The sequence below is a fragment of the Ruegeria sp. CF5 genome (assembly GCF_056537325.1).
In genome coordinates this window covers 851,978-1,077,505 of record NZ_JBQFRI010000001.1, presented here as the reverse complement: position 1 = coordinate 1,077,505, position 225,528 = coordinate 851,978, and the positions used below count along the sequence as shown (strand labels likewise).

At 57.6% G+C, this 225,528-nt stretch carries 222 protein-coding genes and 1 tRNA gene (2 of these 223 only partly in view); 112 read left to right on the top strand and 111 right to left on the bottom strand.

Annotation, left to right across the window (positions count from 1 at the left end):
- On the bottom strand, positions 1–770 hold the 5' portion of the coding sequence (locus tag ACR0NW_RS05175; RefSeq protein ID WP_480448539.1) for an aldo/keto reductase. Its footprint begins 169 nt before the window's first position; the window shows 770 of its 939 coding nt (coding positions 1–770); it begins with the start codon at positions 768–770; its stop codon lies off the left edge, out of view.
- A gap of 154 nt (positions 771–924) precedes the next feature.
- On the opposite strand from ACR0NW_RS05175, the gene ACR0NW_RS05170 reads away from it, so the two are divergent.
- Both ACR0NW_RS05170 and ACR0NW_RS05165 read left to right on the top strand, forming a co-directional pair.
- The gene (locus ACR0NW_RS05170) at positions 925–1,323 is read left to right on the top strand and encodes a hypothetical protein (protein ID WP_480449584.1); all 399 of its coding nucleotides are present in this window, start codon (positions 925–927) and stop codon (positions 1,321–1,323) included.
- A gap of 3 nt (positions 1,324–1,326) precedes the next feature.
- On the top strand, positions 1,327–2,559 hold the full coding sequence (locus tag ACR0NW_RS05165; RefSeq protein WP_170651086.1) for an HlyD family secretion protein: 1,233 nt from the start codon (positions 1,327–1,329) through the stop codon (positions 2,557–2,559).
- A 25-nt stretch (positions 2,560–2,584) separates the two neighbouring features.
- Here the strand turns inward: ACR0NW_RS05165 and ACR0NW_RS05160 are convergent, their stop codons facing one another.
- From ACR0NW_RS05160 to ACR0NW_RS05150, 3 genes are all read right to left on the bottom strand, one after another.
- Entirely contained in the window at positions 2,585–3,964 is a 1,380-nt protein-coding gene (locus ACR0NW_RS05160; protein ID WP_480448540.1) for an MFS transporter, read from the bottom strand.
- A gap of 297 nt (positions 3,965–4,261) precedes the next feature.
- The gene (gene gntH / locus ACR0NW_RS05155; RefSeq protein WP_480448541.1) at positions 4,262–5,521 is read right to left on the bottom strand and encodes a guanitoxin biosynthesis MBL fold metallo-hydrolase GntH; all 1,260 of its coding nucleotides are present in this window, start codon (positions 5,519–5,521) and stop codon (positions 4,262–4,264) included.
- Between the two features lie 289 nt (positions 5,522–5,810).
- A complete protein-coding gene (locus ACR0NW_RS05150) occupies positions 5,811–6,431 on the bottom strand; it encodes a cysteine hydrolase family protein (protein ID WP_480448543.1) in 621 nt (206 codons plus the stop codon).
- A 455-nt stretch (positions 6,432–6,886) separates the two neighbouring features.
- On the opposite strand from ACR0NW_RS05150, the gene ACR0NW_RS05145 reads away from it, so the two are divergent.
- Positions 6,887–7,123, top strand: a complete 237-nt coding sequence (locus ACR0NW_RS05145) for a hypothetical protein (RefSeq protein WP_480448544.1) — start codon at positions 6,887–6,889, stop codon at positions 7,121–7,123.
- Positions 7,124–7,271: 148 nt separating this feature from the next.
- Here the strand turns inward: ACR0NW_RS05145 and ACR0NW_RS05140 are convergent, their stop codons facing one another.
- The 8 genes from ACR0NW_RS05140 to xdhA form a co-directional block, all read right to left on the bottom strand.
- Positions 7,272–7,466 carry a hypothetical protein gene (locus tag ACR0NW_RS05140; RefSeq protein WP_480448545.1) on the bottom strand — a complete coding sequence of 65 codons (195 nt, stop codon included), beginning with the start codon at positions 7,464–7,466 and terminating at the stop codon, positions 7,272–7,274.
- 69 nt (positions 7,467–7,535) lie between these two features.
- Entirely contained in the window at positions 7,536–8,609 is a 1,074-nt protein-coding gene (locus ACR0NW_RS05135) for a BMP family ABC transporter substrate-binding protein (protein WP_170651081.1), read from the bottom strand.
- 35 nt (positions 8,610–8,644) lie between these two features.
- Positions 8,645–9,565, bottom strand: coding sequence for an ABC transporter permease (locus ACR0NW_RS05130; protein ID WP_480448546.1), 921 nt, complete (start codon positions 9,563–9,565; stop codon positions 8,645–8,647).
- Positions 9,566–9,568: 3 nt separating this feature from the next.
- Complete coding sequence (locus tag ACR0NW_RS05125) at positions 9,569–10,651, bottom strand: ABC transporter permease (protein ID WP_170651079.1); 1,083 nt, start codon at positions 10,649–10,651, stop codon at positions 9,569–9,571.
- Positions 10,652–10,714: 63 nt separating this feature from the next.
- Entirely contained in the window at positions 10,715–12,232 is a 1,518-nt protein-coding gene (locus tag ACR0NW_RS05120) for an ABC transporter ATP-binding protein (RefSeq protein WP_170651078.1), read from the bottom strand.
- Positions 12,229–13,164, bottom strand: coding sequence for a xanthine dehydrogenase accessory protein XdhC (gene xdhC, locus ACR0NW_RS05115; RefSeq protein ID WP_480448547.1), 936 nt, complete (start codon positions 13,162–13,164; stop codon positions 12,229–12,231). The genes ACR0NW_RS05120 and xdhC overlap by 4 nt, the downstream gene beginning before the upstream one ends.
- Positions 13,164–15,578, bottom strand: coding sequence for a xanthine dehydrogenase molybdopterin binding subunit (xdhB, locus tag ACR0NW_RS05110; RefSeq protein ID WP_480448548.1), 2,415 nt, complete (start codon positions 15,576–15,578; stop codon positions 13,164–13,166). The genes xdhC and xdhB overlap by 1 nt, the downstream gene beginning before the upstream one ends.
- Complete coding sequence (xdhA, locus tag ACR0NW_RS05105) at positions 15,575–16,936, bottom strand: xanthine dehydrogenase small subunit (protein WP_480448549.1); 1,362 nt, start codon at positions 16,934–16,936, stop codon at positions 15,575–15,577. The genes xdhB and xdhA overlap by 4 nt, the downstream gene beginning before the upstream one ends.
- Positions 16,937–17,279: 343 nt before the next feature.
- Between xdhA and dnaE the strand changes: the two genes are divergently transcribed.
- From dnaE to ACR0NW_RS05085, 4 genes are all read left to right on the top strand, one after another.
- Entirely contained in the window at positions 17,280–20,780 is a 3,501-nt protein-coding gene (dnaE, locus tag ACR0NW_RS05100; RefSeq protein WP_480448550.1) for a DNA polymerase III subunit alpha, read from the top strand.
- A gap of 84 nt (positions 20,781–20,864) precedes the next feature.
- The gene (locus ACR0NW_RS05095) at positions 20,865–21,077 is read left to right on the top strand and encodes a YMGG-like glycine zipper-containing protein (protein WP_170651073.1); all 213 of its coding nucleotides are present in this window, start codon (positions 20,865–20,867) and stop codon (positions 21,075–21,077) included.
- A 5-nt stretch (positions 21,078–21,082) separates the two neighbouring features.
- Positions 21,083–21,451: a hypothetical protein gene (locus ACR0NW_RS05090; RefSeq protein WP_480448551.1), complete on the top strand. Its 369-nt coding sequence runs from the start codon at positions 21,083–21,085 to the stop codon at positions 21,449–21,451.
- Positions 21,452–21,578: 127 nt separating this feature from the next.
- Positions 21,579–22,484 carry a hypothetical protein gene (locus ACR0NW_RS05085; RefSeq protein ID WP_480448552.1) on the top strand — a complete coding sequence of 302 codons (906 nt, stop codon included), beginning with the start codon at positions 21,579–21,581 and terminating at the stop codon, positions 22,482–22,484.
- Between the two features lie 10 nt (positions 22,485–22,494).
- Here ACR0NW_RS05085 and ACR0NW_RS05080 read toward each other — a convergent pair whose 3' ends face one another.
- Complete coding sequence (locus ACR0NW_RS05080) at positions 22,495–22,689, bottom strand: SlyX family protein (RefSeq protein WP_170651071.1); 195 nt, start codon at positions 22,687–22,689, stop codon at positions 22,495–22,497.
- Positions 22,690–22,836: 147 nt separating this feature from the next.
- Here ACR0NW_RS05080 and hisS point away from each other — a divergent pair, with 147 nt between their 5' ends.
- Genes hisS through hisG form a run of 3 tightly spaced genes read left to right on the top strand, consistent with a single transcriptional unit; the run spans position 22,837 to position 26,102 of the window.
- Positions 22,837–24,324, top strand: a complete 1,488-nt coding sequence (hisS, locus tag ACR0NW_RS05075; protein ID WP_480448553.1) for a histidine--tRNA ligase — start codon at positions 22,837–22,839, stop codon at positions 24,322–24,324.
- Positions 24,325–24,327: 3 nt separating this feature from the next.
- The gene (locus tag ACR0NW_RS05070) at positions 24,328–25,416 is read left to right on the top strand and encodes an ATP phosphoribosyltransferase regulatory subunit (protein WP_480448554.1); all 1,089 of its coding nucleotides are present in this window, start codon (positions 24,328–24,330) and stop codon (positions 25,414–25,416) included.
- A complete protein-coding gene (hisG, locus tag ACR0NW_RS05065) occupies positions 25,413–26,102 on the top strand; it encodes an ATP phosphoribosyltransferase (protein ID WP_480448555.1) in 690 nt (229 codons plus the stop codon). The genes ACR0NW_RS05070 and hisG overlap by 4 nt, the downstream gene beginning before the upstream one ends.
- A gap of 2 nt (positions 26,103–26,104) precedes the next feature.
- On the opposite strand, the gene ACR0NW_RS05060 is transcribed toward hisG, so the two are convergent.
- Entirely contained in the window at positions 26,105–26,536 is a 432-nt protein-coding gene (locus ACR0NW_RS05060; protein ID WP_480448557.1) for a DUF1489 family protein, read from the bottom strand.
- Positions 26,537–26,665: 129 nt separating this feature from the next.
- Between ACR0NW_RS05060 and ACR0NW_RS05055 the strand changes: the two genes are divergently transcribed.
- The gene (locus tag ACR0NW_RS05055) at positions 26,666–28,948 is read left to right on the top strand and encodes an adenosylcobalamin-dependent ribonucleoside-diphosphate reductase (RefSeq protein WP_480448558.1); all 2,283 of its coding nucleotides are present in this window, start codon (positions 26,666–26,668) and stop codon (positions 28,946–28,948) included.
- Positions 28,949–29,232: 284 nt separating this feature from the next.
- Here ACR0NW_RS05055 and ACR0NW_RS05050 read toward each other — a convergent pair whose 3' ends face one another.
- The 9 genes from ACR0NW_RS05050 to ACR0NW_RS05010 form a co-directional block, all read right to left on the bottom strand.
- A complete protein-coding gene (locus ACR0NW_RS05050; RefSeq protein WP_480448560.1) occupies positions 29,233–29,595 on the bottom strand; it encodes a YybH family protein in 363 nt (120 codons plus the stop codon).
- A 375-nt stretch (positions 29,596–29,970) separates the two neighbouring features.
- On the bottom strand, positions 29,971–31,719 hold the full coding sequence (locus ACR0NW_RS05045) for an AMP-binding protein (RefSeq protein ID WP_480448561.1): 1,749 nt from the start codon (positions 31,717–31,719) through the stop codon (positions 29,971–29,973).
- Between the two features lie 12 nt (positions 31,720–31,731).
- Entirely contained in the window at positions 31,732–34,089 is a 2,358-nt protein-coding gene (locus tag ACR0NW_RS05040) for an amidase (protein ID WP_480448562.1), read from the bottom strand.
- Position 34,090: 1 nt separating this feature from the next.
- Entirely contained in the window at positions 34,091–34,807 is a 717-nt protein-coding gene (locus tag ACR0NW_RS05035; RefSeq protein WP_480448563.1) for an ABC transporter ATP-binding protein, read from the bottom strand.
- Positions 34,800–35,837: a branched-chain amino acid ABC transporter permease gene (locus tag ACR0NW_RS05030; RefSeq protein ID WP_480448565.1), complete on the bottom strand. Its 1,038-nt coding sequence runs from the start codon at positions 35,835–35,837 to the stop codon at positions 34,800–34,802. The genes ACR0NW_RS05035 and ACR0NW_RS05030 overlap by 8 nt, the downstream gene beginning before the upstream one ends.
- Positions 35,837–36,703, bottom strand: coding sequence for a branched-chain amino acid ABC transporter permease (locus ACR0NW_RS05025; protein ID WP_480448566.1), 867 nt, complete (start codon positions 36,701–36,703; stop codon positions 35,837–35,839). Before ACR0NW_RS05025 ends, ACR0NW_RS05030 begins: the two co-directional genes overlap by 1 nt.
- A gap of 89 nt (positions 36,704–36,792) precedes the next feature.
- The gene (locus tag ACR0NW_RS05020; protein ID WP_480448567.1) at positions 36,793–38,013 is read right to left on the bottom strand and encodes an urea ABC transporter substrate-binding protein; all 1,221 of its coding nucleotides are present in this window, start codon (positions 38,011–38,013) and stop codon (positions 36,793–36,795) included.
- 51 nt (positions 38,014–38,064) lie between these two features.
- Positions 38,065–39,666: a flotillin family protein gene (locus ACR0NW_RS05015; protein WP_480448568.1), complete on the bottom strand. Its 1,602-nt coding sequence runs from the start codon at positions 39,664–39,666 to the stop codon at positions 38,065–38,067.
- 133 nt (positions 39,667–39,799) lie between these two features.
- A complete protein-coding gene (locus ACR0NW_RS05010) occupies positions 39,800–40,912 on the bottom strand; it encodes a substrate-binding domain-containing protein (protein WP_480448569.1) in 1,113 nt (370 codons plus the stop codon).
- 178 nt (positions 40,913–41,090) lie between these two features.
- Here ACR0NW_RS05010 and ACR0NW_RS05005 point away from each other — a divergent pair, with 178 nt between their 5' ends.
- On the top strand, positions 41,091–41,438 hold the full coding sequence (locus ACR0NW_RS05005; protein ID WP_480448570.1) for a MarR family winged helix-turn-helix transcriptional regulator: 348 nt from the start codon (positions 41,091–41,093) through the stop codon (positions 41,436–41,438).
- 277 nt (positions 41,439–41,715) lie between these two features.
- Here the strand turns inward: ACR0NW_RS05005 and ACR0NW_RS05000 are convergent, their stop codons facing one another.
- From ACR0NW_RS05000 to ACR0NW_RS04985, 4 genes are all read right to left on the bottom strand, one after another.
- A complete protein-coding gene (locus tag ACR0NW_RS05000) occupies positions 41,716–42,747 on the bottom strand; it encodes an NADP-dependent oxidoreductase (protein WP_480448571.1) in 1,032 nt (343 codons plus the stop codon).
- Between the two features lie 267 nt (positions 42,748–43,014).
- Positions 43,015–43,893 (bottom strand): sigma-70 family RNA polymerase sigma factor, encoded by an 879-nt coding sequence (locus ACR0NW_RS04995; protein ID WP_480448572.1) that lies wholly within the window; start codon positions 43,891–43,893, stop codon positions 43,015–43,017.
- The gene (locus ACR0NW_RS04990; protein ID WP_480448573.1) at positions 43,890–44,351 is read right to left on the bottom strand and encodes a carboxymuconolactone decarboxylase family protein; all 462 of its coding nucleotides are present in this window, start codon (positions 44,349–44,351) and stop codon (positions 43,890–43,892) included. The genes ACR0NW_RS04995 and ACR0NW_RS04990 overlap by 4 nt, the downstream gene beginning before the upstream one ends.
- A 248-nt stretch (positions 44,352–44,599) precedes the next feature.
- Positions 44,600–45,094 carry a MarR family winged helix-turn-helix transcriptional regulator gene (locus ACR0NW_RS04985; protein WP_480448574.1) on the bottom strand — a complete coding sequence of 165 codons (495 nt, stop codon included), beginning with the start codon at positions 45,092–45,094 and terminating at the stop codon, positions 44,600–44,602.
- A gap of 78 nt (positions 45,095–45,172) precedes the next feature.
- Here ACR0NW_RS04985 and ACR0NW_RS04980 point away from each other — a divergent pair, with 78 nt between their 5' ends.
- From ACR0NW_RS04980 to ACR0NW_RS04965, 4 genes are all read left to right on the top strand, one after another.
- Entirely contained in the window at positions 45,173–46,081 is a 909-nt protein-coding gene (locus ACR0NW_RS04980; protein WP_480448575.1) for a DMT family transporter, read from the top strand.
- A complete protein-coding gene (locus ACR0NW_RS04975; protein ID WP_480448576.1) occupies positions 46,078–46,719 on the top strand; it encodes an NAD(P)-dependent oxidoreductase in 642 nt (213 codons plus the stop codon). The genes ACR0NW_RS04980 and ACR0NW_RS04975 overlap by 4 nt, the downstream gene beginning before the upstream one ends.
- A gap of 364 nt (positions 46,720–47,083) precedes the next feature.
- A complete protein-coding gene (locus ACR0NW_RS04970; RefSeq protein WP_480791511.1) occupies positions 47,084–48,415 on the top strand; it encodes a DUF3300 domain-containing protein in 1,332 nt (443 codons plus the stop codon).
- A gap of 1 nt (position 48,416) precedes the next feature.
- On the top strand, positions 48,417–49,307 hold the full coding sequence (locus ACR0NW_RS04965; RefSeq protein ID WP_480448578.1) for a DUF2950 family protein: 891 nt from the start codon (positions 48,417–48,419) through the stop codon (positions 49,305–49,307).
- Between the two features lie 380 nt (positions 49,308–49,687).
- Here the strand turns inward: ACR0NW_RS04965 and ACR0NW_RS04960 are convergent, their stop codons facing one another.
- Genes ACR0NW_RS04960 through ACR0NW_RS04945 form a run of 4 tightly spaced genes read right to left on the bottom strand, consistent with a single transcriptional unit; the run spans position 49,688 to position 53,107 of the window.
- Entirely contained in the window at positions 49,688–50,413 is a 726-nt protein-coding gene (locus tag ACR0NW_RS04960) for an ABC transporter ATP-binding protein (RefSeq protein WP_480448579.1), read from the bottom strand.
- The gene (locus tag ACR0NW_RS04955) at positions 50,410–51,231 is read right to left on the bottom strand and encodes an ABC transporter ATP-binding protein (RefSeq protein ID WP_480448580.1); all 822 of its coding nucleotides are present in this window, start codon (positions 51,229–51,231) and stop codon (positions 50,410–50,412) included. Before ACR0NW_RS04955 ends, ACR0NW_RS04960 begins: the two co-directional genes overlap by 4 nt.
- Positions 51,228–52,130, bottom strand: coding sequence for an ABC transporter permease (locus ACR0NW_RS04950; RefSeq protein WP_170651048.1), 903 nt, complete (start codon positions 52,128–52,130; stop codon positions 51,228–51,230). Before ACR0NW_RS04950 ends, ACR0NW_RS04955 begins: the two co-directional genes overlap by 4 nt.
- Positions 52,127–53,107: an ABC transporter permease gene (locus ACR0NW_RS04945; protein ID WP_480449585.1), complete on the bottom strand. Its 981-nt coding sequence runs from the start codon at positions 53,105–53,107 to the stop codon at positions 52,127–52,129. The genes ACR0NW_RS04950 and ACR0NW_RS04945 overlap by 4 nt, the downstream gene beginning before the upstream one ends.
- Before the next feature lie 120 nt (positions 53,108–53,227).
- Here ACR0NW_RS04945 and ACR0NW_RS04940 point away from each other — a divergent pair, with 120 nt between their 5' ends.
- The 13 genes from ACR0NW_RS04940 to ACR0NW_RS04880 all read left to right on the top strand — a co-directional run bounded on the left by ACR0NW_RS04940 (position 53,228) and on the right by ACR0NW_RS04880 (position 67,845).
- The gene (locus ACR0NW_RS04940) at positions 53,228–53,857 is read left to right on the top strand and encodes a helix-turn-helix domain-containing protein (RefSeq protein WP_480448581.1); all 630 of its coding nucleotides are present in this window, start codon (positions 53,228–53,230) and stop codon (positions 53,855–53,857) included.
- A complete protein-coding gene (locus ACR0NW_RS04935; protein WP_480448582.1) occupies positions 53,854–55,449 on the top strand; it encodes an ABC transporter substrate-binding protein in 1,596 nt (531 codons plus the stop codon). The genes ACR0NW_RS04940 and ACR0NW_RS04935 overlap by 4 nt, the downstream gene beginning before the upstream one ends.
- A 54-nt stretch (positions 55,450–55,503) precedes the next feature.
- The gene (locus ACR0NW_RS04930) at positions 55,504–55,962 is read left to right on the top strand and encodes a GAF domain-containing protein (protein WP_480448583.1); all 459 of its coding nucleotides are present in this window, start codon (positions 55,504–55,506) and stop codon (positions 55,960–55,962) included.
- Positions 55,959–57,035 (top strand): M24 family metallopeptidase, encoded by a 1,077-nt coding sequence (locus tag ACR0NW_RS04925; protein WP_480448584.1) that lies wholly within the window; start codon positions 55,959–55,961, stop codon positions 57,033–57,035. Before ACR0NW_RS04930 ends, ACR0NW_RS04925 begins: the two co-directional genes overlap by 4 nt.
- A 292-nt stretch (positions 57,036–57,327) precedes the next feature.
- Positions 57,328–58,137, top strand: a complete 810-nt coding sequence (locus ACR0NW_RS04920) for a hypothetical protein (protein ID WP_480448585.1) — start codon at positions 57,328–57,330, stop codon at positions 58,135–58,137.
- Positions 58,138–58,211: 74 nt separating this feature from the next.
- On the top strand, positions 58,212–60,068 hold the full coding sequence (locus ACR0NW_RS04915) for an FAD-dependent monooxygenase (RefSeq protein ID WP_480448586.1): 1,857 nt from the start codon (positions 58,212–58,214) through the stop codon (positions 60,066–60,068).
- A gap of 299 nt (positions 60,069–60,367) precedes the next feature.
- Positions 60,368–61,489, top strand: a complete 1,122-nt coding sequence (locus tag ACR0NW_RS04910) for an aromatic ring-hydroxylating oxygenase subunit alpha (protein WP_480448587.1) — start codon at positions 60,368–60,370, stop codon at positions 61,487–61,489.
- A complete protein-coding gene (gene betC, locus ACR0NW_RS04905) occupies positions 61,486–63,012 on the top strand; it encodes a choline-sulfatase (RefSeq protein WP_480448588.1) in 1,527 nt (508 codons plus the stop codon). The genes ACR0NW_RS04910 and betC overlap by 4 nt, the downstream gene beginning before the upstream one ends.
- 5 nt (positions 63,013–63,017) lie before the next feature.
- Positions 63,018–63,812, top strand: coding sequence for an SDR family NAD(P)-dependent oxidoreductase (locus ACR0NW_RS04900; RefSeq protein WP_480791510.1), 795 nt, complete (start codon positions 63,018–63,020; stop codon positions 63,810–63,812).
- Positions 63,812–64,744: a 3,5-dioxohexanoate:acetyl-CoA acetone transferase gene (gene kce / locus ACR0NW_RS04895; protein ID WP_480448591.1), complete on the top strand. Its 933-nt coding sequence runs from the start codon at positions 63,812–63,814 to the stop codon at positions 64,742–64,744. The genes ACR0NW_RS04900 and kce overlap by 1 nt, the downstream gene beginning before the upstream one ends.
- 10 nt (positions 64,745–64,754) lie before the next feature.
- Positions 64,755–66,173, top strand: a complete 1,419-nt coding sequence (locus ACR0NW_RS04890; protein ID WP_480448593.1) for a gamma-aminobutyraldehyde dehydrogenase — start codon at positions 64,755–64,757, stop codon at positions 66,171–66,173.
- Positions 66,173–66,913, top strand: coding sequence for an SDR family NAD(P)-dependent oxidoreductase (locus ACR0NW_RS04885; protein WP_480448594.1), 741 nt, complete (start codon positions 66,173–66,175; stop codon positions 66,911–66,913). Before ACR0NW_RS04890 ends, ACR0NW_RS04885 begins: the two co-directional genes overlap by 1 nt.
- Positions 66,913–67,845: a 3-hydroxyacyl-CoA dehydrogenase NAD-binding domain-containing protein gene (locus ACR0NW_RS04880; RefSeq protein WP_480448595.1), complete on the top strand. Its 933-nt coding sequence runs from the start codon at positions 66,913–66,915 to the stop codon at positions 67,843–67,845. Before ACR0NW_RS04885 ends, ACR0NW_RS04880 begins: the two co-directional genes overlap by 1 nt.
- On the opposite strand, the gene ACR0NW_RS04875 is transcribed toward ACR0NW_RS04880, so the two are convergent.
- Complete coding sequence (locus ACR0NW_RS04875) at positions 67,823–68,851, bottom strand: GlxA family transcriptional regulator (protein WP_480791516.1); 1,029 nt, start codon at positions 68,849–68,851, stop codon at positions 67,823–67,825. The genes ACR0NW_RS04880 and ACR0NW_RS04875 overlap by 23 nt on opposite strands.
- Before the next feature lie 373 nt (positions 68,852–69,224).
- On the opposite strand from ACR0NW_RS04875, the gene ACR0NW_RS04870 reads away from it, so the two are divergent.
- The 6 genes from ACR0NW_RS04870 to ACR0NW_RS04845 all read left to right on the top strand — a co-directional run bounded on the left by ACR0NW_RS04870 (position 69,225) and on the right by ACR0NW_RS04845 (position 74,329).
- Positions 69,225–70,313, top strand: a complete 1,089-nt coding sequence (locus ACR0NW_RS04870) for a hypothetical protein (protein ID WP_480448597.1) — start codon at positions 69,225–69,227, stop codon at positions 70,311–70,313.
- Positions 70,314–70,561: 248 nt separating this feature from the next.
- Positions 70,562–71,449, top strand: coding sequence for a helix-turn-helix domain-containing protein (locus tag ACR0NW_RS04865; protein WP_480448598.1), 888 nt, complete (start codon positions 70,562–70,564; stop codon positions 71,447–71,449).
- A 109-nt stretch (positions 71,450–71,558) separates the two neighbouring features.
- Positions 71,559–72,512, top strand: coding sequence for an alpha/beta hydrolase (locus ACR0NW_RS04860; protein ID WP_480448599.1), 954 nt, complete (start codon positions 71,559–71,561; stop codon positions 72,510–72,512).
- 60 nt (positions 72,513–72,572) lie between these two features.
- Positions 72,573–73,067 (top strand): nuclear transport factor 2 family protein, encoded by a 495-nt coding sequence (locus ACR0NW_RS04855; protein WP_480448600.1) that lies wholly within the window; start codon positions 72,573–72,575, stop codon positions 73,065–73,067.
- Positions 73,068–73,100: 33 nt separating this feature from the next.
- On the top strand, positions 73,101–73,625 hold the full coding sequence (locus tag ACR0NW_RS04850) for a nuclear transport factor 2 family protein (RefSeq protein WP_480448601.1): 525 nt from the start codon (positions 73,101–73,103) through the stop codon (positions 73,623–73,625).
- 11 nt (positions 73,626–73,636) lie between these two features.
- A complete protein-coding gene (locus ACR0NW_RS04845; RefSeq protein WP_480448602.1) occupies positions 73,637–74,329 on the top strand; it encodes an SDR family oxidoreductase in 693 nt (230 codons plus the stop codon).
- Between the two features lie 2 nt (positions 74,330–74,331).
- On the opposite strand, the gene ACR0NW_RS04840 is transcribed toward ACR0NW_RS04845, so the two are convergent.
- The gene (locus tag ACR0NW_RS04840) at positions 74,332–75,168 is read right to left on the bottom strand and encodes a LysR family transcriptional regulator (RefSeq protein WP_480448603.1); all 837 of its coding nucleotides are present in this window, start codon (positions 75,166–75,168) and stop codon (positions 74,332–74,334) included.
- Between the two features lie 90 nt (positions 75,169–75,258).
- Here ACR0NW_RS04840 and ACR0NW_RS04835 point away from each other — a divergent pair, with 90 nt between their 5' ends.
- The gene (locus ACR0NW_RS04835) at positions 75,259–76,254 is read left to right on the top strand and encodes a quinone oxidoreductase family protein (RefSeq protein ID WP_480448604.1); all 996 of its coding nucleotides are present in this window, start codon (positions 75,259–75,261) and stop codon (positions 76,252–76,254) included.
- 35 nt (positions 76,255–76,289) lie between these two features.
- Positions 76,290–77,030, top strand: coding sequence for an SDR family oxidoreductase (locus ACR0NW_RS04830; RefSeq protein ID WP_480448605.1), 741 nt, complete (start codon positions 76,290–76,292; stop codon positions 77,028–77,030).
- A 62-nt stretch (positions 77,031–77,092) separates the two neighbouring features.
- On the opposite strand, the gene ACR0NW_RS04825 is transcribed toward ACR0NW_RS04830, so the two are convergent.
- On the bottom strand, positions 77,093–78,010 hold the full coding sequence (locus ACR0NW_RS04825; RefSeq protein WP_480448606.1) for an MBL fold metallo-hydrolase: 918 nt from the start codon (positions 78,008–78,010) through the stop codon (positions 77,093–77,095).
- Positions 78,011–78,105: 95 nt separating this feature from the next.
- Between ACR0NW_RS04825 and ACR0NW_RS04820 the strand changes: the two genes are divergently transcribed.
- From ACR0NW_RS04820 to ACR0NW_RS04810, 3 genes are all read left to right on the top strand, one after another.
- The gene (locus tag ACR0NW_RS04820; protein WP_480448607.1) at positions 78,106–79,002 is read left to right on the top strand and encodes a GlxA family transcriptional regulator; all 897 of its coding nucleotides are present in this window, start codon (positions 78,106–78,108) and stop codon (positions 79,000–79,002) included.
- Between the two features lie 228 nt (positions 79,003–79,230).
- Positions 79,231–80,265, top strand: coding sequence for an AraC family transcriptional regulator (locus ACR0NW_RS04815; RefSeq protein ID WP_480791509.1), 1,035 nt, complete (start codon positions 79,231–79,233; stop codon positions 80,263–80,265).
- Positions 80,266–80,363: 98 nt separating this feature from the next.
- Positions 80,364–81,290 (top strand): alpha/beta hydrolase family protein, encoded by a 927-nt coding sequence (locus ACR0NW_RS04810; RefSeq protein WP_480448609.1) that lies wholly within the window; start codon positions 80,364–80,366, stop codon positions 81,288–81,290.
- A gap of 60 nt (positions 81,291–81,350) precedes the next feature.
- On the opposite strand, the gene ACR0NW_RS04805 is transcribed toward ACR0NW_RS04810, so the two are convergent.
- On the bottom strand, positions 81,351–81,899 hold the full coding sequence (locus tag ACR0NW_RS04805; protein WP_480448610.1) for a TetR/AcrR family transcriptional regulator: 549 nt from the start codon (positions 81,897–81,899) through the stop codon (positions 81,351–81,353).
- A gap of 136 nt (positions 81,900–82,035) precedes the next feature.
- Here ACR0NW_RS04805 and ACR0NW_RS04800 point away from each other — a divergent pair, with 136 nt between their 5' ends.
- Together ACR0NW_RS04800 and ACR0NW_RS04795 are read left to right on the top strand one after the other, a co-directional pair.
- On the top strand, positions 82,036–82,773 hold the full coding sequence (locus tag ACR0NW_RS04800; RefSeq protein ID WP_480448611.1) for an alpha/beta hydrolase: 738 nt from the start codon (positions 82,036–82,038) through the stop codon (positions 82,771–82,773).
- 18 nt (positions 82,774–82,791) lie between these two features.
- A complete protein-coding gene (locus ACR0NW_RS04795; RefSeq protein WP_480448613.1) occupies positions 82,792–82,980 on the top strand; it encodes a hypothetical protein in 189 nt (62 codons plus the stop codon).
- Between the two features lie 119 nt (positions 82,981–83,099).
- Here the strand turns inward: ACR0NW_RS04795 and ACR0NW_RS04790 are convergent, their stop codons facing one another.
- From ACR0NW_RS04790 to ACR0NW_RS04760, 7 genes are all read right to left on the bottom strand, one after another.
- On the bottom strand, positions 83,100–83,531 hold the full coding sequence (locus ACR0NW_RS04790; protein WP_480448614.1) for a c-type cytochrome: 432 nt from the start codon (positions 83,529–83,531) through the stop codon (positions 83,100–83,102).
- A 581-nt stretch (positions 83,532–84,112) separates the two neighbouring features.
- On the bottom strand, positions 84,113–85,342 hold the full coding sequence (gene sstT / locus ACR0NW_RS04785; protein ID WP_480448615.1) for a serine/threonine transporter SstT: 1,230 nt from the start codon (positions 85,340–85,342) through the stop codon (positions 84,113–84,115).
- Positions 85,343–85,570: 228 nt separating this feature from the next.
- Positions 85,571–86,038: a cysteine hydrolase family protein gene (locus ACR0NW_RS04780; protein WP_480448616.1), complete on the bottom strand. Its 468-nt coding sequence runs from the start codon at positions 86,036–86,038 to the stop codon at positions 85,571–85,573.
- 19 nt (positions 86,039–86,057) lie between these two features.
- A complete protein-coding gene (locus ACR0NW_RS04775) occupies positions 86,058–86,471 on the bottom strand; it encodes a VOC family protein (RefSeq protein WP_480448617.1) in 414 nt (137 codons plus the stop codon).
- A 276-nt stretch (positions 86,472–86,747) separates the two neighbouring features.
- Positions 86,748–87,137, bottom strand: a complete 390-nt coding sequence (locus ACR0NW_RS04770) for a VOC family protein (protein WP_480448618.1) — start codon at positions 87,135–87,137, stop codon at positions 86,748–86,750.
- Positions 87,134–87,448 carry an ArsR/SmtB family transcription factor gene (locus ACR0NW_RS04765; RefSeq protein ID WP_480448619.1) on the bottom strand — a complete coding sequence of 105 codons (315 nt, stop codon included), beginning with the start codon at positions 87,446–87,448 and terminating at the stop codon, positions 87,134–87,136. Before ACR0NW_RS04765 ends, ACR0NW_RS04770 begins: the two co-directional genes overlap by 4 nt.
- Positions 87,449–87,632: 184 nt before the next feature.
- Positions 87,633–89,168, bottom strand: a complete 1,536-nt coding sequence (locus ACR0NW_RS04760) for a DUF2125 domain-containing protein (RefSeq protein ID WP_480448621.1) — start codon at positions 89,166–89,168, stop codon at positions 87,633–87,635.
- A gap of 627 nt (positions 89,169–89,795) precedes the next feature.
- Between ACR0NW_RS04760 and ACR0NW_RS04755 the strand changes: the two genes are divergently transcribed.
- Together ACR0NW_RS04755 and rpsD are read left to right on the top strand one after the other, a co-directional pair.
- Positions 89,796–90,308, top strand: coding sequence for a hypothetical protein (locus ACR0NW_RS04755; RefSeq protein WP_480448622.1), 513 nt, complete (start codon positions 89,796–89,798; stop codon positions 90,306–90,308).
- Positions 90,309–90,526: 218 nt separating this feature from the next.
- Positions 90,527–91,147, top strand: coding sequence for a 30S ribosomal protein S4 (gene rpsD, locus ACR0NW_RS04750; RefSeq protein WP_170651033.1), 621 nt, complete (start codon positions 90,527–90,529; stop codon positions 91,145–91,147).
- Positions 91,148–91,242: 95 nt separating this feature from the next.
- On the opposite strand, the gene ACR0NW_RS04745 is transcribed toward rpsD, so the two are convergent.
- Positions 91,243–91,704, bottom strand: a complete 462-nt coding sequence (locus tag ACR0NW_RS04745) for an Lrp/AsnC family transcriptional regulator (RefSeq protein WP_170651032.1) — start codon at positions 91,702–91,704, stop codon at positions 91,243–91,245.
- A 102-nt stretch (positions 91,705–91,806) separates the two neighbouring features.
- Between ACR0NW_RS04745 and ACR0NW_RS04740 the strand changes: the two genes are divergently transcribed.
- The 4 genes from ACR0NW_RS04740 to ACR0NW_RS04725 all read left to right on the top strand — a co-directional run bounded on the left by ACR0NW_RS04740 (position 91,807) and on the right by ACR0NW_RS04725 (position 96,146).
- Positions 91,807–93,222, top strand: coding sequence for an aminotransferase class V-fold PLP-dependent enzyme (locus tag ACR0NW_RS04740; RefSeq protein ID WP_480448623.1), 1,416 nt, complete (start codon positions 91,807–91,809; stop codon positions 93,220–93,222).
- A 64-nt stretch (positions 93,223–93,286) separates the two neighbouring features.
- Positions 93,287–94,372, top strand: a complete 1,086-nt coding sequence (hisC, locus tag ACR0NW_RS04735; RefSeq protein WP_480448624.1) for a histidinol-phosphate transaminase — start codon at positions 93,287–93,289, stop codon at positions 94,370–94,372.
- Positions 94,369–95,289, top strand: coding sequence for a prephenate/arogenate dehydrogenase family protein (locus ACR0NW_RS04730; RefSeq protein ID WP_480448625.1), 921 nt, complete (start codon positions 94,369–94,371; stop codon positions 95,287–95,289). The genes hisC and ACR0NW_RS04730 overlap by 4 nt, the downstream gene beginning before the upstream one ends.
- Positions 95,286–96,146, top strand: a complete 861-nt coding sequence (locus tag ACR0NW_RS04725) for an extensin-like domain-containing protein (protein ID WP_480448626.1) — start codon at positions 95,286–95,288, stop codon at positions 96,144–96,146. The genes ACR0NW_RS04730 and ACR0NW_RS04725 overlap by 4 nt, the downstream gene beginning before the upstream one ends.
- A gap of 2 nt (positions 96,147–96,148) precedes the next feature.
- Here the strand turns inward: ACR0NW_RS04725 and ACR0NW_RS04720 are convergent, their stop codons facing one another.
- Positions 96,149–97,150: a DUF2125 domain-containing protein gene (locus ACR0NW_RS04720; protein WP_480448627.1), complete on the bottom strand. Its 1,002-nt coding sequence runs from the start codon at positions 97,148–97,150 to the stop codon at positions 96,149–96,151.
- Positions 97,151–97,217: 67 nt separating this feature from the next.
- Here ACR0NW_RS04720 and ACR0NW_RS04715 point away from each other — a divergent pair, with 67 nt between their 5' ends.
- The 3 genes from ACR0NW_RS04715 to ACR0NW_RS04705 all read left to right on the top strand — a co-directional run bounded on the left by ACR0NW_RS04715 (position 97,218) and on the right by ACR0NW_RS04705 (position 100,745).
- Entirely contained in the window at positions 97,218–97,748 is a 531-nt protein-coding gene (locus tag ACR0NW_RS04715; RefSeq protein WP_170651026.1) for a gamma-glutamylcyclotransferase, read from the top strand.
- A 69-nt stretch (positions 97,749–97,817) separates the two neighbouring features.
- Positions 97,818–98,999 (top strand): biopolymer transporter ExbB, encoded by a 1,182-nt coding sequence (locus tag ACR0NW_RS04710; RefSeq protein ID WP_480448628.1) that lies wholly within the window; start codon positions 97,818–97,820, stop codon positions 98,997–98,999.
- Between the two features lie 3 nt (positions 99,000–99,002).
- Positions 99,003–100,745, top strand: coding sequence for a peptidoglycan -binding protein (locus ACR0NW_RS04705; protein WP_480448630.1), 1,743 nt, complete (start codon positions 99,003–99,005; stop codon positions 100,743–100,745).
- Between the two features lie 21 nt (positions 100,746–100,766).
- Here the strand turns inward: ACR0NW_RS04705 and ACR0NW_RS04700 are convergent, their stop codons facing one another.
- The 3 genes from ACR0NW_RS04700 to gloB form a co-directional block, all read right to left on the bottom strand.
- Complete coding sequence (locus ACR0NW_RS04700; protein ID WP_480448631.1) at positions 100,767–101,375, bottom strand: DJ-1/PfpI family protein; 609 nt, start codon at positions 101,373–101,375, stop codon at positions 100,767–100,769.
- A gap of 81 nt (positions 101,376–101,456) precedes the next feature.
- Positions 101,457–103,781 (bottom strand): ATP-dependent Clp protease ATP-binding subunit ClpA, encoded by a 2,325-nt coding sequence (gene clpA / locus ACR0NW_RS04695; RefSeq protein ID WP_170651022.1) that lies wholly within the window; start codon positions 103,779–103,781, stop codon positions 101,457–101,459.
- Between the two features lie 177 nt (positions 103,782–103,958).
- Positions 103,959–104,726 carry a hydroxyacylglutathione hydrolase gene (gene gloB, locus ACR0NW_RS04690; RefSeq protein ID WP_480448632.1) on the bottom strand — a complete coding sequence of 256 codons (768 nt, stop codon included), beginning with the start codon at positions 104,724–104,726 and terminating at the stop codon, positions 103,959–103,961.
- A 61-nt stretch (positions 104,727–104,787) separates the two neighbouring features.
- Between gloB and ACR0NW_RS04685 the strand changes: the two genes are divergently transcribed.
- The 8 genes from ACR0NW_RS04685 (at position 104,788) to ACR0NW_RS04650 (ending at position 112,130) form a co-directional block, all read left to right on the top strand.
- Positions 104,788–105,522, top strand: coding sequence for a class I SAM-dependent methyltransferase (locus tag ACR0NW_RS04685; RefSeq protein WP_480448634.1), 735 nt, complete (start codon positions 104,788–104,790; stop codon positions 105,520–105,522).
- 323 nt (positions 105,523–105,845) lie between these two features.
- A complete protein-coding gene (locus tag ACR0NW_RS04680) occupies positions 105,846–106,406 on the top strand; it encodes a F0F1 ATP synthase subunit delta (RefSeq protein ID WP_170651019.1) in 561 nt (186 codons plus the stop codon).
- Positions 106,407–107,945 carry a F0F1 ATP synthase subunit alpha gene (atpA, locus tag ACR0NW_RS04675; RefSeq protein ID WP_480448635.1) on the top strand — a complete coding sequence of 513 codons (1,539 nt, stop codon included), beginning with the start codon at positions 106,407–106,409 and terminating at the stop codon, positions 107,943–107,945.
- 15 nt (positions 107,946–107,960) lie between these two features.
- Complete coding sequence (locus ACR0NW_RS04670; RefSeq protein ID WP_170651017.1) at positions 107,961–108,836, top strand: F0F1 ATP synthase subunit gamma; 876 nt, start codon at positions 107,961–107,963, stop codon at positions 108,834–108,836.
- 19 nt (positions 108,837–108,855) lie between these two features.
- Entirely contained in the window at positions 108,856–110,280 is a 1,425-nt protein-coding gene (gene atpD, locus ACR0NW_RS04665) for a F0F1 ATP synthase subunit beta (protein ID WP_170651016.1), read from the top strand.
- Between the two features lie 12 nt (positions 110,281–110,292).
- Entirely contained in the window at positions 110,293–110,703 is a 411-nt protein-coding gene (locus tag ACR0NW_RS04660; RefSeq protein WP_170651015.1) for a F0F1 ATP synthase subunit epsilon, read from the top strand.
- 114 nt (positions 110,704–110,817) lie between these two features.
- Positions 110,818–111,168, top strand: a complete 351-nt coding sequence (locus tag ACR0NW_RS04655; RefSeq protein WP_170651014.1) for an H-type lectin domain-containing protein — start codon at positions 110,818–110,820, stop codon at positions 111,166–111,168.
- Between the two features lie 86 nt (positions 111,169–111,254).
- Positions 111,255–112,130, top strand: a complete 876-nt coding sequence (locus ACR0NW_RS04650) for a hypothetical protein (protein ID WP_480448637.1) — start codon at positions 111,255–111,257, stop codon at positions 112,128–112,130.
- Between the two features lie 118 nt (positions 112,131–112,248).
- On the opposite strand, the gene ACR0NW_RS04645 is transcribed toward ACR0NW_RS04650, so the two are convergent.
- Positions 112,249–113,268, bottom strand: a complete 1,020-nt coding sequence (locus ACR0NW_RS04645; RefSeq protein ID WP_480448639.1) for a ribose-phosphate pyrophosphokinase — start codon at positions 113,266–113,268, stop codon at positions 112,249–112,251.
- Positions 113,269–113,375: 107 nt separating this feature from the next.
- On the opposite strand from ACR0NW_RS04645, the gene ACR0NW_RS04640 reads away from it, so the two are divergent.
- Together ACR0NW_RS04640 and ACR0NW_RS04635 are read left to right on the top strand one after the other, a co-directional pair.
- Positions 113,376–113,978 (top strand): DsbA family protein, encoded by a 603-nt coding sequence (locus ACR0NW_RS04640; protein ID WP_480448640.1) that lies wholly within the window; start codon positions 113,376–113,378, stop codon positions 113,976–113,978.
- On the top strand, positions 113,975–114,787 hold the full coding sequence (locus ACR0NW_RS04635; RefSeq protein ID WP_480448641.1) for an alpha/beta fold hydrolase: 813 nt from the start codon (positions 113,975–113,977) through the stop codon (positions 114,785–114,787). Before ACR0NW_RS04640 ends, ACR0NW_RS04635 begins: the two co-directional genes overlap by 4 nt.
- Here ACR0NW_RS04635 and ACR0NW_RS04630 read toward each other — a convergent pair whose 3' ends face one another.
- The 3 genes from ACR0NW_RS04630 to ACR0NW_RS04620 are packed head-to-tail and all read right to left on the bottom strand — an operon-like array spanning position 114,788 to position 117,227.
- Positions 114,788–115,825: a threonine aldolase family protein gene (locus ACR0NW_RS04630; protein WP_480448642.1), complete on the bottom strand. Its 1,038-nt coding sequence runs from the start codon at positions 115,823–115,825 to the stop codon at positions 114,788–114,790.
- Positions 115,825–116,298, bottom strand: a complete 474-nt coding sequence (locus tag ACR0NW_RS04625; protein ID WP_170651009.1) for a YcgN family cysteine cluster protein — start codon at positions 116,296–116,298, stop codon at positions 115,825–115,827. Before ACR0NW_RS04625 ends, ACR0NW_RS04630 begins: the two co-directional genes overlap by 1 nt.
- Positions 116,295–117,227 (bottom strand): bifunctional riboflavin kinase/FAD synthetase, encoded by a 933-nt coding sequence (locus ACR0NW_RS04620; protein WP_480448643.1) that lies wholly within the window; start codon positions 117,225–117,227, stop codon positions 116,295–116,297. Before ACR0NW_RS04620 ends, ACR0NW_RS04625 begins: the two co-directional genes overlap by 4 nt.
- 226 nt (positions 117,228–117,453) lie before the next feature.
- Here ACR0NW_RS04620 and ACR0NW_RS04615 point away from each other — a divergent pair, with 226 nt between their 5' ends.
- Together ACR0NW_RS04615 and ACR0NW_RS04610 are read left to right on the top strand one after the other, a co-directional pair.
- The gene (locus ACR0NW_RS04615; RefSeq protein ID WP_170651007.1) at positions 117,454–118,035 is read left to right on the top strand and encodes a methylenetetrahydrofolate reductase C-terminal domain-containing protein; all 582 of its coding nucleotides are present in this window, start codon (positions 117,454–117,456) and stop codon (positions 118,033–118,035) included.
- Positions 118,032–119,021, top strand: coding sequence for a methylenetetrahydrofolate reductase (locus ACR0NW_RS04610; protein ID WP_480448644.1), 990 nt, complete (start codon positions 118,032–118,034; stop codon positions 119,019–119,021). The genes ACR0NW_RS04615 and ACR0NW_RS04610 overlap by 4 nt, the downstream gene beginning before the upstream one ends.
- A gap of 58 nt (positions 119,022–119,079) precedes the next feature.
- On the opposite strand, the gene ACR0NW_RS04605 is transcribed toward ACR0NW_RS04610, so the two are convergent.
- The 3 genes from ACR0NW_RS04605 to ACR0NW_RS04595 form a co-directional block, all read right to left on the bottom strand.
- Complete coding sequence (locus tag ACR0NW_RS04605) at positions 119,080–119,523, bottom strand: MaoC family dehydratase (RefSeq protein ID WP_170651005.1); 444 nt, start codon at positions 119,521–119,523, stop codon at positions 119,080–119,082.
- Positions 119,524–119,625: 102 nt separating this feature from the next.
- Entirely contained in the window at positions 119,626–120,501 is an 876-nt protein-coding gene (locus ACR0NW_RS04600) for a TIGR01459 family HAD-type hydrolase (protein WP_480448645.1), read from the bottom strand.
- Positions 120,502–120,768: 267 nt separating this feature from the next.
- Positions 120,769–121,695 carry a GlxA family transcriptional regulator gene (locus ACR0NW_RS04595; protein WP_480448646.1) on the bottom strand — a complete coding sequence of 309 codons (927 nt, stop codon included), beginning with the start codon at positions 121,693–121,695 and terminating at the stop codon, positions 120,769–120,771.
- 91 nt (positions 121,696–121,786) lie between these two features.
- On the opposite strand from ACR0NW_RS04595, the gene ACR0NW_RS04590 reads away from it, so the two are divergent.
- Complete coding sequence (locus tag ACR0NW_RS04590; protein WP_480448647.1) at positions 121,787–122,197, top strand: GFA family protein; 411 nt, start codon at positions 121,787–121,789, stop codon at positions 122,195–122,197.
- Positions 122,198–122,242: 45 nt separating this feature from the next.
- Here ACR0NW_RS04590 and ACR0NW_RS04585 read toward each other — a convergent pair whose 3' ends face one another.
- From ACR0NW_RS04585 to ACR0NW_RS04575, 3 genes are all read right to left on the bottom strand, one after another.
- Complete coding sequence (locus ACR0NW_RS04585) at positions 122,243–123,163, bottom strand: manganese-dependent inorganic pyrophosphatase (protein WP_480448649.1); 921 nt, start codon at positions 123,161–123,163, stop codon at positions 122,243–122,245.
- Between the two features lie 106 nt (positions 123,164–123,269).
- On the bottom strand, positions 123,270–124,250 hold the full coding sequence (locus ACR0NW_RS04580) for a TraB/GumN family protein (protein ID WP_480448650.1): 981 nt from the start codon (positions 124,248–124,250) through the stop codon (positions 123,270–123,272).
- 18 nt (positions 124,251–124,268) lie between these two features.
- A complete protein-coding gene (locus ACR0NW_RS04575) occupies positions 124,269–125,255 on the bottom strand; it encodes a TraB/GumN family protein (RefSeq protein ID WP_480448652.1) in 987 nt (328 codons plus the stop codon).
- Positions 125,256–125,359: 104 nt separating this feature from the next.
- Here ACR0NW_RS04575 and ACR0NW_RS04570 point away from each other — a divergent pair, with 104 nt between their 5' ends.
- Entirely contained in the window at positions 125,360–126,034 is a 675-nt protein-coding gene (locus tag ACR0NW_RS04570; protein WP_480448653.1) for a DUF2161 domain-containing phosphodiesterase, read from the top strand.
- A 9-nt stretch (positions 126,035–126,043) separates the two neighbouring features.
- Here the strand turns inward: ACR0NW_RS04570 and ACR0NW_RS04565 are convergent, their stop codons facing one another.
- A complete protein-coding gene (locus ACR0NW_RS04565; protein WP_480448654.1) occupies positions 126,044–126,940 on the bottom strand; it encodes an alpha/beta fold hydrolase in 897 nt (298 codons plus the stop codon).
- A gap of 246 nt (positions 126,941–127,186) precedes the next feature.
- Between ACR0NW_RS04565 and ACR0NW_RS04560 the strand changes: the two genes are divergently transcribed.
- The 6 genes from ACR0NW_RS04560 (at position 127,187) to ACR0NW_RS04535 (ending at position 132,746) form a co-directional block, all read left to right on the top strand.
- The gene (locus ACR0NW_RS04560; RefSeq protein WP_170650997.1) at positions 127,187–127,474 is read left to right on the top strand and encodes a co-chaperone GroES; all 288 of its coding nucleotides are present in this window, start codon (positions 127,187–127,189) and stop codon (positions 127,472–127,474) included.
- 64 nt (positions 127,475–127,538) lie between these two features.
- Positions 127,539–129,179, top strand: coding sequence for a chaperonin GroEL (gene groL, locus ACR0NW_RS04555; protein ID WP_170650996.1), 1,641 nt, complete (start codon positions 127,539–127,541; stop codon positions 129,177–129,179).
- 182 nt (positions 129,180–129,361) lie between these two features.
- Entirely contained in the window at positions 129,362–129,898 is a 537-nt protein-coding gene (locus ACR0NW_RS04550; RefSeq protein WP_480448655.1) for a GNAT family N-acetyltransferase, read from the top strand.
- A gap of 48 nt (positions 129,899–129,946) precedes the next feature.
- Entirely contained in the window at positions 129,947–130,789 is an 843-nt protein-coding gene (locus tag ACR0NW_RS04545; protein WP_480448656.1) for a DMT family transporter, read from the top strand.
- A 38-nt stretch (positions 130,790–130,827) separates the two neighbouring features.
- Positions 130,828–131,598 carry an alpha/beta fold hydrolase gene (locus tag ACR0NW_RS04540; RefSeq protein ID WP_170650993.1) on the top strand — a complete coding sequence of 257 codons (771 nt, stop codon included), beginning with the start codon at positions 130,828–130,830 and terminating at the stop codon, positions 131,596–131,598.
- On the top strand, positions 131,595–132,746 hold the full coding sequence (locus ACR0NW_RS04535; protein WP_480448657.1) for an alpha-D-ribose 1-methylphosphonate 5-triphosphate diphosphatase: 1,152 nt from the start codon (positions 131,595–131,597) through the stop codon (positions 132,744–132,746). Before ACR0NW_RS04540 ends, ACR0NW_RS04535 begins: the two co-directional genes overlap by 4 nt.
- Before the next feature lie 70 nt (positions 132,747–132,816).
- Here ACR0NW_RS04535 and ACR0NW_RS04530 read toward each other — a convergent pair whose 3' ends face one another.
- Genes ACR0NW_RS04530 through purE form a run of 3 tightly spaced genes read right to left on the bottom strand, consistent with a single transcriptional unit; the run spans position 132,817 to position 135,124 of the window.
- Positions 132,817–133,884 (bottom strand): 5-(carboxyamino)imidazole ribonucleotide synthase, encoded by a 1,068-nt coding sequence (locus ACR0NW_RS04530; RefSeq protein ID WP_480448659.1) that lies wholly within the window; start codon positions 133,882–133,884, stop codon positions 132,817–132,819.
- Entirely contained in the window at positions 133,881–134,642 is a 762-nt protein-coding gene (locus ACR0NW_RS04525; RefSeq protein ID WP_480448660.1) for an NAD(P)-binding domain-containing protein, read from the bottom strand. The genes ACR0NW_RS04530 and ACR0NW_RS04525 overlap by 4 nt, the downstream gene beginning before the upstream one ends.
- Entirely contained in the window at positions 134,639–135,124 is a 486-nt protein-coding gene (purE, locus tag ACR0NW_RS04520; RefSeq protein ID WP_480448661.1) for a 5-(carboxyamino)imidazole ribonucleotide mutase, read from the bottom strand. The genes ACR0NW_RS04525 and purE overlap by 4 nt, the downstream gene beginning before the upstream one ends.
- Positions 135,125–135,245: 121 nt before the next feature.
- Between purE and ACR0NW_RS04515 the strand changes: the two genes are divergently transcribed.
- Complete coding sequence (locus ACR0NW_RS04515) at positions 135,246–135,563, top strand: DUF1272 domain-containing protein (RefSeq protein WP_480791508.1); 318 nt, start codon at positions 135,246–135,248, stop codon at positions 135,561–135,563.
- A 2-nt stretch (positions 135,564–135,565) separates the two neighbouring features.
- Here the strand turns inward: ACR0NW_RS04515 and ACR0NW_RS04510 are convergent, their stop codons facing one another.
- Positions 135,566–135,790 (bottom strand): DUF465 domain-containing protein, encoded by a 225-nt coding sequence (locus ACR0NW_RS04510; protein ID WP_170650987.1) that lies wholly within the window; start codon positions 135,788–135,790, stop codon positions 135,566–135,568.
- Positions 135,791–135,956: 166 nt separating this feature from the next.
- Here ACR0NW_RS04510 and ACR0NW_RS04505 point away from each other — a divergent pair, with 166 nt between their 5' ends.
- The 5 genes from ACR0NW_RS04505 to ACR0NW_RS04485 all read left to right on the top strand — a co-directional run bounded on the left by ACR0NW_RS04505 (position 135,957) and on the right by ACR0NW_RS04485 (position 138,781).
- On the top strand, positions 135,957–136,370 hold the full coding sequence (locus ACR0NW_RS04505) for an Hsp20 family protein (protein ID WP_170650986.1): 414 nt from the start codon (positions 135,957–135,959) through the stop codon (positions 136,368–136,370).
- 3 nt (positions 136,371–136,373) lie between these two features.
- Complete coding sequence (locus ACR0NW_RS04500) at positions 136,374–136,598, top strand: DUF1150 family protein (RefSeq protein ID WP_170650985.1); 225 nt, start codon at positions 136,374–136,376, stop codon at positions 136,596–136,598.
- A 92-nt stretch (positions 136,599–136,690) separates the two neighbouring features.
- Complete coding sequence (locus tag ACR0NW_RS04495; RefSeq protein WP_480448663.1) at positions 136,691–137,581, top strand: PhzF family phenazine biosynthesis protein; 891 nt, start codon at positions 136,691–136,693, stop codon at positions 137,579–137,581.
- The gene (locus tag ACR0NW_RS04490; RefSeq protein WP_480448664.1) at positions 137,578–138,438 is read left to right on the top strand and encodes a hypothetical protein; all 861 of its coding nucleotides are present in this window, start codon (positions 137,578–137,580) and stop codon (positions 138,436–138,438) included. Before ACR0NW_RS04495 ends, ACR0NW_RS04490 begins: the two co-directional genes overlap by 4 nt.
- A gap of 34 nt (positions 138,439–138,472) precedes the next feature.
- Entirely contained in the window at positions 138,473–138,781 is a 309-nt protein-coding gene (locus ACR0NW_RS04485; protein WP_480448665.1) for a putative quinol monooxygenase, read from the top strand.
- Between the two features lie 28 nt (positions 138,782–138,809).
- On the opposite strand, the gene ACR0NW_RS04480 is transcribed toward ACR0NW_RS04485, so the two are convergent.
- From ACR0NW_RS04480 to trxB, 4 genes are all read right to left on the bottom strand, one after another.
- Complete coding sequence (locus ACR0NW_RS04480; protein ID WP_480448666.1) at positions 138,810–139,667, bottom strand: hypothetical protein; 858 nt, start codon at positions 139,665–139,667, stop codon at positions 138,810–138,812.
- 137 nt (positions 139,668–139,804) lie between these two features.
- Entirely contained in the window at positions 139,805–141,523 is a 1,719-nt protein-coding gene (locus tag ACR0NW_RS04475) for a bifunctional sulfate adenylyltransferase/adenylylsulfate kinase (protein WP_480448667.1), read from the bottom strand.
- A gap of 182 nt (positions 141,524–141,705) precedes the next feature.
- Positions 141,706–143,409 (bottom strand): adenylate/guanylate cyclase domain-containing protein, encoded by a 1,704-nt coding sequence (locus ACR0NW_RS04470; RefSeq protein WP_480448668.1) that lies wholly within the window; start codon positions 143,407–143,409, stop codon positions 141,706–141,708.
- 145 nt (positions 143,410–143,554) lie between these two features.
- Positions 143,555–144,499 carry a thioredoxin-disulfide reductase gene (gene trxB, locus ACR0NW_RS04465; protein WP_170650978.1) on the bottom strand — a complete coding sequence of 315 codons (945 nt, stop codon included), beginning with the start codon at positions 144,497–144,499 and terminating at the stop codon, positions 143,555–143,557.
- 222 nt (positions 144,500–144,721) lie between these two features.
- Between trxB and ACR0NW_RS04460 the strand changes: the two genes are divergently transcribed.
- Entirely contained in the window at positions 144,722–145,222 is a 501-nt protein-coding gene (locus ACR0NW_RS04460; RefSeq protein WP_170650977.1) for an Lrp/AsnC family transcriptional regulator, read from the top strand.
- Between the two features lie 103 nt (positions 145,223–145,325).
- Here the strand turns inward: ACR0NW_RS04460 and ACR0NW_RS04455 are convergent, their stop codons facing one another.
- The 4 genes from ACR0NW_RS04455 to lgt all read right to left on the bottom strand — a co-directional run bounded on the left by ACR0NW_RS04455 (position 145,326) and on the right by lgt (position 149,546).
- Entirely contained in the window at positions 145,326–146,108 is a 783-nt protein-coding gene (locus tag ACR0NW_RS04455; protein WP_170650976.1) for a Hint domain-containing protein, read from the bottom strand.
- A gap of 731 nt (positions 146,109–146,839) precedes the next feature.
- Positions 146,840–147,598 carry a peptidoglycan editing factor PgeF gene (gene pgeF / locus ACR0NW_RS04450; protein ID WP_480448669.1) on the bottom strand — a complete coding sequence of 253 codons (759 nt, stop codon included), beginning with the start codon at positions 147,596–147,598 and terminating at the stop codon, positions 146,840–146,842.
- The gene (locus ACR0NW_RS04445; protein ID WP_480448670.1) at positions 147,595–148,662 is read right to left on the bottom strand and encodes a class I SAM-dependent methyltransferase; all 1,068 of its coding nucleotides are present in this window, start codon (positions 148,660–148,662) and stop codon (positions 147,595–147,597) included. The genes pgeF and ACR0NW_RS04445 overlap by 4 nt, the downstream gene beginning before the upstream one ends.
- Positions 148,659–149,546 carry a prolipoprotein diacylglyceryl transferase gene (gene lgt / locus ACR0NW_RS04440; RefSeq protein ID WP_480448671.1) on the bottom strand — a complete coding sequence of 296 codons (888 nt, stop codon included), beginning with the start codon at positions 149,544–149,546 and terminating at the stop codon, positions 148,659–148,661. Before lgt ends, ACR0NW_RS04445 begins: the two co-directional genes overlap by 4 nt.
- 97 nt (positions 149,547–149,643) lie before the next feature.
- Here lgt and ACR0NW_RS04435 point away from each other — a divergent pair, with 97 nt between their 5' ends.
- From ACR0NW_RS04435 to ACR0NW_RS04415, 5 genes are all read left to right on the top strand, one after another.
- Positions 149,644–149,892 (top strand): accessory factor UbiK family protein, encoded by a 249-nt coding sequence (locus ACR0NW_RS04435; protein ID WP_480448673.1) that lies wholly within the window; start codon positions 149,644–149,646, stop codon positions 149,890–149,892.
- A gap of 314 nt (positions 149,893–150,206) precedes the next feature.
- Entirely contained in the window at positions 150,207–150,707 is a 501-nt protein-coding gene (locus ACR0NW_RS04430) for a YbjN domain-containing protein (protein WP_170650971.1), read from the top strand.
- A 40-nt stretch (positions 150,708–150,747) separates the two neighbouring features.
- Positions 150,748–151,563, top strand: a complete 816-nt coding sequence (proC, locus tag ACR0NW_RS04425; protein WP_480448674.1) for a pyrroline-5-carboxylate reductase — start codon at positions 150,748–150,750, stop codon at positions 151,561–151,563.
- A complete protein-coding gene (locus ACR0NW_RS04420; RefSeq protein WP_480448675.1) occupies positions 151,556–151,894 on the top strand; it encodes a tRNA-binding protein in 339 nt (112 codons plus the stop codon). The genes proC and ACR0NW_RS04420 overlap by 8 nt, the downstream gene beginning before the upstream one ends.
- Positions 151,894–152,844 carry a 2-hydroxyacid dehydrogenase gene (locus ACR0NW_RS04415; RefSeq protein WP_480448676.1) on the top strand — a complete coding sequence of 317 codons (951 nt, stop codon included), beginning with the start codon at positions 151,894–151,896 and terminating at the stop codon, positions 152,842–152,844. Before ACR0NW_RS04420 ends, ACR0NW_RS04415 begins: the two co-directional genes overlap by 1 nt.
- A 2-nt stretch (positions 152,845–152,846) precedes the next feature.
- On the opposite strand, the gene ACR0NW_RS04410 is transcribed toward ACR0NW_RS04415, so the two are convergent.
- Complete coding sequence (locus tag ACR0NW_RS04410) at positions 152,847–153,425, bottom strand: thymidine kinase (protein WP_170650967.1); 579 nt, start codon at positions 153,423–153,425, stop codon at positions 152,847–152,849.
- 352 nt (positions 153,426–153,777) lie between these two features.
- Between ACR0NW_RS04410 and ACR0NW_RS04405 the strand changes: the two genes are divergently transcribed.
- Positions 153,778–154,239, top strand: coding sequence for a hypothetical protein (locus ACR0NW_RS04405; RefSeq protein WP_480448677.1), 462 nt, complete (start codon positions 153,778–153,780; stop codon positions 154,237–154,239).
- 33 nt (positions 154,240–154,272) lie between these two features.
- On the opposite strand, the gene ACR0NW_RS04400 is transcribed toward ACR0NW_RS04405, so the two are convergent.
- Positions 154,273–155,397, bottom strand: a complete 1,125-nt coding sequence (locus ACR0NW_RS04400; RefSeq protein WP_480448678.1) for a beta-ketoacyl-ACP synthase III — start codon at positions 155,395–155,397, stop codon at positions 154,273–154,275.
- 215 nt (positions 155,398–155,612) lie between these two features.
- Positions 155,613–158,957, bottom strand: coding sequence for a carbamoyl-phosphate synthase large subunit (carB, locus tag ACR0NW_RS04395; protein ID WP_480448679.1), 3,345 nt, complete (start codon positions 158,955–158,957; stop codon positions 155,613–155,615).
- A 177-nt stretch (positions 158,958–159,134) separates the two neighbouring features.
- On the opposite strand from carB, the gene ACR0NW_RS04390 reads away from it, so the two are divergent.
- Genes ACR0NW_RS04390 through ACR0NW_RS04380 form a run of 3 tightly spaced genes read left to right on the top strand, consistent with a single transcriptional unit; the run spans position 159,135 to position 161,532 of the window.
- Positions 159,135–160,262, top strand: coding sequence for an aminodeoxychorismate synthase component I (locus ACR0NW_RS04390; RefSeq protein WP_480449586.1), 1,128 nt, complete (start codon positions 159,135–159,137; stop codon positions 160,260–160,262).
- A complete protein-coding gene (locus ACR0NW_RS04385) occupies positions 160,217–160,864 on the top strand; it encodes an aminotransferase class IV family protein (protein WP_480448680.1) in 648 nt (215 codons plus the stop codon). Before ACR0NW_RS04390 ends, ACR0NW_RS04385 begins: the two co-directional genes overlap by 46 nt.
- Complete coding sequence (locus tag ACR0NW_RS04380; RefSeq protein WP_480448681.1) at positions 160,861–161,532, top strand: CPBP family intramembrane glutamic endopeptidase; 672 nt, start codon at positions 160,861–160,863, stop codon at positions 161,530–161,532. Before ACR0NW_RS04385 ends, ACR0NW_RS04380 begins: the two co-directional genes overlap by 4 nt.
- Positions 161,533–161,536: 4 nt before the next feature.
- Here ACR0NW_RS04380 and ACR0NW_RS04375 read toward each other — a convergent pair whose 3' ends face one another.
- Positions 161,537–162,763, bottom strand: coding sequence for a class I SAM-dependent methyltransferase (locus ACR0NW_RS04375; RefSeq protein WP_480448682.1), 1,227 nt, complete (start codon positions 162,761–162,763; stop codon positions 161,537–161,539).
- 208 nt (positions 162,764–162,971) lie between these two features.
- Between ACR0NW_RS04375 and aspS the strand changes: the two genes are divergently transcribed.
- Positions 162,972–164,747 carry an aspartate--tRNA ligase gene (gene aspS / locus ACR0NW_RS04370; RefSeq protein WP_480448683.1) on the top strand — a complete coding sequence of 592 codons (1,776 nt, stop codon included), beginning with the start codon at positions 162,972–162,974 and terminating at the stop codon, positions 164,745–164,747.
- 188 nt (positions 164,748–164,935) lie between these two features.
- Here the strand turns inward: aspS and ACR0NW_RS04365 are convergent, their stop codons facing one another.
- The gene (locus ACR0NW_RS04365) at positions 164,936–165,085 is read right to left on the bottom strand and encodes a hypothetical protein (RefSeq protein ID WP_480448684.1); all 150 of its coding nucleotides are present in this window, start codon (positions 165,083–165,085) and stop codon (positions 164,936–164,938) included.
- A 1-nt stretch (position 165,086) separates the two neighbouring features.
- The gene (locus ACR0NW_RS04360) at positions 165,087–165,806 is read right to left on the bottom strand and encodes a response regulator transcription factor (protein ID WP_480448685.1); all 720 of its coding nucleotides are present in this window, start codon (positions 165,804–165,806) and stop codon (positions 165,087–165,089) included.
- 233 nt (positions 165,807–166,039) lie between these two features.
- Between ACR0NW_RS04360 and mce the strand changes: the two genes are divergently transcribed.
- Together mce and ACR0NW_RS04350 are read left to right on the top strand one after the other, a co-directional pair.
- Entirely contained in the window at positions 166,040–166,444 is a 405-nt protein-coding gene (mce, locus tag ACR0NW_RS04355; protein ID WP_480448686.1) for a methylmalonyl-CoA epimerase, read from the top strand.
- 24 nt (positions 166,445–166,468) lie between these two features.
- On the top strand, positions 166,469–166,744 hold the full coding sequence (locus ACR0NW_RS04350) for a DUF1467 family protein (RefSeq protein WP_170650957.1): 276 nt from the start codon (positions 166,469–166,471) through the stop codon (positions 166,742–166,744).
- A 31-nt stretch (positions 166,745–166,775) separates the two neighbouring features.
- On the opposite strand, the gene ACR0NW_RS04345 is transcribed toward ACR0NW_RS04350, so the two are convergent.
- The 3 genes from ACR0NW_RS04345 to ACR0NW_RS04335 form a co-directional block, all read right to left on the bottom strand.
- Positions 166,776–167,474: an EI24 domain-containing protein gene (locus ACR0NW_RS04345; protein ID WP_170650956.1), complete on the bottom strand. Its 699-nt coding sequence runs from the start codon at positions 167,472–167,474 to the stop codon at positions 166,776–166,778.
- On the bottom strand, positions 167,471–168,049 hold the full coding sequence (locus ACR0NW_RS04340) for a nitroreductase family protein (protein WP_480448687.1): 579 nt from the start codon (positions 168,047–168,049) through the stop codon (positions 167,471–167,473). The genes ACR0NW_RS04345 and ACR0NW_RS04340 overlap by 4 nt, the downstream gene beginning before the upstream one ends.
- 147 nt (positions 168,050–168,196) lie before the next feature.
- On the bottom strand, positions 168,197–168,445 hold the full coding sequence (locus ACR0NW_RS04335; protein ID WP_170650954.1) for a hypothetical protein: 249 nt from the start codon (positions 168,443–168,445) through the stop codon (positions 168,197–168,199).
- Between the two features lie 120 nt (positions 168,446–168,565).
- Between ACR0NW_RS04335 and ACR0NW_RS04330 the strand changes: the two genes are divergently transcribed.
- The 7 genes from ACR0NW_RS04330 (at position 168,566) to ACR0NW_RS04300 (ending at position 171,412) form a co-directional block, all read left to right on the top strand.
- A complete protein-coding gene (locus ACR0NW_RS04330) occupies positions 168,566–169,276 on the top strand; it encodes a M48 family metalloprotease (protein ID WP_480448688.1) in 711 nt (236 codons plus the stop codon).
- A complete protein-coding gene (locus ACR0NW_RS04325; protein ID WP_480448689.1) occupies positions 169,273–169,641 on the top strand; it encodes a YigZ family protein in 369 nt (122 codons plus the stop codon). Before ACR0NW_RS04330 ends, ACR0NW_RS04325 begins: the two co-directional genes overlap by 4 nt.
- 67 nt (positions 169,642–169,708) lie before the next feature.
- The gene (locus ACR0NW_RS04320) at positions 169,709–169,960 is read left to right on the top strand and encodes a DUF6455 family protein (protein WP_170650951.1); all 252 of its coding nucleotides are present in this window, start codon (positions 169,709–169,711) and stop codon (positions 169,958–169,960) included.
- Positions 169,961–170,242, top strand: a complete 282-nt coding sequence (locus ACR0NW_RS04315) for a DUF6455 family protein (RefSeq protein WP_480791507.1) — start codon at positions 169,961–169,963, stop codon at positions 170,240–170,242.
- The gene (locus tag ACR0NW_RS04310; protein ID WP_480791506.1) at positions 170,239–170,502 is read left to right on the top strand and encodes a DUF6455 family protein; all 264 of its coding nucleotides are present in this window, start codon (positions 170,239–170,241) and stop codon (positions 170,500–170,502) included. Before ACR0NW_RS04315 ends, ACR0NW_RS04310 begins: the two co-directional genes overlap by 4 nt.
- Before the next feature lie 237 nt (positions 170,503–170,739).
- The gene (locus ACR0NW_RS04305) at positions 170,740–170,928 is read left to right on the top strand and encodes a hypothetical protein (protein WP_480448691.1); all 189 of its coding nucleotides are present in this window, start codon (positions 170,740–170,742) and stop codon (positions 170,926–170,928) included.
- 127 nt (positions 170,929–171,055) lie between these two features.
- Positions 171,056–171,412 (top strand): diacylglycerol kinase, encoded by a 357-nt coding sequence (locus tag ACR0NW_RS04300; RefSeq protein WP_480448692.1) that lies wholly within the window; start codon positions 171,056–171,058, stop codon positions 171,410–171,412.
- 117 nt (positions 171,413–171,529) lie between these two features.
- Here the strand turns inward: ACR0NW_RS04300 and ACR0NW_RS04295 are convergent, their stop codons facing one another.
- On the bottom strand, positions 171,530–172,024 hold the full coding sequence (locus ACR0NW_RS04295) for a hypothetical protein (protein WP_480448693.1): 495 nt from the start codon (positions 172,022–172,024) through the stop codon (positions 171,530–171,532).
- Positions 172,025–172,262: 238 nt separating this feature from the next.
- Positions 172,263–173,651: a 30S ribosomal protein S12 methylthiotransferase RimO gene (gene rimO, locus ACR0NW_RS04290; RefSeq protein ID WP_480448694.1), complete on the bottom strand. Its 1,389-nt coding sequence runs from the start codon at positions 173,649–173,651 to the stop codon at positions 172,263–172,265.
- Between the two features lie 100 nt (positions 173,652–173,751).
- Between rimO and ACR0NW_RS04285 the strand changes: the two genes are divergently transcribed.
- From ACR0NW_RS04285 to ACR0NW_RS04275, 3 genes are all read left to right on the top strand, one after another.
- Positions 173,752–175,749: an AsmA family protein gene (locus ACR0NW_RS04285; RefSeq protein WP_480448695.1), complete on the top strand. Its 1,998-nt coding sequence runs from the start codon at positions 173,752–173,754 to the stop codon at positions 175,747–175,749.
- Between the two features lie 333 nt (positions 175,750–176,082).
- A complete protein-coding gene (locus ACR0NW_RS04280; RefSeq protein WP_480448696.1) occupies positions 176,083–177,351 on the top strand; it encodes an agmatinase family protein in 1,269 nt (422 codons plus the stop codon).
- A complete protein-coding gene (locus tag ACR0NW_RS04275) occupies positions 177,341–177,874 on the top strand; it encodes a DUF3299 domain-containing protein (protein ID WP_480791505.1) in 534 nt (177 codons plus the stop codon). Before ACR0NW_RS04280 ends, ACR0NW_RS04275 begins: the two co-directional genes overlap by 11 nt.
- Positions 177,875–177,999: 125 nt before the next feature.
- Here ACR0NW_RS04275 and ACR0NW_RS04270 read toward each other — a convergent pair whose 3' ends face one another.
- Genes ACR0NW_RS04270 through ACR0NW_RS04255 form a run of 4 tightly spaced genes read right to left on the bottom strand, consistent with a single transcriptional unit; the run spans position 178,000 to position 182,581 of the window.
- Positions 178,000–179,496, bottom strand: a complete 1,497-nt coding sequence (locus tag ACR0NW_RS04270) for a phosphomannomutase/phosphoglucomutase (protein WP_480448698.1) — start codon at positions 179,494–179,496, stop codon at positions 178,000–178,002.
- 16 nt (positions 179,497–179,512) lie between these two features.
- Positions 179,513–180,346 carry a 3-deoxy-8-phosphooctulonate synthase gene (kdsA, locus tag ACR0NW_RS04265; protein ID WP_480448699.1) on the bottom strand — a complete coding sequence of 278 codons (834 nt, stop codon included), beginning with the start codon at positions 180,344–180,346 and terminating at the stop codon, positions 179,513–179,515.
- Between the two features lie 5 nt (positions 180,347–180,351).
- Complete coding sequence (locus ACR0NW_RS04260) at positions 180,352–181,944, bottom strand: KpsE/RkpR family capsule polysaccharide export protein (protein ID WP_480448700.1); 1,593 nt, start codon at positions 181,942–181,944, stop codon at positions 180,352–180,354.
- The gene (locus tag ACR0NW_RS04255; RefSeq protein WP_170650940.1) at positions 181,922–182,581 is read right to left on the bottom strand and encodes an ATP-binding cassette domain-containing protein; all 660 of its coding nucleotides are present in this window, start codon (positions 182,579–182,581) and stop codon (positions 181,922–181,924) included. Before ACR0NW_RS04255 ends, ACR0NW_RS04260 begins: the two co-directional genes overlap by 23 nt.
- A gap of 254 nt (positions 182,582–182,835) precedes the next feature.
- On the opposite strand from ACR0NW_RS04255, the gene ACR0NW_RS04250 reads away from it, so the two are divergent.
- Together ACR0NW_RS04250 and ACR0NW_RS04245 are read left to right on the top strand one after the other, a co-directional pair.
- Positions 182,836–183,423 (top strand): uracil-DNA glycosylase family protein, encoded by a 588-nt coding sequence (locus tag ACR0NW_RS04250; protein WP_480448701.1) that lies wholly within the window; start codon positions 182,836–182,838, stop codon positions 183,421–183,423.
- On the top strand, positions 183,416–184,204 hold the full coding sequence (locus tag ACR0NW_RS04245; protein ID WP_480448702.1) for an SseB family protein: 789 nt from the start codon (positions 183,416–183,418) through the stop codon (positions 184,202–184,204). Before ACR0NW_RS04250 ends, ACR0NW_RS04245 begins: the two co-directional genes overlap by 8 nt.
- Positions 184,205–184,261: 57 nt before the next feature.
- Here the strand turns inward: ACR0NW_RS04245 and yghU are convergent, their stop codons facing one another.
- Positions 184,262–185,140: a glutathione-dependent disulfide-bond oxidoreductase gene (gene yghU / locus ACR0NW_RS04240; protein WP_480448703.1), complete on the bottom strand. Its 879-nt coding sequence runs from the start codon at positions 185,138–185,140 to the stop codon at positions 184,262–184,264.
- 244 nt (positions 185,141–185,384) lie between these two features.
- On the opposite strand from yghU, the gene ACR0NW_RS04235 reads away from it, so the two are divergent.
- The gene (locus tag ACR0NW_RS04235; RefSeq protein WP_480448704.1) at positions 185,385–185,903 is read left to right on the top strand and encodes a YHS domain-containing (seleno)protein; all 519 of its coding nucleotides are present in this window, start codon (positions 185,385–185,387) and stop codon (positions 185,901–185,903) included.
- A 72-nt stretch (positions 185,904–185,975) separates the two neighbouring features.
- On the opposite strand, the gene ACR0NW_RS04230 is transcribed toward ACR0NW_RS04235, so the two are convergent.
- Positions 185,976–186,605, bottom strand: coding sequence for a DnaJ domain-containing protein (locus ACR0NW_RS04230; RefSeq protein ID WP_480448705.1), 630 nt, complete (start codon positions 186,603–186,605; stop codon positions 185,976–185,978).
- Between the two features lie 252 nt (positions 186,606–186,857).
- The gene (gene metF / locus ACR0NW_RS04225) at positions 186,858–187,724 is read right to left on the bottom strand and encodes a methylenetetrahydrofolate reductase [NAD(P)H] (RefSeq protein ID WP_480448706.1); all 867 of its coding nucleotides are present in this window, start codon (positions 187,722–187,724) and stop codon (positions 186,858–186,860) included.
- Between the two features lie 95 nt (positions 187,725–187,819).
- On the opposite strand from metF, the gene ACR0NW_RS04220 reads away from it, so the two are divergent.
- Together ACR0NW_RS04220 and ACR0NW_RS04215 are read left to right on the top strand one after the other, a co-directional pair.
- A complete protein-coding gene (locus tag ACR0NW_RS04220) occupies positions 187,820–188,725 on the top strand; it encodes a LysR family transcriptional regulator (RefSeq protein ID WP_480448707.1) in 906 nt (301 codons plus the stop codon).
- 107 nt (positions 188,726–188,832) lie between these two features.
- Complete coding sequence (locus tag ACR0NW_RS04215) at positions 188,833–189,618, top strand: inositol monophosphatase family protein (RefSeq protein WP_480448708.1); 786 nt, start codon at positions 188,833–188,835, stop codon at positions 189,616–189,618.
- 107 nt (positions 189,619–189,725) lie between these two features.
- Here the strand turns inward: ACR0NW_RS04215 and bhcD are convergent, their stop codons facing one another.
- Genes bhcD through bhcA form a run of 4 tightly spaced genes read right to left on the bottom strand, consistent with a single transcriptional unit; the run spans position 189,726 to position 194,082 of the window.
- The gene (gene bhcD, locus ACR0NW_RS04210) at positions 189,726–190,712 is read right to left on the bottom strand and encodes an iminosuccinate reductase BhcD (protein WP_480448709.1); all 987 of its coding nucleotides are present in this window, start codon (positions 190,710–190,712) and stop codon (positions 189,726–189,728) included.
- Between the two features lie 19 nt (positions 190,713–190,731).
- Positions 190,732–191,895 (bottom strand): 3-hydroxy-D-aspartate aldolase BhcC, encoded by a 1,164-nt coding sequence (gene bhcC / locus ACR0NW_RS04205; protein ID WP_480448710.1) that lies wholly within the window; start codon positions 191,893–191,895, stop codon positions 190,732–190,734.
- Between the two features lie 13 nt (positions 191,896–191,908).
- The gene (gene bhcB / locus ACR0NW_RS04200; protein ID WP_480448711.1) at positions 191,909–192,880 is read right to left on the bottom strand and encodes a beta-hydroxyaspartate dehydratase BhcB; all 972 of its coding nucleotides are present in this window, start codon (positions 192,878–192,880) and stop codon (positions 191,909–191,911) included.
- 11 nt (positions 192,881–192,891) lie between these two features.
- Positions 192,892–194,082: an L-aspartate--glyoxylate aminotransferase BhcA gene (gene bhcA / locus ACR0NW_RS04195; RefSeq protein ID WP_480448713.1), complete on the bottom strand. Its 1,191-nt coding sequence runs from the start codon at positions 194,080–194,082 to the stop codon at positions 192,892–192,894.
- 201 nt (positions 194,083–194,283) lie between these two features.
- Here bhcA and ACR0NW_RS04190 point away from each other — a divergent pair, with 201 nt between their 5' ends.
- Positions 194,284–195,114 (top strand): IclR family transcriptional regulator, encoded by an 831-nt coding sequence (locus tag ACR0NW_RS04190; RefSeq protein ID WP_480448715.1) that lies wholly within the window; start codon positions 194,284–194,286, stop codon positions 195,112–195,114.
- Here the strand turns inward: ACR0NW_RS04190 and ACR0NW_RS04185 are convergent.
- Genes ACR0NW_RS04185 through putA form a run of 3 tightly spaced genes read right to left on the bottom strand, consistent with a single transcriptional unit; the run spans position 195,087 to position 199,644 of the window.
- On the bottom strand, positions 195,087–195,452 hold the full coding sequence (locus tag ACR0NW_RS04185; protein WP_480449587.1) for a GFA family protein: 366 nt from the start codon (positions 195,450–195,452) through the stop codon (positions 195,087–195,089). The genes ACR0NW_RS04190 and ACR0NW_RS04185 overlap by 28 nt on opposite strands.
- Before the next feature lie 5 nt (positions 195,453–195,457).
- A complete protein-coding gene (locus tag ACR0NW_RS04180; RefSeq protein ID WP_170650926.1) occupies positions 195,458–196,201 on the bottom strand; it encodes a rhomboid family intramembrane serine protease in 744 nt (247 codons plus the stop codon).
- Positions 196,202–196,242: 41 nt separating this feature from the next.
- Positions 196,243–199,644 carry a bifunctional proline dehydrogenase/L-glutamate gamma-semialdehyde dehydrogenase PutA gene (gene putA / locus ACR0NW_RS04175; protein ID WP_480448716.1) on the bottom strand — a complete coding sequence of 1,134 codons (3,402 nt, stop codon included), beginning with the start codon at positions 199,642–199,644 and terminating at the stop codon, positions 196,243–196,245.
- Between the two features lie 103 nt (positions 199,645–199,747).
- Between putA and ACR0NW_RS04170 the strand changes: the two genes are divergently transcribed.
- Together ACR0NW_RS04170 and ACR0NW_RS04165 are read left to right on the top strand one after the other, a co-directional pair.
- On the top strand, positions 199,748–200,236 hold the full coding sequence (locus tag ACR0NW_RS04170; protein WP_480448717.1) for an Lrp/AsnC family transcriptional regulator: 489 nt from the start codon (positions 199,748–199,750) through the stop codon (positions 200,234–200,236).
- A 30-nt stretch (positions 200,237–200,266) separates the two neighbouring features.
- Positions 200,267–200,827, top strand: coding sequence for a tetratricopeptide repeat protein (locus tag ACR0NW_RS04165; RefSeq protein ID WP_480448718.1), 561 nt, complete (start codon positions 200,267–200,269; stop codon positions 200,825–200,827).
- Between the two features lie 63 nt (positions 200,828–200,890).
- Here the strand turns inward: ACR0NW_RS04165 and ACR0NW_RS04160 are convergent, their stop codons facing one another.
- The gene (locus tag ACR0NW_RS04160) at positions 200,891–202,780 is read right to left on the bottom strand and encodes a PhoX family protein (RefSeq protein ID WP_480448719.1); all 1,890 of its coding nucleotides are present in this window, start codon (positions 202,778–202,780) and stop codon (positions 200,891–200,893) included.
- A 191-nt stretch (positions 202,781–202,971) separates the two neighbouring features.
- Positions 202,972–204,615: a hypothetical protein gene (locus ACR0NW_RS04155; protein WP_480448720.1), complete on the bottom strand. Its 1,644-nt coding sequence runs from the start codon at positions 204,613–204,615 to the stop codon at positions 202,972–202,974.
- 196 nt (positions 204,616–204,811) lie between these two features.
- On the opposite strand from ACR0NW_RS04155, the gene ACR0NW_RS04150 reads away from it, so the two are divergent.
- The 4 genes from ACR0NW_RS04150 to ACR0NW_RS04135 all read left to right on the top strand — a co-directional run bounded on the left by ACR0NW_RS04150 (position 204,812) and on the right by ACR0NW_RS04135 (position 209,822).
- Positions 204,812–204,885 (top strand) — tRNA-Gly (locus tag ACR0NW_RS04150).
- A 129-nt stretch (positions 204,886–205,014) separates the two neighbouring features.
- The gene (locus tag ACR0NW_RS04145; RefSeq protein WP_480448721.1) at positions 205,015–206,838 is read left to right on the top strand and encodes an ABC transporter transmembrane domain-containing protein; all 1,824 of its coding nucleotides are present in this window, start codon (positions 205,015–205,017) and stop codon (positions 206,836–206,838) included.
- A gap of 158 nt (positions 206,839–206,996) precedes the next feature.
- Complete coding sequence (locus tag ACR0NW_RS04140; protein WP_480448722.1) at positions 206,997–208,886, top strand: acyl-CoA synthetase; 1,890 nt, start codon at positions 206,997–206,999, stop codon at positions 208,884–208,886.
- A 12-nt stretch (positions 208,887–208,898) separates the two neighbouring features.
- Entirely contained in the window at positions 208,899–209,822 is a 924-nt protein-coding gene (locus ACR0NW_RS04135; RefSeq protein ID WP_480448723.1) for an alpha/beta hydrolase, read from the top strand.
- A 33-nt stretch (positions 209,823–209,855) separates the two neighbouring features.
- Here the strand turns inward: ACR0NW_RS04135 and ACR0NW_RS04130 are convergent, their stop codons facing one another.
- The 14 genes from ACR0NW_RS04130 to ACR0NW_RS04065 all read right to left on the bottom strand — a co-directional run.
- A complete protein-coding gene (locus ACR0NW_RS04130; protein WP_170650917.1) occupies positions 209,856–210,692 on the bottom strand; it encodes an alkaline phosphatase family protein in 837 nt (278 codons plus the stop codon).
- Between the two features lie 112 nt (positions 210,693–210,804).
- Positions 210,805–212,016, bottom strand: coding sequence for a TsoY family (seleno)protein (locus ACR0NW_RS04125; RefSeq protein ID WP_480448724.1), 1,212 nt, complete (start codon positions 212,014–212,016; stop codon positions 210,805–210,807).
- Positions 212,017–212,144: 128 nt separating this feature from the next.
- Positions 212,145–213,782 carry an ABC transporter ATP-binding protein gene (locus tag ACR0NW_RS04120; protein ID WP_170650915.1) on the bottom strand — a complete coding sequence of 546 codons (1,638 nt, stop codon included), beginning with the start codon at positions 213,780–213,782 and terminating at the stop codon, positions 212,145–212,147.
- Positions 213,779–214,594: an ABC transporter permease gene (locus ACR0NW_RS04115; RefSeq protein ID WP_480448725.1), complete on the bottom strand. Its 816-nt coding sequence runs from the start codon at positions 214,592–214,594 to the stop codon at positions 213,779–213,781. Before ACR0NW_RS04115 ends, ACR0NW_RS04120 begins: the two co-directional genes overlap by 4 nt.
- Positions 214,591–215,547 (bottom strand): ABC transporter permease, encoded by a 957-nt coding sequence (locus tag ACR0NW_RS04110; protein ID WP_480448726.1) that lies wholly within the window; start codon positions 215,545–215,547, stop codon positions 214,591–214,593. The genes ACR0NW_RS04115 and ACR0NW_RS04110 overlap by 4 nt, the downstream gene beginning before the upstream one ends.
- 15 nt (positions 215,548–215,562) lie before the next feature.
- A complete protein-coding gene (locus tag ACR0NW_RS04105; RefSeq protein WP_480448727.1) occupies positions 215,563–217,146 on the bottom strand; it encodes an ABC transporter substrate-binding protein in 1,584 nt (527 codons plus the stop codon).
- Between the two features lie 123 nt (positions 217,147–217,269).
- Complete coding sequence (locus ACR0NW_RS04100) at positions 217,270–219,264, bottom strand: CocE/NonD family hydrolase (protein WP_480448728.1); 1,995 nt, start codon at positions 219,262–219,264, stop codon at positions 217,270–217,272.
- A gap of 51 nt (positions 219,265–219,315) precedes the next feature.
- The gene (locus tag ACR0NW_RS04095) at positions 219,316–220,419 is read right to left on the bottom strand and encodes a glycerate kinase type-2 family protein (RefSeq protein ID WP_480448729.1); all 1,104 of its coding nucleotides are present in this window, start codon (positions 220,417–220,419) and stop codon (positions 219,316–219,318) included.
- A complete protein-coding gene (gene dtd, locus ACR0NW_RS04090; RefSeq protein WP_480448730.1) occupies positions 220,419–220,856 on the bottom strand; it encodes a D-aminoacyl-tRNA deacylase in 438 nt (145 codons plus the stop codon). Before dtd ends, ACR0NW_RS04095 begins: the two co-directional genes overlap by 1 nt.
- A complete protein-coding gene (locus ACR0NW_RS04085; protein WP_480448731.1) occupies positions 220,844–221,761 on the bottom strand; it encodes a carbohydrate kinase family protein in 918 nt (305 codons plus the stop codon). Before ACR0NW_RS04085 ends, dtd begins: the two co-directional genes overlap by 13 nt.
- On the bottom strand, positions 221,749–222,414 hold the full coding sequence (locus ACR0NW_RS04080; RefSeq protein ID WP_480448732.1) for a nitroreductase: 666 nt from the start codon (positions 222,412–222,414) through the stop codon (positions 221,749–221,751). The genes ACR0NW_RS04085 and ACR0NW_RS04080 overlap by 13 nt, the downstream gene beginning before the upstream one ends.
- 112 nt (positions 222,415–222,526) lie before the next feature.
- Positions 222,527–223,621, bottom strand: coding sequence for a TFIIB-type zinc finger domain-containing protein (locus ACR0NW_RS04075; protein ID WP_480791504.1), 1,095 nt, complete (start codon positions 223,619–223,621; stop codon positions 222,527–222,529).
- Between the two features lie 41 nt (positions 223,622–223,662).
- On the bottom strand, positions 223,663–224,811 hold the full coding sequence (locus ACR0NW_RS04070) for an SPFH domain-containing protein (RefSeq protein WP_480448733.1): 1,149 nt from the start codon (positions 224,809–224,811) through the stop codon (positions 223,663–223,665).
- Positions 224,812–224,834: 23 nt separating this feature from the next.
- On the bottom strand, positions 224,835–225,528 hold the 3' portion of the coding sequence (locus ACR0NW_RS04065; RefSeq protein ID WP_480449588.1) for a DUF2927 domain-containing protein. The gene runs 185 nt beyond the window's last position; only the last 694 of its 879 coding nucleotides appear in the window; its start codon lies beyond the right edge, outside the window; the stop codon is at positions 224,835–224,837.

Here is a 225,528-nt window from a genome sequence, read left to right as displayed (position 1 = left end):
GCCACCCATGAAACGGCCAGTGTGGCCGGATCCAGCCCCTCTTCGGATGCGAGGTCCGTCAGCGATTTGGCCGTGTCAAACATCCAGCCCTGCCCGTAGCGCGCTGCATATCGGTCGTCTTCCGCCAACCGACCCTGGCCGCCGCTTGCATACTTTCCAGTCAGCAGACCGCCACCCAACGGCGAATAGGCCGCCACCGTGATGTTCTGATCCGCACACATCGGCAGGATTTCCACCTCGGCCTGTCGTTTCACAAGGCTGTACATCGGTTGCAGGATATCAATGCTCAGATCGAAATCCGCAGCAATTCTTACGGCCTTCATCACCTGCCAGGCGGCAAAATTCGACAAGCCGACATACCGGATTTTTCCTGCCTGCTTGAGTTCGGCAAAACATTCCATCGTTTCGACAAGATCGGTGTCGGGGTCGAACCGATGCAGATACAGGATGTCCACCATGTCCTGTCTGAGCCTCTGACGGGACACATCCAGCTGAGACCTGATGTTCTTACCGCCTGCGCCGCCGGTGTACCCGGCCTTTGTCGCGATCAGCAGGCTTTCACGCTCGGACCGGATCATGTTCCTCAGCAGAGTTTCGGACTGTCCGTCTGTATATACATATGCAGTATCGAAATGGTTTAGGCCCGCGTCGCGGCAGGCATCGTACATGGCCTGACTTTGCGCGGCATCTGCGCGCCCGCCGAACTGCATCGTGCCGAATGCAAAACGGCTGGCCGGGGTTCCATCAGAAGAGTTCAGCGTGGACATCATTCAAAAGCCTTTGTTTCTGCAGAGGTTCTGGGGCGTACAACCGACAAAAAGGTCTTTCATGCTTTATAAGCAGGCTTGAAATAAAGCATCAACCCATCCAAAGAAGTGATAGCAAAAACAGGAGGGCAGGGTGAGTACCGCAGAATTACACCCGATGGCCACGGGGCATATTCCATCTTATGTGACCCAGGCAGACGGCAGTGACTTTCTATTTACGTTCATGGTTGTTTTTACAGTTGTTGTCATACTGCTGATTGGGGTTGCCTATTTCACGCTCCATTCGATTCCGGAAAAGATTGCACACGAATCCAATCACCCTCAGTTTCAGTTGGTAGGCATATTGGCGCTTCTGGCGCTTTTCACGCATAACGGCATATTCTGGATTGCCGCCATTCTGGTGGCCGGATTCCAGTTCCCTGATTTTGCAGCCCCTCTCAGAGCGATAGCCGATGCCATCCGGTCGTTGGCACCCGAACGCGACCCCGCTCCGGTGACCGAAGATGTTTCGGCGGGCACCCCGGACCTGTCCGAACCCACACCGCAGGAGCGTTAAGACATGCTGGAAACATTGATGTGCGCCCTTGTCACGGTGCTGCCTGATTTTCTGTTTCGCAGATTTGTCCAAGGCAAACGGATCGGTCACGAGATCACGCTTTTCACCATGTGGTACGAATTGCGGTGGGGGCTGACGACCTGTGCCATTCTGGCTTTGACCGTCATCACGACGTTATTTTATTTTCACCCGGCCAGCAAAACCGCCGCTTCGTATTTCCGCACTGTCACGATCTTGCCGCAACTGGGTGGCCGCGTGTCGGAGGTGTATGTCAGGAACAACGAACACGTAACGGCCGGTCAGCCCATTTTCCGGATTGAGGATTTTACGCAAACGGCGCAAGTCGAGGCGGCGCATGCCCAAATCGCTCAGGTTCAGGCCTCGTTGAAAGTGGCGCAAACCGATCTGGCCGAGGCCGAAGCCGGTATTGCCGGCGCGCGTGCTGCGCTGGATCAGGCGCTTGAAGATCTGGAACGAAACACGACGCTGCGCGACGAAGGCTCAAGCGCAGTTCGACTGACCGAGATCGAGCGTTTGGAAAATCTGGTTGAAGAGCGAGAGGCCAAAGTGGTCGCGGCCCAGTCGCAAAGAGCTGCTGTGGTTCAGCAGATCGAGGAACTGATCCCTGCTCAACTGGCCAGCGCCAACGCACAACTGGACGCGGCCCTTACCGAACTGGACAAAACCGTTGTCAGTGCGGGTGTGACGGGTCGGATCGAACAGTTCGGTTTGCAGGTTGGCGACTATGTCAGCCCGCTGCTGCGGCCTGCGGGCATTCTGGTACCGTCTTCATCCGGGCATGATCGTTTTCAGGCGGCATTCAACCAACTGTCCGCTCAGGTCATCAAACCCGGCATGATTGGTGAACTGGGCTGCATGACCAAGCCGTTCACCGTGATCCCGGTTGTTGTTGTCGAAGTACAAGACGTTATCCCGTCGGGCCAAATCCGGCCAAGCGACGAGTTGCGCGATGTGCAGGCAAACACAAATCCGGGTTCGATATTGGTGTATCTCGAGCCGCTATACAAAGGGATGGCCGATGAAATTCCGCCCGGAAGTAACTGTCTGGCAAACGTCTACACCGACAATCACGAAAAGCTGGAAGACGAAAATCTGGGCTTCTGGGAAAAGGCGTTCCTGCATGTGGTCGACACGATCGGCGTAGTCCACGCCGCCGGATTGCGGCTTCGTCTGATCCTGATGCCGGTCAATACTTTGGTGCTGACCGGGCATTGATCTGCCATCCTTGGCTGAATGTGCTTCAGTTGCGCCCGCTCCCTTTCGGGGGGCGGGCGCTTGTTTCTTTGTCGAGCGAGAAAAAGGCAAAAGTCCACACCGCCGCAACAAAGACCGAAACAAGCCAGAATACCTGTGAGAAAGATTGCGTAACCGCGTAAACAGTACTGCCAAGCGCCATTCCCACCGTTCCGCCCAGCAGTTGAAATGACATGGAAATTCCACTCGCCTGACCGTGCAGTGCTGGCGGAACCGAGAACATGACCGCACGGCGCGGGGGTACGAACAGGAACGGTACGGCGCAGCCCCAGATCAGGAACCCTGCGAATATGAACATGGTGTGGCGGCTCTGCATACCCAGTGCAATAAGGGCGACCGCAACCACTCCGGCAAACACTCCCGACAGGGACGGCCCGCGCGTTCCAAGCCGGTCCGAGGTTTTGCCGGCAAATGTCGCGATCAGCACCTGCGGCACGACCGATGGAAGCAGCGCGATCCCGGCGACAAGGGGCGACACACCCAGCACGGACTGAAAGTACAACGCGCCAAAGACCAACAGAACGATTTTGACGAATTGCGCTGTAAAGATGATCATGTTTGCAGCACTGAAGCTGGAACTGGCAAACAGTGATACCGCGATCAGTGGGGTGGGGGATTTACGCTCGGTCGGTATGAACAGGATTAGCAGTGCCGCCCCAAGCAAGAGCGTTACCAAAACCTCGGGCTGGGTCCAGCCTCGGTCAGGTCCTTCCATAATGCCGAACACGACCATGCCCAATCCCACGACCAGCATCAGAAAGCCTGCCCAGTCAAAACCTAGCTCAGGCAGATGGGGCGGGTCCCGCCACTTGCTCAGCGTGATGGCCGCCACAATCAGAACGATGGGTGGGTTGACCCAGAAGATCCACCGCCACGACATGTATTCGGTCAGCAGGCCGCCGATCAGCGGTCCCAGCGACAAAAACACCGTGCCAATCGACCCGTAAAGTCCCAGCGCCTTGCCTCGCTCATGATCTTCAAAGGAACGGGTGACCAGAACCAGAGACAGCGGAAAGATGAAAGCGGCCCCGACCCCTTGGACCGCACGGGCCAAGATCAGCGCCGTACCGCTTTGGGCTAGGCCCCCTAAAGCCGAAGACAGGCCAAAGATCAAAAGCCCGGCCGTCAGCAAACGACGGGGACCCAGAATATCACCCAGGCGTCCGGCGGCGCCAGCCAGACAGGCCAGAACAAGCAGATAGATGTTCACGACCCAATGCGCATCTAGTTCGGACAGGCCAAGATCTTTTCGGATGGTCGGCAAAGCGACACTGACGACGGTCTCATCCAGCAGAATAACGCCGAGAATGGCACCCATCGCACCCAGTATCCACCAGCGGGTGTTGTCATTTGGTTCGACTGCCATCTGGCCTTTCCAAAACAAGGATGATCGCCACGTTCTAAGGTGATGAGGCCCGCTCGGATCGGTTCACGTCAAGGAAATCCTTTCAAATCGTTGATTGAAATCGAAATCGCCCCGCGAAAAAGGGCCAGCCGAAACCGCAAGACACCTGCCGGAAGTGTTGCTGAGCATGTGCGAGCGGGTGCGCGATTAGCAACACCTTAGTGTCTGTTCTGAGCCCAAACCGAACTATGAGAGATAAAGAGCAAAGTTTGCCGATAAAACCTCGGTACCTCCGTTGTTCAGGCCATCGGTGATTGCTCAGTCCCCGGGATACTTGAACTCGCGCCCCAGTGCTTCTTCGGCTTCCTTGTAGATTGGTCGTACCACGTCGTCGACGTCCCAACGGCCCGCTTCGATCTCCGGTGAGTAGCCAATCTGATCCGCAGGGTTGATGGGTTCCGGTGGATAGGCTGCAGGCGGGTTCCAGCTTTCGTGGTTGATCGCAGCCATTCTTACTTTGATATCGTCTTTTGTGACATTCCAAACCATATAGTCCTGAGCAAGGCTCAGTGGTCCATCATATGTCTTTCTAATCCGTTCAAGAACGCCAGGCGTCGAGTCGATTCCGGTCCAGAAGTGATAGGCCACGGCAAGACGAGGCTGCACGGCACTCATGACCTTACCGAAAGCTTCGGGCGGTGTATGGATCTGAGTGCCAACCTGAAGAGCGGATTCGGGTGTCAATCCATAACGCGCAACTAGGTCAGGCACCGCTATGAAGCATTCATGGACCACCAGATCGGCGCCCTGAGCCATTTCAACAAACCACTTGTTCGGATAGGTATCGCTTGAATACACAAAGGACAGATCATTCCAGTCCAGCCGATAGCTAACTGATCCATCGATGGCGTGGATGGCAGGAAATGCAGTGATCTTCACGCCATTGTCTTCGTAAATGACCTGCGTGATCTTGTAGTCAAATTCAGTGATTTCAGTGGCAAAGCCGCGCACATCAGTCTGGCCCAATCGCCCTTCGAGATCCCAAAGGTACATTTTCTCCATCGCTTCAACAGCCGCCGCCGTGCCCAGTTCGGGTCGTGAGCCGCTGGGCCCCCAAATCCGCAGAGGCGAGAACCGACCGGCTATTCCGCCCGCAACATAGAGTGCGCCGATGCCGCCAAAATGATCTCCGTGAAGGTGGCCGATAAACACCTTGTCGAGAAAAGCAGTCGGGATTTGCAGCCCGAAAAGCCTCTCGACCGATCCGTCGCCAATATCAAACAGAAACTTGTCGCCATTTCCCAGTTCAACAAGGAAACACGCTGCCGCCTGAGCCGGTCGTGGGGTCGGCATGCCGGTGCCACAAGCGATGACACGCATTTCATCGGGTGCCAGCGTTTCACTGTTTGGTGCGTAGAAATCACGTTCTCGCGCTTCGGTTGGCGATATCATCGGTATCTGGCTTTCCGATTGCTGCGCTTCGGCTGAACCAATTAGGTTGATATCAGTTTGGGAAACGCCAACCCATCCGATCAATGCAGCAATCAGCGTCTTAGAAATATTGGTAACAGAGTTCATCTCAGTTTCCTTTCATAAAAGGAAGCGTCATAATCTCGCTCTCTAATTTGCAAGAGTATCATATTCACATTTTTAAATCATTTGGCGCGCGATTGGCGGCGACTGATCGTTGAACCAACGTCAATTTTGCTTCGCGTCGCCGTCTTTTGCATCGGGTAACCGCGGTTTTTTTCCTGCCGCACTGCTGAAGGTCCGGTTTGAGCCCAATCCTGCCAGCATTCGACACATTTCGAATTGCTGGTTTGGGCTTTAGGCAATGCGAAACAGACATAAAGGAGCCGTTTGCGTATCAGAGCAAAGAGATCGCGTTAATCACCGTTTCGCGGTTTTGAACAGCGCCCGTTTGCAAATACTCCATTGCTCTGAGCGCAGCTTCATGGGCTTGGAGGGATGACCCGCCGACGCAATCCTCCACAACGCGGCAGAAGTAGTCTGATTGATGGCCATCAACGAACGTGTAGTGCACACAAACATCGGTCAGGCCTCCGCATAGTATTAGAGTATCTACCTTTAGACCGCGCAGCAGAATTTCGAAATCGGTTCCAAAAAACGCAGAATAACGCCGCTTCGGAACCAAATAGTCACCAGTGCGATATCCCATCTCTTCTTTGGCAACCTCTGTCCGCGGATCACCTTCGAGACAGTGTATGTCCTCATCGCCATCCAGCTCCCGGCCGAAGTCGACCTGGTCGGAACGATGAACTTCCTGAATGAAAATGACGGGCACATTGTATTGATGTGCGGCATCAACCAAATCGCGCGCAGCGAGCATCCGTTCCTTATAACTCGGCATATTGTCGATTGAGCGGACTGCGCTGTTATCAATGAACGTGCTCTTCTGAATGTCGATCACGATCAGGGCGGGTCGACCCTCGATCAGTTTCTTTGCATTTTTGTGTTTGGTTGTCATCTTCGACCTCAGTTTTATCAGGTCGTCCTGACTAAGCGCCGTTCCTGGCCGGGTCGTCCCGGCGGGCAGATCAATTTTGCCTAAATGTGCTAGGGCGCTTGGTCAAGGGTATGGGCATATTTGCATTGGGATGAATAGCAGACGTTCACACCCAAACCGGCATTGTCGGCTTGGTCCGCATAGTGGACGCCCCTGCTTAACCCAACCATATCCGTTCCACCCATCTTTCTTTGAAACGCAAAGATTAGCGAGGCTCGGGGATCCCGACCCTAGCCTTGGTGACTGGCGATCCATCTGATCAGAGAATGAATTCAGGTTTGTGAAATGTATATTTTTCAGATGCATACATGACACATATCTCACAAGAAATGTGAAATGGACCGCTGGAAACTTGCCAGAACATCAATTCGTGCAGTTGTTCTCGATACGACAAATTAAACTGAAGGTAGTACCAAGTGAACAAGAAGGCTTTGATTGCTGGCGGTGGGGCCGTCGTGTTGGTTGCAGTGGCCGCATTCGCGATTCCGGCGGTGCAAGATGAGATTAGCTACCGGCGCTGGAGTTCTGACAAGTGTCACGAAATACGAAAGCAGGTTAGAGATGCGACATGGCGAGGAACAAAGAAAGAAGAGGAGGCTGCCCGTCGCTTAGAAAAAGAAAATGGATGCGCGCTTGAGGACGCAGGGTGGTAGCGAAATTTGTTCACGGTTAGTTAAGTTTCCCCGATTGTCGCCAGACGCTTTGTAGTCACGATTATCTGGGCAAATTTGATTGCCAATTCGCTTGAAGCATTGCACGGCGCAGAATTGGCGTTCACCTGTGCGGCGATCTCTGCCCCACTCATACGACGAACATCCCGGTGACGGTGTTAATGTACGGGCGCAGCATGTCCTCAATTCGGGCGGAAAGGCGCAGCAGCGGCCCTACAGGAACGGCGGCTTGGTCCGCACAGCCGCCATTCCAAACAAAAACACCCTCGCAGAATTCCGCGAGGGTGATTTTTTGTAACAGCCTGTTGCGCGGTGCGTTGTGCATAATCTTGCAAGGCTTCTGGCAATGGGCCAGCCAAAATGGCTGGCCCTTCGCTGGGTTTAATAGCCGCGCTTACTGCGGAATTTCGCCTTCAAGGCCTTCGACATAGAAGTTCAGGCCAGCCAATGTGCCATCATCGGCCACTTCGCCTTCGGCCAGCCAGTCGCTGCCATCCTGTTTCTTGATCGGGCCGGTGAAGGGGTGATAGCTGCCATCGGCGATCGCGGCTTTCATTGCCAGCGCTTCCTCTTTGACATCCGCAGGAACTGCGTCCGAGATTTCTCCGATCCCGACCATGCCTTTGCTGATGCCATCCCAGGTATCGATGCTTTCCCAGTTGCCGTCCATGACTGCCTGAGTTCTGGCGACATAATAAGGTGTCCAGTTGTCGATGATCGAGCTGACGCGTGGATGCGGTGCATATTCTGCCATATCCGCAGCTTGACCAAACCCGATCACGTTGCCGGCGTCCTTCATAGCCGCCAGCGGAGCGGTCGAGTCCGTATGCTGCAGGATCACATCTGCGCCCTGTTCGATCAGAACCTTGGCAGCGTCCGCCTCTTTCGATGGGTCAAGCCAAGTGTAAATCCAGATGACTTTGAATTCGACATCCGGGTTGACCTTCTTGGCGTGGAGATAAGCCGAGTTGATACCACGGATCACCTCTGGGATCGGATAGGATCCGATGTAGCCCACGATGTTCGACTCGGTCATTTTTCCGGCGATGTGGCCTTGTACCGCACGGCCTTCGTAGAAACGGGCGGAATAGGTCGAGACGTTGTCGGCCCGCTTGTAGCCGGTCGCGTGTTCAAATTTCACGTCCGGGAACTTCTTGGCCACGTTGATCGTAGGGTCCATAAACCCGAAGGACGTCGAAAAGATCAGATCCGCGCCTTCAAGTGCCATCTGAGTCATGGCTCGTTCGGCATCCGGCCCTTCGGCAACGTTCTCCTGATAAACCAGCTCGACGCTATCGCCAAAATGCTTCTGCATTTCCTTGGCCGAGTGATGGTGGTGCTCGTTCCAGCCCCCGTCGTTGATCGAGCCGACATAGATAAAGCCGACCTTCGTTTTTTCCTGAGCGATGGCGCTGGTGGCCAGCCCCAGCGCCAGGGTGGCGCTTGCCAGAATTGAAGTGAATTTCATGTAGTTACTCCCCAAGTTGGTTCATTTGGCCCCGTCTAGTGCGAGGCGTGGAAAATCCGGCCCAATGAGGCAGGTGCACTGCTCTTGTCGGCCGAAAGGATCACAAGCACAAGGATCGTGATGATGTAGGGCGACATTGCCAGATACTCGACAGGGATGGCAACGCCCGCTGCCTGCAAATTAAGCTGCAAGACGGTGATACCGCCGAACAGATAGGCACCCAGCAGAACGCGCCAAGGCTTCCAGCTGGCAAACACCACCAGCGCGAGCGCGATCCAGCCAACTCCGGCCGTCATGCCATCGGTCCATTGGGGCACGCGGATCAGGCTGATATAGGCCCCACCAAGACCGGCGCAGGCCCCACCGAACAGGATCGCCAGAACGCGGATTTTGATGACCTTATATCCCAGCGCATGTGCGGCGTCGTGGTTCTCACCCACCGCGCGCAGGACCAGACCGATACGGGTGAACTTGAGAACGTACCAGACGGTGGCAGTCAGCGCGATTCCGACATAGAGGATCGGATCATGCTGGAACAGGATCGGACCGATCACCGGAATATCGCTGATGAGCGGGATATAGAGGTCGTTCATATCCGGGGGTGTGATCCCCACATAGCTTTGTCCCATCAATGCGCTGAATCCCAAGCCAAACAGAGTCAGAGCCAGTCCACTCGCTACCTGGTTGGCCAGTGCAACCTGTGTCAGCAGGACAAACAGAAGTGACAGCAAAGCGCCGCCGACCGCTGCGGCGAAAAAGCCAAGCCAGGGTGATCCGGTTTCAACCGAGATGGCAAAGCCACTGATCGCTCCCACGATCATCATGCCTTCGACACCAAGGTTCAGAACGCCTGCTTTCTCAACGACCAGCTCTCCGATCGCGGCCAATAGCAGGGGGGTTGCGGCGACCATAAGCGAGGCCACCAAAAGTACGGGATTGATTTCACCAAGATCCATGGGTCACGCTACCTCACTACGGGCCGCACGGATGCGGTAGTTTGTCAAAAGATCGAATGCCAGCAGGAAGAACAGCAGCATTCCCTGAAACACCTGAATGGCAGCGGCGGGCAGGCCCAGTTGCGACTGGGCGATTTCTCCGCCGATATAGGTCAGGGCCATCAGGCCCCCGGCCAGAAGAATTCCAATCGGGTGCAACCGGCCAAGAAAGGCAACGATAATCGCCGTGAAACCATAGCCCACGTTGAAATCGATGCTGACCACGCCCGAAGGGCCGGACACTTCGAACATCCCCGCCAATCCGGCCAACGCGCCGGAAAGACCCAGACAGAACAGGATCAGGCGGGCCGGGTTCACGCCTGCGAATTTCGCGGCGCGGGGTGCTTCGCCGGTCAGCCGGATGTGAAAGCCCAGCATGTGACGGTTCAGCAGGATATAGGCAAAGATCACAGCGATCAGAGCAGTCACGACGCCCCAATGCATTCCCGATCCTGAAATCAGCTCAGCATTATGCGCGCTGGCATAAGACTGCAGATTGCGCGAGCCGGGAAAGCCAAACCCCTCGGGGTTCTTCAGTAGTCCCAGCGAGACCGAGGCCAGCATCTGTTCAGCCACATAAACCAGCATCAGGGATACGAGAATTTCGTTGGTACCGAACCGCACTTTCAGAAAGGCCGGGATGCTTGCCCAGATCCAACCGCCAAGCGCGCCGGCAATCACCATGATCGGAAAGACGTACCACGCCTCCAGCGGATAAAAGGCAAGCCCCGCACCTGCGCCAAAGATGGCGCCCATGATGTATTGTCCCTCGGCGCCGATGTTCCAGATGCCAGCCCGAAAGCCCAGCGACAGGCCAATGGCAATCAGGACCAGCGGCGCGCCTTTCACCAATAGCTGCGGGCGGTAATAGAAAGAAAACTCGCCAAACAGCGGCTCCCAGAAAATGGTGCCAATGGCCTGAACCGGGTTTTTGCCCAGAATGGCGAATAGCAACCCGCCAAAGAACATTGTTGCCAGCACCGCCACCAATGGGGTCGCGTAGGACCACGCTTTGGACGGCTGCGGCCGTTTCTCCAACACTATCATCTGCTCATCCCCCCAGGTTCTTCTTCTCGTTGTAAGTACGGCCGCTTGAGGCGGTTCAACGGATCAAACATGCGCCACCTCCATGCCGTGTGCGCCGCCCATCATCAGGCCGATCTCGTCCACCGTCAGGCCCGCCGTTGTGCGCGGTGCGCTCAGGCGTCCTTCGTTAAGGGCCGCAAAGCTATCTGAAATCTCCATCAACTCATCCAGGTCCTGACTGATGCAGATGACTGCGGTGCCTTTGGCAGCTAGGTCCAGAATGGCCTGCCGGATCGAGGCCGCCGCCGCCGCATCAACGCCCCATGTCGGCTGGTTCACCACCAACACATCAGGGTTCTGCAACACCTCGCGTCCGATCACGAATTTCTGCAGGTTGCCACCCGACAGCGACCGTGCCGCGTTTTCGGGGCCGGGTGTGCGTACGTCAAAGACTTCGATGATCTTTTCGGCAAAGCTCTTAGTCTCAGCCCATTTCAGGAAGCCGTTGTTTTCCAGACCTTCACGTACCGATCCGGTCAGCAGGGCGTTTTCGGTCAGGCTCATATCCGGGGCTGCGGCATGTCCAAGTCGTTCCTCGGGGGCTGTCAGCACGCCCAGCGTACGGCGCGCGGTAGGCCCCAGTTTGCCTATCGGTTGGCCATTGAACTTGATTGCGTCGGCGGTTGTCGGGATTTCACCCGAAAGGACCCCCAACAATTCGTCCTGCCCATTCCCGGCGACGCCGCCGATGCCAAGAACCTCGCCTTTGCGCACCGTCATATGGACGTTTTTTAGTGCCGTTCCGAATTCCGACGGCGAAGGCACCGACAAGCCGCTAACATCCAGTGCGACCTCGCCAAACTCACGTCCCGACCGTTCCGGCGTCTGCAGGGTCGAACCCACCATCATCTCGGCCATGTCCCGTGCCGAGGTTTCGTTTGGAACACATTCGCCAACATTCTTGCCCAGACGCAGGATCGTGGCGTGATCGCAGAGCGTGCGGATTTCCTCGAGCTTGTGCGAAATATACAGGATCGAAGTGCCCTCAGACCGCAATTTATTCAGCGTCTCGAAAAGGATATCAACCTCTTGCGGGGTGAGAACCGATGTCGGTTCATCCATGATCAGCAGCTTGGGCTCCTGCAACAGACAGCGGATGATCTCGACCCGCTGACGCTCACCCGCCGACAGGTCACCAACCGTACGGAAAGGGTCCAGCGGCAGACCGTAGGTCTCCGACACTTCGCGGATACGCGAGGCCAGATCGCCCATCGGCGGCGGGTTCTCCATCCCAAGTGCGATGTTCTCGGCCACGTTCAGCGCGTCAAACAGCGAAAAGTGCTGAAACACCATCGCGATCCCGTCTGCCCGCGCGGCGCGGGGTTCGGGTGGCGCATAGGGTTGGCCGCGCAACAGCATCGTACCGCTGTCAGGCTTCACCAGCCCATAGATCATTTTGACCAGAGTGGATTTGCCTGCGCCGTTTTCGCCCAGCAGCGCATGAACTTCGCCCTCGCCAATATCGAACGAGACGGTGTCGTTGGCCACGACGCCGGGATAGGCTTTGGTCAGGCCTTGCAGGCTCAGAAGTGGTGTGGTCACGCGCTCAGATCCTTCTTCAAGTCGTTTTGCAGGGCGGGGCGCAGGATTTGCGCCGCGACGCCAACCGCGATCATCTGCGGATGTTTGCCCAAGCCCGGATCACCGATCGGGCAGGTGATCCGGCTTACCCGTTCAGGCGAATGCCCCAACGCAGCAAGACGAGAGCGGAACCGCGCCCATTTGGTAGCCGAGCCAATCAGGCCCGCAAAGCGGAAATCGTGCAAAAGCAGCCTGTTGCACAGCTCCAGATCCAGATTGTGTGAATAAGTAAGCACCAGATGCTCGGCGTCGCGCGGCGCGTGACGAACCAGTTCCGCCGGTTTGGCGGCTGGCACGACCGTCACGCCGTTCGGCACTGTTTCAGGAAATCGCTCCGGCCCTGTATCAACCCAGGTGATTGCCAGATCGGGCAGGGGCGACAGAACATCAACCAGCGCCCGGCCCACATGACCAGCGCCCCAGATCCACAGGTCGCGGGCCGGTTTGTGCACTGGTTCGATCATCCATCCGTCAAGGAGCTGCGGTTCTGGCTGAACACCTTGTCCACGCGCGCGGTTCAGCAAACGCTTGACGGACAGAGGCATTTCACCAGCCGAAACCGGACGTGCAATCATCGTGTCATCCAGACGATTCACTGCTTTCAGGTCATAGACCTCGCTCAGCAGCGTGACCGCACCGCCGCAGCACTGGCCAAGGTCCGGGCCAAGCGCGTGTTGGGTCAGCTTTCTTTGCGAGTTCTGATGACGTGCAGCCTCGGCGGCCTGAAATTCCAGCGTGCCGCCGCCGATCGTGCCAGACTGCCCATTTTCCCAAACAAGCATCGCGGCACCGACTTCGCGGGGGGACGACCCCTTGATCCCGGCGATAACCACCCGGACCACAGACCCATGGGTTTTGACCGCCTCCCTCAAAGCTTCCCGATCAAATCCCATCAGATGCCTCCCTTCATCCGCTGAACACCGCGCCACACTTCCTCGGCCGTGGCAGGTGCATCCAACGCCGGGTAGGCGTCACCGCAGGCAGCGACCGCATTCGACAGGGCGAGCCATGCGGAAATCCCCAGCATGAAGGGCGGTTCACCGACCGCCTTCGAGCGATAGATCGTATCCTCGCGGTTTTGCCCATCCCACAGCGCGACATTGAAAATGTCGGGGCGATCCGAACAGGCAGGGATTTTGTAGGTTGACGGCGCATGCGTGCGCAGCCGCCCCTGATCGTCCCAGACCAGTTCCTCGGTCGTCAGCCAACCTGCGCCTTGAACGTATCCACCTTCGACCTGACCGACATCCAGAGCTGGGTTCAGCGACGCCCCGGCATCATGCAGGATATCTGTGCGCAGAATGCGGTTTTCGCCTGTCAGGGTGTCAACCGCCACTTCGGTTACGGATGCACCATAGGCAAAGTAAAAGAACGGACGGCCGTGCCCCTTGATCCGGTCCCATTCGATCTTTGGTGTTTTGTAGTACCCGGTCGCCGACAGGCTGACCCGCCCCTGATAGGTGAGGGCCGCAGCCTCGGCGAAACTGTAGCGTTCCCCTCCGACTTCGACATGTCCGTCGCTGAATTTGACCGTGGCGGCGTCTGCCTGATGCCGCTCGGCCAGATAGGCCGCCATGCGGTCGCGGATCGTGTCGCAGGCTGCCTTGACCGCCATGCCGTTCAGATCGCTGCCAGATGAGGCCGCGGTTGCCGATGTGTTGGGCACTTTGGCGGTATCCGTGGCGGTGATCTTGATCATCTCAAGCGGAATACCAAATCGAGACGCGGCGACCTGCGCCACCTTCTGGAACAGGCCCTGACCCATCTCGGTGCCGCCATGGTTCAGATGCACCGAGCCATCCTGATACACATGCACCAGTGCGCCCGCCTGATTCAGGTGGGTCAGGGTGAACGAGATGCCGAACTTGACCGGTGAAAAGGCGATACCCTTCTTGATCACCCGGTTCTGTGCGTTCCACTTTGCAATTGCCGCCTTGCGCGCCGCATAGTCGCTGGATTTCAGCAGGGCTTCGGTCATTCCGTGCAACTCGAAATCGGTAACTTCCATGCCATACGGCGTCGTGTTACCGCCTTCGGGTACCGGACGGACCGGCGGCGGAGTGGTCACCTGTTCAACCGCGCCGAGGCTGGTCAGATCCTCATGCGGATCAACATGCCCCAACGGACGTTCAGGAACATGGGTTGGTTCGATCGTCGGGCTGTGTGCGGCCTCATAATAGTTACGGCGGCGCAACTCGACCGGGTCCAGCCCCAGCTCATGAGCGGCATGATCCATGACCCGTTCGATCCCGACCATACCCTGCGGGCCGCCAAACCCACGATAGGCGGTGGCGGATTGCGTGTTGGTTTTCAGCCGATGGCTTTCGATCCGGGCGTTTGGCAACAGGTAGGCGTTGTCCGAATGCAGCATGGCGCGGTCCGCAACAGGCAGGGAAAGGTCCTGTGCCCACCCGCAGATGGCATGATGCAAAAACGAAACGCCCTGTATGTGGCCGTGCTCATCAAGCCCTGCGCGGTACGCGATGCGGAAAGCGTGGCGTTTGCCGGTGATCACCATGTCATCGTCGCGGTCATAGCGCATTTTGCAGGCTTTGCCGGTGGCGCGGGCAGTAACTGCACAGGCGACGGCCAGTGCATTGCCCTGGCTTTCCTTGCCGCCGAACCCTCCGCCCATGCGGCGGGTTTCAACGCGCACGCCATGCATCGGTACGCCCAACGCATCAGCCACTTTGTGCTGAATCTCGGTTGGGTGCTGGGTCGAGGAATGCACCAGCATGTCCCCGCCCTCATTCGGCACGGCCAGAGCGGCTTGACCTTCGAGATAGAAATGCTCCTGACCGCCCAGTTCAAACGCGCCTTCGATCACATGTGCCGAATTTGCAATGGCACTGTCGACATCACCCTTGGCATAGATGCGCGGCCCTTCCTCGAACCGGCTGTCGGCCGCGAGTGCTTCTTCGATTGTCAGGATCGGTGTTTCCTCGGCGTATTCGACCTTGCCGAGTTGCGCGGCCTTGCGTGCCGCCAGATGGCTGGTCGCAGCCACGAGGAAAACAGGTTGGCCTACATAGTTGACGGTTCCGTCCGACAACAATGGTTCATCATGGATAGAAGGTGAGACGTCGTTGGCGAAAGGCAGATCGTCAGCAGTCATCACCATGACGACACCTTCGGCGGCCTTCACTGCAGACAGGTCCATCGCCGTGATCTTGCCCTTGGCGATGGGGCTGAGACCAAAGGCCAGATGTAACGATCCCTTCGGAGTGGGAATGTCATCCACATAACGCGCCGTTCCCGAGACATGAAGCGGGGCGGCGTCGTGGGGCAGGGGTTTGGTCACGCTCATGCCGACACCTCCAGCACATTTGTCACTTCACCCTGATCCTCGAGGAAGTACCGCTCCAGCATGGCTTTGGACGTCTCCAGCCGATAGCTGGCCGAGGCGCGCATATCCGACATCGGAGTATAGTCTTCGGCAAAGGCAGGCAGTGCCGTCTGCACGGTCTCGGTTGTCCACTGTTTGCCGATCAAAGCGGCCTCGACAGTTTTGGCCCGTTTCGGAATACCGGCCATGCCGCCGAACGCAATCCTTGCGCTGGTCACGGTACCGTCCGTGACGGTTATATTGAAACATCCACAGACAGCGGAAATATCCTGATCGAACCGCTTGCTGAGCTTGTAGCATTTCAGCCGATCCGCCTGCCGTTTGAAGCTGACGGCCTCGACGAATTCACCGGGTGCACGGTCCTGCTTGCCATAATCGACAAAGAAATCTTCCAGCGGCATCGAACGGCGCGTATCGCCCTTGCGCAAATGCAACGTTGCATCCAGCGCGATGAGGGCGGGAGGGTTGTCTCCGATAGGTGAGCCATTGGCGATATTGCCGCCGACAGTGGCCGCGTGACGGACCTGAACGCTGGCGTAGCGGCGGATCATCTCGGCGTAGGACGGATACAGTTCGGCCAGTGCTTCGCCCATACGGTTCATGTCGACCATGGCACCAAAACGGATTTCGTCATCAGTGATCGTGATCTCTTTCAGATCGTCGCAGCGGTTTAGGAAAATCACCGGGTCCAGATCGCGCAACTGCTTGGTGACCCAAAGACCCACATCGGTCGCTCCAGCGACCAGAGTGGCATCTGGGTGCTCCGCATAGACAGCGGCCAATTCGTCGGACGAGCCCGGCAGCATGGGCGGCGTTGCCTGCGGGGCAACCGGCTTATCCTTGATCCAGACCGGAACGGGATGCTCTTCGGTGGCCTTGGCGGCACGAATGATCGGCGCGTAACCGGTGCAACGGCACAGATTGCCTGCAAGCTGGTTGTCATGATCCGTCGCGCCATTGGTGTGACTTGCAACCATCGACATGACAAAGCCGGGGGTACAGAAACCGCATTGTGACCCATGCAGATCAACCATGGCCTGCTGGGCCGGATGGGCCTCTCCGTTCGGTCCGCTCGCACCTTCGACGGTGCGCACGGCCTTGCCGTGTAGCTGAGGCAAGAACAGGATGCACGAGTTCAGCGCCTTGGCGCCTTCCTCATCCGTCACCATGACAGTGCAGGCACCGCAATCGCCTTCGTTACAGCCCTCCTTGGTGCCGGTCAGGCCGCGATCCTCGCGCAGCCAGTCCAGCAGCGTGGCCGTCGGATCGACATCCGCCAACTCCACTGTCTCTCCGTTCAGAAGAAACGCGATATTCATTCGTGAAACCCGTCGCCTTACCCGGTTGCGCCCATGTGGTGCTCTCCTTCGATGCGACGTAGAAAGAGTAGCGGGCTGATAGCTTGCCGACAGATGTTAGAAAGGGCTGGCGCGATCTGGCAAGAAAAACTGCCCCTAAGATACAGCATTACCTTCCTCCGACGTTGTTTCGATCTGTCCGATAGCGGCCTAGAATTATGAAACTACAGCATTTTTCCTCTGGAGTGAATAACGTCCCCCGAAGCACCTTCTGGAAAAGCCGAATAATCCAGAGTGATTTTTAAGCTGTTCAACGGGTCGGTTCCGGCTTTTTCACCACGCCCGACTGAGGTAGCGTCGGCGCATGAGCAGCACTCCTCGATTCATTCATCTCCGCGTTCACACCGAATATTCCCTTCTGGAAGGCGCCGTGCGGCTGAAAAAGCTGCCGGGTCTTTGCGAAAAGTTGGAGATGCCCGCCGTCGCGGTGACGGACACCAACAGCATGTTTTCGGCTTTGGAGTTCTCGGTGACCGCTAGCGGGGCGGGGGTGCAGCCGATCATGGGTTGTCAGGTCGATCTGACCTACGTGCAGGCGCAGCCGGGAGAAAAGCCCAAGGCCCCAGCACCGCTCGTGCTGCTGGCGCAGTCTGAGGTTGGGTATGAAAACCTGATGAAGCTCAGCTCCTGCCTCTATGTGGACAAGGGCGGGCAACTGCCACAGGTCACGTTGGAAGAGTTGGCCGAACGCTCAGACGGTCTGATTTGTCTGTCCGGCGGGCCGGAGGGGCCGGTCGGGATGCTGTTGCAGCAAGGCCAGCGTCCCGCGGCCGAGGTTTTGGTGGACCGTCTTGCAACCGTGTTCCCCGATCGTCTTTACATCGAGCTTCAGCGACATCCGGGCGAAGACGGACAGCCCGAGGCCGAGCGCCTGACCGAGCGTGGCCATGTGGAAATGGCCTATGCCAAGAACCTGCCGCTGGTGGCCACCAACGATGTGTATTTCCCGACCTCAGACATGTACGAGGCGCACGATGCGCTGATTTGTATCTCGGAAGGCGCCTATGTCGACCAGCAGGAAGGTCGCCGCCGCCTGACCGCGCAGCATTACTTCAAGTCGCAGCAGGAGATGGCGACGCTGTTCGCCGATCTGCCCGAGGCAATCGAAAACACGGTCGAGATCGCCAAACGCTGCGCCTTCATGGCCTATCGCCGTGATCCGATCCTGCCGAAATTCGCTGATGACGAGGTGGCCGAACTGCGCCGCATCGCCAATGATGGCCTGCAGAAACGTCTGGCAGTGATCCCGCATGCCGTGACACCGGAAGAGTATCAAGAGCGGCTGGATTTCGAGCTTGGCATCATCGAAGGCATGGGGTTTCCCGGCTACTTCCTGATTGTTGCGGACTTTATTCAATGGTCCAAGGATCACGACATTCCGGTGGGGCCGGGGCGGGGTTCGGGCGCGGGATCGCTGGTGGCCTATGCGCTGACGATCACCGACCTTGACCCGTTGCGCTATTCGCTGCTGTTCGAACGGTTCCTAAATCCCGAACGGGTTTCGATGCCCGACTTCGATATCGACTTTTGCATGGATCGCCGCGAAGAGGTGATCCGTTACGTGCAGCAGAAATATGGCCGCGACAAAGTGGGGCAAATCATCACCTTTGGTGCGCTATTGTCGAAGGCTGCTGTGCGCGACATCGGCCGTGTTCTACAGATGCCGTATGGGCAGGTGGACCGCCTGTCCAAGATGATCCCTGTTGAGGGTGTCAAACCCGTTTCCATCGAAAAGGCGCTGAAAGACGAACCCCGCCTGCGCGAAGAAGCCCGCAATGAAGAAGTGGTGGAGCGACTGCTCACCTACGGCCAACAGGTAGAAGGGTTGCTGCGGAACGCCTCGACCCACGCGGCGGGTGTGGTGATCGGCGACCGGCCGCTGGACGCGCTTGTGCCGCTGTATCAGGACCCGCGGTCTGACATGCCTGCGACCCAGTTCAATATGAAATGGGTGGAGCAAGCCGGGCTGGTGAAGTTCGACTTTCTGGGTTTGAAAACCTTGACCGTGATCCAGAATGCGATGGACCTGATCTTCAAATCCGGGCGGCCTTTGCATGTGGCGGCGGACGGCACTGAACTCTATGAACCCGCCGAGGGGGCCGAGAACCAGATCAACGCCATCCCGCTGGATGACGAGGCGACATACAAGCTCTACTCGGCGGCCAAGACGGTGGCGGTGTTCCAGGTGGAAAGCTCGGGCATGATGGATGCGCTCAAGCGTATGAAACCCACCTGTATCGAGGATATCGTGGCCCTTGTGGCACTGTACCGTCCCGGCCCGATGGAGAACATCCCGACCTATTGCGAGGTCAAGAACGGGCTGCGCAAGATCGAATCCGTGCATCCGCTGATCGATCACATCCTTGAGGAAACCCAGGGCATCATCGTTTATCAGGAACAGGTGATGCAGATCGCGCAGGTCATGGCCGGGTACAGCCTTGGTGGTGCTGACCTGCTGCGCCGCGCGATGGGTAAGAAGATCAAAGAGGCGATGGACGCCGAACGCCCGAAATTCGAAAAGGGCGCGGGTGAGAATGGCGTGGATGCCAAGAAGGCCTCCGAAGTTTTCGACTTGCTCGAGAAATTCGCCAACTACGGCTTCAACAAATCTCACGCCGCCGCCTATGCGGTGGTCAGTTATCAGACCGGCTGGCTAAAGGCGAACCACCCGGTCGAGTTCATGGCCGGTGTCATGAACTGCGATATCCACTTGACCGACAAGCTGGCGGTGTATTTCGAAGAGGTCCGCAAGGGGCTGGAACTGCCTTACGTACCACCCTGCGTGAACCGCTCTCAGGCGACCTTCGACGTGGTCGAAGGGCATCTGGTCTATGCGCTGGGCGCGCTCAAGAACGTCGGCGTCGAGGCGATGAACCTTGTGGTCGAAGGGCGTGCCGACAAGCCGTTTGTGAACCTGTTCGATTTCGCCCGCCGCGTTGATCTGAAAAAGGTGGGCAAGCGCCCACTCGAAATGATGGCACGGGCTGGGGCGTTTGATGAGTTGGACAAAAACCGTCGCCGGGTATTCGACAGCCTGGAGCCGCTGGTGCAGTATTCGGCGGCGATCCATGAACAGAAGAACTCCAATCAGGTTTCGTTGTTCGGCGAGGCAGGGGATGACCTGCCGGAACCCCGCCTGTCGCCAACAGCCGACTGGCTGCCTGCGGAAAGGTTGAGTGAAGAATTCAAGGCCATCGGTTTCTATCTGTCTGGCCATCCCCTTGATGATTACATGCCCGCCTTGAAGCGCAAACAGGTCCTTACGCTGGACGATGTGATGGAAAAGGCCCGCTCGGGCCCGCTGATTGCCAAGATGGCCGGTGTTGTCGCCGGCCGGCAGGAGCGTAAATCCGCGCGCGGCAACCGGTTCGCCTTTGCTCAGCTATCGGATCCAACCGGCGCGTATGAGGTTACGTTGTTCTCTGAAACGCTGGAGAAAAGCCGCGAGTTTCTGGAAACCGGTGCGCATGTCGTTCTGACCGCCGAGGCGACAATGGAGGCCGATCAGCTGAAATTACTGGGCCGGTCTGTCGGTCCAATCGATGCGGCTGTGGCCGAGGCCGGAGCGACCGGATTGCGGGTTTTCGTAGAGGATGCGCAGGTGGTGCCAACACTTGCGAACGTCCTTGAAGATGCGGCCACGGCAGCGCGTGGCGCGTCCAAGGGCCCGATACAGCTTTGCCTTCTTGACCCCGGTCTTCCGGGGGAAGTGGAAATGGACCTTGGCCAGGATTTTCCGATCAACCCGCAGATCAAGGGTGCCATCAAATCTCTGGAAGGTGTCCTGTCGGTCGAGGAACTCTGATCCTTCGTTTTGTTGCCACAATGAAGACGCCCGGTTAGGCTGAGTGGTATATCCTATTGGGTCATGCCACAGGAGGGCTCTGACATGACGATTTCAGGTATTTGTTTCAGATCACTGGGTTTCGCGGCGGTCGTATCTCTGGCGACTGCATCTGCCGGGTTGGCGGATGACAAAAAGAAAGACAACACAATCAAAGGGGCAGTGGTTGGCGCGGGTGTAGGCGCGTTAATCGGTGACGGGAAAGGTGCTGCAGCGGGTGCCGTGGCCGGTGCCATTATCGGGCGTAACTGGAAGTGAATGCGATGCGATTTAACACATTAAAAGCACTGACCTTTGTTGCCTTCGCTGTCACTCCGATTGCGGCTCAGGCAGATGAAGAAGCGGATCAGATGGTACAGGATGCCTTGCCGGTGATGTACCACACCTGTGCATCGGTAGTTGAAGAGGCGGACGGAGATGAAACCTTCGTTCTGGCGGTCGTCGAAAAAATGACAGCCCTGTCCATCTACAACCGCCAGATCAATATCGAGGAGCATGCTTCGTCGGACGAGGACAAGGCCAAACTGCGCGAGACGTTTCTGACCGCTTTGTCTGAAGGCTGCGCCGAAGACAAGAATGCGCTGCTGGGTGGCGTTGTCGACAACGCTGTGAAAACGACGCTGGGCTTGTAACCAATTTGTGGTTTGGACCACCTATCACTGGGCCAAAGCGCTATCGACTAAGCTTTGGTGTGTCTTATTCTGGTCAACATCCTGAGCGATATGCAGCATAGAGTATTACAACCTATGTGTGCGCAGTATGTTCAAACTGATTTACAGGCAACGTCGCCGATTGTTGTTCGGGACGTTCTTTCTAATGGCAACCGTCGTCTTTCAACATTGGGAGCAACTTGAAGAACAGTTTGTTGAGATGATGGTGGCCTCCGGTCCATTCATTACCTGGCTGGCCCTAGGTCTGGCCATTTTGGTGACCAGCGCTGTGGTTTTGAGTGGATTGGCGTTGCTTGTGCTGATCTTCCGCCGATTGCGAATGATGGTTGAAATGCTCACTTTCTGGGCTTTTCTCAATGTCACACTTAAGCCAGCAGAACGTCTGGCTGATCAATTCAACCTATCGGACGTTTTTACAGCGATCATAACCCTCGCATTGCTCCTGAGCTTTATCTCCATCACATACGGGACTGTTTTGGACGGGTTTCGCTTTGGTCTGGATTGGAAATCCAAACGCCGCGTGCGTGTGCGGCAACCCATTGAGAAAGTCTGGCCTGCTTTCGCGCTGGCCGAATGTGGCACAAGCTCGAGCTGGGAACAGTTATTGTATGACGCGCAACCCGTTCCGGGAGATCCAGACAGCTTTGACGTGTCTTACCTAATGGGGCCATCCATTTTTCAAAAGCAGCAGCAAACCGTGCTGGAATGCGATGCGCCAAATCGCTACCACTATTCCTTCTCTGGAAATTCAAATCCTAAGAACCGGCGTCTTACGGACGGAGAGTTCGATGTAACGCTTGAACCAGATGGCAAGGGCGGAACTTTCGTTACCGCTTATCAGCACAACAAGGCCATGCTGCCGCGCACGGCGCTGGCACTTTGGTTCGATGATCAGCTTGGCGATGCTCTGGATGGTTTTGCAGCAAGGATGCGTGGTCGGCGCGATTGGTCAATGACCGGGTTGGAGCATCGCAAGATTCTAAGCCTGGCCTGACTTAGATCCCTCAATAGTGCGGCGGGCGTTCGTCGCCCAGCACAACCCCGCCCGAACCTTCCTGCGCCCGCTCGGCCTCGCGTTGCAGCAGCATTTCGACCCGGCGGGTTAGCCGGTCGATCTCGTCCTGTTGCCGGGTGACGACCGTGTTTAGGTCTTCAACCGTGCGGGTCAGGTGGGCGATCTGTTCTTCCAGTTGCTGCATGGGGTGCTCCTGTTTCCATCCTGCTCATAGCGTCCTCATGTCCCTCTGACCAGAGAAAGCGCGCCCTGCGGCAGAGGGTTGGCTTGCCCCGATGCAGGCCATGGGATAGACCGCGCGCGGAACATGAAAATCCCAAGGACGCCCCATATGGCCAAGCCCAAGAAACAGCCCCGCCCCAAGGCCATTACGCCGAAAGGGTTCCGCGACTATTTCGGCCAGGAAGTTTCGCAGCGCACCGAGATGCTGCGGGCTATTGCGGACGTCTATCATCGTTATGGGTTTGACGCGCTGGAGAGCAGCGCGGTCGAGACCGTCGAGGCGCTGGGCAAGTTCCTTCCGGATGTGGATCGTCCGAACGAGGGCGTCTTTGCATGGCAGGAATTTGACGAAGGTGGCAACGGCGACTGGATGGCCCTGCGCTACGACCTGACCGCGCCTTTGGCCCGCGTCTACGCCCAGCACCGCAATGATCTGCCGACGCCTTATCGCCGCTATGCGATGGGGCCGGTCTGGCGCAACGAAAAGCCGGGACCGGGGCGTTATCGGCAGTTCTATCAGTGTGATGCGGATACGGTCGGCACGGCCTCGATGGCGGCGGACGCCGAGATTTGCGCGATGCTGTCGGACACTCTGGAAACCGTCGGCATTCCGCGCGGTGACTATTTGGTGCGCGTCAACAACCGCAAGGTTCTGAACGGCGTGCTTGAGGCGATGGGGCTGGGCGAAGACGCCGCGGCCCGAGACAACGTCCTGCGCACCATCGACAAGTTCGACAAAGTGGGCGAGCAGGGCGTACGCGAACTGCTGACCAAGGGCCGTCTGGATGCATCCGGTGCGTTCATCGACGGTGTGGGCCTCAGCGACGATCAGGCCGAGCCGGTGATTGCCTTCCTGACCTCCAAAGCTGCGGAAACTGCTGGCACGCTGGCCAACCTGCGTGCTGCAGTAGGGGACAGCAAGATCGGCGCGGATGGTATTGCCGAACTGGAACAGATCGGCGCGCTGCTGGCGGCGGGCGGATACGGTGCGGACCGGATCGAGATTGATCCATCCGTCGTGCGTGGTCTGGGATATTACACCGGCCCTGTATATGAGGCCGAACTGACCTTTGAGATTTTTGACGAAAAGGGCCGCAAGCGGCAGTTCGGATCTGTCTCAGGTGGTGGACGCTATGACGATCTGGTCAAACGCTTCACCGGGCAGGAAGTGCCTGCAACAGGTGTGTCGATTGGCGTCGACCGTCTGCTGGCCGCCCTGCACGAAAAGGGCCGGGTAAGTTCGCAGGCCACGGGCCCTGTGGTCGTTACCGTCATGGACCGCGACCGCATGGCCGACTATCAGACGATGGTGGCCGAGTTGCGCAATGCGGGCATCCGGGCCGAGGTGTATCTGGGCAATCCCAAGAATTTCGGCAATCAGTTGAAGTACGCGGACAAGCGGAACTCTCCGATCGCCGTGATCGAAGGCGGTGATGAAAAGGCAGGTGGCATCGTGCAGATCAAGGACCTTATCCTTGGCGCCAAGATCGCCGAAAGCGCCACGCTGGAGGAATGGAAAGAACGCCCCAGCCAGTTTGAAGTGCCGCGTGGCGATCTGGTCTCCAAAGTGCGTGAAATTCTCGACAGTCAGGGCTAGGCGATGCCAAACCGTTCCCAGATACAGGCCCGCGCCGCGATGATGCGCGTGCGCTTTGAGGCCGCCGGCGCGCAGGTCGTGGACCCGCCGCTGTTGCAACCGGCAGAATTGTTGCTCGACCTTTATGGTGAGGACATTCGCGCGCGCGCCTATGTGACCTCGGACGCGCTGCGGGGCGAGCAGATGCTGCGCCCCGATTTCACGATGCCTGTCGTGCAGATGCATATGAGCGACGGGGCCGAGCCTGCGCGTTACACCTATTCGGGTGAAGTTTTCCGCCGTCAGGAACATGACCCCGACCGGGCCAATGAGTACATTCAGGTCGGATACGAGGTCTTTGACCGCGACGATCCTGCCGGTGCGGACGCCGAAGTGTTTTCGCTGTTCGCGCTCCAGCTGCGTGGTCTGCCTTTGCGCGCAGCGACCGGTGACATCGGTATTCTGACGGCTGCAGTACAAGGTCTTCGAACAACGGATCGGCGCAAAGCCGCACTGATGCGACACCTGTGGCGTCCCCGCCGGTTCCGTATTCTGCTGGACCGGTTCGCGGGCCGTAAACCGGTTCCCGAAGGCCGGAACACCTTGCTGGATGCGACGGATCCGATGTCTTTCGACGCGCCCATGATCGGCAAGCGGCGGGCCGCGGAGATTGAGGCGCGGATTGCTGCGCTGCGCGAAGACCGTGATACACCGCCTATTTCGGACAACGAACTGGCGGGGCTGGAAACCTTACTGAACGTGCGCGAGACCATGCCCTTTGCACTGGAACAACTGCGCGATGTGGCCGTCGATCTGCCACAGATCACGCCCGCGCTGGATCGGCTTGAGGCCCGAATCGCCTCACTTCAGGCGCGTGGCGTTGACGTCGAGCGGCTGGATTTCGAAGCCGCATATGGCCGTACGTCGATGGAATATTACGACGGGTTCGTCTTTGGTTTCTATGCCGAAGGGCGCCCCGATCTGCCGCCCATCGCAACCGGTGGCCGATATGACGCGCTGACCCGGCAACTGGGAAATGGTGCGGAAATCCCCGCTGTCGGAGGTGTTTTGCGCCCGGACCTGATGCTTGAAATCGAGGAGGCGTCCCAATGAGCCTTAAGCTGGGCGTACCTTCCAAGGGCCGGTTGATGGAAAAGACATTCTCGTGGTTCGACAAGCGTGGCATCACATTGTCGCGCAGCGGTTCGGATCGTGAATATGCGGGAAAAGTCGATGGGATTGACGGGGTATCCTTGATCCTGCTGTCCGCCGGAGAAATACCCCGTGAACTGGCGGCGGGGCGCATCCACATGGGTGTGACCGGTACCGATCTGGTGCACGAAAAACTGCCGCGTTGGGAACAGCAGGTCGAGGAAGTTTCGCTCTTGGGCTTCGGTCAGGCGGATCTGGTCATCGCGGCTCCGGCCTGTTGGGTGGACGTTGATACTCTGGATGACCTTGATGCAGCGGCGGCCGCGTTTCGGCAGGCCCATGGGCACCGTCTGAGGATCGCAACCAAGTATCACCGTCTGGTGCGTGAATTCCTGACGGATGCGGGGGTGGCAGACTACACTTTGGTCGACAGTCAGGGCGCGACCGAAGGCACGGTAGTTAACGAGACTGCCGAGGCCATCGCCGATATCACCTCGACCGGTGAGACATTGCGCGCCAACCACCTGAAAATCCTGCCAGACGGGCTAATCCTTCGATCGCAGGCGACCCTGTGGCGCAGTCGCGTGGCCAGTTACGATGCAGCAGACAAGAAGGCTCTGTCTGAACTGATGGATCGGCTGAGCTGATCTTACAGCACACCGATCTCGGCCAGGGCGCGATTTAGGTCGTCGGGCAGGGCATCGTCCTGTGATTTGCCTTTGGGCAGGTCAGGTGGCGTGTCTTCGGGCTTCAGGTATCGCCAGCCCTGAAACGGGCGCTTTTGCGCGTTTTGTGTGCGGTGAACCTCGGGCTCCAGCACGATGCCGCATCGGCGGATGCCGTCTTGGCCCATCACCTCATCCAGCCGCAGGATACGCTGACGGCACTGAACAACGCCCTTGATCACCCAGTAGATCGATCCGCCGTTCAGAATTTCGGCCTCACGCTTGGGCCACATGCGGGTGATGTGGCGCGGCAGTCCATCGTCAAAGCGTTGCCGATAGCTGTCCTGCCACGCAATCAGCGAATCCACGCTTTCCGACCCGACCGAAAGTTTTATGAGGTTTACGTACTTATCCACAGCTTTCCCACAGAGTCGTCCCAAGCCCACCTTATATATTGTAGCTCAAGATCAGGCGTCATCAAGTTGTTGTGGTTTGCGTGGCTTCTGGTCTAAGATGGATGCCTCTTTCTAGTCAGGGAATCACCAATGAGCCGCTTTGCCGCCCCCATCGCCGAGCAGATCTGGGACATGAAATACCGCTTTAAACAGGCAGATGGCACGCCCATCGACCAGACGGTCGAGGACACGTGGCGGAGGATCGCGCGGGATTTGGCCAAGGTGGAAAAAGACCCCGCGCTTTGGGAGCAGAAGTTCTATGAAGCGCTTGAGGACTTCAAATACCTGCCCGCAGGACGCATCACCGCCGGGGCGGGCACGGCGCGGCAGGTGACCCTGTTCAACTGCTTCGTGATGGGCACGATCCCCGACAGCATGGGCGGCATCTTCGACATGCTGAAAGAGGCCGCGCTGACCATGCAGCAGGGCGGCGGCATAGGCTATGATTTCTCGACCATCCGGCCACGCGGCGCGGATGTGCACGGGGTGGCGGCGGATGCTTCTGGGCCGCTGTCCTTCATGGATGTTTGGGACGCCATGTGCCGTACTATCATGTCTGCGGGTTCGCGCCGGGGTGCGATGATGGCGACGATGCGCTGTGATCACCCGGATATCGAACATTTTATAACCGCCAAATCCGACCCGGCCCGTTTGCGCATGTTCAACATGTCCGTTCTGGTGACCGATGCTTTCATGGAAGCGGTCAAGGCAGATGGTCCTTGGGAGCTGGTGTTCGATGGCAAGGTTTATCACACGGTTCAGGCTCGCGATCTGTGGAACAGGATCATGCAGGCGACCTATGACTATGCCGAACCCGGCGTGATCTTCATCGACCGTATCAATCAGGCCAACAACCTGAGTTACGTCGAAACCATCGCCGCCACCAACCCATGCGGTGAACAGCCGTTGCCGCCATACGGTGCCTGCCTGTTGGGTTCGGTCAATCTGGCGCGGCTGGTGGCAGAGCCGTTCGAGAAGGGCGCGCATCTCGATGAAAAGGCGTTGCAGGAGCTTGTCGCAACTGCCGTGCGGATGATGGACAACGTTGTGGACGCCTCAAAGTTCCCGTTGCCAGAGCAGGCGGCCGAGGCGCAGGCAAAGCGCCGGATCGGACTTGGGGTGACGGGGCTGGCTGATGCTCTGCTGATGCTGGGTCTGCGCTATGGATCGGACGAGGCGGCGCGTCAGACCGAGCGCTGGTTGCACGCGATCGCCCGCGCCGCGTATCTGGCGTCGGTGGACCTGGCACGCGAAAAGGGCGCGTTCCCACTGTTCGATGCAGACGCGTTTCTGGCAAGTGGTGCAATGCAGGACATGGACGAAGACGTGCGCGATGCGATCCGCGAGCATGGCATCCGCAACGCGCTTTTGACCTCAATCGCGCCGACCGGGACGATCTCGCTTTACGCGGGCAACGTCTCGTCTGGGATCGAGCCGGTCTTTGCCTATGCTTATACCCGCAAGGTGCTGCAGAAAGACGGATCGCGTACCGAGGAAGAAGTGGTGGATTACGCCGTTCAGCACTGGCGCGACAAATTCGGAGACGCCGAATTGCCTGACTTCTTTGTCAACGCCCAAACGCTGACGCCGCTGGATCACGTTAAAATGCAGGCTGCGGCCCAGAAATGGATAGACAGCTCAATCTCGAAGACGATCAACTGCCCCGAAGATATTTCGTTCGACGCGTTCAAGGATGTCTACATGCAGGCCTGGGATCAGGGCTGCAAAGGGTGCACCACCTATCGTCCCAACGATGTGACGGGGTCCGTTCTGACGGTTTCCGAAAGCTCAGACAAAGCACCGGGCGAGAGTGCCGATGCGCCGCACGAAGTCGAGGGCGGCGATGTCATCTATATGTCCGAACCTCTGGATCGCCCCCAATCGCTTGAAGGATCTACCTACAAGCTCAAGTGGCCCGACAGCGAGCATGCGATCTATCTGACCATCAATGACATTGTGATCGGCGGCCGTCGTCGTCCGTTCGAGGTGTTCATCAATTCGAAGAACATGGAGCACTATGCCTGGACGCTGGCGCTGACGCGGATGATCTCGGCCGTGTTCCGGCGGGGGGGTGATGTGTCCTTTGTGGTTGAAGAATTGAAGGCAGTGTTCGACCCGCGGGGTGGGGCCTGGGTCAAGGGCAAATACATCCCTTCGATTCTGGCCGCGATTGGTGGCGTGATAGAACAGCATTTGATTGCTATAGGCTTTCTGGAAGGCGAGGGGATGGGCCTGAAATCCGATCCGCAGGCGCAGGTTGTGAACACGGACGCCCCTCGCGGCAAGGCCTGCCCCTCTTGTGGACAGTTCGATATGGTGATGATCGAGGGGTGCATGACGTGCCGCAGCTGCGGCCATTCGAAGTGCGGTTGACCCCTGTTTCGAGCTGTTTTCTGTGGCGTGTCACGTGACATGACCTATGCGTCTCAATAGGTCATTTTTACAGATCAAATGAAGAAACGGCCTCGGTTCTAATCCGAGGCCGTTTGCTTTCATGCTGGGGCTGGCGAACATTGATGGTGCTGGATTGAAGGTACCACTGGTTTGTTGGACAATCACAGATAGTGGTCAAGTCGCCGTGCCGTACAGCGATGCCGCCCACGTGCGACCAGCCGCCTCAAAGCACTTGTTTTGACAGTTGCGACGTTCCGCAAATTTTATTCGTCGAAATTCCAGATGTCGCGCTGAACCTTCCAGCCGCTGTCACCTTTGCGGAAGTAGAGAATGTACTTCCCAGAGAGTTTTTGTCCACCCATGGAGCCAGTCAATGTTCCCATCGTAATGGCAATGTCTCCGCTGACCTGTGCCTCGGTAAGATCGGCTACAACATCACCTAGGCCGCCATCAATTGCTGCCTGCCAATATTCCCGAATGGCTGCGTGACCTGACATCATCGGCGCTCCTGGGGGCATGGCTGCGCCATCTTCGGCATAGGGTTCCGTTGCCTTACCTGCGTCTTTTGCGTTGATTCCATCGATAATGGCAGCGTCGAGTGCCTTTACAGTGTCAACATCCGACATCATTTCCTCCCGAGTTTTCTCGCTGATGCCCTCAGGTTACCATAGGAGCCTGAGTCGATGCTAAATCTCAGATAGACCGTTGAAATACTTGGAATTCGGGAAGCGCAACGTGGTGGCTTTGGCCGCTATTCGTTTGCCACGTGATGGATGCGCAATATTTTTGCGCTCCGCCAACCTTTAGCGGTGGCACGTTAGTGCACTTACAGCGAAAGGCCGGTCTGACGGGCCGCACAGCAGCATCATAAAGTTGTGGCGAAGGTCCGCAATGGGCCGCCCTCAGCCAGACCAGACGCATCTAACCCTCGGATGCCAAGCTCGCTCGTTGGTTGGCAACAAGCCCAATTACCTGGATGCTGCATGTTGCGCGAATGACCGCTATCCAAGCATTTCCACCATCTTGTCTCGCATCACGAACTTCTGTGGCTTCCCGGTGATCGTCATTGGAAGCTCGTCAACGATGCGGATATGCCTCGGTACTTTGAAGTGGGCAATCTGTCCATTCAACGCATCGCGGAGCTCGCCTTCGGTCAGCTCCATGCCGGGCTTGGCAATTGCCCAGGCGCAGACTTCCTCGCCGAACTTCTCATCAGGAATGCCGAAGACCTGAACATCACTGACCTTTGGATGCCGCATCAGGTATTCCTCGATCTCGCGTGGATAGATGTTTTCTCCGCCGCGGATGATCATGTCCTTCACACGACCCACGATGGAGCAAAAGCCATCATGGTCGAAAACGGCAAGATCACCGGTATGCATCCAACCGTCTACGATGCTCTCGGCGGTTTTCTCGGCGTCCTCCCAATAACCCTTCATGACGGAATAACCACGGGTGCAGAGCTCACCCTGAATGCCAACGGGCACAATTTGCCCATCCTGACCGACGATCTTCACCTCAAGGTGAGGATGAATACGACCGACTGTTTCGCAGCGTTTGTCGGTGGGATCGTCCACGAAACTCTGGAAGGACACAGGCGAGGTTTCGGTCATCCCATAACAGATCGTGACCTCTTTCATATTCATCGCGGAATTCACGCGTTGCATGACCTCTACGGGGCAGGGTGCCCCGGCCATGATGCCGGTGCGCATGTTGGATAGATCACGTGGATTACCTTCAAGGTTTTCAAGCATCGCCACAAACATTGTTGGCACGCCGTAAAGGGCCGTGCATCGCTCTTTTTCTAGCGCATCAAGTGTCTGCGGCGCATCAAAACCTTCGCCGGGGAAGATCATAGTCGCCCCTTTGCTGACAGCGCCGAGCACGCCCATGACCATGCCAAAACAGTGATAGAGTGGCACTGGAATCGCTAACCGGTCCGTCTCGGACAGACCAATACGATCGGTCACGTACCGCGCATTGTTGACGATGTTATAGTGCGAAAGCGTGGCCCCTTTGGGCATCCCCGTCGTACCGGAGGTGAACTGAATGTTGATGGAATCATCGGGGCTAAGTGTCTTGTCGATCTCTGGGATTCGAAGTTGCTGAGCCGGGCCGCCAAGTTTCCGAAGCGTTTCGAAAGAATACGCACCGGGACCCGGTTGGTCGTCCATGATGATGACGTTTCGCAAATGCGGCAACTTTGCTGCACGCAGACGTCCCGGCTCGCAATCCTCAAGTTCGGGGGCGAGATTGCGGACCATGCCTGCGTAGTCGGAGGATTTGAAGGTCTTGGCCGCGATAAGGGCTTTGCAGCTGACCTTGTTCAGGGCGTATTCCAACTCACCCAAGCGATAGGCAGGGTTGATGTTGACCAAAACAAGCCCGACACGAGCGGTTGCAAACTGCGTGAGCACCCATTCGAAACGATTGGGTGACCAGATCCCAACCCGATCCCCCTTTTCCAGACCAAGCGCCAGTAACCCGGAAGCCAGTTCATCGACGGCACGATCCAGGTCGTAATAGCTCATCCGTATGCCTTGCTCGTTGAACACGGCGGCTTCCCGGGGGCCAAATCGTGAAACGGCATCGCGCAAAAGCTGGGAAATGGTAATATAGGCCAATGGTGGGGTTGTGGGGCCGCGGACATATGATTTGCCGTCTTGAGGCGCTGTGGCACCGCCGATTGCCTCGGTTCGCAAATCCCATTCAGAAATTCGAACCGGCAGACTTTCGTTCAGGATTGACATATCGATCCTCCCTTACATGTTGCGCCAGTCGCCCGATTGCTCAAAGGCATCCGCAGCCTGGTAGATCTTCATTTCACCATAGTTTGGACCGACAAGCATCATTCCGATAGGCAGGCCTTCGCTCAGACCGCAGGGTACACTCATGGCGGGTAGTCCACCGTTAAAGGGTGCCGTGTTGGGAACCATTTCAAAGGCACGCTGTACGTATAGACTGAGAGAGCAGTCAGCAGGCGGATGAGGTTGCGGCTTGATCGGAAGGGTTGGCATCAACAGAAGATCATATTTTTTTAGCGCAGCCAGATATCGTTCGTTGCAGAGCCGCATGATGTTCTGACCTTTGCCGTAGAACCGGCCCCTGTACTGGCGCTGAAAATGCTCTCCGACAAACATGCAGGCCTTGAGTGAATGGCTGAGTTCATCCGCGCGGCCCTGCCATTGTGCCATGTGATCAGTCATCGAGGGCAAGAACAGACCCCTGTAATTGGTCCCAGTTGAATTGCCCCACATCATACCGTCCTGAAGGCCTTCGAGCGTGATTGCCGTCCATGCATCCATGGCAGTGTAATGCTCGGGGATGGAAACCTCTTCCACCCGCGCGCCCAATTCGCGAAAACGATCCGCTGCTTGCATGACCTTTGCGTCGACATCGGCTTCGGAGTTTTCATGCCCGAAGCCCTCCTTCAAAACACCGATCCGCATCCCATGCGCACCGCGACCTAACGCTTCAGTATAACTGTAGACCGTGGGCTTGTACTGGCGCGGATCAAGACCGTCTTCGCCGGCCAGCACTTCAAGCAGTAACGCATTGTCGGCAACGTTGTTTGTCACAGGTCCGAGGTGGTCAATGGTCTGCTCGATCGGCATCGCACCAGTGTAGGGGACAAGTCCATGGGTGGGTTTCATTCCGTAGACACCACAATTGGATGACGGAATGCGCACTGAACCACCCTGATCACCTGCGATTGCCATATCCACCTCACCCGCAGCTACTAGCGCTGCCGATCCACCAGAGGAGCCGCCCGCCATGTAACCACGCTTCCAGGGGTTATGAATCGGTCCTTTGGCATTGGTGTGCGATCCTCCCGAAAGGCAGAAATTCTCACAATGTGCTTTGCCGGTGATGATGGCCCCGGCATCCAGCATTCGGGTCACGATGGTGGCGTCAATCTCGGGCGTATAGCCTTCCATGATGGACGAGCCATTCATCATCGGCACACCAGCGAGGCAAATCGTGTCTTTTAAAGCGATGCGTTTTCCACGCAATTTGCCATCCGGTGCGCCTCGCACTTCTGTTTTCACGTACCATGCGTTCAGTGGATTATCGGACGGGTTCGGGAAATGGCCGGGGCTGCGTGGATAGCGAACTTCGGGCAGGTAGTCGGGCATCGCATCCAGACGGTCATAGGCCTGCATGTATGGCTCGATGATCTCGCGGTATTCGTTCAGATCTTCATCGGACAGGTTCATTCCAAACCGGCTGGCCATGTCACGCATCTGCGAAAGGGTTGGTCGTTTTATGGTCATGTTCGTCACCACGCTTGCGGCAGCCGGTTGGATCTCGGTTACTGCCTGAGATTTGGTTCGTGTTGTGGATGTTTGCCGGGTCGCCGGACGTGCACTGGCCTGCCCTCGGGTCGAGCGGGCCGCCCCGAAGCCGAGAAACTGATCAACCTTTGCCTGATCAGACAGGTCGGCTTTACTGAGTTCCCCGGTAATGCGGCCGCGTTCAAGTACAAGAACCCGGTCGGACAGGTCGGAGATGAAGTCGAAATTCTGTTCGACAAGAAGAATGGAAAGCCCCCGGCTTTCGCGCAGGGCCAGTAGCGTTTCACCCATCTCCTCGATGATCGAGGGTTGGATTCCTTCGGTTGGTTCATCCAGCAGAAGGAAATCCGGATCGCCCATCAGGCACCGGGCAAGGGCCAGCAATTGTTGTTCACCGCCAGACAGCGCGCCACCTTTACGGTCAAGCAGCGGACGCAGACGCGGAAAGTCCGCAAGAACGGCTTCCATGACATCGCTTTCAGAAGCACCAGCATATTCATGCCAGGCAAACCGTAAATTGTCGCGAACGGTCAGCTGCGGAAAAATTCCCCGCCCCTGGGGTACATAGCCAAGTCCCAATCCTGCCCGCTCGAATGGTGACATCCCGGTGATGTCGGTTGAATGAAACCTGATCGTCCCGGACCCTGCGGGCAGGAACCCCATGAGGGTCTTCAACAGTGTGGTCTTTCCCATGCCGTTATGGCCCAGAATGCCTACCACCTCATTTTCCGCTACCGCGAATTCGATCCCGTGCAGGATTGGCACTTTGCCATACCCACCCGAGACACCTTTGACTTCAAGTATGTTTGTTACGTCATCAGTCATCTCAGGCCTTCTTTCCAAGATAGACGTTTCGAACGGTGGGATCTGACATTACGCGATCAACGTGATCTTCCATCAGTACTTTTCCCTGGTGGAACACCGTCACCATCTCGGCAATTGAGCGAATGAACTGCATGTCATGCTCGACGATGATGATCGCAGCAGTCTTGTTCAGCTCATGGATGATCTCTGTCATCCGCTCAACATCCTCGGCGCTCATGCCTGCCGCTGGTTCGTCCAAAAGCACCAGCCAGGGATCTCCGACAGCGACAAGGCCTAGCTCAACGCGTTGTCGCTCGCCATGAGCCAGCCGCCCGAGATCGTCCCGGGCAATCGAGCCAAGGGCGAGACGTTCGATGATTTCCTGTGTCTTCCGATTGGCATCCTGGGGATCGTGAAACCGCCTTGCCGCAAGCCAGATGTTTTCGAACACGCTGAGGCTGTCCATTACATTGGGTGTTTGCGTCTTGATGCCCACGCCCATCGAGGCGATTTGATGAGGCATCCAATGCGTAGTTTCTACTCCGCGCATAAATACCTCGCCTTCTGTTGGCGTTTGCAACCCCGTCACGCATTTAAAGAACGTGGATTTACCGGCCCCGTTTGGTCCGATCAGGCAACGCAGCTCGCGTGCGCGGAGTTTGAAATCAACGTTGTCAGACGCGACAACACCGCCAAAACGCATCGTAAGCCCATGAGTTTCGAGAACAGTTTCAACCATTGACTCGCCCTCGGTTCCTCATGCGACGTTGCTGATGAATGCGGCCCAGTGGGCGGCGGCCAAAACTCACTTTCCAGAGACCAGCCAATGCTGGAACGACGCCTTTTGGCAGGAAGAGGACGAACAGCACTAAAATCAGACCTGTGATCAGTGTGTTATCTACCAAAGTTTGTTGGCCCAGAAGGAACTTCAGATAGGCCAGTCCGGCGGCACCAAGGATTGGGCCCAAGCGCGTACCCAGTCCGCCAACGATGCACCAGATGATAATCTCGGCAGATTGGCCAAGGGAAAACAAGCTTGGGGTTACAATTTCGGCCCAGTTCGCGAACAACGCACCTGCCAACCCAGCAATGGCGGCTCCGGTGGCAAACAAAACGGTTTTTCTGGCCCGAACATCATAGCCCATGAGGGACATGCGGGTTTCATTTTCGCGAATGCCAACGGCGATGCGACCAAAGCTTGATCTCAGCAATGCCGACACAAGGAAGAACACCAGCCCGAGCAAAACGGCACAAACATAGAAATAGCTGTCCCCCCAGATGTAGTCGTCCGGGCTTCCAGGGATGTTCAAGGTCTGAAATCCGGGAATGCCGTTGAATCCGCCTAGTCGAGCATCTCCAATCACATATTGCGGTCCAGCGGTGGAGTTGATGAACTTGAATAAGATCAACGTCACAACCAGAGTGATGACCCCAAGGTAAACATCGTTCAGTCGTCCGTAGAACATCATTGCTCCCAGAAGAGCAGCGAACCCTGCCGGAACAATAACGGCAAGGATCATCGGAACCGTGCTTTCACCGATGTTGATGGCCGCAACGGCATAGGTGTAGGCCCCCAGCCCGAAAAATGCGGCCTGGCCAAAGCAGAGGATACCGCCGAAGCCCCAGATCAAGCCAAGGCTCAGCCCTAACATCCCATAGACGATCAGAACGGTCAGTGTGTATGTGCTGATCACCAAAGGCATCACCCAGATCAGAAAGGCCGTGACGAGGATGATCGTGATGGTGTCTTTTGAAAGGCTCCCTTGCATCACAGCTTCCCCTTGAAGAACTTGCCCGTGATCCCCTGTGGCAGCAGGCGAAGCAGGACGACTGCTGCGACCAACAGAGCAACCTCACCAATCACCGGAGAAATGGCGAAGGTGAAAATCTGGTTCACCACGCCGAAGAAACCAGCGCTCGAGAAGAGACCTGCAATCAAGGATGGCCCACCTGCGATCACGGTGATGAAAGCCTTGGCGATATATGCCCCACCAGATGTCGGCACGAGGCCAACCAGTGGCGCGAGAACGGCCCCCGCCAAACCAGATAGGGCAGAGCCGCAAAAGAAGGTCGCCATGTAGATGCGGTCGGGACTGTAACCCAATGCCGCCGCCATATCCGAGCGCTGCATCGCGCCTCGTGCGATAAGCCCTGCGCGCGTGGCCTTCAGGATCGTAAGCATCCCGATCAGCAACAGAATTGCGACCACGATGATGAAGAAGTTGTAGCCGTTGATCTGGTAGTTCCCGATGGCAAAGCCTGGAATTGGCGTCGAGATCCCAGTCGTTGTATTGCCAAAGATCATGGTGGCGAGACCAATGAAGAACAAGCTCAACCCCCAGGTCGCCAACATCGTATCGACCAACCGTCCGTAAAGGTGGCGGATAACCAGCCGTTCGACCACTAGCCCGATCAGACCGACGACAATGGGCGCAATGATTAGCATGGCCACGAAAATGTTCACGCCGAGGTTCACGGCGGTGATGGTCGCGTACCCGCCCATCATCATGAATTCGCCATGGGCGAGGTTGATCACTTTCATCATGCCGAAAACAACCGCGAGCCCGGCGCTGATGAGGATCAGCGAAGCGACCGCGTAGAGCATTTCGACAAGAATGACGACGGTTAAGTCCATGAGAATGTGTTTCCGTTGGAAAGATTTGATGGCTCGACAGTGAGCGTGCGGAGCGACAATGTCGCCGCCCCGCCAAAATCTGCGGGATATCAGATTTCGATTTCGTACTGCGAGTTGTCGTCCGGATTGGCTGACAGATCGCACACAGCCTGCGTATCGATCGGCTGGCGCTGCGGCAGCGTTTCGATCACCTTCATGCCCTGGTTCTCAATTTCCATAATGTGAACATCCAGCACCGCGTGGTGCGTTTGCGGATCAACTGTGATCTTGCCCCCCGGCCCATCAATCGACAGCCCGGATTCCAGAGCCGCAATCAACGCATCGCGATCCATCGAACCTGCTTGACGCACGGCTTCTGCCCAAGTCATCACACCTTGATAATTTGATACTGCGATCTCATGGATCAGGTTGCTATCGCCATAGGCAGCTGCCCATTTTTCTTTGAGGGCGTTGTTCGCAGGTGTATCGAGTTCCTGGCTGTAGTTGTAGGCAACCATAATCCCGTTGCCTTCCTCCGGTGTCAGAACCTTGTGCTCGTTGCCTACGCCCAAAGTGGTCGAAGCTAGCGGAATGCGGTCTTTCATCCCAGCGGCGGCCCACTGACGGAAGAACGACAGATGCGCACCGCCTACAAGCGGAGCAATCACCAGATCGGGACCGACAGATTGAATTTTCGCGATGGTGGACCCAAAGTCGCTGACATCCAGCGGGAAGAAATCGACGCCCACCGTCTCACCGCCATTGTCAGCCACAAATTTCTGAATCCAGCGCGCAGTGATTTGACCATAGTTATAGTCGGCGGCGAGGATGTAGACCTTCTTGCCGGACTTGCCCATGGCGTAGGGTACAAGCGCCTCAACCTGCTGTGCCGGTGTTACGCCGTTGATAAAGATGTTCCGGTCGCAGACGCCGCCTTCGTAAAGCACATTATAGAAATAAGGCGTTTTTGTTTTGCGCATTGTCTGGCGGATTGCTTCTCGCGAGGCCGACAGAATGCCGCCATGTACGACGTCCACCTGGTCCTGGCGGGTCAATTGCTGGCCATATTGTGAATAAAGCGCCATGTCGGACTGGGTGTCATAAGCCACGACTTCGATCTGTTTACCCAGTAGCCCACCAGCGGCGTTGATCTCGTCCACAGCCAGACGCATGGCCATGTCCATCGGCTTGCCATAAGCATCAAAAATACCAGAGGTATCAAGGATTGAGCCCAGCTTTATCGTATCTGCGGCCATTGCCATGCGGGGCAACACCGAAGCGCCTGCAAGGGCCGCTGTGCTGGCCAGAAAGTTACGGCGATTAAGTGACATTTCAGTTTCCTCCCTAATGTCATGCCTGTTGGATGCCGGACGGCTTTTCCGTCACTTGTCGTTCTTTGGTTTGTCTTTGATCCGGTTGGCGTAGTCGGCAGTCCGACCTGCAAGATTTGCATCAAAATCAAACCCGATTTCTTCGCCCATCTGCTTCATCGCTGGCAGACGCACGGCCATGCCCAGGATCTGGTCCATGGCCGCACCAAATGCGCCGTCAACCCCTTCGCCTGCGCCAGAGCCATTGCCGCCGCCTGCGCCAGAGATCTGGTTGATCTTGATCGAGTCGATCTTTTCAACCGGTTTCATCATTTGAGTCATGATTTCCGGCAAGCGGTCGAGCTTGCGCTCTTCCAGACGCATTCGGATCACCGCATCACCAAGTGTGTTTTCAGCTTGATTTAGAGCAATGCGGCCAGCGGCCTCGGCTTCCATGCGCGCGCGTTCAGCTTCGCTGGCCTTGGTTTTTGCGGCGGCGTCAGCCTTGGCCTTCTCAAGCAGCGTTTCTACGTCGCTCTTGACCTTGGCACTTTCGAGTTCAAGCTCTTTTTCCTGTTTCAGGCGGGCGGTTTCCCGTTCGCGCTCTGCGATGGCACGTTCTTTCTGCGCCTGAACGTTCTCCGCCGCCAGTATCACCTTGACCCGGGCTTCTTCCTCTTCCGCGCGCGCCTCGGATTCTGCGGCTCGCTTCCGGGCAATCAGAATGTCGTTTTCGATCTTTTCTTCTTCAAGAGCGCGAATTGCTGCCATCTCGGCCTTACGCAGAGCCTCGTCACTTTCAACTTGCGTCGCCTTTACCCGCTTTTCGTTTTCGATCCGGGCGGTTTCGCTGGCGAGCTTTGCCTCGTCGCACGCTCTTTCTTCCCGGGATTTTGCGTCTGCTTCGAGCTTGGCCAGATGTTCCCGCTGCGCGATCTCGGTTTCACGTTCAGCGCGCTGCAATTCTAGCTGCCGCTGATGCTGGGCCAGGTGGCTTTCGCGAACTGCAACCTCGGCCTCTGTTTCGATGCGGATACGCTCTTTGCGTTGGTCCGCAACCAAAGCTGCCAACTGACGCATTCCTTGCGCGTTGAAGGCGTTGTTTTCGTTCCACTGGCTCAGATCGCTTTGATCAACTGCAATCAGCGAGGCAGAAACCAGGGTCAGTCCTAATTTTGCGGCCTGCGTTTCGATGGCGTCTGCCACATCCTTGGAGAACCCCGAGCGATCCAGGTGAATTTCTTCCAACGTGCGAGCAGCTGCTGCACGTTGTATTGCGTCCACAAGCGAACCTGCGAATACATCCTTGACGCTTTCGCCACTGCGCGCGATCCGCGATCCCAAGGCCTGCGCAGCTGTTGAGATTCCTTCATCGGTAGGTGCCACGCGAAGCTCGAATTCGAACTGCACATCCGCCCGCATCTTGTCCCGCGTCAAGACGGCATCGCGACCTTCGCGGCTTATGCTGAAGGTCAGCGCGCCCATCGACACTTTTTGAATCTGGTGCAAAATGGGAAGAGATAAGCAACCACCGTCGGTGACAACGCGGCGCCCTCTAAATCCGGTTCTCACCAGCGCAGTGTCCAAGGTCGCTTTTGCGTAATATCTCTGCAGAAACCAGATTGCGATCAGCGCGATGACTACCAGCAGAACTAGCGTGATTACCCAAGCCAAGGCAATTCTCCCCAATTGACCAATCGTCAGACCTGTGGCCCGCGATCCATTCGTTCGCTAAAGCGTGGGAGAATTTAGTTTCCATTTCAAGTAAAATAATTGAAATGGAAAATATTTCATTTAATGCGTTGAATTATAATTCTTTTATTACCTCTAATTTCAATCCATCCGCGCGTGCAAGGTAGATTGGTGCCCGCTCACTCTTGTTAAAAGACGTCTGCTTGCGCCCACTTCGATAGATCACCGGTAGGGCATCTGTAACACTATGCTCCCGCCAGACTGTTGCGTGTCGCTGCATCAACCCGGCCAGAAAATGCACCCCCTCATAGGTGGATTGCCCCAATGTGTTCAATACCGGTGCCTGATCCCCATGCACCCGGTAGTATTTTTCCTTGAATGCTGCGTTTGCTTCCGTTGGAAGTCCGCCAAAATAGGATGACGCGGCGAACATACGGCGGCTGTTACTTGCCCCGCATCCAAGCAAACCGTTCTCATCAAGCGCGCAGGATAACCGGACCATCCGGTCGTGTAGTTTTGCCTTGCCAAACGCCCGATTGAACGTGACAGCGTCCTGACCAATTAGAGAGATCAGTACCGCCTCTGCGCCTGATCTGGATATTTCTTCCACGAATTGGTTCATGCTTTTCAGGCCGAAGGGAAGGTATTTTTCATAGGCCAATCCAACTGACATCTCCTGAAGTTTGGACTTGGCATAGTTGTGTGACGTTCTGGGCCAGACGTAGTCGTTGCCAATCAAAGCCCAACTCCGAGGCCGATATTCGTTCTGCAGATGCTCCATTGAAGGACCAAGCTGTTCATCGGGTGTTTCGCCGATTGCAAACAATCCATGCGTTCGCTCACCACCTTCATAGAGTGGCGTGTAGATGTAAGGAATTCGCTGGCGGACAATCTTGCTGAGACGATGCCGGACCGAGCTGAGATGCATCCCGACGATTGCATCGATCGACTCCGTTTCGATCAGGTCGTTCACGGTCTCTTCGATTGAAATACTCGCCTCCATGGCGGCGTCTATCATGACGAGCTGAACCTTGCGGCCATCAATTCCGTTTGTCCGGTTCAGCTCTTCGACAGCGACCTGAGCACTTGAGATGCAGGACGGCGCCCAAAGACCTGCGGCGCCACAAAGTGGGATAAGGAGGGCTATCCGATACGTTCCCTTGCCGCGCAACACCGGATCATCGCGCAGTTCTTCAAGTTCGGTTGGTACAGCCAAAAGAGTCGTCAAAGTGGCTCAGCCTTTCCCAGACTTATCGAGGACCGCTACATACCAATTGATTTTACTTTCCAAGTCAAATAATTTCAGGCTGTCAACAACAGGTACGCCGATGCAAACGAGCCCAAGTTCAATTCAGGACTATCTTTCATATGCCCTAGCGGCGGCACATCGAAGGATGTCTGCATCATTGAGCACACGTCTAAAGCAGCACGGAATTCAGATCGAAGCGTGGCGTATTCTCGAAACTTTGGAGACGGGCCAACGGTTAACTATGGGACAGCTGGCAGAAGTCGTTTTGATGAACCCACCAACGCTGACCAAACTGGTGGACCGTATGGTTTCAGATGGTTTGGTCCATCGACAAGTGGCCCAGGCTGACCAACGACAAATTAACGTTCTTCCCACAGCGCTTGGCAAAAAACGAATGCTGCAAATCCGGCAGGAAGTACAAGAGCAAGACGCGGAATACCAATCTCTGCTCGGAAAGGAAGAGACTAACAAACTCATCGAGCTTTTGCGCGGTGTGGTTCAATAGCGCTCTTATCGGAAGGCCAAACCGCAGATTGCTTGCCTCTACATGAGTTGATTTCCTAGGAACCTTTCTAAGAAAGCAGCCCTTCGCCGAAGCCCCCAAAAGGCGCCTTTGTTGCGCACAGTGTGATTTCGACCCAACGCATATTTCGCGGACGCAGCGAACGACAGCTTCGACGGGCTGCAAATTGGCGACCCAGTGTGGTAGTCACCGGCAGGGAAGGGCCGTCGTTCACTAGAGCCTTTTCAAAGAACCACGCGCTATCACGCTGCAAATTCGGTTAACCGACTTTTACAACCATTTTCCCAAAGTTTCCGCCGGCCAGTAGCTGATTGAATGCTTCCGGGGCATTTTCCAGCCCTTCAATCACATGTTCCTTGTAGTTTATTGAACCGGTTTCGAGCCAGGTTTTCATGTCACGGACAAACTCCTGGTATACGTCGGGACCGAAGTTATCGTAGATTATGAAACCCTGCATTTTGACTTTCATTCGCAAGATTGTGCCCATGATCGCTGGACCCATATCCGGGCCGTCTGGGAGGCCAGGCAGGTTGTACCATGATACGATGCCGCAAACGGGTATCCGCGAAAACGGGTTCAAAAGGGGCAATACGGCATAAAGAACTTTGCCTCCTACATTCTCGAAATAGACGTCAATTCCATCCGGACATGCCTCGCGCAACTGCGCAGCCAGGTCGCCGGATCGATGATCCAAACACGCATCAAACCCAAGGTTTTCGACAACATGGGCGCACTTTTCCGAACCGCCAGCAATGCCGACCACGCGACATCCTTTAAGTTTGGCAATCTGACCGACTGTAGCGCCGACTGGACCTGCCGCGGCAGCCACAACGACAGTTTCACCAGCCTTGGGTTCTCCGATTTTCAACAGTCCAGCATAAGCCGTGTATCCGGGCATGCCGAGAATTCCAAGCGACCAGGACGGGTTATCCGGGGCCTTTCCTAAGTTGACCACCTGGGTACCGTCTGAGACAGCGAAGTCCTGCCACCCGCTTGTGTTAAGAACGTAGTCTCCGACTTCGAACTCTTTGATGTTGGATTTGACCACCTGTCCCACGACCTGCGCAGTCATAACACCGCCAATCGGAACGGGTTCTGCATAGGATTTAGCATCGTTCATTCGGCCGCGCATGTAAGGATCCAGCGACAGATAAACCGTTCGTACCAGCATCTCCTCCGGACCTGGTTCAGGAATGCTTGTAGTTTCAAGGCGCAACGTATTTTCGTCCGGTTGTCCGTTTGGTCGTTCGGCAAGAACAATACGGCGATTGGTGTCCGATGCTTGGGGCATTGTGACCTCGTTTTAAGCTGTTTGACTGCAGCAGAGACTGAAATTGTCTTGAGTGCAACCAGGCAGTGCATGCAGGTTTGCAAACTGTCTTTTATTAAAGAAAATTACGGAGGTTTGGCAGTAGCATGCCAGCCAGCTATGCGTCGCGTCGATAAAGGGATGCCTCCGGAAGCACCACAAAGCAGCACTAGATAGCAGCGCTCAAGCTCGGTTCTCCTTCCGACCATTTTTACCGATCTAGTCAAGTAGGTTACCATTGATGGGTGGTCACTCGTCAAAGGAAAGATGTCGTGTCTTTTCTGGATTGCGCACCACGTAAATCGCTGTAATTACCTCGCTTTCGATCTCCAACGACGTGGTTTGCAAAATGTCGCCGGTTTCGTGGCTGAGGATCGATGGCAGATTGTTCAGGTGACAGAATTGCCATTGCTGTACCGGTTGACCGGAGTATTTGCGCGCCAATCCAGACAATAGCCGCATCACCTTGTCCCGTCCTAAAATCGGATTGAGTGTCGCCAGAACTTTGCCGCCTCCATCAGAAACAAATCGAACGTCCTGCGCGAGCAATTTTGTAAGTGCAGCAGTATCGCCGCTTTTGGCAGCCCAGAAAAAAGCTCTCGCGATGGCTTCGCCCTGTTGCGGCTCAACCTGCGTTCGGGGCTTGCTGCGCTGCACATGCTTCCGGGCACGGCTGACAAGCTGGCGGCATGATTCAGGTGCGCGATCCAACACCTTTGCCAGTTCGTCATATGAGTGCTCGAACACATCGTGGAGTAGAAAGGCTGCCCGCTCGAGAGGAGTTAGCCGCTCCAGCGCCAACAGGAGCGCCACCGAGACGTCACGGTCCAGTCGGTCGGTGGCATCATCTGTGATCAGTGGTTCGGGTAACCACTCGCCGGGATAGGCCTCGCGCCGAGTACGCGCTGCCCGCATGTGATCTAGGCATAGCCGCGTGGTGGTTCGGATTAGAAACCCTGTCGCGTCTCGCACACTGGCATGATCAACCTTCTGCCAACGCAGAAACGCGTCCTGCACTACATCCTCAGCGTCACTAACGGAGCCAAGCATTCGATAGGCGACCGCGAACACGCGCGGTCGCAGATCGACAAATGTATGGTCGTTGACGGGTGAAGTCATATGGCTCATGCGGCCGAGGCCTCCTTGGCGGCAGGATGTGGCGTTGCAAAACCAATAGCAATGCGGTTCCAGGCATTGATCGTGGTCACCACCAGCGTCAGGGCGATCATTTCCTGATCTGAAAACTGATCTGCCATCTCCTGATAGATGTTATTCGGTGCCCCATTCTGCTCGACGCGGGTCAGCGTTTCGGCCCAAGCCAGAGCCGCACATTCACGCTCGGAGTAAAGAGACGACTCTCGCCACGCATTCAGCAGGTGAAGCCTGTCTTCATTCTCGCCCTGCGCGCGCGCGTCGTGGGTGTGCATGTGGATGCAGAAGGCGCAACCGTTGATCTGCGACACGCGCAGTTTAATCAGCTCAATTAGACTATGCTCCAGGCCCGCAGTTTTGAGGCGTTCCTCCATGTCGAGCATTGGCTGCATCAGTTGCGGGGCGACGGCGAAATAGTTGAGACGGGATTGCATTTGGTGCTCCTGTTTTCGTGGTGTACAGAAACAGGACGCGGCAGGCTTGAGGTTTGTGACACGGGCACACAACAAATCAGTTTAGCGGCGCGCAGGGCAAGCAGTTTGGACGCTATTGAACAGTGAAATTTTCGCCTGCGTTTCGCGAATATGTTGCTATGAATTTCCTGCTTAAGTGCTTTGCTTCATTGGTAAATCGTTTTCTGAAAATGTGATGGTTTCTTGAGAGCCGCCTAGCTCACCAGTATTTATTTTGAATCTGCATCAACCGTTTCGCCCAGTGCCTTAAGCAATGCATTCAAATTGTCGCGCTGCACGGGTGATAGCCCTTTCAAGAGCCGATGTTGCGTTTCAACGTGATCTGTAACGGCTTTTTCGATTTTCGAGAATCCGGTCTTAGTCAGTCGGATCAGGAATCCGCGTTTGTCTTCCGGGTTTGGCACGCGCTCTACCAGACCGACCTTGACGAGCTGGTCGATCCGATTGGTCATTGTCCCTGACGAAACCATGGTCAGGTCAAGCAACTCTCCCGGCGACAAGCCTTCAGGCTTTCCGGATCTACGCAGCGTCGCCAGGACGTCAAAGCTGGCGGCGTTGAGACCGTAAACCTTCCAAGTTTTCTCCATTTCTTTTCTGAGTTGAGCCGCCAGACGGGTGAGCCGCCCAATCGTTTCCATCGGACTGACATCAAGGTCAGGTCGGGCCTTGTTCCATTGCAAGACGATGCGATCTACGTGGTCCATAGAGGCATAATGCGAGGATTTATCTTGACGTCAAGAGAATTGGATTTATCTTGACGTCAAGATAAATGGAGAATCCTCATGAAACGTCACGTCGATATTGCGCTCACGGCTATTGCGCCGCTGGTTTGGGGCAGCACGTACTACGTTACGACTGAATTTCTTCCCGCAGGGTATCCAATCACAATGGCTGCGCTGCGTGCTTTGCCTGCTGGCCTGCTGTTGCTCATTCTGGCCCGGCAACTGCCGCAGGGTATCTGGTGGATGCGCGCCTTCATTCTTGGTTCGCTCAATTTCACACTGTTTTGGACTTTTCTGTTTGTTGCGGCCTATCGACTACCGGGCGGAGTTGCCGCAACCGTCGGAGCGGTTCAGCCTTTGATTGTCGTGTTTTTGGCTGCAATGCTGATTGGTACGACGGTCAAGACATCTGCGGTGGTCGCGGCAACGATCGGTATCGCCGGGGTCGGTCTTCTTGTGCTTGGCTCGGGGATATCACTTGATCCGATTGGGTTGCTGGCAGGCATCGGCGGCGCAGTCTCCATGGGGGCGGGCACAGTTCTGCCTCGGAAGTGGCAAGCTCCTGTACCACTTTTGACCTTGGCGGCCTGGCAACTCACGGCAGGGGGGCTATTGCTGATTCCGCTGGCGTTATTGTTTGAGCCTACGCTTCCCCCTTTGAATGTGCGGAATATCTACGGCATCGCCTATCTGACCCTGATAGGGGCTGCGCTGACATATATTTTGTGGTTCCGAGGCGTTTCCCGGATCGAGCCCGGCGCGGTTTCTGCCCTTGGTTTTCTAAGCCCGCTGTCCGCAGTCATTATTGGCTGGATGCTACTTGGCCAGTCTCTGACGCTCACTCAGATCGCCGGAGCCGGAGTTGTCCTCACGGCAATCTGGCTTGGGCAGCGCGCAGGGCGTACCAGCCCTCCCTCACTTGCAAAAACTTCCTACTCACACCTCAATCCAAAAGGAAAATATTCATGAAACTTGTCGTATTTGGAGCCACTGGCGACGTGGGTTCTCGCGTCGTGATCGAGGCGATCTCACGTGGCCATGATGTAACCGCGGCCGTAAGATATAAGGCGGGGCTCGACAAGTTGCCCAAAGGCGCCAAGTCGGTTGTTGCGGACGTTGCCGACCCCGCAGCTTTGGCCACCGCCATGGCCGGTCAGGATTTAGCCATAAGCGCTGTGCGCACACCTGCCGGGCGCGAGGGCGAAATAGTTGCACTGACCAGATCCATCCTAGAAGCCGCATCCCTTGCCAACCTTCGGGTGATCATTGTTGGCGGTGCCGCACGTCTGCATCTACCAGATGGCAGCCCGCACACCGTCTTGTCAGATCCCGACTTTTTGCCCGAGAGCATTGTACCAATCGCGCGTGCTTCAATGGCGCAGTGGGAACTCTGTTCATCTGATGCATCAGCGAACTGGACTTATGCCAGCCCGTCTGCACTATTGCAGCCTGGCGAGCGCCGGGGAGTGTTCAGAACCGGCACAGATAACCTGATTGTTGATGAAGCCGGCAACTCGCAGATTTCTATGGAAGACTTTGCGATCGCAATCATGGATGAAGCTCAGTCAGCCAAGTTTCCACGCGCCGCCTTTACCGTGGGCTACTGATGCCCAAATACCCGGTCGCTTTGGGAAATCGCACGCGATGCTGATGGTATCGACGTTAGAAGAATTCGAAAACTCCAAAGTCCTGAGCGCAATTTGAGTGATGGCGAAGTGAAACCCGATATCGTCCATTCATAATGGTCGTCACTGACTCAGACTTTGGAAATCCGGATTGGTTCCCCGTTCAAACCTCGTAGACCGGGGAACCGTCAAAATCGAAAATTGTTACCCCGAGTCAAACCCTGCGCGCCGTGGCAGCATTTAGCTTTTGGCTACAACTAAACAAAGGACCCAGCTGCGAACGGAGGGCCGAGGTTGCCAGAATCGCAGACATGGGTGATCCTTCAATAGATTGAAGGAACGCAATATGTTTAGATATCTGGTAATTGCGCTCGGAATTGGTGCATCAACTACCTTATACGCGCAAGAAGCATCCGATGCCTCGGCGTCACAAGACAGCTCAGAGACTTCGTTGGAACTCTTGACTGACGCAGAACTGCAAACACTGGTTGCGCCGGTGGCACTTTACCCCGACACGTTGCTTATTCAGATTTTGGTGGCTGCCACCCAACCTTTGGAGATTGTAAAGGCCGAACGATACTTGCTGGACAATACCGAGCGCGATCCAGCCGAACTTGAACCCGAAATAGAAGCGATGGGTTGGGACCCTTCCGTCAGTGTGTTGGCAACGGCTTTCCCGGAAGTCGTCGGTCAGATGGCCACGCATATCGACTGGACCGAGACGGTCGGCACCGCCATGCTGGCCCAGTCGGATGACGTGATGGATGCGGTTCAGGTCATGCGAAATCAGGCGATCGACACAGGGGCCCTTGTTTCGGGGCCCGAGCAGACAGTGGAAGTTTCGGATGACGATACGATTATTGTCACGCCCACCGAACCCGAAACCGTGTACGTCCCTCAATACAACCCTGAGACGGTTTATACCGGCCCATCGACTGGAGACGTGGTCGGCACGGCCTTGCTTACGTTTGGCGCTGTCGCGTTGATCGACGAGATCTTTGACGATGACGATGATTGGTACGGCTACTGGGGTTGCAGAAATTGTGGTGGCTGGGGCGGCGGTCCGATCTACCGAAATCCGAATATCGACATAGACGTCGACGGCAACGTCAATATTGGCAATGACATAGATCTGGGTGATCGCACGGATATTGAGTGGTCACCGGATCCGGATCGCCAGCAGCAAGCCCGTGACAAAATTGCTGATCATAAAAGACCCGAAGGCGGTCGCGGTGACTTGCCCGTCAATCGCCCCGAAGGTCGCACGGACGAACTGCGCGACAAGTTGAGCCGTGAAAGCGGTGCAGCGGATATCAGTCGGGATCGCGCCGCTGCGGCGGTCGCAGCCGGTGCCGGAGCAGGCGCATTGGCCGGTGGTGCCTTGGCAAACCGTGGCGATGGGAACAAGTCTCTTCCACAAGTGAACCGGGGCAATGTCGACCGGGACAAAGCCGCAGCCAAGCAGAAGGCGGTTGATCGCACGAAACGTCCGGATGCGGCGAAACAGCCGGTCAAAAAGAAACCGCAAGCGGCCAAGAAACCTCAGGCAAAGAAGGCGGCAGCACAGCGGAAACCGTCTGCGTCCAAGGGCCAGGCAATGAAGAAAAAGGCGTCAGGCAACAGAGCTCATAAGGCGTCCCAACGTGGACATGCGGCCAAGGGCAAGCGGAGACGGTAAAATGCGCACATCGATTTCTTCTGTTTTACTTTTGTCTTTGACGGCTGGTTCGGCATTCGCGGATGGTGCCCGTTTCGATACGCCTCAATCGGCATTGGATGCTTTTGTCGAAGCTCTGAAGGCGGATGATCAGAACAGGCTGATTGAGATTTTCGGCGCCGAGGCCGAAGAGGTGATTGGCACCGGTGATCCCGTGGAGGATCAGGAAAGACGGCGCGAAGTGCTTGGCATGTATGCCGAAGGCTATCGATTTCAGCCTGATGATGACGGGGTTGTTCTGGTTCTGGGCGAAGACGGTTGGCCATTCCCGATTCCAATTCTGCGTGGCGATGAGGGGTGGCAATTTGATATCGAAGCTGGGTTGGAAGAACTGTCTGCTCGCGAGATTGGCCTGAATGAGCTGGAAGTGATCGACTTGCTCGAGGCCTATGTGGACCTTCAGGCGGCATTCCGTCTTGTGGATCACAACGGTGATGGTGTGATGGAATTTGCGCGGTCGATCATCGCTGATCCCGGAGCGAGAGACGGTTTGTTCTGGCCAGACGAAGACAGCTTTGTCGGCGCCGCTCTTGCCCGAGCGACAGCATCGGGGTGGAGCGACGGCGAAGATGATTATGAGGCAGAGCCGTTTCTCGGCTACTACTATACGATTTTGCAGGAACAGGGAGCGAATGCCCCTGGTGGTGCGTACTCGTACTTTATCGGCGATTATTTCGTCGCCGGGCATGCCCTGCTGGCAGTTCCCTCCGACTACGGTGAAACCGGAATTCACTCCTTTCTCGTAGGCGAAAACGGTGTCGTTTACGAGGCGGATTTCGGACCCGAGACCCTTGAGGTAACGGCCGAGATATCAGCCTACGATCCCGGATCGAATTGGACGCCGGTCGAGTAGCAAACCATCATTTGAGCGCTTTCTCCAACAACAGCAGTGCGCCCCTACGCGACAGATGATGTACGCGTGAGCAACGTCCGCGATGAGCAGATAGCAAGTTTTGCAAAACCTGGTCGTGCTCTCAAAACAAGCACAATCGAAAGGCCACCCTGGCCGCATTGAGCCTAGCTTAATTAATGCTGCATCTTACACGATCGATGCATCAGCGCAGGAAGCGGACACCGATCACCGAGTGGGTGGCCCGATCCTGATATTCAAGCTGTTGGCATTTCGACTTACCAAACTCCCTACACTAGGCATTCAAAGTTGATCGATCAGAATTGCAGGTTGGCGGGAGAGCCCACACAAGGACTGCTCAGATCAGCACGCAATTTCCATGACTATTCGACTGATCGTTGAAACAGTTCTTTGCCGTAGTCAGACGTAAATTCGCCGGAACGCAACGTGGCAACGTCGGCGAGTTCCGCGATGCGTCCTGCTCGCAAAATCGCCAGCCTGTCACACAGGAAACTGACAACCGGCAAATCATGAGTGACAAGAAGGAAAGTAAGGTGTTTTTCTTCGCGCAAGGATTTGAGCAAATTCAGAATCTCTGCCTGTACGCTGACATCCAAAGCGCTTGTGGGTTCGTCTAGAAGCAAAATGGGAGGGTCAAGCATCAGCGCGCGGGCGATGGCCACCCGCTGGCGTTGCCCTCCAGACAGCTGATGGGGAAGGCGAAAGCGAAAGCGCCGAGGCAAACCAACGGCATCCAGCATGTCCAGAACCCTCCGATCCCGATCTGGCAATCGGTGAATCGCGAGCGGTTCGCTGAGTGTGTCGTCCACTGTTCGACGGGGGTGCAGGCTGCCATAAGGGTCTTGAAACACCATCTGAACTTGCCGCGCCAGCGCAAGGCGGCTTGTTTTGCCTTGGCGGTTGGTGCCGATCTGCAATGTGCCCCGAAACGGTTTGACCTGACCCGAAAGCGCCTTGAGGATGGTCGATTTGCCTGACCCGGACTCCCCGACAAGCGCAAAGCTCTCGCCCTTTGCGACCTCAAACGTAACATCATGCAAGACGGTGGTTTCACTGAACTTTACTGAAAGATTCTGAACCTGGATCATAACGCGCCTCGATCCAGAACCGGCAGGCGGGCGCGATGTTCATCGATCTTGGGCAGGCTGGCCACCAGACCGCGCGTATAGGGGTGACGTGCCTCGTTGAGTTTGCCAGTACCCAGTTCTTCGACAATTTCACCCTTAAACATCACCAATATCCGGTCGCACCAACGTGACACCATATTCAGGTCATGTGAAATAAGCATCAGCCCCATGCCCCGGCGCCGAACAAGGTCGTCCAAAATATCCAAAACCTGACCGCGCACTGAGACATCCAGCGCGCTTGTGGGTTCGTCGGCGATCATCAGGGCCGGTTCCATGACAACCATCATGGCGATCATCACACGCTGCCCCATGCCGCCAGACACCTCGTGCGGGTAAAGCTTGGCTACACGTTCAGGGTCTTCAATGCGCACGGCTTGCAAAGCCTCCATCATGCGCTGGCGGCGTTCCTTGGGGCGGGCGACACCGTGTACTGCCATGGCTTCTTCAATCTGTTCGCCGATGCGAATAACCGGGTTCAGGCTGAATTTTGGGTCCTGTAGCACCATCGACATGCGCGCTCCGCGCATCCGGCGCATGGCAGCTTCGGGCAAATTGCGCAGATCGGTGCCATCGAATTCGAGTCGGTCCGTAGTCACACAACCGGGGGAGGGTATCAGCCCCATGATGGCCCGTCCGGTCATGCTCTTGCCCGATCCGCTTTCCCCAACGATGCCCAGCCGTTCGCGGCCAAGGTCAAAGGACAGGCCGCGCACAACCTCGACCGGGCCGTGATCCGACGGGAAGGTGACGCGCAGATTTTCAACCGAAAGCAGGCTCATCCGCGTGACCTTTGTTTCGGGTCCAGCACGTCACGCAATCCGTCACCAAACAGGCAAAATCCCAGCGAAACGATCACGATGGCAAAGCCGGGCATAGTGGCGACCCACCATTGATCGAGGATGAACGAGCGCCCACGTGAAATCATCGCTCCCCATTCCGGCAATGGGGGCTGCGCGCCCAGGCCGAGGAAGCCCAAACCAGCGGCAGTCAGGATGATCCCCGCCATGTCGAGTGTTACGCGAACGATGGTCGAAGACATGCACAAGGGCACGACGTGAAGCGCGATGATACGCGCCGGGGATGCGCCCTGCATACGCACCGCATCGAGGAACTCGGCGTTTCGGAAAGTCAGCACCTCGGCCCTAGCGATCCGCGCGTAGACCGGCCAAGCGGTGATAGCGATGGCAATGACCGCATTCTCGATACCCGGACCCAGCGCCGCGACAAAGGCCAGGGCGAGGATCAGTCGGGGCAGGGACAGGAAGATATCCGTCAACCCCATCAGGATGCGATCGATCCAGCCCCCGAAATAGGCCGCGACAGTGCCGATCAGCAATCCAAGCGGAGCGGAAATCACCGCCACCAGCAGGACGATCATCAGAGTGATCCGCGCGCCGAAAATGATACGGGACAGGATATCCCGGCCCAGTTCATCGGTGCCCATCCAGTGGGTTGCGGACGGCGGCTGCAGGCGGTTCGCCAGATCACCTTCGATGGGTGAATAGGGGGCTAACCATGGTGCAAGTGCCGCCACGATCAACAGCATAAGAATGATGGCGAGACCGACCATTGCCAGCGAGTTGCGGGCCAATGCGCGGGCCAATCTGTAGAACTGCCCCAAACGGGCTTGCATCAATGTTTCGGGATCGTCGGAAAGCAACCAGTCGCGTGTTGTCATGATCGCGCCCTCGGGTCGAGAAGTCGGTAAAGTGCGTCAGATGTTTTGTTGATCCCTACAAAGACCGCGCCGATCACTAATGTCGCGCCAAGAACCGCGTTCATGTCGGCATTCAGAAGGGCCGTAGTTAGATAGCTGCCAATGCCCGGCCAACTGAACACGGTTTCAATCATCACCGAGCCCTCCAGTAGCCCGGCATAGCTCAACCCGATTACGGTAATCAGTTGTACGCGAATGGGTCGGAACGCATGTCGCCAAAGAATCAACCGCTCGGGTGTACCTTTGACGCGAGCGGTGATGATGTATTCCTGGCTTAGCTGTTCAAGCATGAAGCTGCGCGTCATGCGTGCAATGTAGGCAAGCGCAAAGAAGCCAAGGATCGTTGCAGGCAGAATTATATGATGGATGGCGCTTAACAGTGCTTCCCGGTTTCCGTCGATGATGCTGTCTATCAGCAAAAGGCCGGTGCGTGGTGGCACTGTGCCATCGAGAAAGAAATCGATCCGGCCCGGACCGCCAACCCAACGCAGGTTGGCGTAGAAGACCACCAAACCGACCAATCCCAACCAGAAGGCCGGGATGGCATAGCCCGCCAGACCGATCACGCGGATTACACGATCCGCCAGCTTTCCTTGCCGCGACGCCGCGAAAACGCCCATTGGAACGCCAAGAAGCACTCCGATGATGATGCCTATCGTGGCCATTTCCAGAGTGGCCGGGAACACACGTGCCAAATCCTCGGCCACCGGGCGGCCAGTGGAAACTGACATGCCAAGCTCTCCATGAAGCACCTGGTTCACGTAGCGCGCGAATTGAACGACAAGGGGGTCATCCAGGCCCAATTCCTGCCGCGTCGCCTCGTATGTTTCTGCGCTGGCCCTGTCACCGACAATCGCCACCACCGGATCAATCGGAACTACCCGCCCGATTACAAACGTGATCGCGAGCAGGCCGAGAAATGTCACGACCAGTGTCATTAGGAACTGGAGGGCTGGGATAGATCGGGTCAAGTTCGGCTCCGTTTCACCCACAATATCAAAGTTTTTTGACTGAGCAAAATTTTTTTACTAATATCAAAATTTCTTGCAGGAGCGACCATGTCTGAACCCATGTCCAATATCGAACCTGCGCGTCCGCCTGCTTTTGGTGGTCGCATCAGGGACTTGCGCCGCAAGGCGAACATGACGCTGCAGACCCTTGCAGATCAGGCGGGCATTTCGGTTGGCTTTCTCAGTCAGGTTGAGAGGGACAAGGCGACGCCCAGCCTTGGAACGCTTGCCAATCTCGCGGCAACGCTGGGTGTGGACGTGGACGTCTTCATTTCCACGCCAAAACCCGCTGACAGCGTGACACGCCAAGGTGAACGCCCCCAATTCGCGCTTGCGGATTCGTCTCTGTCTTATGAACATATTTCGACGGTTCTGCCCGGCGGGACCCTGTCGTCACTGATTATCCATATCCCCGCAGGATACTCGTCAGAGGTCACCGCTCATGTCGGTGAAGAGCTTATCATGGTGCTGGAAGGAACCGTGCGCCAAACGCTGGGCGAAACACATTTCGTGCTGCACCAAGGCGACAGCCTGCACTTTATGGGTGATACCCCTCATGCCTTTGAAAATGTAGGCGATGGCCCGGCCAAACTTTTGTGGACCGGCACCTCGCCCAGATTGCTTGGCCCCAAGCCGGGCGCACAAAATAATCACAACATCAACAGGAGAGACCAATGAAGTACGTCCCAGACATTGCCAAAACGCTGGCGGTGAGCCTTGTCGCGCTTTCGGCCACGCCTGTATTGGCCGAAACACCCGCCAATGCACTTGTGATCGCGCAAAACATAGATGATATCGTGACCATCGATCCTGCATCGGCCTACGAGTTTACCTCGGGCGAATATGTCACAAACACCTATGACCAACTGGTGCAATACGACGCCGAGGACACCACCGTTCTGGCGGCGGGTCTGGCGGAAAGCTGGGAGATCGATGCGGCCGCCAAAACCGTAACGTTCCAGTTGCGCGACGGCGTTAAATTCACATCGGGCAACCCGCTGCGCGGTGAAGACGTAGTTGGAAGCTGGAAACGCGTTCTGGTTCTGCAAAAGGCTCCGGCCTTTATTCTGGAAAATCTCGGTTGGTCCGCCGACAACATCGAAGAGATGGTCACGGTTGACGGCAACACGGTCACGGTTCGATGGGATGGTGATTTTGCGCCGTCTTTCGTGCTGAACGTTCTGGCCGCCCGTCCGGCTGCAATCGTGGATTTTAAAACCGCGATGGCGAATGAGGTTGATGGCGATATGGGCCACGCCTGGATGAACCAGAACAGCGCCGGAACAGGCGCCTATACTCTCTCCCGGTATGCGCCGGGCGAAGTTCTGATGCTTCAGGCAAATCCGGATTACTGGAACGGCGCACCCGCGACCGAACGTGTGATGATCCGTCACGCACCCGAAGCGGCAACCCAACGGCTGTTACTTGAATCCGGCGACGTGGATATGGCCAAGAACTTGACGCCCGATCAGGTTGCCGGCCTTGCAGGCAATGCTGACATCAAGATTGAAACCTATCCGCAGACCGCGGTGCACTGGTTCAGCTTCAACCAGAAACATGAACCTCTGACCAACCCCGCACTGTGGGAAGCCTCGCGCTATCTGGTGGATTACAACGGCATGGCCGACAGTTTCCTCAAAGGTCAGATGGAAGTGCATCAGGCGTTTTGGCCCGAGGGTTTCCCCGGCGCTCTGACCGATACACCATTCAATTATGACCCGGACAAGGCCAAGGCGATCCTTGAGGAAGCTGGCGTCGAACTGCCGATTACCATCGAGCTTGACGTGATCAACGCGCCGCCGTTCACCGATATGGCAGCCAGCTTGCAGCAGACCTTTGCACCAGCCGGTATAAACTTTGAGATCTTGCCGGGCACAGGTGCACAGGTGATTACAAAGTACCGCGCTCGCACCCATCAGGGGATGCTGTTGTACTGGGGCCCGGACTTCATGGACCCGCATTCGAACGCCAAGGCGTTTGCCTATAACGCTGACAATTCCGACGATAAGTACGCATCGACAACAACTTGGCGTAACGCATGGATGCCTCCTGCCGAGATCAATGAGAAGACCAAGGCGGCTTTGGCCGAACAGGACGCAGACAAGCGCAATCAGATGTATGTCGAACTGCAGAAATCCATGCAGGAGGAAGCGCCGTTCGTGATCATGTTCCAGGCAGTCAAGCAAGTTGCGATGGCGGACAATGTCGAGGGCTTCGTGAACGGGGCCAACGCGGACTATGTCTACTACCGCCTTGTCGAAAAGAACTGATGTATCAAACCGGGAGCGGTCTCCGCTCCCGGTACACCCTATTGAAAGCGTTACATGACACCTGACGAAGTTTTTGCGGCGTTGCATCGCGCGGCTGACACGGCGTGCGGTGCGCGCCTTTTCACGGTGACCGTCCTGGACCGAAAAGCGGGGCTCGCCCGACGCGCCTATTCCTCGCACCCTTTGGAATACCCGGTCACTGGTACAAAGCCCATGGGCAGCAATGACTGGACAGAACAGGTTCTCGACCGGGGGGGAACCTTTGTGGCCAACCAGACCGCTGAATTTGCGCCCTATTTCTCGGACCACGCGCTAATCAACGAACTGGGTTGTGAGGCTGCGGTCAACATTCCGGTGACCAAGGAGGGGCAGGTCATCGGCACCGTGAACATCCTAGATGAGGCCGGGCATTTCACGCTGGCGCGCGTGACGCTGCTGGAACAACTGGTCGCCGATGCGCGCGCAGATTTGCACGCCGCCTTTGAAGAGGCGCGATTGGAGGAGAAGACATGACCAGGCTCGATCGGTTGCGGGAGCGTATGGTGGCAACCGGAGTTGATCTTGTTGCATTGTCACCTGGTGCGCATATGCACTGGCTTTTGGGGTTTGCGCCTCATCCCGACGAACGGCCATGCCTCTTGCTGATAGGACCCGACAAGGCAGGGTTCCTGATGCCTGCATTGAATGCTCAGGATGCACGGCAACACAGCAATCTGCCGTTCTGGGAGTGGGGCGATGACGACGGCCCTGATGCGGCGTTTGCCGACGCTCTACGCACCGTCAATCCGCAACCGAAAAGCGTAGCGGTTGATGAAGCCATGCGCGCTGACCATGCGCTTCTGTTGCTGGATGCCTTGCCAGATGCCAAGCGCAGCTTCGCCTCTGGCACAATCGGTGCCGTGCGGATGATCAAGGATGATAGTGAACTGGCGGCTTTGCAGGAAAACGCCCGCATTGCCGATGCAGCCCATGTCGCCATCCGAGAGGCCCTGCGCGATGGCGTTACTGAACGCGAATTGGTCGAAGTGGCAAAAGCGCGCTTCGAAGCAGGCGGCGCGCAATTCGCCTTTGGAATTGTTGGGGCAGGCGCGCATTCAGCGTTCCCTCACCACCATTCGGGGGATACGCCAGTGCGTCCGGGTGACGCGATCGTTGTCGATATCGGAGGTAAGAAAGACGGCTACTACTCGGACATAACGCGTATGTCCTGCCTGGGTCACGCACCGGAGGGATATCAGGACGTTCACGACACTGTTGACGCTGCGGTCTCAGCGGCGCTGGCGGCCATTCGGCCGGGTATCAAGGCCTGCATGATTGACAAGGCAGCCCGCGACGTCATTGAGGCGGCAGGATATGGTGAGTTCTTCACGCACCGCACAGGTCATGGGCTTGGGTCCGAGGTGCACGAACCGCCTTACCTGACCGGCATCAGTGAATTGGTTTTGGAGGAAGGCATGGTTTTTACGGTTGAGCCAGGCGTCTATCTACCAGGTAGGTTTGGTGTCCGGTTGGAAGAAGTAGCAGTTGTCACTGCCGATGGTTGCCGCATTCTGTCAAACCTTTCGCGAGACCTGTTCACAGCTTGAAGCAGGTCATTTCTGTATTATCGCTCTGCTGAGCTACCGGACCTGGCATTCATCGGCCCCGAAACCACCGTTCTCAGATCGCAGAGAATGGTCGAGTTGAGCCCATCGTGGCGCATTCTGCCCTTTGCGCGAATGTTTGGTATACTGACCAAAACGGACATCCAATGCGGGTGATTGGTTGTTCGCAATTTGCCGATCTCGAACTGGCCGCTTCAATTTCAGGGATAGCTGCCTTCGGTTTGACCTGTTCCGACGGTCAGGCCAGCTCGGCACCGGCTCGGGAGGTTGGGGAATGAGACCAGAGGAATTCTTCGGAAGCGCCGATCAGCGATCCATTCTCAAACGCGGGCGCGCGTTGTCGGAAATCCTCCGTAATGATGCCCGCTTTAGCTACTATGGCCGCACGGTTGGTGTGGCCAGTTCACTTGATGGCGATCTGGATTTAGTGGCGACTCTTGCCAAAATACAAGGAAACTCAAGCTGCATCACGGTACCGGCCAACGAAAGTCAGAGTTATTCTCTGGGCCTGAGTTCAAGAGGTCTTACCCCGCTCGTCTACCAGAAGTGGGAAGGATCCAAAACAACCTTGGCAGCAGCTAGGGAAGTCGTCAGCGCCATCCCGTTTCCCGATGATATCACCCTCGTATGGGTATCTCGGGAAACCTCCGGTGGCTTGCTGCAAGCGGCTGCGAATATGGCCTTGAATTGTGGGGTCCTGCCAACATGCGGTGCAGCATTGAGAGGAGAGCTTCAACCTGCCGTGAGCTGTATGGCCGTCGATCGTTCGGGCAACGTATTTTCGATTGCTGCAGCGTCTGCCATTGCTCATCCAGAACACGCGACATTGTCCGGGCAGGCATGGTGGGGAATGCTGGCAACAAACCCCTCAATGCGAGGCCGTAAATTGGCTCTGGTCCTCGGTGCTCACGCGATTTTGGAGATGGAAGCAAAATTTGGGTTTCAGGAGTTCATGACCGGTGTCGAGGTGGGAAATACACCCTCGGAAGCGGTATGCTCTAAGATGGGACTAGCTCCGCGCGGCATGACTATTGTCACCTGCACGGACCCGGAAGCATCGAGGGACGGCCGGCTCACGAAATAACCGGGTGGTTCTGAGAATGGGTAAAGACCTGACACCCACAAAATTTTGTTTCAATGTCTGCAATAGGTTTGCGAATGCAGTATCATCTCAATGGTTTCCGCGCTGGAGATCCTTCAATTGCCTCCGCCAGTTCAACCACGGCGAGGGAAACCACCGACGTGCTAATTATTGGTTGTGGACCAGCAGGATTGACGTTGGCGACTCAGCTCAGTGCTTTTGGTGACATCTCGGTGCGTATTATCGAGCGTAAATCTGGCCCTCTGGAGTTTGGTCAAGCGGACGGTATCGCCTGCCGCTCTGTAGAAATGTTCGAAGCATTTGGTTTTGCAGAGCGTGTGATCAAGGAAGGCTATCAGGTCAATGAAGTGAGCTTTTGGCGACCTGGAGCTGACGGAACGCCACTTGTCCGGGCCGAGCGCATCCAGGACGTGGAAGATGATCTTTCAGAGATGCCACACATCATTCTGAGCCAAGCCAGAGTTCATGATTTTTACCTTGAGAATATGGCCAAATCATCGCGCCGCCTCGTTCCTGACTACAACCGAGAACTGATTTCCCTGACTCGAACGGAAGGTCACGACTTTCCAATTGAAGCAATAGTTGCCTGTGTGAACAGGCCTGAAGATACCGAGACCATTCGAGCCAAATATGTCGTTGGCTGCGACGGCGCACACAGCAAAGTGCGATCCGAATTGGGGCTTGTCCTAGAGGGAACATCGGCACGACAGCTTTGGGGTGTGATGGATGTTCTTTGCAACACCAGTTTCCCCGACATCAGATTAAAATGTGCAATCCAATCTGCGGATCAGGGCAGTATCCTGATTATCCCCCGCGAAGGTGGTTATCTGGTTCGCCTGTACATAGAACTTGATGAACTAGGTCCTGATGAGCGCGCCGCTGATCGAGGTGTCACGACAGACGAGTTGGTCGAAAAGGCTCGAAAGATCCTATCCCCTTTTGACTTTGATGTTGCGCAAGTCGCCTGGTGGTCGGCATACGAGATTGGGCAGCGTGTTTGCGATACCTTTGATGATGTCGACGACACGGAACGTGGAGCAAAATCACCTCGAATATTCATTGCCGGTGATGCCTGTCACACGCACAGCCCGAAAGCAGGACAAGGCATGAACGTCTCAATGGCTGATGCCTTCAATTTGGGTTGGAAATTGGCCGCTGTTCTTCGCGGCCAATCGCCTGTTGAATTGCTGGACACTTACTCCATGGAACGTCGCGCAAAGGCGCAGGAATTGATCGATTTTGACCGCGACATGGCGCGCTTGTTTAGTGAAAAGCCAAAGACCAAAGAAGATGCCGCCCAATTTCAAGCGTATTTCAAGAAGCATGGGCGTTACACAGCGGGTGTTGCAACCTGTTATGACACTTCGTTGATCAGGGGAGGTACGCGCCATCAGGAACTGGCGACAGGTTATCCTGTTGGTAAGCGGTTCCACTCCGGACCTGTCATCAGGCTTGCCGATGCGAAACCAATGCAGTTGGGGCATAATTTGAAGGCTGATGGGCGCTGGCGGATCATCATTTTTGCGCCAAAATCAGACCGAGGCGAGGCAAATGGACCTGCGGCTGCTTTGTGTGCAGACTTAGAGACGTTGTTGGAGCGAGTGACGCCAAAAGGTGCCGATATCGACGCGGTGATCGATGTCCGTGCAGTCTTTCAGGTTTCTCACCGGGATATGGATATCTCGAAACTGCCTAATCTGCTGAAGCCTAGAAAAGGGTCACTGAACCTCACTGACTATGAAAAGGTTTTTTGTCCAACCCAAGATGGAAGTGACATTTTCAACATGCGGGGCATCGATCGAAACAAGGGCGCAGTCATTGGTACCAGACCGGATCAATACGTGTCCTGGGTGTTGCCAATCACTGGAGGCGCAGAGATTAGAGACTTCTTCGCCCGCGTATTACCGTTCTAGGCAGGTCACTCTCGGGAAAACATGCCAAGCCTGTTATTCAGACAAGCTCAGTGAAGGCCGACTCTGTTGCGCGATAAGTAAGTTCACCAGCCTCTAAATTTTGCACCTGTGTCGAATGACCGAAAATCGGGTGCCGGCAAGGAATTGGCATTCGCGTGTCAGCCAAATCCAGCGTTTGTTAGATCATCACGGTGCGACCGAAAGCCAAAGGCTCGGCGAAGAAAATCAAAATTCCGGCTGAAAAAGCATAGTTCCGAATCTCACTCAAAATAGAATTAGCCTTACTTGGGAGGGGCAATATGGCTGATTCAGAAACAATTTCCTTTGGTTATCACGCTGATCCATCGCGCTCGAGCTCGTTGCAGGCTGCTGCATACACCGAGGGCAAGTGGTTTGACGCTGACCTTCGCTTCATTCTCTCCAAGACTTGGCAATGGGTGTGCCATGGCGAGAAAACACGTGAGCTGGGCGCCTATGTTACGGTGGATATTGCCGGTCAACCTATTGCGGTTGTGCGTGACAAAGAAGGTAAGCTTCGTGCCTTTTACAACGTTTGCAAACACCGTGCGCACGAACTTCTATCCGGTGAAGGCAATACCACACGGATTATGTGCCCCTATCATGCTTGGGTCTATAAGCTGGACGGGCAGTTGGCGCGAGCACCGCATACCGAAAACCTCGAAGACTTCAACAAAGACGAGATTTGTCTCGATGAAGTGCAGGTCGAAGAATTCTGCGGGTTTGTTTTTGTCAATTTGGACCCGACGGCTGCCTCTTTGTCAGAGCAATCCGGAAACCTGGAAACCGAGGTGCGGCATTGGGCGCCGGATGTGGATCAGCTCACGTTCGGTCACCGTCTGACCTATGACATCAAATCGAACTGGAAGAACGTCGTGGACAACTTCCTGGAGTGCTATCACTGCCCTACGGCACATAAGGATTTTTGTGACCTCGTGGATATGGATACTTACAAGGTCACAACCTACGGTATCTACTCCAGCCATATGGCGGACGCGGGCACCAGTCCAAACACCGCCTATGATGTGTCGAATGCCACTGTGAAAACCCATGCGGTTTGGTGGCTATATCCTACCACTTGCCTGATGCGATATCCCGGACGCTCCAGCATGATCGTGTTGAACATCATCCCTGTCGGACCAGATCGAACGCTAGAAACTTATGACTTCTTCCTTGAGACGCCGGAACCCGACGCGATGGAACTGGATGCAATTCGCTATCTGGACGAAGTACTTCAGGTTGAAGATATCAGCCTCGTCGAAAGTGTGCAGCGCGGAATGAACACGCCTGCGTTCACTCAGGGTAGGATCGTCAATGACCCGGATGGCTCCGGCAAGTCCGAGCACGCCGTACATCACTTCCATGGTTTGGTCCTGGATGCTTATGCAAAAGGTGCCGCGTGACGCGGCCAAATATCCTTGTGATCATGGCGGACCAACTGGCCCCGCATTTCACAGGGGCTTACGGATACAAGGTCGCAAAAACGCCGCACCTTGATATGCTGGCTGCGCGCGGCATGCGCTTTGATGCGGCTTACTGCAATTCTCCTCTCTGTGCGCCTTCACGGTTTGCCTTTATGTCAGGTCAGCACATCAGCCGCATCGCAGCTTATGACAATGCGTCAGAGTTCAGGGCTTCGGTGCCAACATTTGCGCATTACCTCAAATCGCTAGGCTACCGGACCTGCCTTTCAGGCAAGATGCATTTTGTCGGCCCGGATCAAATGCATGGCTTCGAAGACAGGGTAACGACAGATATCTATCCCGCAGATTTCGCGTGGACCCCGGATTGGGAGGCCCCCGACGAGCGGATCGACAAATGGTATCACAACATGCAGACGGTCAAGGAAAGTGGTGTGGCCCATGCTACATTCCAGATCGACTACGATGACGAGGTTGGATTTGCCGCTAAACGCTGGCTGTTCGATGCGGCCCGCGACAAAGCGCTTGGCAAAGGCGCGCCTTTTGCGATGGTGGCAAGCTTCATTCACCCGCACGATCCATATGTAGCGCGACCAGAATGGTGGAACCTCTACGCGGACGATGACATTGACATGCCGGCGTTTGTGCCCGCGATAGAAGATCAGGACCCGTTTTCTCGTCGTTTGTTGGATGGGATCGAAGCATCCTACGTGCCGCTCACCGAGGCGGAAATACGGCGCGCGCGTCATGCTTATCTGGCGAACGTCAGTTACTTCGACAGCAAAATCGGAGAGCTTGTTCAAACCCTCGAAGAGACGGGCGAGTTGGACAATACCATAGTGATTGTCACTGCCGACCATGGCGACATGCTGGGCGAACGTGGGCTGTGGTACAAAATGAACTTCTTCGAACACTCCGCGCGAGTTCCGCTGGTCATGGCCGGGCCGGGCATTGCAGTTGGTACCGCGCAAAATGCGGTGTCGCTTGTCGATCTGCTGCCAACATTCATCGACATTGGGGGCGGTGATGAGACGATGCTTGGAGAACCGATCGATGGTCGCAGCCTGATGCCTTTGGCCCGGGGCGAGGGCGATCCAATTGATGAGGCCATCAGTGAATATTGTGCCGAAATGACGGGCTATCCGGTGATCATGATCCGGCGCGGACCCTTGAAGTATATTCATTGTGATAGCGACCCGCCGCAGCTCTATGACCTGAGCGCTGATCCGATGGAAACGAAGAACCTCGCTGCGGACCCTGGCTACGCTGACGCTGCAGCTCGTTTTTCAGTTGAAGTCGCCGAGCGTTGGGACGGCAATGATTTGCGAAAAAAGATTATCGCGACGCAAAAATCCCGCCGCGCGTTACATGCCGCGATGGAAGCAGGTGCCAGTGAGCCATGGGATTATAACCCTCCGTCTGACGCAAGCCGGCAGTATGTACGCAACAATATGGATTGGACTGTGGCCGCAAGCCGCTATCGCTATCCGCCTTTGAAGGACTGAAGTCGATGATGCTGAACGGAAAAATTGCCCTAGTGACCGGGGCGCGCGGAGGTATCGGTCGCGCGATTGTCACTCGTTTCCAAAAAGAAGGTGCAATTGTATTTGCCGCTGACCTCACCCCGGAAGGGTCGTTAGATCAGCACGATGACGATGGCAGTCATTTTGTTAAGCTGGATGTGACGCAAGAGGCAGACGCGATTGCCGCAATGGATCATGTGCGCGCGGCACACGGCAAACTGGACATCCTTGTGAACGCTGCCGGGATCGAGATCGAAAAGACGGTAGAAGAAACCACTCTGGAAGAATGGAACCAAAGCTTTGCGGTCAATTCCACGGGTACTTTTCTGACCTCGAAATATGCCATTCCGCTGATGCGCGAAGCCGCGAAAACGGGGAACAGCGCAAGCCTAATCAACTTCGGATCCTACGACGGATTCATTGCTGATCCAGGGCTTGCGGCTTATTGCGCAACCAAGGGCGCAGTTCACGCTTTGACGCGTGCAATGGCTTGCGATCACGGCCCTGAGGGCATCCGAGTGAATGCCATTTGCCCGGGCTATATCGACACTCCGATGTTGCAGAGCTTTTTCAACGGCGATGGATCCGGCGGTGGCGGTGGCAACATTGAAACGCTGCAAAAGGCCGTGCGCGATGTTCATCCGATGCGCACCTACGGGACGCCCGAGGATATTGCAAATCTGGTCAACTGGCTTGCCTCGGACGAAGCGCGGTATGCCTCCGGTCAGTTGTGGGTTCTGGACGGGGGGCTGTCTGCGCAAGTGCAGCAGATGAAGCTCTGATGCCCAAGCCCGTCATCATCACCTGCGCGCCAACGGGGGGCATCCATACACCGTCGATGTCACCGCACCTGCCGATAACGCCCGCCGAGATCGCGACGGCCAGTATTGAAGCAGCGCAAGCAGGCGCATCGATCATTCACTTGCACGCACGACATCCCGAAACCGGAAAACCCGATCCCCGACCTGAGCTGTTCAAGCAGTTTCTACCTGTAATCAAGCAGTCTACTGATGTGGTGATGAATGTCTCGACGGGCGGCGGTTTGGGGATGTCAATGGATGAGAGGCTGCTGGCGGCGACCTCGACCAGCCCGGAAATGGCATCGCTTAATATGGGGTCCATGAACTTTGGCATCTTTCCGATGCTGCAAAAATACAGTGAGTTTCAGCACGATTGGGAAAAGCCATTTTTGGAGATGACAGAAGATTTCATCTTTCCCAACACCTTCAAAACCATTCGTTACGCCATCGAAAAACTTGCTGGCGATCATGGCACCAAGTTCGAGTTCGAATGCTATGATCTTGGCCATCTCTACAACGTCAAATGGTTTGTCGATCAAGGCCTGATCAAACCGCCATTTTTCATTCAGATGGTATTTGGCATCTTGGGCGGCGTTGGCGCAGATGCTGATCATCTGACCCACATGCACAACACGGCCGACAAGCTGTTCGGGGCAGAGAATTACGAATGGTCTGTCCTTGCCGCTGGTCGTCACCAAATGCCATTTGCGACCCAAAGCGCCATGCGGGGAGGCAACCTGCGGGTGGGCCTCGAAGACAGCCTGTTCATAGGCAAAGGAGAGTTGGCAAAATCCAATGCCGAACAAGTCACGCGCATCCGGTCAATCGTTGAAAACCTTGGCCTTACGGTCGCGACGCCAGCTGAAGCGCGCATGCGGCTTGCACTAAAAGGCGGCGATCAAGTTGGGTTCTAAGGAGAGGCACATGCAGACGAAAATGCTGATCAACGGCGAAATGGTGGAAGGTACCGGAGAAGCCTTGGATATCCTGAACCCCGCAACAGGAGAGGTTATTGGTACGGCAAAAGAAGCCAGCGAAGCACAGATCGAGGCGGCAGTGCGAAGCTCAGCAGAGGCTTATGAAACCTTTTCGGTTACGACCCCTGCTGAACGCTCTGCGATCTTGCTTCAGATAGCCGATGTAATTGAGGCAAACAGCCAGGAGTTAGCAGAACTTGAATGCCTTGATGTGGGAAAACCCTGGCCATCGGCTCATGATGATGAAATGCCGCTAACAATTGATGTCTTTCGCTTCTTCGCTGGTGCTGCGCGCACCATGATGGGGTCCGCTTCAGGTGAATATGTCGCGGGTCATACTTCGATGATCCGGCGTGATCCAATAGGTCCAGTCGCGGCCATCGCCCCGTGGAACTACCCTCTGATGATGGCATCCTGGAAGATTGCCGCACCTATCGCGGCAGGATGTTCTGTCGTGTTGAAACCGTCCGAGATCACGCCGCTATCCACTCTGCGACTGGCTGAATTGATGCAAGACGTCCTGCCAAAAGGCGTGCTGAACGTGATCCATGGCCGGGGTCCCAGTGTGGGCAACACCTTGATGAACAGCCCACAGATGGAAGGGATCAGTGTCACGGGGTCTCCGGCGACAGGCATGGCTGCAATGCGGGCTGCTTCCCAGAAAATCAAACACGTTCATCTGGAGTTGGGCGGCAAGGCGCCGGTCATTGTCTTTGATGATGCTGATCTGGATGCTGTGGCCGAGACGGTCCGTTTTGGCAGTTACTTCAATGCTGGTCAGGACTGCGCACAGCCTTGCCGCGTAATGGTTGCAGACAAGGTTTACGACAAGCTTGTTGCCGCCATTGCTGATCAGGTCGGTCAGATTCAAGTTGGTGAACCGAAAGCCGAAGGAACAGAAATGGGCCCGCTTGTCTCTGCGGCTCAGCGGGATCGTGTTGCGGGTTTTGTGGATCGTGCGCGCAGCAGTTCCGAAATTGTTGCCGGAGGAGCGTTCGGCGAAAAAAGCGGGTTTTTCTACCAGCCGACTGTTGTCGCCAATGTCGACAACAATGCCGAGCTTGCTTGTAATGAGGTCTTTGGCCCTGTCGTAACCGTATCCCGGTTTTCTGACGCCGAAGAAGCGCTGAAGATCGCAAACAATGGTCCCTACGGGTTGGCCTCGTCGGTCTGGACACGTGATGTCGGGCGCGCGATGAAAATGACGTCCAAGCTGCGCTATGGGTTCACGTGGGTAAACACGCATGGGGTCGCGACCCCTGAGATGCCATGGGCCGCTATGAAGGGTTCGGGCACAGGCAGCGATATGTCGGTCTATGCGCTGGACGCCTACACTGCGATCCGTCACGTCATGGTGGCACACTGATGCGGTTGGCTGGCAAACGCGCCTTTGTGACAGGCGGCAAGCAGGGCATTGGGCGCGGTATCGTTGAGGCGTTCGTAACCGAAGGGGCCGCTGTCACTACCTGTGGGCGTGGTCCTCAACCAGATGATCTGCCGGAAAACGTGAATTGGTACACGTTGGATGTTCGCGATCCCGAAGCGGTTGCACAAATCGTCAAGACAGTCGGAGGGACAGATATCCTTGTAAATAACGCCGGTGTTCAGGTTGAAAAAACAGTTACCGAAAGCTCGGATGCGGATTGGGATTTGGTGATGGGAGTAAACGCACGAGGCGTTTTTAACTGTTGCCGCGCCTTCATTCCGGAAATGTCACAAGGTGGCTCGATCATCAATATCGGTTCGATCTCGGGTAATGTCGCAGATCCATCTATGGCGCTCTACAATGCGTCAAAAGCGTTTGTACATGGGCTCACGCGTTCCATCGCGGTGGACCATGGACCGGCGGTGCGTTGCAATGCGATCTGCCCGGGATGGATTGAAACGGGCATGTTGGACGCAGGGTTCGATCTCGCCCAAGACCCGGAAAAGGCCAAATCAGATGCGCTGGCTCGCCACGCGGTCAAACGCTTTGGCAAGCCCGCCGACATTGCTGCGATGGCCCTTTGGTTGGCCTCGGACGACTCGTCTTTTGCGACCGGACAGTTGTTTACTGTGGACGGAGGCATGACGGCTGCTTCCCCCCTTAACCCAGGACTATTTTAATGTCAGAAATTGAAAGAACCACCATCCTTGGAGCAGGTGTCATCGGGGCAAGTTGGGCCGCGCTGTTTCTCGCCTCGGGCCGTAGTGTGACCGTCTATGATCCCGATCCGAACGCAGAGGTATCGGTCCGTAGGTACATCGAAAAAGCGTGGCCTGCGTTAGAGGAACTGGGCCAAACAGATAACGCTACTGCCGATGCGATCACTTTTGTGTCGACCGCTGCTGAGGCCGTGCGAGACGCCCAGTTCATTCAGGAGAATGTACCAGAGAGGTTGCCGATTAAGCACTCGATCTATGCTGAAATTGAGTCAGACTTGGACGTTGATGCAATAGTTTCAAGCTCAACTTCCGGCCTGACGCTCGAAGCTTTGCAACAGGGATGGCGCGATCCGAGCAAACTGATCTTAGGTCATCCGTTTAACCCGCCACATCTCATCCCTCTGGTCGAGCTGACAGCGAATGACTTCACCGGTTCAGATGTCTTGGACCGCACGGAGGCGTTCTACAAAAACATTGGTAAAGTCACGATCCGGATCAAGAAGGGCATGCCCGGGCATGTCGCGAACCGGTTGCAAGCCGCGGTGTGGCGCGAGGCCGTCCATATGGCGGTCGAAGGTGTTGCCAGCGTTGAAGATATCGACAAAGCAATGTGGGCTGGCCCGGGATTGCGCTGGGCCGCGATGGGTCCGACGACCCTTTTTCATCTGGGTGCAGGCGACGGTGGTCTGCAGGCCTTCTGTGACCATTTCAAAGACACATTTAATGGCTGGTGGGACGATCTGGGCAATCCACGTCTTGATGAGGATGTAATCAAAAAACTGGTCGATGGCATCAAGGATCAATCACAAGGGCAAAGTACAGAAGAGCTATCAGCGAAACGCGACAAGATGCTGACAGCGATGCAAAAGGCTACGCGACACCTTCGGACTTGATATCAGGCTTGAACATCGGCCAAGCGCGAAATTCGAACGGCGTACGGCCTTCAATGCGGTCCGCACTTGGTGTCAGGCCAAAGCGTTTTCGATATGCCCGGCTGAAATGAACCTGCCCGTTAAAACCTGATGCTTCCGCAATCTCGCTGAACTTCAACTCGGTCTGCGTCACCAATCCGCGCGCTCGATCAAGGCGTATGTCACGGTAATACTCGATTGGCGACTTGTGTACATATTGCTGAAACAAGCGGCTCAGTTGTCGTTGCGAAATCTTCAACCGCGCTGATATTTCCGGGATCGACAGGGTCGTTTCCAAATGCGCCTCCATTAGATCGATTGCGTCCCGGACTATCCCAGAGGTGACATACCCAAGCGGTTCCACGTCCTTCGGGTTCTGAGACTGGCCTTCACCGCGCACATTGTGATGAAACAGATATCGTGCAGATGCATTTGCGATACTTTCACCAGCAATAGAGTGCACAAATCCCAAACCCAGATCGGTTGCTGCTGATCCCCCACAGCACGTGAAAATCCTACCATCCGCAACAATCATGTCCTCTGAAACGGTGGTGTCCTGTGCCATTTCTGTAAATGCATCGATATGCTCATAATGAACGGTTGCGGTCTTGCCCTTCAGTAGTCCAGCAGCTGCAAGAACAATCGCACCAGTGTCCAAACCAACAACGATTGCTCCACCCGACTCCCATTTCTGAAGTGCTACCTTGAACTGAGTTGTCCCGTGCCGTTCAGGTGTCCAACTTGTACTCACAAGAACCAGCCAAGGCATGTGCCCTGTCAAGTCCGCCAATGGGGCAGTGTCAACAACCAGGCCACTGCTAGACTCAACTGGACCACCGTGGTCCGAGGCATAGGTCCAGGAAAATCGAGCCGAACCTGTCAGATAATTTGCAATTCTGAATGGATCCACGAAAGAAGTCGTAGCCGAAACATTAAAATGTGGACTCACCAAAACAACGATTTCCAGCTTGCGTTCTGTTGGCTGCATCATGACCGATTTTGTAAAATAGCGTCCAAAATTGTCAATTGAGTTCTGAAAAAGCAAACACCAATTCGCGGGCTCAAAAGAAACCAAAGTACTAAGGAAATCACTGCCTGAATGCGACAGATGAGCCAGGGAGATCAGAGCCGTTTTAGTTTGGCCATCAAGCAGCCAGTCGATGCGTGTGCAGCTAAACTAGTTAAAGTAAAAGCACCGTCTTGAGCAGAGGGTTGTGGAGTCACAAGCCGCTGATAACCATCGCATTTGAGAACCGAACTGAGCCCAAGGTTATGCATGTCAGTTTTGTTCAGACAGTTGCAACTACCAACGTTAATCTGTTGAAATGCGGGAAAGAAATTAACAATCTGAGGGCAAGATAGTGTTTTTTGCGTCAGCATTGGACGACACAAATTTAACATCAATTAGGCGATCAATATTTGTTTATTCAGCCCTTATTTTTGTAGTTTGGAAGTTCAGCTTCTCACTTCAACCAAAAGAGTTGCTAGGCGGCTTCATAGATGCACCAGACAAAGTTGTGATTTCCAGTGTAGCTATAGTCACGGCTTCCGCAGCTATACTATTATATCTGCTTGTTCGGCTGTATGTTGCAAGACCCATTGCATTGGCAAAGCTCCATCAAGCTTGGGGCTTGGAAGAGATGACCCAGAAGGATGGTTTCGTCCAAGCTGCAGCAGAAATACGAGAGATGGTCGAGAAAAGCTCGACCATTGATTATCCCAGCAAGCAGTTCGGTTCAGATACTTTGGGACAAATCAAGGAGATGGAAACAAAATTGTCATCCTTAGCAGGCAAGTTAGAGCCTTCGGCTAATTTGCAGTCCATAATTCATCAGAAACTCAAACAGGTCCAAGACGCGCAAAGTAGGCTAGACAATAAGCTGAGGCGCATACTGGAAGAGTTGAAACAACCCAACCCGGAACTTGAGCAAGAAATTTCAAAGGAATCATACAAGCCAGAAAACACTACACGAAACGAACAAGGAAAGATCGTGATTGGAGCCTATAGTCCTCAAGTCGATCCGAACTTCGTAGACCACCTTGAGCAGTTTCGAACGCTGATTGCGGAGGGAACTCTTGACGAGTTGGATACATCGAAAGAGCGTCTCCACGATCTTTCTGAAGTTGTTGAAAAATCAGTGAAAGACCTATTGTTGGCTCAAAATCGTTTCCAAGAACATGTCGCTTATTGCGAAAGCTTTCCACTTGCATTCGAAGAAAAAGATCTGGAACGCTTAGTGAATTCAATGAGTTCGGAACTTGTAAAAGTTCGGGACAAACGTGAGCTCGAGTTCAAATGGTTCGAAATCAGATTGCCAACGATCGTTGCGATTTCGTCAATCTTGTTCTTTGCTGTTCCAGTGTGGTGCGGTTGGCAAGATGGGAATTCAGGAACTTCGATGAATTCTGTTGGTGAGGCAGCAACAGCATTTACCACGGAGAACCATTGATTGAGCGCCGCGGAAATTTGTCACGAAGTTGAATGCGCTACCACATAATGATCAGCCGGCAACGGCGGCTGAGAACCCAAAAATAGCTGCTACCAGATCATTATTTTACCGCTGGTTTCTATCCTCGAAAACCAACAATTTCTCAGTTGGTCTTGAAGTCTTTGGACATCACTTGATGAAATTCAGCGGCTTTGTCACTTTGACTGGAGCCATCGAGAATTGATCAGCTTCACTTCAGGATTCATGGATTGCCGTTAAGATACACCGACATTTATCCTTCGGAACCGCTGCTCAGCAGCGATGCGATGGCGCGTCCGTCAGCAGCGGGGCTTATGTCAGTGCGATATTTTCAGGCCGAACCGGATCAGATGCCGGAAGAGGTGTTTGAAGAGCATCACGTGCTTCTAAACCTTAATCCCAAGGCGCATCGCGTGCAAAATTGGCGGGACGGTGAACTGCGCGATTTCACGTTCCAGATGGACGAGATTGTTGTCACGCCGGCTGGGATGCGATCCGGCTGGCGGTGGCATGAAAAGTCGGACGTGATCGTGATCACACTGGACCCCGCCAAGGTGGAGCAGTTTGCGCAATCCGAGCTTGGCATGTTGCTGGATCCCCAGCAGTTTCGGAACCTTCCGCAGTTTTCCGACCCCGACCTCTGTGCTGCCGGGGTTATCCTGCGTGACGCGCTTGAGGCAGACGATATGTCCTCGGCTGTGATGTTCGAAGCGATGAGCCGTGTGTTTCTGGTCAAGCTTTTGCAGAAATACGGGAAACGCCGCGCTGACGAGATCGAACTTTCGGCGCGATTCACATCAGGGCATTACCAGCGCGTTCTCTCCTATGTGCAGAACCGTTTGGATCAGACGATCACGGTGGATCAACTGGCCGCAGAAGTAGGGATGAGCCAGTCTCATTTTGCCCGTGTGTTCAAGGAAACGCTTGGATCTACACCCATGCAATATGTCATGGCTTATCGGATCGAGCAGGCCATCAAGATGATGGACGATGCAGAGCGTCCGCTCGGTGATATCGCCCTGGCCTGTGGCTTTGCGGATCAAGCGCATTTCACACGCAGCTTCAAGCAGGTCGTGGGGCAGACCCCTCGGGTGTATCGGGCGGCAAAACCTGTCTAAAGCAGGATCATTCAAAAACCCGGCAGTCAAGTGCAATTAATCTAGGCGAGTGCGCCGTATCTCTTTGGTCATCGGGCCTGAGCCCAAACAAATCAACGGAGATACAGTCGTGAAAACTCTTGCTCTGACCGCTGCCGCCGGGCTTATGGCCTCCACTGCTGCCATCGCTCAGGTCGAAACCCGGACCGTAACCTTCGAAAACGAAGGTGCCATTCTTTCGGGTACGCTCTATTTGCCGGAAGAACGTGGTGACGCGCCGCTGCCAACTGTCGTTGTGACCGGCGCCTGGACCTCGGTTCAGGAACAGATGCCTGCCAACTATGCCCGTGAGATGGCCGAACGTGGTTTTGCCGCCTTCACCTTCGATTTTCGCGGCTGGGGCAAATCCGGTGACCTTCCAAACAACGTGCGTTTCGTAGAAAGCCCCGAGGCCAAAACTTCGGATATCAAGGCTGCATTTGAGTTTGTCGCAACCCTGCCCGAGGTCGACGCCGGCCACGTCAACGGCTTGGGGATCTGTGCCTCTGCTGGCTATATGGTCGACGCTGTGGCAGGCAACCCGCTGGTGGATCGCCTTGGTCTGGTAGCCCCTTGGTTGCACAACAAAGAGATTGTTGAGGCCGTTTATGGCGGTGAAGAAGGCGTTGCGGGCCTAATCGAAGTTTCGCATGCCGCCGAAGCCAAGGGTGGCGAAATCATCCCCGCTGCGGGGCCCGAAGGCGCTGAGGGCGTTCTGATGCCGATCGGTGGCTACTACTACGAAGCCGACCGTGGCGCGATCCCGGAATATGACGACAAGTGGAACAACGCGGGCTGGGAAGGCTGGCTGACCTATCATCCTGCCGACAACCCGCAACGTTTGGACAAGCCGCTGGCTATCGTGCACTCGGAAAGCGCCGCCATCCCGCAAGGTGTGCAAACCTTCCTGGCAGGCTTTGCTGGCGAGGCCACCGCTCGGTGGTTGGAAGACGTGACCCAGTTCGACTTCTACGACAATCCCGAGGATGTGACCCGCGCCGCCGACACCGTGGCCGACCATTTCCGCATTGGCCTTGAAGGCTGAACAGAACCGGTAGGTGCCGGGCCACGCTGCCCGGCACTTCCTCATTCCGAAGGAAAGCCAATGACTCGCAAAATTCTCGCAACCCTTGCAACCGCATCCCTGGTCGGAGGCACCGCGATGGCCGAAACACCCCAAGACAACATGAAAGTCGTCCAGGATTTCTTTGCCGCTTACGGCGACAATGACCTCGACGGGATCGCTGCTGTCATGGACGAAAATGTGAAATGGCACATTCCGGGCCGCCACCCTCTGAGCGGTGCCAAGAATGGCCGAGACGAGGTCCTGGCCTTTTTTGCCCAGCTTGGCGTGGCCGGATTTCAGGCCGATCCGATCTTTTTCGGTGCCGATGAAACCCATGTGGTTGATATCCACCGGGGCTGGTCCAATGCCGAAGGCAAACCGAATGTCGATACGATCTGGGCGCTGGTCTACCGGATCGAGAATGGCAAGATCGTCGAGGCAACCAATCTCAGTGCTGATCAGGACGCTGCCAACACCTTTTTCTGGTCGCAATACCAACTGGCACCTGTGCCCGAGCGCTTGGCCAATGAGTGAAGCAACTCTGCCAACCGATGAAAGGACACTGAAATGACCCGTGGATTTATCGCAACTCTCGCGGCCGCAACCCTGATTGGAGGAGCCGCCATGGCCGACATGATCCCCGCCGACACCGCCCAAGGCATCAGCAAGGCAATCACCGACATCGCCGCCGGGGCCGACCGTCACGATTGGACCCGCGTGCGCGGTGCCTTTGCCGACATCGTCACCACGGATTACACCGGACTGTGGGGTGGCGATCCCGTTACTCAGCCTGCCGATGAACTGATCGCCGGTTGGGCCGCCTTCCTGCCCGGCTTCGAAATCACGCACCACATGGTGACCAATCACACGATCGCCGAACTGACCGATACCAGCGCCAAGGCGGAGGCAGACTTCACCGCCACCCACCGGATTGAAGACGGGTTCTGGGTGCTGGGCGGACGCTATAGCTATGATCTGGTGAAATCGGATGACCGCTGGCTTGTTACATCCATGACCATGACCCCTCTGTGGGAGACCGGTGACCGCGCTATTGTGGGGCAGGCTGGAGAACGCGCCGCTGCCGAAAAGTGAAAGGGTTCACAATGACCAAGCCACGTATTGCTCTTGTAACCGGCGCCAATCGCGGGATTGGGAAAGAGGTTGCCCGGCAGCTGGCCCATGATCACGGAGTGAAAGTTCTGATCGGCTCACGCGATCTGGCAAAGGGAGAAGCCGTTGCACATCAGATCGGACTGGGCTCTGAAGCCATTCAGCTGGACGTGTCCGATCCCACTTCGATTGCGACTGCATTCACCAAGATCGAAGTGGAACATGGTCGCCTCGACATCCTCGTGAACAATGCGGGCGTGGATTATGACACCGATCAGCGGGCGCACACCGCCGATCTTGCCCGCGTCCAGCGCGCGTTTGAGACTAACCTCTTTGGTCCTTGGGCCACAACCATTGCTGCGGTGCCGCTCTTGAAAAGGGGAGACAGCGCCCGGATCGTAAACGTGTCTTCCGGGGCCGGGGCTATTCATGGAATGTCCTCAGGGACACCGGGTTACGGTATCTCGAAAGCGGGGTTGAATGCGCTGACATTGAAGACCGCAGCGGAGTTGAATCCGCAGCGTATCCTCGTCAACGCCGTTTGCCCCGGTTGGGTGGCGACAGACATGGGTGGCGGTGGTCGCCCGGTGTCCGAAGGTGCCGAAGGGGTCGTCTGGGCCGCAACCCTGCCCGATGCAGGCCCCACTGGAGGTTTCTTTCGCGACGGGAAGCCCATCGACTGGTAGCCTCAGCCGGTCGCCATGTGGTCGATCAACCTTCTGACTCGTACCGGCAACAGGCGACGGCTGGGATAAACCGCAAACATGTCTCTGGTCAGGGGGATGGTATTCTCGACGTGCAAGGGCTGAATATCACCCCCGACCATATCTAGCGGCAGCATCGCGATACCCAGATTGCGACGAACCGCCTGCTCGATAACATCCAGATCACCGAAGCTATGCACAATCTGTCCCGGTTGCAGTGTCTCACCGGTTTCAAGCACCCATGACTGTCCTGCCGCCAATGCAGGAAGGGTCAGTAACTCTTCACGCGACAATGGCCCACGCAAATCACGATCTTCGACGAACTTCGCCCCGGCGCAGAAACTATAATCAATCGACCAAAGTTTCTTGGCGATGAGGTTGGAATCTGAGAGCGGTCCAACCCTGAAAGCAAGGTCGATGTTGTCGCGAAAGAAGTCGAGAAACAGGTTTGTTGTTGTCAGTTCAAATTCCACATCTGGGTGTTGCTCAGCAAAATCCAGCAAGCGTGGGCCGACGGTCTTGCGGGCTGCAAGGGGTGGGGCGGTGATACGGATCATATGCCGCCGTGTGTCATCGGCAAAACCCGCCACCTCTTGAAGCGCCTCGATCGGATTCTGACACCGGTCCAGAAGCCGGCGACCCTCTTCGGTCAGGCGCACCTGTCGGGTCGTGCGTTCAAACAGTTTTGCACCAAGATGATCCTCAAGCTCCGCAATGTGGCGGCTGACCCGGCTAAGCGGGATGGCCAGTTGCTCGGCAGCGGCGGAGAAGCTGAGGTGATTAGCGACGGCGGTGAACAGGGCTAGGTCATTGTAGATCATTATCCTATTTATGGGATTATTAGTTCTATTTTCAATTATTATCCCTGTGCGCCGCTTTCTCTATCTTCTCCTCAACAGAAGGAGAACACCATGTCATATGCAATCGAAATCACTCAGACCGGCGGGCCAGAGGTCTTGCGCAAAACTGATCTCGCGGTACCTGCGCCGGGCGAGGGTGAAGTCGTGATCCGCAACCGCGCCGGGGCCGTGAACTATATCGATACGATCATCCGTCGGGGCGAAATGCCCGAAGGAATGATGCCCGACCTGCCTCTTGTTCCGGGTGTTGAAGGCGCCGGGATTGTCGAAGCCATAGGCGATGGTGTTGCCGGAATCACCATGGGTGACCGCGTGACTTGGATGGGTCCTGTTGGCGCAGGCGGGTATGGCACGCATTCTGTGATCGGGGCTCCTTACGTGGTCCGGCTGGCCGATGAAATCAGCTTCGAAACCGCTGCATCGATCCCGGTGAACGCGATGACCGCCTATCACATGCTGGTCAATCTGGGTGGAGCGACGGCTGGAAAAACGGTGCTGGTTCATGCCGCCGCTGGCGGCGTTGGCACCATGGTTCTGCAGATCGCGAAACATCTGGGCCTGACAGTGATCGCCTCGGTCAGCACAGACAAGACCAACTATGCGCAAGAGCAAGGTGCGGACTACGTGATCGATTACCGCAAAGAGGAAGTTGCCGCACGGGTTATGGAACTCACCGGTGGGCGCGGCGTTGACCTGACGCTGAACCCGATCTCTGGGGACACCCTGAAATTCGACCTCGACGCGCTGGCCCCGCTGGGAACGGCGGTGCTGTTCGGGTTCCTTGCCGGTCCGCCCACAGGCAGCTTTGCCGAGGATCTGGCGAAGCATTTTCAGAAATCCGTCGCGGTACGCGTAAGCGATATCTACACCTATTTCACCAATCGCCCCAATGCCTTCAACTCTGACATGGCGACCGTGTTTGACATGTTGAAACAAGGCGTTCTGCGTCCGCATATCACGACTCTGCCAGTTGCAGAGGCCGAAGAAGCGCATCGACGCCTGGAAGCAGGCGAGACCACCGGCAAGCTTGTACTGAGCATCGACTGAGCCAATCACATCGACTGATCTTAGGAATGACTTAAATGAATACAGTTTTCGAAACCGCCCTTAAGGGCAAACACGTTGTCATCGTTGGCGGCAGCAGCGGCATGGGCAAAGCTACCGCAAAACTGGTCGCGGCGCTTGGGGCATACGTCACCATCGCCAGCCGCAACGTGGACAAGCTGAACGCCGCCGCGACCGAGATCGGGGGAGGCGCCAAAGTGGCGCCTGTGGACACGACCGACGAGGCCGGTGTGAAAGCTTGGGCCGCTGAACTTGGCACGGTGGATCACTTGGTGATCTCGGCCTCAAGTGCAGTGCATGGTGCCTTCGTCGAACTGCCAACCAGTGAATTGCGTGGCATGTTTGAAGCCAAGTTCACGGGCCCGTATGTCACTGCACGAGAAATGCTGCCTTCACTGGTCGAAGGCGGCTCGATCACCTTCTTCTCTGGTGCCCTCAGCCGTCGCCCATCCGCCGGGGCGACGGGTCTTGGGGCCGTAAATGCGGCGGTCGAAGCGCTGACCAAAGGACTGGCGCTTGAACTTGCCGGACGCGCGCGGGTTAACTGCATCAGTCCCGGCATGGTCGCCACGGAGGCCTACGAAAAAATGCCTCAGGACGCCCGAGACGCCATGTATACCGAAGTCGGTGGCAGCCTGCCCGTTGGTCGTGTTGGGCAGGCCGAAGACATCGCACAGGCCGTCATCATGGCAATGACCAATGGCTATCTGACCGGTACCGTACTCGACTTAGACGGTGGGCATTTGGTGCGGGCCTGAAGCGATAGACGAAATCGCATGGGTGAAAGAGCGGCGCTGCACTTTCACCCGTTTCATTACCTTCATGCCAGAGGGATAACGGTAAACCCGTCACCACTGCGTGTCACGCGCCCGGTTCCGGGGTAGCTCAGATGGGTGGCCGAGAAGGCCGTCTGATTGTCGGCCAGTTGGCCAAGCAGCTTTGTCCGGGTTGCAACGGCCTTTTCTGGATCAGAGTCCAGCGCATAGCGAACCGATGGGTTCGCGAACTGAAGTACTTCTGAGATGATGGCGTCACCAACAATCAGCAGCTCAGTGCCATTCTCGGCCATGATACGCACTCCAGTGTGCCCCGGGGTGTGACCATGGAGTGGAACCAAAGTGATGCCACCGCCCAGATCCGCTTTGCCCTCATAGGATTTAACTCGACCTGCCAATGGGGCCGCAATGGATTGCAGCAAATCAATCATCGGCTTGTCCGCATCAGGAGCAGCGGCTGGCAAGTCCGGGTTAGTCCAAAACGCCCATTCGGCTTCCGCGACATGAATGGTTGCATTTCGGAACCCGCCCGCGTCCGGCCCCATCAGCCCGCCGATGTGATCGGCATGCATGTGGGTTAGAATGATATCGGTGATCGCGTCCTTCTCGATCCCTTCCACAGCAAGCAATGCGTCCAGCTTGCCGACGGTTGGAAACATCTCGGAAAGTGCCGCGCCCGATCCCGTGTCGACTAGAACGGTGCGTGCACCGTCGCGCACCAACCAGACCGTTGCTCCAATTTCGATGGGATCCCCTGCGGCTGCCGTGGCCGCGTCGTCTGCACCCTGAAAGAAGGCGGGCGGGATTTCAAAATAACCATCCGATAACAGCGAAACCGTTTTTGTACCGACGTTCAGCGTGGCGATTTCTGCCGCAAAAACAGGCTTGGATAAACCGGCAGCAGCGGCAGCCCCAAGCAGGGCGGTTGAAAATGTGCGGCGAGTAAGCTCTGGAGTTTTCATCTGCTGATCCTTTCACGTTTCTGGATCCCAATTTGCTACTCTCAAGTTTTTCCGCTATTGGCAGAGAAGACAAAAACTATGCACAAACTGCCATTATGACCGATCAATCACGTATTGCGGTTGTCAGATACCGGGGCGCTTTGACCTCAGCCGTTCACGGCATTGAAGAGATGTTGAGTTTTGCCGGAGCTCTTGATGGGCATCGTCCCCTGAGCGTGACCATTATCGACACAGTAGCTCCCGGATATGACGCCTATATCTTGCCGCCGGCGGGACAAGAGGTTGACGTATCGGCCCAACCCGACATTCCAAAACTCCTGAAACAAGAACACACATGCGGAGCGCTTTTGTGTTCGGTATGCGTGGGATTGGTCTGGTTGGCAGAGGCGGGTGTATTAGGCAAACGGCCAGTGACAACCCATTGGGGATTGGAAACACTCATGTCCGAGCAATACCCCGAAGCCGCTACAGACGTGGACCAGATCCTGATCGAACACTCGGACTTGACGACTGCGGGGGGCATGATGGCTTGGGTGGATTTGTCCATGGCGTTGATTGAGCGGTTTGTTGGCCGTGACGCGATGATCGAAACCTCGCGCCGGTTTGTCGTTGATGTTGGACGGATGGATCAACGGCGCTATCGCAGTTTTACACCAGACCTATCGCATCAGGATGCCGCGATCCGAAAAGCGCAGCTGGCCATCGAAAGCAACTATGCGTTGCGGTTGTCGGTGGATGATCTTGCCCTGCAGGCGGGTCTGGCAGAACGCACTTTCATCCGCCGCTTTATATCTGTGACCGGGATGACGCCGATCGCCTATGTTCAGGCCGTCAGGATCGAGAAAGCCAAAGACTTGCTGATTCATTCGACAAAGCAGATCCAGCAAGTTGCGTTTGACACGGGGTACATGGATCATTCCTCTTTTGGTCGAAAATTCCATCAGGCCACGGGGATGACACCCAAGGATTTCCGGCGGAAATTTTCAGCCTGACTTGAAACTGGAAACTCGTTCGGCGCGCTGATCAGTCGTGGCCAACGGGCACAGGTAATGGGCTTTTATCCCGATGTGTTCTCTGAGTTCGAATGCGCGGTGATTGGCGGTAGCCGCGAATGGTAGCAATTGTGGTCTCATAACACTCGGAGAATTGGCGCGTTCCGCGACATATCTGGCGGGTGCTGCCATAAGCTATCTTGGCTGAATTGGCTATGTTCTATTCAGATGCCAAGGGACAGACAAATGCCAACGCCTGATCGGATAAAGACGCCAGACACTTTCTGGAAGGCTCTCGGAAGCCTGTCGATTAATCGCGCAGCTCTGCTGCGTGAGGCCAGGCTACCGCCGAGTGCGTTTTCGTCAGAGGCGCGTATGAGCACCAAACAGCTCTTTGCAATATGGGAGGCGCTTCAGACTTTGGGCGGCGAAGATATTGGGCTGGCCTTGACGCAGGCCATGCATGGGCCGACGTTGCCCCCGTCCTTTTTGGTCGCCTTTCACGCCAAGAACGTAGGCGAAGCTCTGCACCGTGTTGCGCGGTTCAAGGCGCTTTGCGCACCGGAAGAGTTTCAAGTGGCCGTAGAAGATGAAGGCTGTGTCGTGTCTACCGCCTGGACATACGCCAAGCAGACAGAACCCGACGCGCTAACGGACGCCACCTTTACATTTCTTGTGAACATGGTGCGTGCTGGCACTGGGCTGAAGATCAAGCCCAAGGTAATCGAGCTGCGACGTAGCCCAAGCGATAGGCTTGAGAACTGGTACGATTGCCCGATCACATGGAATGCTCCACGAGCACGCCTTGTCTTTGACAAAGCCGATTTGGATATTCCCTTCACCAGCTATAACAGCGAGCTTTTGATGATGCTGGATGCCGCGCTTGAGGCTGATTTGAACAAGGCCGAAAACACGACATCATTAACCGATCAGGTGCGCTGGCACCTTCGCCGTGCGCTGGCTGCAGGGCGCCCGGAATTGCGCAGCATCGCGCGTGAAATGGCGGTTAGTGAACGATCTTTACAGCGGCATCTCAAAGGCGAAGGACACAGCTTCAAATCACTGCTGTCGGACACCCGGCATCAGTTGGCGCAAGAGTATCTGGCCGAGCCGGACTTCGATATCAATGAGATCGCATATTTGCTTGGGTACGAAGACCAGGGATCGTTCTACCGCGCCTTCCAAAAATGGGAACGTCAGACCCCAGCCGAGTGGCGCGCCAGATTGCCGAACAGCCCGAACAAGGTGCCAAGCCGAAGCTAGCCTGCGCCAAACTGTCAACGCAGAACCTAACCCCCATTTTCACGGGACCAGCATGTCGGCCCCGCACTTTGAAACACGTCGAAATCAGGAGAAATGGCATGACCGTTCAACCAACCGAAGACCAACGCGCAACCCTCAAGGCCGTGGCGCGCGGCCTAGTGTCAATCGATGGTGGACGCGCTCCTATCCTGGAAACTCCAAAGGACTATGGGCTCGAATTCGAAAACGTCACATTCCACGCGGAAGATGGCGTCAAACTTGCGGCTTGGTTCATTCCGGCAGAAGGTTCTGACAATCTTATCATTTGCAATCACCCCGCGACCTTGAACCGCTACGGTTTCCCCGGCCACATGAAGCCCTGGAGTGATTTCCAGAATATCGAGGTGAAGTTTGGAAAGGTGCACAAAGCCTTGCACGGTGCGGGTTACAACGTCCTGGCCTATGACTTGCGCAATCACGGCGAAAGCGACGGTGTTGCGGACAATGCTTGGGGTCAGGGTTTCGCTGATGAGTACAAGGATGTTCTGGCGGCCTTCGTCTACGTAAAATCTCGGGACAAACTGAAAGGCATGAAAATTGGTCTGTTCAATCCCTGTGCCGGTGGAAATGCTGCGATGCACGCCATGACCGAACGCCCCGACTATTTTGAAGACGTGAAAGCGTTTATCTGCGCGCAGCCAGCATCAATCAATATCATGTCTAAGGTTTCATTAGACGCCATGGGGCTGGGAGCGTTCCACGATGTTCTGGGCGAAGAAATTGATAGGATCAGAGGCGTGCCGCTTAATGAGATGACCCCACATCTTCACGCCAAGAACGTCACCATGCCAACTTATATCGTGCAGAATAGGGATGACGTCTGGACCATCCCCAACGACGTGCAAACGACCTATGATCTGATCCCGGTTGACGACAAGAAACTGCACTGGATTGAAGAAGGCGATACCCGGCGTTTCATCGGCTACAACTTCTTCGGTGAGCATCCCGAAACGATGATCGAGTTCTTCGACAAGTATATGAACTAACCGGCACTTAAGCCTGCAAGATCGCGTGTTGTTTCAGCGATGCGCGGTCCACCGTTTGGCTCATCTGTCGGGTTTGTAGAGTGTCAGAAATAACGCGATGCAATCGTCCATTGCGCTTTTCGGCGTGGGGCTTTCGCCCAGAAAAACACTGATGAGAACGAGGAGCTGACTTGTCGCAAAAGCCGGATCGGTTCTGCGGATCACGCCCGCTTCCATAGCGTCTCCGATCTGTCTTGTGACCGGATAGTCATGTGTTTCAGAATCCAAGTGGATTTGTCGGGAGCGATCCAGATCACGGATCAACTCTGATATGGCCATGCGGTTCAGGCCAATGGCCGTCTCTTCAGTGATTACCCGAACACAGCGCCATAAGGTAACCTTCAACTGTTCGACGAAATCGCGATCCGGGTCATTGGGCACCGGCTCCATTCTCCAGTTGCGTTCGATCATGATCTCAGGGCGCGCCTCAAACAGCACCTCTTGGCTCTCCAAATGATTATAGAAAGAGCGACTCGATACATTCGCATTTTTTGCGGTCGTGGTCGTCTTAGCTCCTAGAAAACCCTGCTCACGGAACTCTTCGATGGCTGCATCGAGGAATATTTTCATTTCTTCTCAATGCGTTACATGATTTTCCCCAAAAAGTAAAAAGAATTGTTTACAAGCGCCATTTCGGAGTCGTAAGTAAACAGAGAAATTTACTTATGTAAGGCGAGATGCCGACCAACTCGAAAGGACTATGAAGATGGCTCCTCAAAATCTGACTGCTGGCAAAAACTCTGTAACGTTCAAATCCTTTGGGGTGGAATTGGCAGGTGATCTCTACCTTCCCGAAGGATTTGATAGGTCCAAGACCTACAAGGCCATCGTGGGTGCCAGCCCGTTCCCGCAGGTCAAAGACCAAATTCCGGCGACATACGGGCCGGAGATGGCCGCACGGGGTTTCATCTATCTGGGGTTTGACTACCTGGGCATGGGTACTTCTCCGGCGCTTCCGGGCGAATTCAAGCAGTCCCGCTATATGTTCCGCCTGATCGAAAACACTTGGGACGCAGTGTCTTTCTTGGGCACCTTGCCTTTCGTCGAAGAAATCCACGGTCTGGGCGTGTGCCAAGGTGGTTCGATCATCGCTTCGGCCGCCGTGACCGATCACCGTATCAAGAAGATCGCCATGGTGTCCGGCATGATGGCGGCGGATGCATTCCAATGGGCAGACCGCGACATGGTCAATCAACAGATTGCGGCCTCCAATGCGTCGATGCAGAAAATGTACGAAACAGGTGAGCCGGACTATGTCGCCCCCTTCGGCCTGAACGATGAACAATCAAAAGAAGAGTTTGTTGGCTCGGGGGTCAATCCGATGGCGGAAGAAAGCTATAACTACTATGGGCGCGATGGGGTCAAAGGACCGAATGCCGTACCGACATATACCAACATGCATATTGGCGATCAGGGCATGCAGTCTTTGATTTCGATCGGGTAAGCCTATGCAGACAAGATCGTGCAGCCCTCACTGACCATCTATAGCAAGTCGGCCTTTACAGCGATTTGCTCGACCCAATTTGTCGAGAAGCTGACAAACGAGCATGAGGAACTGGCCTTCGACGAATTTAGCCATGTTGATTTCTACTACAAGCCTGAGGCGGTGAAGGCGTCAACCAACGCTGTGGCGGAATTCTTCAACAGGTGAAGTAACTTGGCAAAGGTCACGTCGTGACCTTTGCCTTCTCAATATTGTTTGGCGCAAGCATTTAAGGGGCAAAATCGCAAACCAAACAAAGCGTTATGATCTTCTTTATTGCGCCATCCTCAGTTTATTCCGTTGGCACGCTGGATTTCACGAATGTACGCGATCACCGATGAGACGTCCCCTCGCGTCAAACCCTCGACGGGTGGCATGTCACCAAACTGCCAATGATGGCTTCTTACACCTTGTGAAACCGCCCTCTGAAAGGCTTCGTCAGCGTGGTGGCTGGGTTCGTATATTTTGTGGATCAGCGGCGGTCCGGCACCTTCTACTCCGACCGCATTAACGCCATGGCAAGAGGCGCAGGAGACATCAAAGATGCGCTGGCCGATTGCTGCATTGCCCTCGATGGGCGGCATCTGAATTGCGACTATGGCGCCGCCTTCACCTGCCTCTTGCGGTGCCGCTTCTTCGACTGGGCCGGGTCGAAGAGTTAAGAAGGCGGCAAGGGCAGCGACGGCGCATGCGCCGATTAGTAGGTAACTTTTTTTCATGGGTTGATCCTGTCTTTGTAGAAGCTGGTAGTGTTGCGGCACATTGCGAACAGCCGCGCGTGCCGGTCGCTCAGGTGCGCAAGGGTTTTCGCAGCTTCAAAGGTCAGGGGGTCTGTAGGGGCTGTCTGGTTCGGTAAGCCTGGTAAGGGCTCCAATCTGGAGCTCCGGGTTGATCTCACGCGGGGATCGTAAAACGTCGTGGTTCTGAGAGATCATTACAACCGCTTGGCAAAGAATGGGATTACACTCTCCAGTGCCATAGCCATCCGGTTCGTGTTGGTGGCTTGGGGTCGACATGTCGGCGCTGTAATTTGCCACGGCTGCGTGTTCAGCCGACTGCATTTGGTCCATGCAGTGAGGGCCGATGCAGCCATTTGACAGAGCGTGAGCAACGCTGCCAAGCCCGGTCAGTAAGGCCAGAACGCTAACCAGTAGCACAATTAAGTATCGTCTGATGACCATAGTTCAGGACGCTACTGCACAAGATCTCGAATGACAACGTCGGGCGATCCCATTGCGACCAAGTGGTTGTTCAACCGCCAATTAACGTCGACGGTTGAACAAAGTGTTTTAGGCACTGCCTAAGCGGCGACCTGTGCCACGGGCAGTTTGCGCGGGTAAGGATCGCCTTGCTTATACGACCCTGCCGCGGTGAACAGGACATCTGTTGATGAGTTCAAACCGGTTTCAGCGGAATCTTGCAAAACGCCGATGATGAAGCCGATACCAACCACTTGCATAGCCGTCGCGTTGTCGATGCCAAACAAACTGGCAGCCATCGGGATCAGCAACAGTGAGCCGCCTGCAACGCCCGAAGCCCCAGTAGCGGCAATCGAGGCAATGATGCTCAGGAACAGGGCCGAGAGGAAATCGACCTGAATGCCCAATGTATTAACGGTTGCCAGCGTCATGACTGTGATGGTTATGGCAGCACCGGCCATGTTAATCGTCGCACCGATTGGAATAGTGACCGAATAGGTCTCTTCATCCAGATTCATACGGCGGCAAAGTTCCATGTTCACCGGAATATTGGCGGCCGAGCTGCGCATGAAAAAAGCGGTAATCCCGGATTCTTTCAGGCATGTGAAAACCAACGGATAGGGGTTCTTGCGAATGCGCAAGTACACGATCAGCGGGTTCACGACCAGCGCCATGAAAATCATGCAACCGATCAACAACGCGAGCAGTTGGCCATAGCTTGCAAGTGTTCCAAAACCGGTCTCAGCAATTGTCGAAGCCACGATACCGAAGATACCGATTGGGGCCACACGGATTATTACTGCAACAATCTTAGTGATTGCGCCATCCAGATCCGACATCAGGGTCTTGGTCGAGTCACTGGCGTGGCGGAAGACCAGCCCAAGGCCAACGGCCCAGGCGAGAATGCCGATATAGTTAGCGGTTGCCAGCGCATTCACCGGATTGTCCACGATTTTCAGCAGGATGTTCTTGACCACTTCGGCCAGACCGCCCGGGGCATCCAAAAGCTCGGGCGTACCCGTCAGATGCAATGTGATCGGAAACATGTAGCTGGCTGCAACGGCAACCAGCGCAGCTGCGAAGGTTCCGAGTAAATACAAAAGTATCACGGGGCCCATGCGCGCCTCGCTGTCCTTTTTGTGGTTTGTGATCGCCGCGCAAACCAGGATCAGAACCAGTACCGGTGCAACGGCTTTCAATGCGTCGACGAAGAAGTCGCCAAGCAGGCCAGCGGCCGAACCGGCAGCAGGCCAAAGGGTGGCGAGAAGAGCACCAGCCACGAGGCCGATGATGATTTGAGTAACCAGGCTACCACGCAGAACAAAATTCATGGGGACCATCCTGTTCGAATAGGGGCCTGAGGGGTGAAACTCACACCCACGCAGGCTCGGTTAAAGTTGAAAGGCTGGTGGCTATTTGGGCGCTTTAGAATCATTTTAAACGCCTCAAGAAGGCCAAGACTTTTGTCAGGCTTGGCAGAGGCAATTGTTTTTTAGGTCAAAAATGCGTGAATTACTTCGGTATTACAAAGGCTTACCTTGCGTCAACTTGATTGCCCGCTAAGTGATTTCTAAATGATTCTTAATAACTTTCCCAAAGTGGTGGCGCCATAAATCGACCCCCAGCTGGCCGCTGCGGTCCAGTGACGAACCAACAACAGCATCGGCCACGATGGTCGGATGAAGCCCCGCATCGAAGAGTGCAAACCCTGCAGCCAGAACGCAGGCATCTGCCTGAATGCCACAGACCAACACGCGCTCGATCTTCCAGATTTTGAACTGCTCTATAACCTCTGAAGGTGGACCATATCCATGTTTTGTAACGGTGCGGTCTGTTTGAACGAGGCTGGCATTGTCCAGGTCGGGCTTCCATCCAAGCTGCTGGAAGAAAGGTACTTTTGCCTCATCATGGCGCACTACCGTGGCAATAGAAGGCAAGCCGGACGCTAGCACCTGACAACGTTCGACCAACCAGCGCGGCGGGTTAAAGTTGGGCTGAACATCGATTACCAGTACGGCTTGTTTCAATACGCACCTCCAATACAGATCAAATCGCCTGATGGACCTCGATAATGTTCCCCTCTGGGTCGTGAAAGAACACTTGGTGCCACTCTTTTGCGAAGGCGGTACCGTAGTCCGAATAGGAGATTCCGTTGTCGTCCAGAAGCTTTTTGAAGGCCACTATGTCGTCGGTACGGAATGCGATATGGCCACGTTCAACGGGATTGATGGCCTCATTGTGTTTAAACGCAACGTTGAGGTTTTTTTCAGCCAGATGCATCTGCATTCCGCCATCAGTCGCGAAACGGATTTTGCCACTGTAGCCACTATCATCGGTCTCATCTGGCCGGGGGAAGTTCTCAATCGGCATATCGGCAAGCCCCAGCACCTGCGTGTAAAACCGGTGCATCCGATCGACGTCTTCCGAGACAAAGTTGATGTGGTGAAATTCAAGTTTCATGAAGGCCAGGCCTTTTGATTGGTCAGTCTGATCAGAAAATCTCAAGAAAAGGCGACAGGCAAGCCCTGTGCCAAAGAGAATGAAATCGCAGGGAAGGGGGCCGGATATCGACCATGTGTTTTTCCTAGTCTTCTTGCACCGAAAGTGCCGGACCTTCTGCGCGGCCGGTTGTTCAGCAGACCAGGCTGGACGCCTGCTTCGTGGATTTAGCTGCCGTTGAGATGCACTCAACGATTGCCGGTACTTTGGAAATGTCGGAATTCGAATGCTCTGGGGTCAAACATGTAACTCGACTAGCTGGATGAGGTTTCCGCAGGTGTCGTCAAAGACAGCCATCGTCGCGCCTCCAGCCTTCACCGGAGGTTGTGTGAACTCGACACCCGCTTCCTCTAGTTTGGCAACCTCGGCCTCAATATTGTCAACGCTGAATGCGGAAACGGGAATACCATCGGCCATAAGCGCTTTCTGATAGGCGCGCGTTGCAGGATGCGTGTTCGGCTCTAAACCCAATTCTACTCCGTCAGTTTCCTCGTCTGACACCAATGTCAGCCAACGATGTTCGCCTAGAGGGATATCGTGTTTCACAACGAACCCGAGTTTACTCGTGTAGAAATCACGAGCCTTAGACTGATCATCAACAGCAATGCTCTTCATGTACATTTTCATACTCTGTCTCCTTGAGAAAATAATTCCACCCAGGGATTGATCGCATTGGCAATTGGCGCAGCCACCAGCGTGTGAATTTTTGTGCGCCCTCGCCATGCAGTGCTGATTAGCCCTGCTTGCTCCAGCGTATTCAGATGCCTTGTGATGCCTTGTCTGGATATTGTGACTGAATGCTCTTCGAGCAGCCGTGCGCAAAGTTCGAAAAGTGTCTGTTCGTCACGCTTTCTCAACTCATCAAGAATCAACAACCGTGTTGTGTCACCAAGGGCGTTGAACAGAATGCTTAGCTGCGGATCGAACTGAATGCTCATACCTTATAATGCAACAATATTGTTGCATGTCAAATCGAACCGACCAGGTACTAAATCAATCAAACAACCGCACTGCAAACGGGATCGCGGCCAAAGTTGCGAAAAGTCACGCGGTGAAACAGAACCTAAAACTATTGAAAGCGGGTATATGGCGAGGATGCAATCGTCGCCACTCCCTTAAAAATCACTTGATCCGGTTTCCGTTTGCCAGCACATGCCCTTCCTCGGTCAGCTCAATCCGAGAAACCAACGCATCCGGGCCTGCGGACGGGTCGGGTTTGGCCATGATCGCCAGCATCATCCGAAAACCCTGCACCTCAGCTTCGTCCATAACACCCAACGCTGACAGACGATCAATCAGGCTGTTGGCGCCGCTCATTTCCAGAGCAATCGCCCCGACAGGTTTGGGGAATCCGCCATAGGTCTGGAGATCGTCATTATCAAACTCCAGTGCTCCGGAACCATTGAGGGACGCACCGGCCAGTTTGATTTCAAGCTCATCAAGAGCAACAGATTCAGCGGTCACTGGAACCTCGTCTGCTTCAAATACCTGGCTTACCAGCGGAAAATTCATCCAGTCGATGAGGTTGCGCACCTTGCCCGACATATCAACTGCGACAGTGGCTGGATCGCGTGGAATGACAGCCTCGGGGTCGATCATTGCCCAAAGATCATCACTTGCTGTCAGCCCGCGCATTTCCAAACGCATATGTGCCTCTTGCGGGTCATCACTGGCGGAGATCGGCCAGTTCATTTCGCCCTCAATCAGATCAGCAGCAAATTCCCAGAGAACAGGGAAGACTTCTGGCATGTCCATTTTGGTGACGTTCTGTTGGGCTGCACCAGCGAGGACCACACCATTTCGGTTAAAAGCGATATGTGCGGTTTGGACCTCACTGAAGGACCACTGATCGGAAAGTTCCTGACCGTCGATCTCCACGCTCTGCTTCGATTCATAGCCATGCATGCTGGTATCAGTGGATATGCTCAACCCTTCGGCCAAGGCAGCAGCCAGATTCATGATTTCCATGCCATTTCTCGGCAGAGCAATTTCAGTTTTGCTCACGACACGCTCGGCACGTTCCGAGCCGATGCTTTTTCCTGTTTCGGCTCCCACAACTTCGAAATCGAACCTCTGTGCCCCTGTTTCATAGTGGGCACTCACCTTGGCCATCTCGCTCATTGTTATTTGGGTTCGGCCAGAAAAATCTTCGATGACCCCAGAGAAGGCAACTGAGTCAGCCTCCAAGTCAGTGGCCGAAGCGCTGTATTCCTCCAGCGCCATATTCATTCGGCCAACAGAACTGTCGAAGTTAATATCTCCCGCTTTGCCAGTAGCCAGCAATTCGAAGTTTTCCAGTTCGAACCCAACTGACATGCTGATTTCGTCCTGCTCGGAAAGCTCCGCTGAAATCTTCAGAACAGCCGGCTCCACGTATCCTATGCTGACAGAACCATCGTCATTTTCTGTTAGCGTCATTCCTGTAGTCGCAAAGCTGATAAATCCGAGTTCAAGCGGCAAATCGAAATGGAGTGAAACATCCCGGATCGTTTCCGTCTTACCTGACCGGCTCGTGCTTCCGGTTAGTTGTCCGCCTATGGTTTCAAAGTAGTCTTGCTGAATTTGCCAGACATCAGATGCGGATATCTCGGCAAACGAAACATCCGGGGCGTACAACGCAATGGCTGAAATGCAGACAAATTGATGGAAGCGGATCATTCAGGCGGCCTCTAATTCTTTGAAAGGGTATATTACGACCCTGCATTACTGACTGCATCAGGCATTGTTGTGACGTTTTGTGAAAAAACTGGTTTGTAAAGCGGAACAACGTGCTTGGAAGGCGGCCGCGCTAACAGGTGTGAATTCGTCGGGTCTGCCAAAGTCGGCGAGAAAGACGGTTGCCACACTGATGTATCAAAAACCGACATTCATTCTTGTTGCGGAATATGGCGCGATGGGTTCGCCCCGGCCATTTTCTGCGGTCCTCACGAATGGTGTATGAGCGCACAAAGTGGGCTTTCGCTGAATTTGTCAAAAGGTCCGCAAGGCCACACTCATCCCTTTACTTGGTGAGGTTGTGATCAAAGTGCGGATTTTCGTGGCGACAAGTTGCCCTTTAATCAGTCTATTAAGGTGTGTCAAAATCAGCTGGCACCAATATTCTTAGGTGACATCTAGGTTGAGTTGAGGTACACGAGTTATCATTATGGTTGTTTGAGTATCAATTTGATTTGATACACAAGCAACATGTTCGTGATTTCATCATCTGGTCTCTTTTCTGCCTGATTCGTCGTTATTATTGTCCGCTAAGTAAATGGTGCGGAGTAGTGAAGTGCGGGCAGGCGGATGAGAACCGGGTTAAACGGTCGAGTTGCCATTTCATGGACACAGACGGAAATCGACGGATTGGAGGCAGCGCCTCTGGAGTCTTTGGTTGTTGGTGCAGCATGGGAATGGCGGGGACAGGCCACTGTTTTGATTGAGCAGGAGGAGCTTGGGCGCGAAGAAGCCGGGTTCACTTCCATTGTTTCAGCGCGTTCGACGATGCCCGGTAATGCATCGGTTGCGGACATTCAAAAGGGCAGCCCATCACTGGTTCTGAGCAATGGCGCACAACGTTATCAGGCGTATCTTGTGACGCTGGTGAATGAGACACTGCCAACATTGATTTTCGAATCCGGCCCGCCCCCGCGGGAGCAGGAATTTTGGATCAGCGAAGTGTCGGAACCTCAGCTGCATTCGGTGTCGAATGCGAATGGGGGCGGGGTCGTAACCTATCTGGCCGACAGGCGTTTGGCCGTTACCCACGAACCGGAAAGAGAGCCCGGGTATGCACGAGCGTTTGGAACCACGGACTAATTCGTCCACCGGGCTTTGAGGCACAGCGTCTTGCGCACGCTATTTTCACCTTTCCCACCTTTCGCACTGTTGACTCTGCCATTCCCGCAGATATAAGCGCGGCTTCATTGGTGTTGGTGGCCCCCGCAAGGGGATGCCTGTCATGGGGGAGACCTCAAGAGGACAACGCCCTTCATAGTGGTCCGTTCGGACCTCGACCAAAACGAAGGAGATCAGCCGTGACCAAACGCACGTCTGCCAAGTACAAAATCGACCGCCGGATGGGCGAAAACATCTGGGGTCGTCCGAAATCCCCGGTCAACCGTCGCGAATACGGCCCCGGCCAGCACGGCCAGCGCCGCAAGGGCAAGCTGTCGGACTTTGGTCTGCAGCTGCGTGCCAAGCAGAAGCTGAAAGGCTACTACGGCGACCTGACCGAAAAGCAGTTCCGCCGCATCTACGCCGAAGCCGAGCGTGTAAAAGGCGACACTGGTGAAAACCTGATCAGCCTGCTGGAGCGCCGCCTGGACGCAGTCGTCTACCGCGCCAAGTTCGTGGCAACTGTTTTTGCCGCGCGTCAGTTCGTGAACCACGGCCACGTCAAGGTTAACGGCAAGCGCGTGAACATCCCGTCCTACCGCGTCAAGGAAGGCGACGTGATCGAGGTTCGCGACAAATCCAAGCAACTGGCTGTTGTTCTGGAAGCTGTCGCTCTGGCCGAGCGTGATGTGCCTGACTACATCGACGCTGATCATTCGAAAATGACCGCGACGTTCGTGCGCGCACCGGGACTGGGCGATGTGCCTTACCCTGTCGTCATGGAGCCGAACCTGGTCGTCGAATTCTACGCGAAGAACTGATCTTCGCCGAACCGGTTTCGAACCAAGGGCCGCGCGTTTCGCGCGGCTCTTTTTTTGCGGCTATACTGACTTGAGCTGATATCTCCCGAAGGGCTTTAGATCGGCAGGGGCCGTCCTTCGGCTATGGCTTCCATTGCGAAATATGATGTCACGCTGTCCAGCTCGACCTTTTCGATTAGCCGTTGATAGACTTTGTCATAGGTTGCCATGTCCTGCGTGACCACTTTGAGTTGATAGTCATAGTCCCCGCCGATGCGGTGAAAATCCACCACCTCCGGAATTGTCAGAACATGGCGGCGAAAAGCTTGCAGCCAGTCCGCTGAATGATGCCGTGTGCGCAACATTACAAAAACGACAAGGTTCAGTCCTAGCTTCTCACGCGCGATCCGCGCGGATGACCCCAGCAGCACGCCGTCTTCGTTCAGCGCCTTCAGACGCCGCCAGCATGCGTTCTGTGACAGACCGACCCGTTCCGCCAGATCACGTTGGGATAATGTGGCGTCCTTTTGCAGCTCACGCAGGATGCTTGCGTCAATTTGATCGATTTTTTTGCTCATATTGAAGCATATGACACAAAAAATGGGAAAACTAAACCGATTCAGGGGAAGTTTCCTCGGGTTCCGTCAATCATATTTAAAGAACAGTAAGGAGCCCGTGACATGACCCTTTCCAAGTTTCGCGCAGCGATTGAAACCGCCACTCACGATGACAGTCTGCGTAATGGATTGATTGGTGAGAACATTCTCATCCCAGGTCTGCACGGGGACGTACCGCTTGTGTATGCGGATTACGTTGCTTCGGGCCGCGCGTTGCAGCAGGTCGAGGACTTTGTAGCCGGGCATGTGTTGCCGTTTTATGCCAACAGCCACACCGAAGCCTCCTATTGCGGTTCCTACATCACGCGGTTGCGGCGCGAAGCACGCAATGAAATCGCCCGCATTGTTGGCGCGAGGGGAGACGACGCGGTGATCTTCACCGGGTCGGGCGCCACTGCAGGGCTCAACCGGCTGGTCAGTATACTCGGAATGGAAGGGGCTGACCGGCCGGTTGTCTTGATCGGACCTTATGAACATCATTCCAACATCCTGCCCTGGCGGGAAAGCAAGGCACAGGTGATCGAAATTCCCGAAGCACCGCAGGGCGGTCCGGATTTGCAGGCGCTCGAGGCGGCGTTGATCACCAACGCGGAATCCGACCTTCTGATCGGATCGTTTTCGGCCGCATCCAACGTGACCGGGATCATTACCGATCCCGACCCTGTTACCCGGATGCTGAAAAAACATGGCGCGCACGCCGTCTGGGATTATGCGGGTGGTGGCCCGTACCTGCCCATGGATATGGGGCCCGAAGATGCCCGCAAGGATGCCATCGTGGTTTCCCCGCACAAATTTCCCGGTGGTCCGGGGGCGTCGGGTGTTCTTGTCGTCAACCAGAATGCGGTAAAGCGCCAGCGACCCAGCTGGCCGGGCGGTGGCACCGTCAGCTTTGTTTCGCCCTGGCGGCACGACTACAGTGACGATCTGGCGACGCGGGAAGAGGCTGGAACCCCAAATGTTATCGGCGATATCCGTGCCGCTCTGGCTTTCATCGTCAAGGACGTTGTGGGCGCGGACGAGATCGCGAAACGCGAGGCGCAGCACAACCGAATGGCGCTGGAAGGCTGGGCGAACAACCCGCACCTGACTCTGCTGGGTACCAATTCGTCACACAGATTGCCGATCTTTTCCTTCCTCGTGCGGGACAAGGCAGGACAACCGGTGCACCAGCAGCTGTTCACCCGGATGCTAAGCGACATCTATGGCATTCAGGCACGGGGCGGATGTGCCTGTGCAGGTCCATATGCGCACCGCCTTCTTGGCATTGACCGCCCCACGTCCGAGGCTTTGCACGCGGCCCTGTCCGCAGGGGAGGAACTGAAGAAACCGGGCTGGGTGCGCCTGAACTTTTCCTATCTGATGAGCGAGGAAACCGTCCAGTTCATCATCGACAGCGTCAATGACCTGTCCCAGCGGACCGAGGAATTTGCGCCTTTCTATGCCGCTGACCCCGTCACTGCCCGATTCAAGGCCGCCTGAGGGAATTGCCGCTTTTCTGAACGCGTGCAGATCGTTAATAGGGGCTCATCCAAGGAGCCCCTTCATGAACAAGATTACCCCACAGCCCGGCATCATGGACATCGCCCTTTATCAGGGCGGCAAGTCCCATGTGGAAGGCGTGGCCAATGTCATCAAGCTGAGTTCGAACGAAAACCCCTTTGGCCCCAGCCCCCGCGCGATTGATGCCGTGCGCGAAAGTGCCGCCAATCTGCATCGTTACCCGGGCACCGATCACTACAGCCTGCGCGCGGCGATCGGCGAGCGCCACGGGCTGGACCCCGATCGGATCGTCTGCGGTGTCGGCAGCGACGAGGTTCTGCAATTCGTGGCGCAGGCTTATGCAGGGCCAGGGGATGAGGTGATCTATACCGAGCACGGGTTTTCCATGTATCCGATCATCGCCCGCATGGCAGGGGCAACTCCTGTCATGGTGGCCGAGCGCGACCGCAAGGTCGATGTCGATGCAATCCTCGCAGCAGTTACCGGTCAAACTCGAATCGTGTTTGTGACAAACCCGGGCAACCCGACCTCGACGATGATTTCCACAGCGGAACTGGAGCGTCTGGCGGGTGCGTTGCCATCGCATTGCCTGATGGTTCTGGATGGCGCCTATGCCGAATTTGTTGATGGCTTTGATGGTGGTGCATCAGTTGTTGATGGTTTTGAAAACGTCATCATGACGCGCACGTTTTCCAAGATCTACGGGCTTGGTGGCATGCGGGTCGGTTGGGGCTATGCGCAAAAGGAAATCATTGACGTACTGAATCGGGTCCGCCAGCCCTTCAACCTGTCCTCCACCGCGCTGGATGCGGCCGAAGCGGCAGTGCGCGATGTCGAATACGTTGAATTCTGCCGCTCTGAAAACGCCAGATTGCGGGTATGGCTTTCGGAAAGTCTTGCCGCGATTGGCGTGCCTTCGGATCCGTCCTGCACGAATTTCATCCTTGCTCGCTTTGCCGATCAGGCCGAGGCCGAGGCTTGTGACAACTACCTGCAATTTAAGGGTTTGATCGTGCGCCGCGTTGCGGGCTACAACCTGCCGAACGCGCTGCGTATCACCGTTGGCGACGAAGAAGCCTGCCGCCGGATCGTAGCGGCCATTACCGCGTTCAAAGGGGGCGCCGCATGAGCCAGATTTATGACCGTGTGGCGCTGATCGGGCTAGGTCTGATCGCATCGTCGATGTTCTGGGCAATCAAACGTGCCGGTCTGGCAGGCGAGGTTACGGGTTATGCCCGATCCGAGGCCACACGTGAAACCGCCCGACGTATCGGATTGTGCGACCGCGTTTGCGACACTGCCCGCGAAGCGGTCGAAGGGGCTGATCTTGTGGTGCTTTGTGTGCCGGTTGGGGCGATGGGGGCCGTTGCAGCCGACATATCAACAGCGCTGAAACCCGGCGCGACGGTTACGGACGTGGGCTCGGTCAAAAGTCACGTTGTCGATGCGGTGCAGCCTCATATTCCTGCCGGGGTTCATTTCGTTCCCGCGCACCCGCTGGCGGGCACCGAACATTCCGGCCCCGAATCCGGTTTTGCCGAATTGTTCGACAATCGCTGGTGTCTGCTTGTGCCGGTCGAGGGCTCTGACCCACAAGCGGTCGCCAACCTGCGCGCGCTGTGGGAGGGCATGGGAGCCAATGTCGAGGAAATGGAAGTTGAACGCCACGATCTTGTTCTGGCCGTCACCTCACACGCACCGCACCTGATCGCCTATACCATGGTTGGCGTCGCGGATGATCTGCGCCGGGTGACCGATAGCGAGGTGATCAAGTATTCCGCCGCGGGTTTCCGTGATTTCACCCGCATCGCTGCATCCGATCCCACCATGTGGCGCGACGTTTTTCTGACCAACAAGGACGCGACGCTGGAAATTCTGGGCCGCTTCACCGAGGAACTGTTCGCCCTGCAACGCGCAATAAGAACGGGTGACGGCGAGCTGTTGTTCGAGTATTTCAGCCGCACAAGGGCCATCCGTCGCGGGATCATCGATGCCGGGCAGGACACGGATGCGCCGGATTTTGGCCGGGGGAAAGCCAAGACATGAAAAAGGTCTGGGGAAGTGCGCTGATCGGTTTGGCAACGGTTTGCATGACGGCAAGTTCTGCCGCACCTCCCGAGACCTCATTGTTTCCCGTTGCGCGAACGCAGCCGGACGCGGCGCTGGTCGCCGCCGCAAGCGCGGTTGCGGTGGACACCGTTGCCGTTGTTGCACAGGCTTCGCGGTTGCGCCCCAGCCTGCGGCCACAATCGCCTCAGGCAATTCTGGCCGCTGCCCGCCCGGCTGACCTGCCGTTTCTGGGGCCGGACGTTTCCCTGCATCCGTATTTGCGCCCCGAGTCTCTGGAACAGGAAGTGTTCTTCAAAAAGCGGCGGCTGCGCAAATCTTCGGTTTGCGGGAATGTTGAAATTCAGGGCGAAAAAGTCGGTAACGTCCCCGGGCGTATCAAGGCCTGCGGCATCAAGGATGCGGTCGAGGTCAAATCCGTGTCCGGTGTCCTGCTCAGCCGCCCGTCCATGATGGATTGCGGCACGGCTGAGGCGCTGAACAAATGGGTCGAGCGCACCGTCAAACCCACCTTTCGCCGGCGCGGTCCCGTGGTTGAGCTGAAAGTGGCCGCGCACTACGCCTGCCGCACACGGAACAACCGCAAGGGCGCCCGGATATCGGAACACGGCAAAGGTCGCGCCATCGACATTTCGGCCTTCAAGATGATGGATGGCGAGGTGCTGACGGTTCAGGAAGGCTGGAAACGTAACCCGTCCCGCAAGCTGCTGCAAAAGGTGTGGCGCGGTGCCTGCGGCCCGTTTGGAACGGTTCTGGGCCCGAATTCAGATGGTTATCACAGGGATCACTTCCATCTGGACACCGCGCGCCATCGTGGCGGACCTTATTGCCGCTAAGCTCAGCGCAGTATCAGGCGAGGGGCAGGGCCAAGGGGCAGGGGCCCCAGCGCCACGAACCCGTCGCGGAAATTCAACTGCAGGTCCAGCGCATTGGGGTTGCCGCCAAGCCCGGCCAGCAGGGATAATGCCCGCGTGACCGGATCGACTGCCTGATCAGGTAATGCGCCGGCGGCGTTCGCCATCGAAATCATGTCCCGCCAGTTTTCCGCCTTGATCGCAATCTCACCGGTCGGGATGCCTTGCGCATCCACTTCCAGATCACCGGTGGCGAACAGACGCAATTCGCCCCACTTCATCTCGGCCAACCTCAGATCGATGGTCACGGGTTGGGGGCGGCGTTCCTCCAGCCCGGAACGATCCCACGGCTTGTCAAACTCCACGGTCATGTCGAGTTCAAGCGTCTCGAACTCCTGCGGTAGCGAGGTGGCGGATTGCATCAGTCGGCGCAGGTCATCACCGGGTGTAAACGCATCGATCGTCGCCGAGATCACGTAGGTTTCCGGCATATCGGTCTGCGTCATAATCAGGTTCAGGTTGCTGCCGCCCGCCAACAGCTCGGCCTGGTCCGTGATTGTCCACGCGCCCGACGTCAGCGCCATCTTCTCCAGAACCAACGCGATACCCGGCTGCAACTGCAACTCAGCCTGCATGTCGCTGGCCTCGACGGTGGCGGTTTGATCGAAATAGGACAACAGCTGCGGCGTGTCTGCAAATCGCAGAACCTGTCGGCCGGGCCAGATCGAGGGGCTTTCAAACTCTATCCAGTCCGCGCTCCAGGCGGTGCCGTTTACCGGATCCGCAAGTGCAGGGTAGTCCAGCCGGGTAACATGGTGGGTTGGGTAACCCGCTGTTGCAACTTCGGAAAAATCGGCCTGCCATCCCTTTTCCTGCTGTCTGTCGAACCAGTTTGTCAGTGCCGTGCGCAGGCCATATCCGGCAACGAACCAATAGGCGCTCCATGCGACGGCGATAAAAACGATAACTCGTAAAAGACGGCTCATGATGAATGGCCCTTTTTCCTGCCTCGGAATTGATGTTTATAGGCGCAAACGGGCAAGGACCAGTGCAATGACTATGTGGGTATTCGGTTATGGATCGCTGCTGTGGAACCCCGGCTTTCCGGTGGCGCGCAGCGAACGCGCAACCCTGCATGGATATGCCCGATCTTTCTGCATGAGCTCGATCCACCATCGCGGCACCGAGGAACATCCGGGCCTTGTGCTGGCGCTGGACGAACAGGACGGCACTCATTGCAAGGGACTGGCCTTGTCTGTCGAAGCCGGGCATGAGGAACGAACGCTGGACGAACTGCGCGAGCGTGAGCTGATCTCCTCGGCCTATCTGGAACGCATGCTGGACGTGCATCTGGAAAGCGGTGAGGTGGTGAATGCGGTCACTTATGTGATCGACCCGCACCATGTTCAATATTGTGGCGGCATGCCCCTGGAAGAACAGGCAGGCATTATTGCGACGGCGGTTGGCGGCAGGGGACCCAATACCGAATACCTTTATAATACGGCCGAGCATCTGTCTGAAATCGGATTGCGCGACCCGGATCTGGAGTGGCTGTCAGAACGGGTGCGGAACCTGACCGCATAAACCCTTGGCGTCACCGGTGTAATTTCGATAGGTTTGGCCCAAGAGCAGGCAAAACCAGGAACCGGGCGCATGGCGCAGGCACACCAGGACGCGAGACCGCATTTCTCGCAACCGATCAGGCAAATCGCAATGATGCTGATCGCAATCGGGCTTTCGGGTCTGGGGGTCTTTGTCGCGCTTCCCTACGTGCTGCCGGTGTTTCAGGCGAACCCTTATCTGAATGGTTTCATCCTACTGGTCTTTGTCATCGGTGTGCTGGCCTGTTTCTATCAGGTGACACAGCTTATCGGGTCGGTCCGCTGGATCGAGGCCTTTGTCGGTGGGGTGGAACGTGATGATACCAGACCGCCGCAATTGCTGGCCCCTCTGGCGTCGCTTCTGCGGGCGCGTGGCGCACGGATGCAGATCAGCTCTCATTCAACGCGGTCAATCCTCGATTCGGTGGCCGAACGCGTCGAGGAAGAGCGTGAGATCACGCGCTATATTACCAATGTTCTGATCTATCTCGGGTTGCTGGGCACGTTCTTTGGCCTTGCCACCACCGTACCCGCAATCGTCGACACAATCCGCAGCCTGAACCCGCAGGAAGGCGAGGAAGGTTTGGCCGTATTCAACCGGCTGATGACCGGGCTTGAGGCGCAACTGCAGGGCATGGGCGTCGCGTTCGGATCGTCACTATTGGGTCTTGCCGGATCTTTGATCGTAGGCTTGCTGGAGCTGTTTGCCGGGCATGGCCAGAACCGTTTTTACCGCGAGCTTGAGGAATGGTTGTCCACCATCACCCGCGTCGGATTTTCCTCTGGTGACGAAGGCGGTGCGGAACTGGCAGTCCTGACCCCAGTGCTGGATGCCATGTCGGAACAGATGGATGCGCTGCAGATCATGTTCGCCAACAACGACGCGGATAAGGCGGAGGTCTCGGCCAGACTGAGCGAGCTGATTGAAACGATCGGGCAGATGAATCTTCGTCAATCGGACACCGAAGGCGTCACGGCCGCTTTGGATCGTGTGGCCCTGGGTCAGGATGCCCTGCTGGATCACATGCGTGAGCATGGTGCGGGCGACGGCGGAATTGATGCCGAAAGCCGGATGCGGTTGCGGTCTATGGATGTGCAGTTGCTGCGTATTCTCGAAGAGATTTCCGCGGGCCGTCAGGAAAGCATGATCGAATTGCGCAAGGATATCGAACTGTTGGTCAAGGCGCTGTCGCTGCCTCGGGGCGCGGTCCGGACTGCGCCGGAAGGAGAGTAACGGATGGCCCTGTCCCGGCGCACAGGTCAACGTTTTCAGGGCTCGGTCTGGCCCGGATTCGTTGATGCGATGACAGGGCTTCTGATGGTGCTGACTTTTGTCCTGACCATCTTCATGGTGGTCCAGTTTGTGCTGCGCGAAACGATTTCAGGCCAAGAGGACGAATTGACCGCCCTGTCGGACGAGGTCGCTGCGCTGGCCGATGCACTGGGGCTGGAACAACGCGAAAGCAGCCGCCTGCAAGCGCGCCTCGGGGCGCTGAGCACGACCCTGACGCAGGCCGAGGACGATCTGGCGCAGGCGCAGTCGGTGATTGCGGCGCTGACCTCGGAACGGGATCAGCAGGCTGCTGCGCTGGATCAGGCCCGAACCCGCATCACCGGCTTTGAGGCACAGGTGGCGGCGCTACTGGCCGATCAGGAACGCGCACTAGGGAACATAGCCTCCCTTGAAACCCAACGCGACCAGCTTTTGTCCGAGCAGGAGGCGCTGAACCTCGCCCTTGCCCAAAGCCGGGACGAGATCGACGCACAGGTCGAAGCCGCCCGTCTGGCCGCCGCCCGGCGCGAAGCGTTGGAGGCGATGGTGGCCGATCTGGAGCAAAGCGGGGAAACCCGCGCTGCGCAGATAACCGAACTGGAACAGCAACTAAGCGAAGAAGAGGCCGCAAAACTGGCCGAAGCCGCCGCTGCCGAGGCCTTGCGCAACAGGTTGCAGAACGCCGATGCGGAACTGACCGCCATGACCCTTGCACTCGAGGCGCAGCGCAAGGAGGCCGAAGAGACCCTGACCTTGCTGGCCGCCGCGCAGGCCGCGAAGGCGGAACTGGAACGGCAATTCGGCGAGCTCAACACCGAGGAGCTGAAAGCGCAGCTAAGCGCCGCATTGGCCGCACAAACCGAGGCGGAAACCCAGGCCGCGGGTCAGAAAACTCTGGCCGAGGAACGTGAGGCCCTGCTGTCCATCGCCCGCGAAACGATTGCGCAAGAAAAAGAGATATCGGCCAAGGCCCAACGTGAAACCGCGCTGCTTAATCAACAGATTGCCGCTTTGCGGGGTCAATTGGGATCGTTGCAGGCTCTGCTGGATGACTACGAGGCCCGCAATGAGGCCGCCGAAGTTCAGATCCAGACCCTTGGGCAGAACCTGAATTCGGCTCTGGCGCGTGCGGCATCTGAGGAGCGCAAGCGCCGCCTGCTGGAAGAAGCCGAGCGGAAGAGGCTGGAGGCCGAGGCCATTGAGTTGGCAGGCCAGAATCAGGAACTGGCGGCTCAGGCAGAAGATCTGCAGCGTTACAGGTCCGAATTCTTCGGCCGCCTGCGCGAGGTTCTGGGTGAACAGGAAGGTGTGCGCATCGAAGGCGACCGTTTCGTTTTCTCATCAGAGGTACTGTTCGACCCCGGTTCTGCCGTTCTTTCGCCTGAGGGCCGACTTGAGGTCGCCAAGGTTGCCAACATTCTGCGCAGCGTCGCGGTCGAGATACCCGCCGGGATCAACTGGGTGATCCGGGTTGATGGCCACACTGACAACATTCCGGTTTCAGGCGGGGGCCGTTACCGGGATAACTGGGAACTCAGCCAGGGCCGCGCTTTGTCCGTTGTCCGCTATATGGTCGATGCACTGGGCATTCCGCCCAACAGGCTGGCGGCCAACGGGTTCGGAGAATTCCAACCCGTCAACACGGACAACACACCGGAAGCACGCGCGCAAAACCGGCGGATCGAGTTGAAGCTGACCGAGAAATAGGGCGCACATGTACACGGTTGGTCAAACCAGCCCGTGGATTTCCGCGAACGGATCACGGGTCTTGTCCTTGTGCCATGAATATTCGCACCATACCGACACCTTTTCGGCGACCTCTTCGCCATGCATGTTCGCTATAGCTCCCAGCGCCATATCCATGCCTGCGGATACACCTGACGAAGTCAAGAATGCCCCGTCTTCGACCCAACGCGCCTGAGGGACCCATTCAACTTCGGGGCCTTGCTCGCAAACCCACGAGAACGCAGCTTTGTTTGTCGTGGCCCGTCTGTTGTTCAACACACCGGCCTTGGCCAGCAGGGCGCTGCCGGTGCAGACACTCAGGGTAAATTCGGCATTGTCGGATGCTCGCGCGATCCAATCCAGCAAACGTGTGTTCCCGACCTCCCGACGCGTCCCCGCACCTCCGGGGACGAACAGGATGTCGTACCCGTGTCCGTCGTCAATGGATGTGCCTGCATAGGCTGACAGCTTTTGGTTGCTTTCGACGGGACCCGGAGTTTCCGAAACCAGTTCAAGGCTGAAATCATCAGTCAGAAGGCCGAACATTTCCATCGGGCCAAATACATCAAGCAATTCGAAGCCCGGGAAAACCAACGCTCCAATCTTACGCATGGATTGCGCCCTTTCTGTATTCGCTCAGAAAAACGCCCGCCTGATAAAGGCGGGCGCTCTTGTCTGTTTTTAGTATTCCGATCAGTCCGCTGTCAGCAACGGCGGCCTGTCGCCCGGAATGCGGCGTTGGTCGGGGCCGAGGATTTCCAGGTCCAGATCGCCGTCCTTGACCGAAACGCGGACCACCCCACCTTTGGCCAGCTTGCCGAACAGCAGTTCCTCGGCCAGAGGCTTCTTGATGTTTTCCTGAATTACACGACCCAGCGGGCGGGCGCCCATCTTGTCGTCATATCCCTTGTCGGCCAGCCATTCGGCCGCTTTGGGCGTCAGGTCGATGGTTACACCGCGATCCAGCAATTGCGCCTCAAGCTGCAGTACGAACTTTTCGACAACCTGCAGGATGACCTCTTTCGGCAACGGAGCAAAGGAAATCACCGCGTCCAGACGGTTGCGGAATTCCGGCGTGAACATGCGTTCGATGGCAGCGGTATCCTCGCCCTCGCGACGGTCGCGGCCAAAGCCGATGGCGGATTTCGCCTGCTCTGCCGCACCTGCGTTCGAGGTCATGATCAGCACCACGTTGCGGAAGTTCACGGTGCGGCCGTTGTGATCGGTCAACTCACCATGGTCCATCACCTGCAGCAGGATGTTGAACACGTCCGGATGTGCCTTTTCGATCTCGTCCAGCAGCAACACGCAATGCGGATGCTGGTCCACACCGTCGGTCAACAGGCCGCCCTGATCAAACCCGACATAGCCCGGAGGCGCGCCGATCAGGCGGCTGACGGCGTGTTTCTCCATGTATTCCGACATGTCGAAACGCAGCAGTTCCACACCCAGCGCATCGGCCAGTTGCTTGGCCACTTCGGTTTTACCCACACCGGTCGGACCGGCAAACAGATAGTTGCCGATGGGCTTTTCGGGCTCACGCAGACCGGCGCGCGCCAGTTTGATGGCGCTCGACAGGGCCTCGATGGCCACATCCTGGCCGAACACCACCCGTTTCAGCGAAGCCTCAAGATCTTTCAGAACTTCGGCATCGTCCTTGGTGACGTTCTTGGGCGGAATGCGGGCGATCTTGGCGACGACGGCCTCGATCTCTTTCACGCCGATGGTCTTGCGGCGCTTGCTTTCCGCGACCAGATGCTGTGCCGCACCGGCCTCGTCAATCACGTCGATGGCCTTGTCAGGCAGCTTGCGGTCATTGATGTACCGCGCAGACAGTTCCACCGCGGTCTTGATCGCGTCCGCCGTATACTTGATCTCGTGATGCTTTTCGAAATAGGGCTTCAGACCGCGCAGAATTTTCACGCTGTCCTCGACCGAAGGTTCATTCACGTCGATCTTCTGGAACCGACGGCTCAGCGCGCGGTCCTTTTCAAAGTGCTGGCGGAATTCCTTGTAGGTGGTGGAACCCATTGTACGCAGCTTGCCGCCCTGCAGGGCAGGTTTCAGCAGGTTCGATGCGTCCATCGCACCGCCCGATGTTGCTCCGGCGCCAATCACCGTGTGAATCTCGTCGATGAAGAGGACCGCATCGGGATGCTCTTCCAGCTCGGTCACCACGGCCTTGAGCCGCTCTTCAAAGTCGCCGCGATAGCGCGTTCCGGCCAGCAGCGCGCCCATGTCCAGCGCGTAGATGGTGGTTTCCGACAGCACATCGGGCGCCTCGCCCTGCACGATCTTATAGGCAAGACCTTCGGCGATGGCCGTTTTGCCAACGCCCGGATCGCCCACCAGCAGCGGGTTGTTTTTGCGACGGCGGCACAACACCTGAATACAGCGCTCCACCTCGTCCGCGCGACCGATCAGCGGATCGACGTCACCGGCGCGGGACTTGGCGTTCAGGTCCACGCAATATTTGCCAAGCGCGCTTTCCTTCTGTTCAGATTCGCTGGCTGTGGCCTGTACCTCTTCGTCGTCCTGATCGGCACCGGTTACGGGGCGGCTTTCGCCATAGGCCGAATCCTTGGCAACACCATGCGCGATAAAGTTCACGGCGTCGTACCGCGTCATGTCCTGTTCCTGCAGGAAATAGGCGGCGTTGCTTTCACGCTCCGCAAAGATTGCAACCAGAACATTCGCCCCGGTCACCTCTGTGCGGCCTGAACTTTGCACATGAATGGCCGCACGCTGAATGACGCGCTGGAAGGCAGCGGTCGGCACCGCCTCGGACCCGTCGATATCGGTGACCAGATTTGACAGGTCCTCGTCGATGAATTCGATCAGTGTGCTGCGCAATTCGTCCAGATTGACGCTGCACGCCTTCATGACGCGGACCGCGTCCGGTTCTTCCAAAAGCGCCAGCAGCAGATGCTCCAGCGTTGCGAATTCGTGCCGCCGTTCGTTCGCAGCTGCAAGGGCCGCGTGAATGGCTTGTTCCAGTGTGCTCGAGAATGAAGGCACGCGGGTGCTCCTCTGTCTTGGGTCGGAAGGGGGTAACCGAGATGCGGTCAGACCCCCAGCCCAACCATGTCCTCATACTATTAGAGTTTGGTTGATCAGGCCCCGGCTTCAAGGGTTTTCTTGCTCTTGACAGTCACATTTCCTGTGACCGTGGCCGTGAGGAAGGCTTGACAGGGCCTAAAACCGGTCTTTTCGGGCGCGGATTTCGGTGAAAACGGCAGCCGGATCAGCGCCGCTCATGCCCAGATTCGCCTGAATTCCGGGCTCTGTAGCCCGTAAAAACGGGTTTGTCGCCTTTTCCAGTGACAAAAGTGATGGCACCGTAGGCTCTCCGGCGGCGCGCGCGCGGGCGATCTGCGCGATCCGGTTCTGCAATTCCGGGTTCTCCGGTTCGATTGTTTCCGCAAATTTGCCGTTCGACTGCGTGTATTCGTGTCCCGAGCAAACCAGCGTGTCGTCCGGCAGGGCCGCCAGTTTACTCAGCGATGCCCACATCTGGGGGCCGGTGCCCTCGAACAGCCTGCCGCAACCGAGCGCCATCAGACTGTCTGCCGTGAACACGACGCTGCTTTCCGGAATATAGAACGCGATGTGTCCGATCGTATGCCCTGACACGTCGATTACCTCGACCGTTTCTCCCCCAACGGTAAAAGTATCGCCTTCGGCAACCTGCAAATCGAGCGGGGGCAGCCGGTGCGCATCCGCGGTCGCGCCGACAACTTTTGCTGGATGTCTTTCCAGGATACCCGCCAGCCCGTCGACGTGATCCCAATGATGGTGCGTTAGCAGCACATGGCTCAGGCGCCAACCGCGCGCATCAAGCTCGGCCAGAATGGGGCCGGGCTCGGGCGCATCGACCAACGCCGTCTCGCCGGTTTTGGCATCATGCGCAAGAAAAGCGTAGTTATCGCTGAGACATGGGATGGTTACGATCTCAAGAGGCATGGCCTTTTGCCCTTTCGTTGCTAGACTGCGCCCAGCTAAGCCGATTGAGCAGGTGTCCGCAATGCATCTCGATGTGCAGGATCTGAGGAATTTCTACTATCGCAGCACGCTGGGCCGTGCTGCGCAGGCGGCGATCCGCGGGCGGCTGGTGGATATTTGGCCCGAGGCCAAGGGGCAGACGGTTGCAGGATTCGGCTTTGCGGTGCCTCTTTTGCGCCCCTACCTGTCCGAGGCGCGCCGTGTGATCGGCCTGATGCCCGGCCCACAGGGGGTGATGCCCTGGCCTGCGGGGATGCCCAATGTCTCGGTCCTGACGGAAGAGACGATGTGGCCCATCGAAACCGGGCATGTGGACAAGCTGGTGGTGATGCACGGGCTGGAAACCTCGGAGCGGCCCAGCCAACTGCTGGATGAATGCTGGCGCGTTCTGGGTCCGGGCGGGCGGGCAATCTTTGTCGTCCCCAATCGTGCAGGGCTGTGGTCGCGGACAGACAAAACGCCGTTCGGCTACGGTCGGCCCTATACGGCATCACAGTTGGAAACGCAGTTGAAGGCGCACCATTTTCTGCCCGAAAAACATTGCTCGGCCTTGTATCTTCCCCCGTCTTTTCGCCGGTTCTGGCTCAAATCCGGCAGTCTAATCGAGAAAACCGGGCAGCGGCTTCCGACTATCATGGCGGGCGGCGTGCTGATGGTCGAGGCCGGAAAACGGGTGCATCCGCCGAAAGGTAACGTGACGAAGGATGTCGAAAGGCGGCCGATCAAAGCGTTGGATGGCTTGCTGAAACCCGCGTGATTTTTGCCGCAGATTTGGACTTATCATCCTTTCCAGTCTGGAGCGAAATTGCGTGATATTGGCCACAGGAATCGCAAAAACCTGCAAGTCAGTAACATTTTTCAAGTGCGCAGGCCGGTAAAAAGGGTCGCACCTTGTGTAAGTGATTGAAATAAAACAATTTGGGGATAAGTGCATTACCGCTATATTATATTGCTAGGTTGGATAGGCTCTGCTACATCCCCGGTGATTTTGATCCCCTGCCTTTATAGGCGGGGTTTCCTCACGCCCCAAAGTAGCGGCCGCTACTCAAAATCGGGGCCTCAAATATCGGAAGGGTGGACGTGTCCGAACCAGCTTCGATTTCCACAGGCATTGCCGAGCGCTATGCCACCGCGATCTTCGAGATCGCTAAAGAGAATAATGACCTTGCAGGTCTGGAAACCGGAATCAACGATCTGGCAGCAGCACTGGGCGAAAGTGCCGAACTGCGCGACCTGATCGCCTCGCCTCTGGTTTCCCGGGCAGAGCAAGAAGGCGCAATTACAGCAGTCGCTGACAAGATGGGTCTGCACGCGATCCTGCGCAACACGCTGGGCCTGATGGCGCAAAAGCGTCGTCTGTTCGTCGTGCCGCAGCTGGTGCAGGTTCTGCGCGACATGCTGGCCGACGAGCGTGGTGAAGTGACCGCGGATGTTGCTTCGGCCAAGGCGCTGACCAAGACCCAACTGGATAAACTGTCCAAGACGCTGTCCGAGCGTGTGGGCAAGACCGTGACAATCAATGCGACCGTTGATGAAAGCCTCATCGGCGGTCTTGTCGTTAAAGTGGGCTCGAAGATGATCGATAGCTCGATCCGTTCGAAGCTGAACTCCCTACAGAATGCAATGAAAGAGGTCGGATAAATGGGAATCCAAGCTGCAGAGATTTCTGCAATCCTGAAGGACCAGATCAAGAATTTTGGTCAGGAAGCCGAAGTGGCCGAGATCGGCCGCGTGCTGAGCGTCGGTGACGGGATTGCCCGTGTATACGGCCTGGACAACGTGCAAGCGGGTGAAATGGTCGAATTCCCCGGCGGCATCATGGGTATGGCGCTGAACCTGGAAAGCGACAACGTCGGTGTCGTTATCTTCGGTTCCGACCGTGACATCAAAGAAGGTGACACTGTTAAGCGCACCAACTCGATCGTGGACGTTCCGATCGGTGATGAACTGCTGGGCCGCGTTGTTGACGGTCTGGGCAACCCGCTGGACGGCAAGGGCCCGATCAATGCCTCCAAGCGTGGCGTTGCAGACGTCAAAGCCCCCGGCATCATCCCGCGTAAATCGGTTCACGAGCCGATGGCAACCGGCCTGAAATCGGTTGACGCGATGATCCCGATTGGCCGTGGCCAGCGTGAGCTGATCATTGGTGACCGTCAGACTGGTAAAACCGCCGTTGCTCTGGACGCGATCCTGAACCAGAAAGTTTACAACGACGCAGCAGGCGACGACGAGTCGAAGAAACTGTACTGCGTTTACGTTGCGATCGGTCAAAAGCGTTCGACCGTTGCGCAGCTGGTGAAGAAACTGGAAGAGTCCGGCGCGATCGACTACTCGATCGTTGTGGCCGCAACCGCGTCCGACCCGGCTCCGATGCAGTTCCTGGCGCCCTACGCCGCGACCGCGATGGCCGAATACTTCCGTGACAACGGCCGCCACGCGCTGATCATCTATGATGACCTTTCGAAACAGGCTGTGTCCTATCGTCAGATGTCGCTGCTGCTTCGCCGTCCGCCCGGACGTGAAGCCTATCCTGGTGACGTTTTCTACCTCCACTCCCGCCTGCTGGAGCGTTCGGCCAAGCTGAACGAAGACTTCGGTGCTGGTTCGCTGACCGCTCTGCCGGTTATCGAAACTCAGGGTGGTGACGTTTCGGCGTTTATTCCGACCAACGTGATCTCGATCACCGATGGTCAGATCTTCCTTGAAACCGAACTGTTCTACCAGGGCATCCGTCCCGCTGTGAACACCGGTCTGTCGGTTTCGCGTGTGGGCTCGTCGGCTCAGACCAACTCGATGAAGTCGGTTGCCGGTCCGGTTAAACTGGAACTGGCTCAGTACCGCGAAATGGCTGCGTTTGCGCAGTTCGGTTCCGACCTCGACGCCGCGACCCAGCAGCTGCTGAACCGTGGTGCACGTCTGACCGAACTGATGAAACAGCCGCAGTACTCGCCGCTGACCAACGCGGAAATCGTCTGCGTCATCTTCGCCGGTACCAACGGTTACCTGGACAAGATCGACGTGTCTGACGTTGGCCGTTACGAGGCTGGCCTGCTGGCGCACCTGCGTGGCAAGCACGCGGATCTGCTTCAGTGGATCACGGACGAAGACCCCAAGATCAAGGGCGACGCTTCCGACAAGATCAAGGCTGCGATTGAAGAATACGCCGCAACCTTCGCTTAAGGGAGAGGCGGGCATATGCCAAATCTTAAGGACCTTAAAAACAGGATCGAGTCGGTCAAATCGACCCGCAAGATCACCAAGGCCATGCAGATGGTCGCGGCTGCAAAACTGCGCCGCGCCCAGGAATCTGCCGAAGCCTCGCGTCCCTATGCCGAGCGGTTCAATGCCGTGATGGCCGGGCTGGCGGCGTCGGTCGGGGGTAGCGACAGCGCCCCCAAGCTGCTCCGTGGTACGGGCAGTGATGATGTCCATCTGCTGGTTGTCATGACAGCTGAACGCGGCCTGTGTGGCGGCTTCAACTCGAACATCGCCAAGCTGGCCCGCCAAAAGGCGGACGAGCTGCGCGCCAAAGGCAAGACGGTCAAGGTTCTGACTGTCGGCAAGAAAGGCCGCGACGCGCTTAAGCGTGATTTTGGCGATCTGTTCGTTGGACATGTCGACCTGAGCGAGGTCAAGCGTCTGGGGTACTCCAACGCGCAGGACATCGCCAAGGACATCCTGTCCCGCTTTGACGGGGGTGAGTTCGACGTTGCCACGATCTTCTACTCGAAGTTCGTCAACGTTGTGACCCAGATTCCGACGGCACAGCAGGTCATCCCCGCCTCGTTCGAGGAAACCGAGGGTGACGACAGCGGTGCCATCTTCGACTACGAGCCCAGCGAAGAGGCCATTCTGGCCGACCTGCTGCCCAAGGGGGTTGCGACCGCGATCTTCTCGGCTCTGCTCGAAAACGGAGCGTCTGAACAGGGTGCACGGATGTCCGCGATGGACAACGCGACACGCAACGCGGGTGAAATGATCGACAAGCTGACGATCCAGTTCAACCGTTCGCGTCAGGCCGTGATCACCAACGAGCTGATTGAAATTATTTCCGGCGCCGAAGCGCTGTAAGAAAACCGGAGACAACAATATGGCGAATGCAAAAGGCAAAGTCACACAGATCATCGGGGCCGTCGTCGACGTGCACTTCGACGATCAGCTGCCTGAAATTCTGAACGCGCTGGAAACCGAAAACAACGGCAAGCGTCTGGTACTGGAAGTTGCCCAGCACCTGGGTGAAAACACCGTCCGCACCATCGCGATGGACGCGACCGAAGGTCTGGTCCGCGGTGCCGCAGTCACCGACATGGGCGCACCGATCTCGGTACCGGTTGGTAACGCCACTCTGGGCCGCATCCTGAACGTCGTTGGCGACCCCATCGACGAAAAAGGCCCGGTTGAAGCAACCGAGTCCCGTGCCATCCACCAGCCCGCGCCGACCTTCGCGGAACAGTCGACCGAGTCGGAAGTTCTGGTTACTGGCATCAAGGTTGTGGACCTGCTGGCCCCCTACGCCAAAGGCGGTAAGATCGGCCTGTTCGGCGGCGCCGGCGTTGGCAAAACCGTTCTGATCATGGAACTGATCAACAACATCGCAAAAGTGCACTCGGGCTTCTCGGTGTTCGCGGGTGTTGGTGAGCGGACCCGTGAAGGGAACGACCTGTACCACGAGATGATCGAATCGAACGTTATCAAGCCGGACAACCTGTCGGAGAGCCAAGTGGCCCTGGTTTACGGTCAGATGAACGAACCTCCGGGTGCGCGTGCGCGTGTTGCTCTGACCGGTCTGACCCTGGCCGAGCAGTTCCGCGACCAGTCCGGTACTGACGTTCTGTTCTTCGTCGACAACATCTTCCGCTTCACGCAGGCGGGTTCCGAGGTTTCGGCTCTGCTGGGTCGTATTCCTTCGGCGGTGGGCTACCAGCCGACGCTGGCCACCGACATGGGCGCCCTGCAGGAACGCATCACTTCGACCAAATCGGGCTCGATCACCTCGGTGCAGGCGATCTACGTGCCTGCGGACGACCTTACCGACCCTGCGCCGGCAACCTCGTTTGCGCACCTTGACGCGACCACCGTTCTTAACCGTGCGATCTCGGAAAAGGGTATCTACCCCGCCGTGGACCCGCTCGACTCGACCTCGCGTCTGCTTGACCCGGCCATCGTTGGCGAAGAGCACTATCAGGTTGCGACCGACGTTCAGCAGATCCTCCAGCGCTACAAGTCGCTGCAGGACATCATCGCCATCCTCGGCATGGACGAACTGTCGGAAGAGGACAAACTGACCGTGGCTCGTGCCCGTAAGATCGAACGCTTCCTGTCGCAGCCGTTCGACGTGGCCGAAGTCTTCACCGGTTCGCCGGGCGTTCAGGTTGCTCTGGATGTCACCATCTCGTCGTTCAAAGCGGTTGTGGCCGGCGAATACGATCACCTGCCCGAAGCGGCCTTCCTGATGGTTGGCGGTATCGACGATGTGGTCGCCAAAGCCGAGAAGATGGCCGCAGAAGCCGCCTAAGGAGTATCCCTGATGGCAAACACGATGCAATTCGACCTCGTAAGCCCCGAGCGGAGCCTAGCTTCGCTTCAGGCGAGCGCGGTCCAGATTCCCGGCGCGGACGGGGACATGACGGCAATGCCCGATCATGCCCCCACCATTACCACCATGCGCCCGGGCATCCTGAAGGTCGAGGCGCCCGAAGGGTCCAGTGAATACCTGGTCACCGGCGGGTTTGCCCAGATCAACGGCGACAGCCTGTCGGTTCTGGCCGAAAAAGCCATTCCGGTTTCAGAAGTGAACCGTGCGCAACTGGACGAGATGATCGCCGAGGCGCGCGAGTCGCATGAAGCGGCCAAGAATGGCGACGATCAGACCATCGTCGACGACGCCGCCAAGCTGCTGGCCGACATGGAAGCCCTTGGAACGCATATGAGCCTGTAAGGTTCACTGCATTCAGATTGATGAAACGGCCCTGCTTGTCAGGGCCGTTTTTTTGTCGTGATTTTGCCGAAACACCGCAGTAAGGTACGGGAATTCAAAGACAAAGACGACAAAATGAAGACGTTTCGAACCCATCCTATTGGCATCGACCAAGGCGAGGTAGTGCTGTTCTCCGACTTTGCCGACGGCGGAGATATGTGGACCGGAGAAGGCCTGCGCGAACGCCGTTCAACCATCCGTTTCAGCGACTCGTTCCGATCCCCGCCGTTGGTTCAGGTTGGAGTGTCCTTGTGGGATGTAGACTCTACATCGGCTCTGCGCGCCGAGGTGCAGGCCGAGAATATTACCCCCGAAGGGTTCGACGCCGTGTTTCGCACATGGTCCGACACCCGCGTCGCCCGTATCCGAGTTGCCTGGACGGCGATCGGGGAAGTGGCGCATGAGGATGATTGGAACATCTCTTAAAACACAGGTTTGACGAACCGAACAGTTTTACGACTGCCAAAATCCGATTACACTTCCTGTTCAGCGTACAGGCGGAGACTTTCGGGGTGTTGCGGATTCTTGTGGGTTTCGGAGTTCTCCTGATAGCGCTTGAAGCAATGGCCAGATGGGGACTGGGCTTCGGAGACCCGCCGCTGTCACGCGTGGACGCGTCCATCGAATACGTGAATGTGCCCGGAGAGTATCGCCGCTTTGGCAACCGCGTTTTCTACAACGAGCATTCGATGCGGTCGCGTACTTTACCGGATGCGGACACGGGGCGCGTTCTCGTCGCGGGCGACAGTGTGATCCATGGAACAGCGTTTCTTGACCAGTCGGATCTGGCAACAGAAGCTCTGGACGCTGCGCTGCCTGCCATCTGGGTCGGAAATGTTTCTGCGGTCTCGTGGGGACCGGAAAACCTTCGGAAGTATTTCCGCGAATTTGGCTGGTTTGATGCAGAAACCGTGTTCTTTGTGTTCAGCACGCACGATCTGGACGATTTCCCCCGTTATTGCACCAGGCTTGGCCGAGATTTCCACACAAACAAACCGATCTCGGCCCTGACCGACGCGATCGCACATCACGGGTCCAGGTATTTGCAGCTTGAACCCAATGGCCGAGGATGTCGCAATGTCGAGAACTCCGGTGAACGCGGTCTCAAAGCTCTCACCGCCCTTCTCGACGAGGCTTTGGGCAATGTCGACCGCGTTGTGGTGATGCTCCACCCGACAGTGGGGGAGTTGTCGGGCCCTGACTTGGACAAGCGACGCCTACTGATGGAGACGGTTGCTGCGACCGGTGCCGAATACGTCGATATGCGGACAGCTCTGCAACGTCAGGATGCTGTGTTTCTCGATGAAATACATATCGATGCCGCCGGCCAGCAGGTGTATTTTCACGAGTTTCTGAAAGCGCTGCAACAAGGCGCAACACAGGGATAGATATCCGGGTGGCCCAGCAAAAACCCCGGAGCGTTTTGATCACTCCGGGGTAGTTTGTTTCAAACTTGTGTAGCGGTTCCCCATTACAGGGTTATTGCTGCGATTGGCGCGTTGCCCGTCAATCCATATGATACAGCGACTCGTATATGGGCGTCAGGGTCTTGTCCTCGAAAAGGGACGACACGCTGGTGCCGTTCCAGATGTTCAGGATCGCCTGCGTAAAGATCGGCGCGGTCGGAACCGTGCGGATATTGGCGGCCTTCTGAATTTCCTTGGTCGGCTGGATGGTGTCGGTCAGGACAAGCGATTTCATCACCGAATTCGTCACACGCTCGACCGCCGGGCCGCTCATGACGCCGTGGGTGATGTACGAGTGAACTTCCTTGGCACCATTGTCCATCAGCACCTGCGCCGCCTTGCACAGCGTGCCTGCGGTGTCACAGATATCGTCCACGATCAGGCAGATCTTGTCCTTCACATCCCCGATCACGGTCATCTCGGCGACTTCACCGGCCTTTTCACGGCGCTTGTCCACGATCGACAGTGGTGCACCGATCCGCTTTGCCAGCTCGCGCGCGCGGGCAACACCGCCAACGTCGGGCGAAACCACCATGATCTCGTCAAGCTGATCCTTGAACTGGTTTTTCACGTCCAGCGCAAAGATGGGCGACGCATAGAGGTTGTCCACCGGAATGTCGAAGAACCCCTGAATTTGCGCGGCATGCAGGTCCATTGTCAGAACCCGTTCGATCCCGGCGCCGGTCAGCATGTTAGCCACCATCTTGGCGCTGATCGGAGTGCGGGCCTTGGTACGGCGGTCCTGCCGGGCATAACCGAAATAAGGGATCACGGCGGTGATCCGATCCGCGGACGACCGACGTAGCGCGTCGGCGATAATCAGCAGCTCCATCAGGTTGTCATTGGCCGGGTTCGAGGTCGGCTGGATGATGAACATATCCTCGCCGCGCACGTTTTCGAACACTTCGACAAATATCTCGCCGTCGTTGAACCGTTCGACCCGCGCATCGACCAGTCCCTGGTCGACGCCGCGATACAGGCTCATGCGGCGGGCAATGGATTCGGCAAGAGGAAGATTGGCGTTCCCAGCGATAAGCTTGGGTTCGTTTGGTGTCGGCATCGGCTGAGATCCCCGGGCAGCAATGGCAATGTGACAGATTCGTGATGTTGACACCGCTTAGCATGGCCTTACCGTCCCGCAAAGATAATGCAGCGGAGAAAGTGAACATGGCCGACATTGACTACTATTTTGCGACACTCTCGCCTTATTCCTATCTGGCAGGAACACGGCTTGAGGAAGTTGCCGCCAAACATGGCGCGTCCATTGCGTATAAGCCGGTGGATATCATTGCCCTGTTCGGCCGCACCGGTGGGACGCCCCCCAAGGACCGGCACATCTCGCGCATCGAATATCGCGCGCAGGAATTGGTGCGTCAGGCGAAAAACCTCGGGATGAAGCTCAACCTGCAACCGGCGCACTGGCCAACCAATGCGGCACCTTCGTCATACGCCATCATAGCCGCGATACAGGACGGCAGTGGTGATGTCGGCAAACTCTGCCATTCGATCCTGCGTGCCTGCTGGGCCGAGGAAAAGGATATCGCGCAGGACGACGTGATCCGCGACTGTCTGGAACAGGCCGGGTTTGATCCCAATCTGGCCGACAGCGGCCTGCTGTTGGGCGCCGAAACCTATGCCGCCAATCTGGAAGAGGCGGTGGATCGCGGTGTCTTTGGCGCTCCGTTCTACATTACGCCCGATGGGCAACGGTTCTGGGGGCAGGATCGCTTGGACGATCTGGACCGGCATTTGGCGGATCTCAAGGGGTGAGCGAATTACTTCAGTTGCCGCAAGCGGCATTTGTTCGGACGCTGGGGCAGGGGCCGCGAAAGGTCCTTGCCCTTCATTGTACGATCGCCCACTCGGGGGCCTGGAAAGGGCTGGCAGGTGAATTGCACGAGGAGGCCACATTTGTTGCCCCCGACATGCTGTCGCATGGCCGCAGCCCCGACTGGGATCGGCAGGGTGATTTTCAGGACCGGATCACACAGATTTCCCTGACCCACCTGACCGAACCCATGGACGTGATTGGCCATTCATTTGGTGCAACAGTGGCCCTGCGGCTGGCGGTGGAACATCCCGAACTGGTCCGAAGCGCCACGTTGATCGAGCCTGTGTTCTTCGCAGTTGCCGTTCAGGATGCGCCGCATCTGATCGAACAGCACGCACAAGACGCGCAACCCTACATGGATGCGATTTCGCGTGGTGACGAAGCGCTCGCCGCCCGCCTGTTCAATCGCATGTGGAGCACGGATGACAGCCCGCGCTGGCCGGACCTGCCGGAAAGCACCCGCGCCGCGATGATCCGGGGCATTCACGTTGTGCCAACCGTCGACGATGCCCTGTTTGCGGATCGGGCAGGTCTGCTGAAACCGGGTATGCTGGACAGGGCCAATATGCCGATCCGGCTGTTGCGCGGATCGCTGTCTCACCCGGTCATGGTCGCGATCAACGACGGGCTGACCCGGCGTCTGCCCAATGCGACTGGTGCCGTGATAGGTGGGGCAGGGCACATGCTGCCCATTTCCCACCCTGTTCAGACAGCCGCACAGGTTCGCGCCCTTTGGGCGCAGGGCTGATTACCCCAGCAGAGAAAGGAACTGGTCGATCATCTCGTCGCTGATGGACCAGTCACAAACCAGACGGCAGGCCAATGGCTCGTCCTCATCCGCGCCTTCCAGTTCCGCTCCCCAAAAATGATAGGCAGCACCTGCGTCATGCAGGCGCCGGTGCGTGCTGCGGGGGAAGCTGGCAAAGATCATGTTGGCCTGCGGCTCGTGCAGGAACGAAGCCCCCGCCGCGCGCAGACCATCCGCCAGCCTTGCGCAATTCGCATTGGCCTGACGCGCTGATTTCAGCCACAGATCGTCTTTCAGATAGGCAGACATCTGTGCCGACAAGTAGCGGTGTTTCGAAAACAGATGCGCTCCGCGCTTGCGGCGCAGCTCGAATTCCCAAGCTTTGCTTTCGTCAAAAAAGACGACCGCCTCAACGCCCATCAGGCCATTTTTGGTGCCACCGAAACTGACAGCATCCACACCGGCCTTCCACGTCATCTCAGCAGGCGAGCAATTCAGCGCCACCAGCGCATTTGCAAAGCGTGCGCCGTCCAGATGCACTGGCAGGCCGTAATCCTTGGCGACACCGCACAGGCTCTGCAACTCTTCCAGAGAATAGACAGACCCGCGCTCGGTCACCTGCGTGATCGACACTGGCCCGCGTTGCGGACCATGTACCCCGCGGGTTTCTTCTGCTAGGATCGATCCGCGCAAGGCTTCGGCAGTCATCTTGTCATCACCCGGCACCAGCGTCAGCTTTGCCCCGCTGTAGAATTCGGGCGCGTTGCACTCATCCTCGTGAATATGGGACACGGGCGAGCAGAACACGGTTTCCCACGGCTTTGTCAGCGTTGCCAGCGCCAGCGAATTCGCCGCCGTTCCGGTCGCCACCAGATAGACCGCAGCACCGGGGGCCTCGAAGATACCGCGAATCTGATCGCGCACTTCGTTCATCAGCGTGTCCGCGCCATAGGCCATCTGATAGCCCTGATTGGCCTCAGTCAGCGCGGCCAGAACTTCTGGATGAACAGGCCCGGAATTGTCAGAGGCGAAATACATCAGATAGGCTCCTCGATTATATAGTCTTCCCAGTCTTCTTCGGGTGTCTCAAACTCTGAGACGGTGCGCCCCTGCACCGAAACGCCGGCCTTGTGAACGCTGTCCGGCGTACCTGATATCAACGGATGCCAGTCGTAAAGGGGCTTGCCCTCCCAAAGCAGCCTGTAGGCGCAGGTTTTGGGCATCCAATAGGCGTGGCTGTCGATATTGTCGGGTTTCAGTACGATGCACTCGGGTACAAATTGATGGCGGATGTCATACTGCGTGCAGCGGCAGCTTTCATCGTCCAGCAAACGGCAGGCGACACAGGTCAGCTCAACCCGCCCGGTATCCTCGTCTTCCAGCTTGTTCAGACAACACTTGCCGCAACCGTCGCACAACGCTTCCCATTCACGGTCGTTCAGCTTGCGCAAGGGTTTGCGTTCCCAAAAACGCGAGGGCAACCCCGCGCGGTCGATCGGATCCTTGGTCATTCTGCTGCCAGAATTTCGCGAGCTTTGGCGCAATCATTATCCATCTGCGCAATGAGGGCATCTAGACCGTCAAAGGTCATCTCAGGTCGCAGATACTCGACCAGACCTACCGATAAGGTGGCCCCGTATAGATCGCCCGAGAAATCGAACAGGAAGGTTTCGATATTGGGTTGCTCGCCTTTGAACATGGGTCGGGTACCGACCGATGCGGCCCCGCGATAGCTGCCCTGGTTCGGGCCATCCAGCACATCGACCAGAACCGCGTAAACCCCGAATTTCGGTTGGTGCAGCCCCTCGATGGACATGTTCGCCGTGGGAAAGCCCAACTCGCGCCCTCGCTGTTCGCCGCCGATCACCTCACCCTCGATGCGGTGCCAATGCCCCAGCATCGCAGCCGCATCACGCGGGCGGCCATCGCTAAGCGCGGTACGGATCGCGGTCGAGGATACAACGTTTTCCGATCGCTCCATCAGCGGTGCAACGGTCACACCAAACCCCATCTCCTGTCCGAAACGCACCATGTCATCTGCATTGCCGCTGCGACCTTTACCAAAACAGAAATCGGCCCCGACGACGACATGGGACAGTCCCAGGCCGTCACAGATGACATTGCGGGCAAACTCCTCAGGCATCAGTCCGGCCAGTGCCGCATTGAACGGCAGCTCATACAACTTTTCGACGCCCAGCTTTTCCAGCCGGTGCGCGCGCGCGTTGCCTCGCATAAGGCGGAACGACGGTGTGTCGGGCGCAAAAAACTCGCGCGGATGCGGCTCGAACGTCATGACGCCCAGCGGCGCCATTGGTGCCGCTTTTCGCGCCAGTTCGATGACCGACTGGTGCCCGATATGAACACCGTCAAAATTGCCGATCGCAACGCTGGCGCCGCGATCTTCTGGCTCGACATACTTGAAATCACGGATGATGCGCATGAGCGTTTGCGTAGCGGGACAGCGGCATATGTTCAAGCGCAGATCGAGTTTTGTGCCCCAACACCTTCGGAATATCGGACCAATTGCAGGTGTACTTTCCCGGACCAACCATCGCTTGATCCAAATAATCGGGGGTGTAGACTGGTAGCCCGGCCAGATCAGGCCATGATTACCTTGGTCAAGCTTCGGGCCGGCCATCGGCGAAAAAGCCAGAAGGGTCAGTGCCATGTATCGACTGCGACTGTTCGCGATCCGCCATGCCCGCGCGTTCGAGTGGATTTACAAGCGTGTCGAAGGCGGCATGGTGGCGCTGGACCCTCTGTTTGCAAAAATAGGTTACAACCGCGTCGAACGCCCGATTGCACTGGTCGAGAAGGGGGTCAAAACACTGCTGTTCGACTGCAAGATGTGCGGTCAGTGCGTGCTCAGCTCGACCGGCATGTCCTGCCCGATGAACTGCCCTAAACAACTGCGCAACGGACCCTGCGGCGGCGTGCGCCCCGGCGGGTTCTGCGAAGTGAAACCCGAGATGAAATGCGTCTGGTCCCTGGCCTGGGACGGGGCCAGCCGAATGCGCGAAGGTGGCGCGAAAATCAAAGAGGTCCTGCCACCGGTCGAACATACATTAAAGGGCTCATCCTCGTGGCTTCGGGTCAGTCGCGAGATTGCCGCCCAAAACCGCGAAGCGCGAAATGCGGCCCGGCAGACACTGGCACAGGCATTCCCCGAGGCCCGCAAGAACGAACCATCCGCTGCCCCACTGGCCGCTGAACCACCCAACGCGGTCAACCGGGAGCTTCGGAAATGAACAGCTCGCATCACAGTGAAATCGAACCGACCGGCTATGTCCCCGTACCGGATGGTTTCGTGTCCCACAGCCGTCTTGAACGCGTGTTGCGCTCGGGTCGGTTTGCGGTGACAGCGGAACTCAATCCCCCCGACAGCGCCGACCCCGAGGACGTGTTTCAGGCCGCGCAACCGCTCGGCGAGGTTGCAGATGCAATCAACGCCACCGATGCGTCCGGCGCGAATTGCCATATGTCCTCAATCGGGATCTGCGCCTTGCTGACGCGCGCGGGCTATTCGCCGGTATACCAGATCTCCTGCCGCGACCGGAACCGGATTGCCATTCAGGGCGATGTGCTAGGGGCCGCCGCACTGGGGGTCAGCAACGTATTGTGCCTGACCGGTGACGGCGTCGGGGTCGGGGATCAGCCGGGCGCAAAACCTGTATTCGATTTTGATTCGCTGACCCTGCTTCGCACCATCCGAACCATGCGGGATCAGGGAACATTCCTGTCGGGCCGTAAAATCACGCGCCCGCCACAACTGTTTCTGGGTGCGGCGGAAAACCCCTGCATCCCACCATATGACTGGCGCCCGAACCGACTGGCCAAAAAGATCGAGGCCGGTGCCGAATACATCCAGACCAATTACATCTACGACATTCCGTTGTTCGAGAAATTCATGACACGGGTGCGGGATGAAGGCCTCGACAAACAGGTCTACATCATCGCCGGTGTCGGCCCTGTCGCCTCGGCTCGCGCGGCCCGGTGGATGCGCAGCAATGTTCCCGGCATCCATATCCCGGACCAGATCATCGAGCGGATGGAAAAGGCCGAAAAACCATCTGACGAAGGTAAGAAGATCTGCATTGAACTGATCCAGCAGATCAGGGAAATCGCTGGCGTGTCAGGTGTGCACGTCATGGCCTACCGGCGCGAGCATCTGGTGTCCGAGATCATACTCGAATCCGGCGTTCTCAAAGGACGCGGCCCGACGCGCAGGGCATGACGGTGCTGACAAAAAAAGGCGCCCAAAGGGCGCCTTGCAGGGTGTGATCAGGCAGGGATCAGTCGAACTTGCGCGACGGTGCCAGAACCATCGCTTCGCCGACCAGAACCTTCTTGCCATCAACCGAGCAATGGCAATCCAGCTTGACCCGGCGCTTGGCGAAATCGATGTCGATCACCTTGACCTCGGCATAGACCATGTCACCGGGGCGCACAGGCGCCAGAAATTTCAGCGACTGCCCCATGTAGACCGTACCGTGACCCGGCAACTGCTCTCCGATCACCGCCGAGATCAGCCCGGCGGTCAGCATGCCGTGGGCGATGCGGCCCTCGAAGATGGTATCGCGGGCATAGTCATCATCAAGATGCACCGGATTCCGGTCAGTCGACACCTGTGCGAACATCTCGATGTCTTCGTCCGTCACCACTTTGCGCAGGTAACGGGACATGCCCATTTCGATGTCTTCGATACAGATCGTTCCGCGCGGCAGATTGTCCAACATGTTGCCCTCACTTGATGTCGACCGAGTAACAATAGATTATTTCCGGTCACAGGTTGGCAACTTTATTACTTTGCACGCGCAGAAAATCAAGCCCCAAAATTGTTACCGCAATCTTCCGATCGAGTAGGTCGGATTGACCTTTTCCCTTTCAATATAGAGGTTTAGCGCGTCCGGGTCCGGCTGGTATGATGTTTTTGTCTCGGATGCAGCCAGACCACCAGTGATGAACAGGGAATCAAGCCCTTCGCCCATCCCGCCCGCGATGTCGGTATGCGGTCCGTCGCCGATGACCAGAATTTCAGAATCCGGAATATCAACGCCCAGAGCCGTCAGTCTCCGGCGTGCCAGATCGTAAATCGGCGGGTGCGGTTTCCCGAAATACAGGCTCTCGCCGCCCATCTCGGTGTAAAGCCGGGCCAGAGCGCCAGCGCACCATTCGCGCACCTCGCCGCGATCCACCACGATATCCGGGTTGGCGCAAAGAAGTTTCAGGCCCATCTGCTTGGCATACAGAAAATCGGGCCGGTTCACATCCGGGTCCGCCATGGGATCAAACGGGCCGCAGCACACGATGCCTTCGGCCTGATCCAGGGGAGCACGTTCGATGTGAATGGGATGGTGCAGAAGTTTCAAGGGTTCGAAAAAGCCTTCGTCCCGCTCCCATTCGCCCATGAAGTATACTTTGTGACCAACTGCGCCTTGAAACATCGCCGACCGAGCCGAGTCGCCACTGGTCGCAATCGTGTCATAGGCGTCGTCGGGAACATTGAACTGCGCCAGTTGCGTGGCAACTCCGGCGCGTGGTTTGGGCGAGTTGGTGACAAGCACGACCAATCCACCCGTTGCCCGGTATTCCTTCAACGCGGCAACAGCCTCGGGGAATGCAGTGACGCCATTGTGCACGCAACCCCAAAGATCGACGAACAGCGCTTTGTAACGGTCGGAAATCTCGGTCAGAGAGGTGATGATCTGGGTCACAATGTTCTCTTTCAGGCAAAAGGGTGGGATGCCCAAGCCTATGGCAGAGGTGACAACGTTTTACCAGAGGGGCGCTGCCCCCGCCGCCCTTCAGGCGTCTCCCAAAGAGTATTTGGGGTCAGATGAAGAGACGGATCCTTCATCTGGCTGAAGATACTCCGGATCGCGAGGCAGAGCCTCGCAAAAAGTCTGCGAAGATACCATTCCGGCGGGAATATTCAGTACAAATAGCGGAGACAGATCGAACACCGCTGAATGCAGGTCGCGTCATTCCCGAAAACTTTCCAATGTCTGGCCCGTCCGTTTTCGCATCGCCCGCCGCAATGCTGTTGCATCTGAATATCCGACGCGACACGCGATTTCGTCATGGTTCAGATCGCTGGTACGTGCCAACCGGATCGCTTCTGTTACGCGAATGGTCTGAGTGAAAGCTGAGGGCGTCATCGTGGTCGCCCGCGAAATTCGGCGCGCGAATGTTCTGCTTCCCAATCCCGCAGCCCCGGCCAGTTCGTCCAGGCTGACTTGCCTAGTGATATTGCGGCGCAGGTGCAATTCCGCCTTTTGTAATGCCGGATCACCAGCAATCATCGTGGCCACGGACATGTATGGCAATTGGCTTGGACGGCTGTCCGCCATAAGAAAACGACGGCAGTCTTCAGCGACTGCAAATCCTGCGAAATGTTCGATCAGAAACACCATCAGATCAATCTGGGAAAAGGCGGCCCCTGCGGTAATCAGATTGCCGTCGCGCAGAACGATCTGACTTGACTTGGTTTTGGCCCGCGGAAACATGGTCTGAAGCAGCGGGACAAGCCACCATGATGTGGTCACTTCGCGTTTGTCCAGCAATCCGGCAGCGCCCAATGCAAAGCAACCGGAACAGGCCCCAGAGATGATGGTCGGTGTTTCGGACAGCTCGCGCAAAACGGCGACCAGCTCTTCAAAGGTGGGCGAGGTCATGGCCCTGCGCAACTCTCGCTCGGTTGACAGGCCAAGCCCCGGAAGGATCAACAGGTCGGGTTTTGCGCCAGCAGCCCGGTATTTGGCCGGTGACAGCGTGCAGAAGTCAAAAACATCTTCCCTGTTGTGTCTGCGGGACACCCTGTTGGCTGTTTCCAGCATCTCGTGCGCTATGAACAGGCTTGATTTCTGGCAGGGGTCGGGTTGCAGAATGACGGTTTTAATCGGGTGCATTTGTCAAAATTGGTTTGTTTAGTGTCAAAATTGACACTGACGGAATACACGATTCCTGTCCATTGTTTTCCAAACAGCAGGAGAAAGATGGATGAAACTGGAAGGTGGATGTTTCTGCGGCGCACTTCGATACGAGGCTGAAGGCAAGCCGATATTCAAGGGGCAATGTCATTGCCGGGCGTGCCAGCACGTATCGGGCGGGGCGCCGAACCTGTTCATGCTGATGCCGCGCGAAGGGTTTCGGTATACAGCGGGTAAGCCGAAACACTATCGGCGAACGGATCGCGAAAATCCTGTCACGCGCGAGTTTTGTGCGGACTGCGGGACGCATGTGGCAACACACAGGCCGGGGCTTGATCCCGTCATTGTCAAAATCGGGACGCTGGACGACCCCGCAGTATTCCGCGGGGCAAAAGCCGCCTTGTTTGTTGCGGAAAAGCAGGATTTTCACCTGATCCCCGACGGGATGCCGTGCTTTGAGGGCATGCCGCCGATGTCATGAAAAAAGGCGCCCTTTCCGGGCGCCTTTCCTGTTCTTCAGGGCCAATCAGACCTTGAGGTTCGGGATGATCTGTTTTTTCCGGCTCATGATGCCCGGCAGGACTACGGCGTCGCCGTTTACTGACGCGCCAAAGCTCTTTTCGGCAACGCCTTTGACCAGATCGTTTGGCACCAGCAGGGTGGCTTCTTCGTTCAGGATGTCGACCACGAACAGCAGGACCTGATCGACGCCGTCTTCCTTGGCAACATCCACCATCGAGTTGGTCAGGCTGGCCTTGCGGTCCAGAACGATGCCCGGTGCGGTGGTTTCCAGAACCGAGACACGGAACTTGGTGCCATCGACTTCGTATTCCTTGCTGTCCATGCGGATCAGCTCAGCGTCCGAGAATGAGGACACATCCGATTTCGCCGCGAACATGTCGGCGGCGTAAGCTGCGATATCCAGACCCAGATCGGCCGCCAGTTGCTCGGCAACGGCGCGGTCATGGTCGGTCGTGGTGGGCGAGCGGAATTCCAGCGTGTCGGACAGGATGCAGGTCAGCGCCGCACCCTTGATGGCCTCGGGCATCTTGGCGGCATCGTCGCCCATCAGGTCGTGCATGATGGTGGCGGTGCAGGCCAGCGGGCGAACGGTGATGTCGATGGGGCCTTTGGTTTCCAGACCGCCCACCAGTTTGTGGTGGTCGATGATGGCGCGAATGTCGGCGCTGTTGATGCTGGCCGGAAGTTCTGCCGGGTTGTTGGTGTCAACGATGACAACCGGCGCGCCTTCGGTCACGTCTTCGATGATCGCAGGTTTGTCCAGACCCCAGCGCTGCAGCATGAAGGCCGCTTCGGTGTTGGGCTCGCCCAGCAGGACGGGGGTGGCGTCGACACCTTTGATCTCGTTCAGGTACCAAGCCCAGACGATAGGTGAGCCGGTCGAGTCGGTGTCGGGGGATTTGTGTCCAAATACTTGGGTGGTCATGTCAGCGTCCTGCAGATTGGAAATTTGCGCGCCTTATAGGGTGGTCGAAACCGGATGTCACCCAGCGGCAACCCGGATGCGACGGAAGGTCTGATTTTCCCCCTGATCAGAAATCCGCGCGGCTCAATGTGTACCCGGCCTGCTGCAATTGATTTAGCAATCCGTGATCTGCACTCAGGTGGCCTGCACCTACGGCAATAACGGCGGTCTGATCCTCAAGTTCCAGAATCTGGCGCATCCAGTTGGCGTTGCGCACGACCAGCATCTGTTCCTCAAAACTGCGCCACTCGGCATCGAATTCCTCCTGCGACAGGCCAGACGCCTCAAACCCCTGAAGGCGCGCCAGTTCGATGATCTCGGCGTGCTTTTCCTCCATATAGGCATTGGCCATGGTCACCATCTGATCATCACCGGCCTGCAACGCACCGGCCAGCCGCACGATGGACTGGGCCTGTTCCTCGATCGGGTGGCTGTCGAACATGGCGATCAGATCCTCGACCCGCTCCAGCGAGTGTTGAGGGATGCCGTGCGCATCGGCCAGTTCCGACAAACGCTTGTCCATGCCGCGATCCGCATCGGGGCTTTGCATCAGGCAGGGCGGAATGCCCAGCATCATGCTCAGGAACCAGGGTCGCATCTTGGCCGCCATCCAGCTTGGAAAACCGCGCTCGGCCAGTATCTTGGACAACTCGGCCCAGTCTTCCTCGTCGATCAGGTCAACCAGTGTCGGGCCAGACGTGATCAGAACCGGGCTGAAATCATTTGCCAGATCACGCTCGAATTCTTTCATATCCTTTTGGGTAATCTCAAAGAAAAACGCATCGGCCTGCGTCAGGGCAGGGGCCAGACGCTCGACCGCGGCGCCCATGCGCTCGTCATTGGTGTGTAGCGTGCCGATCAGGTGCAGGGTGGTGTTGTCCTTGGTGGCAATCCAATGATTGCCCTCAGGAAACAGAATGTCACTCAGTGCGGCATCAAGGTCGCTGCGCATTTTCGGCGACAGGTCGTGGCGCAAATCCCGGCCTTCGCAGGCGGCAAAGGCGCCAAGCGGAAACAGACAGAAAAACAGGCAGATCAAAAGTCGCATAAGGTCGATCCCGGCAAATCAGAATTCAGCGCGGGTCAGCTCATATCCCTGTTGTTTCAACAGGTTCAGAATGCCCGATTCACCCGCAAGATGCCCTGCGCCCACCGCAACCACAAGCACTTGTCCCTTGGTCCGCAGAATAACCGGAACCCAGGCCCGATTTCTCTGATCCAGTATCTGCCGGTCATACTGGCGCAGCAGGCGGCTGACCTCGGGGCGGGCGATCTTGATATCGCGGTACAGCGTCCATTTCTGGATCAGCATCGCCTCGGCCAACCTCTCTTCGAAATAGGCGTTTTCCAGCGTCACGACCTGATCGTCATAGTTCAGGCCGCTTTTCATATCCAGTTCCAGCAGGCGCAACTGGTCTTTCACGGGTTGATCTGACAGCGCGCGCATCCCGTCCCCCACACGCTCAAGCGATCCCACGGCCACGCCGTTGCGGATCGCCATCCGTTCGATGCGTTCGTCAAGACCGGCATATGAGGCAATACCGCGTCCGCCGCATCCCGTGCGCGTCAGCGCCATCGAGATGTACCAGGGCTGCAGACGCGCCAGGATCTCCTTGTTCACACCCTCTGGGCGCATCCGCAATTGCAGCATGCTCCAGTCCTCGGCGGACATGAGGTCCGGCAGGGTACTGCCCCGGGGCATCATCAGGATCGCCGGATTTTGCCGGATCACATCATCCAACCGGTCCAGTTCCGCATTCGTGACCTCAAGCAGAACCGCGTCGGCCTGCCGGATGACGGGCCGCAGCGTTCGCATGACCCGGCGCATCCGTTTGTCGCCGCTGTGCTGTGTGCCGATGACGTGAATGCGCTGGCCATTTCCGGTGGCAATCCAGTGATTGCCATAGGCAAAGGGCACCCGCGCGATTTCTTGTTCAAGCCGTGCCGCTGCCTCAGGCGTCAGCCTGTCTCGCAGGTCGCTTCCCGAACATCGCGCATAGGCCGCTGTTGCCGTGCAGAAACAAAGCACCAGGGCAAGCGTCGCGCGAAACATGAGAATCCTCCTGATGCCAAGCCTCATCCCTATCGTCGCGCGAGCGCGCACCGGATCGCAAACGTTATTTTTGCATTTCGCAGGATTGCGCCTAGCATGTGACCATGGAACGCGAGCAGGATCTTTACGCCCCCGTCAAGCAATTGCTGGAAAGACAGGGCTATGACGTCAAGGGAGAGGTCGGCGCGGCGGATGTCGTGGCCATTCGGGACGACGAACCGCCGGTTATTGTCGAGCTGAAGCTCAGGTTTTCGCTGGCCCTGTTTCATCAGGCCATCGCTCGCCTCAGGATGACCGATCAGGTCTATATCGGTGTGTGCAAACCCCGTGGAAAATCGGCGCGGAGGGCGCTGCGTGATAACCTGGGTCTTTGTCGTCGTCTGGGCCTGGGCCTGATTACGGTCCGCCCTGATGGAAGGGCCGAGGTTCATTGTGACCCCGGCCCCTATGCCCCGCGTAAATCTGCGGTGCGAACGGCCAAGCTGTTGCGTGAGTTCGACCGCCTGCAGGGCGATCCGAATTCAGGCGGGGCGACACGGCATGGAATCGTCACGGCTTATCGTCAGGACGCTTTGAAATGCGCGGCCTATCTGGCCGAGAACGGATCGGCCAAAGGGGCCGCCGTGGCCAAGGCAACCGGGGTTGCAGGGGCCACGCGAATGATGCGGGACAATCATTATGGCTGGTTCGACAAGGTCGAAAAGGGCGTCTATGCCTTGTCTCCGACAGGCAGCGACGGGTTGAAGCATTGGGCCTACAGCTGGGAAGAGGCTGGCTGAGCCATCGCTTCAAGCGCGCCGCTGAATGAACTCCTGCACCATCCCGACGATGACAGGCGACAAAGAAGGCGTGATGATGTGCCCCATCCCCTTGATGGCCTGAAACTCGCTTGCGGGAATATGTGCGGCGATCTCTTGTCCCAGTTCCAGCGGGATCAGCGTGTCGTCCGTGCCGTGCACAACCAGACAGGGCAGTGAAACCTGACGCAGGGCAGGGCGCCGGTCGGGGGCGCCTGCTATCGCCAGAACCTGCCGGTTCATGCCTTCGTCATCCACACCGCGCGCATAGGCCTTGGCGGCCATCGCCCGAATATCTTCCTCTGGCATCGGGTAACCGGGACTTCCCCAGTTCGCATGTTCCTCAACCTGCGCATCTTGATATTCTTCCAGACTGCGAGGCCGTACCAGCAGGCTCTCGGCCAGCGCCAGCATTGCCGCGCGGTCGCCCGAGGTGCGGTCAACGAACGGGCGGCACGCGGTCATGACGATGGTGGCGGACAAAATGCGACCCGGGTGGTCGATGCACAGTTGCTGCAGAATTGCGCCGCCCATGGAAATCCCAAAGAAATGCGCGGTCTCAAGGCCCATCGCATCCATCAGGCCGATTACATCGGCTTCCATATTCTCGATGCCATAGGGGCGCGGCAGGTCGCCGCCCGAACCAATCATCTTAAGCACTGCATCGGCGTTGCCCGGTGCCTCCTGGGCTGGACAGCGCTGCGACAGTCCTACGTCACGGTTATCGAAAACGATTGTACGGTAACCTTCGTTCACAAAGCCCTGAACCAGTTCATCGGGCCAGTGCACCAACTGGCTGCCCTGTCCCCGGATCAGGATCAGAGGCATCCCGTTCGATGGTCCGTGGTCTTCTACTTCCAGAGAAATCCCGTTGGCTTTTATCTGCATCTGCGCCTCCTCTTCGAAATCCCACGAACGGGGCTTGAACTCACGGCATACTATTCCTTCATTGGGGCGAGTAAACAGTTCCGCTGCGGCGCTATTCGATCTGCAAAAAATTTCATCACGCCTTGTTGACTCGCTGTTTCCAACTGCCTAGCTATGCGTCGTTATCACTCTCTGTCTATGAGTGCTAACGCCCCGCTGACCAGCGGGGGGAGGATTAACAAACTTTGAGCCCAAGGAGCTGCAAAGATGGCATTGAAACCGCTTCATGACCGCGTGCTGGTTCGCCGTACCGAAAGCGACGAGAAAACCGCAGGCGGACTGATCATCCCCGACAGCGCAAAAGAAAAGCCCAGCGAAGGCGAAGTCGTCGCAACCGGCGAAGGCGCACGCAAGGACAGCGGCGAGCTGATCGCGATGGCTGTAAAAGCTGGCGACAAGATCCTGTTCGGCAAATGGTCCGGCACCGAGGTCCAGGTCGACGGCGAAGAGCTGCTGATGATGAAAGAAAGCGACATCATGGGGATCATCGCGTAAGCCACGCGCTGCCGCTGATCTCATACCGCTTTAATTACAAACATTTTTCTCAAGGAGAAAGAACATGGCTGCTAAGGACGTCAAGTTCGAAACCGATGCCCGCAACCGTATGCTGGCCGGTGTAAACACTCTGGCAGACGCCGTGAAAGTGACCCTGGGCCCCAAAGGCCGCAACGTGGTTCTAGACAAATCCTTCGGCGCACCGCGCATCACCAAAGATGGTGTTTCGGTTGCCAAGGAAATCGAACTGGAAGACAAGTTCGAAAACATGGGCGCGCAGATGGTGAAAGAAGTCGCCAGCCGCACCAATGACGAAGCAGGCGACGGCACCACCACCGCAACCGTTCTGGCACAGGCCATCGTTCGCGAAGGTCTCAAGCAGGTTGCAGCGGGCCTGAACCCGATGGACCTGAAGCGCGGCATCGACCTGGCGACCGCCAAGGTTGTCGAAGGCATCAAGAATGCTTCGCGTGAAGTGAAAGACTCGGCAGAAGTTGCTCAGGTCGGCACCATCTCGGCCAACGGCGAAGCCGAAATCGGCCAGCAGATCGCAGACGCGATGCAGAAGGTTGGCAACGAAGGCGTCATCACCGTCGAAGAAAACAAAGGTCTGGAAACCGAGACCGATGTTGTCGAAGGTATGCAGTTCGACCGTGGCTACCTGTCGCCCTACTTCGTCACCAACGCAGACAAGATGATCACCGAACTCGACGACGTGATGATCCTGCTGCACGAAAAGAAACTGTCCTCGCTGCAGCCGATGGTTCCGCTGCTCGAGTCGGTGATCCAGTCGCAGAAGCCGCTGCTGATCATCGCCGAGGATGTTGAAGGTGAAGCGCTGGCAACCCTGGTTGTCAACAAACTGCGCGGCGGCCTGAAAATTGCTGCTGTCAAAGCACCGGGCTTCGGCGACCGCCGCAAGGCCATGCTGCAGGACATCGCAATCCTGACCGGTGGTCAGGTCATCAGCGAAGATCTGGGCATGAAGCTTGAGAATGTCACCATGGACATGCTGGGCACCGCCAAGAAAGTCTCGATCACCAAAGACGAGACCACCGTTGTTGACGGCGCAGGCGAGAAGGCCGAGATCGAAGCACGCGTTGCTCAGATCCGCACCCAGATCGAAGAAACCTCGAGCGACTACGACCGTGAAAAGCTGCAGGAACGCGTTGCCAAACTGGCAGGCGGTGTTGCCGTGATCCGCGTTGGCGGCATGACCGAAGTGGAAGTGAAAGAGCGTAAGGACCGTGTGGACGATGCTCTGAACGCAACCCGCGCTGCCGTTCAGGAAGGCGTTGTCGTTGGTGGCGGTGTCGCACTGGTTCAGTCCGGCAAAGCTCTGAACGAACTGAAAGGCGAGAACGCCGATCAGGACGCAGGTATCAACATCGTTCGCAAGGCCATCGAAGCGCCGCTGCGCCAGATCGCCGAAAACGCAGGCGTTGACGGTGCGGTTGTTGCCGGCAAGGTTCGCGAATCCTCGGACGCAGCATTCGGCTTCAACGCTCAGACCGAAGAATATGGCGACATGTTCGCATTCGGTGTGATCGACCCTGCCAAGGTTGTGCGTACCGCTCTGGAAGACGCATCGTCGGTTGCTGGTCTGCTGATCACCACCGAAGCGATGGTTGCAGACAAGCCGCAGAAAGACGCACCTGCCGCAGGCGGCATGCCCGACATGGGCGGCATGGGCGGCATGATGTAAGAACGGCGAATTTCCGTCAGGAAATTCTGCCGACCCCGACAGGCGATTGGCTGCAAAGCCAAGCTGCCAAAAGGGGGGCTTTGTGCTAATGGATCGGGGTCGCCTTCGGGCGGCCCCTTTTCATTTGATAGGCTCGTGATACGGGCATGCCTCAAGCGGGGATATTTGGAGCAAGAGGAAGAATGGCAATCGGACCTGATGTCAGCCGGGATATGCGCCCTGGCGAAGAAGCCGAAGTGGATGCGCTGCTGCGGGCGGCCTTTGAAGGTGAGGGCGAGGTAGAGCTTGTTCGCCGGCTCCGGCGCGACGGCGACATGGTGTCTGAGATCGTAAAGCCGTGGCAGGGGCGGATAGCGGGTTACGCTGCGTTGTCACGGATGCTTGCACCCGCAGGGTGGCTATGCCTTGCGCCAGTGGCAGTGTTGCCCGAGTTTCAGCGGGGGGCTTTAGCACCATCAGGGCAATCAAAAACGCACTGGCAGGTCGGACGGCGATTGGTGAGTGAGCTTGTCGGTGCGGCACAAATACCGGAGTTGTCGGAGGTTCCAGTGATAGTTGTGCTGGGGCAGCCGGAATTCTACGAAAAATGCGGCTTTTCCCGTGCGCGGGCAGCGCAACTGACGACGCCTTACCCGGTGGAATACACCATGCTTGCCGCGCCGGGAGATGACATTCCGCAAGAAACGCTGATCTATCCGGCGGCCTTTGAGGGCGAGTAAGTGGGAATGTGAGTGTCCAAGACAAGGCGAAACCGCTATGCGTCTGGTATGAAACTGTTTCTGCTGACATCCCTGACCATGATCGCCTTTGCGGCAAACTCGATCCTGAACCGGCTGGCCATTGACAGCGGCGCCAGCGACCCGGGCACGTTTGCCGTTGTGCGCGTTCTGGCGGGGGCGCTGACGCTGGCGGTGCTGGTTATGCTGCGGGGCAGGCGGCTGCCCTTGCTGAACTCGAGGCGATTGGTCGGCGCGGGGGCTCTGTCGCTCTATATGGTCGGGTTCTCGATGGCCTATCTGACACTGGATGCGGGGCTGGGTGCGCTGATCCTGTTCGGCGTCGTGCAGATCACCATGTTTGCCGCCACGTCGGTGACCGGTGCACCGCCACAGATGCGGCAGGTGATCGGCGCATCGACAGCGTTCGCCGGGCTGGCCTATATCCTCTGGCCTGCGGGACAGGTTCAGGTCGACCCCGCCGGGGCTGCGCTAATGGTGGCGGCGGGCATCGGTTGGGGCGCGTATACTCTGACGGGAAGGAACGAGCCGGACGCGCTATCCGGAACCGGCGCGAACTTTGTGGTCGCTCTGCCGGTGACTGCGCTGGTCTTTGCTCTGGTCGGCACTGACTGGGCCATGACACCTGCGGGTATCGTTCTGGCCGCAGTGTCCGGTGGCGTGACCTCGGGACTTGGATATGCACTGTGGTATCGCGTTCTGCCGCAATTGGCGCCAGCGGTGGCAGCCACCGTTCAGCTGAGTGTTCCGATCATCGCCATTGCGGCAGGCATCGTCTTGCTGGGCGAAGCTGCCAGCCTGCGTCTGGCCATCGGCACGCTTCTGGTGCTTGGCGGAATTGCCCTGGCGGTACTTAAAGTGAAGCGGGCTTAGGGGTTTCACCCGATCCCGTTTGGCCTTATCTGGCCTGTATGAGGTTTCTTGTCTTCATATTATGCCTGTTACCGGGACTGGCACGCGCCGACTGCGTTGTGCTGTTGCACGGTCTTGCACGTACCGAAGCCTCGTTTTCGATCATGGAGCAGCTGTTTCTTGCACATGATTACAAGGTGGTGCGGCCCGGCTATGCCTCGACCGATCTGCCGATACCTGACCTTGCGCGGCAAACCCTGCCCGCTGCATTTGCCGAATGCGGCGATCAGCCAACGCACATCGTGTCGCATTCGATGGGCGGTATTCTGGTCCGCTACTGGCTGCAGGATCACCAGCCGGACAATCTGGGCCGTGTCGTCATGCTTGGCCCGCCCAATCAGGGAAGTCAGTTGGTGGATGAACTGGGCGATTGGGAAGTGTTCGGCCTGTTGCACGGGCCAGCGGGCCTCTCGCTTGCGACTGGCCCCGAGGGGTTTCCGGGTCAACTGCCTCCAGTCAATTTCGAACTAGGCGTGATCGCGGGCGAAAATTCATTGAACCCGGTATTTTCGTCGATGATCGACGGAGCGGATGACGGCAAGGTTTCGGTCGAAACCACTAAGGTTGAGGGTATGTCCGACCACATTGTCCTGCCGGTGACGCATACCTTCATGATGAACAATCCCCGGGTTATGGCGCAGGCATTGCATTTCATCGAATTCGGCCGTTTCGACCCCGAGATCACCTGGCTTGACGGCGTAATGGACGTCATCGACGAGATCTGCATCGGGCGGGACTGCACCGAGCCAGAGTCGGAGCCCACAAGATGAGCGCACTGGAACTGACCCTGACCGGCGCGGATATCCTGCTGCCGGATAACACGATAACACGCGGCGAGCTGAGCTTGGCGGAAGGCAAGGTTCAGCAAGACCGGGCAGGGCGCCAGATCGATCTGTCCGGGTACCTCATCCTCCCCGGTATTGTCGACCTGCACGGCGACGGGTTCGAACGCCACCTCGCCCCACGTCGCGGTGCGATGAAACAGATGGACGAAGGCGTCATCGCGACTGAGGCTGAACTGGCCGCAAACGGCATCACCACCGCCGTTATGGCACAGTTTCACAGTTGGGAGGGCGGCGTGCGCGGTCCGGAATTTGCCGCGCAGGTATTTGCCGCGATCGCTTCGGTCAAAGCCACGGTCGTGACGGACCTGATCCCGCAATTGCGTTTCGAAACTCACATGCTCGGGGATTACGCCAGCCTTCCTGACAGCATTGCCGACTGGCAGGTGCCTTATGTCGTGTTCAACGATCACCTGCCGCATGACCGGCTGTCACAGGGCCGGACGCCGCCGCGCCTGACCGGGCAGGCGCTCAAGGCTGGGCGAAGCCCCGAGGCGCATCTGGACATGCTGCAAACCATGCACGCCCGCAGGGACGAGGTTCCGGCGGCGCTTGACGCGCTCTGCGCAGAACTGTCACGGCGAGGCGTGCGCATGGGCAGCCACGATGATGCGACGGCAGCGACTCGCGCTGGATGGCGGGATCGCGGCGTGGCCATCGCGGAATTCCCCGAGACCCTCGACGCGGCCGAAGCTGCCCGCGCCGCCGGAGATCAGATTATTCTGGGTTCGCCGAATGTGGTGCGGGGGGGCTCGCACAAAGGTAACGCCAGCGCCTTGGACCTGATTACCATGGGGCTGTGTGACGCACTGGCCTCGGACTATCACTATCCCAGCCCGCGCCGGGCCGCGCTGATGATTGCCAGAACCGGCCTGCTGGATCTGGCGGGCGCATGGGCGTTGGTTTCTTCTGGCCCTGCACGGGTTCTGGGGCTGAACGATCGTGGCACGCTAGTACCGGGTAAACGCGCCGATCTGGTCATTCTCGACGCTGAAACGCACCGGGTCGCCGCCACGTTGGCCGGTGGCCGGGTCAGCCATATGTCCGGCGACATCGCGGCGCGCTTTCTGGGTTAGACGCACGCCGCGTCTTCATCTGGCCAAAAATACTCCGGCCGGAGACTTCGCGTGATACGCGCGAATTCCCTCAGCGGACGATGCGGTTGAAATGCCCCATCTTGCGGCCCGGTTTTACGTCGACCTTGCCATAAAGATGGATGGCCACATCGCGCTCCTGCGCAAGTTCCGGCACCCGGTCCATGTCATCGCCGATCAGGTTCTCCATCACCACATCCGCATGGCGCTGACCATCCCCAAGCGGCCAGCCCGCCACCGCGCGGATATGCTGCTCGAACTGATCCACGGCGCATCCGTTCTGGGTCCAGTGGCCCGAATTATGCACACGTGGCGCAATTTCATTCACGATCAGTCCCTGCGGCGTCACGAACAGCTCAACCCCCATCACGCCGACATAATCAAGCGCATTCAGGATATTGGCCGCCAGCAGCACCGCATCCGTCTTTTGTGACGGTGACAAACGGGCCGGTATGGTCGTGGTATGCAGGATACCATTGCGATGCACGTTTTCACCGGGATCGAAGCAGGCGACCTGACCGTCCAGTCCGCGCGCGGCAATGATCGACACCTCATGGGTGAAATTCACGAACCCTTCCAGAATGGCAGGCGCCCCGGCCATGTCGGCCAGCGCTGCCCCGGCATCTTCGGCAGAGTGCAGACGTGCCTGTCCCTTGCCGTCATAACCAAAGCGGCGGGTTTTCAGAATGGCCGGTGTGCCAATCTCGGCAATGGCTGCGTTCAGGCTGTCCAGATCGGTAATATCGGCAAAGGGGGCGGTGTTCAGCCCCAGCCCCTGCAGAAACGTCTTTTCGGTCAGCCGGTCCTGACTGACCCGCAACGCCTCGCGCCCGGGACGGATCGGGCGGTGCGCCTCCAGCAGATCCAGCGCCTCGGTCGGGATGTTCTCGAACTCATAGGTGATGACATCGACCGAGTCAGCAAAGGCCTTCAGCGCCGCCGCATCGTCATAGGCGGCTGTGGTCACGCGATCCGCGACCTGACCAGCGGGCGGGTTGGCGCCCGGTTCATAGATATGGGTGATAAAACCCAGTCGTGACGCCGCAACAGACAGCATCCGGCCCAACTGGCCGCCACCAAGAATTCCGATCACCGCTCCGGGAGCGAGCATGTCCGTCATCGTCCGTTCTCCAACCGTTGACCAATGGCCGTCAGCGCCGCACGCAGCGCTTCATGTGCACGACCTGTTTTCAGTGCATCCGTCATTTGCAGGCTCAGCGTACCGTCCGTGGCCAGCGCATCGCGTTCCGATGCCAGCGCACCAGCCTTGCCCTTGTCCATTGTCGCAAGGAACCCGGACAACAACTGCGTCGTGTAGAACTCTGCCGCGTTTGTATCGCCGGTTTGTTCCGCCAGCCAGCCAGCACCAGTTGCCATCAGGTCCAGCATGCCCGGAACCATTGCGCAAATTGCAAAATGCGCGTTCAGCGCGGCCTCGTCAGCGACTTTCACCACCGGGTTTTCCGGCTCGAACAGTTCCGCCAGCAGGCGATCGTCGCCGAATGCTGCCAGTGGGCAGCCACCCGCACGTAAGAACCCCAGCGGTATTGTCTGAACGAAATCCGAAGCGGGTGCGCACAAATCGGCCAGTTGATCCGCCGACACTGCTGCCATGACGGAAACGATCCGATGATCCGCACGAAAGGTCAGCGGTGTCAGAACCTCGGCTGCCAAATGCGGGCGCAGGCACAAGAACACGATCTCGGACGCGTCGATGACAGCCTGCGGGGCCGCAATGGTGACGTTCAGCTCTTCCTTCAGCTCTGCCGATACGCGAATATTGCGTTCGGTGACTGAAATCGCGTGCCCCTTGGCGGCCAGAAACCGCGCGATAGGGGCCGCGATATGCCCGGTCCCGATAAAGCCGATCCGGCTCATCCTTCGGGCTCCTCCGGGATCGAGGCCGACAAGGCCTCGCGCCACGCATCTAGACGTTCCGCCAGCGCGTCGTCCTGCAACGCCAGAATGCCAGCCGCCATCAGGCCCGCATTGGCCCCACCGGCCGATCCGATGGCCATGGTTGCAACCGGAAAGCCCTTGGGCATCTGCACGATGGAATACAGCGAGTCGACACCCGACAGCGCCCGCGTCTGAACCGGAACGCCAATCACCGGCACACGGGTTTTTGACGCCATCATGCCCGGCAGATGCGCAGCACCTCCGGCCCCGGCAATGATCACCTGCAGACCACGCCCGGCGGCTTTCTTGCCATAGTCCCACAACCGGTCAGGCGTACGGTGCGCCGAAACAATACGCTTTTCATACGTCACGCCCAGTTCGTCGAGAATGTTCGCTGCTTCCTTCATGGTCGGCCAGTCCGACTGACTGCCCATGATGATCCCAACCCTGATATCGCCCATACGCGCTGTCCCCGCCTGCGGAAAGAGCGCGCACTATAGCCAAATGCAACATTGGCGCAATTGGCAACATGTTGCATCGGGACGAAAACTCGGGAACTCTTTGACCCAAACAGGGAATGAGATGATGCTGGAACTGCGCCCCAACTGCGAACTGTGTGACCGTGACCTGCCACCCAATGCACCGGATGCACGCATTTGCAGCTATGAATGCACCTATTGCGCCGAATGCGTCGAGAATCAGTTGCACAATGTCTGCCCCACCTGCGGTGGCGGATTTGCACCGCGTCCGATCCGCCCGAAACGGTCTTGGCGGCCGGAACTGAACCTTGGGCTGGTCAATCAACCGGCAAGCGACAAACGCCGTCACTCAAAGTTCACGCGTGATGACATCGACGCGCATGTCGCGCGCATCCGGGATATTCCGCCCGAAAACAGGTAGTCTCAGGCGATGATGTCCGGGGTCAGGCGATCCTCGATTATGCGGATGATGTCTTTCAGGCGAAGTTTCTGCTTTTTCAACCGCTTGATTGTCAGCTGGTCTGCCGTACCGGTGGCCTGCAGCGCCTCGATGGCTTCGTCAAGATCGCGGTGCTGACGGCGGAATACCTCCAGTTCAACCCGCAGAACTTCATCGGTTTTCATTGAAAGATCGGTAGGCGCGTTCATTGGCGACTCAGTACTTCCCTTGTTTATTGACACACAGAATAGTGTGTCCGGGTGAATCCGCCTAGACCTTGTGGACATCCTGTTTTCTTCCCATATTCTACATTGCGCGGTTGCCGCTACGGGGCCGCACCAACACGTCGCTTTGACAAAAAAGGACGAGGATAAAGTGTCGAAACTTACTCTTGGCTCCTACCCGCATCTGTTGGGGTTCGAGCAGCTGGAACGCCTTCTGGAACGCTCGGCCAAGGCCGGGAACGAAGGCTACCCGCCCTATAATATCGAGCAGACCTCGGATTTTTCCTATCGGATCACGCTCGCCGTGGCCGGATTTGCCGAGGAAGATCTGTCAATCACCATCGAGGATCGCCAGCTGGTGATCCGGGGCCGTCAACGCGACGACAGCGAGGGGCGCGTGTTCCTGCACCGTGGCATCGCCGCACGCCAGTTCCAGCGCATGTTCGTGCTGGCCGATGGCGTCGAGGTGGGCGAGGCCGTGATGGAGAACGGTCTGCTGCATGTCGATCTGACTCGGGCCGTTCCGGAAACCGTGGTGCAGACGATCAACATAAGAAAGGGGTAAGCCATGAATACGCCATATGAAATCAATACCGAAGGCGACCGCATCGTCTATGTAAAGGCGGTCGAGGTTTCGGACCTGCCGCAGGAAGTGCGCGATCAGGCCGGTGATCTTGAACAGCTTTACGCCGTCCATGATGCAAACGGCCAGCAACTGGCCCTTGTCGCCGACCGCAAGCTGGCCTTTGTTCTGGCCCGCGAACACGACCTGTCGCCTGTGGCTGTTCACTGAACGGCCACGCACCCTCTGAAAATACGTGACATTTGCCGTGTGACCGGCGAAACATGCCCGCCGTACAGACCGCCATAACCGGGAGAGGGCGCATGAGCTGGTTCGAATTCGATTGGGTGGATGCCTTCAGCGACCGCCCCTTTGGCGGCAACGGGTGTGCTGTTGTCTATGACGGCGCCGGTCTGTCCGAAAAGACCTGCACCGCTTATGTCCGCGAAACCTCGCTGGCTGAATGCACCTTCACCGGACCATCGGACGTGGCCGATATCCGCGTGCGATACTACCTTGCCAGTCGAGAGATTCCCTTTGCCGGTCATCCCACCATTGCCACCGTCGCGGCCATGCGGTCTCGCGGTATGGTCACGGGCGATACGCTGACGCTGGAAACCGGGGCAGGGATTGTCTCGATCCGACTGGATGGCGACGAGATCGAGATGACGCAGATAGCCCCTGAATTCGGGGCGGTCGTCCCCGCCGATCTGGTGGCCGATTGCGTAGGTCTTGACGCTGACGCAATCATTTCCCCTCCGCAGATTGTATCGACGGGACTGCCGTTCTGCATCACCATCCTGCGTGATCACGCGACACTGCGACAGGCAAAACTGAATGTGGATGCCCTACGCCGTCTCGCCGAAAGTCAGGGATATTCCGGCACCGACATGATGGAACCCTTTCTTGTGACGCTTCAGGGTGCAACGGATGCAGGTGACACGTTCTCGCGCCTTCTTATGGCGCCGCCCAGCCTGCCCGAGGACCCTTTCACCGGCTCAGCCACCGGTGCAATGGCTGCCTATCTGTGGAAGTATGGGCTGATGGATAAGGACTGTTTCATTGCCGAGCAGGGCCACGACATGGGCCGCCCGGGGCAGGCCACCGTCACGCGCGTCGGCCCGCCCGACGCGATGACCGGCATCAAGGTCGCGGGCAAAGGCTTTGTCCTGATGCGCGGGCAGGTCGATCTGCCGGATGGAACGCCGCAATGACGGAACCCGCCATTGCGATTCTGCCCTATGGTCACCGACTTGGCCCGAAACTGGCCGAACTGCCACTGTCCGAGCTTGCCTGGCCCCTCGGCTGCCCGGATCGCCTGAACGGCAAAACCGTAGGCGATCTGGAACGTACCGACCACCTGATCATGTATCCCAACACCAAGGCGCATTTCCGCCTGCGCAGGGGGACTCGGGCGCAGATTTCGCTGATGATGGGCGAGCCTTCGGCCATTCACGCCAAACATGACCGTCTGCTGCGTTATTCGTGGCGACGGTTTTTCCGGGTGTTCACCTTTCACGAGGTGTTGCTAGACAGCCTGCCGAACGCGGTCTTCCTGCCTTATGGGGCGACACTGGTACCCGAATGGCGGGACCTGTCGTTGAACAAGGTGAAATCCTGCTCGCTGGTCGCCTCGGCCAAGCGCGATTTGATCGGGCATCAACTGCGCCACTCGGTGATCGACTGGGTGCGTGAGACGGGGCAGGACGTTGATATCATGGGGCGCGGTTACATGCCGTTCGACCAGAAATCCGATGGTCTGGCCCCCTATCGCTATTCGGTCGTGATCGAAAATGTGCGCGAAAAGAACTATTTCTCGGAAAAGCTGGTCGACGCCATTCTGTGTGCGACGGTGCCGATCTATTGGGGTTGCCCGAACATCGCGGATTTCATGGACACGTCCGGCATGATCCTCTGTGAGTCCGAGACCGACATCCGTGATGCGATAGCGTCCGTTTCCGAAAGCGACTTTGAACAGCGATTGCCTGCGCTTCAGGCTATTCAACCCGTTGCGGACACGTTTGGGGATTTCGAAGGTCGTGCAGCGCGGGCGCTCAGGGATCAGCTTTGATCGCGACGGCCCAGTTTCAGGGATAGGCAAACAGATGACTGCAGATGACGATGCCCGGGTTTTTCTGAACGGATATCTGGATGTTCCGGCCGACAGACTGGACGCGGTCAGGGCCGCCTTGCCCGCACATATTGATCTGACGCGGGCGGAACCGGGCTGCATGTCCTTCGATGTGACCGAATCCGACGACCATCCCGGGCGTTTCATGGTGGCTGAAATCTTTGAAAATCAGGCTGCATTCGATGCCCACCAGACCCGGACCAGAAATTCCAGCTGGTTCGCGGAGACCAAAGGCATCCCCCGCGACTATTCGATCTCGACCGGGACACCGCAAAAGGGCTGAAACCCGGCTCGATGTCCGGACTGACTGGCTATCCTGTCGGTTGCCCCGACTTCATCCAGTCCAATAGAGGTATCGGATTTTTCGTCGGATCGATTCCGTGCCGATCGCAAAGCCTAGCCAGATAGCTGCCCGGTTTCGGAAGACCCTGCGCAGCGCGGGCCAGATATTTTTTCTGATGCCCGTAGATGTGAACCGAATAGACACCCTCGCGTTCGATATCGGCCGTTTCGATCTCGGGGTCGTGCAGCTTCCAAAGGTTGTCCGGAGGCAGCGGATAGAACGCATCGGCAGGCATCGCGTATCTGTCTTCACCGGTCTGGTGCAGGAAGTGGCTGAACGCCTTTGGCCCGGAACATCCCCATGGCAGAGTTTCGATCCCCCAGGTTTCCCCGTTCGACACCCGGCGTCGATTGATCCGCCGCAGTCGATCACCCCGCCAGGGTTGCGTTGGGTTAGGGTCGGTGACGAACTCCAACATCAGCTTTAGCGTCTCTGAATCCTTTGGCAGCCGCACCACGCCATTCGGAAATCCACCCACTCCGGAATGGGCGAAGACATGAGGTGTTTCGAAATCGAAGGGACGAACGCAATAGGCATCCAGATCAACCCAGATGAAATCGGTTTTCTCAAACAGGTGCAGCCGGAAGATGTCCGAGAACACAGCGACCTTCAGCCGGTCGTTGTCTTCGATGTCAAACGGTGCCGGCCAGAGAACGTCCGAGGCCGGTTTGACGGTTGTACAAATCGGAATGTTGGCGATTTTTTTTGGTACAAACAGAACAAAACGATGCCCCCGATCCAGAAACGACTGAATGCACAACGCCTCAAGCCACGACAGGTCCGACCCAAACCAAAAGCTGGCAACCGTGGGTAACGCGTGATTCATTCAACGACCGGATCAGATGAAAGTTGGCGATTTGCAGCAATCTCACGAGGGTTTGTCAATGCCACCGGGAACGGCCAGATAAAAAAGACGGCCCCCGAATTATCGGAGGCCGCCTGTTCAAAGTTGATCGGGTTGCTTTACGAACCCGCGATCAGACCCATGCTTTCCAGCTTCAGCAGAACCTGATGGGCGCAGTTGTCGACATCGACATTCTCGGTCTCGACACGCAGTTCCGGGTTTTCAGGAACATCGTAAGGGTCGGAAATTCCGGTGAATTCCTGAATCTTCCCTTCACGCGCCAGCTTGTAAAGACCCTTGCGATCGCGACGTTCGCATTCCTCGATCGAGGTCGAGACGTGCACCTCGCAGAAGGCGCCAAAGGCTTCGATATCTTCCCGCACGGCGCGGCGGGTTGTGGCATAGGGCGCGATGGGGGCACAGATGGCGATACCGCCATTCTTGGTGATCTCGGACGCGACATAGCCGATACGACGGATGTTCAGGTCGCGGTGCTCTTTCGAAAAGCCCAGCTCGCTCGACAGGTTTTTCCGCACGATATCGCCGTCCAACAGCGTCACGGGACGGTCGCCCATCTCCATCAGTTTGACCATCAAAGCATTGGCAATAGTGGATTTTCCAGAACCCGAGAAGCCAGTGAAGAAAACCGTAAAGCCCTGATGCGAACGCGGCGGGAACCGGTTGCGCAACTCCTGAACAACCTCGGGGAACGAGAACCATTCCGGAATCTCCAGCCCTTCGCGAAGACGACGGCGCAGTTCGGTTCCGCTGATGTTCAGGATCGTGACGTTTTCCTTGTCCGCGATCTCGTCATTGGGCTCGTACTGGGCTCGTTCCTGCACATAGACCATGTGTTTGAAATCAACCATCTCAAGGCCGATCTCGTCCTGATATTCACGGAACAGATCCTGCGCATCGTAAGGTCCGTAAAAATCCTCACCGGCCGAGTTCTTGCCGGGGCCTGCATGGTCGCGGCCAACGATAAAGTGGGTGCAGCCGTGATTTTTGCGGATCAGACCGTGCCAGACAGCTTCACGCGGGCCAGCCATACGCATCGCCAGATTCAGCAGCGACATCGAGGTGGTTGAAGCCGGATATTTGTCCAGAACGGCCTCATAGCAGCGCACGCGGGTGAAATGGTCCACATCGCCCGGCTTGGTCAGACCGACAACCGGGTGGATCAGCAGGTTGGCCTGTGCTTCCTTGGCGGCACGGAACGTCAGTTCCTGATGCGCCCGGTGCAGCGGGTTGCGGGTCTGGAACGCCACAACACGACGCCAGCCAACCTTCCGGAAATAGGCGCGCAACTCGTTCGGCGTATCGCGACGGGCCTTGAAATCATAGTGGATCGGCGGCTGGATACCGGTGACAGGGCCACCCAGATAGATCTTGCCTGCCTCGTTATGCAGATAGTTGACGGCCGGGTGCGCGTCATCGTCAGCACCAAAAACCTTTTCCGCCTCGTTGGCCTTGTTCGGGGTCCAGCGGTCGGTGACGGTCATGGTCGCCAGGATCACGCCTTCCTGATCGCGCAGGGCGATGTCCTGCCCCATTTCGATCTTTTCGGCGAACTCTTCGCCCACATCCAGCGTGATTGGCATGGGCCAGAGGGTACCGTCGGCAAGGCGCATGTTTTCGACGACGCCGTTATAGTCATCTTCGGACAGGAACCCCTTTAGCGGGTTGAAGCCGCCATTCATCAACAGTTCCAGATCACAGATCTGGCGCGGTGTCAGGTCCCAGCTTGTCAGGTCTGCGGCTTCGACTTTCAGTTTCTGGGCCGAGTCATAGGACACATAGAGTTCGGGGATCGGGGCCAGATTACTTAACATCGTCATTGGAATACTCTTGTCAGATCGGTTGAATTGCTGCTGTTTCATTGGCATTTCGCGCCATTTGCACTGTCATTCAGCAGAAGTCCAGACGGCTGCGAAAACAAAGAACGGAATGCGCGGATTTTGCACAGAACAGAAGGATGTTCCAATGATGTGCAGTTGACGCGAAAATGAATTCGAAAAATTCAGTTTGCGGGAGGGTTTTCGGACTCATGTTCCGATGCCGTCAATTGATCGGTGAGCTGAGATGCCCGCTGGACAGGCAGCGCTGCGATCGGCTCTGCAACCCCACGCAACTGGAACTCTGTTATAGACAGCCGGGAGGTATCGATCCCCGCTGCCGCAAGCACCGCGTCGGATACAAGCAGCTCGACGCTCAGGCCTTTGGTTTCACCCTCCAGTCGGCTTGCGACATTGACCGCGTCCCCGATGATCGTGTGCGAGGCGTGGCCTTGAGCACCAATTTCCCCAAGTACCAGATCACCCAGATGCAGCCCCATGCCGATTTTGATTTCGGGGCTGTTTTCACCGGCAAGCTGCTTGTTGAAATTCTCCAAGGCCCGGCTGACATCCGAAGCTGCTTTTAGCCCGGCTTTCGCCGAACTGGCGGTGTCGCGGGTTTCAAAAACGGCAAGCAGCCCGTCGCCCAGGTATTTGTCGACCACGCCGCCATCGTTTGTGATCGCGGGAACGATTGCGTCGAAAAACCGGTTCAAAAGAAACACGACGTCATAGGGCAACTGGCCTGCGGTACGCGCGGTAAAACCCCGCATGTCCAGAAACAGAATTGCCAGCATCCGTTCCTGCCCCTGACTGGCATGGGCACGTGTGCGGCCGCCGTCGGGTTTGAACACGCGAAAGACAGTCGACGGATGCGCCGGCCGTATCTGGCAGGCCAGACGCGTTCCCGGCGGTGCATTGACCGCTGCTAGGCTGCGCGCTTCGATGTCGGTTGGTGGATGCAACAAATCCGCACCTTGCTCCACAACAACGCGGCAGGTAGTGCAGCGCCCCTTGCCGCCGCAAAGGGCGGTATGGGGGATGCCATTGGCTTGCGACATCTCAAGCAAGGTCATCCCCGGTTCCGACAGAATCTCAGGGCCGTCGACATACCGCACCCTGACTGAGTGCCGCTTGCGCCAGATCTTTCGCCCAAGGAACACCGCCGCAGTCAGGGCAAGTGCTGTCCAGAATACTGTGTGACCCCAGTCTTTCACGGCAAAGAGCTCTGTGAATTCCTGATTAGTGGGCCAGTTAAAGTACTCGACATACTGATCGCGCAGGTCCGGGTCGGCAAAGTCCGCCATCATTCGCCGACCCTCGGTGATCAATCCGGCATAGGCGAATCCGGGGACCAGTACCGCAACGCCGATCAGATAGGGGATCGCGGGGCGCCACCATCGTGTCAGACGCAGCCAGAAATGCAGGCCGATACAGCCATGTATCCAGACCAGCAACAACAGGATGCTTTGATACCAGATCGAGTTGTTCGGCCACATCAGAACCATGATGTAGCTCATCGCGTCGTTTACACCGAAAACCTCGTGCGCATACCGAGTCTGAACAAGATGAGAGAGCAGTTGCAGCGGGATCAGCAGACCCAGAACCATCTGCAATGCAGCGCTGAAAGGCATACGCAGGGTGCGCCTTTGTGCGATCGAGGTCAGGGCAAGTCCGGCATGGATCAACAGTGAGGCATACAGGATCACGGTACCCGGCACACTGCGCGTCACCCACTGGCGGGCGCCCTGCATCGCGTTCATCCAGACGGGGTCAATCAGGCCGAGGCCGATATTGATAAAGTGAAAAAACGCATAGAGAAGCAGGATCAGGCCGGTCGCGATCCTGAGCCGTGTGGTCCAGCTGCCTCGCCAGAGGGCACTTGCCAAAATCTTCTCCGGTTTCTTTTTAAAACGGCAGGCAAAGTCTGTGCCGCGCGCAGGCCCGGGTCAAGGCACAGTTACGAGAGGTAAAAAGAAAGGGCCGATCCGCAGTAAGGACCAGCCCTTTCCTTAGAAATAGGGAACTAATGCCTCAGGCGTCGTGTTCCGCCAGAAAGCGTTCGGCATCCAGCGCCGCCATGCATCCCATGCCCGCAGATGTCACGGCCTGACGATATACGTGATCCGTCAGATCACCGGCAGCAAAGACGCCCGGAACCGAAGTTTCAGTGGTGCCCGGTTTGGTCACCACGTACCCACCCATATGGGTTTCCAGCGTATCCTTGACGAGTTCGTTGGCCGGTGCATGACCAATGGCAACGAAAACGCCCTTGCACGGGATTTCAGTGATTTCACCGGTTTTCACGTTCTTTACGCGAACCCCTTCAACGCCAAGCGGGGCATCCGTGCCGATCACTTCGTCAAGCTCGTGAAACCACAGCGGTTCGATCTTTTCATTCTTGAACAGACGATCCTGCAGGATTTTTTCAGCGCGCAGCTCGTCGCGGCGATGGATCAGCGTGACTTTGCTGGCGAAGTTGGTCAGGAACAGGGCTTCTTCGACCGCGGTATTGCCGCCGCCGATTACTACGATTTCCTGACCGCGATAGAAAAAGCCATCGCAGGTCGCGCAGGCGGAAACGCCAAATCCCTTGAACTTGTCTTCCGAAGGAAGCCCCAGCCATTTCGCGCGGGCTCCGGTCGCCAGAATGACCGAGTCGGCGGTGTAAGTCGTTCCGTTGTCGCCCTTTGCAGTGAAAGGGCGCTTGCTGAGGTCCAGATCACTGACGATATCGCCAATGACTTCGCAGCCCATGGCGGCGGCGTGTTCCTGCATCTTGATCATCAGGTCCGGGCCCTGAACTTCGGTGAATCCGGGATAGTTTTCGACTTCGGTCGTTGTGGTCAACTGACCACCGGGTTCGATCCCCTGTACCAGAATCGGCTGCAGCATTGCCCGGCTTGCGTAAACGCCCGCGGTGTAACCGGCAGGCCCCGATCCGATAATCAGAACCTTGGTGTGTCGTGTCTCGGCCATGGTACCCCCAATGAAACTGCCTCTGCGGACCTGCGATCCTCAGCGTTTGGATATAGCGGTCAGTGAAACGGGCTTAAACCCCTTTTCCCATGCAGGACCGCCATGCACCCACGGGGATGCACTGAAAAAGAGCATTGAGAATAAAGAATATTGCTTAATCGCGAAAGATTATTGCGCATCATCCGTGCGCTGCTATAAGAACCGAAAATTCAGGAGCATTCCATGGTCGCGACACGGCTGGATGAAATTGACCGCAAGATATTGGCGGAATTGCAGGCAGACGGTCGGATGACCAATGTTGAGCTCGCAAAACGCGTGGGAATTTCGGCGCCGCCCTGTTTGCGGCGCGTGCGGACACTGGAAGAAGCTGGCCTGATCCGCGGCTATCACGCCGAAGTGAACGCACGGGAACTGGGATTTGAGGTTCAGGTGTTTGCCATGGTTGGTCTCGAAAGCCAGGCCGAGACGGAATTGCGGGCCTTCGAAGACCGCTGCCGTGAATGGCCGTTGGTTCGGGAATGTCACATGCTGAACGGTGAGGTCGATTTCATTCTAAAGTGTGTCGCGCCGGACCTCAGCAGCTTTCAGCAGTTTCTGACAGGAGAGTTGCTGACCACGCCGAACGTGGCCAGCGTCAAGACTTCGTTGGTTATCCGCGGCGCAAAAGACGCCCCAGGCGTGCCGTTCGACGTATTGGAAGAACGGCTGAGCCGGTCGGCGTAGCAGCGACGTTTTTTGGTGTTGCGTTGCACGGCGGTAAAAACGCCGCGATGGTTAACGAAAACACCCAACTCAGTAACAATTGCATAATAGCCCCCCCCAGGATTCATGCAGTGATAGCGTCAATCTCACCATCTCCGGCGCGCGGAAGCAACAGCGGACCGAAATCGTTCAGAGAACTGATGTGTGAGAACAGATTCAGATAGATGGATCGCAACGATTGGCTGAGCATCCGGATGGCATTTGTCCCCGGATGATAGGTTTCGAATTGCAATCCGTCGATGCGAATAACCGAATGCCGGCGTAGGCATATATGAAACAGTTCCACCGGTGTTGGTGGGATAGTTTCGACTACGCTCATTCCATCCTGAAACTCCTGCACCGGTGTCAGCATCGGATCACCACCGCTGAGATGGTGCAGATGCGCGGGCGAGGCCAGCAGACGGGCCGACGGACCGGCAATGACACCAGACATCGGTTTTTGCATGCCAAAAGTATCGGCCATGATTCGCGTCAGCGGATGCGTGCGGCCACGGGCGTCGGCTTTGCCAGGTAGCAGCGTGACCGATCCCTTCCACAGAACCGTTTCTGCCGCACCGTCCAAGGTGATCACCTTGTCACCGGGCATCAGATCCTCGATGGCCATCGGGCCAATATCTGTCTCGACAAGCGAGCCGCGGGAAAATGCACAGAAGGCGTCCTCGAACAAGGGCAGGGCAGGCGCGATATGGCGAACCTGAGACACCTCACCGTTCTTTAGAAGTGAACTGACTTCGTAGCGTCTGAGTTGGGCCCGTTGCGGGCTGGCTGGCGTTTGTACATCGCGCAGCAGTACAGATGTCTCGACCGCGTTTTTTGCTGCTCGAGCCAGCGAATGTGGAATAGTCATATGTATTCCGTCCCCTCTAATTTATGCCGATTCCCGATCATCCCCTCTGATCTACCTGGTTCGGCATTTTGATTTTTTGTCTTGAAATGAATGTATTACCACGAGCGCATACATAATTTGTCGCCACAAGGCGAAGCCGTATCCGCTTACTATTGGTCAAAACATTGACCCCCCAGACAAACTCACAACAAACGCAGCCAAAATGTCTGCGCACACACGACCCCGAATTTTGTCGCAACAGTTGTTGCGGATATTCCACGCGGGACCGAGGCCATGTTCCAGCGTGGGTCTTTCCAAAAGACCGGGCAGCTTGGTCTTTCAGGACTTTCGTTCAGCTTCTTGCGGCCAGGCGGCGCGCAATTCTGACTGAGTCGCTCGAAACACGCTTCCAAGGCATTTCAAGCTTTTGATCTTTCGTGGCCGCGATGACGGCACTGAGAAAGCGAGATTTTGTTTTCATTATCTTTACCTGCACTGCCGGGACCGATGTCCCCCTCAACAATTCTCCTGACCTTCATGCTCATTTGAGGCGCCGATAAGGCTGATCCGAGAAGAATTGAGGACAAATATGCAGGTGTGGCGTACCTCTTTCCCAATTATGCTGGCGTCTGGTGGCCTGAGGCTTCAGGTAACCATCTGAGACACCGCGGTAAATTCCGTTCGATTCTTAGAGAGATAGACTAAATAAATGCGTCAAAATCGGGGCGAAACTGCCTTAATTCGACCGCAATTCATATGCGAATAGCAGAAATTAGCCGTCCGTAATCGGCTTCTCCTGCATGGGTCGTGCGGCGATACGAAAAGAACCGATCAGCGTCAGAATAGGTGCAATATCTGGTCCATTCGGCTTCTCCGATCCCTGCAGCGCGCAGCCGGTGCAGGCCGTAGGACGGCAAATCGAAATGCAGGCGGTCCCCGTTTCCATTGGCGAAAAACCGGGTATTTTCCGGTGACTCTGCCTCGAAAATGTCCAAAAATTCTGGGCCGACCTCGTAAGCGCGCTGCGAAATGGTCGGACCGATGACGGCAACTGTATTGGAACGGCTCGCCCCAAGTGATTCCATGGCATCCAATGTCGCTTCCAGAACACCTTCCAAAGCGCCACGCCAACCCGCATGGGCGGCGCCGATCACTTTAGCGTCAGGATCGGAAAACAGGACCGGCTGGCAATCCGCCGTGAGAATGGTCAGCGCCAGATTCGGGGTCGCTGTAACCATCGCATCAGCTTTTGGCCGTTCGCCGGATATCGGACCGGTCACGGTAACCACATTCGGAGAATGTACCTGATGAACGCCAATAAGCGCCTCGGGATCTACATCCATCGCACTTGCCACGCGGCTGCGATTCAGCATGACTGCCTCGCGCTGGTCCGATGATCCCAGACCACAATTGAGTCCTGAAAATATGCCCGAGGAGGCGCCGCCGCGACGGCTGAAAAAGCCATGTGAAACGGGGGACAGCAGGTCCGAGGTCAGAATTTCCAGTGTCATGGCTCCAGTCCGGGTGGTGGCGCGGCATGTGCAGGGTAAAGCCCAAGCACCTTGAACAGGTTTCCCATTTCATCCGGGTGCGTCAACCGTCGATGTGCGCTGACAAGCAATTCCAGTTCGTCCCCCACAACTGAGCTCGCCAGAGATTGCGCCCGAGCGGTGATTCCCAATCGTTCCAGAAACACGCCCTGTGTCGAAAGACGCGTATGAGAGATGCCTGCCGCCCTGGCGGCAGAGGCAAGGGATTCGAAATCCACATGCGCTGTCAGGTCGGATGCTCCGGGGTCAGTCAGAGGATCAGTTGCCTTGTGCGAATGCACCGCCTGAAAGGTATCCCCCAAAGATCGCCAGTCGCCATAATCGACTATCAGAGCGGCACCACCATGGTCGCGTATTCTTTGTGAAACGGTCGCCATGATCGGCGTCGAAGCTGAGCACAGTTCGACAAGGTCGCCGTCCTTCGTGTCGTCCAACCTGTATTGCAAGGCCGGTTGTGACGCGGTTTGCCCAAGTCCAAAGGTCAGCGACCCGTCCTCGCAGCCAATCAGCCGCTCACGCCAACCATCGCCGTCTCTTATGAACTGGCGGATTGGCAGTGCGTCAAAGAATTCATTGGCGATCAGAAAAACCGGGGCCAGGGACAGGTCCTCAATGGAATCGGCCCAGATCGGTGCGTAACCCGCCAGCGTTTCCGCCTGTATCTTACGCAGCGCTGCTGAGGCTTCGACCAGAAAAATCTGCGCGGCTTCGTGGAAACCCGGAATGTCACGGGTTGCGCGCAGAATATCCGCCATCAAGGTTCCCCGGCCCGGGCCAAGTTCGGCCAGGGTAAACGATGATGGCTGCCCCTGATCCAGCCAGCATTGCGCCAATGCAAGGCCGGTCAGTTCTCCGAACATCTGGCTGATTTCCGGTGCCGTGGTGAAATCCCCGGCAGAGCCAAAGGGGTTCCGCGTTGAATAATAACCATGAACGGGATGCAGCAAGCACTCCGCCATGTAATCCGCAATGGTCAACGGACCGTTTTGGCTAATGCGCTCGATCAGTTTTTCCCTAAGGCTCATCCTTTCGCCCGTCCGGATCGCAATACGAACCACAGACCCAGGGCAATCATCGGCAGGGACAAAAGCTGGCCCATTGTCAGGCCATAGCCGTCGATATGCCACGCCAGTCCCAGAGGGTTGCCCGGCGATACAAACTGCGCATCCGGTTGCCGAAAGAACTCAACGATAAAACGTGACAGGCCATAACCCGCAAGGAAGACCCCGGTGATCAGCCCCGGTTTGTGAAATCCGCCGCGACGATAAACCAGCCACAGCAGCAACAGGCCAAGCAACAGCCCCTCAAGCGCCGCTTCATAGAGTTGCGAGGGATGGCGGGCACACAGCCCAATGACATCGGGGCAGTCCTGTGCGGCAGCACCGGGAAAGATAACCGCCCAGGGCAACTCGCTGGGGCGGCCCCACAGTTCGGCATTCACGAAGTTGGCCAGCCGACCAAGCAACAGGCCGGGCGGGACGCCGTGGGCCACAAGATCGGCCAGCGGCAGTTTGGGTATTCCGTGCCGTTGCGCAAAGATCAATGAGGCCAGAACCACACCAATCAACCCGCCGTGAAAGGCCATGCCACCTTGCCAGACCTTGAGAATCTCGATCGGGTTCTGAAGATAATAGGCCGGTTGATAGAACAGCACGAAACCCAGCCTTCCGCCAAGTATGATGCCAACGATGATCCAGGTCAGCAGGTCTTCGAATTGCTGTGTCGTCAGGGGTGGAGAGTTGTCGTGCCATAGGGCAGGGCGGCGCAGGGCGACAATCGCCAAACGCCACGCGATGAGAATACCGGCGATGTAGGACAAGGCGTACCACCGCAGGGCGAACTCCATCCCGAATAGTGAGATCGAGAAAAGTTCGGGCGAAAGGTCGGGGAAATTCAGAACTGCCTGCATGTGCGTCTCATTGCCCGGGGTTTGTGGGGCAAGTCAACCTTGAGCCCGGGCCTTTCCTTGCCCATATAGGGGGTAACCGCGACACCGGAGTAAAGACATGCAAACCCGCAACAAGATCCTGGACGACGTTTCCCAACTTATGACCAACGCAATGGGCGTGGCGCAGGGCGCGCGGGAAGAGGCTGAGAATGCCATGAAGTCGATGATCGACCGCTGGCTGGCTGATCGCGATTTCGTCACCCGCGAAGAGTTTGACGCCGTGCGGGCGATGGCGCAGAGAGCGCGCGAGGAAAACGCGGCCCTCGAAGCACGCATAGCGGCACTTGAGGCCAAGCTGGGCGACTAGGCCCGGGATTCTCCAGTATTTGGGGTAAAACAATCCGACCGTGCAATCCGGTGTCGGTTTGCGCGGCTCGGGGTATTTTGACGCGCTGCAGAATTATTTCAAGAAAAAGCTGTGTCTGGCGCCAATATTTTGGGCGGCGTTGCCAGCTGTCCACAACTTATTGCTGTTATCCCCAAAAATAGGGGTTGTCAGGGTACCTGCCACATCGCACCATATTTAGTACAGGCCAAAGGGGGAAGCCCGGCTTGTAGAGCAGGCAACTAGCGCTGGGGCGCTGCCAGCCCCGACCAGCTAGAAAGTAGTGAGGTGGTATTATGGCCCTTTCCGAACAGTACCTCGAAGAAGACATTCATCCGATCGACATTGTTGAGCATCTCGCCGAACATCACGACTGGGATTTCGACCGTATCGGCGACGATCAGATTGCCATGGCGGTCGAAGGTCAGTGGCGTACGTATTCAATCACCCTGGCTTGGTCCGGCTTTGACGAAACGCTGCGGATGGTCTGTTCGTTCGAGATGGAGCCGCCGCAGGAGCGGGTTCCGGAACTGTACGAACTGCTTAACGCCATGAACGATCAGTGCTGGGCGGGTGCCTTTACGTACTGGGCAAACCAGAAACTGATGGTTTACCGCTATGGTCTGGTTCTTGCGGGTGGCCAGTCGGCCAGCCCGGAGCAGATTGACACGATGATCACCGCGGCGGTTCTGAGCGCCGAGAGGTACTATCCGGCCATCCAGCTGGTGACATGGGGCAACCGTACCCCGTCGGATGCGATGCAAGTCGCCATTGCAGAGGCTTATGGCCGCGCGTAAAGCTTTGCCCCGAACCTGAAGACATTGGGGAGGGGCAATCATGGACATGTCGCACGTCGCGGATCAGGGGCTGGTGCTTTTGGGCTGCGGGAAAATGGGATCGGCCATGCTTGCAGGTTGGCTGGAGCATGGCCTTCCCGCGTCTTCGGTCTGGGTCGTCGACCCGTATCCGTCAGATTGGCTGAAGGCGCAGGGCGTTAACATCAACACACCTTTGCCCGAAGCGCCAGCAGTGGTGCTGGTGGCAGTAAAACCACAGATGATGGGCGAGGCGCTGCCAGCGATTCAAGCTCTGGGTGGGGGTGGCAGTTTATTCGTCTCGGTTGCTGCTGGAACTTCGCTTGAGACGTTCGAAAAGGTTCTTGGCGGCGGAACTCCTATCGTTCGTGCGATGCCCAACACGCCTGCCGCAATCCGTCAGGGCATCACCGCGTTGATCGGGAACGCTCATGCAGGGGATGCGCACCTGACGCTGGCGGAGAACCTGTTATCCGCCGTTGGCGAAACTGTGCGGCTTGAAGATGAGGCACAGATGGACGCCGTGACCGGCGTCAGCGGTTCTGGCCCGGCATACGTATTCCATCTGATCGAAACCCTGGCCGCTGCTGGCGAGGCGCACGGCCTGCCGCACGAACTTGCGATGAAGTTGGCCAAATCCACCGTGGCCGGGGCTGGGGCTCTGGCCGTCGCAGCGGATGATCATCCTTCGCAGTTGCGCGTCAACGTCACCTCACCCAACGGCACGACGCAGGCTGCACTTGAGGTTCTGATGCATGAAGAGACAGGTTTCCCCGACCTGTTGCACCGGGCCGTGAACGCCGCCACTGTACGCTCAAAGGAGTTGTCGCGTGAGTGAGATTTCTTTCGACGACTTTCTCAAGGTCGACATCCGCGTGGGCGAGGTCATTCGGGCCGAAGATTATCCAGAAGCCCGCAAACCCGCGATCAAACTGTGGATCGATTTTGGTGGCGAGATCGGTGAACGCAAAACCTCTGCCCAGATCACGGCGCATTACGATCCGTCCGCTTTGGTGGGCAAGCAGGTGATGGCCGTAGTCAACTTTCCACCGCGCCAGATCGGCAAGTTCATGTCCGAAGTCTTGGTGCTTGGATTGCCCGACGATAACGGTGAGATCGTTTTGGTCGGCCCCGATGGCAAGGTGCCTGTTGGCGGCAGGATGCACTGATGAAACTGTGGATTACACGCCCCATGCCGCCCGCAGTCGAAGCGCGCGCGCGTGACACGTTCAACGCTGAAATCCGTTCCAGCAACCTGCCCCTTGATGAGGGCGAGATGCGGCAGGCGCTTGCCGAGTTTGACGTGGTGGTACCCACATTGGGTGACATGTTCTCGGCTGCTGTGTTTTCTCAGGTTCCGAATCCGCGTTGCAAATTGCTGGCCAATTTCGGTGTCGGATATAACCACATCGACGTGGCTGCTGCGCAATCGGCGGGCTTACAGGTGTCGAACACGCCCGGAGCCGTCACTGACGCGACCGCAGATATAGCCATGACGCTGATCCTGACTACGGCCCGCCGCGCGGGCGAGGGGGAGAGGTTGGTTCGTTCCGGTCACTGGCAGGGGTGGCATCCGACGCAGATGCTTGGGCACCACGTGACGGGCAAACGGGTCGGTATTGTCGGCATGGGGCGTATTGGGCAGGCTATCGCCCGGCGCTGCCATTTCGGATTCGGGATGCAGGTTTCCTATCTGGCCCGCAACCGGAAAGAGCTCGATTTTACTGCGGAGTACATTGCCGATCTTGATGCTTTGGCCGCATCGGTCGATTTTCTGGTGCTGGCCGTTCCCGGTGGTCCTGAAACCCGGCATCTGATCAACGCCGGTGTTTTGGCTGCAATGAATCCGTCGGCAATCCTAGTGAACATCGCACGGGGTGAGGTTATCGACGAATCTGCCCTGATCACCGCTTTACAAGACGGTCAGATCGCAGGCGCGGGTCTGGACGTGTATGAATTCGAGCCAGCAGTGCCGGATGCCCTTTGCAAGATGGAAAACGTCACCTTGCTGCCGCACCTGGGGACGGCAACCGAAGAAGTGCGGACGGATATGGGGCATATGGCGTTGGATAATGTCGCAGCCTTCGCAGAAGGGCGCTCACTTCCCAACGCGGTCTGAGGTCACATTCCGACGGCTTCACGCCAGTGCTTGCGGCAGAGCGAGACATAGGTCTCGTTCCCGCCGATCTGTACCTGTGCGCCCTCGGTGATGGCGTTCCCGTCCTCATCCCGGCGAATCACCATTGTCGCCTTGCGTCCGCACTCGCAGATGGTTCGAACTTCGCGCATCTCGTCCGCCAGGGCCAACAGAGTGGCAGAGCCCGGAAAAAGCCGTCCCTGAAAGTCGACCCGCAAGCCATAGGCCAGAACCGGCACCTTCAGATCATCAACGGCCCGTGCCAGTTGCCAGACCTGATCTTCGGACAAAAACTGCGCCTCGTCCACGAATACACAGGCCACAGGTCCCTGATTCAGGCGGCGCTCAATCATGCTGAAAACATCGTCTACCGGGCTGAATGTGTCGGCTTCGGCCGAGATTCCGATTCGCGATGCAATCTGCCCATTGCCAGCACGCCCATCAATGGCGGCGGTCAGAAGATAGGTTTCCATCCCGCGCTCGCGGTAGTTGTGAGAGGCCTGCAGCAATACCGTGGATTTGCCTGCATTCATGGTGGAGTAGTTGAAGTAGAGCTTTGCCATGCGCCGGGTCTAGAACGACTTTTTCGGGCGGGCAAGTCAAACCAAAGCAAACGACGCCACCGTTGCGGTTGCAGAGGCTGAGCAGATGCTCTTAGGGGATGGAAACCCCGCTTCCGCAACAGCGACGCCGTTGGTCAACATGCGACCAAACCAGCGTAAGGCGAAAAATGTTGCCTTCACGTCACTCTTTACCGGCATGAACTGCCGCCACTCACTCACAAAATCCCCCGTAAATCTGAGGGATAGCCAAGGTATGACATTTGACTTATTAGTCTTGAATGGGAAAATTTCCGGCCCTTTCCCCGGCAGACATGATCGGGAAGGGGTGAGCGCAGGTAGCGAAGGTAAAAAAATGGCCGAAATCGGTACATATCTCAAGAAACATACCGAAGCTTTGGTTAAGGACGTCGGAATCGAAGCCGCGTGCGAGATTACCGGTAAATCCAAGGCAACGCTGGGGCGATATTATTCAGACAACGCGGAACATGCCGACCGGTTCATGCCGGTGGATGCTGTCGCGAAACTGGAAAATGCTGCAACCTTTCCGCATGTGACCTCGGCGCTGGCCGATCTGAAAAGCATCACCTTGTCTTATGGCGACCGGAACACCGACGCGCCCCGCACCGGAGGTGTGAATTCCGATGTGATCGCGCTCAGCCAGCGGTTTGCAATGCTGATGACCGAATACCAGTCCGCTATTGAGGACGGCATTATCACTGTAAACGAGGCCAAGCGCCTGCTGAAGGAAACCAGCCTGTTGCAGCAGGTGCTGATCGAAATGAAGCTTCACCTTGAAGAGGAAAGCGTAAGCTGAGCCACTTTGGCGGGTGGTAACGTCCTGTACAGGTCAGGCGTGCCGGCGGACGATCACCGACCCCACTGAATATCCAGCGCCAAACGAACAGATCAGCCCCACGTCGCCACTGTTCAGATCATCCGAATGCTTGGAAAACGCGATGATTGATCCTGCGGATGAGGTGTTTGCATAGTCCTGAAGGATATTGGGCTGTTCACTTGGTTCCGGCTCTCGGCCCAGCACTTTTTTGCCAATGAAATCGTTCATGGTCTTGTTGGCCTGATGCAGCCAAAGGCGTTTCAGATCACTGCTGCTCAGCCCTTCGGCATCCATGTGATCCGTGATGTGCTGGCTGACCATCGGCAGCACTTCCTTGAACACCTTGCGCCCGTTTTGCATGAACTGCATGTCGCGACGGTCCGCCAGACCATCCGGGCGGGCCCGTCGCAGAAAGCCATTGTTGTTTCGGATATTGTTGGAAAATTCCGTAGCACAACGGGTCGATAGAATCTCGAAATGCGGCCCCTTTGCATCTTCGACTCGCTCAATCACGGTCGCGGTGGCCACATCGCCAAAAATGAAGTGGCAATCCCTGTCCCGCCATTCCAGATGCCCCGAACAGATTTCGGGGTTCACAACGATCGCTGCCCGGACCGAACCGGACCGCACCATATCGGCCGCCGCCTGAATGCCAAACGTTGCAGAGGAGCAGGCGACATTCATGTCGAATCCGAAGCCCCTGACGCCCAGAGCTTGCTGAATCTCGACCGCAACAGCCGGATAGGCGCGTTCATGGTTCGAAGCGGCACAGATCACCAGATCAATGTTTTCGGCTGTTCGACCAGCCTGTGCCAGTGCCTTGTTGCAGGCATCAACGGCCATCTCGGTCATTATGCCCGGCTCGTCATCGCTGCGCTGACGCAGGATCGGATGCATGATGTTCGGGTTCAGAATGCCGGTCTTGTCCATGACGTACCGGTTCTCGATCCCAGATGCCTTTACGATGAACTCTTCCGAAGAGTACTGGATCGGCTCCATCCGGCCCGCAGCAATCGCTTCGGCGTTCTCGGCATTCTTCTTGTCGGCATAGGCATTGAAGGCCACGACCAGTTCGGCATTCGTGATGACGTTATCGGGCGTAAAGACACCGGTTCCGGTTATGGCGGGCGTGTACATGGCGGGTCCTGAATATTTTTGGATTTGCACAAAATGCAGTCAGTACCGCACCGGATCAAGGGTGGCTTACCCGAGGGAATGCACGCCCACAGGTGGTTTTCCGCCATTTGCGTGGCGGATTGAAACAACCCGGGTGATCGGTCGTCATTTTTTGCGGAGGGAAAAGAAACATTGGCAAAACCGACATAACCGGCCCTGCCAATGTTCGGAGTGTTCTATCCCTGCAGGGATTTGACTTCGACATCCCCTTCAGCTTGCGCCTTGATCGCCAGCGCGGCTGCGTGGCTGGCTGCGGCGGTCGTGAAGTAGGGGATTTTATCATAGAGCGCGATCGAGCGAATTGCTTTGCTATCCTCGACGGCCTGCGCGCCTTCGGTTGTGTTCATCAACAGCTGTACCTGCCCGTCTTTGAGCATGTCCACCACGTCAGGGCGACCTTCATACACCTTGTTGACAACGTCGCAGGGAACTCCGTGCCCCTCTAGCCAGCTTTGCGTGCCGCGCGTTGCAACCAGTTTGAAGCCCTGTGCTACCAGCACCTGCGCGGCCTCCAGCATTGCCGCACCCTTGTCGGCGTCCTTGATCGAGACAAAGGCCCGGCCCGATGACGGCAGCACCATGCCTGCCCCCATCTGCGCCTTGAGGAAAGCGCGTGGGAAGTCGCGATCCCAGCCCATGACCTCGCCGGTCGAACGCATTTCCGGACCCAGAATAGTATCGACGCCGGGGAAACGGGCAAAGGGCAGTACGGCCTCTTTTACCGAGAACCACGGCATGTTCGGATCGGCCAGCGTCATCTGATCTGCGATCTTGGTGTCCTTGCCTTCCTGATAAGGCGGGCGCATCGGGAAGTTCGACAGCTTTTCCCCGGCCATAACCCGCGCCGCGATTGAAGCGATCGCGCTGTCCGTCGCCTTGGCAACAAAAGGCACAGTGCGGCTGGCACGTGGGTTCACCTCGATCAGATAGATCTCATCATCCTTGATGGCGAACTGCACGTTCATCAGACCCACGACGTTCAGCGCCTTGGCCAGTTTGAACGCCTGATCCTTGATCTGGTCGAGGATTTCTTTCGAGAGCGAATAGGGCGGCAGCGAACAGGCCGAGTCACCCGAGTGCACGCCTGCCTCTTCGATATGCTGCATGATACCAGCTACGTGTACGTCGGTGCCATCGCACAGCGCATCCACGTCCAGTTCGACCGCACCGGCCAGATAGCTGTCCAGCAGAACCGGGCTGTCACCCGAAACCACCACGGCCTCGTTGATATAGCGTTTCAGCTGATCCATATCGCGCACGATTTCCATCGCGCGGCCACCCAGTACGTAAGAGGGGCGGATCACCAGCGGGAAGCCGATGTCTTCGGCAATTTCCAGCGCCTGCTCGTCGGTCGAGGCAATACCGTTGTTGGGTTGTTTCAGACCCAGATCGTTGACCAGCGTCTGGAACCGCTCGCGGTCTTCGGCAAGGTCGATGGCGTCCGGCGTGGTGCCGAGGATCGGAATGCCTTCGGCCTCAAGCGCGTTGGCCAGTTTCAGCGGCGTCTGGCCACCGAACTGTACGATAACACCGTGCAACGTGCCGTTTTCCTGTTCTTTCGTCAGGATCTCCATCACGTGTTCAAAGGTCAGCGGCTCGAAATACAGGCGATCCGAGGTGTCATAGTCGGTCGAAACCGTCTCGGGGTTGCAGTTGACCATGATGGTCTCATACCCCGCCTCGGTCAGCGCGAAACAAGCATGACAGCAGCAATAGTCGAACTCGATCCCCTGACCGATCCGGTTTGGACCACCGCCAAGGATGACGACCTTTTTGCGATCACTGGGCCGTGCCTCACATTCGACCTCACCCATCGTTGGGGCTTCGTAAGTCGAGTACATGTAGGGCGTTTGCGCCTCGAACTCGGCGGCGCAAGTGTCGATGCGTTTGAACACGGCATTGACGCCCAGATTGCGGCGAGCGCGGCGGACGTTGTCTTCGTCACGGCCAGTCAGGTTGCCCAGGCGCGCGTCAGTGAAGCCCAGCATTTTCAGTTTGCGGATGCCGTCCTCGGTCACGGGCAGGCCGTCCTTGCGCACCTGACGCTCGGCCTCGATGATCTCGCGGATACGAGCCAGGAACCATGGGTCGAATTTTGTGACGCCAAAGATTTCGTCGTCGGTCAGACCGTGACGCATCGCCTGCGCGATGGTGCGCAGACGGTCAGGCGTCTGCTGGCTAATCGCCTTGATCACGGCGGCCTTGTCGTCGGCCTCGTCCCAGACACCCACGTTCAGGCCCGGAATTTCGATCTCATCAAACCCGGTCAGGCCCGATTCCATCGACGCCAGTGCCTTTTGCATCGATTCGTGGATCGTGCGGCCGATGGACATCGCCTCACCCACCGACTTCATCGCGGTAGTCAGATAGGGTTCCGAGCCTGGGAATTTCTCGAATGCGAATTTCGGGATCTTGGTGACAACATAGTCAATGGTCGGCTCGAACGAGGCCGGGGTCACCTTGGTGATGTCATTGTCCAACTCGTCCAGCGTGTAGCCAATCGCCAGTTTCGCCGCGATCTTGGCAATCGGGAAACCGGTCGCTTTTGAGGCCAGCGCCGAGGATCGCGACACCCGTGGGTTCATTTCGATCACAACCATACGGCCGTCATCGGGGTTGATCGCCCATTGGACGTTCGAGCCACCGGTTTCCACGCCGATCTCGCGCAGAACGGCGATCGAGCCGTTGCGCATGATCTGGTATTCCTTGTCGGTCAGCGTCAGGGCAGGGGCCACGGTAATCGAGTCACCGGTGTGCACGCCCATCGGGTCGACGTTTTCGATGGAGCAGACGATGATGGCGTTGTCGGCGGTGTCGCGGACCACCTCCATCTCGTATTCTTTCCAACCCAGCAGGCTTTCATCGACGAGGATCTGATTGACCGGCGAGGCATCCATGCCCGAGCGGCAAAAATGGATATAATCCTCGCGGTTATAGGCCACACCGCCGCCGGTTCCGCCCAGTGTAAAGGCTGGGCGGATGATGGCGGGAAGGCCGATTTCCTCAAGCTCATCCAGGGCCATCTGCACGCCTGCATCCAGATCGGTAGAGCCGTCTTCGCGCTTGGGGGCGGTCACGATGGTTGCTTTGGGGTTCTCAAGACCCAGCCGGTCCATCGCCTCGCGGAACAGGGCGCGGTCTTCGGCCATTTCGATGGCGTCACGCTTGGCGCCGATCATCTCGACACCGAATTGGTCGAGCACACCCATCTCTTCCAGCGCCAGCGAGGTGTTCAGCCCGGTCTGCCCGCCCATCGTGGGCAGCAGGGCATCGGGGCGTTCCTTTTCGATGATCTTGGCAACAACCTCGGGTGTGATCGGCTCGATATAGGTGGCGTCGGCCAGCCCGGGATCGGTCATGATCGTCGCGGGGTTCGAGTTCACCAGAATGACCCGGTAACCTTCCTCGCGCAGCGCCTTACACGCCTGAGCACCGGAATAGTCGAACTCGCAGGCCTGACCGATAACAATGGGCCCCGCCCCGATGATCATGATCGACTGGATGTCGGTTCTCTTCGGCATGGCCTTGTTCCTTCGATTTTCCGCGAGTCAGGGGCACCGCCCAAGCGCCCAAATTGTCGTGCGTTATAGGGACCACGCGAAAAGGTTCAAGGGGGATCGGAAACAGAGATGAAAATGCCGCTTTCCCCCTTTCGCTCATCCCTGATATCTCTATATCGCGCAATACGGCAAATGGGGATGCAATTGCGTATTCGCTTTGATCAGGGACCAGCCGGGCCGGGAACGCGTTTTGACCGACCAGTCCGGATGATCCGCGCGGATTTCGCGCATGAAGTGCCGCAGGCTTTGGCGGCGCTCGATGACGCGCGGGCCGAGGGCTTCTGGCTTGCCGGATATGCCAGCTATGAAATGGGATACGCGCTGGAGCCCCGTCTTGCATCGCGAATGCCCGTGAACCGGCGACTGCCTCTGATGTGTTTCGGGGTTTACGACCCACCTGACACTTCTGATTTGCCCGAAGGGCGGGGCGGGATTACCCGGTTCGAACCCCGATGGGATGAGGATCGCTATGCCCGTGCCTTCCGAAAGGTGCATGAGGCAATCGGGGCGGGGGAAATTTATCAGGCCAATCTGACCTTTCCCATTGATCTTGGCGTCGAAGGAAGCGGCGCGTCGTTATACGCAGCTCTTGCAGAGCGTCAGCGCGTGGGGTTTGGCGCGTTGGTTGAACAGGCAGGCCTGCCGGACCTGCTGAGCCGTTCGCCCGAGTTGTTCTTTCGCACGGATGCATCGGGGACAATCGAAACCCGCCCGATGAAGGGCACCCAGCCTCGCAGTCCGGATGCGAACGAAGATGCGCGCCGTCGGGCGTTTTTGTCTTCAGATGAGAAGAACCGGGCCGAAAACCTGATGATCGTTGACCTGCTGCGCAACGATATCAGCCGGGTGGCGGTGCCGGGGTCGGTCAAGGTGCCGGAACTGTTCAAGGTAGAAACCTATGCCACGGTGCATCAGATGGTCTCGCTGGTTCGGGCGCAGCTGCGCGACGATGCGGGTCTTTCCGATATCATGGCCGCACTGTTTCCCTGCGGATCGATCACCGGTGCACCCAAGATCAGAGCGATGGAAATTCTGGCTGAACTGGAGCCATGGCCGCGGGATATCTACTGTGGCACGATTGGCTGGGCCGCCCCTGATGGGCGATCCGAGTTCAATGTCGCGATCCGGACCATGATGGTTGACGGTGACATGGCAACACTGAATGTCGGCGGCGGCGTGGTTTGGGACAGTACCGCCTCGTCTGAATATGAGGAAGCGCTATGGAAAGCCCGCTTTGCCCGCCAGTTGAGCCTGATTTCCGCCTGATCGAAACGCTGGGTTTTCGTCCGGGACAGGGTGTCATTCGTGGGAACCTGCATCTGGATCGGATGGCCCGATCTGCCGATGCTCTGGCAGTGCCGTTTGACCGAGATAAGGCTTTGCAGATGCTGGGCGGTATATCGAACGATACCGCGTTGCGATGTAGGCTGACACTGGATGCATCCGGCGGATTGGAACTGACAACCGGGCCGTTGGCCGACAACCCGCCGGCCTGGAACGTTGCCATTTCAGAAAACCGGCTGAAGTCCTCGGAATTCTGGCTGCGGCACAAAACAACCCGGCGCGAAGTTTACGATACGGCCCGCAAGGGCATGGCGGTCGGCGTGGATGAGTTGCTGTTTCTGAACGAACGTGGCGAATTTTGCGAAGGCACCATCACCAACCTTTTCATCGAAACGCAGGATGACCGCCATCTGACACCACCATTGTCATCCGGCTTGCTGCCGGGTGTCCTGCGGCAGGAACTGCTTGAAAACGGTGACATATCCGAGGCAAGACTGACCTTGACCGATCTGAAGAATGCACGAAAGGTGCAGGTGGGAAATTCTTTACGTGGACTGATCCGGGCAGAGTTGGTGTTGACGTGAGCAGTGACAGAACCTCGGCAGTATCATTCCCGACACATCTGCGTCTGCGCGTGGAGTTTGCTCTGTTTTTCCTGGCAGCGCCGCTGCTGATCGCCGTACTGTTGCCGCCAGACTGGATGTTCCCGGCCCTGTTCACCTTCACTGCGATAGGTGTCGTCCTGCTGCATCGGACGCCCGGATTTGCTTGGGCGGAATTGCGATATGGCTGGCGAAACTGGTCCTGGCGCGAGGTCGTTCTGTTTACGCTTGGGATGGTGGTGTTCTGCTCGGTTCTCATCCAGATCACGCGGCCTGACGTTGCATATTTCCTTTTGCTAAACAGGCCGGAGTTTTTGCTGATCATCTGGATCGGCTATCCTCTTGCCTCGGCCCTGCCGCAGGAGTTGCTGTTTCGGCCGCTGTACTTCCGGCGTTATCATGCAATCCTGCCGGAAGGACGCGCATCCTATGTCCTGAACTCGGCAATCTTTTCCTTTGCGCACCTCATGTACTGGAGCTGGATCGTCGCCGCGATGACCTTTGCCGGCGGTCTTCTATTTGCGTGGGCTTACAGAAAACGCGGCTCGTTCTTCTATGCGGTGTTGTTGCACGCCATTGCTGGCAACATCATTTTCGCCGCCGGACTGGGTGTCTATTTCTATTCGGGTAACGTGCAAAGGCCATTCTGACGGATTACTCTGCCGCGTCGCGCAGGTGGGCATCGGGGCGATATAGGTAATCGCGTGTCAGCGGTACTGCGTCACTACGGTGTCCGAGTTGTAACTGAAACACTGTCTGATCACGTTCCTCGAAAACCAGAATGCAGGCCGTCAGGTAGAACCGCCACATTCGGATAAACCGCTCGTCATACATGGCGCGCACCTTGTCGAGGTTCGCCTCGAACCGGTCGCGCCAGCACCGCAGGGTCTTGGCATAATGCAACCGCAGACTCTCGATATCCAAAAACCACATTCCTGTATGCGCAAGCGGTTCGATCAACTCGGACAATGAAGGCACATAACCGCCCGGGAATATGTATTTGTTCAAAAACGGAGACTGATTCTTGGGCGGTCCGTTCCGTCCGATCGTGTGAATCAGGGCTACGCCATCAGGATCAAGCAGGTCCGAGACCTTGCCGAAATATTCGGGGTAATGCGGCGCCCCGACATGTTCCAGCATACCCACGGAAACGATGCGGTCGAATTTGCCATCCAGTTCGCGGTAATCCTGCAGCCTTATTTCGACGCGGTTTTGCAATCCCGCCTGCTGAACGCGCTGACGAGCCGTTGCGTGTTGGTTTTCCGACAATGTCAGGCCGGTAACCTGAACACCGTAATCCCGCGCCAATGTCAGCGACAATCCACCCCAGCCGCACCCGATATCCAGAACCTTCATGCCGGGCTCCAGACACAGCTTACGCGCGATATGGTCTTTTTTCGCGATCTGGGCCTGTTCCAGTGTTCGGTTGGGTGCGTCGAAGTAAGCGCAGCTGTACTGCATATCCCGATCCAGCATCAGCCGATAGAAATCGTCCGAAATATCGTAATGGTGGGCAACGTTACGGCGCGCTGAACGAAGCGAGTTCCTTTGCAGGATGGGGCGTAACAGGAACTGCCCTCTTGCGAGCCACTTGTGCGCCTTCGGCAGGTGACCGCCCACGATATTGCGAATCGCAATGCGCATGACGTCTTCCAGCCCACCGGTTGTGATCGTCAATTTCCCGTCCATGTATCCCTCGCCAAAGGCCAGTTCGATATTGCGGCACAGTCGCGGCAAAAGGGCTTTGTCATGGATGTGAATTGCGGCGTTCAGACCGGTTCCGTCCCCATATACATGTTCAGAACCGTCCGGATATGTCACCCCGAGCGAGCCCCGGATGATAAATTCTGTCAGCAATCTGTGAAAAATAGCCTGCCACATGAGCCGTCATCCTCCTTTCAGAAATTGGCCTGGCACCCGATAAACGGGCTCAACTATCCGAATTCATTGTACTTATAACATATGGCAAAAACAGGTTTTGTCTTGCATTTGCGTGACACCGGGTCTGGTTGGGCGCGGAACCCTTGACTTCCTGTGGCTATCGCGGTGTATCGGCGCGACGAATTCTCCGCCCGAAGGGATATGACTTATGCACGCCTACCGCAGCCACACCTGCGCCGATCTGACTGCCGCCAATGTCGGTGAAACCGTTCGCCTGTCCGGCTGGGTTCATCGCGTGCGCGATCATGGCGGTGTGTTGTTCATCGACCTGCGCGATCATTTCGGCGTAACTCAGGTTCTGTGCGACGGCGACAGCGCAGCTTTTGCCGAGCTGGAAAATGTCCGGTCTGAATGGTGTATCCGCATTGATGGCACCGTCAAGGCGCGTGCCCCGGAACTGGTGAACCCCAAGCTGCCTACCGGCGAGATCGAGGTGTATGTCCGCGAACTGGAAGTGCTGGGATCAGCCGCAGAGCTGCCACTGATGGTGTTCGGAGATCAGGAGTACCCCGAGGAAACGCGCCTGCGCTATCGTTATCTGGACCTGCGCCGCGAGGCGATGCAGCGCAACATGACCTTGCGCTCGGACGTCGTGGCTTCGATGCGTCGCCGTATGTGGGATCAGGGCTTCCGTGAATATCAGACGCCGATCATCACGGCATCCTCTCCCGAGGGCGCGCGTGACTTTCTGGTACCTTCGCGGCTGCATCCGGGTAAATTCTATGCTCTGCCGCAGGCTCCGCAGCAGTTCAAGCAGCTGATCATGGTCTCGGGCTTCGACAAATACTTCCAGATCGCGCCCTGTTTCCGCGACGAAGATCCGCGCGCCGACCGGTCGCCTACGGACTTTTACCAGCTGGACCTTGAGATGTCGTTTGTCGAACAGCAGGACGTGTTCGACACGATTCAGCCTGTCCTGACAGGCGTGTTCGAAGAGTTCGGAGAGGGCCACAAGGTTGATCAGGAGTGGCCACAGATTTCCTACAAGGATGCAGCGCTGTGGTATGGCACCGACAAGCCTGACCTGCGTAACCCCATCAAGATGCAGAGCGTGTCCGAACATTTCCGCGGTTCCGGCTTTGCGATTTTTGCCAAGTTGCTGGAGCAGGAAGGCACCGAGATTCGTGCGATCCCGGCGCCTACCGGCGGCAGCCGCAAGTTCTGTGACCGCATGAATGCCTTTGCCCAGAAAGAAGGCCTGCCCGGTATGGGCTACATCTTCTGGCGCGATCAGGGCGAGGGGATGGAGGCCGCGGGTCCGCTGGCCAAGAATATCGGCCCCGAACGGACTGAGGCGATCCGTCAGCAGTTGGGTCTGGGCGTTGGTGATGCGGCGTTCTTCCTGGGTGGAAAGCCGAAAGCCTTTGAAAAGGTTGCAGGAAAAGCGCGTGACGTCATCGGCGAAGAGCTGGGCCTGACCGAGAAAGACCGCTTTGCCTTTGCCTGGATTGTGGATTTCCCGATCTACGAACAGGACGAGGAAACCGGCAAGATCGACTTTGAGCACAACCCGTTCTCGATGCCTCAGGGGGGCATGGAGGCGCTGAACGGCGATCCGCTTAAGGTGTTGGGATATCAGTACGATCTGGCCTGCAACGGTTATGAGATTCTGTCGGGCGCGATCCGGAACCACAAGCCCGAGATCATGTTCAAGGCCTTTGAAATCGCTGGTTATGGCGAGGACGAAGTGCGTAAGCGCTTTGGTGGAATGGTCAACGCGTTCCAGTACGGCGCCCCGCCGCATGGTGGCTGTGCTGCCGGTATCGACCGGATCGTCATGCTGCTGGCCGACACCGTGAATATCCGCGAAGTTATCATGTTCCCGATGAATCAGCGCGCCGAAGATCTGATGATGGCGGCGCCGTCAGAGCCGACTTCGGACCAGTTGATGGAGCTTGGTCTGCGGGTCATCCCGCAGGAGTAAGACTACCCGCCCGCGTCTGGCGCGGGCGGCGCCTTTTGCCGCCGGTGGCGGAAAAGTGTGGATTTGTACCAGTTGAAACTGGCCAATCTTCCGGTTTGTACAACTATTCAAGGCCCTGAAAACTGCATCGGCGATGGGTAGATGCCCCCAAGGTTTGCTCCGGCATTGCAGCCTTAAAGAAAAGTTTACTATTTCCGCGAAGCTGCATCGGGGATCACGTGATCCAGCAGATCGGCGTCATGAGTGCGGCCGTCGCGAATGGAGCGCGCGGCCGATCGGGTCTGCCGGTAGAGCCAGAGGCACAGGCATGTCGCCGTGATGAAATATGCCGTCACCATCTCAGATCGCCTCGCGCTGTTGCAATCTGTTCTGCACCAGCCCGACCAGCCGCGCGGTCTGAGCCGTGACCGGTGCGCCCCGAGAGCGCGAGGCAGTCAGATCGCGGGCGGCGTCTTCCAGTACGTGATCCCCGGCCGCATGGGCGATGCCCTTGATGAACTGTGCGGCATAGCCGAGAACCCGGTCATCACTCGGCTCAGTCAGAAGCTCGGCAATATGGGTGATGTCGTCCTGATAGGCCAACGGATCGGGGCAGATCACCTGATCATGCTGATCGACCGGGACGGCAGGACGTCTGTCTGCGGGCAGCAGGTTAAGTATGGCAGTCTGGAACTCGGCCAGCGAGGTCAGCGGTTTCGCCAGAAACCCGTCCGCCCCGGCGTCGAGAGCAGTGGTGCCGGCGCTGTCATCGCCTGAGGTGCCCAGAATCACGCCGATCCGGGGGCTGTTTTGGGAGAGTTCGGCAATCAGGTCCGCGCCGTTGCCGTCGGGCAGGCCCAGATCAACCACGATCACCGAAGGGCGGTAGAGTCTGAGATGGCGGTGCGCTGATTTCAGGCAATCCGCGCGACGCATTCTGGCCCCGCTGCGCAGGCACATCAACCGCATGGCATCGCAGGCATACCGGCTGTCTTCGACGACAAGAATGGTTTGGCCCAGCAGTGGGCGCATAGTGCCGGGAAACGCGTGCGACGTGGTGGAAGGAACCGAATCGTTCATTGCAGACCTCCTTAACAGCGGGTGCTTCACGTTAGGAAAATCCGGCTAACACAGGGTTAATGCGTTTTACGTTTGACTTGAATCGGAATGCGCTGCCTCTCCCTTCGGTCGAACACGCATCCCGATGAATATGCCTGGGATAAAACGCAAAACGCAGTAATGCGATTTGGCGCACTTGCCCTTTGACGGGACTGCCCGCATAACCGCGCCAACGGAGATAAGAGGAGATTGTCATGATCGGCAGGCTGAACCACGTCGCAATTGCTGTTCCGGATCTGGAGGCGGCGTCCGAGCAATATCGCAGCGCGCTGGGCGCCAAGGTCGGCGCACCGCAGGACGAGCCCGATCATGGTGTCACCGTGGTGTTCATCGAGTTGCCCAATACCAAGATCGAACTGCTGTATCCGCTGGGTGACGACAGCCCGATCAAGGGATTTCTGGACAAGAACCCCTCGGGCGGTATCCATCATGTCTGCTATGAGGTAGAAGATATCATCGCCGCGCGCGATCATCTGAAAGAGACCGGCGCGCGGGTGCTGGGCTCGGGCGAACCCAAGATCGGGGCGCATGGCAAGCCGGTGCTGTTCCTGCACCCCAAGGATTTCAACGGCTGCCTTGTCGAGCTTGAGCAGGTCTGAGCGCATAAACCAGGAGGCTGACGCATGACCATCACAGCAGCCATAGTTCTGTTTGCCGTCATCTGGTTCATGACGTTGCTGGTGATCCTGCCCATCAGGATCAAGACCCAAGGTGACGTGGGCGAGATCGTGCCGGGCACCCATGCAGGCGCGCCCGAAGAGCATCATCTGAAAAAGAAGATGTGGATCACCACGGCTGTTTCTGTGGTGCTGTGGGCGATCATTGCGGGCATCATCATTTCCGGCCTGATCACGGTGCGCGATATCGACTGGTTCAACCAGCTGCCACCGCTTGAATAAAGCCAAAACGCTGTAGAAAACGGCGTGGCGGTCACCGGCTGGTGGCTGCCACCCCGTGATAGATATGGGTAAAGGTGGCCGCGCCGATAATCGGGATCAGCAGGTTGATCAGCGGTATCGACAACGGAATGGCCATCAACGTGCCGGCGATCCAGATCGTTGGCATATGTTGCGCGCGAAGTTTGCGTGCCCCTTCACGGCCCAGACGCCGCATGGCGGCCAGCGTGAAATATTCCCGTCCCAGAAGAAACCCGTTCATGGCCCAGAATATGAACGGCGCCAGCGGCGTGAACATCGCGTATAATATCAGGGCCAGCAGGTTCGCGACGATCAGGACGCCCAGAAAGCTGAGCGTGTCGCGCAAGGAATCCCAGATTGGGACATGAGGAACGGCCGGCAGGGCCGGGTAATGCTTGTCCTCGACCGCCTGAGCGACCTCGTCCAGAAACATCGAGGTGATGGCCGACGCCACCGGCACCATCAGAAAAACCGACAGGACCATCATCAGCAGAAACGACGACACGCTCAGCAGGTCGTTCAGCCACGTCACCTCGCCCAGTATCGGCAGGGTGACCTGTTCACCGACCAGCGTATTGAGAAACCACAAGAAACCGGCATAGGCGGCGACCAGAAGGGCAAATGTCAGGCCGACGCCCAGCAGCAGCACCTTTCGAAACCTCGGATCGCCGATCTGGCCAAGTGCCATGAAGAAGGAGTTGAGGATGATCATTCCTTCACCCATTGGGTGATCGCATCAATGTCCGGCCGGGGCCGTTCGGGCGGTGCAGCCCCTTCGGTCGCGATGTGAATCAACCCGGCGACACGTTCGTTTGACGCCAGCCCAAATGCCTGTTCGCAGAATTCCCGGTCGTGGGTCTGCCAGCCTGACAGCCAGTTCGCGCCCCATCCCGCCGCCAGTGCCGCATTCAGCAGCGACAGGCACACGGCGCCGGCAGAATAGGTCTGTTCGAGGGCCGGGATCTTTTCGGATGGCTTTTGCACCTCGATCACGGCGACAGCCAGTTGCCCCAGCTCGAACTGGTTTTTGGCCTTGGCGATATCTTCCGGCGTTTTTCCCAGCGCTTCGCCGCGCGATCCGGTCAGGTCCGCAAGGCGCGGCATTGCGCCTTTTTCCAGAACGATGAACCGCCATGGCTCAAGCTTGCCATGATCCGGACAGCGCGCCGCAGCGGTCAGCAGCGGCATCAGTTCTTCCCGCGTGGGGGCGGGGGCGATCAGCGTTTTGGCAGGGCGCGAACGGCGGGACAGCAGGAATTCCAGCGCGGCGGGATTTTTGAGCGTCATATGTGAAGCCTTTTTACATAAGCCATCTGTATCTCGGGCAGGGACGCCTCTGATTCAAGGGGAAAAGTGCGATTTTTCAACTTTCTGAACCGGGATGCCCGCCACCGTTCGCGGCGGCGGAAACCTGTGCCCGATGTCCGTGCTGCTTCAGGTTTCCTGAGGCGGCGTTTCCCGAATCTGGTACACCCCCTCGGGCAGATCCAATGCCGCGGCCAGATCACGCACCTGTTCGGGTGACAGCGTGATTTTCTGTACCTGCTGCGTTCTGGGGTCCAGTTGTTCCAGCGTCACGCATTCGGCAAAACTGTTGATGATCACGTCCTCTTGCAGGGGTGCGTCACCTTCGTCCACCAGAGTAATGACGGTCGAGTCGAATTCATGCTCAATCGAAAACATATCGGCAGACTGCAGGGCAAATCGGGGCTTGGCAACCCGCTGAAAGAAAAACCGACAGTGGAAGTGGCTGATTGCCCGGGCTATTCTTTCTGTCCGTTCTGACCGTTAAAGGGGCCCATGATGCGCCGGATTGTTCTTTTGCTGGTTCTTGCGATTGCCGGATGTACGGCGACAGCACCCGCGCCGATTGCCTATCCCGAGCCGCAAGGGGGTCCTGCCACGGTCAATGCGCAGGCTGCGCCCAAGGATTTCAATGCGATCAGCCGGAACATCGGGGCGCAGGCACGGTCCGAATGCCGGCGCCGGACCAGCGGCGGAAACTGCGATTTCAAGATCGTTGTGGATCCCAATCCGCGCGCGCAGGTCAATGCGTATCAGACACTCGACAAAGAGGGGCGTCCGGTCATCATCTTCACCCAGTCGATGATAAAGTCTGCGCGCAACGGTGATGAACTGGCTTTTGTCATGGGGCATGAGGCTGCGCACCACATTCGCGGACACCTCGCCCGGCAATCCGCCAATGCCGAGGCTGGCGCGGTGGCTTTGGGCGGGCTGGCTGTTTTGCTGGGAAGTGATGCGGCGGGCATCGAATCGGCGCAAAAACTGGGCGCAGTTGTGGGCGCGCGCAGCTATTCCAAGGAATTCGAGCTGGAGGCGGATCAGCTTGGGACGATCATCACCTACAAGGCGGGTTACAATCCCCTTATCGGCGTCAAGTTCTTTGAACGCATCCCCGATCCCGGCGACCGGTTTCTGGGAACGCACCCCCCCAACGCCCAGCGTGTCCAGATTGTAAACCAGACCGCTGCCCGGTTGGGGCTAGTGCAATGACCGCTCTGACAAAGTTGGGAGTGATCCTGACCGACCGTGGTTCGAAATACGCCGTGAGCGGTGCAAAGGTTTCAAGCCGCGCTGAGGTGGATGCGGTTCTGGCCGAGCTGAAATCGGATCGCGCCTATGCAAAGGCAACGCACAACACGTGGGCGGCCATGCTGCCCACCGGGGGCCTGAAGGCCGATGACGGTGAATCCGGGGCCGGTATGGTGATTCTGCGCATGATCGAACGGGCGGAACTGCGCGATCATGTCATTGTGGTTACGCGCTGGTATGGCGGCAAAAAGTTGGGCGGAGATCGCTTTCGCCGCGTTCAGGACGCGACGCGTGCCTATCTGGAAAGCATCGGTTCGGGGTCTTGACCTGTATCAAGGGCAGGGCGCCTGCGCTGCGGTATCCACTGTACAGCGCAACAGAAAGGAACCGACGATGTCCGACCCGAAAACGCTCCGCCATCATGCTGAACTGGTTGACAGAATGGCCGGAACCCTCGGAATCGACCTGCAGGAGTCTGCCATCGGCGGCCAGGTTTCCGTTGATGAGATCTCGGACGCGGTACTGAGGTGTAGCGACTGCCCGAACCCCGGACATTGCGCGCGGTTCCTTTCGGAAAACCAGCACTCTCCGATTACCCCGGAATACTGCAGAAATCAGGAGCTTTTCGAACGTCTCAACCCCTGAATGGTGGACCCTGCAATGCCTCGTCTTGGAGATATCATGAAGCACCTTCGATTGGTGCTGAGAATGGGCAAGGCAACCGGTGTGGACATCGTGTCCGAGCACCGAAGCGGGCGGCTGAGTCAGGATGAGTGGGCCGGGATGGTGCAGTCGTGCCGAAGCTGCGAATGGGCCGGGCGCTGTCCCGCGTGGCTGGATGAAAACCAGAGCGTAGCCGAAGCGCCAGAGACCTGCCCGAACCGGGCCCGTTTTGCCGAGCTTCGGAACGGACGCACAGAGGAATGATGATGGCGCAGGTCCCGATTGGAGATATCGAGAAGCACTTTTGGCTCACACGCTCGGTCGCCCGCTGCATGGGGGTTTCGTTTACCGAAGCCATGGCCGAAGGCCGTATGTCGTCGCACCAATTCGCCGAACTGATCACCGGATGCCGTGCGGCGCATTGCCACGAGAAGTGCGCGTTGTGGCTGGCGTGCCAGCAGACCAGGGCTGATGCGGCGCCGGATTTCTGTGCGAACGCCGATGTGCTGAACGGCCTGCGATAGGTCAACCGGGCGATTTGAGCGGTTTTGCGATGCGCAAGGCGGCTTTGCGCCCGCGCAAGCGAAAATGAGCGGCTGATACCGCCTGATTCATCCGACAAGATTGATATTACGGCATAGTTTCGCCTCATCTCCGATCTGACGGGCGGATTCGGTTGCCAGATCGTGAACAACCACGTATCCTATGCAAAGCCCCGAATAGTTGGGCAATATCAGAAAAGTATTAGAGGAATGATGGACATGAAACTTAAACTCGCTGCTCTCAGTGCCGTCGCAGTTGTTTTGACCGCGTGCTCGCAGCAGGAAGAGCCGACTCCGGTTTACATCCAGCCCGACTATGACAAGTACGGCACCCCGAGCTGCTCGGCAGGCTACGAACTGGCCACCACCGAAGCAGGTCAGACCGTCTGTAACCCGGTCGCACAATAAGAATTCCACAGGCGGTCCTATTGGGGGCCGCCTGTATTCCTTTAGAGACAGCGCCGCCTTTGGGGCGGTTTTTTCTTGTCCGCCGGGCAGGAGTTTCGACCCGTATGCTGGAACGACCGGAGCCCTCATGCGCAACTTTTTCGAACGTCTAAGGGATCGCACCCGCTGGAGCTGGCAAGGTCTGGTTGTTACCTGGCGCGCCGAGTATTCCTTTCGTGTGTGGGTCTGGGCCAATCTGATCTCGGGCGCGCTGGCCTTGTGGCTGCCACTTGGTGCGGCAGAGCGCGCACTGATCCTTGCGCTGGGGATACTGGTGCTGGTGGCCGAACTGTTCAACACCGCCATCGAGCGGGCGGTGGATCACACCTCGACCGATCATCACGAGCTTGCGGGTCAGGCCAAGGATGCAGCAAGTGCGGCTGTGGCGTTGACGGCCGTGGCAGCGGGCGTGGTCTGGGTTGTGGTTTTGGTTTCGTTGGCGTAGCGGGCGTGCTCGGCCCAGAAAATGTATTTTCTATCAAGGATATAAAGACAAATCAGCCCATGAGTGAATCACGGGCTGATACGGGTGATCGTTGACTTGCTGGGGGGACAAATCAGATCACTTTAGCTTTAGTACGATCGGTTTGTAGCTGTAAGCGTCTTCTTCTTTTTCACCGGTGACGCTTCCTGCGACAGCGCCTCCAACTATTCCTCCAAGTAAGATTCCTGCGCCAACTGCGTTTGCCCTACGGTTTTCAGCCGAGAGGTTTGCTGGCTTGATCGTTTCAGAGACGTTTTCGTTTTTGACTGAACAGTTTACTTGAATGGGCTTGGTCTGTTTTCCGTAACTTGGAAGGTTTACGACCGCTGGTGCAGTGAAAGCTGCCTTGAAACCTTCACCAACAAGGTTGCAGTTTGCCGTTGTTCTTGAGTTTTCGTACCGCTCCACACGCACGCTGGTCGCCTTAAAGCCGAGAACGGAGTCTTGCGCGCTTTTTGATACGAACTCGACGTTAGTAGCACCGTCCTTAGACTTGAGGATTTTTTCCTGTTTCGTTGCGCAGCCTGCGCAAAACAAAGCCAGCGATGCGATTGTGAGTGTAGTGAATTTCATTAGGAGCCCTTAGTCAGTGCTTATCTGATTTATTATCCGGGCGCTTGCTATGTGCTCAACCAGGGGCAATCAATTGGGGGCTGTCCTCCCTTATAGGGATACATTGGGGCTGTGTAATTTAAAACACACATTCCTCTCGCGCTTTTGCCCATTAGGTGGCGAGGCGATTTCCCCGGGGCGCCTGGAATCTCATTCCATACTCTATGGAAGGCGAGAGATACCAAGCTGAATCAGATGGTTACGCCTGTTTTCCCCACAGGTCATAATCCCCGGCTTCTTCAACTTCAACGGAAAGGATGTCGCCCGGTTTCAACCCCTCGAACCCCTCGTCAATAAACAGGTTCCCGTCGATCTCGGGGGCGTCGGATTTGGTTCGGCAGGTAGCGGCTTCGTCGTCGACTTCGTCCACGATCACGTCGATGGTTTGACCGACCTTGGCGGCCAGTTTGGCCTCGGAAATGGATTGTGCCTTTTCCATGAACCGCTCCCAGCGTTCCTGCTTGACGCCGGCAGGCACGTGATCGGGCAGGTCGTTCGACCGCGCGCCGTCGACGTTTTCGTACTGGAAGCAGCCGACACGATCCAGTTGCGCCTCGTCCATCCAGTCGAGCAGGGTCTGGAATTCAGCCTCGGTCTCGCCGGGATAGCCGACGATGAAGGTCGAGCGCAGGGTGATGTCCGGGCATGTCGCGCGCCAGGCGGCGATCTCGTCCAGTGTCTTGGCGGCAGCGGCCGGGCGGGCCATGCGTTTCAGGACGTCTGGATGGGCGTGCTGGAACGGGATGTCGAGATAGGGCAGCACATTGCACCCCGCATCCGCCATCAGCGGGATCAGGTCGCGCACATGGGGGTAGGGATAGACGTAATGCAGCCGGACCCAGGCATCCAGCTGACCCAGCTCACGCGCCAGATCGGTGATGTGGCTGCGCACTTCGCGGTCTTTCCACGGGTTCACGTCATATTTGCGGTCCAGCCCATAGGCTGAGGTGTCCTGAGAGATGACCAGCAACTCACGCACGCCGTTATCGACCAGCTTTTCCGCTTCGCGCAGGACGGCATGGGCCGGGCGGCTGGCCAGTTTGCCGCGCATGTCGGGGATGATGCAGAACTTGCAGCTGTGGTTGCAGCCTTCGGAAATCTTGAGATAGCTGTAATGGCGCGGTGTCAGTTTAACGCCGGATGCGGGCAGCAGGTCCACGAACGGGTCCGGATCGGGCGGCACGGCGACATGCACCGCGTCCAGCACCTGTTCGTACTGATGCGGGCCGGTCACGGCCAGAATGCGGGGGTGATGTTCGCGAATGTAATCCGGTTCTGCCCCCAGACAGCCCGTGACGATGACCTTGCCGTTTTCCACCAGTGCCTCGCCGATCGCTTCCAGCGATTCCGCCTTGGCGCTGTCGAGGAACCCGCAGGTGTTCACGATCACGGCATCGGCACCGGAATAGTCGGGCGAAATGCCGTATCCTTCGGCCCGAAGGCGCGTCAGGATGCGTTCGCTGTCGACAAGTGCCTTGGGACATCCCAGCGAGACCATGCCGATGGTCGGCTGGTTGATGCGAGGTGTCTCGGTGATCCGGGCGGCGGGCGCCAGGTCGGGGCGGAGGTTTGGCGGGTTCGTGGTCATGGCGCGGCATATAGTGGGGAACTTCTCCCCTTGCAAATGTTGTCCGCGCAGGGCTGACTTGCACCAAACCCACAAGACCGAACAGGCAGGGAGCAGAAACATGGGCTGGTTGTTACGGATCGTATTCATTCTGATCGCGGTGATCGGGCTGGTCATCGGCGCATTGTTGCTGATGCCGGGCGACAAGTTGGGCGCGATACTGGCTGAGCAGGTCAAGGCGCAGACAGGTCGGGAGTTGACCCTGACCGGCGATGTACGGCTGTCCTTCTGGCCGGTTCTGGGATTGGAGACAGAGGCCGTCACCTTTGGTAATGCCGCCTGGGCGGGGCCGCAGCCCATGCTGGAGGCGGACAGTCTGGCCGTTGGTGTCGACGCCGCCGCGCTGTTTGCCGGTGAACTGGCGATCCGCCGCATCCTTGCCGAAAACCCGGTGCTGCGCCTTGAAATCTCGGATGGTAAAGGAAACTGGGAATTCAGCGCCCCGTCGCCCGCGGCGGGTTCTGCAGCACAGCCCTCGGCCGCTGGTGGTGGTACAGATGCGGTGGCAGATGTTCCCAGCGTGACGCTGGATATGCTGAAGCTGTCAAACGCGCGCCTCGTCTATGTGGAGAATGGTCAGGCCACTTTCGATTTCGATAACGTCGATCTGGAGGCCAGCTGGCCATCACCGGATGCGCCGATGGAAATGCAGGCGCAGTTGAATATCGGAGAGGGGCCAGTCGACGTCGATCTGACAATCCCCGATCTGCCCGAATTTGCATCGGGTGCCGCAACCGGGATGGAGATGAAATTGACCGCGCCGGGGGGGCAGATCGGTTTTGCGGGCCGTGTGAATATTGCCGGTGAGTTGGACGGAACCGCGCAGATCAAGGCCGGGAATTCGAAGCGGATGTTTGCCGCACTTGGCCAAAGCGGCATTCATGTGCCCTACGGTCTGGGTCAGGCGGCCGACATTTCGACCCGGATGACATATACCAATGACGGGCGCCTGTCCCTGCGCGAGATGGTTTCGAAGCTGGACAACAACCGGTTTGAGGGGGAGGCGGATATCGTTGTCGCAGACCCGCCGCGCATTACGGCCCGGCTGTCGACGGACCATCTGGATCTGTCCAAAGTGATCGGGACAGAAGAGGAAACGGGCGCTGCAACGAATTCTTCAAACACGTCGGGGGGCGGTCAGGCTGGTCAGACCGGTCAGGGCGACGGATGGTCAAAGGACCCAATCGACGCGTCGGCACTGGCGCTGGCAAACGGGTTGATCCGGCTGAACGCAAACGCCATTTCGGTTGCAGGCCTGCAATTCGGCAAAAGCAAACTGACACTGAAACTGGAAAACTCGCGTGCTGTGGTCAAGATGAACCCCGCCAGATTGTTTTCGGGTCAGATATCCGGGCAGGTTGTTGCGAATAACCGAAACGGGTTGTCGGTTGGCGGCAAGCTGAAGGCCGATGGCGTCGATCTGAAGCAGGCCCTGACCACGCTGGGGGGTATTGAGCGTCTGTCAGGCAAGGCGTCCGGGTCGCTGGAATTTCTGGGAGTGGGTCAGAACGAAAATCAGATCATGCGCTCGCTCAGTGGCAAGGGGCGTATCGACATGGATGGCGGTGTCATCTCGGGCGTCGATCTGGACCGGCTGATGGGCAAAGGCAAAGGAAGCGGTGGGACAACCGTTTTCAACAGCCTCAGCGCCAGCTTCACGATGAAGAACGGCAATCTGAAAAACAAGGATCTGCTGATGTTGCTGGACAACTATCGCGCCGATGGAACCGGGCGTATCGGTATCGGCAAGCGCAACATCGACTATCTGTTCACGCCTGTCGCCTTACGCGCGAATTCCGGCAAAGGGATCGCGGTGCCGGTGCGGATCGTGGGACCGTGGAGCGATCCGTCGATCAAGCCGGATCTGACCAAGGCGATCGAGGCCGCGACCGAGGTCAAGGTCAAGGAATTGGAGGATGACGCCAAGCAGAAGGTTTTCGAGAAAGTGGGCGAAGAGCTGAACACCACGATCACCGAAACCGAACAGATCGAAGAAGCGGTCAAGGACAAGCTGGAAGACGAAGCCAGAAAGGGCTTGCTGAAACTGCTGGGCGACTAAGGGCCGTTTGCAACACAGTCCATGAATGGGAAAAAGGGACACCTTGCGGCCAGCCCTTTGCCGTAAATGTTGCACGCGCGGCCACGGGCCTATGGGCTTACTATTCTATGTCGGGCAAAAGCTCCTGAGGATTTCTTCTGGGGCAGAGTATTGAGGTCCGGTCAGCGGACAAGGCTGTCAATTTAGGAAAAGAATTTCGGATATGCAGGCAGACAAATAGTCCAGCAAGACCCCTTACTATTCGGCGCAGCAATACTACTGAGTCAAAATTTGCTCAAAACCGCATTTTTTGTAATAGTTTTGGTATAGCCAAATTTTGAGGAGGGACTTCCGGTGTTTCAAAGTCTCCGTACCGCGCTCGCCATTCTGTGCGTTGCTTTTGCTGGTGCTGCCAACGCCCAGTACTATGGCCATGAATTCGAAGGTACTCAGGCCCCGATCCGTGAAGGGGAACAACCCGTTATTCCTTTGGACACCGAAGACCCAACTTACAATGCTTGGCGCACACCCTTGCCAAGTTTTGAAGGAGAGCGTGAGGGACGAGAACCCGGAATTGTTGACCCTCAACGTTTCTATGGCCAGGGCTTTATGCAAATTCCAACGTTCTTACACCAACCGTTAGCGTTCACGCCCGGCGATCTGGCTGCTGCCGAAGTCGACGTCGCCATCATGGGTGCCTTTACCGACATGGGGACCGGTGCGCGCGGGGCGTCGCGCGGTCCGAATGCGGTTCGTAACTCCTCGATGTATCTGGGCTATGGGGCGCGGCAGCCGCATATGCACGTCATGGTCGATCCGCTGCAGGAAATGACAGTCGTTGACTACGGAAACGCTCCGAACGACATCATGAGCACCGAGCGCACAATTCATGCGGTCCGTTCTTTTGTTGGTCAGGCAGCAGCAGTGCAACATGCTGACGGTAGCCATGTGATACCCTTTATCGTTGGTGGTGATCATTCATTGATGTACCCAAACGTCGCTGCGATGACGGACGTTTATGGAAAGGGTAATGTGGGCGTCGTTCATTTCGATGCACATTACGATGCCGGAAAATATGGCTTTGGACACCTGATCAATCATGGCATGCCTGTTTTCAGGTTGATCGAAGAAGACTTGGTTGAGGGTAAAAACTTCATTCAGGTTGCTTTGCGCGGATACTATCCAGACGAAAAAGCATTTGAATGGATGCGTATGAATGGGTTCCGATATCATACGATGGCTGAGATCGAAGAACGCGGCTGGGACGCTGTTATGGAAGACGTCATTGCCGAGGCGAATGACGGGCCGGAGTATATCTATATCTCTTTCGACATCGACACCTTTGACCCGGCATTCGTACCGGGAACGGGAACACCTGAGCCTGGCGGCCTGATGCCCCGAGAGGTTTTCCCAATAATTCGCCGCCTCTGCGCCGAGTCAAACGTGATTGGGTTCGAAATAGTTGAACTTGCTCCGCTTATGGACCCAACCTACGTTTCCGCTTTGAACGCCAACCGTACTATCAGGGAATGCCTAACGGGTATTGCGATGCGTAAACAGGGTTTGACAGAACCGGATTACAAAAGCCCGCTTACTGTTTCGCACGGTCAAAATGACAACTAGGCTACTAGTCTGTTCGGTTTTTTTGTTTTCTCTAACAGGTTTGGCTGCACACTCCGAACCGCAGGAGATTTCGTGGTCTGATCTTCGAGAAGGTCGCCTTGCTGAGTGCTCTGAATTCTTGGAAGGCTACCTGTCAAATCCAGGTTGTTTGCCGAGAGATTTGAGTGATCGCATGCTATCGATGCAGATTGCCGAGTGCGTGCCTGGTAACACTGACTTGGAAGGCAATCTAGTTCTCATCGCGGGTTATGCTCATCCCGTTGAGTTCGAATTCAAAGATGTGAAGAGCTTTTTGTTGATTCCTCGGCTGTCTCAGAAGTGCCGACATCCAACTGCACCTCTTCCTGATCAAGTTATTTTCGTCGATTACCCAGGCGGTTTGAACATAACGATGGACCCCGTGTGGGTCACAGGCCAAATTTTCATTCGCCAAAACCACGGCGTACTCGCGCCTTCAATCTATAGGATTAAGGCTTCGGAAATAGTCGCGGCAACCATTCCTGACGTCTCAGCCGCCGAGTAAGGCCTTTCGCCGAGGGATAAGTTACCGCATTGGGCTCGGAACAGACATTAAGTTCCGAGCCTCACTATCATTCACCTGTACCACTTACTGTAAGGGGCTGAACATTTGCGGCGCCCTTGCCCGGATCAGATGGTCTGATCGTATTCTCCGACGCCCGGCTCGGTCTGAATGACGGCGTCGATGTCCTGGAAAATCGCCCGCATCTCATCCTCGCTTTCGCTGCTTTCGCAGACGACAACCAGATTGGGCGTATTGGACGAGGCGCGCACCAGTCCCCAGCTGCCGTTGTCCAGAATGACCCGTGCGCCGTTGACGGTGACGACCTCTTTGATGGCACGGCCCGCAAGGGGTTCCGACGCTTCGGCTTTGGCAACCAGCTTGTCCACCAGCCGGGACAGGATATCGTATTTTTCGGTATCCGACGCGTAGGGTGACATGGTCGGTGTCGACCATGTTTTAGGCAGGGCCTTGCGCAGGTCCGACATGCTTTTGTCCGGATTGCGGTCCATCAGCTTGCAGATTTCCACAGCGACCCGCATCCCGCAGTCGTAACCGCGCCCGATGGGTTCGGCGAGGAAGTAGTGACCCGACTTTTCGAACCCCGCCAGCGCGTTGATTTCCTTGACGCGGCGCTTCATGTGGCTGTGGCCGGTCTTCCAGTAGTCGGCTTTGACACCGTGGGCCTGGAGTTCAGGATCGCTGGCGAACAGGCCGGTGGACTTCACGTCGGCCACAAAGGTCGCGCCGGGGTATAGTTTGGCCAGATCGCGCGCCATGATGACGCCGACCTTGTCGGCAAAGATTTCCTCGCCCTCATCATCGACAACGCCGCAGCGGTCGCCGTCGCCGTCAAAACCCAGCGCCAGATCGGCACCGCTGGACCTGACCGTGTCGGCCATGTCGTGCAGCATCTCCATCGCTTCGGGGTTGGGGTTGTAGTTGGGAAAGGTGTAATCCAGCCGGTTATGGCTGGGCACGACCTCGACCCCCATACGTTCGAAAATCTCGGGCGCAAAGGCCGAAGCGGTGCCGTTGCCGGTGGCGCAGACAACCTTGAGCGGGCGGGACATTCTGAAATCGCCCACCAGATCGTCGATATAGGCCTCTTTCACGCCATCGACGAATTCATAGGACCCGCCGGGCCGCGCCACGCCTTCGCCGTTCAGAACGATATCGCGCAGTTCGGCCATTTCATCCGGACCATGGGTCAAGGGGCGGTCAAAGCCCATCTTGACGCCGGTCCAACCGTTGGGATTGTGGCTGGCTGTGACCATCGCAACCGCGGGCACATCAAGGTGGAACTGGGCGAAATAGGCCATCGGACTAAGTGCGGGGCCGATATCCTTGACCTGAATACCGGCCTGCATGAGGCCGAGGATCAGCGCGTTCTTGATCGCCAGAGAATAGTCGCGATAGTCATTGCCGACCGCGATGACGGGTTCGATCCCGCGCTTGTGCATCTGGGTGCCCAGACCAAGCCCAAGGGCGGTCATGCCCGGCAGATTGATCTCGTCTGGGTATTTCCAGCGTGCGTCATACTCGCGAAAGCCCGTGGGCTTGATCATCGCGTCGCGCAGAAAACTCCAGGTGTTCGGGGTCACCTCGGCAAGGGGTTTGGTCATGTCAAATTCCGTTGGTTCAAATCTGAATTGGGTTGGCCTTGGCCAGCTCGTCAAGGCGCATCAGGGTATCGATCAGTTTGGGCATCTGATCGAGGTAGATCATGTTCGGGCCGTCACAGGGGGCATTGTCCGGGTCCTGATGGGTTTCCATGAACACGGCCGCTGTTCCAACGGCGACCGCCGCGCGTGCCATAACCGGAGCGAATTCCCGCTGGCCGCCGGACGAGCCGCCACGACCGCCGGGCTGCTGCACCGAGTGGGTGGCATCCATCACCACGGGGTATCCCGTCTGTGCCATGATCGGCAGGGAACGCATGTCGGCGACAAGGGTGTTGTAGCCGAATGAGGCACCGCGCTCGGTCAAAAGGATGTTGTGGTTTCCGGTGCTTTCGATCTTGGTGACGATATTCTGCATCTCCCACGGGGCGAGGAACTGCCCCTTTTTGACGTTGAGCACCGCACCGGTGTTCCCCGCGGCCAGCAGCATGTCGGTCTGGCGGCACAGGAAAGCGGGGATTTGCAGCACATCCACCGCCTCGGCAGCGATGGCGCATTGCGCCTCGGAATGCACATCGGTCAGGACGGGCACACCCATAGTCTTGCGGATGTCGTCCAGTACCTTGAGACCGGCGTCAATTCCCATCCCGCGCGCGCCGCTTAGCGATGTGCGGTTGGCCTTGTCGTAGGAGGCTTTGAAAACGTATTGCGCGCCCACTGCTTCGCAGGCCTCTTTCATGACACCGGCGATCATCTGGGCGTGATCGGCGGTTTCAAGCTGGCAGGGGCCGGCGATGATGGTAAGCGGAAGGTCGTTGCCGACCGTCAGATCGGCGATTTTTATATGTTTCATGGGACTTATGAAGATACCTGTTCACGAAGGACCGACGCGGTAAGCGAGATCATGAGGTAGATACCAGCAAAAAGCAGGAAAGCCAAAATCGTATTTTCGAACTTGCGCGGATAGCTTGGTTCCTGGCTGGGCACGGGGTTCACGGACACGGTCAGATAGCGGACCTGACGGTTCGCTTCCAGCCGGGTCGTTTCCATTTGCTGCAAGGCCGTCTGCAACATCATGTCCCGCGTTACGAGGTCTGCCTGAGCCATCTGAATCCTGACACTCAGCCGGGCCAGCGAGTTTTCGCCGTTGGATGCATCGACCATCTCATTATTGAGGTCGGCCAGCACCGCCTCTAGCCGTTCGATATCGCTGCGCGCACCCTCGACCTTTGCTTTGTTGGGGCGCGCGTTATCCAGCAGTGCCGCAAGCTGAAGCTCTTTCTCCTGCAACTGGACTTCAACCTGATTGATCCGCGCCCGCAGGCTGGCAATGACGCCTTCGGGATCAAGAACGGCGCCTTTCAGCTGCAGGTCCACCAGATTTTCCTGCGCATTGCGACGCTCTTGCTGCGCGTTTTCAAAGCTTTGGAGGGCTTCGCGCATCTGATCCTCGCGCTTTTGCTCGGACAGGTTGTTAATGCGGTCCTCAGAATATTCGATCAGTTTCTCTGAAAAGACTGTTGAGGTTTCCGGATCCGCGGCCACAACCTCCATACGGATCACGCCCTCGGTCGGGTCATAGCCGATTGTGACAACACGCTTATAAACTTTATAGATGTCTTCGGTCGTCGCGTCCGGAGCCAAGCGCAATATGGGGTCGATCCAGTCCTGTTTGAAATGGTCGGCAAACCCTGTCTCCTGGTCGAGTTTCAGCATGATTTCCTTCGACTCGAGATAGGATTGCGCTGCTATGGAATCCTGGGTTGTCGCGAACTGGGTTCCGGCAAACAAACCGCCGATACTGCCCGGCCCACCATCGGCCTGAAGGATCAGAAACTCGGAATTACTGGCATAAAGCGGGGTCGCGATGCGGTAGAAGTAATACCCGACAATGATTGTCGGCAGCAGCACGAATACGGCCAGCCGGGCAAACAACCCCATGAGCTTGCGGCGGCGGCGTTTCGCGATGTCTTTCTGAATCTGGCCGATTTCGATGTCGCGACGCTGGGCCGGGTTCAGCTCTGGCGAGGGTAGCGACTCACCCCTTGCTTTGACAGTTTGCGGCAGCTGAACTTTCTTTGGGTCCTGCCCGTCGGCGTTCTGTCCGTCGCCGGTATTTTCCGATGCCACCAGATCAAGCAGGTTCGATTTCTGAAACGGATCGATTCCGGACTGCCGGAGCAGCCGCACCGCATCATAGTCCGAGGTTGCAGCCAGATTGTGCTTTTGGGCAAGGCGGCGCGCCATGCGCAACTGCCGTCCTGTAAGTCCTTCGCGTTTGATGGCGTCCAGTTCGGTGCCTGCCGCCGTCTGATTTTCTTCGGGGTTCTGCGGTTGGGTCGCACGGCGAATGGTTTCGATGGCCTGTGAACGTGACAGGCTGTCACCGTCGCCTTTCGCACCATCGGGTTGGGGAACCCGGTATTTCCTAGCCCTGGGTTTGGTAGTCATACAACTGCTTCGCCTCTTCCAAGGATTCAAACATATAAAGCTGCCCATCCATCAGGACAGCCGCCTTGCGCGCAAATTTTTCCAGTGTTGCAGGGTTATGGGAAACGATGACAAGTGTGGTTGTCCGCAACCGCTCCTGCAGGATCGAGCCTGCTTTCCTGTTGAATTCAACATCCGTCGTCGCCGGCATTCCTTCGTCGATCAGGTACATGTCGAAATCGAGCGCCAGCATGAGAGCAAAGGTGAATCGCGCCCTCATGCCCGAGGAATAGGTGGCCAGCGGCTGATTGAAGTATTCGCCCAGATTGCACAGCCACATGCAGTAGGCTTCGACATAATCCGGGTCCAGCCCGTAAATCTTGGCGATATAGCGCGAATTTTCCAGAGCCGAGAGTTTGTTTGATACGCCGCCGGTGAATCCCATGGGAAACGAAACCTTGCAGTCGCGGCGGATCACGCCCTCGTCCGGTTTTTCAAGCCCCGCCATCATGTTGATAAGCGTGGTTTTTCCGGTGCCGTTCGGGGCAAGAACCCCAAGCGAAGTGCCGAGTTCAACGCGGAACGAGACCCGGTCCAGGATCACCTTGCGGCGCGTCCCGGTCCAGAAGGATTTGCTGACATTTTCAAACTCCAGCATGTGCTGCCTTACACTTGTGAAGGGCGGGTCCCGATGTGTTTGTCCCGGTTTGAAAGGGTTGTGCCTGATACCGGTCCATGTTGGCCACATTATGTCGAAATATGAAACAAATGTTCAATGCGTCCGCGATTAGGATTTTTTGGTGGTGACATGCCGGCACCAAGCGCGGGCAGGTACATCTGGACGCCGGGCCCGTGATGCCTATCTTTCCGGGATGGCCTGTTCAACCCCAGCAGACGGAACTTTGCGCGCCGATGACCTCTCTCGCCGATGAAATACGGAGGTGCCGGTTGTGCGCTGAGAAATTCGCGGTCACGGCGACTGCGCACGAACCAAGACCGGTTGTCTGGTTCCGCCCCGGCGCGCGCCTTTTGATCGCAGGGCAGGCACCGGGCGCGCGGGTGCATGCCTCGGGGCGGCCGTTTACCGATCCGTCCGGCGACCGGCTGCGCGCATGGCTGGGCATCGACGAGAGCACATTTTACGATCTGAGCCGTGTTGCCGTGGTGCCGATGGCCTTTTGCTTTCCGGGCTACAACGATCGCAAGGCCGATCTGCCGCCGCCGCCGATCTGCGGGCGGACATGGCATGGCAGGGTGATGCAGGAACTGGGAGAGGTCCCCCTGACGGTTCTTGTCGGAGGGCATGCGCATAAATACCACCTTGGCACGCAGACACCTGTCACCGAAACGGTGCGCAGCTGGCGGGACCATGCGCCGCGGGTCTTTGCCTTGCCTCATCCGTCGTGGCGCAATACGGGATGGCTAAAGAAGAACCCGTGGTTCGAGGCCGAGCTTTTGCCGGTGCTGCGCGCGCGGGTGCAAGAGGTGTTGAATGACTGAAGCGACGGCGCTGGACGATGCCCATGGTGCGATGCAGGCTGCACCGCATGACGATGCCGCCCGATTGCGGTTTTTCGAACGGCTGGCGGATAGCGAGTTGTTCCTGCTGCTGACCGAAGAAGCGCGGGACGAAAACCTGTCTCCGGAAGTGTTCGACGTGGCGGATGGCCGGTTTGTTCTGGCCTTTGACCGCGAGGAACGGCTGGCCCGGTTCACGGAGCGTCCGGCGCCCTACGCCGCTTTGTCGGGGCGGGTTCTGGCGTCGATGCTGTCCGGGCAGGGGATCGGTCTTGGTCTGAATCTCGAGGTCGCTCCGTCTTCGTTTCTGATCCCAGCCGAGGCTTTGGCATGGCTGCATGAGACGCTGGATCATGCCCCGCAGGAAGTTCAGGCGGCGCTGGCAGAGTTTCGGCCACCCGAAGGTCTGCCGGAACGCTTGCTGACGGCGCTGGACGCCAAACTGGCAACGGCGGGCGGACTGGCGCAAACCGCTTATCTGGTCGGTACTCGGGACGACCGGGGCGGGCAGGGGCACCTGCTGGGGTTTGTCGATGCCGTCGCCGGGGCCGAAGGCGCGCTGGCCAAGGCCGCGTCCGAGGCGCTGACATTCTCGGGCATTGAGGCCGGAGAGATGGATGTGGGATTCTTTTCAGCGGATGATCCTGCCGCCGCGATGATGGCCAGGGTCGGGTTGCGGTTCGATCTGCCCCAGCCTGAACAGCCGGACATCGTGCGGGCCGCACCGGGAAGTGATCCGGAAAAACCGCCGATTCTAAAATAGCAAAGGCCACGGAGCGGACTGTTCACCGCGTCCGTGGCCCGATCTTGCGGCGCCGGGTTATTCGGCGGCGGGTTCCAGTTTGTCCTGCGTGCGTGTTTCGAAATCGCTTGCGTCGTGGCGTTCGTGCAGTTGCGTATGCAGTTCGCCAAATGCGCGGTTGACCATGCGGCCGCGGCTGACGGCGGGGCGTTCGTCGATGGCCTTGGCCCAACGCAGGACGTTCTTGTAGGACGTCACATCCAGAAACTCGGCAGCGTCATAAAGACGGCCCAGCACAAGTTGGCCATACCAAGGCCAGATCGCCATGTCCGCGATCGTGTACTCTTCGCCTGCGATATAGGTCTTGTCTGCCAGTTCCCTGTCCAACACGTCCAGTTGGCGTTTGGCTTCCATGGCAAAGCGGTCAATGGGGTACTGCCACTTTTCCGGGGCGTAGGCGTAGAAATGGCCAAAGCCGCCACCCAGATAGGGGGCGCTGCCCATTTGCCAGAACACCCAGTTCATGACCTCGGTCCGCGCCGGGCCTTCGCCGGGTAGAAACGCGCCGAACTTTTCGGCCAGGTGGAACAGGATCGATGCGCTTTCAAAGATGCGAACCGGTTCGTTCCCCGACCGGTCCCACAGCGCCGGGATTTTCGAGTTGGGGTTAGCCTCGACGAAACCGGACGAAAACTGGTCGCCTTCACCGATATTGACCAGCCAGGCATTATATTCCGCGCCTTCGTGTCCCAGCGCCAGCAGCTCTTCCAGCATGATGGTGACCTTCACCCCGTTGGGGGTGGCCAGCGAATACAGCTGCAGCGGGTGCTTGCCGATCGGCAGATCACGGTCGTGTGTCGCCCCGGCAATGGGCCTGTTGATATTTGCGAAGCGGCCGCCGCTTTCGCTGTCCCAGGTCCAGACCTTGGGTGGGGAATAGGTGGATTGTTCGCTCATATCACGCCTTTCTGGTCACATGCGGGTTAGGCACCCGTGACCAGAGCTAATGTTGCAAACGGCAAAGTCCAACCCCCGGAATTCGGATCGGTACTGAAACATTTCCGGAAATCACCTCACATATCCTCGTGGATCGTCACAGGGGCGCGAGCAGGTCTTCGCAAGATTTCAGAATCGCCTATTGTCTGGTCAGTCCCGCCGAACAGGCATCTGAGAAACTGTCGATCCGAAAAGGAACCGCCTAATGAAACGATTTGCTTTTAGCTTTGCTGCAGCCATGGTTATGGCCGTCCCGGCATTTGCCGGACCTCAATATGTCGACGGCACCGGCTTTGCCGTGTCCGGCTATGATGTCGTGGCCTATCGCAGTCTTGATCAGGTGCCGGTAGGGCAGACCCAGCCCGAAGGTGTGCGCGGCCGCGCCGACATTACGGCTGAGTATAACGGATCGACCTGGGCGTTCTCGACCGAGGAAAATCGCGACAAGTTTCTCGAAAACCCGGAATATTACGCGCCACAATTCGACGGTCACTGTGCTTATGGTGTTTCGCGTGGCGGCAAGGTACCGGCCAATCCGAACCTGTGGCGGATTGTGGATGACAAGCTGTATCTGAACATCACGGATGTAGTTGTTGGCTTCTGGGAAGAGGATGTTCCCGGTAATATCGATCTGGCGGGCGGCAACTGGCCGGGCATCGAGTCGGACGACGCATCGACCAGCGTCATCCCGAAGTGGACATCGGAAGGCCCGGTTTCCAACTGATCGGTTCGCCGAAATTGAATATTGCCCGGGTCACCAGTGACCCGGGTTTTTTTCATGAGGACACCTGATGTGTCAGGTCATGAATTCGCGACGGTTCTCGTGGTTGGCTTGGAACCGGACCTTCACGCTTTTGGCGCCAGGAAATTTGCGTTCGCGAATCCCGTCGGGGACGATGATTTCGCCTGCGCCTGCGCTTTTTGACTGAAAGGACAGCACCTCGGTCGTCAATCTGCGGGACGCATCCAGAATAGACGTCGGCAACGCCACCCGGTTGCCGCCTTCGCAGACCGACGTGGTGACAAAATAAGTCAGATGGCGGCCATGGCAGCCCACTGCGTCAGGAATGTGTTCCGCGGGTTTGTCCGGGGTTGCGGCGTCCATATCTGCGGCAAGCTGGCCCCGGCAGGCCTCAATCTCTTGCGGGCTCAGGTTTACAATGCGCGATCTGAGTTTTGGTCGCCGCGGCTTTGGCGGCCCCTCCGGGTCGGACCGTCCGTTTTTCGTCAGGCCGTCCTCGCGCAACAGATCAAAGGCTGCTTTCGCACGGGCGAAATCAACATGATCACCACCGGCATGATCCGGGTGCGCCCGAAATGCCACCCGCCGCCACGCCTCGCGGATTTCGTCTGAACTTGCAGTTTGTGCGACACCAAGATCCCTGAGCGCAGCCGCCCGGGCTTGGATTCTGTCAACTGGCTCCATACCAAAATACTCTTTAAACACTTACAGTTATTACCCTTGGTCCCCGCCATGGTTTTGTCAAATTTGAAGGGTTTTTGAACCTGTGGGGCAAACAATCCATGGGTGCCACGGGTTTTGTTCCCGTGGCTTGGTTCAATCCATGTCGGAGGCGTGAAATTTCACCGTCAGGGATTTGCCGGGGCTGTCATTGCCCGTGTCCAGGATTCGCGGGCATCGGCAAAGGATTATCGCGCATTAAACAATGGGCAGATGTCAGGCGACGTTCTGCAGATCGACCTTTGGCGTGACACCCAGCGCAAAACAGACGTCGCGCGTCAGTTCCGGCCGGTTGAGCGTATAGAAATGCAGCTTGTCCACACCGCCCTCAATCAGATCCGTACAAAGCTCGGTGCAAAGCGCGGTGGCAAGCAGGTCTTCGCGGTCGTCACGCTGCGCTTTTGAGAATGCGTTTTCGACCCAATCGGGGATGTGTGTGCCGCAGCGTCTGGCAAAGTTGCGCGCGCCCTTCCAGTTCTCGATTGGCAGAATTCCGGGCGTGATCGGTTTGTCTATCCCGGCCTTTTCGCAGGCGTCGCGGAAGCGGAAAAACGTCTCGGCCTCGAAAAAGAACTGGGTCAGCGCTTCGTCGGCACCAGCGTCCAGCTTGGCCTTGAACCAGTCGACGTCCGAGGCGGAATTGGGCGCTTCGGGGTGAATATCGGGATAGGCGCCCACACGAATGGTGAACTTGCCCGTATCAGAAAGCGCCTCGATCAGTTCGACTGAGTTCGCGAATCCGCCGGGGTGGGGCTGAAACCGGCCTTGTCCCTTGGGTGGATCGCCGCGCAGGGCCACAATCTCGCTCACGCCCGCATCGGCAAAGGTGTCTGCGATGGCAAGCGTTTCTTCACGGGTTGCCTGCACACAGGTCAAATGCGCCGCGACGTTCAGGCCCGAGGTTTTATGAAGCGTTGCCACGGCTTCGCGGGTCAGTTCGCGAGTCGTGCCGCCCGCGCCGTAAGTGACCGATACAAAACGCGGGGCAAGGGGCGTTAGCGTATGCACCGTGTCCCAAAGACGGAACGACGCCTCAAGGTTCTGCGGCGGAAAGAACTCAAAGGATACTTCTGGCGTGTTCATCGGCTGTCATCTCACTTTTTCTGCCCTCTTGTTACATTTTAGGAATTGTGAGACAAACTCATAATTCTCAAGAACAACATGAGCGGTATTTGCGGATGCATATCGAGTTTCGCCACCTGCGCACCATTAAGGCAATCCATGAATGCGGGGGGCTGGCCCGCGCGGCGGATCAGTTGAACATCACGCAATCCGCTCTTAGCCATCAGATCAAGGGGTTGGAGGATCAGGCAGGGGTCGAACTGTTTCTGCGCCGGTCCAAGCCGATGAAGCTGTCGGCAGCAGGGTTGCGCCTGTTGCGGCTGGCCGAACAGATTCTGCCCCAAGTCGAGGCGATGCAGGCTGAATTTACCTCTCTCAGGGACGGACGCACCGGGCGGATGCATATCGCCATTGAGTGCCACGCCTGTTTTGAGTGGCTGTTTCCGGTGCTGGAATCGTTCCGCAAGTCGTGGCCGGATGTGGATGTCGATATCCGGCCGGGGCTGGCGTTTGACGCCCTGCCTGCCTTGCAGAAGGAAGAGGTCGATCTGGTTGTCTCATCAGACCCCGAAGACCTGCCCGGCGTCGAATTTGTCGAGCTTTTCGATTATAACGCAGTGTTTGTCGCGGCGTCTTCGCATCCGCTGGCGCAGAAGGATTTTATCGAAGCCGAGGATTTCCGGGGGCAGACCCTGATCACGTATCCGGTGGAACGGACACGGCTGGATGTGTTCAGCCAGTTGCTGATCCCCGCGCGCGTTGAACCGGCGGCGATCCGTCAGGTGGAACTGACGGCAGTGATCCTGTTGCTGGTCGCCTCGAACCGCGGTGTTTCGGTGTTGCCGGACTGGGTTGTGCGCGAGGTCAAATACAACTCGGACTATGTAACGCGGCCATTGACGCAAGCGGGTATCACGCGCCGGCTTTATGCCGCTGTCCGGTCAGAGGATCTGGAAAAACCGTTCGTTCAGGAACTGGTCAAGCTGGCGCGGGTCGAGGCCAAGAAGTTGCAGGCGCAATGACATCTGACCCGGCGCTGAGAGGAAGGCTGCTATGCGCATCATTCCTCTTGGCAATGTCGCCTTGCGCCAGTATACGCGCGGTTTGACCGGACAGGAGCCTTTTGACAATGGTTGGCAGTGCAAATCTCAACATCATGATCAAGGCCGCGCGCAAGGCGGGGCGTTCTCTGGTCAAGGATTTTCGTGAGGTCGAGAACCTGCAGGTGTCGATGAAGGGGGCGGGCGACTTTGTGTCCAAGGCCGACATTGCTGCCGAGGCGATTCTGAAAGAAGAACTGCTGGGCGCGCGCCCGACCTATGGCTGGCTGGCCGAAGAAGGCGGCGCGATAGACGGTGAGGACCCCACCCGCCGTTGGATCGTCGATCCGCTGGACGGAACGACGAACTTTCTGCACGGGCTGCCGCACTGGGCGGTCTCGATCGCGCTGGAGCACAAGGGCAAGATCGTTGCGGGCGTGATCTATGACGCCGCCAAGGACGAGATGTTCTTTGCCGAAAAAGGTGAAGGTGCGTGGATGAACGATACTCGCATCCGCGTTTCGGGCCGTCACCGGATGATCGAGTCGATTTTCGCCACCGGGCTGCCCTTTGGCGGCCGGTCCGACCTGCCCGCCACCTTGCAGGACCTGGCGCGTCTGATGCCGCTGTGTGCGGGTGTGCGTCGCTGGGGATCCGCGGCGCTTGATATGGCCTACGTTGCTGCTGGCCGTTACGAAGGGTTCTGGGAACGGCGCCTGAACGCGTGGGATGTTGCGGCCGGGATCATTATTGTGAAAGAGGCGGGCGGCTTTGTGCAGCCGTTGAACCCCGAGGGCAGTGTGCTGTCAGGTGGCGAAGTGGTCTGCGCCAACGAACCGATCTTTGACAATTTCGCCAAGGTCATCCGAGGCTGAGCCCCAATCCGGCGCGAAGCGCTGGAGCCTCCGGCGGCCGTATTTGTCACAAGAAGAAGTTGCCCGGCTGTGCCAAACTCAGCCGGGCTTTGTTTTGGTTGGTTGGATCAGAGCGCGGCGCGTTGCGCCAGCCCGGCCTCATCCGCCAGTCGTGCGGCCACAGATGCGACGGCCAAATCCTGCAGCCCGACCCCGGTTCCGTCAAACAGGGTGATTTCGGTGTCGCTGCTCCGCCCGGCATGATCACCGTTGATGACCGCACCAATCGGTGTGATTGCCGTTTCCGCCAGAGCACCGGAGGCCACCGCATGCTGTGCCTCGCCGATTGAAACGGACTGGGCAACTTCGTCCGTGAATACGGTGGCGGTGGCGACAAGATCGGCGTCCACTTCCTGTTTGCCTTTGGTGTCGGTGCCCATGCAGGCCAGATGGGTGCCGGGTTTGATCCAGTCTTTCATCAGCAGCGGTTCAAAAGCCGAAGTGATGGTGATGATGACATCCGCCTGCGCGCCCAGTTCCTGTTGCGACACGGGTTGGAACTCCAACCCCAGTTCCTCGGCCACTTTGGCCAGCCGGGGCAGCATTTCCGGGTGCGGGTTCCAGGCCACGACCTTTTCGAAACTGCGCTGCTCGGCTGCGGCCCGCAACTGAAAGGCGGACTGGTGGCCAGCGCCGACCATGCCCAGAACTTTTGCATCCTGTCTTGCCAGATGGGCGATGGAGACTGCCGAGGACGCGGCCGTGCGAACCGCAGTCAGGTAGTTGCCGCCCACGAGGGCGGACAATTTGCCGGTGTCCGGATCGAACAGAAAGACCGTGGATTGGTGGTTGGTCAGACCCTTGTCGGCATTTCCCGGCCAGTATCCGCCCGATTTGACGCCCAGCACCTTTCCGGCCCGGTCGAAGCCGGATTTGAAACCGTAAAGTGCATCGGCATGGCCGATCGCCTCGCGGATGACCGGGAAATTATAGGCGTCCTTGCGGGCCATGGCGGCAAAAACCGCCTCGACCGCGTCGAAGGCTTCCTTGCGCCCGACAAGTTTCTCGCAGAGATCCTCGTTAATGATCAGCAGACCGTCAGTCGCGGTGTTCATGATTTCTCCGTCCCGCATCTCAGTACGCCTTGCCACGGGCAGAAACCGGCCAAAGCGCTTCGACCTTGCCGTCGCGGACGCCGACATACCAGTCATGCACATTGCAGGTCGGATCACAGTGACCGGGGACGAGACGCAGTTTGTCGTTCACCTTGAGTACGCCGTCGGGATCACCGATCACGCCGTGTTCATCCGAACATTTCAGATATTCCACATCGTCGCGCCCGTAGATGAAAGGCAGGCCGCTGTCGACGGATTGCGCCTTGAGGCCCGCGTCGCAGATCGCCTTGTCCGACTTGGCGTGACTCATGACGCTGGTCAGAAGGAACAGCGCATTTTCCCATTCGCCCTGATCGATGCGGTTGCCATCCTTGTCCAGAATGCGCCCGTAATCAGCATCCATGAAGGCGTAGGAGCCGCATTGCAGCTCGTTATAAACACCCGAGTTCGCTTCGAAGTAATACGAGCCGGTTCCGCCGCCCGAGACGAGTTCACATTCGATCCCTTCAGCCTTAAGTCCGTCCACAGCGTCCCTGACCATGGCAATGGCGATATCGAGTTTTTCCTTGCGCGCCTCGTAAGTGTCCAGATGCTGCATCGCGCCCTGATAGGCCTGAATGCCGGTGAATTTCAGGTTCGGGGCTGCCTGAACGGCCTTGGCGATGGCAATGACATCCTCGGTCGAGCCGACCCCGCAGCGGCCTGCGCCGCAATCGATTTCGACAAATACCTCCAGCGTTGTGCCGTGTTTTTGCGCAGCTGCCGACAAGTCAGCAACATTGTCGATGTCGTCTACGCACACGATGGTCCGGGCGCCAAAGTTGGGCAGTTGCGCCAGACGGTCGATCTTGGCCGGGTCGCGCACCTGGTTCGAGACGAGGACATCCTTGATGCCGCCGCGGGCAAAAACCTCGGCCTCGGAGACTTTCTGGCAGCAGACGCCCACGGCGCCGCCCAGTTGTTCCTGCAGCTTCGCCACATCCACGGATTTGTGCATCTTGCCGTGAACGCGATGGCGCATACCGTGCGCCTTGGCATAGTCGCCCATCTTCTTGATGTTGCGCTCAAGCGCGTCCAGATCGAGGATCAGGCAGGGTGTCTGAATTTCGCTTTCGTCCATGCCGATTGCGGCCGGGATGTCAAAGCCGACATCCAGTTCTTCGATGTTGACGGGTTTGTTCATTGTTCTTCCTCTCTTACCCTTTGAGCCAGGGCAGTTTGTCCAGATCCACGTTGCCGCCGGTGACGATCACGCCAACGCGCTTGCCTTTGAACGTGTCCGGGTTTTTCAGAATGGTCGCGAGCGGCACGGCCGAAGATGGCTCCATCACCACGCGCAGGTATTTCCAAGTGAGTTTCATCGCATCGATGATCTCTTGCTCGGACGCGGTGAAGATGTCGGTCACGTGGTTCGAGACGAAGTGCCAGGTGTTTTCCTTGAGCGGAACCAAAAGGCCGTCGGCGACCGTTTTGGGCGCATCATCGGCGATGATGTGACCGGCCTTGAAGGAACGGTAGGCGTCATCGGCCTGCTCGGGCTCGGCGGCGTAGATGCCTGTTTCCGGGGCGAGGTTCGAAACGGTCAGGCAGGTGCCCGAAATCATGCCGCCACCGCCGATCGGAGCCACGACGGCATCCAAACCATCGGTCTGTTCCAGCAGTTCCGCTGAACAAGTGGCCTGACCGGCGATCACTCGCAGGTCGTTATAGGGGTGCACGAACTCGCCGCCTGTGCGTGCCTGAACCTCTGCAAAAGTGGCCTCGCGGGACGAGGTTGAGGGCTCGCATTCGGTGATTGTGCCACCATAGCGGCGCACCGCGTCCTTTTTGGCCTGAGGCGCGGTACGGGGCATCACGACATTGCAGGGAATGCCCCGGCGACCCGCCGCGTAGGACAGCGACAGGGCGTGGTTGCCTGACGAGTGCGTGCAGACACCTTTTTCAGCCATCTCATCGCTGAGCCCAAAGACCGCGTTGCAGGCACCGCGCACTTTGAAGGCTCCGGCCTCCTGAAAGTTCTCGCATTTGAAGAACAGTTCGGCACCGGACACCTCGTTCAGATAGTCCGAGGTCATGACCGGCGTGCGCCGGATATGCGGTTTGATCCGTGCGTGGGCCGCGCGCATGTCGTCGATCGTCAGTTCTGCCGCCGTTATTTGATCCAGCATCGCGGGCCTCCTCATGCGGCTGCTTTGGCGCTGCCTGCGTGGGTGGCACGGTAATAGTCCTGTGCCGCAGCCACGCCGCTGCCAAGTTTGATCGGATAGTTCAGGTCAGCCATGGCCATTTCGATGGTGGCCAGACCCGACAACACCATCACATCCGTCAGGCTGCCCAGATGGCCGATACGGAAGGCTTTGCCGTTCATCTGCCCCAGGCCGATCCCGAATGAGACACCATAGGCGTTGAAGGCGTGATCCGTCAGGGCATTGCTGTCGAACCCGTCCGGGACGTAAATCGCACTGACAGTGTCAGAATACAGATCAGGGGATTGGGCGACAAGTTTCAGCCCCCATGCATCGACAGCGCGACGCACGCCCTCGGCCAGCCGGAAGTGGCGGGCATAGACGTTCTCCAGCCCCTCTTCGAACAGCATCTTCAGGCTTTCCCGCATGCCATAGATCAGTTGCAGCGGAGGGGTGTAGGGGAACCCACCGGACGCATTTGCATCCATCATGTCACGGAAATCGAAGAAGGTGCGCGGCAGCCTTGCCGAACCCATCGCGTCCAGTGCCTTGGGGCTGACACACAGGATCGCCATGCCCGTTGCCAGCATGAACCCCTTTTGCGAGCCCGAAACGGCGATATCCACGCCCCAACGGTCGAACTGGAAATCCATGGAAGCCAGAGAGCTGACGCAATCCACGAACAGCATGGCCGGGTGATCGGCCGCATCCATCGCGCGGCGCAGCGCCGCGATGTCCGAGCGCACGCCGGTTGCCGTTTCATTGTGCGTGGCCAGAACGGCGCGGATTTCGTGGGTCTTGTCCGATGACAGGATTTCCTGAAACCTGTCCGCTGGTGCACCGCTGCCCCACGGGCAGTCGATGATCTGCACATCCAGCCCATGACGCTGGCACAGGTCGATCCAGCGATGGCTGAACACGCCGTAGCGCGCGACGAGGATCTTGTCGCCGGGGCTGAGTGTGTTGGTGATCGCCGCTTCCCAGCCACCGGTGCCGCTGGCGGGAAAGGTTACGACCTGACCCTGCGTGGTGCCGAATACCTTTTTGGTGTCCTCAAGAACCGGCGCAAAAGTTTCCACGAAATCTGGCGCGCGGTGATCCTGTGTCTGAACCTGCATCGCAAGGCGAAGCCGATCCGGGATGTTTGTGGGTCCGGGAATAAAGACCGGGTTCTGGTTTGACATCGCTGTGTCCTCCGCTTTGGAGGAAATTCTTGCTAAAAACAGCAATGGGTGCAATTTTCTTGAAAAGCATTTTCATTTTTGCAATAAAATATGTAACACACTATTATTAATGGATTTTCATTTTATTGATTTTGGTGAAAATGAAGCCGGGGCCAAATTAGTTTTCCGAGGTGGGGCCCCGGACAGCAGGAGTTTGACGGAATGGAGACTCAGAAACGACCACGCGGCAGGCCCAAGTCCCTGTTCAAGGAAAGCTCGGCAGGAACCATGCAGTCGCTGGATCGGGCGCTTGGCGTTCTGACTTCTGTGGCGCGTTACGAACGCTCTACCCTCAGCGATCTGTCGCGTGAGGTTGGGGTGCCCACGGCCACGACACATCGCATACTGACCACGATGCAAAAGCATGGATACGTGGCTTTCGATGACGAGCGGCAGGAATGGATGATCGGGATCGAGGCGTATCGGACCGGTGCGTCCTTTCTCAAACGCAACAGCGTGCTGGAAATCGGGCGTCCCATACTGCGGCGATTGATGCAGGAGAGTGGCGAAACGGCCAATCTGGCGGTTCCGGATGGCAACGAGGTCGTGTTTGTCGGTCAGGTCGAAACTGCAAATCCGATCCGGGCGTTTTTCCCGCCGGGTGCACGCACGCCGATGTATGCCTCGGGCACCGGCAAGGCGATACTGGCGGCGATGTCTGAGGAGGCGCTGCAAAAGGTGCTGGCAGCGACAGAGTTAGAGGGGTTTACGGATTGCACCCTGTTGCCCGAAAGCAGGTTGCTGGCGGATTTGGCGGAGACGCGGGAACGTGGCTGGTCTCATGACCGCGAGGAACGATACGTGGGTATGTCCTGCATTGGTGCGGTCATCTTTAACGAGCGGCGCGAACCCTGTGCCGGGATATCGGTTTCCGGACCGACGGTAAGGTTCGGTGACGCGCGCGCAGCAGAGCTTGGGATGCTGGTATCAGAAGCCGCTTTGGAGATCACGCGCCTGAGCGGCGGTCAGCTACCGGACCTGTCAGATGGGTGATTGACGCCGTCGTTCCACGGGATGTCCCCATGGGTTCGCGGATTGCCACCTTCGATGCAGCCTAGATTGACGCCGCATTCCGCCGGGTCCGAGCGGCGCTGGTGATAGACATAAATCCCGCAAGTCCTGCAGAAATAGTGTTTGGCCGTCTTTGTGCCCCAACTGTAGAGGCCAAGGTTGTCTGCCCCTTTCAGGACCTTCAGCGAGGCTGTCGTGGCCGTGACGGCAGCCGCGCCACGGCGGATGCAGAACGAACAATCGCAGCGTGCAGCCGAGGCGAGGCCCTGTGGAAAATCCGCCTCGATCTCGACCGCACCGCAGTGGCAGGTGGCTTTCATACGGTTCATTTGCGCGGAACCCTTGGAATTCGGGATTGAGAGAGTTTGTATTTGTGTTCGGGATGTGGCGGGTGCCCGTGTGTTCGATTCCAGAATTGCGGGCCGCCGCGTTTCAGCCAAAGGGGTATGCAAAGTATCAACCCGACAAAGAACCCGCCGGTATGGGCCCAATAGGCAACGCCGCCTTCGTCTGGATTGGCGCTGAAGCTGCCAAGGAACTGCATTCCCAGCCAGACGCCCAGCATGATGAAGGCGGAAACGGAAAAGACACGGAAATAGACGATCAGGATCAGCAGGATATCGACGCGCGCCTTGGGAAACATCAACAGATAGCCACCCATGACACCGGCGATGGCCCCGGATGCGCCCACGGTAGGTACGACCGAACCCGGGGCAGTGGCGACGTGGATCAGCCCCGCGCCGATGCCGCTGACCAGATAGAACAGCAGAAACGGCAGATGGCCCATCTCATCTTCGAGGTTGTCGCCGAAGATCCACAGGAACAGCATGTTCCCGGCCAGATGCATCCAGCCACCATGCAGGAACATCGACGTCACCAGCGTTTCGAACCCGAACCCGTCCGAGATCCGCGCCGGGATGACCGCGTAATCGAAAAAGAACCGGTTGATCAGGCGCGCATCCTCCATGATCCCCACATAGCTCAGGAAAATCAGGATATTGGCGGCTATCAGGGCATAGACGACATAGGGCGTGCGGCCCGACGGGTTGTGATCACGTATCGGAAACATGGGGCGACGCTGGGCTTTTGCGCGCCCAGCGTCAAGGTCACTTATGCCGCACCACCCAGCAGGGCCGCATTGCCGCCCGCTGCGGTGGTATCGACGCAAACATGGCGTTCACCCAGCACCCTAGCACGGTCCGGTCGACCGGGGATCATCGGTACGATTGGTCCGGAGCGCCGTGCAAGGTGACGTTCGATTTCGCGGGCGGTCTCTTCGTCCCCCCACCACAGAACGCCGGAAATGCCTTCGATGTTCTCAAGCCGGTGCAGGTCCAGATTTCCGGTTGCCCGGATTGCGATTCCACCCAGTGCCTTCACCGCGTCGGCCTGCGCGCCTGCGGCCTGGTCGCCCGGACCCATGCACAGCAGCGGCGCGCGGGGAATTTCGCTGAGACGGTTGGATTCGCCGGTCGGGCCGGGCAGGGAGTGGGTTTGCGCTGGGGCCGGGTCACCTTCGCTGGCGGGAAGGCCGGTCATCACCGTGCCCCAAGTGTCCTGACTTGTCTGCCGGTCCGGGACGCAAAAGCGGGCCATATAGTTTGGACCGCCCGCCTTTGGGCCTGTGCCGGACAGGCCTTCGCCCCCGAATGGCTGCGAGCCGACGATGGCTCCGATCTGGTTGCGGTTGACATAGATGTTGCCCGCATGAACCGCCTCGGTCACGTGTTGCACGCGGTCGTCGATCCGGGTGTGCAGGCCAAATGTCAGGCCATAGCCCGTGGCGTTGATGTCGGCGATCACCTGATCGATTTCCTGCGATTTGAAGCGGGCGACATGCAGGACGGGGCCGAAAATCTCGCGCTCCAGCGCGGCGATGCCCGGGATTTCGATCAGAGTGGGTGCGATGAACGTGCCCTCGGGCGGGGGGGCGAGTTCCTTGAGGACGCGCCCTTCGGCCCGGGCCTTGGCCACGTGATCGGCAATTCCCTGTCTTGCCTGATCGTCGATAACAGGCCCGCTGTCGGTTGAGATCAGCCACGGATCGCCGATACTGAGCGCGTCCATCGCGCCTTTGAGCATGGTCAGAACGTCGTCGGCGATATCTTCCTGAAGATAGAGGCAGCGCAGCGCCGAGCAACGCTGGCCCGCCGATTGGAACGCGCTTTCGACAACGGATTGCACGGCCTGTTCGGGCAGGGCGGTGCTGTCTACGATCATCGCGTTCAGGCCACCGGTTTCGGCGATCAGGGGCGTTCCCGGGCGCAGGTTTTCGGCCATCGCGGCCCGGATTTTGAGCGCGGTTGCGGTTGATCCGGTGAAGGCCACGCCTGAAACCCGCGGGTCCGATGTCAGCGCGGCGCCGACCGCCGGGCCGCCGGGCAACAGTTGCAGCACGTCGCGTGGAACCCCGGCTTCGTGCAGCAGCTGTACGGCGCGGTGCGCGATCAGCGGGGTTTGTGGCGCGGGTTTGGCCAGCACTGCGTTGCCGGTGGCCAAGGCTGCCGATATCTGCCCGGTGAAAATCGCCAGCGGGAAGTTCCAGGGGCTGATGCAGGTGAAGGTACCTGCCGGTTTGGCGTCTGGAATGTTGGCCGCGTAATAGCGCAGGAAATCCACCGCCTCGCGCAGTTCGGCGACCGCGTCCATCAGGGATTTGCCTGCCTCACGTGCGAGCAGGGCAAAGAGTTCGCCGTAGTTGGCCTCATACAGGTCGGCGGCTGCGTTCAGAATTCCTGCCCTTTCTTCCGGAGATGCCCGCCAGATGGATGCAGATGCCAGCGCCAGTTCGACATCCGCAGCACTTGCGGGTGCGACCGATCCGGGCTTGTCCTGTGGATGCGCCGGGTTGGCGACCATTTCGTCGGCTTCGGGTTGTGCATCTTCTGACAAAAGCGGACGGGCATACCAGTGATAGGCGCGGAACGTATCGCGCTGGGCGTCGATGGTGTCGAGTGTCGGCGTGTGCTTAAGGTCAAAGCCACGCGAATTTGGGCGTTCGGGTGCAAACAATTCCGGTCCTGTCGGCAAGGCCGGTGCCGGTTCCTGAACGGTTTGGAACGGATCGGCGGCAACGACCTCGGGTGGCACATTTTCGTCCACGATCTGGTTGACGAAGGAACTGTTGGCGCCGTTTTCCAGCAGGCGGCGCACCAGATAGGCCAGCAGGTCACGGTGGGCGCCGACCGGGGCATAGATACGGCAGCGTGATTTCTGACCGTCCATCACCAGCTGGTGCAAGGTCTCGCCCATGCCATGCAGCCGCTGGAATTCGAACGGCTGATCATCGGCCATGTGCAGGATCGCGCTGACCGTATGGGCGTTGTGGGTGGCAAATTGCGGGTAGATCCGGTCGGTCATGCCCAGCAGCTTGCGGGCATTGGCGATGTACGAGACGTCGGTTGCGGCCTTTTTGGTAAAAACGGGAAACCCATCGACGCCTTCGACCTGAGCGCGCTTGATCTCGGTATCCCAGTACGCGCCCTTAACCAGCCGGACCATCAGCTTGCGGTCGTGGCGCTGGGCCATGTCATACAGCGTGTCCAGCACCAGACCGGCGCGCGGACCATAAGCCTGCACGACGATACCGAAACCGTCCCAGCCGGACAGGGCCGGTTCGGCCATGACGGCTTCGATCACCTGCAGCGAAAGGGACAGGCGGTCAGCCTCTTCTGCGTCAACATTCAGGCCCATGCCCGCCGCCTTGGCCAGCAAGGCCAGTGCGCGCAGACGCGGAACCAGTTCGTCCATGACGCGTTCTTCCTGTGCCAGCTCATAGCGCGGGTGCAGGGCGGACAGCTTGACCGAGATGCCCGGATTGGCACGAATGTCGTCATGCGCGCAGGCCTCGGCAATGGCTGCGATGGCACGGGAATAGGACAGGTGATAGCGCGCGGCGTCGGCCTCGGTCCGGGCGGCTTCGCCCAGCATGTCGTAGGAGTAGGTGTATCCCTTGCTCTCCATCCCTTTGGCGCGGTCCATGGCGGATTGAATGGTTTCGCCCAGAACGAATTGGCGGCCCATCTCTTTCATGGCGCGGCCGACGGCGGTGCGGATCACCGGTTCGCCCAGCCGCTTTATCGCGCCGCGCAGGGCGCTTACGGGGGACGATTTGCCTTCGTCCAGAACCTTGCCGGTCAGCATCAGCGCCCAGGTTGAAGCGTTCACCAGTGACGAGGATGAATGCCCAAGGTGTTTGCCCCAGTCGGATGGGGCGATCTTGTCCTCGATCAGGGCGTCGATCGTGTCGGCATCGGGTACACGCAGCAACGCTTCGGCCAGACACATAAGCGCCACGCCTTCATCGGTGGACAGGCCGTATTCAGCCAGAAACACCTCCATCAGGCCGGGTGACGTACTGGATCTGATATCGCGCACCAGCTGGGCGGCTGCATTGCAAATCGCCTGACGGTCCGAAGGGGACAACGCGGCCTGTGCATTCAGGGCGTCAAGGATCACGGACTGATCGGCATAGGTCTGGTTGTCGATGAGTGTGCGCAGGGCGTGTGTCATGGTCTCTCCGAGCTTTTTGTCTAGCATAGTGGTAATAATGCAGGACAAACTCCCGAATTATTGTGTAAGAAGTGCATATGAACTGAATATTAGGATAACTACGATGCAAATGGACTTTCCTGATCTGGACCGGTTCGATCAGGCCATCTTGAGGGTCATCGCCGAGGATGGGCGGATTTCGGTTGCCGATCTGTCGCGGCGCATCGGGTTGTCGAAATCACCGACGCAGGCCCGCCTGAAACGGCTTGAGGCTGAGGGCGTCATCACCGGGTATCGCGCGATGGTAGACCCGATCCGGCTTGGTCTGGACCATGTGGCCTTTGTCGAGGTGCGGCTGACCGACACGCGCGAGAAGGCATTGGCGGAATTCAACGCCGCCGTACGCAGGATCGCCGAGATTGAGCAGGCGCATATGATCGCCAGCAATTTCGACTATCTCCTCAAGGTTCGGACCCGCTCAATGTCAGAGTACCGTGCGGTTCTGGCCGAGAAGATTTCTTCGCTGCCGCATGTGGCGAATACATCGACATTTGTGGCGATGGAGGCGGTGAAAGAGACCGGTCTGCTGAATCCGGGTGAAGACTTCGGTTGACCGGACAGGGGATTGCGCCACTTGTGAGGTATGAAAAAAGCCATAGCCATAAGTGTTGCGTTGATTGCAGGTGCCGGTGCGGCCGGGGCCTGTCCCGATGCCCCGGATCATATCGCTGGGGTGGATGCGCTTATCCGGGAGATTCAGTCGGCAGAGACCGAGGTTGAGGCTCGGGGAATTTCAGGGCGCATGTGGGAGTTGTGGATGGACGCCCCCGACACAAGATCACAGGCTCTTCTGGATCGGGGCATGTCGCGGCGTGAAGGGTGGGATCTGCTCGGCGCGCTTGAGGAGTTCAATGCGCTGGTCGAGTACTGCCCGGACTATGCTGAAGGGTACAATCAGCGCGCTTTCGTCAATTATCTGAGACATGATTTCCCAGCGGCCCTGAATGATCTGGACCGGGCGCTTGAGTTGTCGCCGAACCATGTCGCGGCGATGAGCGGGCGCGCCTTGTCGTTGTTGGGGCTGAAGCGGATGGAAGAGGCGCGTGCAGCCCTGGCCGATGCACTTGTGCTGAACCCGTGGCTTCCTGAAAGGCAACTGCTGAAACCCGGCGGTTTGCTGGAGCCACCCGGCGAGGATATCTGAGCCTTGTTCAGAAAAACGCCCCCAAGCAATCAGCCTGAGGGCGTTTGAAGATTGTCATTCCGATCAGCCGACTAGTCCGTTGTCGTCACGCTTGATGGTGATCACCGCCGAACGCGGGGTGCCGCCGTCGGGCCAGTTGCTGCCGGGGTGCTGGATGCCGACAAACATGGTGCGCAGATCGCCGGACCACGCCAGACCAGTAACTTCGCAGCCGTTTGGTCCGGTCATGAACCGCACAATCTCGCCGGTCACCGGGTCGCCAACCAGCATCTGGTTGTTGCCGTTGCCAGCGAAGTCTTCTTCGTTGTCGTCATTGCCGTCGGTTTGAATCCAGACCAGACCGGTCGAGTCGATTGCCATGCCGTCGGGCGAGTTGAACAGGTTGCCCTCGTTCATGTTGTCCGAACCGGCGCGCGCGTCGTCGTGGACGGTCGGGTTGCCCGCCATCACATAAAGATCCCAGTCGAACCCGTTGGCGGCGTGATCCTCGTCGGCCGGGCGCCAGCGTACGATCTGGCCGTACTTGTTGGCCTCGCGCGGGTTGGGGCCATTGGCCGGGGTGTCGTCGCCACCGGCATTCGGTTTGACCCCGCGGTTCTTGTTGTTGGTCAGGCAGCAATATGCCTCGATCGCGACCGGGCTAGAGGCGACCCATTCGGGTCGGTCCATGGTGGTGCCGCCTGCGGCCGAGGCCGCCATGCGGGTGAAAATCAGGATTTCAGCCGCGTCCATGCCGGTGGTTTCCGGCGTCAACGGCAGCCATTCACCGGTCATGTCATCGTTGAATTTGGCGACAAAAAGCGTGCCGTCGTTCAGCAGGCTTTCGGTTTCGCCACCGGGTTGGTAGGTGCCGTTCGAGACGAACCGATAGAGGTATTCGCCGCGTTCGTCGTCACCCATATAGACAACCACGCGACCATCCCTGGCCAGCGCGACCTCGGCATTCTCGTGCTTGAAGCGGCCCAGACCGGTGTGTTTGACCGGGGTACTGTCGGTCTTGGTCGGATCGATTTCCACGATCCAGCCCGCGCGGTGCGGCTCGTTCGGGTTTTTCGAGGTGTCGAAGCGCGGGTCGAACAGTTCGTAACCATTCCAGCTTTCGGCTTTCACACCATAGCGTTTCATGCCGTCGGCAACCTTCTGGTCATAGGTCGCGCCTTCGTCGGTCGAGCCGAAATAGCCATTGAAGTTTTCTTCGCAGGTTAGGTAGGTGCCCCATGGCGTCTTGCCCGCGCCGCAGTTGTTCAGCGTACCCAGCGAGGTTGTCCCGGTCGGGTCGGCCTTGGTTTTCAGCAGGTCGTGACCGGCAGCGGGGCCGACGATTTTCATCGGCGTGTTGTGGTGGATGCGGCGGTTGAAGGGGCTGTCCTTCACCACCGACCAGCCCTCGGGACCTTCGGTGATTTCCATCACGGTCACGCCCTGAATGTTCTGGAACTTGCGCACGTCATCGGCGCTGGCGGGCTTGCCTTCCTGCGCGGCGGGCAGGTTGATCTTGCGGTTGGGATATTCGTGGTTGATGGCGATCAGTTCGTGGCCCTGATAGGAGAAGGTCTCCATGCCATCCGTGTTCTCGCCGAACACCTTGTCCGAATTTTCGACGGGACCACCATCTGTAGTGTCATAGCCGTCAGCATCCGAGAATAGCGGATCGCCCCAGCGCATCAGCATGTTCCAGGAATACCCTTCGGGAACATGAACGGTGCCATCGGTTTGCGCGGCGATCGGAGTGAAGGCAAAGCGCCTGCCTTCGATCGCATGGGCTGCGCCCGAACTCAGCAGCCCTGCTCCCATTGCCGCTGCGCCAGACCCGAAGGCGAGGACGCCACCGAGAAATCCACGGCGCGATATCGCGCTTTCGACGACGCGGTCAAAGTCGTTTTCTTCGGGGCGGGGGAAATGCAGCTCGTCCCAATCGTCTGCGGACAGATTGGTGGGGTCGGCGTCTTTCATGGATGGCTCCTGGCTGTCAGAATCAACGTGCTGTCAGGGTGTAGAATGCGTTTGTGACAGGTAATTGACAGTCGGAACAAGTACAGGGGGCAAGTCCCGCAAAATCACTTTTTTGCGAAAGCGACATGCGCATGGGCGCGGCCACGGCGCCATCCGACCTGTGGCCGCCCCACGTCAGAGCGTTGGGTTCGTCAGGCGGCTTTTGCCTTGCTTCTACAATAGCACGATGCGTGAATCGGTACGGTTGCACGCGCTGCTGCCTGATCCAGTTGCAGCTTGATGTGCCTTGCCTCGGTTTGCTCACCACGTCTGACAAGGCATTCGTGCAGGCCGTGCAGGCTCCAGATATTGCGCGGGTGCTGACAGGCGCGCGCAAGGGTGTCGTCGAGCCCAAGATCGGCGCGATAGACCGCCTCGGCCTCGTCAAAACGCTGGTCTTCCATCAGCAAGGCCCCAAGGGCATGGCGCGTCGGCTGCATCCAGCCCCACGGCTCGTCATAGACCAGATTGTCATCCAGTTCGACCGAGCGGTGCAGATGTCCAAGCCCGCCTTGACGGTCGCCGGATTTAAACGCGATCTCTCCGTCCATCATGGCCTCGCCGATCATCAACACGTCCTCGGCAGTGTTGTTGAAGACCAGACGGCTTTCGGGAACGGCCTTGCGCGCCTCGACGGCCAGTTCGCGTTCTTTGCGAGCCTCGTCCATGCGACCCAGATTGGCCAGCGCGACGGCGCGGGCCTGACGCATGGCGGCAAACGTATAGCTGTAAAGTTCGCGGTCCTGCGGGAACGGTTCGTTCAGGATTTCATCCCATTGTCCGAAACGGACCATCACGTGGATTTTCTTGCCGTAAAACGACTCGAACAGATCCGGGAAAAAGCGGATCACGTTGTCGGGCAACATGCGCATCAGTTCCTCGGACGCGGCAAGGGCCTTTTCCGGCTGGCCAAGGAACATGGCCCCATAGGCCTCGAAATGCACGTTGTGAACGCGGTAGACGGTATAGAAATTCTCGCCACCCGCCATCGCCTCGTATTTCCGGTCCACCTGTGCGGCGCGATGATTGCGCCAGACGACGTTTTGGTAGTCGCCGCACAATACGTCGATATGGGTCGCCATATGCACAAGGTGGCCACTGTCCGGCACCAGATCGACCAGCCGGTCGCCATGGCGCAGCGCCTTTTCGGGTGTGGGCGACATCTCCATCAGGTGAATGTACATGTGCAGCAGACCGGGATGGTCCCAAGCGCCCGGTAATGTGTCGAATGCCGTTTCCAGAACGGTCTGAGCTTCTTCGGTCGAAGCACCTTCGGCGGGTTTGCCCTGTTTCAGATCCCAGAGCTGCCATGGCGTTCGGTTCATCAACGCCTCGGCAAAGATCGAGGCCACGTCCAGATCCGCAGAGTGTTCGGCATAGACCTTGCGCATGGATTCGGAGAATGCATCGTTCCATGGCCCGTAGTCTTCGATTTCCGGGTCTGTTGGGAAGCGGTGGGACAGGGCCTCGATCAATGCGGCCTCAAGGGGTGTCACCGCATCGCGCAGCGCCATGGCATCTGTGACGGACCGGTGGGCACGTTGCAGCATTGAAACTTTTTCTTCGGGCTCAAAGAACTCCCATGGTTTGTTATAGTTGGGGGCGATTGCAAAGGCGACGCCCCAATGCGCCATGCCGCAATTTGCGTCCAGTTCAATCGCCTTCTCGAAACAATCCGCAGCGGCTTCGTGGTTGAATCCGAACAGCCAGACGAGCCCCTGATCAAACGCCTTTTTCGCCCCGGATGAGGATGTTGTGATATTGCGGGAATAGGTACCCAGGTCAAATTCCGTCATCGTGAATTTCCCCCGTATGTAAAAAATGCACAAATTGCCGCGCGGTGACGCCCACGTCGGCAATTGGATGTGCGGATCATAGCATAAAAGGCGCCTAACTGCCGCCCCGGTGTGCGGAGGGGTCGAAAAGGCGGCAAGAACCGAATTTCCGTTCTTGACGCCCGAACGCGCATGGAATAATCAGCCCAGACGCTGAGCGGGTATAGCTTAATGGTAAAGCCCCTGCCTTCCAAGCAGATTATGTCGGTTCGATTCCGTCTACCCGCTCCAGTTCAGCCCAAAATTCGATTGCGTCAAATGGCCCCCGTTGCCGTAGTGTGGTGCTGCGCTTCTTGACCCCGCGCACGACTGTCGCCAAGAAGCGGGCACCAGTGAAAGATCAAGATGCAAGGGCCAGACATGGCAAGATCTCAGTCAGCGAAATCCGTAACCACCCCTGCTCCGGGGGCGAGTGAAGAGCGGGCTGGCTCGAAAAAGCTGGGCGTCCTTGGATCGCTCTGGCCGTTCATGCGGCCCTATCGCATGTTGATGATCGGTGCGACGCTGGCGCTGATTGTGACGGCCAGTATGTCACTGACGCTGCCGCTGGCGGTTCGTCGGGTTGTCGATCATTTCCGGATCGAAGATGGCGAGTTGCTGGATCAGTATTTTCTGGCGGCGCTCGGGATTGCGGCCATTCTCGCCGTTGGGACCGGGATTCGCTATGCGTTGGTGACGCGGCTGGGCGAGAGGGTCGTGGCGGATATCCGAAAGGCCGTGTTCGACAGGGTCATCGGCATGAGCCCGGAATTTTACGAGCGCATCATGACAGGTGAGGTGCTGAGCCGGATCACGACCGATACGACCCTGATCCAGTCGGTTCTGGGTTCCTCGGTTTCGATCGCGCTGCGCAACATGCTGATGTTCGTCGGTGGTCTGGTCCTGATGTTGCTGACCTCGGCCAAGCTGACGGGGATGGTTTTGTTGCTTATTCCGATTGTGGTGGTTCCGATTCTGGTTCTGGGGCGGCGGCTGCGGGTTATCAGTCGGGAAAATCAGGACTGGATCGCAGCATCCTCAGGCAATGCCGGTGAGGCGCTGGGCGCGGTTCAGACCGTGCAGGCCTTTACCCACGAGCAGGCCAGCCGCAAGCAGTTCGGTGATATGACCGAGACGTCGTACACCGTGTCCCTGCGCCGGATTCAGACGCGTGCGATTTTGACGGTGATCGTCATTTTCCTTGTTTTCTCAGGAATCGTGGGCGTGCTTTGGATGGGGGCGATTGACGTCCGTAATGGGCTCATGTCCGAAGGCGTTCTGATCCAGTTCGTCATCTATGCAGTGATCATGGCGGGATCGGTCGCAGCCCTTTCGGAAATCTGGAGCGAGTTGCAGCGCGCTGCGGGTGCAACGGAGCGTCTGATCGAACTGCTGAATGCGCAGGATACGGTGAACAACCCCTCGCGCCCCAAAGCCCTGCCGCAGCCGGTGCGGGGTGAGATCGGGTTCGACGATGTAAGCTTCCGGTATCCATCGCGACCGGATGTCGTGGCGCTGGACGAACTTACGCTGACCGTCAATCCGGGCGAAACCGTTGCGTTTGTGGGACCGTCCGGCGCGGGAAAGACAACCGTCATTCAGATGATCCAGCGTTTCTATGACCCGGATTCGGGACGCGTGACGCTGGATGGCATGGATCTGCGCGACCTCGACCGGTCGGATTTCCGTCAGTTCATGGCCCTTGTCCCGCAGGACCCGGTGATTTTTGCCGCCTCGGCGCGCGAGAACATTCGGTTTGGCCGGTTGGACGCTACAGATGCCGAGGTTGAGGCGGCCGCCCGCGCCGCGGCAGCGCATGATTTCATTTCGGCCCTGCCCGAAGGCTATGACAGCTTTGTCGGTGAACGCGGTGTCATGCTGTCCGGTGGACAAAAGCAGCGGATCGCCATTGCGCGGGCGATCCTGCGCGATGCGCCGGTTCTGCTGTTGGACGAGGCGACCTCGGCCCTGGATGCGGAAAGTGAACGCGCCGTGCAGGGGGCCGTTGACGAGATGCGGGCCGGGCGAACCACCTTGATCGTGGCCCACCGTCTGGCGACGGTGAAAAAGGCCGACAGGATCGTTGTGATGGAGGCCGGGCGCATCGTCGCGCAGGGTACCCATGACGATCTGGTGGCGCAGGATGGCCTGTATGCGCGCCTGGCGCGGCTGCAGTTCACCGATGGCGCGGTTGCCGCAGAATGATGTGACGCCCCGGCACTCTGCCTTTCGCCGCAGCGTCATTCTACATATTCCTGACCCCAACCGTTAAGCCCGCGCTTGCACAGGCGCGGATTTGTTTCCATCTTGGCATGGAACAAAAATGCCTGTGCAGGACACGGGAGAATACGGGGAGGAGCCGCATGGCGTTCGTGGGTTTGGAAGACAAGATACGGGTCGAGCAGGAAATGCCGTGGGAGGATCGGGATGTCCCGGTGACGTTCCATCAGCTTTTGTCGCGCACGGCAGGAAAATTTCCGAACCACAAGGCGATCAGCTTTCAGTTGCTGTCAGGCCCGACCGACAAGGCTGAGACGCTGACCTGGTCCGACCTTCTGGGCAAGGTCAATCAGGCCGCCAACCTGTTCCGCTCGCTCGGTGTGGGCGAAAAGGATGTGGTGGCCTATGTGCTGCCAAACTGTAACGAAACGCTGATCACGATGATGGGCGGTGCGATCGCGGGGATCGTGAACCCGATCAACCCGTTGCTTGAGCCCGAACAGATCGCCGCAATTCTGCGCGAGACCGGGGCGAAGGTTGTGGTCACGCTCAAGTCGTTTCCCAAGACGGATGTAGCACAGAAGGTGGAAGAGGCGGTGCGCCATGCGCCAAACGTCAACACGATTCTGGAAATTGATCTGAACCGTTATCTGACGCCTCCCAAATCGTGGCTGGTGCCTTTCCTGCGTCCCAAGATGGGCGACAAAGAGCATCTGGCCCATGCAGATTACAAGAACTTCAATCAGGAACTGGCCAAACAGCCCACGACCCTGACGTTCGAAGACAGCAAAGAGGACCGCGTCGCCTGTTACTTCCATACCGGTGGGACAACCGGGATGCCGAAGGTGGCGCAGCACAAGTACTCTGGCCTGATCTACAATGGCTGGTTGGGCAATACGCTGCTGTTTGACGAAAACGACGTCATCATGTGCCCTCTGCCCATGTTCCACGTCTTTGCCGTCCACGTGATCGTCATGGCGGCCGTGTCATCCGGTGCGCATGTGATTTTCCCGACGCCCGCCGGGTATCGCGGCGATGGGGTATTCGACAATTTCTGGAAGCTGATCGAACGCTGGAAGGTTTCGTTCATCATTACGGTGCCGACGGCCATTTCGGCCAAGATGCAGCGGCCGGTGGATGCCGATATCTCGTCCGTGAAAACCGCGTTTTCGGGATCGGCGCCATTGCCGGTGGAACTGTTCAATCGCTTTGAAAAAGCCACGGGCGTCACCATCGTCGAAGGGTATGGCCTGACCGAGGCGACATGCCTTGTGTCGTGCAACCCTGTAGATGGCGAGAAAAAGATCGGCTCGATCGGTATTCCGTTCCCTTATACGGACGTAAAAATCCTGCGGGATGGGCCGGATGGGCCAGCAGAATGTGCCGTGGATGAGATTGGAGAAATCTGCATCTCGAACCCCGGCGTCTATGCGGGCAACACCTATACCGAATCGGACAAGAACAAGGATCTGTATCATTTTGATTCGTATCTGCGCACCGGCGATCTGGGGCGGTTCGACGAAGATGGGTATCTGTGGATCACGGGCCGCGCCAAGGACCTGATCATTCGCGGCGGTCACAATATCGACCCGGCCGAGATCGAAGAGGCGCTGCTGGGTCACGAAGCCGTCGCGTTTGCCGGGGCGATCGGTCAGCCGGATGCCCATTCCGGAGAGGTTCCCTGCGCCTTTGTCGAACTGGTCGAGGGTGGTAAGACGACCGAGGAAGAGTTGCTGGAATACTGCAAGGTTCACGTCCACGAACGCGCCGCCCAGCCCAAGCACATGACCATCCTGACGGAACTGCCCAAGACTGCCGTCGGCAAGGTGTTCAAGCCGGAGTTGAGAAAACAGGCGATCACCCGAATCTATAACGGTGCCCTTGAAACGGCAGGTGTGTCCGCGCGGGTTGTTTCCGTGATTGACGACAAAAAACGCGGACTTGTCGCGCAGCTTGACGCGAACGGCTCCACCGAGGACGATGTGAACAAGGTGCTGGGATCATTCACCCGGCCTTGGGAATGGGCAGCCTGACCGGGAGGGGCAATGGACTATGAGCGTCTGATCGACGAGGAAACCTGGGCCTTCATCAGGCGGACAGCGGAATGTTATCCCGACGACGCTGTCGGGATGTCCATCGCCGATCAGCGCCGCGTCTATGACAATCTGTGCCGAACGTTCCGGCGGCCTCGTCCGGCCGGTGTCGAAACAGAGGATCTGATGGCGGATGGCGTGCCGGTTCGCATTTACAGTGCCGGTTATCCGACGCGGACCGTGATCTATTTCCATGGCGGTGGCTTTGTGCTGGGCGGTCTGGATAGTCACGACGATGTCTGCGCCGAGATTTGCGCGCAGACCGGGTATCGCGTGGTTGCGGTAGACTACCGGTTGTGCCCGGAAGAGCTTCACCCGGTTCAGTTTCAGGATTGTTGGACCGCAACGGAATGGGCAGCCGGGGAATTTGGTGATCCGCTGGTTTTGGCGGGTGACAGCGCCGGGGGGAACCTTGCAGCGGCCGTGTCGCACCATGCCAGAGGCCGTTTGGAGCCCATTCTGGGCCAGGTTCTGATTTACCCCGTGCTTGGCGGCGACACCAACGAAGGGTCCTATCTGGAACATGCCCATGCGCCGCTGCTGACGCGCGAGGATGTCCTGTACTACGAGAAAATCCGGTGTGGTGGCGAGGTGCCCGAAGGCGACCCGACTTATGCTCCGCTGGCGGATACGGATTTTTCGGGGCTGCCGCCCACGGTTGTGGTGACCGCCGATTGCGACCCTCTGAGGGACGATGGAAAAGACTATTGCGCAAAGATCACCGAAGCCGGAGGTCACGCAAAGTGGATCAATGAAGCGGGTCTTGTGCACGGATACCTGCGCGCGCGCAGTTCGGTGACGCGCGCCGCAGACAGTTTCGAACGCATTTCGGTGGCGATCGAGGCGCTGGGGCAGGGCCTTTGGTCTTATGAGTGATCAGGCCACCTTGGGCGACCTGATCCTTTCATCTCACTTGAGGAACGAAGCGGCCTTCATCGTGTCGGCCACCGGCGCACCCATGCGGTTCAGGATCGTGGGTGCCAGCTGTCGCTGATCGATCACGTAATCTTCTGCAGGGCCTTCGGCATCCCCAAAGTAATACAGGGCTGTTTCCTGCTGCAGCGGTCCGCGCCCGCCGTGGTGGCCGCGTTCATCCTGCCCGTGGTCAGCGGTCACGATCACCTCGTACCCCAATTGCCGCCAGCGCGGGATGAACGGCGCCAGCATTTCGTCCGCGACGAAACAGGCATGGTCCATTTCCTGGCAATCGTGAAAGAAACGATGCCCCATGCTGTCCAGCGTGCAGGTGTGCAGAATGCCGTAGTCCAGCCCAAAGCGCATGCACAGATTGGTCAGCGTCGCAAAGAGATCGACATCGGATGGTGTCATCTGATTGTCGTGCCCATACCCGGTCATGGAATGAAACCGGCCATGGTTGATTGTTTTGCTGTCCGGCTCGTCATACTCGATGTCGCGGACGTAGTCGAAGGGATGCCGGTTAAAAAACTGTGACCAGTAGCTGTGCGTCACAGCGCCGGTGGTACCGCCCGCCTCGCGCACTTGGCTGAATATATCTTTGTGGCTGAGCCGAAAGACATTGCCGTTGCCGGTGCAGCCGTGTTCTTGCGGGGAAACGCCAGTGTGGATCGACGCATAGCAACTGGCCGAGGTCGATGGCAGCACTGCCTTGAGCTTCCAGACGCGGGCCTCGCCGCTGTCTACCCAGCCTTCGAGATTGCCGAACAGACGGCGAAAGTTGCGCCACGGCACGCCGTCCAGAATGATGAGCAGAAGTTTCTTGTCCATGCGGCGAATCCTTTTGAAGTGTGGACATTCGTGTGCCCTATCTTCATGTCAGATTCCTGAATTGCCACTCGAAAAGCGGGCGGAATGTTCTCCGCCCGACATTTTTGGCGAATTATTCCGCCGGAATGGTTTTGGCTTCCACCGCGGCTTTGAAATGTTGCCGGTTCAACCGAAGGACAAGAAGAACCATGGCCACCTGCAGGGCAAGGGCAATGGCGGTAAAGCCCCAATAGGCCACGCTGAACTTGTCGATGATCTGCGTTCCGACGAGCCCCTTGTTCACGAAGAAGTGGATCATCACGGACAGTGCCACACCGGGGCAGACAAGCGCGTAGGAGCCGGGTGATGTCTTGCTGCCGAAGACAAAGTCGTCAAAGTACTTCTGGCGGTTCAGCAGCAGCAGGCCAAGCATGAGAAAGATCAGTTGCACGGTGAGAAGGCGCGTCAGCAGCATGAGCGTTTCCGCCGGGCTGCCATGCACGTCAAAGGCGGCGTGCAGCCCATGATTCTGCCGTAGCATCATGATCCCGAGAACAGTCAGTATGGGCACGATAACCATCAGCGTCGGGCCGGCTTCACGTGCGGTTCCGTGCTGTAACATCGGAGCAAACGCCGTGACCGAGGCGAAGATGGCATACACGATTGCGCTGATCCCGAAGAAACTGGACAGAACCAGCGATGTTCCGACAACTGTCTCGCTCCCGCTCATCGCTGATGGCGCAGACAGACCCACCGCGATCATCGACAGGGCAAACGCGGGCATCAGTTGCGCGAATGAGTTGTGGGCCGTCATGTCAAACGTGTCCCCCTCGGCCAGAACCCGGCCCAGGAAGTGACCGATCAACCGGAACGCCCAGACGCCGAGCAGGAAAAAGGCGACCATTGCAGCCGGGAAGAGGTATTCGACAATGTTCCAAAGCCCGGGGACAAAGACCAGTCCCACTATAAAGCCTGCGTTTACCGTCATCGCCGATGCAAGAGGTGCGGCAAGCAGCGCGGTTTCGCTGTTACTGTTCCGAAGCGCCATGTAGGCTTCAGTCTGGCGGAATTGCGAAAGAGCCTGAAAGTTCCAGACCAGCATTTTGACATTGAGAACGACAAAGAAGGCGATGCCTGCCATGGCGACAGCGACGGCGGCCTTCAGAGGCAGCGACCCGGTTGCGAATACTTGCAACAGGTCTTCGAAAACCGGTACGGGCTGATCCGGGTGCGGCACCCAGAACATCAGGAACATGAAAAAGGTGACCACCAACCCGCCTGCGCCCAGCGAAGCGAGGAAGTACAGCGGTGAGTAGGCGTCGGACGGTCGTTGAACAGCAGGCATTGAAACCTCCATAACAAATTCTAGTTATGGAATGTATAATGTATTCTGAAAATGGAATGTATACGTGCGAAATGACGCAGGCCCACACATATGTGCGGGCCTGACAGCTTAGTGACGGTAATTCTTGTTCAGTTCCCCGCACTCTCCATTTTGCGGTGCGCGACAACCTCTTCCAGCCAGCCTAGATGCATCTCGGGCACCGAGCTGAGCAGAAGGTCGGTATAGTCGTCGAACGGTGGGCTCAGCACCTCCGATTTCGATCCATAACGAACCACGCGGCCTTGATACATCACGGCAATCGAATCCGAGATGGCACGCACAGTGGCCAGATCGTGGGTAATGAACAGATACGCCACATCCTCGATCTTTTGCAGATCGAGCAGCAGCTTGAGGATACCGTCCGCCACCAGCGGGTCGAGCGCCGATGTCACCTCGTCGCAGATGATCATCTTGGGCTTGGCCGCCAGCGACCGGGCGATACAGACACGCTGTTTCTGACCCCCCGACAATTCCGCCGGATAGCGATCCATGAACTTCTCGCCCAGTTCGATCTCGTCCAGCAGTTCGATGATCCGCTTGCGCTTCTCGGCGCCGCGCATGTTGAAGTAGAACTCCAACGGGCGACCGATGATCGTGCCGACGGTCTGACGCGGGTTCATCGCCACGTCGGCCATCTGATAGATCATCTGCAACTCGCGCAGATCCTCGCGGGTGCGGCCCTTGAGGTCTGGCGACAGCTTGCGACCGGCAAAGGTGATCTCACCATCTCGCGGCGGCAACAGGCCGGTGATCACCCGCGCCAGCGTCGACTTGCCCGAGCCGGATTCACCCACAACCGCCAGCGTCTGCCCCGGATGGAGCTCGACATTGACGTTGTGCAGCACGTCGAAGTTCAGACCCTTGTAGCGCGCGGTGATACCGTCAACGCTCAGCACCGGTTCCGGTGTGGGCTTCTTTTCTTCGTGCTCGATGGAGCGGACCGAGACAAGCGCCTTGGTGTACTCCTCTTGCGGGTTGTTGATGATCTGATCGGTATTGCCGTATTCGACCGTGTTACCCATCCGAAGTACCATGATGTCGTCGCTCACCTGCGCAACAACCGCCAGGTCGTGCGTGATATAGAGAGCGGCAACACCGGTATCGGCAATGGCTTCCTTGATGGCCATCAGAACGTCGATCTGAGTGGTCACGTCCAGCGCCGTGGTGGGTTCGTCGAAAACGACCAGATCGGGTTCGGGGCACAGCGCCAGCGCCGTCATGCAACGCTGCAACTGACCGCCCGAGACCTGGTGAGGGTAGCGATCACCGATATTGTCCGGGTCAGGAAGGCCCAGCTTGGCGAACAGCTCACGCGCGCGGCCTTCGGCCTCTTTACGCGAGAACTTTTTCTGTTCCACAGCGGCTTCGACCACCTGATCCATGATCTTCTTGGCGGGGTTGAACGATGCAGCGGCGGATTGCGACACATAGGTCACCTCGCCCCCGCGCAGCTTGCGGATATCACCCAGAGAGGTCTTGAGGATATCGCGCCCGTTGACCCAGACCTCGCCGCCGGTGATTTTCACACCACCCCGGCCATAAGCCATGGAGGCCAGACCGATGGTGGATTTCCCGGCTCCGGATTCACCGATCAGCCCCAGCACCTTGCCGGGCGCGAGGTCAAAGCTGACCCCGTGCACGATTTCGATGTCATGGGGTTTCTCACCCGGTGGATAGACGGTCGCGCCGATTTTGAGGTCGCGGACCTTGAGAAGTGGATCGCTCATCCCCGGCCTCCTTTCAGCGATGTGGTACGGTTCAGCACCCAGTCAGCCACAAGGTTGACCGAGATCGCCAGCGTGGCGATGGCCACAGCGGGGTAGAGCGCCGCGCCGATGCCATAGACGATGCCGTCCTTGTTTTCCTTCACGATGCCACCCCAGTCCGCCAGCGGCGGCTGAACGCCCAGACCCAGGAAGGACAGGGTCGAGACAAATAGAACCATGAAGATGAACCGAAGGCCCAGTTCCGCAACCAGCGGCGACAGGGCGTTGGGCAGGATTTCACGGAAGATGATCCAGATCTGGCCTTCACCGCGCAGCTTGGCGGCTTCGACGTAATCCATGACCTCGATATCCACCGCAACGGCGCGGGCCAGACGATAGACGCGTGTGGCGTCCAGCAGGCCCATGACGATGATCAGCACCGGAATGGTCACCGGCACCATGGCCAGAACCACCAGCGCGGTGATCAGCGACGGGATCGACATGATCAGATCGACGGTACGTGACATGACCTGATCGGCCCAGCCACCCAGAACAGCGGCCAGAAAACCAAGGACCGAGCCGGTGACAAAGCTGAGGATCGTTGCCGCCGTGGCGATAAAGATCGTCGTGCGTCCGCCATAGATCATGCGGCTCAGCAGGTCGCGGCCGATATTGTCGGTACCCAGCCAGAACTGAGAGCTGGACGGCTCCCACACATCGCCCACAACCTCGGCCATGCCGTAAGGCGCCAGCAGAGGTGCGAAGATCGCAACGACGAAGTAGATGGCCATGAAGCCCAGACCGATCATTGCAGAGATAGGAATGTTCTTCATTTCGGATGCCTCAGCCTTGGGTTGGCCAGAATGGCAACGATGTCTGCAACCATGTTCAGTCCGATGTAGATAGCGGCGAAGATGACACCGCAGGCCAGAACCACCGGAACGTCACGCTTGGTCACGTGGTCCACCAGGTATTGACCCATGCCGGGATAGACGAACACCACCTCGACCACGACGACACCGACGACCAGATAGGCCAGGTTCAGCATCACCACGTTTACGATGGGTGCGATGGCATTCGGGAAGGCGTGGCGGTAAATGATCTTGAAGTTGTTCAGACCCTTGAGTTCCGCAGTCTCAACATAGGCCGACTGCATCACGTTGAGGATCGCGGCGCGTGTCATACGCATCATATGCGCCAAAACGACCATGGTCAGAACAATGACGGGAAGTGCGATCGCGTTAAGCTTTTGCCCCAGTGACATGCTGTCGTTGATCATTGCCAGCGGCGAGAACATGCCCATTTTCACGGCGATGAAATAGACCAGCACATAACCCAGCAGGAATTCCGGGATCGAGATCGTTGTGAGTGTAACGGCCGAGATCAGCTTGTCCGGCCAGCGGTTGCGGTAGCGCACAGCAAGCAGGCCAAGGAAGATCGCCAGCGGAACCGAAACAATGGCAGCCCAGAACGCGAGGAAAAGCGTATTACCAAGGCGAGAGGCCACAGAGTCGGCGATATCCAGTTTGTTTGTAAGAGACTGACCCAAATCACCCTGGACGAGACCGCCCAGCCATTCGGCATAGCGGGTCAGGGCGGGACGGTTCAGGCCCATTTCCTCGCGCAGGTTGGCAAGGGATTCGGGGGTTGCGGATTGTCCCAGGACGGCTTGCGCTGCGTCTCCGGGAAGCGCTTCGGTCAGGCCGAAAATCAGGGCCGAGGCGCCAAAGAGAAGCAGGAATCCCAGCGCGAGGCGCTGGGAAACCAGTTTGATGATTGGATGCATATCAGATGAACCGTATCACGCGAACCACAGTTTGCGCGAAACCTGACCGTTCATCATCTCGCCGTTCGGGTCAGTTTCCCAGCCGTCCAGCTGGTTGCTGACCGCATCGACGAAGTCGTTGAACATCGGGCAGATCAGGCCACCGTTGTCGCGCAGCATCATACCCATCTGCGAGTAGATTGTCTTGCGCTTGGCCGGGTCCAGTTCGGCGCGGGCTGCGAACAGCAGGTCGTCGAACTCTTTGACCTTGAACCGGGTGTCGTTCCAGTCTGCGGTCGAGAGATACGCGGTTGCATACATCTGGTCCTGTACCGGACGGCCACCCCAGTACGAGCAGCAGAACGGCTCTTTGTTCCAGACCTCGGACCAGTAACCGTCGTTCGGCTCGCGCTTGATTTCCAGCGGAATTCCGGCCTGCGCCGCTGTCTGCTGGAACAGGGCCGCGGCATCGACGGCACCCGGGAAGGCACCATCCGCGGTACGCAGAATGATCGGCGATCCATCGTGGCCCGAGTTTTTGTAGTGTTCAGCTGCTTTTTCGAGGCTGAATTCACGCTGTGGGATGGTTTCATCAAACAGCGGATATGCCGCGTTGATCGGCATGTCGTTCCCGACCGAGCCATAGCCGCGCAGGATTTTCTCGACCTGCTCTTCGCGGTTCATCGCGTATTTCAGGGCCAGACGCAGTTCGTTGTTGTCGAACGGCGCGGTGTCCACGTGCATGATGAAGACATAGTGCCCCCGGCCCGGTGTGGACTGAACGGTCAGCGTTGGTGCACGGCTCAGCAGATCTGCAACCTTGGGTTCGATCCGGTTCGCAAGTTGCACCTGACCCGACTGAAGGGCTGCTGTACGGGCAGTTGCGTCGTTGATGACGACGTTTTCGACGCTGTCGAAATGACCGTCATCCTTCCAGTAGTTTTCGAACTTGCTGAACAGGTGACGTACGCCCGGCTCATCAACTTCCAGCTTGTATGGGCCTGTACCGATACCTGCAGCAGGATTGTCCATGCCACCATCAGGCTGAATGATCAGGTGATAGTCCGCCATCAGATAGGGTAGGTCGGCGTTCGGCTCGGTCAGTGTGACCTGGAAGTTGCTGCCATCGGCCTTCATCGACTCGATGCCCTTCATGATGCCAAGAGCACCGGACTTGGAGTCTTCGTTCGAGTGGCGTTCCATGGTTTTCAGCACGTCTTCGCTGGTCATGGTTTTGCCGTTGTGGAATTCGACACCCTCACGCAGCTTGAAGGTCCAGACCTTCGCGTCGGCGCTGCCTTCCACGCTTTCGGCCAGACGTGCTTCGATGGTTCCGTCCGGCGCAACTTCGACCAGTGTGTCGCCGAAGTGGCGGCCGTTCATGTATGGGACCGAGCTTGCATAGGTTGCCGGGTCCAGCGAGTTTGTAGACTCACCGCCCTGCAGACCCAGTTTCAGGTCGCCGCCCTTTTTGGGGCCGGCCGCGCGGGCTGCGCCCGAGAACATGGTGCTGGCGACAGCTGCAGAAACGCCCAGAGCCGCGGCTTTCCCCATGAATTCGCGGCGGGTCATCTTTCCGGCGGTCACCTGTTTGGTCATGTGAGTGAGTTGTTCGTTCATTGGATTCTCCCAGTTGAATTCTTCCTCTGCCTTGGCGGCAGTTTTTGTTGACGCATGAGTCAATGTAGGGTCATTTCCGCTTCCCGGGCAAGGACTAATCGCGGCCTTTCCCGGCAAGCGGCGTTACACATTTTTGCGGGGTATTTGGTCTTCCTCTTCGCGGAAATAGATTTCTCTTTCGTTTTCATATGCATGAATGGTCACACGCAGATGAAAGTTTTCACGGTCCGATCGCATCTCGCAACCGGTTTCAGTACGCAATTTGACCCCATTCCGGTGCATCTCCTGAGTCCAATGACAGGAACCTTGGGCCGAGAGCGGATCGTCAGGGTGGATCGACCACCGTTCACGCGCGATCCCGCCGCTGACAAGGCCGTGTTCACTGTCGCGGACCAGACCAAAATCGTCTTCGATCACCAGTGAAACCTCACCCGTGGTCTGGTCGGTTTCCGTGCGCCGGGCATGAGCCTCGGGCCGCAACGTTTCGATCTGCCATGGCGCTTCGGCGTCGGGCAGGGGGAACACATATTCATCGGCATCACCCGACGGGCGGAGCGGTACCGTGATCTCTCCTCCGGAAAGGTGCAGCTGGGCAGTTTCCAGGGAGGGCCAGACCAGCGGCCAGTAGGCGCTCGAGATAGCGACACGCAGGCGGTGCCCCTTGGGTACGCGATAGGCGATCTGATCCAGGTCCAGCGTAACTTCGTAGTTTTGCCCGGGTGTCAGCGGTTGCGGGTCTTGATGGCTGTCCCGATGGGTCAGGTTCAGCACGCCATAGGTGATCCGGGTTGATGCGCCATCGGGATGCACGTGATTGAGCCGCACGGCTATCTGCGCCTGAGGCTTGTCGCTGCTCAGCTGCAGTTTCAGCCGGGGCGCACCGACGATATCCATATCCTGGGGCAGAGGCTGGCCGTCCACGCAGACCGACAGAGCATCGTCCGCGCGCTGATCTCCGGGTAATTCGGGGCCCAGCCAGATGGCGCAGTATTCTCCGCCTTCCATGCCGCAGTGATGTGGCGAGCACACGATTGCGTCCAGCGGTTCAGTACCGCCAAGGCCCTCATTTCCGAGCGTCAAGGTCTGCGTTTGCAGATGCGTGGTGGCGCCTGTTGCCTCGGCAATCCACCGGCCGGGGCGTTTGGTGTACCAGCGGGCGGGTCGAACGCCATCCATCAGATATGCGCGATAATCCGGGTCGCCGGTTACGCCGGTGTCGTGGCCTTTAAGCCAGTGATCCCACCAGCGCAGTGCCTCTTGCAGAAAGCCGATGCGCGGTTCGGGGACAGCAAAGTGGGGATATTTGTGAACCCACGGTCCGTTGATGCCTTTGACCGGTGCATCCAGACTTTCAACCAGTAGCGGCACCGTGTTTTTGTAGGCATCACCCCATCCACCAATGGCAAGGGTGGCTGCCTTGATGGCGCTGAAATCCTCGCAAACCGAGCCGTGCTGCCAATAGGCATCGCGCGTCTGGTGGCGCAGCCATACGGACGGCAGGAAGGGTTCGTTCTTCAGGCGCTCCAGCCACAGCTCGCGCCAGTTTTCCCTGAGGTCCGGATCAGGCGCGCGCGAGGAATAAGACCACATGGTCGCGCCCCAACCGAGGTTTTCGTTCAGCAGGCACCCACCTTTGTAATGGATGTCGTCAGCATATCTGTCCGCTGTCGAGCATAGCGTGATGATCGCCTTCAGCGCCTCGGGCTGCATCGCCGCGACCTGAAGCGAGTTGAAACCACCCCAGCTGATGCCCATCATTCCGACGTCGCCGGTGCACCAGTCCTGCGCGGCAAGCCACTCGATCACCTCAACTGCGTCATCAAGTTCCTGCTGGGTGTATTCGTCCTCCATCAGCCCTTCGCTGTCGCCATTGCCGCGCATGTCAACGCGGATGCAGGCATATCCCCGTTTGGCAAACCACGGATGGGTCAGGGCGTCGCGCGCCGTGGTGCCATCACGCTTGCGATAGGGCAGGTATTCCAGAATGACCGGGACCGGATCATCAGGGGCATCAACAGGCCGCCATACGCGCGCGGACAGGCGGCAGCCATCCGATAGCCGGATGCCGAGATCTGGTATTTCCTCAATATCCCGAAGGGCGTTTGGAACACGCGTCATGCGGCGAGTTTCGGTGCCATGGCGATCAGGTTGTAGGGGAGAAGCGACAAATCATTCCCTGATTGCGACGAGAAGGTCCATGACGTTGGTGCCGGTTGGCCCCGTCACCAACAGCGCGCCCTTCTTGTCCAGGAAACTGCCGCTGTCCGCCGCAGCCAGTGCGCGCTCGGCATCGTCGTCCCAGGTGGTGCCGTCCACGATGGCCCCGGCGGCGTCGGTCGGCCCATCGGTCCCGTCGGTTCCGCCGACCACCAAGGTCAACCCGTCGCAGCCCCGGATTTCGCGGGCAAGCGCCAGACCCAGCGCCTGATTGCGTCCGCCGCGTCCGGGCTGGTCGGGCAGCACAACGGTTGGTTCACCGCCAAACACCATGACACCCCGAGGCATTTCCCGCAGACGCGCGCCCAGTTTGCCGGCAACTGCTAGGTAATCGTCATGCATGGCTTCTTCGTTGGCGATGACCTCAAGACCTGCCTGCTGACCTGCGTCCTTGGCCGCATTGCGTGCGTGCATATTGGAGGCGACGATGCGCGCCGTTGCCGCGAACACAGGATCGGCCGGGATTGCCCCGATACCCGAGCCAATCACGTTCAGATCGTCGCCCGGTACGTCAGAGATGGCCAGAACGGTTGCACGGCCACCGGAAAATTCGGACAGCAATCGCCCGCCCTTGATCCGGGAAATCAACCGCCGCTGCGCGTTCATGGCATGAATATCCAGCCCTTGCGACAATAGTCTGCGGTTAAGGGCTTCCAGATCCTCCAGCGTCTTGCCGTCTTCCAGATCTTCGGCCAGCGAAGAGGCCCCGCCCGAAACCAGCAGCAGCAGATGCGATCCGGATTCCATACCGGACACTGCCGCCCGCAACGCGCGGCCTCCGGTCAGGCTGCGGGCATCCGGGACCGGGTGCGAGGCTTCGATCAATGTCACATGATCGGGCAAACCTTCGCCGTGGCCATCCTTGGTCACGACCAGACAGGGCAACGCGCCAAACCGGTCCAGCGCGGCTCGTGCCATTGCACCCGCCGCCTTGCCAACGGCGATAATCTGATCCGGTCGCTCTGCGTTTTCCAGCGCAGAGGCTGTCGCGCGATAGCCTCCAACGGCATCAACGCCGGATTTCCAGATGTCGATTGCTGTCTGTCTTTGGTTCATCAGCTTTCCAAACAGATTGTGACCGGGCCATCATTGATGAGTTCCACTTGCATATCAGCTCCGAACTGGCCGGTCTCGACCGGAATGCCCTGCGCTGCCAACTGTCGCACGAAACGCTCGTAAAGCCGCTGGCCCTCTGCGGGCGGTGCCGCGTTGGAATAGCCGGGCCGGTTGCCGCGCGAGGTATCGGCCGCCAGTGTGAACTGGCTGATGACAAGGGCCGATCCCTGTATATCCAGAACGGATCGGTTCATCTTGCCCGCCTCATCCTTGAAAATACGCAGCCGGGCGATTTTCGCGGCAAGCTGATCGGCCTGCGTTTCGCTATCTTCCTGCATCGCGCAGACAAGGATCATCAATCCCGGCCCTGTTTGTCCGATGACGGTACCATCAACCGTGACCGAGGCCCGGGCGACACGCTGAACTACTGCGCGCATAGGACTTCCTCTGTTGTGGGGGCATCCGCCCCGGACCTCGTTACGCTGATGCTGGCCGCGGTGATGCCGAAACTGACAGCATCTGTAAGGGCTTGTTCATTCAAGGTTAGGGGCGAGTTCAACAACCCATTCCGATAGAAGGAAGACAGAAACCCGGCGTTGAAGATATCGCCTGCCCCTACGGTATCGCGCACGTCGCGAACGGGGGCCGGAACTGCGAAATCGATCGCGCCCAGCTTTGCCTTTGCACCTTGTGCGCCGCAGGTTTGCAGCAGCAGCTGATTGTCGCGCAGCGGGGGAAGGGGGCCCAGCCACTCCAGATCTTCATCTGAAACCTTGATGACGTCCGCCAACTTTGCCATTCGTTCAAGCCGCGCGCGGTAAGGTCCGGGATCGCTGACTAGGCCGCCGCGTATGTTCAGGTCCAGCCAGATCAGCCTGTCGTTGTTCGATGCGGCCAGCGCCTCGAACTCGTCTGCGCCCGGGGCGTGAATCAGGCTGATCCCGCCAAAGACCAGAGCCTGTACTGACTGGGGCAAGGGTGGCAGCATTCCGCGTTGCAGGGCGCGGCCAGCCGTTCCTTCATCATAAAGGTCAAACCTTGTTCCGTCGGCGAGCGGATGCGCCAGTGCCACCGTCGCCGAAGCATCGGAGGAAACGGCACCGTTCAGATTAACGCCTTCGGTATAGAGATGCGTTCTCAGCATCGTTCCCATCGGGTCAGTCGACAGTGTTCCGACAAATCCCGATGGCGTTCCAAGCCGCGCCAGTGCGACCGCGGTGTTGACAGCCGCGCCGCCGGGAACCGGACGGAAGCCGGTTCCGCCTTCGGTAAGCTCTGCGGGCACAAGGTCGGCAACCGCCTCGCCGCAGCACAAAATGATCGGGTCAGTCAGCCTTTCCAAGTCACGACCTCATCCAGCCCCGCACGATCCGTACGGAACGTATTGGCCGGGTGCTGTGTGTCAGGATAGCCAAAGGATATGGCGCACAGGATCAAGCGGTCTTCGGGAATGTCGAAATACCGGTGCAGAAACGGCCCATAAGACGCAACGGCCGCTTGAGGGATGGTCGCGATGCCAAGCGCCTGTGCCGCCAGCGTGAACGCGGTTACGAAGCCGCCGCAATCCATGGCGCCATATGGTCCCAGCTCAGCAGGGCTGGAAACGATCGCGCAATGTGGTGCGCCGAACAGCGAAAAGTTCTCCATCATTTGACGGGCAGACCCGGCGCGGTCGCCTTTTTCGACGCCTACCGCCTCGTACAGCGCCCAGCCACAGGCTCGGCGGCGATCCTGATAAACGCCCGAATAAGACGTTGGAAACGGCAGATCAGGGGATGGAGAGCCATTTATTGCTTCGTCCAGCAGGGCCGCGCGAAACGCATCCGTTTCCGCGCCGCTGGTGACGTGAACGTGCCACGGCTGGGCGTTGCACCAGCTTGGAACGCGGATTGCACTGTTTACGATGCTCTCGATGTCCGCTCTGGGAACCTGATCTGAGGAGTAGGCGCGGCACGAGTGCCGGTCATTCAAAAGCTGGTTCAGACTATTCAACATCACTCTGGTTCCTCCCACGCGAACGCGCGGCAGGATGTCGTTCACCGGCGCGATGTGCAAGAGGTCCGCGGCGGAAAAATCGTGGTGGAAAGTGGTTTCCGGTATTCGGACGCTATTGCTGTCCTGTCGCCGCAAGGTATCCGATTCCGGCTGCTACAAGCAGACCAAAGAAAACGGCAATGGTGATCTTGATCGCTGACCAGGGCCGTTCGCCCTGTACCCGTCCGGTTCTTCCGTTGATGACAAACCGATAGGTCTGGCCCCGGTATTTATATGCTGCCATCCATATCGGCAGAAGAATATGCTTGAATGTCACGTTGCTGACATCGGTATCGATGGCATGAATACGCTGCCGGTCCCCGCCGATATCAAACCGCACGTCCCGCTCGATCACGCGGGCCATATGGACGCGCGCCTGCTTATGCCCTTCGTTCAGATCGACGGTATAGGCCTCTGCCCGGAAACCGGCGAGGTATTCAGGCTGATACGGCTCCAGCGCGGGCAGGTCCCACGGTTCCAAGGCATCGGTGTACTTTTTTGGCAGCGAGCGCGAAGCCAGAACAAGAACATCGTCAAAGAACCGCGAAACGCGGCCTGATTTTGGTGACCAGCGGATCTTCGGAACCTGCTGCTGCACCCGTTTCCCGTCCTGCATTACAGTCCGGGTTTCGTAATAGATCACGCCCCGTTCACCGCGATAACTGGATCGGGTATCCGCGTCGAATGTCCAGTAGGGAACATAGATGCCCTGCATCCTGCGCCCCTTGCGGGCATAATCCTTCAGCCCGTTTGGGGCGAACCACAGACGGCCAAGCCAGTCACTCATGGCTTTGTGGGCCGAACGCTCGTCCAGTGCGAAGGGCAGAACACCCCGTGGCTTGATATGCCGGTTGATGCCCGTATCCGTGACCACAGGAGTTGCGCAGAAAGGGCATTCCGCCGCGTGCGTGTCCGGATCGAATTCGATCTGCGCTGCGCAGTTGGGGCAGGAAAGAACGCGCGTTTCCTCGATTTCGCTTTCCGGCAACTTGTCCGCGATTGCCGCGTCGAAATCCAGTTCACGCAGGTTTGCGCCCCCCCATGGGCCGGACCCGATCGGTTCGGAATGGCGGCAATGGACGCAAGTCAGCGTTCCGTCGCCCGGGTTGAACCGATAGTCCGCGCCGCATTGTTCGCAAGGGAACCGGTGTTCGCTGTTGGTGGTCACGGCCTCTCCTCAATCTGATCTGGCATGGGCAATGCCCAAGGTCACGCTCCGGGCGGTGGAGGCGGCAGGATCGTGAACAGCTGCGCCAGTTCCTGAACGTCCCCGGCCTTTTTCCAGCCATCCTGACCGGCGGTCCAGACAAAGGACTCGCGCGTGATCTCACCCTCGGCCGCCATGCGACCCATTTTGGCTTTTGAGAACGGCCCGCTGGTCTGACCGTCGACCGCAATGTGCCACACATGCTCGACCGGGGGGGGAGGGGGCGGTGCCACATGCGCTGTCGGCTGCGGGGCAGCGGGCGCTGGTGCGCCCCACGGGCCGCTCGGCTGACCCGCTGCCATGTTGCTCATCTGCTGCGCCATGGCCATACCCATCCCCATGCCAAGCCCTGCGCCCATGCCGCCGCCCTGTCCGGGGTTGTTGGCGGCTGCGGTCATGGCTTCGGCAGCCGAATACTGGGTGAACTTGCCCAGATCACCGGCAAGCCCCATCGAGGTCCGCTTGTCCAGCGCCGCCTCGACAGCGGGCGGCAGCGAGATGTTTTCGATATAGAATTCCGGCATTTCCAACCCGTACCCATCCAGGACGGGCGAGACCTCGGCCGCGATCAGCTTGCCCAGATCGGCGGTATTTGCGGCCATGTCCAGAACCGGTATGCCCGACCCGGCGATGACGCGGCTGAATTCCTGTACGATGATATTTCGGATCTGAAAGCTGATCTCATCCATGGTAAATTCGCCATCGGTTCCGACGATTTCGACGAGGAACCGCGCCGGGTCTTTCACGCGGATCGTATAGGTGCCATAGGCGCGAATGCGGGTTGGCCCGAATTCGGGATCACGCAGCATGATGGGGTTCTTGGTGCCCCACTTCAGGTCGTTGAACCGGGTCGTGTTGACGAAATAGATTTCGGATTTGAACGGCGACTGGAACCCGTGATCCCAATGCTGCAGCGTCGTCATGATCGGCATGTTGTTGGTTTCGAGCATGTAGAGGCCCGGCGTGAACACATCCGCCAGTTGCCCCTCGTGCACAAAGACCGCCGATTGCCCTTCGCGCACCGTCAGCTTGGCGCCGTACTTGATTTCGTGGCCCTCACGCTCGAACCGCCAGACCATGGTGTCGCGGGTGTCATCCACCCAATGAATGACATCAATGAATTCTCCGGTCAGAAAATCGAAAATTCCCATTGGATTTCTCCTGTCTTATTGGGTCAGAGCGACTGGCCCATCAATTCACGTGCGATGATCCGGGTCACCGGCCGGGCCTGATCGGCGGTCATGCCGGGTTTGAGGCGCGGATCGTAAAGCATTGTCAGCAGTTTCTCGTCATGGCTTGTCAAAAGGGCGAATTCGTCATCGTCATTGAAGATCGAAGGACGCGCCGCGGGGCTGTCGTTTGGCAGGCCCAGACCTTGTGCGATTTCTTCATGAATGCAGCTGAGGCGCACCAGGTCTGGATGTTCTGCCCGAACCAAGGCCACCGCGCGCGCGTATTCATTGGGCGCCCCCTGGCTGGCCGAGGCAAAGACAAAGCAGTAAAAGGAACGTGGGAGTTTGTCGAACAGATCAAGCTGCGCCTGACCGATGTTCGGGATCAGCTGCCTCAGCCGGTTCTGAACGAATTCGGTGTCATCCTCGCCCGCGACGAAGATGTGAAAATTCGCATTGCGGCTGACGGTCGAAATCGGATGATCGGTCAGTTTAGCCAGACGCAGGCTGTAATTTTCGATTTTGGCCCTGTCCTCGCTGCGTGTCTCCAGCGGGACGGAGGGGCCGAATTCCGCGCTGACCCGCACGGGGCCTGTCCATCGGCTCAGCTGGCCGCTTGTCCGGCGGCTACCTGCCGATACGGCCTGTCCGGGATATTCGCTGTAAAAGGCGATGGTTTCGAAGTTGCGGACAAGG

What these genes read in the sequence shown, in the direction of transcription:
- groL (WP_170650996.1), top strand. Translation starts at nt 127,539, where the DNA reads ATGGCTGCTAAGGACGTCAAGTTCGAAACCGATGCCCGCAACCGTATG.
- ACR0NW_RS04285 (WP_480448695.1), top strand. Translation starts at nt 173,752, where the DNA reads ATGGGCTGGTTGTTACGGATCGTATTCATTCTGATCGCGGTGATCGGG.
- ACR0NW_RS04955 (WP_480448580.1), bottom strand. Translation starts at nt 51,231, where the DNA reads ATGAGCCTGCTTTCGGTTGAAAATCTGCGCGTCACCTTCCCGTCGGAT.
- ACR0NW_RS04790 (WP_480448614.1), bottom strand. Translation starts at nt 83,531, where the DNA reads ATGAAAAAAAGTTACCTACTAATCGGCGCATGCGCCGTCGCTGCCCTT.
- ACR0NW_RS05040 (WP_480448562.1), bottom strand. Translation starts at nt 34,089, where the DNA reads ATGACTGATGACGTAACAAACATACTTGAAGTCAAAGGTGTCTCGGGT.
- ACR0NW_RS05090 (WP_480448551.1), top strand. Translation starts at nt 21,083, where the DNA reads ATGCGATTTAACACATTAAAAGCACTGACCTTTGTTGCCTTCGCTGTC.
- ACR0NW_RS04670 (WP_170651017.1), top strand. Translation starts at nt 107,961, where the DNA reads ATGCCAAATCTTAAGGACCTTAAAAACAGGATCGAGTCGGTCAAATCG.
- ACR0NW_RS04340 (WP_480448687.1), bottom strand. Translation starts at nt 168,049, where the DNA reads ATGACGCTCAAAAATCCCGCCGCGCTGGAATTCCTGCTGTCCCGCCGT.
- ACR0NW_RS04705 (WP_480448630.1), top strand. Translation starts at nt 99,003, where the DNA reads ATGGCCCTGTCCCGGCGCACAGGTCAACGTTTTCAGGGCTCGGTCTGG.
- kce (WP_480448591.1), top strand. Translation starts at nt 63,812, where the DNA reads ATGCCCAAGCCCGTCATCATCACCTGCGCGCCAACGGGGGGCATCCAT.
- ACR0NW_RS04825 (WP_480448606.1), bottom strand. Translation starts at nt 78,010, where the DNA reads ATGAAAACTCCAGAGCTTACTCGCCGCACATTTTCAACCGCCCTGCTT.
- ACR0NW_RS04765 (WP_480448619.1), bottom strand. Translation starts at nt 87,448, where the DNA reads ATGAGCATTCAGTTCGATCCGCAGCTAAGCATTCTGTTCAACGCCCTT.
- ACR0NW_RS04920 (WP_480448585.1), top strand. Translation starts at nt 57,328, where the DNA reads ATGAGACCAGAGGAATTCTTCGGAAGCGCCGATCAGCGATCCATTCTC.
- ACR0NW_RS04565 (WP_480448654.1), bottom strand. Translation starts at nt 126,940, where the DNA reads ATGCAGATAAAAGCCAACGGGATTTCTCTGGAAGTAGAAGACCACGGA.
- ACR0NW_RS04415 (WP_480448676.1), top strand. Translation starts at nt 151,894, where the DNA reads ATGAAACTGTGGATTACACGCCCCATGCCGCCCGCAGTCGAAGCGCGC.
- ACR0NW_RS04970 (WP_480791511.1), top strand. Translation starts at nt 47,084, where the DNA reads ATGTTTAGATATCTGGTAATTGCGCTCGGAATTGGTGCATCAACTACC.
- ACR0NW_RS04910 (WP_480448587.1), top strand. Translation starts at nt 60,368, where the DNA reads ATGGCTGATTCAGAAACAATTTCCTTTGGTTATCACGCTGATCCATCG.
- ACR0NW_RS04530 (WP_480448659.1), bottom strand. Translation starts at nt 133,884, where the DNA reads ATGACGGACATGCTCGCTCCCGGAGCGGTGATCGGAATTCTTGGTGGC.
- hisG (WP_480448555.1), top strand. Translation starts at nt 25,413, where the DNA reads ATGAGCCTTAAGCTGGGCGTACCTTCCAAGGGCCGGTTGATGGAAAAG.
- ACR0NW_RS04990 (WP_480448573.1), bottom strand. Translation starts at nt 44,351, where the DNA reads ATGCAATCCCGTCTCAACTATTTCGCCGTCGCCCCGCAACTGATGCAG.
- mce (WP_480448686.1), top strand. Translation starts at nt 166,040, where the DNA reads ATGATCGGCAGGCTGAACCACGTCGCAATTGCTGTTCCGGATCTGGAG.
- ACR0NW_RS04545 (WP_480448656.1), top strand. Translation starts at nt 129,947, where the DNA reads ATGAAACTGTTTCTGCTGACATCCCTGACCATGATCGCCTTTGCGGCA.
- trxB (WP_170650978.1), bottom strand. Translation starts at nt 144,499, where the DNA reads ATGGCCGAGACACGACACACCAAGGTTCTGATTATCGGATCGGGGCCT.
- ACR0NW_RS04875 (WP_480791516.1), bottom strand. Translation starts at nt 68,851, where the DNA reads ATGCAGCCAACAGAACGCAAGCTGGAAATCGTTGTTTTGGTGAGTCCA.
- ACR0NW_RS04255 (WP_170650940.1), bottom strand. Translation starts at nt 182,581, where the DNA reads ATGCTGGAGTTTGAAAATGTCAGCAAATCCTTCTGGACCGGGACGCGC.
- ACR0NW_RS04460 (WP_170650977.1), top strand. Translation starts at nt 144,722, where the DNA reads ATGGTCGCGACACGGCTGGATGAAATTGACCGCAAGATATTGGCGGAA.
- carB (WP_480448679.1), bottom strand. Translation starts at nt 158,957, where the DNA reads ATGCCGAAGAGAACCGACATCCAGTCGATCATGATCATCGGGGCGGGG.
- ACR0NW_RS04800 (WP_480448611.1), top strand. Translation starts at nt 82,036, where the DNA reads ATGGCTCCTCAAAATCTGACTGCTGGCAAAAACTCTGTAACGTTCAAA.
- ACR0NW_RS04585 (WP_480448649.1), bottom strand. Translation starts at nt 123,163, where the DNA reads ATGACCACCCAAGTATTTGGACACAAATCCCCCGACACCGACTCGACC.
- ACR0NW_RS04855 (WP_480448600.1), top strand. Translation starts at nt 72,573, where the DNA reads ATGACTCGCAAAATTCTCGCAACCCTTGCAACCGCATCCCTGGTCGGA.
- atpA (WP_480448635.1), top strand. Translation starts at nt 106,407, where the DNA reads ATGGGAATCCAAGCTGCAGAGATTTCTGCAATCCTGAAGGACCAGATC.
- ACR0NW_RS04630 (WP_480448642.1), bottom strand. Translation starts at nt 115,825, where the DNA reads ATGTATTTCGCCTCTGACAATTCCGGGCCTGTTCATCCAGAAGTTCTG.
- ACR0NW_RS04885 (WP_480448594.1), top strand. Translation starts at nt 66,173, where the DNA reads ATGCGGTTGGCTGGCAAACGCGCCTTTGTGACAGGCGGCAAGCAGGGC.
- ACR0NW_RS04305 (WP_480448691.1), top strand. Translation starts at nt 170,740, where the DNA reads ATGAAACTTAAACTCGCTGCTCTCAGTGCCGTCGCAGTTGTTTTGACC.
- ACR0NW_RS04610 (WP_480448644.1), top strand. Translation starts at nt 118,032, where the DNA reads ATGAACAGCTCGCATCACAGTGAAATCGAACCGACCGGCTATGTCCCC.
- ACR0NW_RS05045 (WP_480448561.1), bottom strand. Translation starts at nt 31,719, where the DNA reads ATGTCAATCCTGAACGAAAGTCTGCCGGTTCGAATTTCTGAATGGGAT.
- ACR0NW_RS05150 (WP_480448543.1), bottom strand. Translation starts at nt 6,431, where the DNA reads ATGACAACCAAACACAAAAATGCAAAGAAACTGATCGAGGGTCGACCC.
- ACR0NW_RS04605 (WP_170651005.1), bottom strand. Translation starts at nt 119,523, where the DNA reads ATGTTGGACAATCTGCCGCGCGGAACGATCTGTATCGAAGACATCGAA.
- ACR0NW_RS05070 (WP_480448554.1), top strand. Translation starts at nt 24,328, where the DNA reads ATGCCAAACCGTTCCCAGATACAGGCCCGCGCCGCGATGATGCGCGTG.
- bhcA (WP_480448713.1), bottom strand. Translation starts at nt 194,082, where the DNA reads ATGTCAAACCAGAACCCGGTCTTTATTCCCGGACCCACAAACATCCCG.
- ACR0NW_RS04935 (WP_480448582.1), top strand. Translation starts at nt 53,854, where the DNA reads ATGAAGTACGTCCCAGACATTGCCAAAACGCTGGCGGTGAGCCTTGTC.
- ACR0NW_RS04570 (WP_480448653.1), top strand. Translation starts at nt 125,360, where the DNA reads ATGGAACGCGAGCAGGATCTTTACGCCCCCGTCAAGCAATTGCTGGAA.
- ACR0NW_RS04270 (WP_480448698.1), bottom strand. Translation starts at nt 179,496, where the DNA reads ATGACCAAACCCCTTGCCGAGGTGACCCCGAACACCTGGAGTTTTCTG.
- ACR0NW_RS04775 (WP_480448617.1), bottom strand. Translation starts at nt 86,471, where the DNA reads ATGAAACTTGAATTTCACCACATCAACTTTGTCTCGGAAGACGTCGAT.
- ACR0NW_RS04385 (WP_480448680.1), top strand. Translation starts at nt 160,217, where the DNA reads ATGGAAAGCCCGCTTTGCCCGCCAGTTGAGCCTGATTTCCGCCTGATC.
- ACR0NW_RS04180 (WP_170650926.1), bottom strand. Translation starts at nt 196,201, where the DNA reads ATGTTTCCGATACGTGATCACAACCCGTCGGGCCGCACGCCCTATGTC.
- ACR0NW_RS04810 (WP_480448609.1), top strand. Translation starts at nt 80,364, where the DNA reads ATGACCGTTCAACCAACCGAAGACCAACGCGCAACCCTCAAGGCCGTG.
- ACR0NW_RS04525 (WP_480448660.1), bottom strand. Translation starts at nt 134,642, where the DNA reads ATGAGCCGGATCGGCTTTATCGGGACCGGGCATATCGCGGCCCCTATC.
- ACR0NW_RS04445 (WP_480448670.1), bottom strand. Translation starts at nt 148,662, where the DNA reads ATGAGCCTTAGGGAAAAACTGATCGAGCGCATTAGCCAAAACGGTCCG.
- ACR0NW_RS04400 (WP_480448678.1), bottom strand. Translation starts at nt 155,397, where the DNA reads ATGTACACGCCCGCCATAACCGGAACCGGTGTCTTTACGCCCGATAAC.
- gntH (WP_480448541.1), bottom strand. Translation starts at nt 5,521, where the DNA reads ATGAACTCTGTTACCAATATTTCTAAGACGCTGATTGCTGCATTGATC.
- ACR0NW_RS05080 (WP_170651071.1), bottom strand. Translation starts at nt 22,689, where the DNA reads ATGCAGCAACTGGAAGAACAGATCGCCCACCTGACCCGCACGGTTGAA.
- ACR0NW_RS04455 (WP_170650976.1), bottom strand. Translation starts at nt 146,108, where the DNA reads ATGACTATTCCACATTCGCTGGCTCGAGCAGCAAAAAACGCGGTCGAG.
- ACR0NW_RS04140 (WP_480448722.1), top strand. Translation starts at nt 206,997, where the DNA reads ATGGCGTTCGTGGGTTTGGAAGACAAGATACGGGTCGAGCAGGAAATG.
- ACR0NW_RS04940 (WP_480448581.1), top strand. Translation starts at nt 53,228, where the DNA reads ATGTCTGAACCCATGTCCAATATCGAACCTGCGCGTCCGCCTGCTTTT.
- ACR0NW_RS04615 (WP_170651007.1), top strand. Translation starts at nt 117,454, where the DNA reads ATGTATCGACTGCGACTGTTCGCGATCCGCCATGCCCGCGCGTTCGAG.
- ACR0NW_RS05030 (WP_480448565.1), bottom strand. Translation starts at nt 35,837, where the DNA reads ATGCAAGGGAGCCTTTCAAAAGACACCATCACGATCATCCTCGTCACG.
- hisC (WP_480448624.1), top strand. Translation starts at nt 93,287, where the DNA reads ATGAACAAGATTACCCCACAGCCCGGCATCATGGACATCGCCCTTTAT.
- ACR0NW_RS04715 (WP_170651026.1), top strand. Translation starts at nt 97,218, where the DNA reads ATGACTATGTGGGTATTCGGTTATGGATCGCTGCTGTGGAACCCCGGC.
- ACR0NW_RS05050 (WP_480448560.1), bottom strand. Translation starts at nt 29,595, where the DNA reads ATGTCGGATGTTGACACTGTAAAGGCACTCGACGCTGCCATTATCGAT.
- ACR0NW_RS04095 (WP_480448729.1), bottom strand. Translation starts at nt 220,419, where the DNA reads ATGAACCAAAGACAGACAGCAATCGACATCTGGAAATCCGGCGTTGAT.
- ACR0NW_RS04365 (WP_480448684.1), bottom strand. Translation starts at nt 165,085, where the DNA reads ATGGTGACGGCATATTTCATCACGGCGACATGCCTGTGCCTCTGGCTC.
- ACR0NW_RS04300 (WP_480448692.1), top strand. Translation starts at nt 171,056, where the DNA reads ATGCGCAACTTTTTCGAACGTCTAAGGGATCGCACCCGCTGGAGCTGG.
- ACR0NW_RS05140 (WP_480448545.1), bottom strand. Translation starts at nt 7,466, where the DNA reads ATGCACAACGCACCGCGCAACAGGCTGTTACAAAAAATCACCCTCGCG.
- ACR0NW_RS04550 (WP_480448655.1), top strand. Translation starts at nt 129,362, where the DNA reads ATGGCAATCGGACCTGATGTCAGCCGGGATATGCGCCCTGGCGAAGAA.
- ACR0NW_RS04820 (WP_480448607.1), top strand. Translation starts at nt 78,106, where the DNA reads ATGACCGATCAATCACGTATTGCGGTTGTCAGATACCGGGGCGCTTTG.
- ACR0NW_RS04740 (WP_480448623.1), top strand. Translation starts at nt 91,807, where the DNA reads ATGACCCTTTCCAAGTTTCGCGCAGCGATTGAAACCGCCACTCACGAT.
- xdhA (WP_480448549.1), bottom strand. Translation starts at nt 16,936, where the DNA reads ATGAATATCGCGTTTCTTCTGAACGGAGAGACAGTGGAGTTGGCGGAT.
- ACR0NW_RS04105 (WP_480448727.1), bottom strand. Translation starts at nt 217,146, where the DNA reads ATGAACGAACAACTCACTCACATGACCAAACAGGTGACCGCCGGAAAG.
- ACR0NW_RS04980 (WP_480448575.1), top strand. Translation starts at nt 45,173, where the DNA reads ATGAAACGTCACGTCGATATTGCGCTCACGGCTATTGCGCCGCTGGTT.
- ACR0NW_RS04510 (WP_170650987.1), bottom strand. Translation starts at nt 135,790, where the DNA reads ATGAACGCGCCTACCGATCTTTCAATGAAAACCGATGAAGTTCTGCGG.
- ACR0NW_RS04995 (WP_480448572.1), bottom strand. Translation starts at nt 43,893, where the DNA reads ATGAGCCATATGACTTCACCCGTCAACGACCATACATTTGTCGATCTG.
- ACR0NW_RS04595 (WP_480448646.1), bottom strand. Translation starts at nt 121,695, where the DNA reads ATGCACCCGATTAAAACCGTCATTCTGCAACCCGACCCCTGCCAGAAA.
- dnaE (WP_480448550.1), top strand. Translation starts at nt 17,280, where the DNA reads ATGAGCAGCACTCCTCGATTCATTCATCTCCGCGTTCACACCGAATAT.
- xdhB (WP_480448548.1), bottom strand. Translation starts at nt 15,578, where the DNA reads ATGAGCGTGACCAAACCCCTGCCCCACGACGCCGCCCCGCTTCATGTC.
- ACR0NW_RS05170 (WP_480449584.1), top strand. Translation starts at nt 925, where the DNA reads ATGGCCACGGGGCATATTCCATCTTATGTGACCCAGGCAGACGGCAGT.
- putA (WP_480448716.1), bottom strand. Translation starts at nt 199,644, where the DNA reads ATGACACACGCCCTGCGCACACTCATCGACAACCAGACCTATGCCGAT.
- ACR0NW_RS04515 (WP_480791508.1), top strand. Translation starts at nt 135,246, where the DNA reads ATGATGCTGGAACTGCGCCCCAACTGCGAACTGTGTGACCGTGACCTG.
- ACR0NW_RS04700 (WP_480448631.1), bottom strand. Translation starts at nt 101,375, where the DNA reads ATGCGTAAGATTGGAGCGTTGGTTTTCCCGGGCTTCGAATTGCTTGAT.
- ACR0NW_RS04815 (WP_480791509.1), top strand. Translation starts at nt 79,231, where the DNA reads ATGCCAAGGGACAGACAAATGCCAACGCCTGATCGGATAAAGACGCCA.
- ACR0NW_RS04435 (WP_480448673.1), top strand. Translation starts at nt 149,644, where the DNA reads ATGCAAACCCGCAACAAGATCCTGGACGACGTTTCCCAACTTATGACC.
- ACR0NW_RS05025 (WP_480448566.1), bottom strand. Translation starts at nt 36,703, where the DNA reads ATGGACTTAACCGTCGTCATTCTTGTCGAAATGCTCTACGCGGTCGCT.
- ACR0NW_RS04220 (WP_480448707.1), top strand. Translation starts at nt 187,820, where the DNA reads ATGCATATCGAGTTTCGCCACCTGCGCACCATTAAGGCAATCCATGAA.
- ACR0NW_RS04915 (WP_480448586.1), top strand. Translation starts at nt 58,212, where the DNA reads ATGCAGTATCATCTCAATGGTTTCCGCGCTGGAGATCCTTCAATTGCC.
- ACR0NW_RS04830 (WP_480448605.1), top strand. Translation starts at nt 76,290, where the DNA reads ATGAATACAGTTTTCGAAACCGCCCTTAAGGGCAAACACGTTGTCATC.
- xdhC (WP_480448547.1), bottom strand. Translation starts at nt 13,164, where the DNA reads ATGGGATTTGATCGGGAAGCTTTGAGGGAGGCGGTCAAAACCCATGGG.
- ACR0NW_RS04660 (WP_170651015.1), top strand. Translation starts at nt 110,293, where the DNA reads ATGGCAAACACGATGCAATTCGACCTCGTAAGCCCCGAGCGGAGCCTA.
- ACR0NW_RS04185 (WP_480449587.1), bottom strand. Translation starts at nt 195,452, where the DNA reads ATGAAAGCCACCTGCCACTGCGGTGCGGTCGAGATCGAGGCGGATTTT.
- ACR0NW_RS04575 (WP_480448652.1), bottom strand. Translation starts at nt 125,255, where the DNA reads ATGTTTCGCGCGACGCTTGCCCTGGTGCTTTGTTTCTGCACGGCAACA.
- ACR0NW_RS04730 (WP_480448625.1), top strand. Translation starts at nt 94,369, where the DNA reads ATGAGCCAGATTTATGACCGTGTGGCGCTGATCGGGCTAGGTCTGATC.
- ACR0NW_RS04945 (WP_480449585.1), bottom strand. Translation starts at nt 53,107, where the DNA reads ATGACACTGGTCGTGACATTTCTCGGCCTGCTCGCGATCACGTTTGTA.
- ACR0NW_RS05085 (WP_480448552.1), top strand. Translation starts at nt 21,579, where the DNA reads ATGTTCAAACTGATTTACAGGCAACGTCGCCGATTGTTGTTCGGGACG.
- ACR0NW_RS04890 (WP_480448593.1), top strand. Translation starts at nt 64,755, where the DNA reads ATGCAGACGAAAATGCTGATCAACGGCGAAATGGTGGAAGGTACCGGA.
- ACR0NW_RS04430 (WP_170650971.1), top strand. Translation starts at nt 150,207, where the DNA reads ATGGCCCTTTCCGAACAGTACCTCGAAGAAGACATTCATCCGATCGAC.
- ACR0NW_RS04160 (WP_480448719.1), bottom strand. Translation starts at nt 202,780, where the DNA reads ATGAAAGACGCCGACCCCACCAATCTGTCCGCAGACGATTGGGACGAG.
- ACR0NW_RS04245 (WP_480448702.1), top strand. Translation starts at nt 183,416, where the DNA reads ATGACTGAAGCGACGGCGCTGGACGATGCCCATGGTGCGATGCAGGCT.
- kdsA (WP_480448699.1), bottom strand. Translation starts at nt 180,346, where the DNA reads ATGAAACATATAAAAATCGCCGATCTGACGGTCGGCAACGACCTTCCG.
- ACR0NW_RS04335 (WP_170650954.1), bottom strand. Translation starts at nt 168,445, where the DNA reads ATGTTTTCGATTGAGCATGAATTCGACTCGACCGTCATTACTCTGGTG.
- lgt (WP_480448671.1), bottom strand. Translation starts at nt 149,546, where the DNA reads ATGCAGGCAGTTCTGAATTTCCCCGACCTTTCGCCCGAACTTTTCTCG.
- ACR0NW_RS04560 (WP_170650997.1), top strand. Translation starts at nt 127,187, where the DNA reads ATGGCATTGAAACCGCTTCATGACCGCGTGCTGGTTCGCCGTACCGAA.
- ACR0NW_RS04590 (WP_480448647.1), top strand. Translation starts at nt 121,787, where the DNA reads ATGAAACTGGAAGGTGGATGTTTCTGCGGCGCACTTCGATACGAGGCT.
- ACR0NW_RS04295 (WP_480448693.1), bottom strand. Translation starts at nt 172,024, where the DNA reads ATGAAATTCACTACACTCACAATCGCATCGCTGGCTTTGTTTTGCGCA.
- ACR0NW_RS04625 (WP_170651009.1), bottom strand. Translation starts at nt 116,298, where the DNA reads ATGACCAAGGATCCGATCGACCGCGCGGGGTTGCCCTCGCGTTTTTGG.
- ACR0NW_RS04080 (WP_480448732.1), bottom strand. Translation starts at nt 222,414, where the DNA reads ATGTTGAATAGTCTGAACCAGCTTTTGAATGACCGGCACTCGTGCCGC.
- ACR0NW_RS04500 (WP_170650985.1), top strand. Translation starts at nt 136,374, where the DNA reads ATGAATACGCCATATGAAATCAATACCGAAGGCGACCGCATCGTCTAT.
- metF (WP_480448706.1), bottom strand. Translation starts at nt 187,724, where the DNA reads ATGAACACGCCAGAAGTATCCTTTGAGTTCTTTCCGCCGCAGAACCTT.
- ACR0NW_RS04410 (WP_170650967.1), bottom strand. Translation starts at nt 153,425, where the DNA reads ATGGCAAAGCTCTACTTCAACTACTCCACCATGAATGCAGGCAAATCC.
- ACR0NW_RS04165 (WP_480448718.1), top strand. Translation starts at nt 200,267, where the DNA reads ATGAAAAAAGCCATAGCCATAAGTGTTGCGTTGATTGCAGGTGCCGGT.
- aspS (WP_480448683.1), top strand. Translation starts at nt 162,972, where the DNA reads ATGCACGCCTACCGCAGCCACACCTGCGCCGATCTGACTGCCGCCAAT.
- ACR0NW_RS04170 (WP_480448717.1), top strand. Translation starts at nt 199,748, where the DNA reads ATGCAAATGGACTTTCCTGATCTGGACCGGTTCGATCAGGCCATCTTG.
- ACR0NW_RS04325 (WP_480448689.1), top strand. Translation starts at nt 169,273, where the DNA reads ATGACCGCTCTGACAAAGTTGGGAGTGATCCTGACCGACCGTGGTTCG.
- dtd (WP_480448730.1), bottom strand. Translation starts at nt 220,856, where the DNA reads ATGCGCGCAGTAGTTCAGCGTGTCGCCCGGGCCTCGGTCACGGTTGAT.
- ACR0NW_RS04655 (WP_170651014.1), top strand. Translation starts at nt 110,818, where the DNA reads ATGAAGACGTTTCGAACCCATCCTATTGGCATCGACCAAGGCGAGGTA.
- ACR0NW_RS05000 (WP_480448571.1), bottom strand. Translation starts at nt 42,747, where the DNA reads ATGCCCCAAGCATCGGACACCAATCGCCGTATTGTTCTTGCCGAACGA.
- ACR0NW_RS04405 (WP_480448677.1), top strand. Translation starts at nt 153,778, where the DNA reads ATGGCCGAAATCGGTACATATCTCAAGAAACATACCGAAGCTTTGGTT.
- ACR0NW_RS05165 (WP_170651086.1), top strand. Translation starts at nt 1,327, where the DNA reads ATGCTGGAAACATTGATGTGCGCCCTTGTCACGGTGCTGCCTGATTTT.
- ACR0NW_RS04375 (WP_480448682.1), bottom strand. Translation starts at nt 162,763, where the DNA reads ATGTGGCAGGCTATTTTTCACAGATTGCTGACAGAATTTATCATCCGG.
- ACR0NW_RS04880 (WP_480448595.1), top strand. Translation starts at nt 66,913, where the DNA reads ATGTCAGAAATTGAAAGAACCACCATCCTTGGAGCAGGTGTCATCGGG.
- ACR0NW_RS04115 (WP_480448725.1), bottom strand. Translation starts at nt 214,594, where the DNA reads ATGAAGAACATTCCTATCTCTGCAATGATCGGTCTGGGCTTCATGGCC.
- ACR0NW_RS04130 (WP_170650917.1), bottom strand. Translation starts at nt 210,692, where the DNA reads ATGGACAAGAAACTTCTGCTCATCATTCTGGACGGCGTGCCGTGGCGC.
- ACR0NW_RS04330 (WP_480448688.1), top strand. Translation starts at nt 168,566, where the DNA reads ATGCGCCGGATTGTTCTTTTGCTGGTTCTTGCGATTGCCGGATGTACG.
- ACR0NW_RS04710 (WP_480448628.1), top strand. Translation starts at nt 97,818, where the DNA reads ATGGCGCAGGCACACCAGGACGCGAGACCGCATTTCTCGCAACCGATC.
- ACR0NW_RS04260 (WP_480448700.1), bottom strand. Translation starts at nt 181,944, where the DNA reads ATGACTACCAAACCCAGGGCTAGGAAATACCGGGTTCCCCAACCCGAT.
- ACR0NW_RS04350 (WP_170650957.1), top strand. Translation starts at nt 166,469, where the DNA reads ATGACCATCACAGCAGCCATAGTTCTGTTTGCCGTCATCTGGTTCATG.
- hisS (WP_480448553.1), top strand. Translation starts at nt 22,837, where the DNA reads ATGGCCAAGCCCAAGAAACAGCCCCGCCCCAAGGCCATTACGCCGAAA.
- ACR0NW_RS04845 (WP_480448602.1), top strand. Translation starts at nt 73,637, where the DNA reads ATGACCAAGCCACGTATTGCTCTTGTAACCGGCGCCAATCGCGGGATT.
- ACR0NW_RS04925 (WP_480448584.1), top strand. Translation starts at nt 55,959, where the DNA reads ATGACCAGGCTCGATCGGTTGCGGGAGCGTATGGTGGCAACCGGAGTT.
- ACR0NW_RS05095 (WP_170651073.1), top strand. Translation starts at nt 20,865, where the DNA reads ATGACGATTTCAGGTATTTGTTTCAGATCACTGGGTTTCGCGGCGGTC.
- ACR0NW_RS04835 (WP_480448604.1), top strand. Translation starts at nt 75,259, where the DNA reads ATGTCATATGCAATCGAAATCACTCAGACCGGCGGGCCAGAGGTCTTG.
- ACR0NW_RS04965 (WP_480448578.1), top strand. Translation starts at nt 48,417, where the DNA reads ATGCGCACATCGATTTCTTCTGTTTTACTTTTGTCTTTGACGGCTGGT.
- ACR0NW_RS05135 (WP_170651081.1), bottom strand. Translation starts at nt 8,609, where the DNA reads ATGAAATTCACTTCAATTCTGGCAAGCGCCACCCTGGCGCTGGGGCTG.
- ACR0NW_RS04250 (WP_480448701.1), top strand. Translation starts at nt 182,836, where the DNA reads ATGACCTCTCTCGCCGATGAAATACGGAGGTGCCGGTTGTGCGCTGAG.
- ACR0NW_RS04110 (WP_480448726.1), bottom strand. Translation starts at nt 215,547, where the DNA reads ATGCATCCAATCATCAAACTGGTTTCCCAGCGCCTCGCGCTGGGATTC.
- ACR0NW_RS04685 (WP_480448634.1), top strand. Translation starts at nt 104,788, where the DNA reads ATGCATCTCGATGTGCAGGATCTGAGGAATTTCTACTATCGCAGCACG.
- ACR0NW_RS04320 (WP_170650951.1), top strand. Translation starts at nt 169,709, where the DNA reads ATGTCCGACCCGAAAACGCTCCGCCATCATGCTGAACTGGTTGACAGA.
- ACR0NW_RS04135 (WP_480448723.1), top strand. Translation starts at nt 208,899, where the DNA reads ATGGACTATGAGCGTCTGATCGACGAGGAAACCTGGGCCTTCATCAGG.
- ACR0NW_RS04390 (WP_480449586.1), top strand. Translation starts at nt 159,135, where the DNA reads ATGCAATTGCGTATTCGCTTTGATCAGGGACCAGCCGGGCCGGGAACG.
- ACR0NW_RS04070 (WP_480448733.1), bottom strand. Translation starts at nt 224,811, where the DNA reads ATGGGAATTTTCGATTTTCTGACCGGAGAATTCATTGATGTCATTCAT.
- bhcD (WP_480448709.1), bottom strand. Translation starts at nt 190,712, where the DNA reads ATGAACACCGCGACTGACGGTCTGCTGATCATTAACGAGGATCTCTGC.
- ACR0NW_RS04310 (WP_480791506.1), top strand. Translation starts at nt 170,239, where the DNA reads ATGATGATGGCGCAGGTCCCGATTGGAGATATCGAGAAGCACTTTTGG.
- yghU (WP_480448703.1), bottom strand. Translation starts at nt 185,140, where the DNA reads ATGAGCGAACAATCCACCTATTCCCCACCCAAGGTCTGGACCTGGGAC.
- ACR0NW_RS04770 (WP_480448618.1), bottom strand. Translation starts at nt 87,137, where the DNA reads ATGAAAATGTACATGAAGAGCATTGCTGTTGATGATCAGTCTAAGGCT.
- ACR0NW_RS04125 (WP_480448724.1), bottom strand. Translation starts at nt 212,016, where the DNA reads ATGCCTGCTGTTCAACGACCGTCCGACGCCTACTCACCGCTGTACTTC.
- ACR0NW_RS04850 (WP_480448601.1), top strand. Translation starts at nt 73,101, where the DNA reads ATGACCCGTGGATTTATCGCAACTCTCGCGGCCGCAACCCTGATTGGA.
- ACR0NW_RS04540 (WP_170650993.1), top strand. Translation starts at nt 130,828, where the DNA reads ATGAGGTTTCTTGTCTTCATATTATGCCTGTTACCGGGACTGGCACGC.
- ACR0NW_RS05130 (WP_480448546.1), bottom strand. Translation starts at nt 9,565, where the DNA reads ATGGATCTTGGTGAAATCAATCCCGTACTTTTGGTGGCCTCGCTTATG.
- gloB (WP_480448632.1), bottom strand. Translation starts at nt 104,726, where the DNA reads ATGCCTCTTGAGATCGTAACCATCCCATGTCTCAGCGATAACTACGCT.
- ACR0NW_RS04535 (WP_480448657.1), top strand. Translation starts at nt 131,595, where the DNA reads ATGAGCGCACTGGAACTGACCCTGACCGGCGCGGATATCCTGCTGCCG.
- ACR0NW_RS04215 (WP_480448708.1), top strand. Translation starts at nt 188,833, where the DNA reads ATGGTTGGCAGTGCAAATCTCAACATCATGATCAAGGCCGCGCGCAAG.
- bhcB (WP_480448711.1), bottom strand. Translation starts at nt 192,880, where the DNA reads ATGCTGGATCAAATAACGGCGGCAGAACTGACGATCGACGACATGCGC.
- ACR0NW_RS05160 (WP_480448540.1), bottom strand. Translation starts at nt 3,964, where the DNA reads ATGGCAGTCGAACCAAATGACAACACCCGCTGGTGGATACTGGGTGCG.
- ACR0NW_RS04720 (WP_480448627.1), bottom strand. Translation starts at nt 97,150, where the DNA reads ATGAGCCGTCTTTTACGAGTTATCGTTTTTATCGCCGTCGCATGGAGC.
- ACR0NW_RS04145 (WP_480448721.1), top strand. Translation starts at nt 205,015, where the DNA reads ATGGCAAGATCTCAGTCAGCGAAATCCGTAACCACCCCTGCTCCGGGG.
- ACR0NW_RS04360 (WP_480448685.1), bottom strand. Translation starts at nt 165,806, where the DNA reads ATGAACGATTCGGTTCCTTCCACCACGTCGCACGCGTTTCCCGGCACT.
- ACR0NW_RS04580 (WP_480448650.1), bottom strand. Translation starts at nt 124,250, where the DNA reads ATGCGACTTTTGATCTGCCTGTTTTTCTGTCTGTTTCCGCTTGGCGCC.
- ACR0NW_RS04345 (WP_170650956.1), bottom strand. Translation starts at nt 167,474, where the DNA reads ATGATCATCCTCAACTCCTTCTTCATGGCACTTGGCCAGATCGGCGAT.
- ACR0NW_RS04235 (WP_480448704.1), top strand. Translation starts at nt 185,385, where the DNA reads ATGAAACGATTTGCTTTTAGCTTTGCTGCAGCCATGGTTATGGCCGTC.
- ACR0NW_RS04805 (WP_480448610.1), bottom strand. Translation starts at nt 81,899, where the DNA reads ATGAAAATATTCCTCGATGCAGCCATCGAAGAGTTCCGTGAGCAGGGT.
- purE (WP_480448661.1), bottom strand. Translation starts at nt 135,124, where the DNA reads ATGGGCGATATCAGGGTTGGGATCATCATGGGCAGTCAGTCGGACTGG.
- ACR0NW_RS04495 (WP_480448663.1), top strand. Translation starts at nt 136,691, where the DNA reads ATGAGCTGGTTCGAATTCGATTGGGTGGATGCCTTCAGCGACCGCCCC.
- ACR0NW_RS04985 (WP_480448574.1), bottom strand. Translation starts at nt 45,094, where the DNA reads ATGGACCACGTAGATCGCATCGTCTTGCAATGGAACAAGGCCCGACCT.
- ACR0NW_RS04900 (WP_480791510.1), top strand. Translation starts at nt 63,018, where the DNA reads ATGATGCTGAACGGAAAAATTGCCCTAGTGACCGGGGCGCGCGGAGGT.
- ACR0NW_RS05055 (WP_480448558.1), top strand. Translation starts at nt 26,666, where the DNA reads ATGAGCCGCTTTGCCGCCCCCATCGCCGAGCAGATCTGGGACATGAAA.
- ACR0NW_RS04950 (WP_170651048.1), bottom strand. Translation starts at nt 52,130, where the DNA reads ATGACAACACGCGACTGGTTGCTTTCCGACGATCCCGAAACATTGATG.
- ACR0NW_RS04760 (WP_480448621.1), bottom strand. Translation starts at nt 89,168, where the DNA reads ATGATCCGCTTCCATCAATTTGTCTGCATTTCAGCCATTGCGTTGTAC.
- ACR0NW_RS05020 (WP_480448567.1), bottom strand. Translation starts at nt 38,013, where the DNA reads ATGTCACTTAATCGCCGTAACTTTCTGGCCAGCACAGCGGCCCTTGCA.
- ACR0NW_RS04490 (WP_480448664.1), top strand. Translation starts at nt 137,578, where the DNA reads ATGACGGAACCCGCCATTGCGATTCTGCCCTATGGTCACCGACTTGGC.
- ACR0NW_RS05035 (WP_480448563.1), bottom strand. Translation starts at nt 34,807, where the DNA reads ATGGTTGAAACTGTTCTCGAAACTCATGGGCTTACGATGCGTTTTGGC.
- ACR0NW_RS04155 (WP_480448720.1), bottom strand. Translation starts at nt 204,615, where the DNA reads ATGACGGAATTTGACCTGGGTACCTATTCCCGCAATATCACAACATCC.
- ACR0NW_RS04120 (WP_170650915.1), bottom strand. Translation starts at nt 213,782, where the DNA reads ATGAGCGATCCACTTCTCAAGGTCCGCGACCTCAAAATCGGCGCGACC.
- rimO (WP_480448694.1), bottom strand. Translation starts at nt 173,651, where the DNA reads ATGACCACGAACCCGCCAAACCTCCGCCCCGACCTGGCGCCCGCCGCC.
- bhcC (WP_480448710.1), bottom strand. Translation starts at nt 191,895, where the DNA reads ATGAACAAACCCGTCAACATCGAAGAACTGGATGTCGGCTTTGACATC.
- ACR0NW_RS04620 (WP_480448643.1), bottom strand. Translation starts at nt 117,227, where the DNA reads ATGCGCATCATCCGTGATTTCAAGTATGTCGAGCCAGAAGATCGCGGC.
- ACR0NW_RS04645 (WP_480448639.1), bottom strand. Translation starts at nt 113,268, where the DNA reads ATGCCGACACCAAACGAACCCAAGCTTATCGCTGGGAACGCCAATCTT.
- ACR0NW_RS04480 (WP_480448666.1), bottom strand. Translation starts at nt 139,667, where the DNA reads ATGAATCACGCGTTACCCACGGTTGCCAGCTTTTGGTTTGGGTCGGAC.
- ACR0NW_RS04315 (WP_480791507.1), top strand. Translation starts at nt 169,961, where the DNA reads ATGGTGGACCCTGCAATGCCTCGTCTTGGAGATATCATGAAGCACCTT.
- ACR0NW_RS04190 (WP_480448715.1), top strand. Translation starts at nt 194,284, where the DNA reads ATGGAGACTCAGAAACGACCACGCGGCAGGCCCAAGTCCCTGTTCAAG.
- ACR0NW_RS04725 (WP_480448626.1), top strand. Translation starts at nt 95,286, where the DNA reads ATGAAAAAGGTCTGGGGAAGTGCGCTGATCGGTTTGGCAACGGTTTGC.
- ACR0NW_RS04960 (WP_480448579.1), bottom strand. Translation starts at nt 50,413, where the DNA reads ATGATCCAGGTTCAGAATCTTTCAGTAAAGTTCAGTGAAACCACCGTC.
- ACR0NW_RS04840 (WP_480448603.1), bottom strand. Translation starts at nt 75,168, where the DNA reads ATGATCTACAATGACCTAGCCCTGTTCACCGCCGTCGCTAATCACCTC.
- ACR0NW_RS04485 (WP_480448665.1), top strand. Translation starts at nt 138,473, where the DNA reads ATGACTGCAGATGACGATGCCCGGGTTTTTCTGAACGGATATCTGGAT.
- ACR0NW_RS04475 (WP_480448667.1), bottom strand. Translation starts at nt 141,523, where the DNA reads ATGACGATGTTAAGTAATCTGGCCCCGATCCCCGAACTCTATGTGTCC.
- sstT (WP_480448615.1), bottom strand. Translation starts at nt 85,342, where the DNA reads ATGAATTTTGTTCTGCGTGGTAGCCTGGTTACTCAAATCATCATCGGC.
- ACR0NW_RS04755 (WP_480448622.1), top strand. Translation starts at nt 89,796, where the DNA reads ATGAGAACCGGGTTAAACGGTCGAGTTGCCATTTCATGGACACAGACG.
- ACR0NW_RS04100 (WP_480448728.1), bottom strand. Translation starts at nt 219,264, where the DNA reads ATGACGCGTGTTCCAAACGCCCTTCGGGATATTGAGGAAATACCAGAT.
- ACR0NW_RS04975 (WP_480448576.1), top strand. Translation starts at nt 46,078, where the DNA reads ATGAAACTTGTCGTATTTGGAGCCACTGGCGACGTGGGTTCTCGCGTC.
- pgeF (WP_480448669.1), bottom strand. Translation starts at nt 147,598, where the DNA reads ATGACACTGGAAATTCTGACCTCGGACCTGCTGTCCCCCGTTTCACAT.
- atpD (WP_170651016.1), top strand. Translation starts at nt 108,856, where the DNA reads ATGGCGAATGCAAAAGGCAAAGTCACACAGATCATCGGGGCCGTCGTC.
- proC (WP_480448674.1), top strand. Translation starts at nt 150,748, where the DNA reads ATGGACATGTCGCACGTCGCGGATCAGGGGCTGGTGCTTTTGGGCTGC.
- ACR0NW_RS04640 (WP_480448640.1), top strand. Translation starts at nt 113,376, where the DNA reads ATGGCCGACATTGACTACTATTTTGCGACACTCTCGCCTTATTCCTAT.
- ACR0NW_RS04230 (WP_480448705.1), bottom strand. Translation starts at nt 186,605, where the DNA reads ATGGAGCCAGTTGACAGAATCCAAGCCCGGGCGGCTGCGCTCAGGGAT.
- ACR0NW_RS05125 (WP_170651079.1), bottom strand. Translation starts at nt 10,651, where the DNA reads ATGATAGTGTTGGAGAAACGGCCGCAGCCGTCCAAAGCGTGGTCCTAC.
- ACR0NW_RS04275 (WP_480791505.1), top strand. Translation starts at nt 177,341, where the DNA reads ATGACAACTAGGCTACTAGTCTGTTCGGTTTTTTTGTTTTCTCTAACA.
- ACR0NW_RS04930 (WP_480448583.1), top strand. Translation starts at nt 55,504, where the DNA reads ATGACACCTGACGAAGTTTTTGCGGCGTTGCATCGCGCGGCTGACACG.
- ACR0NW_RS04745 (WP_170651032.1), bottom strand. Translation starts at nt 91,704, where the DNA reads ATGAGCAAAAAAATCGATCAAATTGACGCAAGCATCCTGCGTGAGCTG.